Source organism: Streptomyces sp. 11x1, from assembly GCF_032598905.1.
Classification (GTDB): domain Bacteria; phylum Actinomycetota; class Actinomycetes; order Streptomycetales; family Streptomycetaceae; genus Streptomyces.
The window spans coordinates 4,117,957-4,345,596 of the sequence record NZ_CP122458.1 but is presented as its reverse complement, the minus strand read 5'-3'; the positions used below and the strand labels follow the sequence as shown (position 1 = coordinate 4,345,596).

General features: G+C 70.7%; 204 protein-coding genes, 4 tRNA genes, 6 pseudogenes and 1 riboswitch (2 of these 215 cut by a window edge). Of the genes and pseudogenes, 137 read left to right on the top strand and 77 right to left on the bottom strand.

Annotation, left to right across the window (positions count from 1 at the left end):
- From P8T65_RS18925 to P8T65_RS18905, 5 genes are all read left to right on the top strand, one after another.
- Positions 1-639: the 3' portion of a redox-sensing transcriptional repressor Rex gene (locus P8T65_RS18925; RefSeq protein ID WP_215448367.1), read on the top strand. 117 nt of this gene lie to the left of the window's left edge; 639 of the gene's 756 nt are visible here — the last part of the coding sequence; its start codon lies beyond the left edge, outside the window; it ends in the stop codon at positions 637-639.
- Positions 636-2,396 (top strand): glutamyl-tRNA reductase, encoded by a 1,761-nt coding sequence (locus P8T65_RS18920; protein ID WP_316726471.1) that lies wholly within the window; start codon positions 636-638, stop codon positions 2,394-2,396. Before P8T65_RS18925 ends, P8T65_RS18920 begins: the two co-directional genes overlap by 4 nt.
- Positions 2,393-3,352 carry a hydroxymethylbilane synthase gene (gene hemC / locus P8T65_RS18915; RefSeq protein WP_316726470.1) on the top strand — a complete coding sequence of 320 codons (960 nt, stop codon included), beginning with the start codon at positions 2,393-2,395 and terminating at the stop codon, positions 3,350-3,352. The genes P8T65_RS18920 and hemC overlap by 4 nt, the downstream gene beginning before the upstream one ends.
- Positions 3,349-5,100, top strand: a complete 1,752-nt coding sequence (locus tag P8T65_RS18910; RefSeq protein ID WP_316726469.1) for a uroporphyrinogen-III synthase — start codon at positions 3,349-3,351, stop codon at positions 5,098-5,100. The genes hemC and P8T65_RS18910 overlap by 4 nt, the downstream gene beginning before the upstream one ends.
- A 1,572-nt stretch (positions 5,101-6,672) precedes the next feature.
- On the top strand, positions 6,673-7,197 hold the full coding sequence (locus P8T65_RS18905) for a DUF6262 family protein (protein WP_316726468.1): 525 nt from the start codon (positions 6,673-6,675) through the stop codon (positions 7,195-7,197).
- A 30-nt stretch (positions 7,198-7,227) separates the two neighbouring features.
- On the opposite strand, the gene P8T65_RS18900 is transcribed toward P8T65_RS18905, so the two are convergent.
- A complete protein-coding gene (locus P8T65_RS18900) occupies positions 7,228-7,749 on the bottom strand; it encodes a hypothetical protein (RefSeq protein ID WP_316726467.1) in 522 nt (173 codons plus the stop codon).
- Positions 7,750-8,081: 332 nt separating this feature from the next.
- Between P8T65_RS18900 and P8T65_RS18895 the strand changes: the two genes are divergently transcribed.
- From P8T65_RS18895 to hemB, 4 genes are all read left to right on the top strand, one after another.
- Positions 8,082-8,486 (top strand): Scr1 family TA system antitoxin-like transcriptional regulator, encoded by a 405-nt coding sequence (locus P8T65_RS18895; RefSeq protein ID WP_399103154.1) that lies wholly within the window; start codon positions 8,082-8,084, stop codon positions 8,484-8,486.
- 345 nt (positions 8,487-8,831) lie between these two features.
- Positions 8,832-9,995 carry a helix-turn-helix domain-containing protein gene (locus P8T65_RS18890; protein WP_316726466.1) on the top strand — a complete coding sequence of 388 codons (1,164 nt, stop codon included), beginning with the start codon at positions 8,832-8,834 and terminating at the stop codon, positions 9,993-9,995.
- On the top strand, positions 9,992-10,345 hold the full coding sequence (locus P8T65_RS18885) for a hypothetical protein (protein ID WP_316726465.1): 354 nt from the start codon (positions 9,992-9,994) through the stop codon (positions 10,343-10,345). Before P8T65_RS18890 ends, P8T65_RS18885 begins: the two co-directional genes overlap by 4 nt.
- Positions 10,346-10,411: 66 nt before the next feature.
- Entirely contained in the window at positions 10,412-11,404 is a 993-nt protein-coding gene (gene hemB, locus P8T65_RS18880) for a porphobilinogen synthase (RefSeq protein WP_316726464.1), read from the top strand.
- Between the two features lie 39 nt (positions 11,405-11,443).
- Here hemB and P8T65_RS18875 read toward each other — a convergent pair whose 3' ends face one another.
- Complete coding sequence (locus P8T65_RS18875; protein WP_316726463.1) at positions 11,444-12,190, bottom strand: DUF4232 domain-containing protein; 747 nt, start codon at positions 12,188-12,190, stop codon at positions 11,444-11,446.
- Positions 12,191-12,438: 248 nt separating this feature from the next.
- Between P8T65_RS18875 and P8T65_RS18870 the strand changes: the two genes are divergently transcribed.
- The 3 genes from P8T65_RS18870 to P8T65_RS18860 all read left to right on the top strand — a co-directional run bounded on the left by P8T65_RS18870 (position 12,439) and on the right by P8T65_RS18860 (position 15,238).
- On the top strand, positions 12,439-13,806 hold the full coding sequence (locus P8T65_RS18870; RefSeq protein WP_316726462.1) for a helix-turn-helix transcriptional regulator: 1,368 nt from the start codon (positions 12,439-12,441) through the stop codon (positions 13,804-13,806).
- A 105-nt stretch (positions 13,807-13,911) separates the two neighbouring features.
- Complete coding sequence (locus tag P8T65_RS18865; protein ID WP_316726461.1) at positions 13,912-14,268, top strand: DUF805 domain-containing protein; 357 nt, start codon at positions 13,912-13,914, stop codon at positions 14,266-14,268.
- A 67-nt stretch (positions 14,269-14,335) separates the two neighbouring features.
- Complete coding sequence (locus P8T65_RS18860) at positions 14,336-15,238, top strand: SAM-dependent methyltransferase (protein WP_316726460.1); 903 nt, start codon at positions 14,336-14,338, stop codon at positions 15,236-15,238.
- A gap of 91 nt (positions 15,239-15,329) precedes the next feature.
- Here P8T65_RS18860 and P8T65_RS18855 read toward each other — a convergent pair whose 3' ends face one another.
- Positions 15,330-16,262, bottom strand: a complete 933-nt coding sequence (locus tag P8T65_RS18855) for an aminoglycoside phosphotransferase family protein (RefSeq protein ID WP_316726459.1) — start codon at positions 16,260-16,262, stop codon at positions 15,330-15,332.
- 127 nt (positions 16,263-16,389) lie between these two features.
- On the opposite strand from P8T65_RS18855, the gene P8T65_RS18850 reads away from it, so the two are divergent.
- Entirely contained in the window at positions 16,390-17,670 is a 1,281-nt protein-coding gene (locus P8T65_RS18850) for a PLP-dependent aminotransferase family protein (protein ID WP_316726458.1), read from the top strand.
- Between the two features lie 20 nt (positions 17,671-17,690).
- Here P8T65_RS18850 and P8T65_RS18845 read toward each other — a convergent pair whose 3' ends face one another.
- From P8T65_RS18845 to argS, 3 genes are all read right to left on the bottom strand, one after another.
- Positions 17,691-18,497, bottom strand: coding sequence for a nucleotidyltransferase (locus P8T65_RS18845; protein ID WP_316731634.1), 807 nt, complete (start codon positions 18,495-18,497; stop codon positions 17,691-17,693).
- Between the two features lie 60 nt (positions 18,498-18,557).
- Positions 18,558-19,367: a DUF4253 domain-containing protein gene (locus P8T65_RS18840; protein ID WP_316726457.1), complete on the bottom strand. Its 810-nt coding sequence runs from the start codon at positions 19,365-19,367 to the stop codon at positions 18,558-18,560.
- 167 nt (positions 19,368-19,534) lie between these two features.
- Complete coding sequence (gene argS / locus P8T65_RS18835) at positions 19,535-21,316, bottom strand: arginine--tRNA ligase (RefSeq protein WP_316731633.1); 1,782 nt, start codon at positions 21,314-21,316, stop codon at positions 19,535-19,537.
- Between the two features lie 247 nt (positions 21,317-21,563).
- Between argS and P8T65_RS18830 the strand changes: the two genes are divergently transcribed.
- Both P8T65_RS18830 and lysS read left to right on the top strand, forming a co-directional pair.
- Positions 21,564-22,226 carry a hypothetical protein gene (locus tag P8T65_RS18830; protein WP_316726456.1) on the top strand — a complete coding sequence of 221 codons (663 nt, stop codon included), beginning with the start codon at positions 21,564-21,566 and terminating at the stop codon, positions 22,224-22,226.
- Between the two features lie 200 nt (positions 22,227-22,426).
- Entirely contained in the window at positions 22,427-24,172 is a 1,746-nt protein-coding gene (gene lysS, locus P8T65_RS18825; RefSeq protein WP_316726455.1) for a lysine--tRNA ligase, read from the top strand.
- A gap of 91 nt (positions 24,173-24,263) precedes the next feature.
- On the opposite strand, the gene P8T65_RS18820 is transcribed toward lysS, so the two are convergent.
- The 3 genes from P8T65_RS18820 to P8T65_RS18810 all read right to left on the bottom strand — a co-directional run bounded on the left by P8T65_RS18820 (position 24,264) and on the right by P8T65_RS18810 (position 27,889).
- Positions 24,264-25,721 carry a DUF2637 domain-containing protein gene (locus P8T65_RS18820; protein WP_316726454.1) on the bottom strand — a complete coding sequence of 486 codons (1,458 nt, stop codon included), beginning with the start codon at positions 25,719-25,721 and terminating at the stop codon, positions 24,264-24,266.
- A gap of 133 nt (positions 25,722-25,854) precedes the next feature.
- Entirely contained in the window at positions 25,855-26,772 is a 918-nt protein-coding gene (locus P8T65_RS18815; RefSeq protein ID WP_316726453.1) for a hypothetical protein, read from the bottom strand.
- Between the two features lie 193 nt (positions 26,773-26,965).
- The gene (locus tag P8T65_RS18810) at positions 26,966-27,889 is read right to left on the bottom strand and encodes a DUF3558 domain-containing protein (protein WP_316726452.1); all 924 of its coding nucleotides are present in this window, start codon (positions 27,887-27,889) and stop codon (positions 26,966-26,968) included.
- 204 nt (positions 27,890-28,093) lie between these two features.
- Between P8T65_RS18810 and P8T65_RS18805 the strand changes: the two genes are divergently transcribed.
- Both P8T65_RS18805 and P8T65_RS18800 read left to right on the top strand, forming a co-directional pair.
- On the top strand, positions 28,094-29,287 hold the full coding sequence (locus tag P8T65_RS18805) for an RtcB family protein (RefSeq protein WP_316726451.1): 1,194 nt from the start codon (positions 28,094-28,096) through the stop codon (positions 29,285-29,287).
- Between the two features lie 113 nt (positions 29,288-29,400).
- A complete protein-coding gene (locus tag P8T65_RS18800) occupies positions 29,401-29,736 on the top strand; it encodes a YnfA family protein (RefSeq protein WP_217182120.1) in 336 nt (111 codons plus the stop codon).
- A gap of 61 nt (positions 29,737-29,797) precedes the next feature.
- Here the strand turns inward: P8T65_RS18800 and P8T65_RS18795 are convergent, their stop codons facing one another.
- Positions 29,798-30,241 carry a nuclear transport factor 2 family protein gene (locus P8T65_RS18795; protein ID WP_316726450.1) on the bottom strand — a complete coding sequence of 148 codons (444 nt, stop codon included), beginning with the start codon at positions 30,239-30,241 and terminating at the stop codon, positions 29,798-29,800.
- 104 nt (positions 30,242-30,345) lie between these two features.
- Here P8T65_RS18795 and P8T65_RS18790 point away from each other — a divergent pair, with 104 nt between their 5' ends.
- The 4 genes from P8T65_RS18790 to P8T65_RS18775 all read left to right on the top strand — a co-directional run bounded on the left by P8T65_RS18790 (position 30,346) and on the right by P8T65_RS18775 (position 33,167).
- Positions 30,346-31,122, top strand: coding sequence for an SDR family NAD(P)-dependent oxidoreductase (locus P8T65_RS18790; RefSeq protein ID WP_316726449.1), 777 nt, complete (start codon positions 30,346-30,348; stop codon positions 31,120-31,122).
- Positions 31,122-31,292, top strand: a complete 171-nt coding sequence (locus tag P8T65_RS18785; RefSeq protein WP_316726448.1) for a hypothetical protein — start codon at positions 31,122-31,124, stop codon at positions 31,290-31,292. Before P8T65_RS18790 ends, P8T65_RS18785 begins: the two co-directional genes overlap by 1 nt.
- Before the next feature lie 97 nt (positions 31,293-31,389).
- On the top strand, positions 31,390-32,526 hold the full coding sequence (locus tag P8T65_RS18780; protein ID WP_230220242.1) for an LLM class flavin-dependent oxidoreductase: 1,137 nt from the start codon (positions 31,390-31,392) through the stop codon (positions 32,524-32,526).
- The gene (locus tag P8T65_RS18775; protein WP_316726447.1) at positions 32,523-33,167 is read left to right on the top strand and encodes an FMN reductase; all 645 of its coding nucleotides are present in this window, start codon (positions 32,523-32,525) and stop codon (positions 33,165-33,167) included. Before P8T65_RS18780 ends, P8T65_RS18775 begins: the two co-directional genes overlap by 4 nt.
- Before the next feature lie 26 nt (positions 33,168-33,193).
- Here P8T65_RS18775 and P8T65_RS18770 read toward each other — a convergent pair whose 3' ends face one another.
- Positions 33,194-34,498: a glycosyltransferase family 4 protein gene (locus P8T65_RS18770; RefSeq protein WP_316731632.1), complete on the bottom strand. Its 1,305-nt coding sequence runs from the start codon at positions 34,496-34,498 to the stop codon at positions 33,194-33,196.
- Positions 34,499-34,790: 292 nt separating this feature from the next.
- On the opposite strand from P8T65_RS18770, the gene P8T65_RS18765 reads away from it, so the two are divergent.
- Both P8T65_RS18765 and P8T65_RS18760 read left to right on the top strand, forming a co-directional pair.
- A complete protein-coding gene (locus P8T65_RS18765) occupies positions 34,791-35,534 on the top strand; it encodes a response regulator transcription factor (RefSeq protein ID WP_184904929.1) in 744 nt (247 codons plus the stop codon).
- A 12-nt stretch (positions 35,535-35,546) separates the two neighbouring features.
- Positions 35,547-37,103 carry a HAMP domain-containing sensor histidine kinase gene (locus tag P8T65_RS18760; protein ID WP_316726446.1) on the top strand — a complete coding sequence of 519 codons (1,557 nt, stop codon included), beginning with the start codon at positions 35,547-35,549 and terminating at the stop codon, positions 37,101-37,103.
- A 79-nt stretch (positions 37,104-37,182) separates the two neighbouring features.
- Here P8T65_RS18760 and P8T65_RS18755 read toward each other — a convergent pair whose 3' ends face one another.
- Positions 37,183-37,953: a transglutaminase domain-containing protein gene (locus tag P8T65_RS18755; protein WP_316726445.1), complete on the bottom strand. Its 771-nt coding sequence runs from the start codon at positions 37,951-37,953 to the stop codon at positions 37,183-37,185.
- 416 nt (positions 37,954-38,369) lie between these two features.
- On the opposite strand from P8T65_RS18755, the gene P8T65_RS18750 reads away from it, so the two are divergent.
- The gene (locus P8T65_RS18750) at positions 38,370-38,864 is read left to right on the top strand and encodes an ATP-binding protein (protein ID WP_316726444.1); all 495 of its coding nucleotides are present in this window, start codon (positions 38,370-38,372) and stop codon (positions 38,862-38,864) included.
- Positions 38,865-38,944: 80 nt separating this feature from the next.
- Positions 38,945-39,931, top strand: a complete 987-nt coding sequence (locus P8T65_RS18745; RefSeq protein ID WP_316726443.1) for a phosphotransferase — start codon at positions 38,945-38,947, stop codon at positions 39,929-39,931.
- 28 nt (positions 39,932-39,959) lie between these two features.
- Here P8T65_RS18745 and P8T65_RS18740 read toward each other — a convergent pair whose 3' ends face one another.
- From P8T65_RS18740 to P8T65_RS18710, 7 genes and pseudogenes are all read right to left on the bottom strand, one after another.
- The gene (locus tag P8T65_RS18740; RefSeq protein ID WP_184904919.1) at positions 39,960-40,355 is read right to left on the bottom strand and encodes a molybdopterin-binding protein; all 396 of its coding nucleotides are present in this window, start codon (positions 40,353-40,355) and stop codon (positions 39,960-39,962) included.
- 34 nt (positions 40,356-40,389) lie between these two features.
- Positions 40,390-41,553: a S8 family serine peptidase gene (locus P8T65_RS18735; protein ID WP_316726442.1), complete on the bottom strand. Its 1,164-nt coding sequence runs from the start codon at positions 41,551-41,553 to the stop codon at positions 40,390-40,392.
- The gene (locus tag P8T65_RS18730; protein ID WP_316726441.1) at positions 41,550-42,533 is read right to left on the bottom strand and encodes a hypothetical protein; all 984 of its coding nucleotides are present in this window, start codon (positions 42,531-42,533) and stop codon (positions 41,550-41,552) included. The genes P8T65_RS18735 and P8T65_RS18730 overlap by 4 nt, the downstream gene beginning before the upstream one ends.
- Before the next feature lie 314 nt (positions 42,534-42,847).
- Positions 42,848-44,059: a pyridoxal phosphate-dependent aminotransferase gene (locus tag P8T65_RS18725; RefSeq protein WP_316726440.1), complete on the bottom strand. Its 1,212-nt coding sequence runs from the start codon at positions 44,057-44,059 to the stop codon at positions 42,848-42,850.
- Between the two features lie 150 nt (positions 44,060-44,209).
- Positions 44,210-45,157, bottom strand: a complete 948-nt coding sequence (gene bla, locus P8T65_RS18720; RefSeq protein WP_316726439.1) for a class A beta-lactamase — start codon at positions 45,155-45,157, stop codon at positions 44,210-44,212.
- 256 nt (positions 45,158-45,413) lie between these two features.
- Positions 45,414-46,908 (bottom strand): annotated as a pseudogene (locus P8T65_RS18715) (MFS transporter).
- A gap of 408 nt (positions 46,909-47,316) precedes the next feature.
- Positions 47,317-47,925: a TetR/AcrR family transcriptional regulator gene (locus P8T65_RS18710; RefSeq protein WP_316726438.1), complete on the bottom strand. Its 609-nt coding sequence runs from the start codon at positions 47,923-47,925 to the stop codon at positions 47,317-47,319.
- 173 nt (positions 47,926-48,098) lie between these two features.
- Here P8T65_RS18710 and P8T65_RS18705 point away from each other — a divergent pair, with 173 nt between their 5' ends.
- The gene (locus P8T65_RS18705; RefSeq protein WP_316726437.1) at positions 48,099-49,052 is read left to right on the top strand and encodes an alpha/beta fold hydrolase; all 954 of its coding nucleotides are present in this window, start codon (positions 48,099-48,101) and stop codon (positions 49,050-49,052) included.
- A 94-nt stretch (positions 49,053-49,146) separates the two neighbouring features.
- Here P8T65_RS18705 and P8T65_RS18700 read toward each other — a convergent pair.
- The 3 genes and pseudogenes from P8T65_RS18700 to P8T65_RS18690 all read right to left on the bottom strand — a co-directional run.
- Positions 49,147-49,491, bottom strand: a pseudogene (locus P8T65_RS18700) (DUF5131 family protein); the annotation flags it as partial.
- A gap of 54 nt (positions 49,492-49,545) precedes the next feature.
- Entirely contained in the window at positions 49,546-50,448 is a 903-nt protein-coding gene (locus P8T65_RS18695; RefSeq protein WP_316726436.1) for a radical SAM protein, read from the bottom strand.
- Positions 50,449-50,499: 51 nt separating this feature from the next.
- Positions 50,500-50,937, bottom strand: coding sequence for a hypothetical protein (locus P8T65_RS18690; RefSeq protein WP_003974483.1), 438 nt, complete (start codon positions 50,935-50,937; stop codon positions 50,500-50,502).
- A gap of 1,060 nt (positions 50,938-51,997) precedes the next feature.
- On the opposite strand from P8T65_RS18690, the gene hemL reads away from it, so the two are divergent.
- The 7 genes from hemL (at position 51,998) to ccsB (ending at position 60,002) form a co-directional block, all read left to right on the top strand.
- On the top strand, positions 51,998-53,317 hold the full coding sequence (gene hemL, locus P8T65_RS18685; RefSeq protein WP_184904913.1) for a glutamate-1-semialdehyde 2,1-aminomutase: 1,320 nt from the start codon (positions 51,998-52,000) through the stop codon (positions 53,315-53,317).
- Positions 53,314-53,988 (top strand): histidine phosphatase family protein, encoded by a 675-nt coding sequence (locus tag P8T65_RS18680; RefSeq protein ID WP_316726435.1) that lies wholly within the window; start codon positions 53,314-53,316, stop codon positions 53,986-53,988. The genes hemL and P8T65_RS18680 overlap by 4 nt, the downstream gene beginning before the upstream one ends.
- 191 nt (positions 53,989-54,179) lie before the next feature.
- Positions 54,180-55,448, top strand: coding sequence for a hypothetical protein (locus P8T65_RS18675; RefSeq protein WP_316726434.1), 1,269 nt, complete (start codon positions 54,180-54,182; stop codon positions 55,446-55,448).
- Between the two features lie 65 nt (positions 55,449-55,513).
- Positions 55,514-56,113 carry a TlpA disulfide reductase family protein gene (locus tag P8T65_RS18670; protein ID WP_316726433.1) on the top strand — a complete coding sequence of 200 codons (600 nt, stop codon included), beginning with the start codon at positions 55,514-55,516 and terminating at the stop codon, positions 56,111-56,113.
- A gap of 4 nt (positions 56,114-56,117) precedes the next feature.
- Positions 56,118-56,897: a cytochrome c biogenesis protein CcdA gene (locus P8T65_RS18665; RefSeq protein WP_316726432.1), complete on the top strand. Its 780-nt coding sequence runs from the start codon at positions 56,118-56,120 to the stop codon at positions 56,895-56,897.
- A gap of 4 nt (positions 56,898-56,901) precedes the next feature.
- Positions 56,902-58,884: a cytochrome c biogenesis protein ResB gene (locus P8T65_RS18660; protein WP_316726431.1), complete on the top strand. Its 1,983-nt coding sequence runs from the start codon at positions 56,902-56,904 to the stop codon at positions 58,882-58,884.
- Positions 58,881-60,002 (top strand): c-type cytochrome biogenesis protein CcsB, encoded by a 1,122-nt coding sequence (ccsB, locus tag P8T65_RS18655; RefSeq protein WP_316726430.1) that lies wholly within the window; start codon positions 58,881-58,883, stop codon positions 60,000-60,002. The genes P8T65_RS18660 and ccsB overlap by 4 nt, the downstream gene beginning before the upstream one ends.
- Positions 60,003-60,866: 864 nt before the next feature.
- Here ccsB and P8T65_RS18650 read toward each other — a convergent pair.
- Positions 60,867-61,085, bottom strand: coding sequence for a hypothetical protein (locus P8T65_RS18650; protein ID WP_316726429.1), 219 nt, complete (start codon positions 61,083-61,085; stop codon positions 60,867-60,869).
- Here P8T65_RS18650 and P8T65_RS18645 point away from each other — a divergent pair.
- Genes P8T65_RS18645 through P8T65_RS18620 form a run of 6 tightly spaced genes read left to right on the top strand, consistent with a single transcriptional unit; the run spans position 61,084 to position 66,373 of the window.
- Positions 61,084-62,400: an ABC transporter substrate-binding protein gene (locus P8T65_RS18645; protein WP_316726428.1), complete on the top strand. Its 1,317-nt coding sequence runs from the start codon at positions 61,084-61,086 to the stop codon at positions 62,398-62,400. The two genes, P8T65_RS18650 and P8T65_RS18645, sit on opposite strands and share 2 nt — an antisense overlap.
- Positions 62,401-62,404: 4 nt before the next feature.
- Positions 62,405-63,175, top strand: coding sequence for an ABC transporter ATP-binding protein (locus tag P8T65_RS18640; protein WP_316726427.1), 771 nt, complete (start codon positions 62,405-62,407; stop codon positions 63,173-63,175).
- On the top strand, positions 63,172-63,927 hold the full coding sequence (locus P8T65_RS18635) for an ABC transporter ATP-binding protein (RefSeq protein ID WP_316726426.1): 756 nt from the start codon (positions 63,172-63,174) through the stop codon (positions 63,925-63,927). Before P8T65_RS18640 ends, P8T65_RS18635 begins: the two co-directional genes overlap by 4 nt.
- Entirely contained in the window at positions 63,924-64,796 is an 873-nt protein-coding gene (locus P8T65_RS18630; protein ID WP_316726425.1) for a branched-chain amino acid ABC transporter permease, read from the top strand. The genes P8T65_RS18635 and P8T65_RS18630 overlap by 4 nt, the downstream gene beginning before the upstream one ends.
- Complete coding sequence (locus P8T65_RS18625) at positions 64,793-65,812, top strand: branched-chain amino acid ABC transporter permease (protein ID WP_316726424.1); 1,020 nt, start codon at positions 64,793-64,795, stop codon at positions 65,810-65,812. The genes P8T65_RS18630 and P8T65_RS18625 overlap by 4 nt, the downstream gene beginning before the upstream one ends.
- A gap of 54 nt (positions 65,813-65,866) precedes the next feature.
- Positions 65,867-66,373 (top strand): MarR family transcriptional regulator, encoded by a 507-nt coding sequence (locus P8T65_RS18620; protein ID WP_316726423.1) that lies wholly within the window; start codon positions 65,867-65,869, stop codon positions 66,371-66,373.
- Positions 66,374-66,759: 386 nt separating this feature from the next.
- On the opposite strand, the gene P8T65_RS18615 is transcribed toward P8T65_RS18620, so the two are convergent.
- The 3 genes and pseudogenes from P8T65_RS18615 to P8T65_RS18605 all read right to left on the bottom strand — a co-directional run.
- Positions 66,760-68,661, bottom strand: coding sequence for a hypothetical protein (locus P8T65_RS18615; protein WP_316726422.1), 1,902 nt, complete (start codon positions 68,659-68,661; stop codon positions 66,760-66,762).
- Between the two features lie 73 nt (positions 68,662-68,734).
- Positions 68,735-68,992 (bottom strand): DUF397 domain-containing protein, encoded by a 258-nt coding sequence (locus P8T65_RS18610; RefSeq protein ID WP_316726421.1) that lies wholly within the window; start codon positions 68,990-68,992, stop codon positions 68,735-68,737.
- A gap of 85 nt (positions 68,993-69,077) precedes the next feature.
- Positions 69,078-69,824 (bottom strand): annotated as a pseudogene (locus tag P8T65_RS18605) (Scr1 family TA system antitoxin-like transcriptional regulator); the annotation flags it as partial.
- 120 nt (positions 69,825-69,944) lie between these two features.
- On the opposite strand from P8T65_RS18605, the gene P8T65_RS18600 reads away from it, so the two are divergent.
- The 3 genes from P8T65_RS18600 (at position 69,945) to P8T65_RS18590 (ending at position 70,852) form a co-directional block, all read left to right on the top strand.
- Positions 69,945-70,154, top strand: a complete 210-nt coding sequence (locus tag P8T65_RS18600; RefSeq protein ID WP_033532768.1) for a hypothetical protein — start codon at positions 69,945-69,947, stop codon at positions 70,152-70,154.
- Positions 70,155-70,228: 74 nt separating this feature from the next.
- Positions 70,229-70,585 carry a hypothetical protein gene (locus P8T65_RS18595; protein WP_316726420.1) on the top strand — a complete coding sequence of 119 codons (357 nt, stop codon included), beginning with the start codon at positions 70,229-70,231 and terminating at the stop codon, positions 70,583-70,585.
- 141 nt (positions 70,586-70,726) lie between these two features.
- The gene (locus P8T65_RS18590) at positions 70,727-70,852 is read left to right on the top strand and encodes a hypothetical protein (RefSeq protein ID WP_316726419.1); all 126 of its coding nucleotides are present in this window, start codon (positions 70,727-70,729) and stop codon (positions 70,850-70,852) included.
- On the opposite strand, the gene P8T65_RS18585 is transcribed toward P8T65_RS18590, so the two are convergent.
- From P8T65_RS18585 to P8T65_RS18560, 6 genes are all read right to left on the bottom strand, one after another.
- On the bottom strand, positions 70,853-71,239 hold the full coding sequence (locus tag P8T65_RS18585) for a GntR family transcriptional regulator (RefSeq protein WP_316726418.1): 387 nt from the start codon (positions 71,237-71,239) through the stop codon (positions 70,853-70,855).
- Positions 71,232-72,026 carry a hypothetical protein gene (locus P8T65_RS18580; protein WP_316726417.1) on the bottom strand — a complete coding sequence of 265 codons (795 nt, stop codon included), beginning with the start codon at positions 72,024-72,026 and terminating at the stop codon, positions 71,232-71,234. Before P8T65_RS18580 ends, P8T65_RS18585 begins: the two co-directional genes overlap by 8 nt.
- A gap of 135 nt (positions 72,027-72,161) precedes the next feature.
- Positions 72,162-73,139: a 2-oxoglutarate and iron-dependent oxygenase domain-containing protein gene (locus P8T65_RS18575; RefSeq protein ID WP_316726416.1), complete on the bottom strand. Its 978-nt coding sequence runs from the start codon at positions 73,137-73,139 to the stop codon at positions 72,162-72,164.
- Positions 73,123-73,650 (bottom strand): nucleoside deaminase, encoded by a 528-nt coding sequence (locus tag P8T65_RS18570; RefSeq protein WP_316726415.1) that lies wholly within the window; start codon positions 73,648-73,650, stop codon positions 73,123-73,125. The genes P8T65_RS18575 and P8T65_RS18570 overlap by 17 nt, the downstream gene beginning before the upstream one ends.
- Positions 73,651-73,654: 4 nt before the next feature.
- On the bottom strand, positions 73,655-73,873 hold the full coding sequence (locus P8T65_RS18565; protein WP_316726414.1) for a hypothetical protein: 219 nt from the start codon (positions 73,871-73,873) through the stop codon (positions 73,655-73,657).
- 171 nt (positions 73,874-74,044) lie between these two features.
- Positions 74,045-74,845, bottom strand: coding sequence for a MerR family DNA-binding transcriptional regulator (locus tag P8T65_RS18560; RefSeq protein WP_316726413.1), 801 nt, complete (start codon positions 74,843-74,845; stop codon positions 74,045-74,047).
- Between the two features lie 79 nt (positions 74,846-74,924).
- Between P8T65_RS18560 and P8T65_RS18555 the strand changes: the two genes are divergently transcribed.
- Positions 74,925-75,359 carry a hypothetical protein gene (locus P8T65_RS18555; protein WP_316726412.1) on the top strand — a complete coding sequence of 145 codons (435 nt, stop codon included), beginning with the start codon at positions 74,925-74,927 and terminating at the stop codon, positions 75,357-75,359.
- A gap of 75 nt (positions 75,360-75,434) precedes the next feature.
- On the opposite strand, the gene P8T65_RS18550 is transcribed toward P8T65_RS18555, so the two are convergent.
- Positions 75,435-75,881: a PLD nuclease N-terminal domain-containing protein gene (locus tag P8T65_RS18550; protein WP_316726411.1), complete on the bottom strand. Its 447-nt coding sequence runs from the start codon at positions 75,879-75,881 to the stop codon at positions 75,435-75,437.
- A gap of 94 nt (positions 75,882-75,975) precedes the next feature.
- Here P8T65_RS18550 and P8T65_RS18545 point away from each other — a divergent pair, with 94 nt between their 5' ends.
- The 3 genes from P8T65_RS18545 to P8T65_RS18535 are packed head-to-tail and all read left to right on the top strand — an operon-like array spanning position 75,976 to position 78,952.
- On the top strand, positions 75,976-77,433 hold the full coding sequence (locus P8T65_RS18545; RefSeq protein WP_230219447.1) for a menaquinone biosynthesis decarboxylase: 1,458 nt from the start codon (positions 75,976-75,978) through the stop codon (positions 77,431-77,433).
- Positions 77,430-78,335, top strand: coding sequence for a menaquinone biosynthesis prenyltransferase MqnP (gene mqnP, locus P8T65_RS18540; protein WP_316726410.1), 906 nt, complete (start codon positions 77,430-77,432; stop codon positions 78,333-78,335). The genes P8T65_RS18545 and mqnP overlap by 4 nt, the downstream gene beginning before the upstream one ends.
- A 44-nt stretch (positions 78,336-78,379) precedes the next feature.
- A complete protein-coding gene (locus tag P8T65_RS18535) occupies positions 78,380-78,952 on the top strand; it encodes a Uma2 family endonuclease (protein ID WP_316726409.1) in 573 nt (190 codons plus the stop codon).
- On the opposite strand, the gene P8T65_RS18530 is transcribed toward P8T65_RS18535, so the two are convergent.
- Complete coding sequence (locus P8T65_RS18530; protein WP_316726408.1) at positions 78,897-79,553, bottom strand: rhomboid family intramembrane serine protease; 657 nt, start codon at positions 79,551-79,553, stop codon at positions 78,897-78,899. The genes P8T65_RS18535 and P8T65_RS18530 overlap by 56 nt on opposite strands.
- 107 nt (positions 79,554-79,660) lie before the next feature.
- On the opposite strand from P8T65_RS18530, the gene P8T65_RS18525 reads away from it, so the two are divergent.
- From P8T65_RS18525 to P8T65_RS18500, 6 genes and pseudogenes are all read left to right on the top strand, one after another.
- On the top strand, positions 79,661-80,362 hold the full coding sequence (locus P8T65_RS18525) for a UbiX family flavin prenyltransferase (protein ID WP_316726407.1): 702 nt from the start codon (positions 79,661-79,663) through the stop codon (positions 80,360-80,362).
- Between the two features lie 97 nt (positions 80,363-80,459).
- Positions 80,460-80,915, top strand: coding sequence for an Lrp/AsnC family transcriptional regulator (locus P8T65_RS18520; protein ID WP_184904854.1), 456 nt, complete (start codon positions 80,460-80,462; stop codon positions 80,913-80,915).
- Between the two features lie 59 nt (positions 80,916-80,974).
- On the top strand, positions 80,975-82,138 hold the full coding sequence (mqnE, locus tag P8T65_RS18515; protein WP_184904852.1) for an aminofutalosine synthase MqnE: 1,164 nt from the start codon (positions 80,975-80,977) through the stop codon (positions 82,136-82,138).
- Between the two features lie 245 nt (positions 82,139-82,383).
- Positions 82,384-82,908 carry a GNAT family N-acetyltransferase gene (locus P8T65_RS18510; RefSeq protein ID WP_316726406.1) on the top strand — a complete coding sequence of 175 codons (525 nt, stop codon included), beginning with the start codon at positions 82,384-82,386 and terminating at the stop codon, positions 82,906-82,908.
- Positions 82,909-83,007: 99 nt separating this feature from the next.
- Positions 83,008-83,298, top strand: a pseudogene (locus P8T65_RS18505) (DUF4229 domain-containing protein); the annotation flags it as partial.
- 250 nt (positions 83,299-83,548) lie between these two features.
- Positions 83,549-84,196, top strand: a complete 648-nt coding sequence (locus P8T65_RS18500; protein WP_184904846.1) for a TetR/AcrR family transcriptional regulator — start codon at positions 83,549-83,551, stop codon at positions 84,194-84,196.
- Between the two features lie 100 nt (positions 84,197-84,296).
- Here P8T65_RS18500 and P8T65_RS18495 read toward each other — a convergent pair whose 3' ends face one another.
- Positions 84,297-85,370, bottom strand: coding sequence for a MaoC/PaaZ C-terminal domain-containing protein (locus tag P8T65_RS18495; RefSeq protein ID WP_316726405.1), 1,074 nt, complete (start codon positions 85,368-85,370; stop codon positions 84,297-84,299).
- A 307-nt stretch (positions 85,371-85,677) separates the two neighbouring features.
- On the opposite strand from P8T65_RS18495, the gene P8T65_RS18490 reads away from it, so the two are divergent.
- The gene (locus P8T65_RS18490; RefSeq protein WP_316726404.1) at positions 85,678-87,591 is read left to right on the top strand and encodes an AMP-dependent synthetase/ligase; all 1,914 of its coding nucleotides are present in this window, start codon (positions 85,678-85,680) and stop codon (positions 87,589-87,591) included.
- Between the two features lie 35 nt (positions 87,592-87,626).
- On the opposite strand, the gene P8T65_RS18485 is transcribed toward P8T65_RS18490, so the two are convergent.
- Complete coding sequence (locus tag P8T65_RS18485; protein ID WP_316726403.1) at positions 87,627-88,109, bottom strand: hypothetical protein; 483 nt, start codon at positions 88,107-88,109, stop codon at positions 87,627-87,629.
- A 142-nt stretch (positions 88,110-88,251) separates the two neighbouring features.
- Here P8T65_RS18485 and P8T65_RS18480 point away from each other — a divergent pair, with 142 nt between their 5' ends.
- Together P8T65_RS18480 and P8T65_RS47285 are read left to right on the top strand one after the other, a co-directional pair.
- On the top strand, positions 88,252-88,647 hold the full coding sequence (locus P8T65_RS18480; protein ID WP_316726402.1) for a hypothetical protein: 396 nt from the start codon (positions 88,252-88,254) through the stop codon (positions 88,645-88,647).
- Between the two features lie 356 nt (positions 88,648-89,003).
- A pseudogene (locus P8T65_RS47285) lies at positions 89,004-89,111 on the top strand (AidA/PixA family protein); the annotation flags it as partial.
- 105 nt (positions 89,112-89,216) lie between these two features.
- Here the strand turns inward: P8T65_RS47285 and P8T65_RS18470 are convergent.
- Complete coding sequence (locus tag P8T65_RS18470; RefSeq protein WP_316731631.1) at positions 89,217-92,054, bottom strand: AAA family ATPase; 2,838 nt, start codon at positions 92,052-92,054, stop codon at positions 89,217-89,219.
- A 193-nt stretch (positions 92,055-92,247) separates the two neighbouring features.
- Here P8T65_RS18470 and P8T65_RS18465 point away from each other — a divergent pair, with 193 nt between their 5' ends.
- Positions 92,248-93,030, top strand: a complete 783-nt coding sequence (locus tag P8T65_RS18465) for a hypothetical protein (RefSeq protein WP_316726401.1) — start codon at positions 92,248-92,250, stop codon at positions 93,028-93,030.
- Between the two features lie 134 nt (positions 93,031-93,164).
- On the opposite strand, the gene P8T65_RS18460 is transcribed toward P8T65_RS18465, so the two are convergent.
- Positions 93,165-93,458, bottom strand: a complete 294-nt coding sequence (locus P8T65_RS18460) for an AzlD domain-containing protein (RefSeq protein WP_184906515.1) — start codon at positions 93,456-93,458, stop codon at positions 93,165-93,167.
- Between the two features lie 20 nt (positions 93,459-93,478).
- Positions 93,479-94,192, bottom strand: a complete 714-nt coding sequence (locus P8T65_RS18455; protein ID WP_316731630.1) for an AzlC family ABC transporter permease — start codon at positions 94,190-94,192, stop codon at positions 93,479-93,481.
- Positions 94,193-94,260: 68 nt separating this feature from the next.
- Between P8T65_RS18455 and P8T65_RS18450 the strand changes: the two genes are divergently transcribed.
- The gene (locus P8T65_RS18450) at positions 94,261-94,845 is read left to right on the top strand and encodes an XRE family transcriptional regulator (RefSeq protein WP_316726400.1); all 585 of its coding nucleotides are present in this window, start codon (positions 94,261-94,263) and stop codon (positions 94,843-94,845) included.
- Between the two features lie 121 nt (positions 94,846-94,966).
- Here P8T65_RS18450 and P8T65_RS18445 read toward each other — a convergent pair whose 3' ends face one another.
- The gene (locus tag P8T65_RS18445; RefSeq protein WP_003992177.1) at positions 94,967-95,170 is read right to left on the bottom strand and encodes a cold-shock protein; all 204 of its coding nucleotides are present in this window, start codon (positions 95,168-95,170) and stop codon (positions 94,967-94,969) included.
- A 378-nt stretch (positions 95,171-95,548) separates the two neighbouring features.
- On the opposite strand from P8T65_RS18445, the gene P8T65_RS18440 reads away from it, so the two are divergent.
- From P8T65_RS18440 to P8T65_RS18420, 5 genes are all read left to right on the top strand, one after another.
- Positions 95,549-96,394: a menaquinone biosynthetic enzyme MqnA/MqnD family protein gene (locus tag P8T65_RS18440; protein ID WP_184904828.1), complete on the top strand. Its 846-nt coding sequence runs from the start codon at positions 95,549-95,551 to the stop codon at positions 96,392-96,394.
- 170 nt (positions 96,395-96,564) lie between these two features.
- Entirely contained in the window at positions 96,565-98,229 is a 1,665-nt protein-coding gene (locus P8T65_RS18435) for a protein kinase domain-containing protein (protein ID WP_316726398.1), read from the top strand.
- 282 nt (positions 98,230-98,511) lie between these two features.
- Positions 98,512-99,258, top strand: a complete 747-nt coding sequence (locus tag P8T65_RS18430; RefSeq protein ID WP_399103147.1) for a prepilin peptidase — start codon at positions 98,512-98,514, stop codon at positions 99,256-99,258.
- A 100-nt stretch (positions 99,259-99,358) separates the two neighbouring features.
- Positions 99,359-100,558 (top strand): cyclic dehypoxanthinyl futalosine synthase, encoded by a 1,200-nt coding sequence (gene mqnC / locus P8T65_RS18425; protein WP_316726394.1) that lies wholly within the window; start codon positions 99,359-99,361, stop codon positions 100,556-100,558.
- Between the two features lie 8 nt (positions 100,559-100,566).
- Positions 100,567-101,016, top strand: a complete 450-nt coding sequence (locus P8T65_RS18420; RefSeq protein ID WP_316726393.1) for an imidazolonepropionase-like domain-containing protein — start codon at positions 100,567-100,569, stop codon at positions 101,014-101,016.
- Between the two features lie 19 nt (positions 101,017-101,035).
- Here the strand turns inward: P8T65_RS18420 and P8T65_RS18415 are convergent, their stop codons facing one another.
- A complete protein-coding gene (locus tag P8T65_RS18415; protein WP_316731629.1) occupies positions 101,036-102,055 on the bottom strand; it encodes a chitinase in 1,020 nt (339 codons plus the stop codon).
- A gap of 179 nt (positions 102,056-102,234) precedes the next feature.
- Here P8T65_RS18415 and P8T65_RS18410 point away from each other — a divergent pair, with 179 nt between their 5' ends.
- The 3 genes from P8T65_RS18410 to P8T65_RS18400 all read left to right on the top strand — a co-directional run bounded on the left by P8T65_RS18410 (position 102,235) and on the right by P8T65_RS18400 (position 105,274).
- Positions 102,235-102,933 carry a demethylmenaquinone methyltransferase gene (locus P8T65_RS18410; RefSeq protein ID WP_316726392.1) on the top strand — a complete coding sequence of 233 codons (699 nt, stop codon included), beginning with the start codon at positions 102,235-102,237 and terminating at the stop codon, positions 102,931-102,933.
- A gap of 351 nt (positions 102,934-103,284) precedes the next feature.
- Positions 103,285-104,967: an IS200/IS605 family accessory protein TnpB-related protein gene (locus P8T65_RS18405; RefSeq protein ID WP_316726391.1), complete on the top strand. Its 1,683-nt coding sequence runs from the start codon at positions 103,285-103,287 to the stop codon at positions 104,965-104,967.
- 166 nt (positions 104,968-105,133) lie between these two features.
- Positions 105,134-105,274: a hypothetical protein gene (locus tag P8T65_RS18400; RefSeq protein ID WP_316726390.1), complete on the top strand. Its 141-nt coding sequence runs from the start codon at positions 105,134-105,136 to the stop codon at positions 105,272-105,274.
- A gap of 32 nt (positions 105,275-105,306) precedes the next feature.
- On the opposite strand, the gene P8T65_RS18395 is transcribed toward P8T65_RS18400, so the two are convergent.
- Both P8T65_RS18395 and P8T65_RS18390 read right to left on the bottom strand, forming a co-directional pair.
- The gene (locus P8T65_RS18395) at positions 105,307-105,630 is read right to left on the bottom strand and encodes a PASTA domain-containing protein (protein ID WP_316726388.1); all 324 of its coding nucleotides are present in this window, start codon (positions 105,628-105,630) and stop codon (positions 105,307-105,309) included.
- 169 nt (positions 105,631-105,799) lie between these two features.
- Positions 105,800-106,306, bottom strand: coding sequence for a GNAT family N-acetyltransferase (locus tag P8T65_RS18390; RefSeq protein ID WP_184904814.1), 507 nt, complete (start codon positions 106,304-106,306; stop codon positions 105,800-105,802).
- A 146-nt stretch (positions 106,307-106,452) separates the two neighbouring features.
- Here P8T65_RS18390 and P8T65_RS18385 point away from each other — a divergent pair, with 146 nt between their 5' ends.
- Entirely contained in the window at positions 106,453-107,745 is a 1,293-nt protein-coding gene (locus P8T65_RS18385) for a geranylgeranyl reductase family protein (RefSeq protein WP_230219466.1), read from the top strand.
- A 250-nt stretch (positions 107,746-107,995) separates the two neighbouring features.
- Here the strand turns inward: P8T65_RS18385 and P8T65_RS18380 are convergent, their stop codons facing one another.
- The gene (locus P8T65_RS18380; RefSeq protein ID WP_316726386.1) at positions 107,996-108,829 is read right to left on the bottom strand and encodes a C40 family peptidase; all 834 of its coding nucleotides are present in this window, start codon (positions 108,827-108,829) and stop codon (positions 107,996-107,998) included.
- Positions 108,830-109,543: 714 nt separating this feature from the next.
- Between P8T65_RS18380 and P8T65_RS18375 the strand changes: the two genes are divergently transcribed.
- The 17 genes from P8T65_RS18375 (at position 109,544) to P8T65_RS18295 (ending at position 130,876) form a co-directional block, all read left to right on the top strand.
- Positions 109,544-109,903 carry an NADH-quinone oxidoreductase subunit A gene (locus P8T65_RS18375; protein WP_009310323.1) on the top strand — a complete coding sequence of 120 codons (360 nt, stop codon included), beginning with the start codon at positions 109,544-109,546 and terminating at the stop codon, positions 109,901-109,903.
- Positions 109,904-109,917: 14 nt separating this feature from the next.
- Positions 109,918-110,472, top strand: coding sequence for an NADH-quinone oxidoreductase subunit B family protein (locus tag P8T65_RS18370; RefSeq protein ID WP_003998928.1), 555 nt, complete (start codon positions 109,918-109,920; stop codon positions 110,470-110,472).
- The gene (locus P8T65_RS18365) at positions 110,469-111,239 is read left to right on the top strand and encodes an NADH-quinone oxidoreductase subunit C (RefSeq protein WP_316726384.1); all 771 of its coding nucleotides are present in this window, start codon (positions 110,469-110,471) and stop codon (positions 111,237-111,239) included. The genes P8T65_RS18370 and P8T65_RS18365 overlap by 4 nt, the downstream gene beginning before the upstream one ends.
- Positions 111,236-112,576: an NADH-quinone oxidoreductase subunit D gene (locus P8T65_RS18360; protein ID WP_316726383.1), complete on the top strand. Its 1,341-nt coding sequence runs from the start codon at positions 111,236-111,238 to the stop codon at positions 112,574-112,576. The genes P8T65_RS18365 and P8T65_RS18360 overlap by 4 nt, the downstream gene beginning before the upstream one ends.
- A gap of 29 nt (positions 112,577-112,605) precedes the next feature.
- Positions 112,606-113,439 (top strand): NADH-quinone oxidoreductase subunit NuoE, encoded by an 834-nt coding sequence (gene nuoE, locus P8T65_RS18355; RefSeq protein WP_316731628.1) that lies wholly within the window; start codon positions 112,606-112,608, stop codon positions 113,437-113,439.
- The gene (nuoF, locus tag P8T65_RS18350; RefSeq protein WP_316726382.1) at positions 113,439-114,794 is read left to right on the top strand and encodes an NADH-quinone oxidoreductase subunit NuoF; all 1,356 of its coding nucleotides are present in this window, start codon (positions 113,439-113,441) and stop codon (positions 114,792-114,794) included. Before nuoE ends, nuoF begins: the two co-directional genes overlap by 1 nt.
- Positions 114,791-117,295, top strand: a complete 2,505-nt coding sequence (locus P8T65_RS18345; RefSeq protein WP_316726380.1) for an NADH-quinone oxidoreductase subunit G — start codon at positions 114,791-114,793, stop codon at positions 117,293-117,295. Before nuoF ends, P8T65_RS18345 begins: the two co-directional genes overlap by 4 nt.
- On the top strand, positions 117,292-118,656 hold the full coding sequence (gene nuoH / locus P8T65_RS18340; protein WP_316726379.1) for an NADH-quinone oxidoreductase subunit NuoH: 1,365 nt from the start codon (positions 117,292-117,294) through the stop codon (positions 118,654-118,656). The genes P8T65_RS18345 and nuoH overlap by 4 nt, the downstream gene beginning before the upstream one ends.
- Positions 118,649-119,251 carry an NADH-quinone oxidoreductase subunit NuoI gene (gene nuoI, locus P8T65_RS18335; protein ID WP_316726378.1) on the top strand — a complete coding sequence of 201 codons (603 nt, stop codon included), beginning with the start codon at positions 118,649-118,651 and terminating at the stop codon, positions 119,249-119,251. The genes nuoH and nuoI overlap by 8 nt, the downstream gene beginning before the upstream one ends.
- Positions 119,248-120,090, top strand: coding sequence for an NADH-quinone oxidoreductase subunit J (locus P8T65_RS18330; protein WP_316726377.1), 843 nt, complete (start codon positions 119,248-119,250; stop codon positions 120,088-120,090). The genes nuoI and P8T65_RS18330 overlap by 4 nt, the downstream gene beginning before the upstream one ends.
- Positions 120,087-120,386 (top strand): NADH-quinone oxidoreductase subunit NuoK, encoded by a 300-nt coding sequence (nuoK, locus tag P8T65_RS18325; RefSeq protein ID WP_230219476.1) that lies wholly within the window; start codon positions 120,087-120,089, stop codon positions 120,384-120,386. The genes P8T65_RS18330 and nuoK (P8T65_RS18325) overlap by 4 nt, the downstream gene beginning before the upstream one ends.
- 15 nt (positions 120,387-120,401) lie before the next feature.
- Positions 120,402-122,297, top strand: a complete 1,896-nt coding sequence (gene nuoL / locus P8T65_RS18320) for an NADH-quinone oxidoreductase subunit L (protein WP_316726374.1) — start codon at positions 120,402-120,404, stop codon at positions 122,295-122,297.
- A gap of 5 nt (positions 122,298-122,302) precedes the next feature.
- On the top strand, positions 122,303-123,874 hold the full coding sequence (locus tag P8T65_RS18315; RefSeq protein WP_316726373.1) for an NADH-quinone oxidoreductase subunit M: 1,572 nt from the start codon (positions 122,303-122,305) through the stop codon (positions 123,872-123,874).
- The gene (gene nuoN, locus P8T65_RS18310; RefSeq protein ID WP_316726371.1) at positions 123,871-125,520 is read left to right on the top strand and encodes an NADH-quinone oxidoreductase subunit NuoN; all 1,650 of its coding nucleotides are present in this window, start codon (positions 123,871-123,873) and stop codon (positions 125,518-125,520) included. The genes P8T65_RS18315 and nuoN overlap by 4 nt, the downstream gene beginning before the upstream one ends.
- A gap of 255 nt (positions 125,521-125,775) precedes the next feature.
- Positions 125,776-127,917, top strand: coding sequence for a DNA helicase RecQ (gene recQ, locus P8T65_RS18305; RefSeq protein WP_316726369.1), 2,142 nt, complete (start codon positions 125,776-125,778; stop codon positions 127,915-127,917).
- 39 nt (positions 127,918-127,956) lie between these two features.
- Complete coding sequence (locus P8T65_RS18300; protein ID WP_316726367.1) at positions 127,957-129,147, top strand: AAA family ATPase; 1,191 nt, start codon at positions 127,957-127,959, stop codon at positions 129,145-129,147.
- Between the two features lie 49 nt (positions 129,148-129,196).
- The gene (locus tag P8T65_RS18295; RefSeq protein WP_316726365.1) at positions 129,197-130,876 is read left to right on the top strand and encodes a VWA domain-containing protein; all 1,680 of its coding nucleotides are present in this window, start codon (positions 129,197-129,199) and stop codon (positions 130,874-130,876) included.
- 82 nt (positions 130,877-130,958) lie between these two features.
- On the opposite strand, the gene fahA is transcribed toward P8T65_RS18295, so the two are convergent.
- On the bottom strand, positions 130,959-132,248 hold the full coding sequence (gene fahA / locus P8T65_RS18290) for a fumarylacetoacetase (protein WP_316726364.1): 1,290 nt from the start codon (positions 132,246-132,248) through the stop codon (positions 130,959-130,961).
- Positions 132,249-132,458: 210 nt separating this feature from the next.
- Between fahA and P8T65_RS18285 the strand changes: the two genes are divergently transcribed.
- From P8T65_RS18285 to P8T65_RS18275, 3 genes are all read left to right on the top strand, one after another.
- Positions 132,459-133,718, top strand: coding sequence for an ATP-grasp domain-containing protein (locus tag P8T65_RS18285; protein WP_316731627.1), 1,260 nt, complete (start codon positions 132,459-132,461; stop codon positions 133,716-133,718).
- Positions 133,719-133,818: 100 nt separating this feature from the next.
- Positions 133,819-135,021 (top strand): NAD(P)-binding domain-containing protein, encoded by a 1,203-nt coding sequence (locus tag P8T65_RS18280; RefSeq protein ID WP_316726363.1) that lies wholly within the window; start codon positions 133,819-133,821, stop codon positions 135,019-135,021.
- A gap of 282 nt (positions 135,022-135,303) precedes the next feature.
- Complete coding sequence (locus P8T65_RS18275) at positions 135,304-136,110, top strand: HAD family hydrolase (protein WP_316726361.1); 807 nt, start codon at positions 135,304-135,306, stop codon at positions 136,108-136,110.
- Positions 136,111-136,169: 59 nt separating this feature from the next.
- Here the strand turns inward: P8T65_RS18275 and P8T65_RS18270 are convergent, their stop codons facing one another.
- Positions 136,170-136,922 carry a LysM peptidoglycan-binding domain-containing protein gene (locus tag P8T65_RS18270; RefSeq protein ID WP_316726360.1) on the bottom strand — a complete coding sequence of 251 codons (753 nt, stop codon included), beginning with the start codon at positions 136,920-136,922 and terminating at the stop codon, positions 136,170-136,172.
- A gap of 4 nt (positions 136,923-136,926) precedes the next feature.
- A riboswitch (cyclic di-AMP (ydaO/yuaA leader) is annotated at positions 136,927-137,132 on the bottom strand.
- A 593-nt stretch (positions 137,133-137,725) separates the two neighbouring features.
- Between P8T65_RS18270 and P8T65_RS18265 the strand changes: the two genes are divergently transcribed.
- From P8T65_RS18265 to P8T65_RS18250, 4 genes are all read left to right on the top strand, one after another.
- On the top strand, positions 137,726-138,736 hold the full coding sequence (locus P8T65_RS18265) for a polyprenyl synthetase family protein (RefSeq protein ID WP_184904774.1): 1,011 nt from the start codon (positions 137,726-137,728) through the stop codon (positions 138,734-138,736).
- A 567-nt stretch (positions 138,737-139,303) separates the two neighbouring features.
- Positions 139,304-140,665: a DUF2092 domain-containing protein gene (locus P8T65_RS18260; RefSeq protein WP_316726359.1), complete on the top strand. Its 1,362-nt coding sequence runs from the start codon at positions 139,304-139,306 to the stop codon at positions 140,663-140,665.
- Between the two features lie 155 nt (positions 140,666-140,820).
- A complete protein-coding gene (locus P8T65_RS18255) occupies positions 140,821-141,768 on the top strand; it encodes an ABC transporter ATP-binding protein (RefSeq protein ID WP_184904769.1) in 948 nt (315 codons plus the stop codon).
- A complete protein-coding gene (locus P8T65_RS18250) occupies positions 141,755-142,729 on the top strand; it encodes an ABC transporter permease (RefSeq protein WP_316726357.1) in 975 nt (324 codons plus the stop codon). Before P8T65_RS18255 ends, P8T65_RS18250 begins: the two co-directional genes overlap by 14 nt.
- Positions 142,730-142,738: 9 nt before the next feature.
- On the opposite strand, the gene P8T65_RS18245 is transcribed toward P8T65_RS18250, so the two are convergent.
- From P8T65_RS18245 to P8T65_RS18180, 14 genes are all read right to left on the bottom strand, one after another.
- Positions 142,739-143,371: an NAD(P)H-dependent oxidoreductase gene (locus tag P8T65_RS18245; RefSeq protein ID WP_316726356.1), complete on the bottom strand. Its 633-nt coding sequence runs from the start codon at positions 143,369-143,371 to the stop codon at positions 142,739-142,741.
- 77 nt (positions 143,372-143,448) lie between these two features.
- A complete protein-coding gene (locus P8T65_RS18240; protein WP_316726355.1) occupies positions 143,449-144,000 on the bottom strand; it encodes an NUDIX domain-containing protein in 552 nt (183 codons plus the stop codon).
- Positions 143,997-145,331 carry an amidase gene (locus P8T65_RS18235; protein ID WP_316726354.1) on the bottom strand — a complete coding sequence of 445 codons (1,335 nt, stop codon included), beginning with the start codon at positions 145,329-145,331 and terminating at the stop codon, positions 143,997-143,999. Before P8T65_RS18235 ends, P8T65_RS18240 begins: the two co-directional genes overlap by 4 nt.
- Before the next feature lie 349 nt (positions 145,332-145,680).
- The gene (locus P8T65_RS18230; RefSeq protein ID WP_316726353.1) at positions 145,681-146,910 is read right to left on the bottom strand and encodes a tetrahydrofolate dehydrogenase/cyclohydrolase catalytic domain-containing protein; all 1,230 of its coding nucleotides are present in this window, start codon (positions 146,908-146,910) and stop codon (positions 145,681-145,683) included.
- Between the two features lie 8 nt (positions 146,911-146,918).
- The gene (locus P8T65_RS18225; protein ID WP_316726352.1) at positions 146,919-147,377 is read right to left on the bottom strand and encodes a hypothetical protein; all 459 of its coding nucleotides are present in this window, start codon (positions 147,375-147,377) and stop codon (positions 146,919-146,921) included.
- A gap of 133 nt (positions 147,378-147,510) precedes the next feature.
- Positions 147,511-147,927: a DUF4913 domain-containing protein gene (locus P8T65_RS18220; RefSeq protein WP_316726351.1), complete on the bottom strand. Its 417-nt coding sequence runs from the start codon at positions 147,925-147,927 to the stop codon at positions 147,511-147,513.
- Positions 147,924-149,675, bottom strand: a complete 1,752-nt coding sequence (locus P8T65_RS18215) for a TraM recognition domain-containing protein (RefSeq protein ID WP_316726350.1) — start codon at positions 149,673-149,675, stop codon at positions 147,924-147,926. The genes P8T65_RS18220 and P8T65_RS18215 overlap by 4 nt, the downstream gene beginning before the upstream one ends.
- Positions 149,676-149,959: 284 nt before the next feature.
- Positions 149,960-151,459, bottom strand: a complete 1,500-nt coding sequence (locus P8T65_RS18210) for an ATP/GTP-binding protein (protein ID WP_316726349.1) — start codon at positions 151,457-151,459, stop codon at positions 149,960-149,962.
- Positions 151,456-152,949 (bottom strand): SCO6880 family protein, encoded by a 1,494-nt coding sequence (locus tag P8T65_RS18205; RefSeq protein WP_316726347.1) that lies wholly within the window; start codon positions 152,947-152,949, stop codon positions 151,456-151,458. The genes P8T65_RS18210 and P8T65_RS18205 overlap by 4 nt, the downstream gene beginning before the upstream one ends.
- Positions 152,950-153,264: 315 nt before the next feature.
- Complete coding sequence (locus P8T65_RS18200) at positions 153,265-154,458, bottom strand: hypothetical protein (RefSeq protein ID WP_316726345.1); 1,194 nt, start codon at positions 154,456-154,458, stop codon at positions 153,265-153,267.
- Between the two features lies 1 nt (position 154,459).
- A complete protein-coding gene (locus P8T65_RS18195; protein WP_316726344.1) occupies positions 154,460-155,260 on the bottom strand; it encodes a hypothetical protein in 801 nt (266 codons plus the stop codon).
- A 31-nt stretch (positions 155,261-155,291) separates the two neighbouring features.
- Positions 155,292-155,588, bottom strand: a complete 297-nt coding sequence (locus P8T65_RS18190) for a hypothetical protein (RefSeq protein ID WP_184904751.1) — start codon at positions 155,586-155,588, stop codon at positions 155,292-155,294.
- A gap of 1,046 nt (positions 155,589-156,634) precedes the next feature.
- On the bottom strand, positions 156,635-156,895 hold the full coding sequence (locus tag P8T65_RS18185; protein WP_316726343.1) for a hypothetical protein: 261 nt from the start codon (positions 156,893-156,895) through the stop codon (positions 156,635-156,637).
- Positions 156,892-157,440 (bottom strand): DUF6668 family protein, encoded by a 549-nt coding sequence (locus tag P8T65_RS18180; protein WP_316726342.1) that lies wholly within the window; start codon positions 157,438-157,440, stop codon positions 156,892-156,894. Before P8T65_RS18180 ends, P8T65_RS18185 begins: the two co-directional genes overlap by 4 nt.
- 350 nt (positions 157,441-157,790) lie before the next feature.
- Between P8T65_RS18180 and P8T65_RS18175 the strand changes: the two genes are divergently transcribed.
- The 4 genes from P8T65_RS18175 (at position 157,791) to P8T65_RS18160 (ending at position 162,672) form a co-directional block, all read left to right on the top strand.
- Positions 157,791-158,825 carry a peptidoglycan DD-metalloendopeptidase family protein gene (locus P8T65_RS18175; RefSeq protein WP_316726340.1) on the top strand — a complete coding sequence of 345 codons (1,035 nt, stop codon included), beginning with the start codon at positions 157,791-157,793 and terminating at the stop codon, positions 158,823-158,825.
- Between the two features lie 74 nt (positions 158,826-158,899).
- On the top strand, positions 158,900-159,655 hold the full coding sequence (locus tag P8T65_RS18170) for a hypothetical protein (protein WP_316726338.1): 756 nt from the start codon (positions 158,900-158,902) through the stop codon (positions 159,653-159,655).
- A 7-nt stretch (positions 159,656-159,662) separates the two neighbouring features.
- On the top strand, positions 159,663-161,921 hold the full coding sequence (locus P8T65_RS18165) for a hypothetical protein (protein WP_316726337.1): 2,259 nt from the start codon (positions 159,663-159,665) through the stop codon (positions 161,919-161,921).
- Positions 161,911-162,672, top strand: a complete 762-nt coding sequence (locus tag P8T65_RS18160; RefSeq protein ID WP_316726335.1) for a hypothetical protein — start codon at positions 161,911-161,913, stop codon at positions 162,670-162,672. Before P8T65_RS18165 ends, P8T65_RS18160 begins: the two co-directional genes overlap by 11 nt.
- 137 nt (positions 162,673-162,809) lie before the next feature.
- On the opposite strand, the gene P8T65_RS18155 is transcribed toward P8T65_RS18160, so the two are convergent.
- The 3 genes from P8T65_RS18155 to P8T65_RS18145 all read right to left on the bottom strand — a co-directional run bounded on the left by P8T65_RS18155 (position 162,810) and on the right by P8T65_RS18145 (position 166,246).
- Positions 162,810-163,787, bottom strand: coding sequence for a M28 family metallopeptidase (locus P8T65_RS18155; protein ID WP_230219507.1), 978 nt, complete (start codon positions 163,785-163,787; stop codon positions 162,810-162,812).
- A 119-nt stretch (positions 163,788-163,906) separates the two neighbouring features.
- On the bottom strand, positions 163,907-164,866 hold the full coding sequence (gene rarD / locus P8T65_RS18150; protein WP_316726333.1) for an EamA family transporter RarD: 960 nt from the start codon (positions 164,864-164,866) through the stop codon (positions 163,907-163,909).
- Between the two features lie 525 nt (positions 164,867-165,391).
- Positions 165,392-166,246 carry an SDR family oxidoreductase gene (locus P8T65_RS18145; RefSeq protein WP_316726332.1) on the bottom strand — a complete coding sequence of 285 codons (855 nt, stop codon included), beginning with the start codon at positions 166,244-166,246 and terminating at the stop codon, positions 165,392-165,394.
- A gap of 91 nt (positions 166,247-166,337) precedes the next feature.
- On the opposite strand from P8T65_RS18145, the gene P8T65_RS18140 reads away from it, so the two are divergent.
- Complete coding sequence (locus tag P8T65_RS18140; protein ID WP_316726331.1) at positions 166,338-166,736, top strand: helix-turn-helix domain-containing protein; 399 nt, start codon at positions 166,338-166,340, stop codon at positions 166,734-166,736.
- Positions 166,737-166,833: 97 nt separating this feature from the next.
- Here the strand turns inward: P8T65_RS18140 and P8T65_RS18135 are convergent, their stop codons facing one another.
- The 5 genes from P8T65_RS18135 to P8T65_RS18115 all read right to left on the bottom strand — a co-directional run bounded on the left by P8T65_RS18135 (position 166,834) and on the right by P8T65_RS18115 (position 174,140).
- The gene (locus tag P8T65_RS18135) at positions 166,834-167,931 is read right to left on the bottom strand and encodes a 2-oxoacid:ferredoxin oxidoreductase subunit beta (RefSeq protein ID WP_316726330.1); all 1,098 of its coding nucleotides are present in this window, start codon (positions 167,929-167,931) and stop codon (positions 166,834-166,836) included.
- Positions 167,924-169,861: a 2-oxoacid:acceptor oxidoreductase subunit alpha gene (locus tag P8T65_RS18130; protein ID WP_184904732.1), complete on the bottom strand. Its 1,938-nt coding sequence runs from the start codon at positions 169,859-169,861 to the stop codon at positions 167,924-167,926. The genes P8T65_RS18135 and P8T65_RS18130 overlap by 8 nt, the downstream gene beginning before the upstream one ends.
- Positions 169,862-170,031: 170 nt before the next feature.
- Complete coding sequence (locus P8T65_RS18125; protein ID WP_316731626.1) at positions 170,032-170,691, bottom strand: response regulator transcription factor; 660 nt, start codon at positions 170,689-170,691, stop codon at positions 170,032-170,034.
- Positions 170,692-171,352: 661 nt separating this feature from the next.
- Positions 171,353-172,684 carry a sensor domain-containing protein gene (locus tag P8T65_RS18120; RefSeq protein ID WP_316726329.1) on the bottom strand — a complete coding sequence of 444 codons (1,332 nt, stop codon included), beginning with the start codon at positions 172,682-172,684 and terminating at the stop codon, positions 171,353-171,355.
- A 229-nt stretch (positions 172,685-172,913) separates the two neighbouring features.
- Positions 172,914-174,140 (bottom strand): sensor domain-containing protein, encoded by a 1,227-nt coding sequence (locus tag P8T65_RS18115; RefSeq protein ID WP_316726328.1) that lies wholly within the window; start codon positions 174,138-174,140, stop codon positions 172,914-172,916.
- Between the two features lie 264 nt (positions 174,141-174,404).
- Here P8T65_RS18115 and P8T65_RS18110 point away from each other — a divergent pair, with 264 nt between their 5' ends.
- The 12 genes from P8T65_RS18110 (at position 174,405) to P8T65_RS18055 (ending at position 186,221) form a co-directional block, all read left to right on the top strand.
- A complete protein-coding gene (locus P8T65_RS18110) occupies positions 174,405-174,824 on the top strand; it encodes an NADH-quinone oxidoreductase subunit A (RefSeq protein WP_184904724.1) in 420 nt (139 codons plus the stop codon).
- Positions 174,815-175,453 (top strand): NADH-quinone oxidoreductase subunit B family protein, encoded by a 639-nt coding sequence (locus tag P8T65_RS18105; protein ID WP_316726326.1) that lies wholly within the window; start codon positions 174,815-174,817, stop codon positions 175,451-175,453. Before P8T65_RS18110 ends, P8T65_RS18105 begins: the two co-directional genes overlap by 10 nt.
- A complete protein-coding gene (locus P8T65_RS18100) occupies positions 175,450-176,982 on the top strand; it encodes an NADH-quinone oxidoreductase subunit C (protein ID WP_316726325.1) in 1,533 nt (510 codons plus the stop codon). Before P8T65_RS18105 ends, P8T65_RS18100 begins: the two co-directional genes overlap by 4 nt.
- Entirely contained in the window at positions 176,979-177,947 is a 969-nt protein-coding gene (locus P8T65_RS18095) for a complex I subunit 1 family protein (protein WP_316726324.1), read from the top strand. The genes P8T65_RS18100 and P8T65_RS18095 overlap by 4 nt, the downstream gene beginning before the upstream one ends.
- Complete coding sequence (locus P8T65_RS18090) at positions 177,947-178,507, top strand: NADH-quinone oxidoreductase subunit I (RefSeq protein ID WP_184904716.1); 561 nt, start codon at positions 177,947-177,949, stop codon at positions 178,505-178,507. Before P8T65_RS18095 ends, P8T65_RS18090 begins: the two co-directional genes overlap by 1 nt.
- Positions 178,504-179,136, top strand: coding sequence for an NADH-quinone oxidoreductase subunit J (locus P8T65_RS18085; protein WP_316726321.1), 633 nt, complete (start codon positions 178,504-178,506; stop codon positions 179,134-179,136). Before P8T65_RS18090 ends, P8T65_RS18085 begins: the two co-directional genes overlap by 4 nt.
- Positions 179,136-179,549, top strand: a complete 414-nt coding sequence (gene nuoK / locus P8T65_RS18080) for an NADH-quinone oxidoreductase subunit NuoK (protein ID WP_316726319.1) — start codon at positions 179,136-179,138, stop codon at positions 179,547-179,549. The genes P8T65_RS18085 and nuoK (P8T65_RS18080) overlap by 1 nt, the downstream gene beginning before the upstream one ends.
- Positions 179,546-181,552 carry an NADH-quinone oxidoreductase subunit L gene (locus P8T65_RS18075; RefSeq protein WP_316726318.1) on the top strand — a complete coding sequence of 669 codons (2,007 nt, stop codon included), beginning with the start codon at positions 179,546-179,548 and terminating at the stop codon, positions 181,550-181,552. The genes nuoK (P8T65_RS18080) and P8T65_RS18075 overlap by 4 nt, the downstream gene beginning before the upstream one ends.
- Before the next feature lie 6 nt (positions 181,553-181,558).
- The gene (locus P8T65_RS18070; RefSeq protein ID WP_316726315.1) at positions 181,559-183,166 is read left to right on the top strand and encodes an NADH-quinone oxidoreductase subunit M; all 1,608 of its coding nucleotides are present in this window, start codon (positions 181,559-181,561) and stop codon (positions 183,164-183,166) included.
- Between the two features lie 11 nt (positions 183,167-183,177).
- Positions 183,178-184,749, top strand: coding sequence for an NADH-quinone oxidoreductase subunit N (locus P8T65_RS18065; protein ID WP_316731625.1), 1,572 nt, complete (start codon positions 183,178-183,180; stop codon positions 184,747-184,749).
- 213 nt (positions 184,750-184,962) lie between these two features.
- Positions 184,963-185,826 carry a zinc metalloprotease HtpX gene (gene htpX / locus P8T65_RS18060; RefSeq protein WP_316726313.1) on the top strand — a complete coding sequence of 288 codons (864 nt, stop codon included), beginning with the start codon at positions 184,963-184,965 and terminating at the stop codon, positions 185,824-185,826.
- Positions 185,823-186,221, top strand: coding sequence for a YccF domain-containing protein (locus tag P8T65_RS18055; protein ID WP_230219534.1), 399 nt, complete (start codon positions 185,823-185,825; stop codon positions 186,219-186,221). The genes htpX and P8T65_RS18055 overlap by 4 nt, the downstream gene beginning before the upstream one ends.
- Positions 186,222-186,248: 27 nt before the next feature.
- Here the strand turns inward: P8T65_RS18055 and P8T65_RS18050 are convergent, their stop codons facing one another.
- Complete coding sequence (locus P8T65_RS18050; protein WP_316726311.1) at positions 186,249-187,490, bottom strand: APC family permease; 1,242 nt, start codon at positions 187,488-187,490, stop codon at positions 186,249-186,251.
- A 174-nt stretch (positions 187,491-187,664) separates the two neighbouring features.
- Here P8T65_RS18050 and P8T65_RS18045 point away from each other — a divergent pair, with 174 nt between their 5' ends.
- Entirely contained in the window at positions 187,665-187,931 is a 267-nt protein-coding gene (locus P8T65_RS18045; protein WP_060883639.1) for a GlsB/YeaQ/YmgE family stress response membrane protein, read from the top strand.
- A gap of 131 nt (positions 187,932-188,062) precedes the next feature.
- Here P8T65_RS18045 and P8T65_RS18040 read toward each other — a convergent pair whose 3' ends face one another.
- A complete protein-coding gene (locus tag P8T65_RS18040; protein ID WP_215448505.1) occupies positions 188,063-188,551 on the bottom strand; it encodes a YajQ family cyclic di-GMP-binding protein in 489 nt (162 codons plus the stop codon).
- Between the two features lie 166 nt (positions 188,552-188,717).
- On the opposite strand from P8T65_RS18040, the gene P8T65_RS18035 reads away from it, so the two are divergent.
- Positions 188,718-188,799 (top strand) — tRNA-Tyr (locus P8T65_RS18035).
- A 119-nt stretch (positions 188,800-188,918) separates the two neighbouring features.
- Positions 188,919-189,125, top strand: coding sequence for a hypothetical protein (locus P8T65_RS18030; protein ID WP_316726310.1), 207 nt, complete (start codon positions 188,919-188,921; stop codon positions 189,123-189,125).
- Between the two features lie 54 nt (positions 189,126-189,179).
- Here P8T65_RS18030 and P8T65_RS18025 read toward each other — a convergent pair whose 3' ends face one another.
- On the bottom strand, positions 189,180-189,836 hold the full coding sequence (locus P8T65_RS18025) for an NAD(P)H-binding protein (protein ID WP_316726309.1): 657 nt from the start codon (positions 189,834-189,836) through the stop codon (positions 189,180-189,182).
- Positions 189,837-189,957: 121 nt separating this feature from the next.
- On the opposite strand from P8T65_RS18025, the gene P8T65_RS18020 reads away from it, so the two are divergent.
- On the top strand, positions 189,958-191,046 hold the full coding sequence (locus tag P8T65_RS18020) for a hypothetical protein (RefSeq protein WP_316726308.1): 1,089 nt from the start codon (positions 189,958-189,960) through the stop codon (positions 191,044-191,046).
- Between the two features lie 118 nt (positions 191,047-191,164).
- Here P8T65_RS18020 and P8T65_RS18015 read toward each other — a convergent pair whose 3' ends face one another.
- The gene (locus P8T65_RS18015) at positions 191,165-192,433 is read right to left on the bottom strand and encodes an amidohydrolase family protein (protein WP_316726307.1); all 1,269 of its coding nucleotides are present in this window, start codon (positions 192,431-192,433) and stop codon (positions 191,165-191,167) included.
- Positions 192,434-192,770: 337 nt separating this feature from the next.
- On the opposite strand from P8T65_RS18015, the gene P8T65_RS18010 reads away from it, so the two are divergent.
- The 7 genes from P8T65_RS18010 (at position 192,771) to P8T65_RS17980 (ending at position 196,715) form a co-directional block, all read left to right on the top strand.
- Positions 192,771-192,843 (top strand) — tRNA-Thr (locus P8T65_RS18010).
- A gap of 46 nt (positions 192,844-192,889) precedes the next feature.
- Positions 192,890-192,962: transfer RNA gene (locus P8T65_RS18005), tRNA-Met, on the top strand.
- Positions 192,963-193,052: 90 nt separating this feature from the next.
- Positions 193,053-193,217, top strand: coding sequence for a 50S ribosomal protein L33 (rpmG, locus tag P8T65_RS18000; protein WP_003948671.1), 165 nt, complete (start codon positions 193,053-193,055; stop codon positions 193,215-193,217).
- Between the two features lie 133 nt (positions 193,218-193,350).
- A complete protein-coding gene (locus P8T65_RS17995; RefSeq protein ID WP_184904693.1) occupies positions 193,351-193,803 on the top strand; it encodes a MaoC family dehydratase N-terminal domain-containing protein in 453 nt (150 codons plus the stop codon).
- A 7-nt stretch (positions 193,804-193,810) separates the two neighbouring features.
- Entirely contained in the window at positions 193,811-194,239 is a 429-nt protein-coding gene (locus tag P8T65_RS17990) for a MaoC family dehydratase (protein ID WP_316726306.1), read from the top strand.
- Positions 194,240-194,314: 75 nt separating this feature from the next.
- Positions 194,315-195,370 carry a UDP-N-acetylmuramate dehydrogenase gene (locus P8T65_RS17985; protein ID WP_316726305.1) on the top strand — a complete coding sequence of 352 codons (1,056 nt, stop codon included), beginning with the start codon at positions 194,315-194,317 and terminating at the stop codon, positions 195,368-195,370.
- A 253-nt stretch (positions 195,371-195,623) separates the two neighbouring features.
- On the top strand, positions 195,624-196,715 hold the full coding sequence (locus tag P8T65_RS17980; RefSeq protein WP_316726304.1) for an IS630 family transposase: 1,092 nt from the start codon (positions 195,624-195,626) through the stop codon (positions 196,713-196,715).
- Between the two features lie 113 nt (positions 196,716-196,828).
- Here the strand turns inward: P8T65_RS17980 and P8T65_RS17975 are convergent, their stop codons facing one another.
- Positions 196,829-197,887 (bottom strand): adenosine deaminase, encoded by a 1,059-nt coding sequence (locus P8T65_RS17975; RefSeq protein WP_316726303.1) that lies wholly within the window; start codon positions 197,885-197,887, stop codon positions 196,829-196,831.
- Between the two features lie 132 nt (positions 197,888-198,019).
- On the bottom strand, positions 198,020-199,246 hold the full coding sequence (locus P8T65_RS17970; RefSeq protein ID WP_316726302.1) for a pyridoxal phosphate-dependent aminotransferase: 1,227 nt from the start codon (positions 199,244-199,246) through the stop codon (positions 198,020-198,022).
- A gap of 251 nt (positions 199,247-199,497) precedes the next feature.
- Between P8T65_RS17970 and P8T65_RS17965 the strand changes: the two genes are divergently transcribed.
- The 18 genes from P8T65_RS17965 to P8T65_RS17880 all read left to right on the top strand — a co-directional run bounded on the left by P8T65_RS17965 (position 199,498) and on the right by P8T65_RS17880 (position 223,791).
- Positions 199,498-199,570, top strand: a tRNA-Trp gene (locus P8T65_RS17965).
- 114 nt (positions 199,571-199,684) lie between these two features.
- A complete protein-coding gene (gene secE, locus P8T65_RS17960; protein ID WP_033528314.1) occupies positions 199,685-199,972 on the top strand; it encodes a preprotein translocase subunit SecE in 288 nt (95 codons plus the stop codon).
- A gap of 76 nt (positions 199,973-200,048) precedes the next feature.
- A complete protein-coding gene (nusG, locus tag P8T65_RS17955; protein ID WP_316726301.1) occupies positions 200,049-200,909 on the top strand; it encodes a transcription termination/antitermination protein NusG in 861 nt (286 codons plus the stop codon).
- 185 nt (positions 200,910-201,094) lie between these two features.
- On the top strand, positions 201,095-201,529 hold the full coding sequence (rplK, locus tag P8T65_RS17950; protein WP_033528316.1) for a 50S ribosomal protein L11: 435 nt from the start codon (positions 201,095-201,097) through the stop codon (positions 201,527-201,529).
- Between the two features lie 99 nt (positions 201,530-201,628).
- Positions 201,629-202,354 (top strand): 50S ribosomal protein L1, encoded by a 726-nt coding sequence (gene rplA / locus P8T65_RS17945; RefSeq protein ID WP_184904681.1) that lies wholly within the window; start codon positions 201,629-201,631, stop codon positions 202,352-202,354.
- A gap of 215 nt (positions 202,355-202,569) precedes the next feature.
- Positions 202,570-203,439 (top strand): hypothetical protein, encoded by an 870-nt coding sequence (locus P8T65_RS17940; protein WP_316726300.1) that lies wholly within the window; start codon positions 202,570-202,572, stop codon positions 203,437-203,439.
- Positions 203,440-203,520: 81 nt separating this feature from the next.
- Positions 203,521-204,417 carry a hypothetical protein gene (locus tag P8T65_RS17935; RefSeq protein ID WP_316726299.1) on the top strand — a complete coding sequence of 299 codons (897 nt, stop codon included), beginning with the start codon at positions 203,521-203,523 and terminating at the stop codon, positions 204,415-204,417.
- A 302-nt stretch (positions 204,418-204,719) separates the two neighbouring features.
- Complete coding sequence (gene rplJ, locus P8T65_RS17930) at positions 204,720-205,250, top strand: 50S ribosomal protein L10 (protein WP_033528319.1); 531 nt, start codon at positions 204,720-204,722, stop codon at positions 205,248-205,250.
- 114 nt (positions 205,251-205,364) lie between these two features.
- Entirely contained in the window at positions 205,365-205,748 is a 384-nt protein-coding gene (gene rplL, locus P8T65_RS17925) for a 50S ribosomal protein L7/L12 (RefSeq protein ID WP_060887961.1), read from the top strand.
- 602 nt (positions 205,749-206,350) lie between these two features.
- Positions 206,351-209,836 (top strand): DNA-directed RNA polymerase subunit beta, encoded by a 3,486-nt coding sequence (gene rpoB / locus P8T65_RS17920; protein WP_230219552.1) that lies wholly within the window; start codon positions 206,351-206,353, stop codon positions 209,834-209,836.
- Positions 209,837-209,929: 93 nt separating this feature from the next.
- Complete coding sequence (locus P8T65_RS17915; protein ID WP_316726298.1) at positions 209,930-213,829, top strand: DNA-directed RNA polymerase subunit beta'; 3,900 nt, start codon at positions 209,930-209,932, stop codon at positions 213,827-213,829.
- Between the two features lie 299 nt (positions 213,830-214,128).
- The gene (locus P8T65_RS17910; protein ID WP_316731624.1) at positions 214,129-214,623 is read left to right on the top strand and encodes a DUF1707 and DUF4190 domain-containing protein; all 495 of its coding nucleotides are present in this window, start codon (positions 214,129-214,131) and stop codon (positions 214,621-214,623) included.
- A gap of 299 nt (positions 214,624-214,922) precedes the next feature.
- On the top strand, positions 214,923-215,294 hold the full coding sequence (gene rpsL, locus P8T65_RS17905) for a 30S ribosomal protein S12 (protein WP_003948652.1): 372 nt from the start codon (positions 214,923-214,925) through the stop codon (positions 215,292-215,294).
- Between the two features lie 2 nt (positions 215,295-215,296).
- Positions 215,297-215,767 carry a 30S ribosomal protein S7 gene (gene rpsG, locus P8T65_RS17900; protein WP_003992340.1) on the top strand — a complete coding sequence of 157 codons (471 nt, stop codon included), beginning with the start codon at positions 215,297-215,299 and terminating at the stop codon, positions 215,765-215,767.
- 39 nt (positions 215,768-215,806) lie between these two features.
- The gene (gene fusA, locus P8T65_RS17895; RefSeq protein ID WP_033528328.1) at positions 215,807-217,933 is read left to right on the top strand and encodes an elongation factor G; all 2,127 of its coding nucleotides are present in this window, start codon (positions 215,807-215,809) and stop codon (positions 217,931-217,933) included.
- 182 nt (positions 217,934-218,115) lie between these two features.
- Positions 218,116-219,309, top strand: a complete 1,194-nt coding sequence (tuf, locus tag P8T65_RS17890) for an elongation factor Tu (RefSeq protein ID WP_115906452.1) — start codon at positions 218,116-218,118, stop codon at positions 219,307-219,309.
- Positions 219,310-219,529: 220 nt separating this feature from the next.
- A complete protein-coding gene (locus tag P8T65_RS17885; RefSeq protein WP_316726297.1) occupies positions 219,530-222,676 on the top strand; it encodes a glycosyl hydrolase 115 family protein in 3,147 nt (1,048 codons plus the stop codon).
- A 35-nt stretch (positions 222,677-222,711) separates the two neighbouring features.
- The gene (locus tag P8T65_RS17880; protein WP_316726296.1) at positions 222,712-223,791 is read left to right on the top strand and encodes an endo-1,4-beta-xylanase; all 1,080 of its coding nucleotides are present in this window, start codon (positions 222,712-222,714) and stop codon (positions 223,789-223,791) included.
- Positions 223,792-223,803: 12 nt separating this feature from the next.
- On the opposite strand, the gene P8T65_RS17875 is transcribed toward P8T65_RS17880, so the two are convergent.
- Together P8T65_RS17875 and P8T65_RS17870 are read right to left on the bottom strand one after the other, a co-directional pair.
- Positions 223,804-224,403, bottom strand: a complete 600-nt coding sequence (locus P8T65_RS17875; protein ID WP_316726295.1) for a Uma2 family endonuclease — start codon at positions 224,401-224,403, stop codon at positions 223,804-223,806.
- Between the two features lie 49 nt (positions 224,404-224,452).
- Positions 224,453-225,348, bottom strand: a pseudogene (locus tag P8T65_RS17870) (helix-turn-helix domain-containing protein).
- 304 nt (positions 225,349-225,652) lie between these two features.
- Between P8T65_RS17870 and P8T65_RS17865 the strand changes: the two are divergent.
- Positions 225,653-225,952, top strand: a complete 300-nt coding sequence (locus P8T65_RS17865) for an NIPSNAP family protein (RefSeq protein ID WP_316726294.1) — start codon at positions 225,653-225,655, stop codon at positions 225,950-225,952.
- 9 nt (positions 225,953-225,961) lie between these two features.
- On the opposite strand, the gene P8T65_RS17860 is transcribed toward P8T65_RS17865, so the two are convergent.
- On the bottom strand, positions 225,962-227,640 hold the end of the coding sequence (locus P8T65_RS17860; RefSeq protein WP_316726293.1) for a WD40 repeat domain-containing protein. It continues 1,876 nt past the right edge of the window; 1,679 of the gene's 3,555 nt are visible here — the last part of the coding sequence; the start codon falls outside the window, past its right edge — the gene reads right to left on this strand; the stop codon is at positions 225,962-225,964.

Here is a 227,640-nt window from a genome sequence, read left to right as displayed (position 1 = left end):
CCCACCGTTTCATCCGAGGAACTGGCGGCCGCGGCGGGGGTCAACTCCGCCAAGCTGCGCAAGGACTTCTCGTACCTGGGCTCGTACGGGACGCGGGGCGTGGGCTACGACGTCGAGTATCTCGTCTACCAGATCTCGCGTGAGCTGGGGCTGACCCAGGACTGGCCGGTCGTGATCGTCGGTATCGGTAACCTCGGCGCCGCGCTCGCCAATTACGGCGGGTTCGCCTCGCGCGGGTTCCGGGTGGCGGCGTTGATAGACGCCGATCCGGCGATGGCGGGCAAGCCCGTCGCGGGGATCCCGGTCCAGCACACGGACGAGCTGGAAAAGATCATCGACGACAACGGCGTCTCCATCGGGGTGATCGCCACCCCCGCCGGTGCCGCCCAGCAGGTGTGCGACCGGCTGGTCGCCGCCGGGGTCACCTCCATCCTGAACTTCGCGCCCACCGTCCTGTCCGTGCCGGACGGTGTCGACGTGCGCAAGGTGGACCTCTCGATCGAACTGCAGATCCTCGCGTTCCACGAGCAGCGCAAGGCCGGCGAGGAGGCCGCCGCCGAGGCCGGTGCCGTACCGATGGCTCCCAAGGAGTCCGGGAAAGGGCCCGACGGGGATGTCCCCGCCGTGATGCCGGCATGAGTCTTCTGGTCGTCGGGCTGAGTCACCGCAGCGCTCCGGTGAGCGTGCTGGAGCGGGCCGCGCTGTCCCTGGACGCGCAGATCAAGTTGCTTCAGGACACGGTCGCCGCCGAGCCGGCCGCGGAGGCCTCCGTCCTCGCCACCTGCAACCGCATCGAGCTGTACGCCGACGTGGACAAGTTCCACGCGGGCGTCGCCGAGCTGTCCACGCTGCTCGCCCAGCACAGCGGGGTGGGTCTCGACGAGATCACTCCCTATCTGTATGTGCACTACGAGGACCGGGCCGTCCACCACCTGTTCTCCGTGGCCTGCGGACTCGACTCCATGGTCGTCGGCGAGGGGCAGATCCTCGGGCAGATCAAGGACTCGCTGGCCCGCGCCCAGGAGCTGCACACCGCCGGGCGGCTGCTGAACGACCTGTTCCAGCAGAGCCTGCGGGTCGGCAAGCGGGCCCACTCCGAGACCGGGATCGACCGGGCCGGACAGTCGCTGGTGACCTTCGGCCTGGAGCAGTTCACCGCCGGCACGGACGTCGCGAGCTGGGCCCGGGGCAAGCGGGCCGTCGTGATCGGCGCCGGATCGATGTCCTCGCTGGCCGCCGCGACCCTCGCACGGGCCGGCGTCGGCGAGATCGTGATCGCCAACCGGACGTACGACCGGGCCGAGCGCCTCGCGCAGCTGCTGGAGGAGCAGTACGGACAACGCCCGGCGGAGCAGGGCGCGACGGATGTGCTGGCCCGCGCGGTCCCGATGGAATCGGTGCCGGACGAGCTGACACGTGCGGACGTCGCCATCTCCTGTACGGGCGCCACGGGCCTGGTCCTGACCGCCGAGATGGTCGCCGCCGCCGTCGAGGGCCGGGTGCCCGAGGGCACGCTCCCCGCGGAGGCCGAGCCGCGCACCGACGACGTACGGCCGGCGGTGCCGCCGACCTCCGTCGGCAGCGACGACGACTGCCCCCTCGACCTGCCCGCCGTGCAGGGCGGCGGCTTCTCCGTGCTCGGGGAGGCCGCGGTGGCCGGCATGGACGCGGCCACCCTGGAACAGCACGCGGCCTGGGTCGACAACGCCACCGTGGACCGACGCGCGAGCCGTCGCACGCCGGAGCGTGAGACCGCGCGCACGCTCGACGCCGAGGCCGAGCTGATCGCCGCGCTCGTCGCGACGGTCGCCGTCACCGGGCGGATCACCGAGCTGCGCCGGCCCGAGCCCGTCGTCGACGTGCCCCGGCCCGCGCCCGTGCTCGCGCTGCTGGACCTGGCGATGCCCCGGGACATCGACGCCGCCGCGCACCGGCTGGCCGGCGTACGGCTGGTCGACATCGAGTCGCTCGCCGAGGTCTCCGCCGACGCGCCGATGGCCTCCGACGTCGACATGGTGCGGAGGATCGTTTCGGACGAGGTGGCCGCCTTCGGCGCCGCTCAGCGTGCCGCGCACATCACACCCACCGTCGTCGCGCTGCGCGCCATGGCCGCCGATGTCGTCGCCGGTGAGATCGCCCGCCTGGAGGGCCGGCTGCCCGGCCTCGACGACAAGCACCGCGGCGAGATCACCCAGACCGTGCGGCGCGTCGTCGACAAGCTGCTGCACGCCCCGACCGTACGGGTCAAGCAGCTCGCGGCCGAGCCGGGCGGCGCCGGGTACGCGGACGCGCTGCGCACCCTGTTCGACCTGGACCAGGAGACGGTCGCGGCCGTGTCCCGGGCCGAGGACAGCAGCAGTTCCAAGAACGACGCCGAGAACCGAGGGCGATCATGAGTGACCAGGCACTGAGGCTGGGGACCAGGCGGAGCAAACTCGCCATGGCCCAGTCCGGGCAGGTGGCGGAGGCGGTCCGCCGGCTGACCGGGCGGCCCGTCGAACTCGTGGAGATCACGACGTACGGCGACGTCTCCCGGGAGCAGCTGGCGCAGATCGGCGGCACGGGCGTGTTCGTCACCGCGCTGCGCGAGGCGCTGCTGCGCGGCGAGGTCGACTTCGCCGTGCACTCCCTGAAGGACCTGCCCACCACGCACCCGGACGACCTGGCGCTGGCCGCCGTGCCGGTGCGCGAGGACGCCCGCGACGTCCTGGTCGCCCGGGACGGGCTGACCTTCGAGCAGCTGCCCGAGGGCGCGCGCGTCGGCACCGGTTCGCCCCGGCGCATGTCCCAGCTGAACGCGTACGCGCGCAGCCACGGGCTCACGATCGAGACGGCGCCGATCCGCGGGAACGTCGACACGCGGATCGGATACGTACGGAAGGGTGAGCTGGACGCAGTGGTCCTGGCCGCCGCCGGACTGAACCGGATCGGACGGAGCGATGAAGTGACCGACTTCCTCTCGGTCGACACTGTTTTGCCCGCCCCCGGCCAGGGGGCACTGGCGATCGAATGCACCGCGGAGAATGCGGAGCTGATCGCCACGCTCAATGGGCTCGACGACCCGCACACCCGGGCCGCCGTGACCGCCGAGCGGTCCCTGCTCGCCGCCCTGGAGGCCGGTTGCAGCGCACCTGTGGGTGCGTTCGCCGACCTTCTGGCCGACGGGCAGATTGTCAAGGAGATGCGCCTGCGCGGCGTCGTCGGCACGACCGACGGCTCGACGCTGGTGCAGCTGTCCACCACCGGTCCCGTGCCCGAGACGTACGACCAAGCAATGGCGCTCGGCCGTGAACTCGCCGCCGAGATGCTCGCTAAGGGCGCGGCCGGTCTGATGGGGGAGCGAGCACATTGAGCCCCACCACCCTTCCCGCCGGTCCGGACCACGGTCACGTCACCTTCCTCGGTGCCGGACCCGGGGATCCGGGACTGCTGACACTGCGCGCCGTCGAAGCGCTGGCGAACGCGGACGTTCTCATCGCCGAGCACGATGTGCTCGACGTGGTGCGTACGCATGCCCGCGCCGGCGTCGCCCTACTGGACACCGACTCGAGCCCGCCGCCGGCCCTGGCTGCGGCGTCCTCTGCCTCTTCCGCGGCTACTTCAGCGGATACGTTTTCGGGCACAGGCACGCCTCAGCTGACGGTTGTTGACGGCGCGTCAACAACCGTTGGTGCACCCGCTGTGCGGGATGCGGCACATCTTGTCATGGAGGCCGCGCGGGGCGGCAAGCGGGTCGTGCGTGCGGTGTCCGGGGACCCCGGGCTCGACACGTACGCCACCGATGAGATGCTGGCGTGCGCCGCCGCGGGCGTGCCGTTCGAGGTGGTCCCGGGCGTGGCGGCGGCCGTGGGCGTGCCCGCGTACGCCGGTGTGCCGCTGCGTGACGCGCAGGGCGCGGACGTCCGGTTCGTCGACGCGCGCACGGCGTCCGACCGCTGTTGGGCGGAGGTCGGGGCGTCCGACGGGACGGTAGTGGTCTCGGCGACGCTGGAGACCGTGGCCGCGGCGGCGGGTGAACTGGTCGCGGCCGGCCGGAAGCCGGACACGCCCATGACCGTGACCGTCGCGGGTACGACGACGCGGCAGCGGACCTGGACCGCGACGCTCGGCGGAATCGCGCAGACGCTGAAGCAGGCCAAGGTGCTGCCCTCGCCGGAGGGAGGGCGGCCGGTGATAGCCGTGGTCGGTGAGCGTTCCGCCGCGGCCCAGCGCGACCAGCTGTCGTGGTTCGAGAGCAAGCCGCTCTTCGGGTGGCGGGTCCTCGTGCCGCGCACGAAGGAGCAGGCCGCCTCGCTCTCCGACCAACTGCGCTCGTACGGGGCCGTACCGCACGAGGTGCCGACGATCGCGGTCGAACCGCCGCGTACGCCGCAGCAGATGGAACGGGCCGTGAAGGGCCTCGTCACCGGCCGCTACGAGTGGATCGCGTTCACCTCGGTCAACGCCGTCAAGGCGGTGCGGGAGAAGTTCGAGGAGTACGGGCTCGATGCCCGTGCCTTCGCCGGGATCAAGGTCGCGGCGGTCGGCGAGCAGACCGCCAAAGCGCTGATCGCGTTCGGCGTGAAGCCCGACCTGGTGCCGAGCGGTGAGCAGAGCGCCGCCGGGCTGCTGGAGGACTGGCCGCCGTACGACCCGGTCTTCGACCCGATCGACCGGGTGTTCCTGCCCCGGGCCGACATCGCCACGGAGACGCTGGTCGCCGGGCTGATCGAGCTCGGGTGGGAGGTCGACGACGTCACGGCGTACCGGACCGTGCGCGCGTCGCCGCCTCCGGCGGAGACCCGTGAGGCCATCAAGGGCGGCGGCTTCGACGCCGTTCTCTTCACCTCGTCCTCCACCGTGCGGAACCTGGTGGGCATCGCCGGGAAGCCGCACAACGTCACGGTGATCGCCTGTATCGGTCCGGCCACGGCCAAGACCGCCGAGGAGCACGGGCTGCGGGTGGACGTGATGGCCCCGGAGCCGTCCGTGCACAAGCTGGCCGAGGCGCTGGCGGACTTCGGGATGCGGCGGCGGGCTGCCGCCGTGGAGGCCGGGGACCCGGTGACACGGCCGAGCGAGCGGCGGCCGGGGGCGCGGCGGCGGCGGACTACGACGTGAAGTGACGTGAGGTGGGAGAGGGGCGGTGGCTGCTTGCGGCTGCCGCCCCTTTGTGCTTGTGGGCGCCTTGCTTCCTTCGCGGGCTCCGGATTTCTCGCGCAACCTGATTCCTGACCGGGCACGATTGCGTGAAGCGATCGAGCGTGTTCCCTCTCCGCGGGTCCTGCACGGGACGGGGAAGAAGTGAACGTGACGCCGTTGCCGCTGGCCCAGGAGCTGCGGGACCTGAGGACCGCAGAGATCATCGCCGCGCTGGACGATGACTTCCTGAACCTGATGAGCTGGGACTGGGACGTGCGGGTCGTCCGCTATCCCAGGTCCATCCGGTGCTGGGCATGCCGGACTGTGAGATCCCCGGCTGCAGAAAGGGCACCCCGCTGGGTGAACCGGTCTGCGTCGGCTGCAGGAATCGCTGGCGGCGGTCCGGACTGGCCTTCGAGGACTTCGCCGCTGCCCCGAGGCCGGGCACGTATCACCGCTCCGACGGACAGTTTCTCCGCAGGGTCCCCAGCTGCCAGCGGCCGCCCCGACTGGTGACACACGGACTCTGCACAACCCATGGGAGCCGGTGGCTGACATCGTCCGAGCCGACCGTGGAGGACTTTCTGCGGAACTCCCCGCAGACAGGGCTGCCCGGGTTCGGCCCCTGCGACGTTGCCTCCTGTTACCGGCTGCGCGGCTCGGAGCGGACCATCTACTGCGAGTTCCACCGCGGGCGGCTCAACCGAGAACGGCGCCTGGGCACGTTCTGCGGCGACGAGGAGCGGTGGCGCCTGACGACGCCGGCAGTGGCCGTCAACCGCGAGGCCAGCCTGCGCGGGCTGCCCGACCGGCTGGTCGCCGCAATCCTCTACTGCCTGCAGGTCCGCACCGCCCGGGAGGTGAAGACCCGCGACCACCGGATCCGGCACATCAGCGACCAGCTGCGTCTGTTCCAGGTCCCCAGCCTGGAAACACTCGAAGACGCCGACCTGGTCCGCGCCGGGCTGGTCGACGACCTGAGAATGATCATCAGGGGTGCCCAGACCTCCCTGCGCAGGCGGGGGGGCGACTCCGGAGACCGAACGTCTCAAGGACATCTGGGACCTGTTCGTCTTCGGCCACCACGGCACTCTCAACTTCAGCCGGATCCATCAGCAGCCTCTCCGCGAGGCGGTCAAGGTCTGGGCCTACGACGAACTCCCGCGCCGCCGCGGTCGCAACGTCGCCGGCTCCATGCAGAACATGATTCGCGGTATGGAACAGCTCTCAGAGAGCCTGCGTCTTCAACGAGACGATGAAGGACATCAACTCCGGCTGCTGAGCCGCACGGACATGGTCAGTTTCTGCAACCGGGTCGCATTCCGTCGAGGCCGACGACTGGGCCCGCAGCGAGGCCATACCCTCCGAAGAAGAAATCCGCCGCGTCCGCCGCCTGATCAACCGGCTCAAGGCGGACCTGGACGACCTGTCAGAAGAAGAACGCGCCCAGATCGAGGATGCCATCGCCCTGGTCCGCCGCAGCCGCCCGGTGATGCTGGGCATGCCCCGTGTCGGCCAGCCACTTCCCGATGTCAGGCCCTGGAGGCTGCCATGATCCCCGCCATGCGTGACGGCCGCCAAGCCGACACCGAGCGCCGCCGCCGGCGGGTTGCCACAGCGGTCAGGAACGCCGCGAAGAACGGCACCCCGATCAGTGTCGCGGCCATCGCCCGGCAAGCCGGAGTCGACCGCAGCTTCCTCTACCGTCAGCGCGACCTGCTCGAAATCGTCCACGCCGCTGAACTCGAACCGGCAGCCCAGGACCCGGCCGGCGGCTCGCCGGTGAGCCGGGCCTCGCTCCAGGCCGACCTCGCCAACGCCCAGGCCCGCAACACCCGCCTGGCCGCCCGCGTCCAGCAGCTGGAGAAACGGCTGTCGCAGGCGCTGGGAACCCAGGCATGGCAGGAATCAGGGCTCGGAGCCCCAGCGGACATCGACGAACTTCAACGAAAGATCACGAGGCTGGAGCAGCACAACGTTGAACTGACTTCCGCGTTGGCCGAAGCCCGATCCGATCTCGATGCCGCGAGGGAGGCCAACCGTGACCTGACCAGAGCGCTGAATCAGCGCGGTTGACAGGTGAGATCGGCCGTGGCGAGCACTCCGTCACAAGACGGTACGCAGATCCACAACCGGCAGCTCGCCAGCAAGTCCCGGAGTCAGGTAGGCGCGGTAGCGGCCCTCGGCGAACAGGTCTCGTAGATACATTCCAGGGAAGTCCAGCACCTCCCGTCGGCTGGCTACGGCGATGCGGACTCGGTAGGTGGTGTCGCCGTCGAGGATGAGCACGTCGCACCAGTCCGGCTCCGGTGCTTCAAGACCGACCACGGTGATGTGGTCGTCTGCCATTTGCTGGACCCACGTGGCCAGGTCTTCCAGAAGCCAGGCCACGTTCATCCACGACGGCGCGGCAAGCCCGGGCTGCCAGTCGTATTCCCGGCGGCCCGCGCGTCCGGGCTGCGGCGGCTCACCATCGGCATAGAGGGGTGCTTGTGAAGGACCATCGGTCTCGGTGAAGGTGATCTGCCGCGACCGGATAGTGAGAGCGGAGATGCGGAAGCGGTCGAGGCCGAGCTCGAAGGCGACTTCCGAGGCGTGCGTGAGGAACTCGCTGTCCGGGGCGGCCACGCGTTCCCTTCCATGGGCTGCGGGCCGCCCTGGAGCCATAGGCCCAGGGCGGCCGTGTACGGGAGAGACTTACTGCAGCTTGGTGTAGGAAGCAACGTAGCGGTACCGGGTACCTGCGGCGGACTCCGGGCGCACACGCGGGAGAGGCTTGTAGCTCGTGGCCCACTGCCCGGATCATGGACTGCTTCGACGTCTTCACGCCTGCCGATCACAGTTCGGCGCCACCCTGCTGAGCGCCCCCCTTTCCCTGGCCATCAGTCGGACGCCTCGCCCGAGACCGGAGTGGCGCCACAGATGTTGCACGCAATATGGTCATTTGAACCGACGCTGAGCTGCGCAAAGTTGTCTCCACTCGCCTCGCGCCACACGGTTACCCCCAGAGAAGCCGGACGTTCCACGCCCTCGTGTGGGAGGCGGCCCTGCATGCTCGGATCTGTCCTCCGTCCGTCCTCGCCGGCCGGCTTGACCGACTCGCGGGCGTCATCGGCATGGACACCGTGGACCTGGGGGTCGTCCCGCTCGGTGCCGAACTCAAGATCCCGACGGCCAACGGCTTCTGGATCCTGGATGACAGGCTCGTGATCGCCGAGGACTGGCATGCGGAGCTGTGGCTGGACGACGCCGACAGCTTGGCCACCTATCTGCGGGTCTGGCACACGCTTCGGGAGTCCGCCGTGTACGGCGTTGATGCACAGAACCTCATCGGTGCCGTACTTCGGACGTTGCGCTCACGCTGAACTCGATGTCCGGGCCCCTCGGGGTGGGACAGGCCCGACCAGGCCGCGCTCGTCGGCCGAGCGAACCACCCCGCGCCGGAGCCCGGAATCACGGGACCCGGTCGGGCGGGCGTCGGGAGTGCGGGCCCTAAAGAAGTAAGAACTCTTGGGAAAGAAACCCTCCAAACCAATCCAAACCCCGTGTTCGTCACTCGCGGGAGTGAACTGTCCCAAGTCGGCTGGCGCGGGGGTGGGTTGGGCGGGCAGGCTCGGTGGAGACCAGACGCAGACATGCGACGGCCCCCGCCGGGACTGGCATCCCAGTGCGAGGGCCTGACCACCGAGGAGAAGTGAAGGCCTTCCCTCATGGCTGAGACCAAGCCTAGTGGCGCCGTGCGCCCGCAGTCCCGTATCCGGCAAAGTGCCACCCGTTCCGGTGTCACCCACGTCAAGGAGTACCAGCCCGACCGGTACACGATCATCGGCAATCACCTCGCCCAGCATCGTGAGCTGTCGCTGACCGCCATCGGGCTCGGAACCCACATCCTGTCGCTGCCCCAGGGGGCCTCCGCCGACATCCGTACCCTCGCCGAGCGGTTCACCGAAGGCCGGGACCGGATCGCCTTCGCCCTGCGGGAGTTGGAGGCGCACGGTTACGTCGACCGGGTGCGGGAGCGGGTCGACGGCGGGCGGGTGGTCACGCGGACGTACGTGTACAACGCTCCGGCACTCACGCGGGCCCGCGGGGTGAGGGGGGAGAGGGAGGGGGCGGCGGCCCCTGTCGCCGCTCGGGTGGACCCCGTGCCCGTACGGCCGGTCGTCGAGGAGGTGACCGTCGAGGACGTGACGGCGGACGGGGAGCCTGTTGAGGGCGATCCCGGCGCCGTTGATTCCGTCGTGGCGCCTGCGGCCGAGGACGTCGACCCCGAGTCGTCGGGACGTGGTGAGCACCACGACAAGGCTGTCGCGCTGCTCGTGCGGCTGCGTCGGACCGATGATCGGTTCACGCTCTCGCAGAAGGATGTGCGCCGTCTCGCTCCGGCCGTCGTCGCCTGGTTCGAGAACGGGGCCAGTGGCGCGGCGGTGCACCACGCCATGACGGCCGATCTTCCCGTGCCGCTCAGGAATCCGGCACGGTTCCTCGCCTACCGGCTGAGTGAGCTGCTGCCACCGCCGTTGCCCGTCCTGCCGGAAGTGTCCGAGGGGCAGGCCCCAGAGGGCGAAACGGAGCCGTGGTACCGGATGGTGGACTGCGCGGGCGGCTGCAACCGGGCCTTCCGCAAGCCCGAGGGGACCTGGTGCCGAGATTGCCGCGCCGAACGGGAGCGTCGTATCGCCGCGGGCGCGGGGCCGGGGCCGGAGGCGGAGGCGGAGGCCAGGGGGACTGCGGGGGACGCGGGGTGGCAGGACCCGAATCCGTCCGACCCGTCCGGCCTGTCCGACCTGTCCGTATCGCCCGTATCGCCAGTACCGCCTGAGCCGGACTCGGGGCGGTTCGATCCACCCGGCTTCCCGAGGAGTGCCGCATGACCGATCACACGATCCACGCCACCTATGTGCAGGTGTACAACACCCTGCGCGATGCGTCGGCCACCCTGGAGTACCTGAAGAAGGAAGGGGTGGCGGAGGGCGTGGAACCTCATGCGGGGGCCGCGATGTGGGGTGTCCGGTTCGCCGCCGCCGTCCTCTACCCGCTGCTGCCCTGCCAGCCGGGGCCGCCCGTCGACTACGACCCGCAGAAGCTGCTGGAGCTGGCCGCGCACTGGCGGGACGCCGCGTTCGATCTCGGTGAGTTCGCGCTGCCGGAGCCCGTGCTGCGGGTCGTCCGGGAGGAAGAAGGGGGCTCCCGCGATCCAGGGCGTGGAGTTCAGGGGGCGTAGGGCGGGTGCGGGGCCGCCGACGAGGTGTTGGCAAAGGGGCCCTCGGGCCGGGCGTAGCGTAGGTGTATGTCGAAGTACGGATCGTTTCCCGGTACGCGGCCCCGCCGGCTTCGTACGACGCCTGTGATGCGGAGGATGGTGGCCGAGACCCGGCTGCATCCCGCGGACTTCATACTCCCCGCGTTCGTGCGGGAAGGGGTCAGTGAGCCGGTGCCGATCGCGGCGATGCCGGGGGTCGTGCAGCACACGCGGGACAGTCTGAAGAAGGCCGCCGTGGAGGCCGTGGAGGCCGGGGTCTCCGGGATCATGCTCTTCGGGGTGCCGGAGGACGAGAAGAAGGACGCGCTCGGGACTCCCGGGACCGACCCCGACGGGATTCTGCAGGTCGCGCTGCGCGACGTGCGGGCCGAGGTCGGGGACGAGTTGCTCGTCATGTCCGACCTGTGTCTCGACGAGACCACCGACCACGGGCACTGCGGAGTCCTCGACGACCAGGGCCGCGTCGACAACGACGCGACCCTGGAGCGGTATGCCGAGATGGCCCAGGTACAGGCCGACGCCGGTGCGCACGTGGTCGGGCCCAGCGGAATGATGGACGGTCAGATCGGGGTCGTCAGGGACGCCCTCGACCAGATCGGGCGTGAGGACGTCGCGATCCTCGCCTACACCGCCAAGTACGCGTCCGCCTTCTACGGCCCCTTCCGGGAGGCCGTCGGTTCCTCGCTGCGGGGGGACCGGAAGACCTACCAGCAGGACCCCGCCAACGCCCGCGAGTCGCTGCGCGAGCTCGCCCTCGATCTGGAGGAGGGCGCCGACCTGGTGATGGTCAAGCCGGCCGGCCCCTACCTCGACATCCTCGCCCGGGTCGCGGACACCGTCGACGTGCCGGTCGTCGCCTACCAGATCTCCGGGGAGTACTCGATGGTCGAGGCCGCCGCCGAGAAGGGCTGGATCGACCGGGACCGGGCCATCCTGGAGACGCTGACCGGGATCAAGCGGGCCGGTGCGCAGAACATCCTGACGTACTGGGCCGTCGAGGCCGCTCGCATGCTGCGCTGACACCTGTGGGGCCCTGTCTTGGCCCCGGTGGCGCTCGGCTCAGTACTGCAGGGCGTCCTCCATGGTCGACTGCCAGTAGGTGACGGCCACGGAGTTGTCGACATAGACGCCCTTGGCCGGGAGCGCGGGGGACGCGGGAGAGCCGGCGTCGCTGCCGGCCTCGGCGCCCTGGAAGTGGATGACGACCTTCTTCTCCGTCGTGCCCTTGCCACCGCTGCCGTCGGCGGCGGAGAGGAGGACGCCGGCGTAGCCGGACTCGCCGGGGGCCAGGGTCACCACGGCCTGCGGCTGCGACTCCTCGATCACGCGCGGCGCCGACTGGGCCTCGCCGAACCGGACCGTCGGGTTGAAGTAGAGGTCGCAGTACTTCGAGCCGGTGTTCTTGACGGTGATCAGCATGTGGTTGAGCGGGCGTGACACCGGCTGCGCGGTGACGGTGGTGTTGGAGCCGTTGCAGGTGACGCGGTTCTCGGGATCGGAGGGGTCCGAGGTCCCGCCCTTGGACGAGGCCTTGTCGGCCGCGGTGCCGCCGGTGGCCGCCGATCCGCCGCCGCTCGTGCTCGTGGAACCCCCAGTGCTGGAGCCGCCGGTGGTCGAGCCGCCGCTCGTGCTGGTGCCGCCCGTGCTCTGGGCGGACGTGGAACCGCCCGCCGCACCCTCGTCCCTCGTGCCCGTGCCGCTGTCGCACGCGGTGAGGGCGAGGGCGGCGAGCGCCGCTCCCGTCACGGCGAGCAGACGGGCGGGGCGGGCGGTACGGGCGGAGCGAGCGGTGCGAAACGTGCGCATGAGAGGTCCCTTTCGGACAAAGCGAGTGGAGAAGGCTGAGAACAAGTGCTCGAAGCCGTGCCGCTCGACCGGTGTGCCGGGAGCGGCGTGCTTGGATGACCCCAGCTTGTGGGGTGATCCGTCCCGGCCGCCACAGCCGACGGACGATCAGGGACGCTGGAACGCTCACGAGGGCTTTGACCTGCGAGAACTCCCCGTCCCTGGAACGCGGAACGGGACGCGCGGGACATGAGGGGACGGAGGAAGACGTGTCGGGGAGCGGTACCGCGGGCGGCCTGGGGGCCGGTTTCGCCGAGCTGCTGCGGGAGTTGAAGGAGCGCTCCGGGCTGAGTTACGGGGTGCTCGCCAAGCGGCTCCACATGAGTACGTCGACGCTGCACCGGTACTGCAACGGGGATGCCGTACCCGCGGACTACGCCCCCGTCGAGCGGCTGGCCCGCCTCTGCAAGGCGTCCCCCGAGGAGTTGGTCGAGCTCCACCGGAGGTGGGTGCTTGCGGACGCGATGCGCCGGCGCAAGGGGGGTGACTCCGTCGGGGCGGCGGCGGAACAAGCCCCGGTGGTCGAGGAGTCCGACGAGACCGAGGAGTCCAACGAGACCGAGGAGACGGAGACCGTGATCGGCGGTGTCGTTTCCGGCGGGGCCGGGGAACGGGGGCCTGCCCGGCGGCGTACCCGGGTCGCTCTGGTCGCCGGGGTGGCCGTGGCCGCCGTGCTCGGGGCGGTGACGCTCGCCCTGAGTCTGCCCTCCGAGGGGAAGGAGGACGGGGCCGGGCGTACGGCCGGCGCCGCGTCCGTCGGCAGCGGCGGTGAGAAGGAGGCCGACGGCGGCTCCGCCTCGCCGAGCGGTGCCTCGCCCTCCGGGTCCGCGAGCGAGCCGGGGGGCAAGAAGGGCAAGGACGCCGGCAAGGGTGCGGGGGCCTCGGCCACCGAGACTCCGACCGGCGGGACGGGCGCGGGCGGGGCGGACGCGTCCCTCCCGGCGCCGCTGAACGTGAAGGTGGAGCCGTACACCTGGGAGGACCCCTGTTCCCAGCGGTATCTGGCCGACCGTACGCCCACGGAGGTGGGGCCGCCGCCGCTGGAGCAGGACGCTCCGGCCTGGGTGTCCGCGGAGGGTGCCGTGGCCTCGGGGCAGCAGTTCCTGACGCTGACCGTGCAGGGCACCGGCGAGGAGACCGTCGTCGTACGGAGTCTCAAGGTCCGGATGACCGACAAGCGGTCGCCCCTCGCCTGGAACGACTACGCCATGGGCTACCCCGGTGTCGGCTGCGGGGCCGGTGTTCCGACCCGCTCCTTCACGATCGCCCTCGACGCCGCGCGTCCCGACGTGAAGCCCAAGGCCGGCAGCAAGAACTTCCCCTACTCGGTCAGCCAGTCCGATCCGGAGGTGTACTACATCACCGCCGACGCCTCCGCGTACTACGTCAGCTGGTACCTGGAGCTGGAGTGGACCGCCGGATCCCGCAGCGGCATCCTGACCCTGAACGACGACGGCCGGCCGTTCCGTACGAGCGGCAACAACGGGCGCCCGGCGTACGAGTATCCGCTCGGCGGCCCGAAGTGGGTCCCGGAGGGGACGACGCTCGGGGAGGGTGAGGACGAGAGCGGTGGGTGAGTGAGGACGAGGGCGGTAACTGATTGACGAGTTCTCATCAATCGGCATAGGTTCTGCGCCTGCCCCCGATTCCGGGGGACCTATGCCGATTTTCGGGGGGAAGCCATGAACTGGTTCGTCGAGGTGCTCAAGAAGTATGCGGTCTTCAGCGGGCGTGCGCGTCGCCAGGAGTACTGGATGTTCACGCTGATCAGCACGCTCATCTATGCCGCGCTGTACGTCCTCGGTCTCCTCCTGGACTCGCAGGCGCCCCAGATCCTCCTCAGTGTCGCCCTCTTCCTGCCGTCCCTCGCGGTCAGCGTCCGGCGGCTGCACGACACCGGCAAGAGCGGCTGGTGGGTCCTCATAGGGCTCGTTCCCTGCGTCGGATTCATCTTCATGATCGTCTTCATGGCCACCGAGGGCCAGCGGGGCGACAACCAGTACGGCCCCGACCCGAAGGCCTATCCGGTGCAAGCCTGAGGCGGCAACTCCCCTGGGGCGTTAGGTTGTTGGTCGTTCAATGACCCGACCCCCCAGGGAGAGCCCGATGGCCGGTGACGCACTCAGCCAGGACCCCGCCGCGTTGCGGAAGAGGATCGACACCACCAAGGCGCACCCGGCGCGGGTCTACGACGTCTTCCTCGGCGGCAAGGACAACTACCCCGTGGACCGGGAGGCGGCCGGCGCGGCGCTGGCCGCCAATCCGCGCGGCTATCTGGACGTCCGGCACAACCGTGACTTCATGCGCCGCGCGGTGACCACGCTCGCCCGGGACGAGGGCATCCGGCAGTTCCTCGACATCGGCACCGGGCTGCCGACCGCAGAGAACGTCCACCAGATCGCCCAGGCGATCGTCCCCGACTCACGGGTCGTGTACGTCGACAACGACCCGGTGGTGCTCGCGCACGCGCGCGCGTTGCTCACGAGCGGGCCCGAGGGGGCCACCAACTACATCGACGCCGACTTCAAGTCGCCGACGAGCATCCTCGAACAGGCCGCGAAGACGCTCGACTTCGACCAGCCGGTCGCGCTGTGCCTGGTGGCGATCCTGCACTTCGTGGAGGACGACCAGGCCTACCCGGTGGTGCGGGAGCTGGTGGAGGCGCTGCCCGCCGGGAGCCGGCTGGTGCTCAGTCATCTGACCGCGGATCTCAACCCCACGAAGATCCGCGCGGTCCAGGAGACCTACACCAAGCGCGGGTTCACCTTCGTGCTGCGTTCCAGGGACGAGGTGGCACGGTTCTTCGAGGAGAGTGGGCTCGTGGTGGACGAGCCCGGGGTGGTGCCGGCGCACCATTGGCGGTTCTCCGACGGTGCGCCGGTGCCTCCGGCGGTGGAGCCGCATGTGCTGGCCGGGATGGACGACATCGAGCGGGTGCGGTACCGGGACATCAACGATGTGACCGACGCGGACATCAATGTGTATGCGGCGGTGGGGCGTAAGGGGTAGGAGGGTCTGGGTTCGTTGTCGGGTGCGGGTGGGTGGGGCTTCTCGCGCAGTTCCCCGCGCCCCTGAAGGACGGGGGCTACGCCCCTGTCCTTCATCCCCCCGTTCCGAACCACGTCTCCGCCAGCGACTCCAGCGTCTTGCTGGGTGGGGTCGGCAGCACGCGCAGGTACCAGTTCAGGTCGCTGTAGACGTGCAGGAGGGTGTAGGTCATCAGTTCGCGCGGGTCGAACGGGGGGTGGCCGTAGGCCTCGTAGAAGAGTTTCAGGAGGGCGGGGTCGGCCCGGGTGAGGTAGAGGCCGACGCTGACGAAGTCGTAGGCGGGGTCGCCGACCATCGCCGGCTCGAAGTCGAAGAGGCCCGTCAGGCGCCAGCCGTCATGGGGGTCGACGGTGAGGTGCTCACGCATGAACTCCGTGTGCAGCAGCACCGGGCGGCGCGCGGCGGTCAGGGGCACCGAGCGCAGGAAGTCCGGGATCTGTTCGAGCCACGGCTCCGTGAGACCGCCGCTCCGGTGCTGCTCGACCGCCCCCGCGCGCTGGGCGGCGATGAACCGGCCCCAGTCCGGCGGCCCGGTGAGCGGGACGACCGGCGAGGCGTCCAGGGCGTGCAGGGCGGCCAGTCCCTCGGCGGCCTCGGCGACGATACGTTCCTGGTCCGGCGGGGGGATCCGGGACCAGACCTCGTTGAGGTCCTCGCCGGGCAGCCGGGACATCAGCACATAGCGCCAGCCGTTCTTGTACTGGTCCGCCGAGTGCAACCTCGGTGTGGGGATGGGGAGTTTGCCCCACAGGATCGACAACAGGCGGGCCTCGCGGACCGCTTGCGCGGCTTCGAAAGCCGGATACAGCTTGAGGACGAGGGAGTCGCCGACGGCGTACACCGGCAGCGAGCCCTCGGGAAAACGTACGATCCTCGCGCCTGCGAGACCGAGCGAGCCGCAGAGATCCTGGGCAGCCGGACGCAGCAGCGCCTCGTCACCGACGACTTCTTGCAACTCGTCGTTCGTGTCCACGCTGGGCAGCATGCGCGCAGCCTAGGGGGTGGCGGGGGCGTCCGCATCGCGAAACTGGTGGATGTAGGGGACATCTACCTGGCTAGGGTGCGGGCAGGGGCGGGACGGTGCCGTCCCGGAGTGGCGAAGGAGCCGTGGGATGGGTGCCGTGGATGCCGAGCGTGCCGCGTATGACGTGGGGTTTGCCGCGAAGACGGGGACCGGGGGCGGTTCGGGGGACGAGAGCGGGGCGGGCGCCGGGGCGGCCGTGCCCGGCTTCGCCCGGCGGGTCGCGGCCGTCGGGGGTTCCCCCGTTCGGGACATCCTCGCCGTCACCTCGCGTCCCGAAGTCGTCAACTTCGCGGGTGGGTTGCCCGCGCCCGAGCTGTTCGACACGGAGGGGATAGCGGCCGCCTACCGCGATGTGCTCGCCGAGTCCGCGGGGCGCGCGCTGCAGTACGCGACGACCGAGGGCGAGCCGGTGCTCCGGGCAGCGCTCGCGGCGCGGTACGGGGCGCGCGGGCTGCCGACCGGCGCGGACGGAGTGCTCGTCACCACGGGGTCGCAGCAGGGGCTGTCGCTGCTCGCCACCGCGCTGCTGGAACCGGGGGACGTCGTCCTGGTCGAGGACCCCTGCTATCTCGCGGCCCTTCAGGCGTTCCGGTTCGCGGGGGCGCAGGTGATGGCCGTGCCGGGCGACGCGCACGGGGTGGATCCGGTGGCGCTGGAGGAGTCGGTGGTACGGCACCGGCCCAAGCTCTTCTACACCGTGCCCACCTTCCAGAACCCCACCGGGCGCACGCTCCCCGCCGAGCGGCGGACGGCCGTCGCCTCCGTCGCCGCCCGGCGGGGACTGTGGATCGTCGAGGACGACCCGTACGGCGAACTGCGCTTCGAGGGCGACCGTGTGCCGTGGATCGCCTCGTACCCGGGCGCCGAGGACCGTACGGCGTTGCTGGGCTCCTTCTCCAAGGTCATGGCCCCCGGGATGCGGCTGGGCTGGCTGCGCGCGCCGGAGGGGCTGCGGCGGGCGTGCGCGGTGGCCAAGCAGGCCGCCGATCTGCACACGCCGACCGTCAACCAGCTCGCGGCGGCGCGGTATCTGGCCGACCGTGATCTGGACGCCCATGTCGCCGGGGTCGCCGACGCGTACCGGGAGCGGCGCGACGCGATGCTCGCGGGTCTCGCCGAAGCGCTCCCGGAGGGCTCCACCTGGAACCGTCCCGAGGGCGGCATGTTCCTGTGGGCCCGCCTCCCCTCCTCCCACGACACCGGCGCGCTGCTCCCGCGGGTCGTCGCGCGGGACGTGGCGTACGTGCCCGGGGCGCCGTTCTACGCCGGTGAGCCCGACCGGTCGACGCTGCGGCTCTGCTTCGTGACGCAGACACCGGAGGAGATCCGAGAGGGGCTGCGGCGGTTGGGGGCGGGGTTGCGGGGGTGAGGAGGAACGGGCCCGGCCCGTCAGGGACGCGGGGCTTTCTCGCCGTGCACGGCTGTGTATTCGGCCGCGAGCCACGGGCCGAGGTCGTCGATGAGCATCCCGAGCGGCGCCGGGTCGGGTGAGGGCGCGCGACCGACGGATGCGGCGACGCGCATCTGCTCGGCGCGCTCGGGGTAGTGGTCGCCGAAGATCTCGGCGGACTGGTCGAGGTCGCTGGTCCAGCCGCCCCATCGGGGCATGACCAGGGTGAAGCCGGTGCGGACGAGGCGGCGGCCGACGAGACGGCCGAGGAGCCGGAGTTCGGCGTCCGTGGTGGCTTCGGCTGCCCTGGCTCGCCAGCGCGGAAGGACGCGGGCGAGGTCACCGTTGGTCTCCCGCGCGAGCAGGGCTGTGGGGCGGTAGCGGGGCAGCTGTGCCGCGAGGTCGGGGCCCAGCAACGGGGTGCAGAGGCAGGCGATGAAGAAGCCGCCGTCGTGACGTTCGAGGTCGCTGAGGAGAACCCGAGTGCTGGTCAGCAGAATCCCCACGCCGTCGATCTGCGGGAACGCGCGGTCGAGGGCGGCCTCGATCGCTGTGGCGTCGACCCGGTTGGCTTCGGTGGGCTCGTCGTGGAGGGCCAGTTGGAGGTCGAGGTCGGAGACGCCGGGGGTGGCGGTGCCGCGGGGGATGCTGCCGTAGAGGTAGGCGCTGTGCAGTCGCCGTCCGCCGAACGTCTCCGTGAGGTGAGCGCGGGCGGCATCGACGACGGGGACGAACGCCGTCGGCACGCGGTCCAGCGCGCCTTCGCGTGCGATCGTTCCGTCGCGGTCCAGCCCTCGCTCATCCATGCTCACCATGGGGCCACTGTGCCTTGTGCGGCCCTTGCGTGGCGGCGTGTCCGTACGGCCTCAGTCCCACCAGAAGGACCAGACGGGCTCGCCGAGGAGGGTGCGGGCGTAGGAGGCGCGGGTGCCGTCGGGTGTGCCCTGCCAGATGCTGTCGGGGCAGAAGGCGAAGTGTTCGGCGGCCACGGCTTCGGCCTCGGCCTCGGTAGTGGGCGGGGTGGCCACGGAGAGGACGAGGTGGTCGTAGGCGAGGGCGACCACGCGTATGCCGAAGCGGTCCTCCCAGGAGCGCAGGACCGCGCAGAGCCTCGCCACGTCGTTCTCGTGGTTCGTCGGGCCGGTCCAGCCGATGGCCGCCGGGATGTCGGCGCTGCGGCGGGCGAAGACGAGGGCGAGGCGCGGGTCCTTCAGCCGGGAGGGGTCCTTGACGAGGGCGTCGGCCGTCTCCACGGCGAGGGCGTCGGGGTCGGGCGCCGTGTCCGGGGCGGAGGCCGGGGGTGCGGCGAGGCCCGACCACTCGGGGTCCTCGACGGTGGCGTACGCGTCCCAGAACTCGGCCAGGATCTCGTCGGCGTCGTGGTCGCCGGGGTAGGACATCTCGCCGGGCAGCAACTCCCAGTCCCGCGGACCGCCCTGGCGGTCGCCGACGTCCAGCAGCACCGGGAGGAGGCCCACCGTGCGGCGGGCGGGCTGGACGGCCGCCCAGGTGCCCGGCGTCGCCGTCTCGTCCGCGCACCACAGCAGTGGCTCGCGCCACGGGCCGTCGTCCGTCGTGTCGATCAACCTCCCCTGCGGGAGCGGGATCTCAAGCCCGAGCACACGCCCGCTCGGGTCGGCCGCCAGCTGGGGCAGCGGGTTGGGAAGTGTCGCCATGGGTGTGACTGTAGGGGCCACCACTGACAGCGGCCCGACCGGTGGTGACCCGATGGGCACTGCCGTCTCCCGGACGGCTGAGCGGTACCACGAACGGAACAGAGAGCGGGCCGCCATGCACCGGCGGTCCGCTCTCTGTTCCGTTCTCGCGCTCTTCCCGGTCGGGGTCAGAGCTTGTCGGGTGTCCTGATGCCCAGCAGGGCCATGCCCCGGTGCAGGGTGCGGGCCGTCAGGTCGACCAGGAACAGACGGTTCTCCACCTGCGCCGGGGTGTCGGCCTTCAGGACCGGGCACTGGTCGTAGAACGCGGTCAGCAGGGTCGCCAGCTTGAAGAGGTACGCGGCCAGCTTGTGCGGCTCGTACGACTCCGCGACCTCGGCCACGGTCTCGCCGAACTGGTCCAGGTGCAGGCCCAGCGCGCGCTCGGCCGGGGCCAGTTCGAGCTCCGGGTGGGCGGCCGGGCGGGCCTGGCCCGCCTTGCGGAGGATCGACTGGATCCGGGCGTACGCGTACTGCAGGTAGACGGACGTGTCGCCGTTCAGCGAGACCATCTGGTCCAGGTCGAACTTGTAGTCCCGGACGGCGGAGGTGGAGAGGTCCGCGTACTTGACGGCGCCGATGCCGACGTAACGGCCGTTCTCGACGATCTCCTGCTCGGTCAGGCCCACCTTCTCGGCCTTCTCCCGGACGACGGTCGTGGCACGGTCGATCGCCTCGTCGAGCAGGTCGACCAGACGGACCGTCTCGCCCTCACGGGTCTTGAACGGCTTGCCGTCCTTGCCGAGAACCGTGCCGAAGGCCAGCTGGAACGCCTTGACGTCCTCGTCGTTGAGCCAGCCCGCCCTGCGCGCGGTCTCGAAGACCATCTTGAAGTGCAGGGACTGGCGGGCGTCGACGACGTACAGCAGGGAGTTCGCCTTCAGGTTGAAGACGCGGTCCCTGATGGCGGACAGGTCGGTGGCCGCGTAGCCGTAGCCGCCGTCGGACTTCTGCACGATCAGCGGGACCGGGTTGCCGTCCGGGCCCTTGATGTCGTCGAAGAAGACGCACAGCGCGCCCTCCGAGCGGACGGCCACGCCCTGCTCCTCCAGGAGGCGGCAGGTCTCCGCGAGCATGTCGTTGTAGCCCGATTCGCCGACGATGTCGGCGTCCCGGATGTCCATGTCGAGCTTCTCGAAGACGGAGAAGAAGTAGATCTTCGACTCGTCGACGAACTTCTGCCACGTGGCGAGGGTGTGCGGGTCGCCGGCCTGGAGGTCGACCACCCTGCGCCGGGCCCGCGTCTTGAACTCCTCGTCGGAGTCGAAGAGCTTCCTGGCCGTCTTGTACAGCCGGTCCAGGTTGGACATCGCGGCCTCGCCGGACGCCTGGAGGTCGCCGTCGGACTCCTTGTGGTCCAGCTCGTGCGGGTGCTCGTCCAGATACTGGATGAGCATGCCGAACTGGGTGCCCCAGTCGCCGATGTGGTGCCTGCGGACCACGTTCTCGCCGGTGAACTCCAGGATCTGCACGACCGCGTCACCGATCACGGCGGACCGGAGGTGACCGACGTGCATCTCCTTCGCCACGTTCGGCTGGGCGTAGTCGATGACCGTGGTGCCGGGGCGCTCCGCCGTGGGGACGCCGAGCCGACCGGTGTCGTCCGCGTACCGCGCGGCGAGGTTCTCGGTGATCGCGCCGTCGGTGAGGGTGATGTTGAGGAAGCCGGGGCCGGAGACCTCGATCTCCTTGATCAGCTCGCCGGACTCCACCTGGGCGACGACCTGGGTCGCCAGCTCCCTGGGGTTGGCCTTGGCCTTCTTGGCGAGCGCGAGGATCCCGTTCGCCTGGTAGTCCGCCCGGTCGCTGCGTCGCAGCAGCGGGTCCGCAGCGGCCTCCGGCAGGGTGGCCGAGAGGGCGGTTGCGAGGCGCTGGTGGACGGAGGCGGTGAGGGACGTGACCGGGGCCATGGGGTGGGTGCCGTTCTCCTCGTGGGGATGGATAGACACGCCAGTATCCCATGGGGGGCAAAGCGATTTTCTCGGGCGGGGTCCGGGGCGCCGAAAGGAAGTGTCGCCCAAGCGGGCACTGGGCATAGCCCGAACAGTCGCATTCGAAGTGTTTTGCTCATTATGGCAAGTTGAGAGATCAGGGCCGGGCGGCTCTTCTACCTTCCCGGTACGCGCTCTCGCGCCTGAGGAGACATCGGGGGAAAGCATGACGGACAACGGAACGACGCCCGACACCCGTACGTCGGCGATGCCGCTGCCGCCGACGCCGCCGGAAGGGGAGCCCGGGAGCCGTACCGCGTCGCGCGGGCGGGCCTCATGGCTGGTACCCGCGCTGCTCGGGGTCGTCGCGACGGTGGGCGCGGCCGTGATCACCGTGCTCTTCGGCAACGCGACCAACACGTTCACCGTGCAGGTCGAGGCCGGTGACGCCAAGCCCGGCGCCACCGTCACCGTCACCGCGAGCCCCTCGGGCCAGCAGCAGGGCCCCGGCGGGGAACCGAGCGCGCAGAACGCCACGTCGGAGGTCCGCCGGGAGCAGAACGGAGTTCCCCTCAACACGAACTACAGCATCGACCTCGACTCGCACGCGGACAACTGGGGAGTGCGGCAGAACCAGGCGGCGGGCAACGATCTGTGGCTGTACAGCGGACTCCGGAACCGGCAGATCGCCGTGGTCACCGGGCAGACACCCGACCCCGGGACCTGTGACCGGCAGACCGCGTTCAGCCAGTTGGTCGACGCCGACCAGCTGAGTGACGGGTTGGAGCTCTGCGTCCAGACCTCCGAGAAACGGTGGTCCTGGGTCACCGTCAGCGACGTGATCAACGGCGGTGCCAGCGTCACCCTCGACATCAGGGTGTGGAACTGACTCGTAGTCGCGGGCCCGGTCGCGAGGCGGCTCCGCATCCTGCGGTTCCACATCCCGCGGTTCCGCATCCCAGCGGTTCCGCATCCGGCGGCGCCCGCTGAGGACAATGCGTTTTCGTGGTTGCGGGGAGAGCTGGGAGAATGGGGCCGGACAGCCGTGCGACCGTACCGGCTGCGGTGGAGCAACCAGAAAAAGAGGACGTGCCGATCGTGGCTCAGAGCACCGAGACCACCGACTGGGTCTCCCGTTTCGCGGATGAGGTCATCGAGGAGTCGGAGCGTCGGGCCCCGGGCAAACCCGTTGTCGTCGCGTCCGGGCTGTCGCCGTCCGGCCCGATCCACCTCGGCAACCTCCGCGAGGTCATGACCCCGCACCTGGTCGCCGATGAGGTGCGCCGTCGCGGGCACCAGGTCCGGCATCTGATCTCCTGGGACGACTACGACCGCTACCGCAAGGTCCCGGCCGGAGTCGAAGGCGTCGACGCGTCCTGGGCCGAGCACATCGGCAAGCCGCTCACCTCCGTGCCCGCCCCCCACGGCTCCGCCCACCCCAACTGGGCCGAGCACTTCAAGGCGGCGATGGTCGACGCGCTCGCCGAGATGGGCGTCGAGTTCGACGGGATCAGCCAGACCGCGCAGTACACCTCCGGGGTCTACCGCGCGCAGATCCTGCACGCCATGAAGCACCGCGGCGACATCGACGCGATCCTCGACCAGTACCGCACCAAGAAGGCCCCGCCCAAGAAGCAGCAGTCCCAGAAGCCGGTCGACGAGGCCGAGCTGGAGGCCGCGGAGGGTTCCGGCGCCGCCGGTGAGGACGACGGCAGCTCCGGCACCGCCGGGTACTTCCCGTACAAGCCCTACTGCGGCGGTTGCGGCAAGGACCTCACCACCGTCACCGCCTACGACGACGACACCACCGAGCTGACCTACACCTGCACCGCCTGCGGCTTCTCCGAGACCGTCGCGCTCAACGAGTTCAACCGCGGCAAGCTCGTCTGGAAGGTCGACTGGCCGATGCGGTGGGCGTACGAGGGCGTCGTCTTCGAGCCGAGCGGCGTCGACCACTCCTCGCCCGGGTCCAGCTTCCAGGTCGGCGGGCAGATCGTCGGGATCTTCGGCGGCGAGCAGCCCATCGGGCCGATGTACGCCTTCGTCGGCATCAGCGGCATGGCCAAGATGTCGTCGTCCAAGGGCGGCGTGCCCACGCCCGCCGACGCGCTGAAGATCATGGAGCCGCAGCTGCTGCGCTGGCTCTACGCCCGCCGCCGGCCCAACCAGTCCTTCAAGATCGCCTTCGACCAGGAGATCCAGCGGCTCTACGACGAGTGGGACAAGCTCGACGCCAAGGTCGCGGACGGTTCCGCCCTGCCGGCCGATGTCGCCGCGCACTCCCGCGCGGTGCGCACGGCCGCCGGTGAGCTGCCCCGCACGCCCCGCCCGATGCCGTACCGGACCCTCGCGTCCGTCGCCGACATCACCGCGGGCGCCGAGGACCAGACCCTGCGCATCCTCAGCGAACTCGACCCCACCGACCCGCTCGCCGGCCTCGACGAGGTGCGGCCCCGGCTCGACAAGGCCGAGGCCTGGATCAACACCCAGGTGCCCGCCGACCAGCGGACCATCGTGCGCGAGGAGGCCGACGCCGAGCTGCTGAAGTCGCTCGACGAGGCGTCCCAGCAGTCGCTGCGGCTGCTGCTCGACGGGCTCGCCGAGCACTGGTCGCTGGACGGGCTGACGCACCTCGTCTACGGCGTGCCCAAGGTGCAGGCCGGGTTCTCGGCGGACGCCACGCCCAAGGAGCTGCCGCCGGAGATCAAGACCGCCCAGCGGTCGTTCTTCGCCCTGCTGTACCACCTGCTCGTCGGGCGGGACACGGGGCCGCGACTGCCCACGCTGCTGATGGCGGTGGGGCAGGAGCGGGTGCGGGCCCTGCTCGGGGGGTAAGGCCGCGCCGCGCACACGCACACGAGGGAGGGGCGCCCGGTGATCATCACCGGGCGCCCCTCCCTCGTGTGCGCGCGTCCGCGTGCGCCGGTTACGCGATGTGTTCGTCGGTCAGTTCCGCGTTGAGGCGGTTGGAGAAGCGGTTCACCATGCGCTTGGCCTCGGCCTCTTCGAGCGTGACGCCGTACGTCGCCTCGATGTCGGACATGAGGGCGCGCGGGGTGGGGGCGCCGTTGCCGCCCTTGGTGTTCTCGCGGAAGACCTGGTAGTAGTCCTCCTCCGTCGGCTCCGGGGCGCCGCCGCCCTCGCCCAGTTCGCGGGTCCGGTTCGGGCCGGACGGGACGGGGAAGCTGCCGGTCTCCTCCGAGGAGGGGCCGGGGGACGGGAGGTCGGGTCCCTGGAAGTCGGGGGTCTGGAGTCCGGGGCCCTGGAGTTCCGGTGCCTCGAACTGCTGCTGCTGGAAGCGGGGGTCCCGGGGGTCGGGCTGGAAGCGGCGGTACTGCTCGTACTGCTCGTACTGCTGCGGGTCCTGCTCCTGTTCCTGCTCCTGTTCCTGCTCCTCGTACCACTCCTCGTACTGTTCCTCCGGCTCGTACGACGGGTCGTAGCCGCCCTGGTAGGGGACCTCCATGGGGTGGCGGGCGTGGAGCCAGGGGCTTTCGTCGACCGGGGGTGCTTGGTCGGCGTAGCTCTGTTCCTGCTGCCCGGTGTTTTCCGGCCGCTGCTGGGTGGGGGTGCTCTCCAGTTGGGGGCGCTGCTCGCTGGGAGGTGCCGCTGCGCCCACCCGTGCCGCCCCAGCGGCACGATTGCCCGCAGCTAGGTCGACCTCGACCTGCCGTGCCGGTGGCAGGACCGCTGGCTCTATGCCTGCCGCGGCCAGGCCCGCCGGGGCCGTTTCCGCCAGGGGGACGCCGTAGCGGGCCAGGCGCAGCGGCATCAGGGATTCGACCGGGGCCTTGCGGCGCCAGGCGCGGCCGTAGCGGGAGCGCAGGCGGGCCTGGTAGACGAGACGTTCCTGCTCCAGCTTGATGACCTGGTCGTAGGAGCGGAGCTCCCACAGCTTCATGCGGCGCCAGAGCAGGAAGGTGGGGCCCGGCGAGAGCAGCCAGCGGGTGAGGCGGACGCCCTCCATGTGCTTGTCGGCGGTGATGTCGGCGATCCGGCCGACCGCGTGCCGGGCCGCCTCGACCGCGACGACGAACAGGATCGGGATCACCGAGTGCATACCGACGCCCAGCGGGTCCGGCCAGGCCGCCGCACCGTTGAACGCGATCGTCGCCGCCGTCAGCAGCCACGCCGTCTGGCGCAGCAGCGGGAAGGGGATGCGGATCCAGGTCAGCAGGAGGTCCAGGGCGAGCAGGACACAGATGCCCGCGTCGATACCGATCGGGAAGACGTAGGAGAAGTTCCCGAAGCCCTTCTGGACCGCCAGTTCCCGGACCGCCGCGTACGAACCAGCGAAGCCGATCCCGGCGATGATGACGGCGCCGAACACGACCACGCCGATGAGAACGCGGTGCATTCGAGTCAGCTGCATTGGCGCGGCCACCCGTACTCCCCTCCCCTTGCGTGTTGTTGCGCGCAACAGAGTGGCACATGTGTACGGCAAACGGGTTGCCGGATGGCAACGAGCCCGGCCCCCGTGGGGGCCGGGCTCCGGCGAACTGCCAGGTGAACGGCGGCTACGACTTGCTCTTCCGGCTGCCGGAGGTGGACGAACCCGAGTCCGAATCGGAATCCGAGCCACCGCCCGCGTCCGAACTGATGTCCGCTCCGGAACCGCCCGACGACGACGCCTTCGTCCCGCCGTCCGACGGTGTCTTGGAAGCGCTCTTCGAAGGCGACGACGACGGCGACGCGTCCGAACCGTCGTTCGCGTCCTCGACCGCCTCCACGACGTCCTCGGCGGCGGACTTCGCGGACTTCAGCAGCGCGGCCGCGTCCGGTGTCTTCTCGCCGGCCAGACCGGCGCCGTTGTAGTCGAGCGTGATGACCACGTTCTCCGTGCGCACCACGATCGTCTGCTGCTTGAAGGTGTCGCCGTCCTTCTTCAGGTCGTACTTGACCACCGTCGCCTGGTCGCCCAGGCCCGTCGCCGGTTCCGTCTTGACGTTCTTCGCCCCGTCCACGGCCTTCGCCGCGGCCACCTTCGACTCCATCGCCTTGGCCGCGCGGTCCTCGCCCGGACCGTTCGCCGCGTCCGAGGCCAGCAGGTGCAGGGAGACGCTCAGCCAGCGGTACTGGGAGCCGTCCACGCCGTTGTTGTCGAGGCTGGTCCAGCGGCAGTCGCCGCTCACGTTCGCCTCGGCCTTGTTGATCGCCTTGCCGGACTTCACGCCCTGCGGCACCACCGACTTCAGCGTCTTGGCGGGGAACACCTCGCACGCGTCCGGCAGCACCGCGTACTTCGCCGCAACGACCTCCGGCGGGGCGCTCTCCTCTACCGACTGGCGCGCGCCCGCCGGTGTCTCGTCACCGGAGGCGCTGTCGGAGCCGGAGTCCGACGAGCAGCCGACCGCCAGCAGCATCACCGGCACGACCGCCGCGCCCGCGAGGACCCGGGCCCGGCCCGGACGCCCACGCCGTCCGACTCGCGTCACCGGCACCGAAGGCGCGACGCGCGGCGACTGATGCTGATCTGACTCTGCGGCTCGTTGCATGGTTCCTTCACAATCGGACACATTCGGACACCTGTGGATTGGTTCTCCGAGAGGCCACCGTACGCGGTGAAGAAGAAGTGCGGTTCTGGTTCGGGTGGTTCACGTGTGGGCCCGAACCACCCCCGAACGCCGCTCAGTCGTCGAACGCCGCCGCCAGCCGTTCCGCCAGATTCCGGGCCCTGTCCTGCAATTCCTCGCTGTCCGGCACCGCCGTCGTGGTCGCCGGCTGCTCCTCGTACTCCACCGTCACGATCACGTTCGACGTGCGGAACACCACAGTCACCGTGCGCTGCCCACTCGTGCCGAGCGCGTCGTCGAGGAAGGCCTCGTCGCCGAGACCGTCCAGCGTGCGCGGCTGGAGGGAGGCGGGGGTCCCGGAGGCGGAGGGAGTGGCGGATCCGGCGGTTCCCGACGAACCCGACGAACCGGATGAACTGGCGGCGTTCGACGTGTTCGAGGAGCCGGAGGAAGGAGACGTCGAGCCGGACGCGGAGGCCGAGGGGTTCGCCGACGCCTCCTCGGTGCCGTCCCCCGTCGTCCCCGTCCCCGCCGGCTCGTCCGTCTCCTCGTCGGCCCCGTCGTCGTCTCCGGCCGGGACGGTCGGGGTCGGCTCGGGCAGGTCGGCCGCCTCGACCTTCCCGCCGTACACATCCTGCGCCTTGCTGTCGTCGCTGACCGCGTTCTGGTACGACCCGATCCGCTCGAAGTCGACGAAGAGATAGTGGGTGGCGTCGGCGGACTCCACCTTCCAGCGGCAGCCGGCCTTGCGGTCCGTGTCGTACGTCTGGGTCGCGTCGCCCTCGTACGCCTGCTCGCGCTGGGCGGCGCCGGGAAGTTGCCCGATGCCGGGCAGGAGGGTGTCGAGGGTGTCCTGGCCGACCGAGCCGCAGGGTTCCGGGAGCGTGTCGTAACGGCCGGGCTGGGCGACGGTGGCCGAGGTGGTGGCCTCGCCCGGGCGGGGGTCGTCGGGGGAGGCGTCGTCGCTCGACCCCGTGCACGCGGCCAGCACTGCCGCGAGGAGCACGGCGACGCCGGGTACGTACGCCTTCCGCTGCACGGTGGGGCTCCTCTCGACGGGGTCCCTCGGGACGCCTGCGCAGTTCTGCCTGTGGTTATTCACTTGCCGCCCGGGGGTGACCCCCGGGCACCATGTGTATCGCACGCACTGCTGTGAACGCCGGTCCGGCATCCCATTCGTAGACCTTGGCGACGGTTTTGCGTTCTGTGAACTTGAATGGTTTTCCGGGGGAATGAGGGCGAAATGTCGTATGTCGAGATACCGGGTGCGAAGGTGCCCATCCGTATGTGGACCGACCCCGCGTCGGTGGAGGAGGGAGCGCTCCAGCAGCTGCGCAACGTCGCCACGCTCCCCTGGATCGAGGGCCTCGCCGTCATGCCGGACGTGCACTACGGCAAGGGCGCGACGGTCGGGTCCGTCATCGCCATGCGGGGGGCCGTGTGTCCGGCGGCGGTGGGGGTCGACATCGGCTGCGGGATGTCGGCGGTGAAGACGTCGCTGACGGCGAACGACCTGCCCGGCGAACTGTCCCGACTGCGGTCGAAGATCGAGCAGGCGATCCCGGTGGGCCGGGGGATGCACGACGACCCCGTCGATCCGGGCGACCTGCACGGCTTCGCCATCGGGGGGTGGGACGGGTTCTGGGGGCGGTTCGGCGGGGTGGCGGAAGCGGTCAAGTTCCGTCATGACCGTGCGGAAAAGCAGATGGGAACGTTGGGCGGGGGCAACCACTTTGTCGAAGTCTGCACGGATTCGACAGGTTCCGTCTGGCTGATGCTGCACTCCGGCTCCCGGAACATCGGCAAGGAGCTGGCGGAGCATCACATCGGCATCGCCCAGAAGCTTCCGCACAACCAGGGTCTGGTCGACCGCGACCTCGCCGTCTTCGTCGCGGACACCCCGCAGATGGCGGCGTACCGCAACGACCTGTTCTGGGCGCAGGAGTACGCGAGGTACAACCGCTCCATCATGATGGCGCTCCTCAAGGACGTCGTCCGCAAGGAGTTCAAGAAGGCGAGGCCGACCTTCGAGCCCGAGATCAGCGCCCACCACAACTACGTGGCCGAGGAGCGCTACGACGGCATGGACCTCCTGGTGACCCGTAAGGGCGCGATCCGCGCGGGCTCCGGCGAGTACGGGATCATCCCGGGCTCGATGGGCACCGGTTCGTACATCGTGAAGGGCCTCGGCAACGAGAAGGCGTTCAACTCTGCCTCGCACGGCGCCGGTCGGCGGATGAGCCGGATGGCGGCGAAGCGGCGCTTCTCGACGAAGGACCTGGAGGAGCAGACGCGGGGCGTGGAGTGCCGCAAGGACTCCGGTGTCGTCGACGAGATCCCGGGCGCCTACAAGCCGATCGAGCAGGTCATCGACCAGCAGCGGGATCTGGTGCGGGTGGTGGCGAAGCTGAAGCAGGTCGTCTGCGTGAAGGGCTGACGCCGACCCGGAGCGCGTCGGAGGAGCGCGGGCGCGGGGGCGCGGCCGTGGTCCGGATCCGCTGAGTGCCTTTGTCGCGCGGGGTGGCGCACGCGCCGTGCGACGCTGGCCGCATGGTCATCGTTCGGTCTGTCGTGCTGTTCGTGCTTGCCGCGTTGTTCGAGATCGGCGGGGCCTGGCTGGTGTGGCAAGGGGTGCGGGAGCACCGGGGGTGGGTGTGGGTCGGGGCCGGGGTCGTGGCGCTGGGGGCGTACGGGTTCGTAGCGACGTTCCAGCCGGACGCGCACTTCGGGCGGATCCTCGCCGCGTACGGGGGGATCTTCGTCGCCGGGTCGATCGCCTGGGGGATGGTCGCGGACGGCTACCGGCCCGACCGCTGGGACGTGACGGGCGCGCTGATCTGCCTCGCGGGCATGGCCGTGATCATGTACGCGCCGCGCGGGGGGTGACGGCGGCTGCCGCCCGGGACGGCTGCCGCCCGGGACGGCTGCCGCCCGGGACGGCTGTCGCCTACGACGGCTGTGCCAATTCCTCCGGTAGCAGGCCGAGTTGGTTCATGAATTCCAGCTGGTCGAAGTAGAGCCGGTAGCTGGTGATCCGGCCGTCCCGGACGGTGGCGAAGTCCACGCCGTGGATCCTGATGTTCCTGTGGGTGGCGGGGATGGACGTACCGTCGGGGAACGCCAGCGGGCCGGTGTTGGTGCCGCTGTAGATGCCCTCGTCGATGGCGGTGTCGCCGACCTCGAAGGAGGAGAGCGACTCGAACCTCGCCTCGGGCACGGCGTCGGTCATCTGCCGCCAGTACTCGGCGATGGCGTCCCGGCCGTGGAGTTCTCCACCGTCGGGTGTGTGGGCGACCGCGTCCTCCGCGAAGAGGTTCCCGATGGTCTTGGGGTCCTGGTGTGTGGTGAGCGCCTCGGTGAGCTGGTCCATCAGCTCGCGCGCCTGTCCCATGATCCACCTCCTGTACCGGGGATCACCTCTCTCATTGTCCCACCGTCCGCCTATCCTGGCCGGGCAGAGACCGACGTTCGATTCGCACCGCCCAGGAGCAGCTCATGGCCACCGCCGTACCGTCCGCCGCCTCCCGCATCGCCGTCGTCACCGGGGCGAGCAGCGGGATCGGCGCCGCCACGGCCCGGCAGCTCGCGGCGGCCGGCTACCGGGTCGTGCTCACCGCGCGGCGCAAGGACCGCATCGAGGCGCTGGCCGAGGAGATCGACCGGGGCGGCGGGCAGGCCACCGCGTACGCCCTGGACGTCACGGACCGCGCGGCGGTGGACGAGTTCGCGACCGCGTTCAAAACGATCGGCGTGCTGGTCAACAACGCGGGTGGCGCGCTCGGCGCCGACCCGGTGGCCACCGGCGATCCGGCCGACTGGCGCACGATGTACGAGACGAACGTCATCGGCACGCTCCATGTCACCCAGGCCCTGCTGCCCGCGCTCACCGCGAGCGGTGACGGCACGGTGGTCGTGGTGTCGTCGACGGCCGGGCACGGGACGTACGAGGGCGGCGCGGGCTATGTCGCCGCCAAGCACGGCGCGCACGTCCTCGCGGAGACGCTGCGGCTGGAGATCGTGGGGACTCCGGTGCGGGTGATCGAGGTCGCGCCCGGCATGGTCAAGACGGACGAGTTCGCGCTGACCCGCTTCGGCGGCGACGAGGCGAAGGCGGCGCGCGTCTACGAGGGCGTCGCCGAGCCCCTGACCGCCGACGACGTCGCCGACACGATCACCTGGGCGGTCACCCGGCCCAGCCATGTCAACGTCGACCTGCTCGTCCTGCGCCCGCGCGCGCAGGCCTCCAACACCAAGGTCCACCGGGAGCTGTGATGGCGATCGAAGGTGCCCCGACTCCCGACGGCGACCTGACGCCCGAGAAGCGCCGGCTCGCAGAGGAGAAGAAGAACGAGCGGTACGTGTGGTGGTACCTCGCGTACTTCCTCTTCGGCATCCACATCGTCGCCTTCGTGATGATCTACGCGGTCCTGCACGCCAAGTAGCGACAGGACCGCCACCGACAGCGCAGGAATAGAGGAGAGAGGGCCCACGTTCACGGGTATAGTTGAATCGTAAACAACCTGGAGGGTGGCAGCGATGATGCAGTTCGGGATCTTCAGCGTCGGTGATGTGACGCCGGACCCCACCACGGGCCGGACGCCGACCGAGCGCGAGCGCATCAAGGCGATGGTCGAGATCGCGCTGAAGGCGGAGGAGGTCGGCCTCGACGTCTTCGCCACCGGTGAGCACCACAACCCGCCGTTCGTGCCGTCCTCGCCGACCACGATGCTCGGCTACGTCGCCGCGCGCACCGAGAAGCTGATCCTCTCCACCTCCACCACCCTCATCACCACCAACGACCCGGTGAAGATCGCCGAGGACTTCGCGATGCTCCAGCACCTGGCCGACGGGCGCGTGGACCTGATGATGGGGCGCGGCAACACCGGCCCGGTCTACCCGTGGTTCGGGCAGGACATCCGGCAGGGCATCAACCTCGCCGTCGAGAACTACGCGCTGCTGCGCCGGCTGTGGCGCGAGGACGTCGTCACCTGGGAGGGCAAGTTCCGCACGCCGCTCCAGGGCTTCACCTCCACACCCCGCCCGCTGGACGACGTACCGCCGTTCGTCTGGCACGGCTCCATCCGCTCGCCCGAGATCGCCGAGCAGGCCGCGTACTACGGCGACGGCTTCTTCCACAACAACATCTTCTGGCCGGCCGACCACACCAAGCGGATGGTCGAGCTGTACCGGCAGCGGTACGCCCACTACGGGCACGGCACGCCCGAGCAGGCGATCGTCGGTCTCGGCGGGCACATCTTCATGCGGAAGAACTCGCAGGACGCGGTACGGGAGTTCCGGCCGTACTTCGACGTCGCGCCGGTCTACGGCAACGGACCCTCCCTGGAGGACTTCGCCGACCAGACGCCGCTCACCGTCGGCTCGCCGCAGCAGGTGATCGAGAAGACGCTGGCGTTCCGCGAGTACGCCGGTGACTACCAGCGGCAGCTGTTCCTGATCGACCACGCGGGGCTGCCCCTGAAGACCGTCCTGGAGCAGCTCGACATGCTCGGCGAGGAGGTCGTGCCGGTGCTGCGGGAGGAGTTCGCGAAGGGGCGGCCGGCGGACGTGCCGGACGCGCCGACCCACGGGTCGCTGCTGGCCGCGGCGGGGAAGCGGGACGCCGACCAGCGGGACGCGGAGAACAAGGACGCGGAGAAGAAGGAGAGTGTGTCGTGAAGCTCGTCGTCGTCTCGGCGGGGCTGAGTGTGCCCTCGTCCACGCGGCTGTTGGGCGACCGGCTCGCCGCCGCCGTGGTCGGGCAGGACGCGTCCGTCGAGGTCCAGGTCGTCGAACTGCGGGACCTCGCGGTCGAGATCGCCCACAACTTCACCAACGGGTTCCCCGGCCGGAAGCTCGCCGCCGCGTCGGACGCGGTGGCGGGGGCCGACGGGCTCGTGGTCGTCACGCCGGTGTTCTCCGCCTCCTACAGCGGGCTGTTCAAGTCCTTCTTCGACGTGCTGGACCGGGACGCGCTGGCCGGGAAGCCGGTGCTGATCGCCGCGACCGGAGGGTCGGCCCGGCATTCGCTGGTGCTGGAGCACGCGTTGCGGCCGCTGTTCGCGTACCTGCGGGCCGTCGTGGTGCCCACGGGGGTGTACGCCGCGTCCGAGGACTGGGGTGCGCAGGGGTTGGCCGGGCGGATCGAGCGGGCGGCGTCCGAGTTGGCCGGGTTGATGGCCGGGCTGTCCCGGCGGGGGGCTCCGCCGGTCGAGCGCGTGACCGGGGCCGGGACCGAGGCCGACCCCGCGACCGGCTCCGCGACCGAGGGGTTCGTTGTCGTGCCCTTCGCGGAGCAGCTGGCGGCGTTGAAGGGCTGAGGATCGCCGTTGGGGTGCGGTCGGAGTCAGGCCGCGCGTTGGCTGTGGTTGCTCGCGCCCGCGCGGCGGAGCCGCATATGTGACAGCCCCGCGCCCCTGAACGGCGCGGGTGTGGCCCTCTTCCATGTACGCACCCTCCGCCGCAGCCAGCCCTTCGCCCTCGTCGACTCCCGTTCCCAGGTGCGCTGGAGCCTTGTTTCGCGCAGTTCTGCGAACAGGTACTCGTACTTGGTGGCGATGGGGGCCGGGTCGTAGCGGTGGGCGCTCGCCAGGGCCGCTCGGCCCATGGCGCGGCGGAGGGACGGGTCCGCGGTGAGGTCGAGGATGGCTTCGGCCAGGGCGTGCGGGTCGTCGACCGGGACGAGGCGGCCGTCGACGCCGTCGGTGATGATCTCGGCGGGGCCCAGCGGGCAGTCGGTGCTGACGACCGGGACCCCGCAGCGCATCGCCTCGACGAGGGTCATGCCGAAGGACTCCGCGTCGGAGGCGCTGACCACGATGGAGGCCCGCGCGAACTCCTCCTCGATGGGGGTGTGCGGGCCCATCAGATGGGCCCGGTCGGTGAGACGGAGCTCCTGGACGAGGCCCTCCAGCCGCTCCTGCTGCTTGCCACCGCCGTAGATGCGCAGCTGCCAGTCCGGTTCCTTCGCGGCGACCCTCGCGAACGCCTCCAGCAGCAGGTCGAAGCGTTTGCCGCGGGCGAGGCGGCCGGCGGCCGCGATGACGGGGGCCGTGACGTCCGACGGGGCGACCTGGGCCTCCGGGACGATGTTGGGCACCGACATCACCCGTACGCCGGGCAGTTTCATCCGGGCGCGGTAGACCGCCGCGTCCGCCCGCGTGGTCGCGACGACCGCGTCCAGGGTGCGGTAGTGCCGGGCGAGGACCTTGCGGAGCTGCTTGGAGTGGGCGTCGTGGCGCAGGTGTTCCTGGGCGATGCGCAGGGCGCGGCGGGGCGCGAAGCGGGAGACGTAGACGTTGATGCCGGGACGGGTGCCGATGACGACGTCCGCGTCGCAGCAGGCCAGATACTCGCGGACCCGGAGGTCGGTGAGGCGGCTGTACTGGCGGTGCCGCTTGTCCTCGGTCGGGAAGTCCGTCGCGGGCTGCGCCTGGGCCGGATCGCGCAGGTCGGGGCTGTAGGGGCGGATGTCCACCAGGGGGACGAGCGTGACCCGCGGATCGACCTCGAAGCGGGGCTCCTCCAGGTGGCGGGCCATCGAGGCGATCTCCACGTCGTGGTGGTCCGCGAGCGCCGACGCCAGGTTCAGCGTCGTACGGACGGTGCCGCCGATGGCGTACGCGTTGTGCAGCAGGAACACGATCTTCATGCGGCGGCTCAAGGCCCTACCTTCCCGACGGCGTGAGCGGTGCGGTGATGCAGTTGTGCGGAGGTGGTGTCATTGTCCGATGTTGTGGTTGATGGTGCCGGTTTGGTCGATCGGGACCCTTTGTACTTCATCTGCTCGCTCTGCCCGGGTTCCCGTGCGGCGGGGTGTCACACGGACAGGCTGCGTCTGAGGAGTAAGCCGGACGCGCGGTCGGGGTGAGAGGCCGGTAAGAAGGGCGGTCCGGTGCTCTGGACGAGGTGGTGGGCGCCCGTGACCTTGGCAGACTGGTGGGGTGCCCCAGAACGTGCTGCTCGCCGAGGACGACCGCGCCATCCGCCATGCCCTGGAACGCGCGCTGACCCTGGAGGGGTACGAGGTCACGGCGGTCGCCGACGGCGTCGAGGCGCTCGCCCAGGCGCACCGCAACCGGCCCGACGTGCTCGTGCTCGATGTGATGATGCCCGGCATAGACGGCCTCCAGGTCTGCCGGGTGCTGCGCGCGGAGGGTGACAGGACGCCGATCCTGATGCTCACCGCGCTCGTGGAGACCGCCGACCGGATCGCCGGCCTCGACGCCGGAGCGGACGACTACGTCGTCAAACCGTTCGACGTCGAAGAGGTGTTCGCGCGGTTGAGGGCGCTGCTGCGGCGGACGGGCGGTTCGGACGGGTTCGCGGCTCCGGCCCCGTCGTCGGCGGCCGCAGCCCAGACCCATGCTGCGGCCCCGGACTCCGGCGGGCTCCTCACGGCCGCCGGCCTGCGCATGGACGTCCAGGCGCGGCGGGCGTGGCGCGGGGCGCGGGAACTGGAGCTGACCCGGACCGAGTTCGACCTGCTCGAACTGCTGGTCCGCAACGCCGGCATCGTCCTCGACCACGCGACCATCTACGACCGGATCTGGGGCTACGACTTCGGTCCCGGCTCGAAGAACCTCGCCGTCTACGTCGGTTATCTGCGCCGCAAGCTCGACGAGCCCGGGGCACCGGCGCTGATCCACACCGTGCGCGGTGTGGGGTATGCGCTGCGGGAAGACTGAGGGCTGCGCGCGATGCCGCCGCTCCGTGGCGTCCGGGTGTCCCGGCTGCTCTCCCGGCTGCGTCCGGTCCCCTCGCTGCGGGCCACGTTCACCGTGTCGTTCGTGGCGGTGGCGTGTGTCGTCACCGTCCTCGTCGGGATCCTCAGCTACAGCGCGGCGGCGCGGCTGGTGCGGGTCGACGAGCAGACCGTGTTCGCCGAGGTCGTGCGTGATCTGCGGGAGTTGGTGGAGCAGGACCCGCTGACGCCGGAGGACTTCGCGTCGGGCGACACCGGCGGTCCGCGCGACGACCTGATCCGCTCCGGCCGGACGGACGTCCAGGTGCTCGGCCCGCACGGGGAGATCCTCGACAAGGGCGCCCCCGGCCTGCCCGTCCGTGACGCCGACCGCCGTACGGCCGACGCGGCGCCGGCGGGGGTGACGGTGGAGCACGGCGAGGTCGAGGTCGGCAACGACCGCTACCGGGTGGTGACCGTCGCGCTCGGCGGCGGCCGGGGCGCGGTGCAGGTCGCGCAGGAGTTCAGCGACACGGAGGACCTGCTGCGGGAGCTGCAGCAACGGACCCTGTTGTTCGTCTCCGGTGTCGTCATCTCGGCCGGGCTGTTCGGGTGGTGGCTGGCGCGGCGGCAGACCCGGCGGCTGGTGCAGCTGGCGGGGGCGGCGGAGGACGTGGCCCGGACCGGGCATCTCGGCATCCAGGTGCCGGTCGCGGGCCGGGACGAGGTGGGGCGGCTGGGCCGCTCCTTCGACCGCATGCTGGTTCGGCTCGCGCAGTCGGAGGAGGACCAACGGCGCCTGGTCCAGGACGCGGGACACGAACTGCGCACGCCCCTCACGTCCCTGCGTACCAACATCTCCCTGCTCCGGCGCATCGACGAGCTGCCGCCGCGGGTACGGGAGGAACTCGTCGACGACCTCTCCCAGGAGGCCCTGGAACTGACCGACCTGGTGAACGAGTTGGTCGACCTCGCGGCCGGGCAGTCGAGCACCGAGCCGGTGCAGCGGGTGCAGTTGGCCGACCTCGCGGAGGAGGTCGCCGGGACCGCGCGGCGGCGCACCGGGCGCGAGATCGTCGTCCGGGTGGCCGGGGACACGACCGTCGAGGGGAGGGCCGGGGCGCTGCAGCGGGCCATCTCCAACCTGGTGGAGAACGCGGCCAAGTTCGACCGCGGCGGCTCGGGGGCGATCGAGGTCGTGGTGGCCCGGGGGCCGGCGGGGGCCCTCGGTGAGCTGGGCGGTCTGGGTGAGCTGGGGGACCGCGGCGACCTGGGCGGGCTCGCCGTTCCGGGCGGACCCGGCCACGACTCGGACGTGGTCCGCGTCGAGGTCCTCGACCGGGGCCCCGGCGTCCCCGACTGCGACCTCGAACGCATCTTCGACCGCTTCTATCGGGCCCCCGACGCCCGCAGTCTGCCCGGTTCGGGCCTCGGCCTCTCGATCGTCCGAGCCGTCTCCTCCGCCCACGAGGGTGCCCCGTTCGCCTTCCGCCGCGAGGGCGGGGGCCTGGTGACCGGCTTCACGGTACGGGGGGTCGCCGACGGCGGAGGGAGCGTCGGCGGCGCCGGGTGACGGGGCGGGACGGTACGTGCCGATGTGCGAGGGCTGACGAGGTGGGCGGGGCGCGAGCGGCTCGGGCGGAGTGGGTGGTTCAGGGCCTCGGGCGGGTCGCTCCCGCGCTCCAACGGCCGAGGACCGGTTCGCTCAGGGTGCGGGCCGTCCAGCACAGGGTCTGGCCGTGGCGGGTGAAGAGTTCGTCGCGGTCGTCGAAGCGGCCGAGGTCGGCGACGACCCGGGCGGAGAGATCGCAGGCGGGGCCGGATCCGGTGCCGGCCTCGGTGCCGCAGGCGTCCCAGCGGACCCCCGTACGGGCCACCGCGTCGAAGAGGGTCTCGCCGCCCTTGTTGGCGAAGCCCTCGCCGTCGCCGCCGGGGGCGGGGGAGTCGAAGAGTTCGCCGATGGGGACCCAGGCGCCGCTGATCCTGAACTCCGGCCAGGCCAGCAGGACCTGCTCCGGCACGAACGGCTTCAGCCGAGGGAACCGCGGATACCAGAAGGCCCCGTCCACCAGCAGCCCGCGCACCCGCGTCCGCACCCGGACCGCCCGTGCGACCGCCTCCAGTGCCGCCATCCGCTGACTGCACGAGCCGCGCCGCAGCCGCAGCGTCCGCGACACCCGCCGGCGGTCCTCCACCGAGTACACGGGCCGTACGTCCCGGGCGATGATCCGGTGCGCGGTCCGCAGCGCGTCACGCGGTGTGGCCTCGTTCAGCACCCGGCGCGCGACCGCCCCGACCAGCGGGTCGTCATGGTCCAGGATCTGCGTGGCCCGGGTGGAGCCGAGCACGCCCGAGGGTTCCCGCACATTCACCGCGGCCCGTTTGACCTGCGCGTTGTACGACATGAGCAGCCGACTGGTCATGACGGTTCCGTCCCCGTACCCGTTGTGTCCGCGCTCCCGGCGGAGCGCCGCCCGCCCCCTGCGGGCACCCTCCCGCCCATCATCACACGACCCTCCGACCGGCTCGCGAACCACTCGGGGTGAGGGTCGGGCCGGGGCTCCAGGCCCCGCGGCCCGGGCGTGATCCAGACGACAGGGCCTAGGGCGACGCGCTTTCGTAGTACTTCCACCGACCCCATTGCGGCGGCGCGAACGGGCCGACTACGGTCATTCCTGCGCTCACGGAGAGTGCTCGAACGATTACTAACCTGCACCGCAAGGCTACTCATCTGTGCGCCAGTCGTCAGCGCACCCCCGGCCGTCGACACCCGAGGAGGAGCCACGGACGCGGTAGGGAGGCGAGCAATCCCTTCTCGTCGCAATGGAGTTGATCACCCGTGACCGAAACCGCCCGTAGTCTCCGCGCCCCGTTCCCCGGTGCCGCCCCCTGGCTCTCGCCCGCGGCGACGACGTACACCCTGTTCTGTCCGTCCCTCGACACCTCCCCGCTCATCGCCCGTGACTTCGTCGCCACCGTCCTGCGCGCCCTCGGGCTCGACACCCTCGTCGACGCGGCCGCCCTGTGCACGTCCGAGCTGGTCACGAACGCCTGTGTGCACGCCAAGGGCGGAGGATCGGTTCTCTGGCTGTCGGTGGAGACCTGGCGCGTGCGCGTGATCGTCTTCGACGGGGACGAGAGCCCGCCGGTCATGCGGGAGTTGACGCCGGGCGGCTGGGAGGAGGGTGGACGCGGGCTCTACCTCGTGGACGCCCTCACCGAAGGGCACTGGGGCACCGCCGCGGCCCTCCCGGCCGGCGGCAACCTCGTCCACCCCGACGGCAAGGCGGTCTGGTTCGACCTGGCGGCACCGAGCGCGTCCCTGACCAGGTGAGGGCCCGCACGGGCCCAAATCCGTTTGTGACCGGTCCCGTTCGCGTATTACATGCCGTGGGTCGAACGAAGGGTGGCCGCATGCGGAGCAGGGCCGGGTTCATAGCGGATGCGTACGGACTGGGAGGCGGGGCCTGGGAGATGGCGCCCGTCGCCCGTGGGGCCCTGGGGCAGATCTGGCGGTTGTCCGGGGGCGACGGGGTGTGGGCGGTCAAGGAGTTGCTGTTCGGGTGTGACGAGGAGCAGGTCGCTCGGGAGGCCGGGCTGCGGAACGCGGCGGAGGGGCTGGGGATCTCGGCGCCACGCTTCCTCGCGGACCGGCACGGGGCGTATGTGTCACGGCTCCCGGAGTCGATGGGCGGGGCGTACGTGAAGGTGTACGGCTGGGTGGACGGGAGCGAGGCGGACCCCCGTGACCCGGAGCTGCTCACCTGGTGCGGGCGGACCCTCGCGCTGCTGCACCGGGCCGGGGAGGGGACCGGGGAGACGCCGAACGACTGGTACGAGCGGTGTCCTGGGCCGGCGGAGTGGGCTCGGGTGTGCGAGGCGGTACGGCGGGCCGGGGTGCCGTGGGCGGCGGCGCTGGAGCGGTTCGCGGTCACTCGGGCGGTGGAGTTGGCGGCGTACGTCACCCCGTCCGGGGGGGGCGACACCGTGACCTCGCATCTCGACATGCGGCCGCAGAACGTGCTGGTGGGGCCGGTCGGACCCGCCCTCCTCGACTGGGACAACGCCGGGCCCGTCTCGGCGGAGCGGGAACTCGCCCGGGCCGTCCATGTGTGGGCCGGCGGGAACGGCTTCCGCGCCGCGTCCGCCCGGCGGCTGGTGCGTGGCTACGTGGCGGCCGGAGGGCCCGGGCGTATCAAGGGCGTGGAGTCGTTCTCCATGCTCTTCGCGACCGAGCTGAACTATGTGCGGGTGCAGGCCGAGTGCGCGATCGATCCGGAAGTCACCGCGGCACAGCGGGAGTTCGCGGACGGGCAGATCGTGGAGCTGCTGGCCAAGGCCAGGCTGCCGGACCCCGCGGCCGTCGACCGGCTGGTGGCCGCCCTCGCCCCCGAGTGGTGACCGGCCCTCGGTGACGGAGGGACGGCGCTCATGTCCGGTCGATGTGGACGTTCGTGGACTTCACCCGGGCCGTGGCCTCCATGCCGACCTCCAGGCCCAGTTCCTCCACGGCCTCCCGGGTGAGCAGGGAGACCAGGCGGTGCGGACCCGCCTGGATCTCGACCTGGGCCGCCACGTCACCGAGCTTCACGGCGGTGACGATGCCGGAGAAGGCGTTGCGCGCCGACGTGTACGGAACCTCGGCCTCGTCGGCGGCGTCCCGGGCGAGGCGTACGGAGAAGGCCGCGAGGTCCTTCCCGTCGATGAGCCGACGCCCGCTCTCGTCGCGTCGCGTCGCCATCCGGCCCGCGTCCGCCCAGCGCCGCGCGGTGTCGGGGCTGACCCCGAGCAGCCGCGCGGCCTGCCCGATCGTGTAGGACTGCATGGGCGCCAAGATATGCGGGCCGGCGAGAATACGCTCAGCGCGCCCCGGCGCCGCCCGCGACCGGTGCCGTACGCCGTCGGCCCGCCCGGCCGACGAACACCGCCACCACGGCCAGCAGCAGCCCGACCGCCGCCGCACCGCCCCCGATCGTCACCAGCTCCGAGTCCAACTCGGGGTGCTTGGTCTTCGACGTGCCGTCCGGGGTGGCCAGGTGCTCCTCGCCCTTGTACGCCACCGGCGCGGTGCGGTCCTCCGGCGGCTTCCCCGCGGCCTCGACCGCGGCGGGCGCGTCGACGATGCCGTACCCGTCCAGCGGGCTGTGCCCCTGGGCGGCGTGCCCGGCGGTCGTGGTCAGGATCGTCCTGACCTGGGCCGGGGTCAGCTTGTCGTTGCGGGAGAGCATCAGGGCGACGACACCGGAGGCGAGCGCCGTCGCGGGCGAGGTGCCGTCGATCGTCGCGTAGCCGCCGCCGTCGCTCGCGCTCATGATGTCCACGCCGGGTGCCGCGACCGCGTTGTACGTCCGCACGGTGGAGAACGCGGCCCGGGTGCCGTCCTGCTGGAGCGCGGCGACCGCGATCACACCCGGGTAACCCGCCGGGTACTGGGCGTCGTTGAAGAGGTCGCCGTTGTTGCCCGCCGAGGCGAGGACCGGGACGCCCGCCAGGGCGGCGCGGCCCAGGGCGTCGGTCTCGTCCTCGTCGTAGCTGTTGCCGAGCATCTGGTCGCCGATCGACATGGAGATCACGTCCGCGCCGTGCTCGATCGCGTAGTCGATCCCCTGCGCGATGGGGTTGCCGCCCTTGCTGTACCCCGGCTCGCCGCTCCCGTCGGTCACCCGCAGCGAGAGGATCTTCGCCTTCGGGGCGACCTTGAGGACGTCCGAGGCCATCGCCGTACCGTGCCGGCCCTCGTTGTCCGCCTCCTCGGAGTCCGAGCCCTCCCCGATGTAGTCGGGGCCCGTGGTCACCTTCCCCTTCAGAGCGGGATGGTCGGCGTCCACGCCGGTGTCGAGGACCGCGACGGTGACGCCCTCGCCCTGGGCGACCTGCTGTGCCGCGCCCAGCTTCAGCGCCTGGTACTCCCAGGACCGGGGGGTCGTCTCGGCCGCGCTCGCCGTGCCCGTGGCCGCCGTGGCGAGCAGCAGCGCCGCCGTGGACGCGAGGACGCCGGTCCGCCGCATGGTCGTGCCGCTCATGAGGTCTCCAGCAACAGGTCACCGAGGTGGTAACTGACGTCTTCGCACAGGGCCTTCGCCGCGCCCCGCCACGCGGCGCGGTCGTCGCCCGCGTCCCAGTTGTGGCTGCCGTACTCGCCCGGCAGATGGCCCGCCTCACGGCCGTCGACCGCGCCGGTGGAGGCCACGACGACATACGGCAACGACGATTCCGGAACGGTGACCCCCGCCCCGCCGTTGCTGCGCGCGTCGCTCCACTTCGCCGCGATGGTGCCGGGCACGGTGAACGCCTTCACCCCGACCTCGGGGTCGAGCTTGTCCTCGTCCTTCTCGAAGAACGCGGTCATCTCCGCCTTCGCGGACTCCCCGGTGGGCAGCACGATCAGCGCGACCGTGCCGACGGTGTTCCCCGTGGGGTCCACGTACGTGGCGCGCAGCACCGCCTCGCAGTCGAGCTTCGCGACGGCGGCCGAGGTGACCTTGTTCAGGCCCTTCGTGCAGTCGGTGTCCTCGGATATGCCGATCCGGTGCCAGGTGGCCCGCGAGCCGTCCGGCTTCGTGGTCGTCGCTCTCACCCGGGGGGCCAGGGCGTCGGGGAAGAGCTGGTCCGCCGGCTCGTTCCGCCACATGGTCGGGCCGTAGCCGTCGCGGTTGGGAATGTCCTGGGCGGCGTTCGAGTACGCGTGCCCGACCAGGAGGCCGCCGCCGAGCATGCCGAGCAGCCCGAAGAACCCGAGGGCGCCGGCGAGACACCCACGGGCCGCGCCGCCCTTGGCCGGGGGAGGGGTCGGGACCGGGGCGGGGTGGGGCGGTGTGGGACCTGGGTACTGCGGCGCCTGGCCCGGGTGGGGCGCCTGCGCCGGGGGCTGCTGTGGCCAGGCCGCCTGCTGGGGCGGTTGGCCGTACGGTTGGGGCGGTTGCCCGTGCTGCCCGTAGGGGTTGGGCGGTTGTCCATGGCCTGCGGCAGGGCCGGGCCGCTGGGGCGGTGTCGGATAGGACATGGCCCCTCTCCTCGTCGTCGGTGTCATCGGAAGGACGCGCGACGCACGGGGGGAGTGGGCGGCGCCGACGCCGCGACGCGGAGCGAACGCGGCAACGCGTGGCGAACACGCCGAAGTTGCACCCGCACATGCCCCCGTACATGCGAACGCCGATCATATAGAGCCATGGTGACGGGTAGTCGACCACCGTCGAGAATTGACGTCGGCCGCCACAGGGAAGCGACCCCGGCCTCCCCCCACGTCGGGAAGTGGAACTCCGAGCAGGCCCGTCACCACCGGTCAGACCGTGTTCCAGCCATGCCAGGGGCCGTGCCTCATCGCAGCGTCGTCATGAACTTCCCCAACCGGGCGATCCCCTCCCGCAGTTCGTCCGTCGAGGCCGCGTAGGAGAGGCGGACGTGGGTGTCGGCGGTGTGGGTGCCGAAGTCCCGGCCGGGCGTCAGGGCCACGTGCGCCTCCCGCAGGGCCCGTTCGCAGAACTCCCAGGAGGTCAGGCCGGTCCCGCTGACGTCGAAGTAGACGTAGAACGCCCCGTCGGGCGGCACCGGGACCGGCAGCCCGATCCGTGCCAGCCCGTCCAGGACCAGCGCGCGCCGCTCGCCGAACTCCACCCGGCGCGCCTCGCACACCGCGAGGGACTCTGGGGTGAAACAGGCGAGGGCGGCGTGCTGGGCCGGGGCGGAGGCGCAGAGGAAATAGTTCTGCGCCATCCGCTCCAGGGCCGGTACGAGAGGCTCCGGGACGACGCACCAGCCGAGCCGCCAGCCGGTCATCCCGAAGTACTTCGAGAAGCTGTTGATCACGACGGCACCGGGGTCGTACGACAACGCGCTGCGCGGCGGCCGGCCTCGCTCGTCGTGGTCGCCGAGGTCGAGGTAGATCTCGTCGACGAGACGCCATGCGTCCCGCTCACGGGCCAGTTCGCAGAGCGCGGCGAGCTCGTCGGCCGGGACGGAGGTGCCGGTCGGGTTGGACGGGGTGGCGACCATGAGCCCGCGCGTACGGTCCGTCCAGTGTGCCCGCACCGCCGCCGTGTCCAGCTGGAACCGGCTCGCGGCAGTGGTGGGCACCAGCGTGACGTCGGCGCCGAAGCTCTCCACGATCTGCCGGTTGCACGGGTAGGACGGGTCGCCGATGAGCACCTCGTCACCGGGGTCGACGAGCGCGGCGGTGGCCAGCACGAGCGCGGCCGAGGCGCCGGCCGTGACGACGACCCGGCCCGGGTCGACCTCGACGCCGTGCCGGTCGCCGTAGAACCCGGCGATGGCCTCCCGCAGGGCGGGCAGTCCGAGTGCCGCCGTGTACGTCATCGGCCGCCCGTCCATCACCTCCCGCATCGCCTCCACGACGGCCGGGGGTGCGCCGAAGTCCGGTTCCCCGAGGCTGAGTTTGACGACGTCATGGCCCTGGGCGGTCAGCGCGGCGGCCTGCTTGGCGAACTCCATGGCGTAGAAGGGAGCGACGGCCCGGGCCCGCCGCGAGACCCGCATGCCGCTGTCGCCGTTCACGTCGTTCACATTGCTCATGCCGCTCATGCTGCGGCCTGGAGGGGGCCGGAGGCCAGCGGCGACCGGGGTGCGGACAGGTGGGTGGAGCGGGGCCGGGGCGAGGGGGGACCACCACTGGTTCGCCCCTACCCCCGGGCCCTCCTCTCCTCCAGCCCGTTCCGCGTGCCGTTAGGCCGTGAGCGCCCCCGCCACCAGGCCCGCCGCCCTGGCCACCAGCGGGTTGTCCGTGGGGCCCGCCGGGTCGAGTTTCGTCGAAAGGACGGACAGGACGAGGGGCGGGCGGCCGGGGGGCCAGACAACGCCGACGTCGTTGGCGACACCGTACGCCGCCCCGCCGCCGGTCTTGTCCGCGAGCGTCCAGTCGGCGGGCAGGCCGGCCCGGAACCGCTGGACGTTCGTCGAGTTGGCGATCAGCCAGTCCGTCAGCAGCTCCCGGTCCGCGTCCCGCAGGGCTCGGCCGAGGAGGAGCCGCGCGTACGTCCCGCCGATGGCCGAAGGCGTGGTGGTGTCCGTCGTCCGCCATGGCTCCGCCGTGTTCAACTCCGGCTCCCAGCGGTCGAGTCGGGTCGTCCGGTCGCCCAGCGAGCGGCAGAAGCGGGTGATCGCGCTCGGCCCGCCGAGCTCGCGCAGCAGCAGGTTCCCCGCCCCGTTGTCGCTGTGCGAGACCGTCGCGGAGCACAGCTCCCCGACCGTCATACCGGCCTCGACGTTCGCCGCCGTGCCCGTGATCGGGCTGTAGCCCGCCGCCTCGACGTACTCCTTCGTGTAGTGGATCCGCCGGGCGAGGTACTCGCCGTCGCGGTCGAGGTCCCGTAACACCGCCCCGGCGGCGAGCGTCTTGAACACCGAGCAGAGGGGGAACCGCTCGTCCGCGCGGTACGCCACCGTGCGCCCCGTCGCCGTGTCATGGGCGTAGACCCCGAGCCGCGCGGAGTACTCCCGCTCCAGCTCCGCCAGCTGGCGGGAGAGCCCCGCACCGGCACCGCCCGAGGCGTATGCCGTCCCGGCACCGAGCGTGCCGAGCGCGCCGACGGTGCCCAGAGCCGCCAGCCCACCGAGGCCGAGCGCCGTCCGACGGCGGGGGAGGGGACGTGAGTGCGCTCTCGTGGTTGCCAAGGTCGTCTCCGTACAGGTCGTCGTGATCGAGTCGTCGTAGTCTCTGACCGATATGACGAGGGCGGGGTTCCGGGAACCCCGCCCGCAGTTCGTAGGCCGTGCCGGGCGGCGCTGTTCCGCGGGGCTCGCATTCGACCGGCCGGACTCATGGCTGGATCCGTTTCAGAAGCCTGGAGGGGACAGCGCGGGCGGCGCCGGAGACGCTGATCCACTACGCGGCATGGCGAGGCCGAAGAGTGAACGACAAGTTCACAGGTCAGCGCAGGTCGACGACCACATCGTCGGAGTCACGGCTGTGGCCACCAGAACTCTGGGTCCGTTGCTGCGGACCTCTCGCGAGAACGTGGACGAACAGGATCGCCATGACTGCTGCGCCTGCCCACATGGCATGCTGCCAGCCGTCGACGAAGGACTCCTGGGCGGCTCGGGTGAGCGCCTGCGCCTGGGGGCCGGCCCCGTCGGCGGCCGCGAGGGCGTTGGCGACGCCCTCGCGGGCGGCGTCGGCGGCGTCGCCCGGAACTCCGTCGAGCCGGGAGTCGATGGCGCTGCGGTAGCCGGCGGTCAGGACCGCTCCGAGCAGCGCGACACCGAGCGCGGTGCCGAACTCCCGGGTGACGTCGTTGAGCGCGGACGCGACACCTTGACGCTCACGCGGCAAGGCGGTGGTGATGGCCTCGGTGGAGGGTGTCATCGTCAACCCCATACCGAGTCCCATGGCGAGCATGCCGGGGAGAATCGAGAGGTAGCCGCCGTCGACGGAGACGAAGGCGGCCATGAGGACCAGTCCCGTGCCGCCCGGGAATATCCCTGAGGCCATCGTCGAGCGGGTGCCGATGCGCGCGGCTGCCCGCGGGGCGAGGCCGGAGGCGAACATCATCAGCAGCGCCATCGGCATGAGCGCCAGGGTGGAGCGAAGGCCGGACCAGCCGAGCACCGTCTGGAAGTACGGGAAGAGGACCACGAAGATCCCTGCCTGCACGCCGAAGACCGTCAGGAGCGACACCGAACCGCTCGCGAGACCTCGCCGGCGGAACAGGCGGACGTCGAGGAGTGGAGCCTGCCGTCGCAGCTCCCATGCCACGAAATCCGACGGTGGCGATGACGCCGACGAGGAGGCTCAGCAGCGTCGCGGGCGCGGCCCAGCCTCGTTGGGGGCCCTCATGGAGAAAGAAGACAAGCCCGACGGCGGCGATCACCGACGACAGCGAACCGACGGCGTCGAACCCGTGCCCCGACACTTCGCGCGAGTCCGGGATGGATCGCGGAGCCATGACGGTGGCCACGACGACGAGCACGACCGGCAGGACGAAGAGCCACCGCCAGCTCGCCAGGTCGACCAGGACGGCCGACAGGTACATCCCCAAGATGCCTCCACCGCCGGCGACGCCGGTCCACACGCCGATCGCCTTGGAACGCTCCTCGTCCGGGAAGGTCGAGGTGATGACGGCGAGGGTGACCGGCATGATCATGGCTGCGCCTACGCCGCTCAGGAAACGTGCGGCGAGCATGATCTCGGATGACGTGGTAAGGTCGGCCGCCGCACTCGCTGTTCCGAAGACGAGCAGGCCTGCGAGCAGCACCGGCCCGCGGCCCCACCGGTCACCCGTTGCGCCGAGCGGCAGCAGCAACGCGGCCAGACTGATGGTGTAGATGTTGATGAACCACAAGACCTCGGCTTGCGAGGCGTCGAACGCGACGGTGAGCTCCGGCTGGGCGACGTTCAGCCCGGACACCGAAGCGATGACCGCCATGAGCGCGATGCAGACCCCGACCAGGATGGTCCGTCGTTGTCGTGGGTCTTGGCTGGGCCCTGCCGCCTGGCAGGGCACGCCGCCGAAAGCGGCGGACTGGTGCCTCAGCGCATCTGCCCCGGCGTGCAGCGCCTGCTCGACCGCCTGACCGACACCCCGATCGCCGTCTTCGACGCGGCCTGGACCCTCATCTAGCACAACGATCCGTGGGCCGCGCTGACCGGAGACGACTGGCGCGGCCGCGGTGGCCGGTCGGCGAACATCGTGTGGCGAGCCTTCCACGACGACAAGCCGTGATCGACTGGGCGCTGGGCCGGCCGATGCCGAAGCCGGTCGGCCGGGAACTGGACGCGGCGGTGCAGCGGCGCTCGCCTCACACCGAGCTGGTGGACCGGCCCGAGTAGGCACTCAGGTGGTCAGGGTGGCCGGTCGAGGTTGCCGCAGCCCCTGGAGGAGCAGTTCGATCAGGCGGCGGGGGTCGTAGCGGGGGTCGTCGTCGCGCCCGATGCAGAGGTTGCCGATGCCGCGCATCAGTTCGTAGGGCTGGATGCCGGGCCGGATGTCGCCCGCCTCGACCGCGGCGTCGAGGAGTTGGGCGCTCACGGGCTCCAGGCGGTCGACGAGGTAGGTGTGCAGCGTGGCGAAGCGGTCGCTGTCGGACTGCAGCGCGTCGGCGAGTCCGTGCTTGGTGGCCAGAAAGTCGACGAAGAGGTCGATCCACTGACGCAGTGCGTCGAACGGGGATTCCGAACTGGCCAGCAGCTTCGGTCCGGCCTCGACGCATGCCTCGATCTGATGGCGGTAGACGGCGGTGACGAGGTCCGCCCGGGTCGGGAAGTGGCGGTAGATCGTGGCCATTCCGACGCCCGCCCGTTCGGCGATCTGGCGAATCGGCGCGTCGACTCCGGAGGTGACGAACACCTCGGCGGCGGCGGTGAGCACGGTTTGCTGGTTGCGCACCGCGTCGGTCCGCTTGCTCCGGGTCGGTACCTTCCCCTTGGGGCTCTCGCTGGGCATCACGCTCTTCCTTCCGGCACCACTTGACGAAACGGAGCACTGTTCCGGATATTAAGTGGTGCGACGCTCCACTTCAGGTTAGCTGAAAGCCGGGCGCCTCCACCTCCCTTGTCCTACCGCTTCCGAACCGGACCGGTGGCCGACAAGGCCCGCAGATAAGGAAGCCGCGCATCATGAGCACATCCACCACCACCGCCGACACCCTGAGCTCGTCGGCCCCGGTCCTGTCCTACAGCCCGGTGGTGCTGTCCATACCCGGACGTCCCGTGGACCTCCAGGTACGGGTCACCGCGCCCGAGACCGGCACGGACCTTCCCGTCATCCTTCTCTCCCACGGCCAGGGACCCTCGAACAACCTGTCCTCGCTCAACGGCTACGCGCCGCTCGCCAACTTCTGGGCGGCCCACGGCTTCGTCGTCATCCAGCCCACCCACCTCACCTCCAGGACACTGAGCGACCATGTCGCCGACGCCCCCGGAGCCCCCTTCTTCTGGCGCTCGCGCTCCGAGGACATGAGCCACATCCTCGACCGGCTCGACGAGATCGAGAAGGCCGTACCGCTGCTCGCCGGACGGATCGACCACACCAAGATCGCCGTCGCCGGACACTCCTTCGGCGGCTTCACCTCCAGCCTCCTGCTCGGCGCCCGCGTCACGGACGACGGCGAGGAAGTGAGCCTGCTCGAACCCCGGATCAAGGCGGGCGTGCTGCTCGCCGCGCCTGGCAGGGGTGACGTCCTCAACGGGCCCATGGCCGACATGCTGCCGGTCTTCCGAACCATCGACTTCTCCACGATGACCACACCCGTGCTGGTCGTCGCCGGCGACGAGGACGACTCCCGGCACTTCACGGACATGGGACCCGACTGGCACGCCGACCCCTACACCCTCGCCCCGGGCCCCAAGGTCCTGCTCACCCTGTTCGGCGCGGGGCACGCACTCGGCGGAATCCCCGGATACGACGTCGCCGAGACCACGGACGAGAGCCCCGAACGGGTCGCTGCCGTCGGCCGCCTCACCTCCGCCTACCTCCGCAGCCAGCTCCACCCCGGCGACAACGCCTGGCAGACCGCACGCGAGGCCCTGTCGTCCGGCCCCGACCCGGTTGGACGAGTCGAAGCCAAGTAGACCGTCCGCGAGCCTCATGGTCATGGTCACTCCCGCCGACCTGCATGATGCCGTGGGGCTCGCGGGCTATCAGCGTTCCCATACTCCGAGGGCCTCACGCACCCACCACGTCCGCCGTGGCGGGATACTCATCCCAGGTCCGCCCATCGAGCAGGCGGCCTGCAGCCTTCGGGGTCAGCCCGCCGACCTGCTTGAAGAACAGAGCCACCTGAAGATCGACACACCGATCGCGAATGTCACGGACCCAGGCCAAGTCCAGCGGCCGGTGAGCCGGGCCACTCTCACCACCGACGATCACCCAGTCGATCCGCGACAGTTCCAGGGACGGCACTGGCCCAAGCAGCGGCTCCAGCGACAGAAACCGGACAGCCGCAGGGATGCCCCGCAGCTCATCAGCCCGCCAGCAGTACTCATCCGACTCGATCGACGTGCCGATCCAGACATTGGGAAGCGACCGGTTCGCGGGGCGGGGTCAGGAGTGCGGTGGGCGGAGTCATGATCCGTAACCTCCAAGCTGGCAGTAGAGCTCTCGTCGGTCCCCCGCCTCCTGGTAGAGCCTGGCCAGCGGCCGGCACGTGCGACAGGTGCCGACCTTCGTGCAGCCGGAGCATCCACCGGTGCGGAGCTGTAGGGACTTGGCGACCGCGCCGAGCCGGGGGAGGGCTTCGACGCCCTCGGTGATGAGGTTCACGCTCGGGTCGCGGCCGACTTTGCAGATCGACGCGATGCCGTGCGGGTTGACGTGGAAGAACGTGTGGCCGGCGGTGCAGCCGGTGAAGACGCTGCGGGCCTTGAGATGACCCAGTGCCTGCGTCGCCAGGGGGTTCGCCTCGCCGTCGATCGTGGGCGGCATGTTCGTGAAGACCTGGTGCGGGAAGCCGTACGAATTCGCGAGGCACACCATCGCGGCTGTCTCGTGCGCGTTGCCGTCCGAGACGATCACGTTCAGGCGGACCGGCAGCCTGTCCTCGCGGGCGGCGTCCAGGCCCTTCAGGAACCGGCCGAACGCCCCGCGGTTCCGCGTCACCTTGTCGTACGTCTCGGCGGTGGCGCCGTAGACGCTCAGCGTCAGTCGGTACGGCCGGCGGTGGGCGAACAGGCCTCGGATCGGCTGCTTCCGCAGCGAGGAGCCGTTGGACGAGACCTGGACCATCATCCCGAGCTGGTGGGCGTACTCGTACGCGGCGCCGAACTCGCGGTCGATCAGCGCCTCACCGCCGGTGATCTGCAACCACAAGACACCGGCGTCCCTCAGTGTCTGCAGCAGTGCCTCCTTACCGGCCCAGTCCAGGCCCTCGAACCGCTCGCCAGTACTACGCACCGCAGCCGCCACTGGCCCGCGGTGCGTGAAGTCCTGGACGCGGTCCTCGATCAGTTCGAGGGCGCCTCCCGGCACATGATGAGGGTGGAGCCCTTAAGGCTCCACCCAATGCCCAAGAACCCCAGGTCAGGGCCACACCAGGCAATAAGGCTGATGCCCCGCCTCGTGCAGCCGATGCGAGAAGTCCTGCCACTCGTGCAGCAGTTGGTAGACGTTGAACGCGTCACGCGGGCCGCCGCGGTCCGGGACCGTCGACCAGATGAACGCGGCAGCGCCGACCGCCTCCTCGCCGATGCCGCGCAGCGGGTCGACGACGGTCATGGGGAGCTTCACGACCGCGTAGTCGGGGTGCAGGACGACCAGTTCGAGCGGGGGCACCTTGTGGAGGGGGACGCCTTCGATGCCGGTCAGCACCATCGCGGCCATCGTCTCCGGCTTGATCTTGGTGAACATGCCGTTCATGCCGAGTTCGTCGCCGCCGAGTTCCTCGGGGCGCATCGAGATCGGGACACGGGCCGCGGTCGCGCCGTCGGGCGCGCCGAAGTATTTGTAGGTCACCCCCACCCGGCCACCATTCCCGCTCCCCGCCCGGAGCCGGCCCACCACGTGGTCCAGGCCGTCCACCCGGTCCGTGCGGTCCGCGCTCTCGATGCGGTCCATACGGTCCTTGCGGTCCGCGCGGCTCCTGCGTTCCGCACGCGTCCTGCGATCCACCAGGTCAGGCCGGTCCATCCGGTCCGTCTGATCCATTCCGTCCACACGATTGACACGATCCACATGATCGGCGCGATCCATACGGTCCATACCGTCCATACGGCTGCGCCGCCCGATCCGCTCAGCGCCACCGCCCTGGATCCGGTCGGAAGTGCCCTCGGCACGGCCGAGTCCGCCTGTGGACCGGTCGGGTCCCTGCGCGGAGCGGTCGGTTCCACCCTCGCCCCGGTCGGAACCGGTCGGAATCCCCCCGGTGCCGGTCTGCCCGGTGCCGGCCTGGGAACGGTCGGTATCGCCCTGCGCACCGCGTCGGCGACGCGAGCGCGGCGAAGCCGGCGGAGCCTCCGGCCGCTGGTCCTGCCGCTGGTCCTGCAAACCGCGTGCGTCACGCGCGGCGCGCGGATCGAGTGGGTCGTGTGTGCCGTGTGCACCCTGCGGACCGTACACGCCCGGCTGCCCCTGCGGTGTGTACGGGGGCTGTGACCCCGGCGACCCCACGGGCGGCGGCGGTACCGAGGGAAGGGGCGGCACGGGCGGCGTCGGCGGTCCCACCGGCCGGGCCGGCGGACCGCTCTGCGGCCCCGGCGACGACGACTGCGGGCCCGGCCCGGCCGCCCCGCTCACCTCGCCCGGCGCGCTGCGGTCGGTCGACCCGCCCCGCTCCTGCCGTGTCTCCGCGGCCTCCTCCGCCTCGCGCCGGTGCCTGCCCCGCCGGGCACGACGAGGACCGAGGTCACCGGTCCCCTCGCCCAGTCCGCCACCGCGATGCATATCTCCACCCGAACGCATTTCTGGGCCGCGTGACCCCCGCCGCGCAACCCGATCATCGTGTCAGTGACCTCCCCCGCGACCGCTCGCCGAAACGTGCGCGCAAACACCAGTCGGCAGGATCTTCGGAGCCTCTGACACCATGGCCTGTGTGAGCTATCCGTACGAAGCCCCAGTTTCGCAGACTCTCTTCGAGCGCGCGGCGGCCGTCACGCCCGGCGGCGTGAACTCTCCCGTGCGCGCCTTCCGCGCCGTGGGCGGTACGCCCCGGTTCATGGTGTCCGGTACCGGTCCCTATCTCACCGACGCCGACGGTCGGGAGTATGTAGATCTTGTGTGCTCGTGGGGTCCGATGATCCTCGGGCACTCCCGGCCCGAGGTCGTCGCCGCCGTCCAGGAGGCCGTCGCGCGCGGCACCTCCTTCGGTACGCCTGGCGAGGGCGAGGTCGCGCTGGCCGAGGAGATGGTCGACCGGGTCGGGCCGCTGGAGCAGGTGCGGCTGGTGTCCAGCGGTACCGAGGCCACCATGTCGGCGATCCGGCTCGCCCGCGGTTTCACCGGCCGCGCCAAGGTGGTGAAGTTCGCCGGGTGTTACCACGGTCACGTCGACTCGCTGCTCGCCGCCGCCGGGTCCGGCCTCGCCACCTTCGCGCTCCCCGACACCCCGGGCGTCACCGGTGCCCAGGCCGGCGACACGATCGTGCTGCCCTACAACGACCTCGACGCCGTGCGCGCCGCCTTCGCCGCCCACCCCGGTGAGATCGCCTGTGTGATCACCGAGGCCTCTCCGGGCAACATGGGCGTCGTCCCGCCGCTGCCGGGCTTCAACCAGGGCCTCAAGGACGTCTGCGCGGAGAACGGCGCGCTGTACGTGTCCGACGAGGTGATGACCGGCTTCCGGACCAGCCGGGCCGGGTGGTTCGGCATCGACGGGGTCGTCCCGGACCTGATGACCTTCGGCAAGGTGATGGGCGGCGGCTTCCCCGCCGCGGCCTTCGGCGGTCGCGCCGACGTGATGGCCCGCCTCGCGCCCGCCGGGCCCGTCTATCAGGCCGGCACGCTCTCCGGGAACCCGGTCGCGACGGCCGCCGGGCTCGCGCAGCTGCGGCTGCTGGACGAGGCGGCGTACGACGTCGTCGACGCCGTGTCCCGGCAGATCCAGGGGCTCGTCACGGACGCGCTCAGCAAGGAGGGCGTCGCGCACACGCTGCAGAACGCCTCCAACATGTTCTCCGTGTTCTTCACGGAGACGCCCGTGCGGAACTACGAGGAGGCCAAGGCGCAGGAGTCGTACCGCTTCAACGCCTTCTTCCACTCGATGCTGTCGCAGGGCGTCTACTTGCCGCCGTCGTCGTTCGAGTCGTGGTTCGTGTCGACCGCGCACGACGAGCGGGCGGTTCAGCGGATCGCCGACGCCCTTCCGGCGGCGGCGCGGGCAGCAGCGGAGGCTTCGGCAGCATGAGTGACATCACGGTCGTCCACCTGATGCGGCACGGCGAGGTCGCCAACCCGGAGGGGATCCTTTACGGGCGCCTGGACGGGTACCACCTCTCCGACCTCGGGCGGCGCATGGCCGACCGGGTCGCCGAGCACCTGGCGCCCCGGGACGTCACGCACGTCGTCGCCTCCCCGCTGGAGCGGGCGCAGGAGACGGCGACGCCGATCGCCAAGGCGCACGGGCTCGACCTCGCCACCGACGGGCGGCTCATCGAGGCGGACAACGTCTTCCAGGGCAAGACCTTCGGGGTCGGCGACGGCGCGCTGAAGCGGCCGGAGAACTGGAAGCACCTGGTTAACCCGTTCAAGCCGTCGTGGGGCGAGCCGTACGTCGACCAGGTCGTGCGGATGATGGGGGCGCTCGACGCGGCGAAGGACGCGGCGCGCGGGCACGAGGCCGTGCTGGTCTCGCACCAGCTGCCGATCTGGATCGTGCGGTCGTACGTCGAGAAGCGGCGGCTGTGGCACGATCCGCGCCGGCGGCAGTGCACGCTCGCGTCGCTGACCACGTTCACGTACCAGGGCGACAGGATCGTTTCCGTGGGGTACAGCGAGCCCGCGCGGGATCTGGTGCCGCCGCATCTGCTGGCGGGCGCGAAGCCGGTCAAGGGAAAAGACAAGGCCTTTGGCGCGTGAGCGCTCCGCCGAACAGCCGTGTTTGAGGTTGTCGGGGAACTGCGGGTCCGTCGTGGTTGCTCGCGCAGTTCCCCGCGCCCCTAAAGGCGTCTGAGTTTCCCGGAGATCAAAAGGAACCGCCGCGTCCTCTCCGCCCTCTCAGACGGTGTGCTTCACGTGAACTGGTGCGTGAACTGGCCAAGGGGGATGCAATGCGCGAGATGTCGCGGAGGGGGATGCTCGGTGTCGGCGCGGGAGCGGTCGCCGGACTGGGTCTGACGGGGTGCGGTACGGGGTTCGGGGGCAAGCCGAGCGAGGCCGGCGGGGCCGGTGACGGCGGCAAGGGCTCGGGGAAGAAGAAGCCGGGGAAGACGGCGAAGCCGCTGGGTGACGGGTCGACCTCGTACACCGGCAAGCAGCCGAACCAGCCGGGGAAGCCGCGGCCGCTGGCGCCCGGCGAGACGCCGCCGCAGTTCGTGGTGTTCTCCTGGGACGGGGCCGGCGACGTCGGGAACGGGCTTTTCGAGCGGTTCCTGAAAGCCGGGCGGGACCACGACGCCCATATGACGTTCTTCCTCTCCGGGATCTATCTCCTGCCGGAATCGAAGAAGCGTGTCTACCTTCCGCCGAACAACGCGCCCGGCGCCTCCGACATCGGTTATCTGACGGACGAGCACATCAAGTCGACGCTGGGACACCTGCGTACGGCGTGGCTCGACGGGCACGAGATAGGCACCCATTTCAACGGCCATTTCTGCGGCGGCAGCGGCTCGGTCGGCAACTGGACGCCGAAGCAGTGGCGCAGCGAGATCGAGCAGGCGAAGTCCTTCGTCAAGGAGTGGCGGACCAACAGCGGCTGGACGGACGTCGAGCCCCTGCCGTTCGACTACGACAAGGAGCTGGTCGGCGGCCGGACGCCGTGTCTGCTGGGGCAGGAGAACCTGCTGCCCACCGCGCGCGAGCTGGGCTGGCGCTACGACTCCTCCTCGCCCGGCGGCCTCCAGGTCTGGCCGAAGAAGAAGCAGGGGCTGTGGGACCTGCCCCTGCAGTCCGTGCCGTTCCCCGGGCGGAGCTTCGAGGTGCTCTCCATGGACTACAACATCATGTACAACCAGTCCCAGAACTCCACCCAGGCCCCACCCGCCAACTACCCGGCCTACCGCACCCAGGCCACCGGCGCGTACGTCGCCGGGTTCCAGCGGGCGTACGAGACGAACCGGGCGCCGCTGTTCATAGGGAACCACTTCGAGGAGTGGAACGGCGGGGTCTACATGGACGCCGTCGAGGAGGCCCTCAAGCACATCGCGCGGGCCAAGGAGAAGGCCAAGGACGGCGAGATACGGATCGTGTCCTTCCGGCAGTTCGTGGACTGGATGGACGCGCAGACCCCGGACGTCCTCGCCAAGCTCCAGACCCTCGGCGTGGGGCAGGAGCCGACCGGTGGGTGGAAGGAGTTCCTGGGAGCCGGTTCGACAGCCTGACCTGCGGAGAAAGGGGCCGCCGACCCCGCGGTAAGCCCCCGAAACGGGCATGCGAAACTTTTCACATGAGTGTCCGTACGAGCCGCAGTCGTGCCGCTTTGCTCTCAGCCGGGGCCGCCGCCCTGGCGCTGACGCTGTCCGCCTGCGCGGGCGGGGGCATCGAGGGCGGTGGCGGTCAGACCGGCTTCATCACCGGAACCGACGGGATCGCCACGGTGAAGAAGGGGGACCGGGACACCGCGCCCGACCTCTCCGGGAAGACCATCGACGGCAAGCAGCTCGACCTCTCCGCCTACCAGGGCAAGATCATTGTCCTGAACGTATGGGGCTCCTGGTGCGCGCCCTGCCGCGCCGAGGCCCCCAACCTGGCCAAGGTCTCCGAGGACCTCGCGGACCGGGGCGTGCAGTTCGTCGGCATCAACACCCGCGACACCAGCACCCGGCCCGCGATCGCCTTCGAGAAGCAGTACAAGGTCGAGTACCCGAGCCTGTACGACCCCACGGGCAAGCTGCTGCTGCGCTTCGAGAAGGGCTCGCTCAACCCGCAGCTGATCCCCTCCACCCTGGTCGTCGACCGGGAGGGGAAGCTCGCGGCGCGCACCCAGCAGGCGCTGAGCGAGGAGAAGCTGCGCAAGATGCTCGACCCGATCCTCGCGGAGAAGTGACGTGATGGTGTCGGGAACGGCCGTGCTCACCACGACCGCCGCCGAGCTGAACGAGACCGTCTTCAACGGGGCCCTGCTGCTGGCCCTGCCGATCGCCGTCCTCGGCGGACTCGTCTCCTTCTTCTCCCCCTGCGTCCTGCCGCTGGTGCCCGGCTATCTGTCGTACGTCACCGGAGTCGGCGGCACCGACCTGGTCGACGCCCGCCGCGGCCGGATGGTGGCCGGTGCCGGGCTGTTCGTGCTCGGGTTCACCATCGTGTTCGTCTCCAGCGGCGCGCTCTTCGGCTACTTCGGCCGAACCCTGCTGGAGCACCAGGACGTGCTCACCAAGGTGCTCGGCGCGCTGATGATCGCCATGGGCCTGTTCTTCATGGGGCTGATGCCCTGGTTCACCCAGCGCGAGTTCCGCTTCCACACCAAGCCGGCCACCGGGCTCGTGGGCGCCCCGATACTGGGCGCGCTCTTCGGCATCGGCTGGGTGCCCTGCATCGGCCCGACCCTCGCCTCGGTCAACGCGCTCGCCCTCGAACAGGCCAGCGCCGGGCGGGGAGCGCTGCTGATGGTGGCGTACTGTCTGGGGCTGGGCCTGCCCTTCGTGCTCGCCGCGGTGGCCTTCCGCAAGGCGCTCGGCGCCTTCGCCTGGGTCAAGCGGCACTACGCGTGGGTGCTGCGCATCGGCGGCGGCATGATGATCACGATCGGACTGCTCATGCTGACCGGCGCCTGGGACCGCATCATTCAGGAGATGCAGGTCTGGTCCTCCGGCTTCACCCCTGGGATCTGAGCCAATGACGACGACCGACTCCGGCCGCGAGACCTCCAGCGAGCGGAAGAACAGCACCGGGCGCACCGGCGACGGCGAGGCCAGCCCGGCCGACGCGGCGCGGTCCACGGACCGGGCCCGGCCGTCCCGGGAAGACGGATCCACCGCCGCCGACCGGCCCGTCGCTTCGGCCCCCGCCGCCGATCGCGCCTCCGCGTCCCTCGACGACAACGACCTCGGTGCCGCCGGCTCGCAGCTGTCCACTGCTCCGCAGGAGGACGCGCCGAACCTGCCCGCGCTGGGGGCGATCGGGTGGGCCCGCTGGTTCTGGCGGCAGCTGACGTCGATGCGGGTCGCGCTGATCCTGCTGTTCATGCTGTCGCTCGCGGCGATCCCCGGCTCGCTGATCCCGCAGTCGGGACAGGACGCGACCCGGGTCGCCGACTTCATGGAGCGGCACGACACCCTGGGGCCGGTCTACGAGAAGCTCGGCCTGTTCCACGTCTACAGCTCGGTGTGGTTCTCGGCGATCTACATCCTGCTGTTCATCTCGCTCATCGGCTGCATCGTGCCCCGCACCTGGCAGTTCGTGGGCCAGCTGCGCGGCCGCCCGCCGGGCGCCCCCAAGAGGCTGACCCGGCTGCCCGCCTACGCGACCTGGCGCACGCGGGCCGAGCCGGAGCAGGTGCGCGAGGTGGCGCTGAAGGTGCTGCGCAAGCGCCGGTTCCGCGCGCACCTCGTCGGCGACGCGGTCGCCGCCGAGAAGGGCTATCTGCGGGAGGCGGGCAACCTCGCCTTCCACATCGCCCTGATCGTGATGCTCGTCGCCTTCGCCTGGGGCCAGCTCTACCGCTCCGAGGGCAACAAGCTGATCGTCGAGGGCGACGGCTTCGCCAACACGCTCACGCAGTACGACGACTTCAAGTCCGGCAGCCTCTTCACCGCCGAGGACCTCAACCCCTTCAGCTTCGACCTCAAGGACTTCCGGGGCACCTACGAGGTGAGCGGGCCGAACAAGGGCACCCCCCGGATCTACGAGGCGTACATCGACTACGCGGTCGGCGCGGACGGCAAGGAGAAGTCGACCAAGATCGAGGTCAACAAGCCGCTGGAGATCGGCGACTCCAAGGTCTACCTGGTCAGCCATGGATACGCCCCCGTGATCACCGTGCGGGACGGCAAGGGCCAGGTCGTCTTCAGCGACGCCGCGCCGCTGCTGCCGCTGGACTCCAACGTGACCTCCTCCGGCGCGATCAAGGTCATGGACGGCTACACCAACGCCCAGGGCAAGCGGGAACAGCTCGGCTTCCAGGCGTTCTTCCTGCCGACGTACGGCGGCGAGAACACGGCCGTGCTCTCGCAGTTCCCCGCGCTGCTGAACCCCGTGCTCAACCTGGAGCCCTACCACGGTGACCTCGGGGTCGACTCGGGTGTGCCGCAGAGCGTGTACCGCCTGGAGAAGCGGAAGCTCAAGGCGTACGAGGACGACAAGGGCGCGCAGGTGCGGGAGAACCTGAAGGTCGGCGAGACGATGACGCTGCCCGGGGGGAACGGCACGGTCACCTTCGACGGGGTGAAGGAGTGGGCCGGCTTCCAGGTCACCCAGCAGCCCGGCAGCGGGTGGGCGCTCGCCGGAGCGATCGCCGCCATCCTCGGCCTCGCCGCGTCCCTCTTCGTCCAGCGCCGCCGGGTGTGGGTGCGGGCGGTGACCGGCCCCGACGGCGTCACCGTCGTGGAGATGGCGGGCCTCGGGCGCAGTGAGTCGGCGAAGGTGCCGGAGGAGTTGGGTGACTTGGCCGCGGTCGTCCATGACGAGGCTCCGACTGTCGCTGAGCCTGGTTCCGACGGTGAGCCGCCCGCCGGTGCCGAGGACGCTGACCGGCGCTTGCCGGGTGCCGCGGCGCCCACCCGTGCCGCCCCAGCGGCACGACTGCCCGCAGAGAGTGCGGGCCCGAAGTCCCCCTCCCCCCAACCTCCAGCCGTACCCTCCGAAGGGGCCGAGCAGTGATTCTCGCCGCCGCCACCAACGAAAACCTCGCGAGCATCAGCAACACGCTGATCTACTCCGCGATGGCCGTGTACACCCTGGCCTTCTTCGCCTACATCGCCGAATGGCTCTTCGGCAGCCGCAGCAAGGTGGGCCGTACGGCCGCCGCGCTGACCGCCGAGGGCGGTGCCGCCGCGAAGAAGGCGGACGCGCCCGCGGTGACGGTGAAGACGACCGGCGGGACCTCCGTGCTGGAGCGGCCGAAGGTGGTCGTGCGGGCCGCCACCGGCTCCCGGGACGTGCCGGACGGGCCCGGCGCCCACGGCGGGGACGAGCAGGGCGACCTCTACGGCCGTATCGCCGTGTCCCTCACGGTGGTGGCCTTCCTCGTGGAGTTCGGCGGGGTGCTCACGCGGGCCCTCTCGGTGCAGCGGGCGCCGTGGGGCAACATGTACGAGTTCAACATCACCTTCTCCACGGTGGCCGTCGGGGTGTACCTCTCGCTGCTCGCGCTGAAGAAGAACGTCCGCTGGCTCGGGCTGCCGCTCATCACGACCGTCCTCCTCGATCTCGGTCTCGCCGTCACTGTCTTGTACACCGCCAGCGACCAGTTGGTTCCCGCCCTGCACTCGTACTGGCTGTACATCCACGTCTCGACGGCGATCTTCTGCGGCGCCGTGTTCTACGTCGGGGCGGTCGGCACGATCCTGTACCTGTTCAAGGACTCCTACGAGAGCAAGCTCGCGAGCGGCGGCCGGCCGGGCCGGTTCGCGACCTCGGTCATGGAGCGGCTGCCGGCCTCGGCCTCGCTCGACAAGTTCTCGTACCGCGTCAACGCGGCCGTCTTCCCGCTGTGGACGTTCACGATCATCGCGGGCGCCATCTGGGCGGGCGACGCGTGGGGCCGCTACTGGGGCTGGGACCCCAAGGAGACCTGGTCGTTCATCACCTGGGTCTTCTACGCCACCTACCTGCACGCCCGCGCCACCGCCGGCTGGAAGGGCCGCAAGGCCGCGTACATCGCGCTCGCGGCCTTCGCCTGCTGGCTGTTCAACTACTACGGCGTCAACATCTTCGTCAGCGGCAAGCACTCCTACGCGGACGTCGGCCTGGCGGTGCTGCACTCCGTCCGTTCCTGACGCGCATCCTCCGGGCGTTCGTGGACCGGCCCGGCTCGGTCAAGGACCTCGCTGACCTGTCAGGAGATGGCCGCAGTGTTCGGCGCGCACCCGTCTCGTGAACAGGGTCGGCAACGCGGCGGACGGGCCGGACCGCGTGCGGTGTGACGGGTCCCGCCCTCACAGACGGGTCCGCCCTCACAAAGGAGGAGGCACGGATCCGCGACCTGACCTGGTAACGGTGATCCTGGGAAGGCCGTGTGGACGCGAAGCTCCGCCGCGATCACCCGCTCGTCCGTTCGGATTCCCGGCGAACGCTGCGGCGGGGCTGCCACGATCCCGCCGGCGGCGCGGGGTGATGCAGGCGAGACCGTGCGCGCACCGTTGCCGGTCACCGAGAGGACGCTGGGGCCCGGCACCGTGTGCTCGGCGGAGGTGGGCGAGATGCTCGGCCCCGATCCCGCCTCGGCCTTCGACGCGGCCTCGGTCATCGGTGGACTGCCTCCGGCCTGTGCGGAGTGGCGCGCCCGGCGAGGCCGTCCACATGCGCGGGCGTTCAGCGCTCGCACCTCCCCCTTACCGGGTGGCCAGGGCGGCGCGCCGGTCGCAGCCGTGAGACCACGGCCCCGGCGTCTGCGGACGGGGGTGTGGGCGCGGGTGTAGTGAAGGTGGACGTGGCTGCGCGTGCGGGCAGGTGGGACAGGGGGTGGAGCGCCCGAGGCGTGCGTCGAGCGCGTCCACCACGCTGATACATCAGGAATCCTGAGAAACAATGACGCCTGTCGCGCGGCCCCGTCAAGGCCGCTGGGGCAACCTCTCCCCCTCCGGGGCGCCGGGGCGTGGAGCCCCGAAGGGTGGTTCCGACACGTCTCGGCAACACCCTTGTCATCCGGCGTCGGCGTGTGCATCATCGTGGTCATCATCAGGGTTCCTGATATCGGGCTCGTCGCCCGGCCCTACCGGGACGCGAAGGAACTCGCCACCGCTCTCTGTTGTGGGCTTCCCCCCGGCGGCTTCAGTCGCCCGTTCCGTCTTCCCTGGCAGCTTCACCACCCTCACTTCCGCTCCCTCGACGTGCCCGGAGGCATTCATGAGCGCACCCATGAGCACACCCGCGAACGGCAATTTGTCCCGAAGATCCGTTCTCCGGGGAACAGCCGGTGCCGCGGGGCTGTTCACCGCAGGCGGTCTGCTGACCGCCTGCGGTGGCATCAAGGAGTCCTCGGCGCAGACCGACGCGGTGCTCCGGATCGGCTATGTCTCACCCAGCACGGGACCGGCCGCGGGCTTCGGCGAGCCGAACGCGTATCTGCTGAAGAAGATGCGGGCCACCTTCGAGGGAGGACTGAAGATCGGTGGCAAGAAGTACTCGGTCGAGATCGTCGACCGCGACAGTCAGTCGAATCCGCAGACCGCCGCACAGGTCGCGACCGACCTGATCAACAGCGAGAAGATCGACCTGATGCTCGTCACCTCCACGCCGGAGACGGTCAACCCCGTCGCCGACGCGTGCGAGGCGGCCAAGGTCCCGTGTCTGTCGACCGCCGTGCCGTGGGAGGCATGGTATTTCGGCCGCGGCGCCACCCCCGAGAAGCCGTTCACGTACACCTACCACTTCTTCATAGGCGTCGCGGAGATCCATGCCGCGTACGTCTCCCTGTGGACGAAGGGCGGGGTGGAGACCAACCGGCGGGTCGGCGTCATGTGGCCCAACGACCCCGACGGCAAGGCGATCCGGGAGGGGCTCGGGCCCCAGCTGAAGAAGAGCGGGTTCAGGATCGTCGACCCCGGGGCGTACGAGGACGGGACGAACGACTACTCGGCGCAGATCGCCGCGTTCAAGAAGGCGGACGCGGAGATCTTCAACACCTTCCCGCTGCCGCCCGACTTCGCCACCTTCTGGAAGCAGGCCCGGCAGCAGGGCTACCGGCCGCGCATCGCGTCCATCGCCAAGACCGGTCTCCTCCCCTCCCAGATCGAGGCACTCGGCTCGCTCGGGCACGGCCTCACCGCCGGCTTCTGGTGGTCGCCGAAGTTCCCGTTCACCTCCACCCTCACCGACCAGACCGCCGGGCAACTGGCCGACGACTACGAGAAGTCGACGGGGAAGCAGTGGAACCAGGTCATCGGGTCCAACATGGCGCTCTTCGAGATCGCGGTGCACGCGCTGAAGGCGACCTCCGACCCCAAGGACCGGAAGGAGCTGGCGGCCGCCCTCGGCAACGCCAGGCTCACGACCGTCGCCGGGCCGCTGGACTTCACATCCGGGCCGGTGAAGAACGTGTCCACGGAGCCGCTGGTCATGGCGCAGTGGCGCAAGGCCACGGGGGGCAGCAAGTTCGCCGTCGAGCCGGTCATCGTCGACAACGGCGCCTTCCGCGACATCCCGCTCGGAGGCGAACTTGAGCCCCTCCGCTGAGCCGGTGACCGACACCGTGGGGACGGGGGAGGCCGCCTCGGCGGCCGCCCCGGCCGCGCCGGTGCTCGCCGCGAACGGCATTCACCGACGCTTCGGCAACCTGGTCGTCCTCGAAGGCATCGACATCACCCTCGCCCCCGGCGAGGCCCTGGGCATCGTCGGCCCGAACGGCGCCGGAAAGACGACCCTGCTCGACATCCTCTCCGGGGCCCAGTCCCCCTCCGAGGGCCGCGTCACTTTCCAGGGGCAGGACGTGACCCGCTGGAAGGTCGACCGCCGCTGTCGCAGCGGCATCGGGCGCTCCCATCAGGTGCCGCGCCCCTTCACCGGCATGACGGCCTACGAGAACGTGCTGGTCGCGTCGGTGCAGGGTGGCTCGCACCGGCGCCGGGCCGCAGAGCGGCACGCGTTCGGCGTACTCGAGCGCTGCGGCATGCTCGGCCAGGCCAACCGGCCCGCGGCCGCGCTCACCCTGCTGGAGCGCAAGCGGCTGGAGATGGCACGGGCGCTGGCGACCGATCCGCAGGTGCTGCTGCTGGACGAGATCGCGGGCGGTCTCACCGACGCCGAGACGGACGAACTGATCGCCACCATCGTGCAGTTGCGCGCCGACGGCATCGCCATCGTCTGGATCGAGCACGTCATCCATGCGCTGCTGAGGGTGATCGACCGGCTGGTCTGTCTGGCGCAGGGCCGGGTCCTGGCCGAGGGTGAACCGGGCGCCGTCATGTCCGATCCCCGGGTCGTCGAGGCCTATCTCGGGAGCGCGGCATGAGTCTGCTGTCTGTCGAGAATCTGGAAGTACGGCACGGTCTGTTGCGTGCCGTCCGCGACGTCTCCTTCGCCGTGGAGGAGGGCGAGGTCGTGGCGGTGGTCGGGGCCAACGGTGCCGGAAAGTCCACCCTGATGCGGGCCGTCGCCGGAGCACACCGGCCGGCTGAGGGCCGTATCGGCCTGGCGGGTGAGGACGTGACGGCCCGGCGGGCCCACGACCGTGTCGCGGCCGGGATCGCGCTGGTCCCGGAGGGGCGGCGGCTCTTCGCCGACCTCACCGTGGAGGAGAACCTGCTGGTCGCGTCCCGGGTGCGGCGCCCCGGACCGTGGGACCTGACAGCCGTCGTGGCCGCCTTTCCGCTGCTCGACGGGCTGCTGAAGCGGCGCGCCGGCAACCTGTCGGGCGGCGAGCAGCAGGCCGTGGCCATCGGCAGGGCGCTGATGACCAACCCCCGGCTGCTGATGCTCGACGAGGTCTCCCTCGGCCTCGCGCCCATCGTGGTCGACACCCTCTACGACTCGCTCGGCGAGATCCTGTCCGGCGGTACGACGGTACTGCTGGTGGAGCAGGACCTCGGCCGCGCCCTGGGGGTGGCCCGGCGCGTGCTGTGCATGCTCGAAGGCCGCGTCGTCCTGGACGAACCCGCCGACGACGTCACCCGCGACCAGGTGGTCGAGGCGTACTTCGGACTCGGCCGGGCGGCGGCCCCGGACCGCACCATGTCCGCAACCGCGCAGGAGGAGCCGGCATGAACTGGATCAACGCCATCGTGCAGGGCGTCATGCTCGGCGGCGTCTACGCGCTCTTCGCCTGCGGCCTCTCCCTGATGTTCGGCGTGATGCGGACCGTCAACCTGAGCCACGGCGACCTCGCGGTCCTCGGCGCGTTCCTCGTCGCGGTGCTGGCCGCCGCCGTCGGCATCAGCCCGTTCTTCGCGGTCCTGCTGGTCCTGCCCGTGATGGGCCTGGTCGGAGTGGCGTTGCAGCGGGGCATCCTCAGCAAGGCGGTGCGCACCGGCGAGATGTCGTCGATGCTGGCCACCTTCGGTCTCGCCATCGTGCTGCAGAACGTGCTGCTGGAGATCTTCAGCGCCGACTCCCGCTCCCTGGACGTCGGTTCGCTGTCCACGTCCGGTCTCCAGCTCGGGCCGTCGGTGAGCATCCCGTACCTCGGTGTGCTGACTGTGGCGGTGGCGGTCGCGCTGCTCGGCGGGCTGCAGCTGCTGCTCGCCCGTACGGGCATCGGCCGGGCGATCCGCGCCACCGCCGCCGACGCGGACACCGCCGAGTTGGTCGGGATCGACAGCCGCCGGGTGTACGCCTGGGCCGCCGCGATCGCCGTCGCCACCGCGGGTCTGGCGGGGGCGTTCTTCGCGATGCGGTCGTCCTTCAGCCCGGCCATGGGGCCGACCCAGCTGCTGTTCGCCTTCGAGGTCGTCGTGATCGGAGGGCTCGGTTCGCTGTGGGGGACGCTCGTGGGGGGCATGGTCCTCGGCGTCGCCCAGACCGTCGGAGCGCAGGTGGATCCGCGCTTCTCCATCGTGGCCGGACACGTGGTGTTCCTCGCGGTCCTGGCCTTCCGTCCGCAGGGACTGCTCGGCATGAGAAGGAGCCGTACATGACCACCGCACCACCGGTGCCCACCGCCACCGCCACCATCCACCGGTGGACCCCCGTCTCCCGTACGGCGTCCGGTGCCCTGTCCGCCCTGCTGCTCGCGCTGGCGTTCGCCCCCTTCGTCTTCACGCCCGAGGCGACCGCGAAGCTGACGACCCTGTTCGTCCTCGTCATCGTCGCGGCCATGTGGAACGCGCTGGCGGGCTACGCCGGCCTGGTCTCCGTCGGCCAGCAGGGCTTCATCGGCCTCGGCGCGTACGGAGTCTTCCTCTTCGTCGACCGAGGCGTCAGCCCCTTCCTCGCGGTCGTCCTGTCGGCCCTGCTCGCGGGTGCCGTCGCCGTGCCCACCTCGCTGCTCGCGTTCCGGCTCACCGGCGGGCAGTTCGCCATCGGCATGTGGGCGATCGCGGAGTTCTTCCGGCTGGTCGTGGTGAACACGCCTTCGCTGGGCGGCGGTTCCGGGCGCTCGCTCACCGATCTGTCGGCCACCGATCCGGCGGTGCGGCAGGCCCAGGTGTACTGGCTCGCCCTGGCTCTGATGAGTGTGCTGCTGCTGGCCGTGTTCGTGCTGCTGCGCAGCAGGCTGGGAGCTTCGCTGGAGGCGATCCGCGACGACCCGGTGGGCGCGGCCTCCGTCGGGGTACGGGTCACCTCGGCGAAACGGCTGGTCTTCGTCCTGGCGGCAGTGGGCGGCGCGGCAGCCGGCGGACTCACCCTCGCCAACACCCTGCGGGTGCAGCCGGACTCCATCTTCGGGGTCCACTGGTCCGCGTACATGATCTTCATGGTGGTCATCGGCGGCCTCGGTACCTTCGAGGGACCGATCATCGGGGCGATCGTGTTCTTCCTGGTGCAGGACTGGTTCGGCGACACCGGAGGCACCTGGTACCTGATCGGGCTCGGTGCCCTGGCCATCGGGATGACGCTGTGGATGCCCCATGGGCTGTGGGGTACCGTGGCTCGCCGACATGACCTTGAACTCCTACCTGTCGGCTATCGGGTGAAGACACCGGCCGTCTGACCTGGGCGACGGTCTCGCCCGACCTCCCCGACGACAGACCGTGAGGTGCGAACGATGGCGGAGGCAGCCGATCGGGACCCGGCGTCGGCTCCGGGGCCGGATACGGATCCCGCTCCGGACTCCGGAGGCCACAAGGGCCCGCTGACGATCTATCTCGTCAAGCAACTCGAACTGGCCATCCGCTCGTTCATGGACGAGGCCCTGCGGCCGTACGGGCTCACCACGTTCCAGTACACGGCCCTGACCGTGCTGCGGCACCGAGGCGGGCTCTCCTCCGCCCAGTTGGCCCGCCGCTCCTTCGTCAGGCCCCAGACGATGCACGAGATGGTGCGCGCGCTGGAGGAGCGCGGGCTGATCGAGCGTGCCCATGCCCCGGGAAACCGGCGGATCATGGAGGCCCGGCTGACCTGGGAGGGGGAGGAACTGCTGAGGGCGTGCGCGCCGGCGGTGCAGAAGCTGGAGGACCAGCTGCTTCTCGACATGCCGGAGACGCGGCGGTCCGCGTTCCGTCAGGGCCTGGAGGACGGGCTCGCCTCCTTGACGGGGTGGCACCACGGCTGACGGCCGGAGGACCAGCGGGCTACCGCCCGGCCCGGCCCGCTTCCCGTTCCTGCCGGGGCACGGCCTGCGCTGGAGGTCAGACGCTCCTTCCGTCCGGAGGGGCTGAGGAATACGTCCGGCTCGTGCGGCGAGGCGTCGGTGACAGAGAGGAGGCCGAGGCCGTCGGCATCGACCTCCGCCCGGGAAAGCGACGGCGCAATGGCCGGAACCCCTCCGGCCGCCGGAAGGCGGCAGCACAGGCCAGACCGGTGCTGCCGCCGTCCGGTGCGTCCCGGTGCCTGCGGGAAGCCGACCGCATCCGCATCGCCGACCGGATCCGATCACAGGGGGCGACGATCCCCGGAAACCGCCGGTGGACGGGGTGCGGGCCCTTCTCGACGGGCGCCTCACCTCGCCCAGGGGTGTGAGGCGCCGGGGCCGAGGCGGCCCAGGTCCCTTTGGAGACGGGCGGTCACCTCGGGGGCCGGTGGGGTCAGGGGGTCCGCCTCGTACCAGGTCGCGTGGAGTGCGCGGCGTACACAGAGGTGGAGGCCCGGGTCCGTGCCCGGTGGTGGGCGGTGGGACGCGTCCGTGCGGCCGACGGCGATGGCCGCGCGGTGGTCGTCGGAGGAGTGGTGCGGGGCCGACGTGATGAAGGTCAGAGCCGCGAGCCACTCGCGGAGGTCCAGCGCGGGGAGGGTCTCCCGGAGATGGGACACCGCGAAGTCCGCGTTGCCGAGGGCGAGTTCGTGGTGCGCGCGGTGCAGGGGGTGGGCGCCGCCGTAGTGGGCCGCCAGGGCGCGGTGGGCCTCCCGCCAGGCCGGGCGGCCCGAGCCGGCGGTGTGTCCGTGGCGCAGGTGCAGCAGGAGCAGGGCCCGGAGGAAGGGGTCGCTCACGAAGTGGTCCGGGGCGGGGGCGTGACCCTGCGCCGCCAACCGGCTCGACAGGGCCCGTACGCCCGACTCGCCGAAGCCGACCGGCAGTTGGGACTCGGCCAGGACGACCGCCGAGGCGTGGTCGTGGGCGAGGGAGAGGACGGCCAGCTCGTCGAGGTGGTCCTCGTCCGGGAGGAGACGGTCCAACACGGTCTCGTAGGCGCGGCGTCCGGTGTCCTCCGCCAGCAGCAGATCGGCCGGTGTGCCGAGCCCCCGGGCGAGGTTCCGGCCGGCCGACGCGGCGAGCAGTGCCGTGCCGAGGGGATTGCCGCCGGTCAGCCGGTGGACGGCGAAGGGGAGAGCGGGCGGGACCGACTGCCCGGGACAGGCCGCCTCCACTGCCTGCCGGGTGTCGTCGGGGGAGAACGGCGGCAGCGACACCAGCAGCGCGTGCGACGACGGCGTACCACCCGGCGTCCAGTCGGTCCCCCGGGTGGCCTCCGCGAGCGTGCGGCGGGCCGCGTTCCGCAGGGCGGGGTGGCCCTGCCCCCGCAGCCCCGCGAAGAACGCCACCTGGTCCGCCCGGCCGTCCGCCCGCGCCCGCAGCACGGATTCCATCAGCCGCCGCCCCGCCGCCTCCTGCACGTTGTCCAGCAGCACCACCGGCCGCCCGCCTCGCTGCGGGCGCGGTACGACCCCCGCGACCCCCGCGTACGCGTCGTCGAGGTCCGCCAGCAGCGCCCGTACGAGATGGTGCTCGGCGTGGGTCCGGGCGTCGCCGCCCGCGTGGAAGTGCCGGGAGAGCAGGACCATGCCCAGCTTGGGGTTCCCGGCCGCGTGCGGATGGTCGCGGTACCAGACGGCCCCCCGGCGCAGCCGCCGGTGCGAGGACGACATCCCCTCGCTGAACGCCTCCAGCGCGGTCTCGACGATCGCCTCGACCACCGGACCCTGGTCCGACAGCGACGACACCAGCCGGGCCACGGTCCTCCCCACCCACCGCCCCGCCAGCCAGCCACCCGTGTCGCTCAGCAGCAGGACCCGCTCCGCCTCCGCGCAGACCCGCGACAGCCCGCGATCCCCCCACCCCCCGGCCGCGACGGCGAGCAGCCCGCACGCCAGCCGGGGGAACGTGATCCGCCCCGCCCCGCCCAGCGGCTCCGCCAGCTGCTCGGCGACCACGGTCAGCGCCTCGTACGCCGGTGACCACGACGCCGGGGGCCGGCCCGGGGGAGGTCGGTCGAACCGGGTCTCCTCCCCGTCGATCAACGCGACGGGGCTGCGTCCCCGGTAGGCCGCGCACAGCTCCCGCAGCACCGTGCTCCTGCCGAGCCCACGGGCTCCCGCCAGCACCACGAACGGGGGGCCCTCCGGGGGGCGGAACGCCTTGGGTATGTCGAGGAGGGCGTGGGGCTGGATGGTTGCCGTAGTCATAGCTGCTGGTGTTATCAACAGCTGTGGGGAGAGGGGCAGTTGCTTCGGAGTACGACGATCCCTGCCCGTTCGCTTACGACTCCGACCGAACGGCGGCTATGAAGGAGAGCCAGGCGGGACGGTTGATGACCAGGATGGGGCCGTCGGGGTTCTTGCTGTCACGAACGGGGACGACGGCGGGGATATCGGGGGCGATTTCGATGCAGTTGCCGCCGTCCTCGCCGCTGTGGCTGCTCTTGATCCAGGTCGCCACTTCGACACAGTCGCCGCCGTTGTCGTCGCTGTAGCTGCTCTTGGTCCAGGTCGCCGTGTTCAGCTGGTACTTGTCCATGATCCCCGTACCCCTCCATCACATCGCTGATCAGCGCGACGGACTCGCGAGCTGACGGAGCGTCGGCCCTGAGCACATCATAGGTCTGGCTATGTCGTACGAAGACGGCCGGATCGTCGCTGAAGTAGCCGCGATCCAGGGTCTCTGAGTAGACCCACTTGTGCCCGTCCGGCAGCGTGATCAGCGACATCGAGCCGCTGGGGCGGATGAGCCCGGGAAGGGCGGCCGGGGCGACCTGGATGTGGATGTTGGCCCGCTCGGCGACGCTCAGCAGATGCGCGCACTGGCCCCGCATGACCGATGGGCTGCCGACGAGGTTGCGCAGACAGCTCTCGTCGAGCACCACGGCGTAAAACGGGCCGTCGGGCTCCAGGAAGCGTTGCTGTCGACTCAGCCGCGCTCGTACTCGCTCCTCCACCTCCTCGGCACTCCTGCGGCGGCGGCTGAACAGCGCCTCCATGTAGTCCACGGTCTGCAACAGGCCCGGGACGACTCGCTCGTGGTAGGCCCGCAGATCAACGACCTGAGTGTCCATCTCGGCCCGGCGCTTGAACCAATCCGGGTGCTCCACCTGCGGATACCAGTCCACCTTGGCCCACATCCGGGCCAACACCCCACCCGTGCACAGCACGTCGTCGCACCGCTTCGCGAACTGGTCGCTCGGGACCCTCGTGCCCGCCTCGATCTTCGCCACCTGGGAGCGGTCGCACGGGATCTGCCGCGCCAGCGCCTCCTGGGTCAGCAGCGCGCCCTCGCGGTAGTGCCGCAGCACCTCGCCGAACAGCACCGAACTCCCGGCCCCGACGGCCCCGTCCGCGTTCCGCCTCGTCATGCCGCCCCCTCGTACCGCGTGTGGCAATGGTCCAGTGCCACACGTCCCGCGTTGATATCGACCGTTCCCGTGGGCGACGCTGGATACACCCAGAGTGACGAACAGGGCTGTGGAGTGTGCGTGGAACCAGAGGGGCAGCTTGTCTACGATCCGCGGACGCGGCGCGTGGGGGAGTACCGGGACAGGGTCGGGCCGTACGCGATGCTGCGTCCGGTGGGCGGCGGCCGGGAGTGGGAGGCGGATCCGGCGACGCTGCGGCCGGCGACACCGGCGGAGCGGCTCGGGGCGCAGGTCAGGGCCGCCAACCGCCGTACGAAGAGGAGGGTGTGACGTTGCGTCAACTTGAGCCCTTGGGTCCGCCCCCCGTTCCGGTGAACGGATGTGCGGCGTGCGCGGAGCTGGCCGTGCGGCGGGACGAGGCGCGGGCCCGGTACGACCGGAGCGCGGAGACGGACGCGAACGTGCTGCTCCGTCACCATCAGCGACGGGAGCACGCCGCTGCCCCCCGCCCCCGTAGCCGCCGTGTCTTCCGCTACGTGCCCTACGTCATCGCACAGGACACGACGGCGGAACCGGAGTACGAGGCGCGGTGTGTGTCGGGCGACGAGACGGAGTGCGGCGCGGAGTCGGGCGTGCGCGGTGACCCGGCGGACGTGGAGGAGTGGCAGCGCAGGCACACGCAGGAGACGCGGCACCTGCGCTATCGCCGGAGCTTCGGCGACTACTCGGTGCTGGAGCCGCTGGAGGAGGTGCCCTCGTGAGGGTGGCCGTATCGGCCCTTGCCCTCGATTCGACCGGATCGACAGAATGATCGCGTGGCGAACGACGAGGTTGGCGAGGGTTCTGGGAGTGGCTCGGGCGACGGGACGCCGTCCATCGCTGTCGGGCTTACCGTGGGCGCGTTGTTCGGCATCGCCGTCGGGATCGCGCTGGGAGTGGCGGTCTTCGACAACCTGGCGATGGGGGTGGCGCTCGGCAGCGGCGTGGGCGGAGTCCTCGGCGTCACCTTCAGGAGAGCACGGCTCTAGTCAGGGCCGGTCCGGGCCCAGGGCCTCGCGGACGGCGGTCAGGATGGCTTCGGTGTCGGCGCCCAGGGCGCGGGCGGAGGCGGTGAAGTCGCGGGCCAGGGTGGCGAGTTGGTGGGCGTGCGGGCGGGTCGGTCCGGTCCGGGGCGCCGCCACGCGGGTGCCCGCGCCACGGCGGGTGCGGATCAGCTCGGCGGCCTCCAGCTCGCGGTAGGCGCGGGCTACGGTGCCCGGCGCCAGACCGAGATCCGTGGCCAACTGGCGCACGGTCGGCAGCCGTTCGCCCTCGGCCAGGCGGCCGGTGACGATCAGCGCGGCGAGCTGCGCCCGGATCTGCTCGTACGGCGGGACCTGGCTGGTGGTGTCGACGCGGACGGCGGGGTCACTCATCGTCGGGTGCCCCGTCCTCGGCGTGCTCGTTCTCGACCGCGCGGGGCGCGACCACGGTGACCAGGGACCAGACGACGGTGAAGAGGTTCAGCAGGGCCAGGGGGTAGAAGACCCAGAAGGTGATCGCGCCCAGCGTGCCGGCGCAGCCGGTCTCCGTCAGCGCGACGGAGATCATCAGGACGGCGTACAGCTGCTGGCTCGACACCAGCAGGCCCCAGGCCCCGGTGACCGCCCACGCGCGGTCGAGGCGCTGCTGTTCCTCGCCCGGCCCGTGCGCGATGTGACGCAAGGCCCAGACGCAGGTGGGGGTGGCTATGGCGAGCGCGCCGAACATCGGGAGGCTGTAGTACAGGCCGGGCCACGGGCCGAGGGTGGCGCGCATCCCGTTGCAGGTGATGTCGACGACCTTGCCGGTGATGAGCATCCGGTCGCCGTCCTTGGACGCCGTGGCGGCCGTGATCATGAGCAGGACGACGAGGGAGACGCCCTGGAGGGCGATCAGCGGACCCATGCGCGGTGGCACATGGTCTCTGACCAGGCGCGGGGCGAGACTCGCGGTGCGTACGGCCTCCTGGGGGCGCAGGGTCAGGGCGTCGGCGAGGAGGACACCGGCCACCGCGCACAGGCCGAAGGCCGTGAGGCAGAACACCACGCGCTGCTCGAACTCGATGTGCCCGAGTGTGGACAGCGCCTGCGCGACGACCAGGCCGACGGCCAGGCCGGACCAGCGGGCGTAGTGGTCGGCGTGGTCGAGGAGCCGGTCCTGGAGCGGGGCGGTGTCGAGCATGGAGAGATCCCCCCGGATCATCTTGTATCAAGCGGTGAGTACAAGATGCCGTGGGTGGGATCTTGTGTCAAACACTCGATACAAGGTGACGCGGGGGAAGACGGGATGCGGGGCGTACGGGTTCCCCAGGGGCGGTCAGTCGACGGTGATCGAGTCCAGTTGCGCCCGCAGGTACACGTGCGAGTCCACCGGCGGATACGCCACCCGTCCGACCGGCGCCGGTACGGACTCCACGATCGTGCCGGGCGTGCACTCACCGAAGTAGACCAGCGACATCAGCTCCTCGGACGGCTCGTCGGCCGGGGGCGGCAGGACGCGGTGGCGCCCGGAACGCCAGCGGTCACCGGTCCAACGGGCCATCAGATCACCGATGTTGATGGTGAGGGCGTCCGGGTCGTACGGGGCGTCCTCCCAGCCGCCCTCGTCCGTGTACACCTGGAGCCCGCCCTTGCCGGCCTGCCGGTCGAGGATGGTCACCGTGCCGAAGTCGGTGTGCGGGCCGATCCGGAACTGGCCCGGCACGGGGTCGCCGATGACGTCCGTGCCCGGGTACCAGTTGATGTTGAAGCCGTAGGTGGGGTGGCTCATGTGGCGGGAGAAGAAGTCCGGCTCCAGCCCGAGCGCCTCCCCGAGGAGCGAGAGCAGCAGGTTCTCCAACTCGCCCATCCGCGCCAGGTACTCCTCGCAGAGCGCCCGCAGCTCCGGCACCTCCGCCGGCCACACGTTCGGCGCGTACCACTCCGCGTTCACGGCCGGGTCGTCGAACGGCTCGTGCGTCGCGAACGTCAGCGACTCCTTGAGGTCCGGCGGGGTCTCCGTACCCTCGGCGTACCCGTTCGCCTCGGCGCCGGGCCCCAGCCAGCCGCGCCCGCCGACCTTCACCTCGTACGCCTGCTTGGCCTCGACGGGCAGGACGAAGAATCTCCGGGCGGCCTCCCGGACACGCGTCCGGAGCGCCGGGTCGACCCCGTGGCCGGTGACGAGCAGGAAACCGGCGCTCTGGAGCGCCTCGTCCACGGTCCGGGCGATCCTGGCGCGGTCCTCGGGGCCGCCGCCGAGCCAGGGGTGCAGATCGATGGTGGGGACCCGGGGTGGCCTAACGCCCGGCGTCACTGATGTCTCCGGCTTCGATGATGTCTTTGGCGTCACTCGCGTCACCGATGTCCTCGTTCCATAGAGCCGGGTGGTGCTCGATGAAGTCCCGCATCAGGGCCACGCACTCCGGGTCGTCCAGCACCAGGACCTCCACGCCGTGCTCGGCGAGCCAGTCGTGGCCGCCATGGAAGGTGGTGGCCTCGCCGACCACCACCCGCGAGATCCCGAACTGCCGCACCAGGCCGGAGCAGTACCAGCAGGGCGAGAGCGTCGTCACCATCGTCGTACCGCGGTACGTCCTCTGCCGCCCCGCCGCGCGGAACGCCGCCGTCTCGGCGTGCGTGGACGGATCGCCGTCCTGGACGCGGCGGTTGTGCCCGCGCCCGAGCAGGCGGCCGTCCGGTCCGTAGAGCGCGGCCCCGATCGGGATGCCACCCTCGGCCAGCCCAGCCCGCGCCTCCTCGACGGCGGTGGCGAGCCACGCGCGTACCTGGCCTTGACCTTGGTCCCGGTCCTTGTCCTGGTCCATGAACTCACTCTGCCCGCGTCGCGCCGCGGTCACGTGCGCGACGCGACGCGGGATCGGGGGAGCGGGAGGGGCGGGGGAGGAGGAGGGTGCCCAGGTGGGGGCCGAGGCCGGGGTTGAGGTCGTCGAAGCTGAGGTCGTAGCGGTCGCAGAGTTCCGTCGTGGGAACCGGACTCGCGAGCGCGCCCGAGTGACTGGGGGAGAGCTGTTCGATCGCGCTCCGCATGGCCTCGGGTACGGAGGCCCGCTCCTCGGCGGACGCCCGCCGCGAGGAGGAGCGGCGCTTCTCCGACTCCCGGCCGTTCGCAATCGTCGCTTTCTTACCCTTTGTCCATCATCAAGCCTGGATGAGGTATACGCCACCACGGGTGATGCTCATGGGCGCGCGGGGTGGCGCTCAGAGGTCGCGCGGCGGGCGCTCCGGGGCCGCCGCGGGCGGCTCGGCGGCGGGCGGGCACAGGTACGTGTGCAGGTGGCCGGCGCCCTCCAGCATGGCCGCCGTGCGGGCGGTCAGCTCGGCGCCGCGGGTGGTGATCGCGGTGCGGAGGGCCTCCGTGCCGCCCTCCGCGCGGAGGTCTTCGAGGATGGGCCGGATGTCGTCGAGGAGGTAGTGGCTGCGGCGGAGGGCGAGGATGAAACGGGCGTCGCGTACCTCGTCGGGGGCGTAGTGGCGGTAGCCGGTGCCCCGGTCCCGCACGGGGGAGAGCAGGCCGGCGGCCTCCCAGACCCGCAGCGTCGACGTCCGCACGCCGAGCAGCGCCGCGACCTCGCCGATCAGCAGGTCGGCCGCGGGCACGTCGTCCTCGGGCGGCTCCCCGGCCAGCGCCCGGAGCGCCTCCCCGGTCGTGCGCAACGACACCCGCTCCGCGTGCAGCGCCGCGTGCGCCTCGTCCACCAGCGCCAGCGCCCCCGGTACGTCCCCCTCGTGCACGGTCCGCATGATCCGCGTGGCCACGACCGCCCCGTACCCCTTCGACAGCGCCCGGTACGTCAGCAGCGCCCGCCGGTGCGCGTCGCCGAAGATCCGGTACCCCGAGTCCGTACGCGGCACCGGCGGCAGCACCCCCGCCTCCTCGTAGTTGCGGATCTGCTGCGTGGAGACACCGGAGAGCCGGGCGAGGTCGACGGGACGGAGGCGGACGGGGGTGGAGACGGGGGCGGGGGCGGGGGCACTGGGAGGTGGTCCGGGTTCAGGCATCGAGTGGAAGGCTAAGGCTATTCGGCGTGCGGGTGTGGCGAGGGAACGAGGCGGATTCCTGAGTGACCGGGGGCTCAGGGTGAGTGCTGCGGAACATGACGAACTGGCACGGCTGTTGCCGAGTCCGGGCGACCCGCGCCTCTCCGACGACCGGCTGACACGGCTGGAGGACCACCTCATGCAGGAGCTGACCGGCGAGGTCACCGTCCGGATCACCGGCACGCGTGAGCCGACGGCCCGCACGCGCACGCGCCGCCGCTTCGCCGCCGTCACGCTCCCGCTCGGCGTGGCCACCGTCCTCGCCACCGCGGTCGCGACCGGGTTGGTCGACCGGGGACCCGCCGACGACGAGGACGTGGCCGGGCTGCTCCAGCGCGTCGCCGGGGCCGCGACGGAGGGCGAACCCACGCCCGTACGCGACGACCAGTTCCTGTGCATCAGGACCCAGGGCGTGTCGAAGGTCTCCGTGGAGGTCGGCGTCGTGGACAAGAAGGGGCACGAGCCGACCGACTGACCATCGGGCGCGGGGAACTGCGCGACCAGCCCCCACTCGGCGACAGCTGACCTCCGACCGCTGTCCGCCCCCGCGCTACGCCTCCTCGCCGTCCTTCCTGTCCCGCTTCTCGCCGGTCTCGCCCTTCTCACCCTTCGCGCCGCCCTCCGGCTCCTTCCGCTCCCCCCGCTTCAGTTCCTCCTCGCGGCGGCGCAGGTCGGCCTCCCAGCTCTTGAGCAGCGAATCGTCCTTCTTGTTGTCCTCGGCGAGCGACTTCAGGAACTCGGGGTTGTCGTCGGGCGCGACGTACTGCGTGCGGTGGTTGCGGTGCCATTCGGAGGGCGTGCGGCCGCCGGCCGGCACGTTGCGGAGCTTGCCCGCGGCGAGCCAGGCGATCGGGCCGACGATCCAGAAGAGCAGGATGATGAAGACCCATGCGATCTTCGGCAGGTGCTTCGCCTCGTCCTCGGGGGTGTTGAGGCAGTCGATGAACGCGTAGATGGTCAGCGCCCACGGCACGAGGTACATCAACAGCCTGAGCATGGAACGGCCCCCTGGAAGCGGTGGAAGTGACATCGGGGCCGTGCTCGGGGCCCCGTGACGGGGCCAGGGTAGCCCCTCGGGGATACTGGACCCCATGGCTTACGACGATCTTCGCTCCCTGCTCCGCGCACTGGAGCGCGAGGGCGATCTCAAGCGCATCAAGGCCGAAGTCGACCCCTACCTGGAGGTCGGGGAGATCGTCGACCGGGTCAACAAGGCCGGCGGCCCCGCCCTGCTCTTCGAGAACGTGAAGGGCTCCTCGATGCCCCTCGCGATGAACGTCTTCGGCACCGACCGCCGCCTGCTGAAGGCCCTCGGCCTGAAGTCGTACGGCGAGATCAGCGAGAAGATCGGCGGCCTGCTCAAGCCCGAACTGCCCCAGGGCTTCGTGGGCGTGCGTGAGGCGTTCGGCAAGCTCGGCGCGATGGCGCACGTCCCGCCGAAGAAGGTGAAGGCGGACAGCGCGCCCGTGCAGGAGGTGGTCCTCCAGGGCGACGACGTGGACCTGGACCTGCTCCCGGCCCTCTTCACCTGGCCCAAGGACGGCGGCTCCTTCTTCAACCTGGGGCTCACCCACACCAAGCACCCCGAGACCGGCGTACGCAACCTCGGCCTCTACCGCCTCCAGCGCCACGACAAGCGCACCATCGGCATGCACTGGCAGATCCACAAGGACAGCCGCAACCACTACCAGGTGGCCGCCAAGCGCGGCGAACGCCTGCCGGTCGCCATCGCCTTCGGCTGCCCGCCCGCCGTGACCTACGCCTCCACCGCCCCGCTCCCCGGAGACATCGACGAGTACCTGTTCGCCGGGTTCGTCGCGGGCAAGCGGATCGAGATGGTCGACTGCAAGACGGTGCCGCTGCAGGTGCCGGCGAACGCCGAGGTCGTGATCGAGGGCTGGCTGGAGCCCGGCGAGATGCTCCCCGAGGGCCCGTTCGGCGACCACACCGGCTTCTACACCCCGCAGGAACCGTTCCCCGCGCTGAAGATCGACTGTGTGACGATGCGGAAGCGGCCGTTGCTCCAGTCGATCGTGGTCGGTCGGCCGCCGACCGAGGACGGACCGCTGGGACGGGCGACGGAACGCTTCTTCCTCCCCCTCCTCAAAATCATCGTGCCGGACATCGTGGACTACCACCTCCCCGAGGCGGGCGGCTTCCACAACTGCGCGATCATCTCGATCGACAAGAAGTACCCCAAGCACGCGCAGAAGGTCATGCACGCGATCTGGGGCGCCCACATGATGTCCCTGACCAAGCTGATCGTGGTGGTCGACTCCGACTGTGACGTGCACGACCTGCACGAGGTGGCCTGGCGGGCGCTGGGCAACACGGACTACTCCCGCGACCTGTCGATCGTCGAGGGCCCGGTGGACCATCTGGACCACGCTTCCTACCAGCAGTTCTGGGGCGGCAAGGCCGGCATCGACGCCACCAGGAAGTGGATCGAGGAGGGCTACACCCGGGACGGCGGCTGGCCCGACATGGTCGAGTCCGACCCGGCCACGGCGGCGCTCGTCGACCGCCGCTGGAAGGAGTACGGCCTGTGACCAGCGCGTCGGCGGCCCTTCCGCAGCAACCGGGCCGCACCAAGGCCTTCCTCCGCCTCGTGATGATCGAACACTCGATCTTCGCGCTGCCCTTCGCGTACATCGCCGCGCTCACGGCCATGTTCCGGCTGGACGGCAACATCCACTGGGTCCGGCTGCTCCTGGTCACCGTCTGCATGGTGGGCCTGCGCACGTTCGCGATGGCGGTCAACCGGATCATCGACCGCGAGATCGACGCGCGGAACCCGCGCACGGCGCACCGCGAGCTGGTGACCGGCGCGATGTCGGTCAAGCACGCGTGGACCGGCGCCCTGATCGCGGTCGTGATCTTCCTCGGCTCGGCGGCGCTGCTGAATCCGCTCTGCCTCGCGCTGGCCCCCGTCGCCGTGATCCCGATGGTGGTCTACCCGTACGGCAAACGCTTCACGAACTACCCGCAGGCCATCCTCGGTCTCGCCCAGGCCATGGGCCCGGTCGGCGGCTGGCTCGCCATCACGGGGGAGTGGTCCTGGGAGGCGGTCGTCCTCGGCCTGGCCGTCGGCGTCTGGATCGGCGGCTTCGACCTCATCTACGCCTGCCAGGACGTCGACTCCGACCGCGAGTCCGGCGTGCTGTCGGTCCCGGCCCGCTTCGGCATCCCGGCGGCGGTCTGGGCGGCCCGGGTCTGCCACACGCTGACCACGGCCCTCTTCGTCTGGTACGCGATCCTCACCGACGCGGGCGCGTTCCTGTGGCTGGGGCTGGCGATCGTCGCGGGCGCGTTCGTGTACGAGCACACGATCGTGCGCCCGCACGACCTGTCCCGCCTGAACCGCGCGTTCTTCTCCGTCAACGGGTTCATCGGCATTGCCCTGTTCGTGTGTGCGCTGCTGGACCTTCTGGTTCGGGGTCTGACCTTCTGAATATGGTGCGGCCTACCATCGAGTGCAGAGAGAGGGAGGCTGACGTGACCATCTCGGACAGTGACCGCCTGCACTCGCAGCTCGCCCGGTACGAGGACATGTTCCGCGGATACCGGATGGAGATTGTCGAGGGCAACATCGTGATGAGTCCGCTGAGGCCGTTCCACAACGAGACCATCGTGCGGCTCTGGACACAGATGGAAGCCCAGCTGGGCCCGGAGTGGGGATTCATCAGCGATGTGGCCATTCCCTTCAGCGACGACTTCGAGTTCTGCCCCGATCTCGCGCTCATCCCAGCAGCCGAGAAGAACCGGAATCTGACCTTCTATGCACCCGACCTCATTGAGCTCGCCATCGAGGTGGTCTCCCCGAGCAGCATCCGCAACGACTACGAGGTCAAGAACAGGCAGTACGCCTCTCGGGGCATCCCCAACTACCTGATCTTCGACCCGCAGAAGGCTCATCTCGTCACGCTCTGGAACCCCGGCCCCGACGGCTACCGCGGACGAGACACGCTTGCGTACGGCGGCAAGCTCGCCGTGGAGACCAAGATCGGCCGCCTTACGGTCGATACGAGCCGTCTTCCTGTGGACCCCGCGTCGCCCGGCGCGCCCTGAGCGCGGCCCCGTCCGCCCGGCGGCGGAACAAGAACGCCGCCACCACGCCCGTCACCAGCCCGATCAGATGGCCCTGCCAGCTGATCCCGGTCGCGTTCGGGGCGATGCCGCCGAGGATCGCGCCGCCCCAGACGGCCGCGACCAGGACACCTACCGCGACCCCCAGCAGCCGGCGCTCGACGAAGCCGGTGACGACGAGGAACCCGAAGAGCCCGAAGACGACGCCGGAGGCACCGGCGGTGTTGGTGTTGTCCGGGGATATCAGCCAGACCCCCAGCCCGTCCGCGACGATGATCAGCGCGCAGACGGCGGCGAAGCGGCGCAGTCCGCCCAGCGCCGCGAGGAAGCCCAGCACCAGCAGCGGCACGCTGTTCGCCGCGACATGGCCGAAGCCGAAGTGGATGAAGGAAGCGGGCACGACGTCGACCAGTTCGGGCACCGAGCGCGGCACTATCCCGAAGTCGTCCAGCGCGTGGCCGGTCGCCACGTCGACGACCTCCAGGATCCACAGCAGCGCGACCCAGCCCACCATCAGCTTGGCCGCCGCCTTCGCACGGTCCCCGCGCGACCACTGCCGCTCGGGACCCAGCGTCCCGCGCATTCCACCCGCCATGTCGAACCCCCGTCCCGACCTCACCCGTCCTTCGTGGAAACGGCCGGGCCCCCTTGGCCGGTTCCCACCGCGCGGCGCCGGATAGGCTCGGTGTCGTGAACCCAGTCAAGCCAGGGAAGACGCCGCGTACGCCTTGGATCGTAGGGGTGTCCGGCGCATCCGGCACCCCATACGCCGCGGCCGTGCTGCGCGCGCTCCTCGCCGCGGGCGAGAGTGTCGACCTCGTGGTGTCCCGGGCCTCGCGGCTGACCCTGCTCGACGAGACGGGCATCGCCTTCCGGGACGCACACTGGCGTGACGACCTGCGGGAATGGCTGTCCCGTGGCGCGGACGGCAAGCCCGGCACGTTCGCCGTGGACCTCGACGGCGACCACGGCGACCGGGTCCGGTACTGGAACCCCGGCGACCTGGCAGCCGGACCGTCCTCGGGCTCGTACCCCGTCAAGGGGATGCTGATCGTCCCCGCATCGACGGCGTGCGTCGCGGGCGTGGCCCTCGGACTCTCCAAGGACCTGCTGCAACGGGCGGCGAGCGTCACCCTCAAGGAAAGTCGCCGGCTCGTGGTCGTCGTCCGCGAGACCCCTTTGAACGGGCAGACTCTGCGGCACCTGGTGACCCTGGACGAGGCGGGCGCGACCGTACTGCCCGCGTCGCCGGCGTTCTACGCGGGGGCCACGCACATCCAGGACCTGGTGGACTTCGTCGCCGGACGGGCGCTGGACGCGGCGGGCGTCCCGCACACCCTGTACCGGCGCTGGGAGGGCGAGGTCGGCCGGGCGCGCGAGTCCCACAGGTGACCTCACCCGCACCGCTCTCGTCTCGTCGTACATGACCGGGCATCACCGAACACCCATCACCCACAACGCAATTCTTAGTCGGAAGGCAACCGATCGCATGGACGCGGTGGACAGGCAGCTCATCCAGGCCCTGAGGGAGAACGGCCGGGCCTCCTACGCGGAGCTGGGACGCCTCGTCGGACTGTCGGGACCCAGTGTCACCGACCGCATCAACCGGCTGGAGGCGGCCGGCGTCATCACCGGCTATCGCGCCACCGTGAACGCGGCCTCCCTCGGCCTCGGTGTGACCGCGCTCATCGGCATCTCGCTCTCCGACGCCGCCGACCACGAGGACGTGGCGGACCGGCTGCGGGAACTGGCCGAGATCGAGGACTGCTGGTTCATCGCGGGCGACGACTCGTACATGCTCAAGGTGCGCGCCCCCGACGTCGACGGTCTGGAGAAGACCATCCGCCGGCTCTCCGGCACCAAGGGCGTCTCCCGCACCCGTACGACGATCATCCTCTCCACGAAGTGGGAGAACCGGGTGGGAGAGCTGCCGGAGGAGGAGTAGGGCGATGGGCGTACGGTGGGTGAGGTCGTAGAGGCGGTTGATCGGTGAAGGGTGTGGGCATGGACGTCGGGCTCAAGCGCGAGCTGGAGGAGAAGGTCCGCTCCGGTGAGCGGCTGACCCGCGAGGACGGCATCGCGCTGTACGAGTCGGACGACCTGGCCTGGCTGGGCGGTCTGGCGCACGAGGTGCGGACACGGAAGAACGGCGACGTCGTCCACTTCAACGTCAACCGCCACCTCAACATGACCAACGTGTGCACCGCTTCCTGCGCGTACTGCTCCTTCCAGCGCAAGCCGGGGGAGAAGGACGCGTACACGATGCGCATCGAGGAGGCGGTGAAGCTCGCCAAGGCGATGGAGGGCGAGAACCTCACCGAGCTGCACATCGTCAACGGCCTGCACCCGAACCTCCCGTGGCGCTACTACCCGCGCTCCCTGAAGGAGCTGAAGGCCGCCCTCCCGAACGTCTCGCTGAAGGCCTTCACGGCCACGGAGATCCACCACTTCGAGACGATCAGCGGTCTGACGGCGTCGGAGATCCTGGACGAACTGATCGACGCGGGCCTGGAGTCGTTGACGGGCGGCGGCGCGGAGATCTTCGACTGGGAGGTCCGCCGGCACATCGTGGACCACCGCACCCACTGGGAGGACTGGTCGCGGATCCACCGCCTGGCGCACGAGAAGGGGCTCAAGACCCCGTGCACCATGCTGTACGGCCACATCGAGGAGCCCCGCCACCGGGTCGACCACGTCCTGCGCCTGCGTGAACTCCAGGACGAGACGAACGGCTTCCAGGTCTTCATCCCGCTGCGCTACCAGCACGACTTCGTGGACGTGAAGGACGGCAAGGTCCGCAACAGGCTGCAGGCCCGTACCCAGATGGCGACCGGCGCGGAGGCGCTGAAGACCTTCGCGGTCTCCCGCCTGCTCTTCGACAACGTCCCCCACGTCAAGGTCTTCTGGGTCATGCACGGCGTCCAGACAGCGCAACTGGCGCTCCAGCACGGCGCGGACGACATGGACGGCTCGGTCGTCGAGTACAAGATCACCCACGACGCGGACAACTACGGCACGCCGAACAAGCTGACCCGCGAGGACCTGCTGGACCTCATCCGCGACGCGGGCTTCCGCCCCGTGGAACGCAACACGAGGTACGAGATCATCCGCGAGTACGAGGGCCCGGACCCGGCGCGCAGGGAGTCCCCGCAGCCGATGCGGGTCTGAGGGGGCAGGTTGTTCGGGTGCGGGTGAGTGGGGTGAGTGGGGCTTCTCGCGCAGTTCCCCGCGCCCCTGAAAAGCGTGGGGCGCAGCCCCCGCTTTTCAGGGGCGCGGGGAACTGCGCGACCAGCCCCCACCGGACGGACGCCTGGGGGTCGAAGGGGCGCAGCCCCTGAAAGATGGGACGGGTAGGGGCGGCGGGGGCGAGAACCCTCTTGAGGCGAGTCCCACGTAATGACTACGGTCCCCCCATGCCCCTTACGTTCCACCTGGACCCACCCCTCACCCCCACCCTCCACGACGGCATCCTCACCCTCTGGACAGCCGTCACCAACACCGGCGGAGCCGTCGGTTTCGTCCCCCCGACCACCCGCGAAGCGATCCGCCCGGAACTCCTCAGGCACCTCACCGCCATGGCGGAGGGCAGACACCGCCTCCTCCTCGGCCTCGACGACACCGGCACCCCCGCCGCCACCGCCTTCTTCAGCTTCAACACCCACCGCCTGATGGCCCACTGGGTCTGGCTCTACACGGTGATGGTCCACCCCTCCCACCAGGGCAAGGGCTACGGCCGCGACCTCATGAGGGCGGCTGAGACCGCGGCCCGCGACTTCGACGGCATAGACGCCATCCGCCTCACCTGCCGAGGCGGCCTCGGCCTGGAGCACTTCTACGCCTCCTGCGGCTACAAGGAGGTCGGCCGGGTCCCCGGCGCCATACGGGTCGCCCCCGACGACCACCGCGACGACATCACGATGCTGCTGCCCCTGACGTGAGCCGGGCCAACACCCCCGTGCAAGATCGCCCCCCGATCGTGCTTCACTGGACGACGGTCTTCGAAAACGTCCGGAACGGAAACGGAAGAGTGGATTGAGATGCTCCGCTACACACTGATGCGCCTCGGTATCTTCGTGGGCTGCTTCGTGGTCGTCTGGGCCCTCGTCTACTCCGGCGTCGCCCCGCGCGGCCTCGGCGCGTCCAACGGCATGTGGATGGTCGTCCTCGCGCTCCTGGTCTCCGCGCCGATCAGCTTCGTCGCCCTCCGCAAGGAGCGCGACCGCGCCTCCGAGCAGATCGCCCCCCGCCTCGACCGCTCCATCGGCCGCGTCAAGTCCAACCTCGCGGCCAACCGCAGCCAGGAGGACGAGGCCGACGACGCGGCCCGGACCCCGAGCGCGGAGGCCTCCGCCGAGACCACGGCCGAGGCCGACACGGCTGCCGGGGCCGACGAGGCTCGCGAGGCCGATGACACGGCCGCCGTCCAGTCGGGCTCCGGCAAGGCCTCGTAGCGGCTTCGTAGAGGCTACGCAGGCCGTACGCGGACCGTCCGGCGGGAGCGTTCGCCGGTCCGCCAAAAGGGATCAACCGCCTGACGCCCAGGTCCCTCCACGGCGTCGGAACCGTACGCTTGCCCGCATGGGTGCGGTGAAGAGCAAACGGATGCCTCGTGCGGTGCGGGAACAGCAAATGCTGGACGCGGCGGTGCGGACGTTCGGGCAGCGGGGGTACAGGGCGGCCTCGATGGACGAGATCGCCGAACTGGCGGGCGTGTCCAAGCCGTTGGTGTACCTGTACCTGAACTCCAAGGAAGACCTCTTCACGGCCTGCATCCGCCGCGAGGCCAAGGCGCTCACCACGGCCGTACGGGCGGGTGTGGACCCCGAACTGCCGGCCGACCGCCAACTCTGGGACGGGCTGGGCGCGTTCTTCACGCACACCGCGCGCAACCCCGACGCCTGGGCCGTGCTGCACCTCCAGGCCCGTACGCACGGGGAGCCGTTCGCCGCCGAAGTGGCGGCGATGCGGGAGGAGATGGTCGCGTTCGTGACCGGGCTGATCCTGGTCGCGGCGCGGGAGGCACGTCGGGACCCGTCCCTGCCGGAACGGGAGGTCGCCGGTCTCGCCGAGGGCCTCGTCGGCGCCGCCGAGGCGCTTGCCGCCTGGGCCAACGCCACGCCCGGCATCACCGCACGCCAGGCCGCCACGACGCTGATGAACTTCGCGTGGGCGGGCCTGGGAGACCTGATGGAGGGGCGTCCGTGGACACCGCCGGCTGTGGTGTGAGAGGGGGAGGTGCGGGGGTGGTTGGGGCGCGTTTTCGGGTGCGAGAAGCCCCACTCAGCCGCACCCGGCAACGCACCCTCGCCCACCCCCACCCACCCGCTCAGCCCACCAGCGGATACACCTGCCCCCTCACGTGAACCCGCCCTCCATCCATACCCCCCGACCCATCTGATCCGGGGGTCTCGGCCGACCCAGGGGCACTGCCCCCGCGCAGCTCGAACCCACCCCACGCCTGCCCGTCCGCCGTGTACGTCACCGTGCCCGGCAACGGCACCGGCGCCCGGAACTCCGCGCGGACAAGGGCCGCCGGAGGCGCACCGTGCTCGGCGAGGCAGCGGGCCACGGTCCACATGCCGTGCGCGATGGCCCGGGGGAAGCCGAACAGCCGGGCGCCGAGCGGATGCAGATGGATCGGGTTCCGGTCACCGGACACCGCCCCGTACCGCCGCCCCACATCCCCACCCAACCGCCACTCGACGACAGCAGGCACATCCGGCCGCCCACTCCCCGCCGACCCACTCCCGCCGCCCTCACCGTCCCGTACGCCACGGCTCCCGCCGCCCCCGTCCCGCTGGCTCCCACCCCCGTCGGCCCGCGCTCCCCTCTCGCCCGCCACCGCACCTCCGGCCCCCTGCTCACCCGGCTCCCCCCGCTCACGCCGGTGCCTGGCGAGGTACGTGCTGCGGGACTCCCACGCGATCCCGGTCCTGCCTTCCGTCTCCGCCCCGTCCCGCAGCTCCGTGACGACCGTCGCCTCGGTGCCGCGTCGGTGGGGCGTCAACTCGGCGACGTACACGGTGATCTCGTACACCCCGGTGGCGGGCAGCCGTCGACGTCGGGTGATCTCGATCGATGTGTGCACGAGCCCGAGCAGGGGCAACGGGAAGCCCCGCCCGGCCATGATCCGCATGGCCGCCGGAAACCCGAGGACATGCGGATACGTCAGCGGAACGGCGTCCTCCCCGGTCGGGAACCCGCAGACCCGCTCGTACGCGGCGAGCCGCGCGAGGTCGATCCGGACGCCGGGGAGGACCAGTCGGGGGAGTCGGGAGGGGGAGACGAACCCGGAGGCCGACGCGCGCGGGAGCCTGCGGCTTCTGCCCGGTGAGAGGAGCGCGCCCCTGGCGAGCAGCGGGCCGAGGGAGGGCGGTCGTACGAGGGTGACGGTGTGCATCGGACGGTCTCCCCTTCCCCGCGCCGGGCTCTGCTCCCGCGCCGGATTCCGCTTCCTTGCTCCACATTCTTACTCCGCAGTCAGGTTACCCGAGGTAAGGGCGGGTCGAGCCTCCCGTGCACCCCGGGAGCTGAATGACCCTCAGGTAACTTGGCGCGCCCTTGACCTGCGGCGGAGTCACGACCGGGCGGTCTGCGACACTGCACATCCCCGGCCCCGTTCCATCTCCGGACCATCGCCACACTCACACGAACCTCACACACCAACCCCGTACGATCCGGACACACCGAACGCCCAGGAGCCGCCCGTGTCCAACCTCGAAAGCACCGAACCCGCCCTGGTGGAAACCGAGTTGAAGCGGCTGGACGGCATCGTGCGGGAGGCGTACGTCCCCGCGCTCGCCGCGCCCGTGACCTACGGCTCGCTCGCGGACATCCCGTTCGACAACGCGACCCACGCCCCCGACTCGGTCGTCCTCAGCCGGAAGCACGGCGGGACGGACGGAGAGGGCGACGGCCGGTGGCGGGACGTCACGGCCGCCGCCTTCGCCGCCGAGGTGCTCGCGCTGGCGAAGGGCCTGATCGCCGAGGGCCTCATGCCGGGCGACCGGATCGCGATCATGGCGCGGACGACGTACGAGTGGACCCTCCTGGACTTCGCGGCCTGGGCGGCGGGCCTGGTCACGGTCCCCGTCTACCCCACCTCCTCCGTCTTCCAGACCCGCTGGATCCTCCAGGACTCGGGCGCGGTGGCCCTCGCCGTCGAGACCGCCGCCCAGGCCGCCGCCCTCGGCCCCGAACTCGACCGCATCCCCGACCTGCGCCATATGTGGGTCTTCGAGAAGAAGCACCTGGACCGGCTCGCCGAGCTGGGCCGTGATGTGTCGGACCAGGAAGTGGCCGTACGGCGTGGGGTGTTGGGCCCCGACACCCTCGCGACCCTGATCTACACCTCGGGCACGACCGGCCGCCCCAAAGGCTGCGCGCTCACCCACGGCAACTTCTACGCCGAGGTCGACAACGCGATCAACCTGCTCTACCCCATCTTCCGCGCGAAGACGGACGAGGAGGCCTCCACCCTCCTCTTCCTCCCGCTCGCCCATGTGTTCGGCCGCATGGTCGCGATCGGCTGTATGCGGGCGAGGGTGCGCCTCGGCCATTCGCCGAGCTTCCGCACGGAGGACCTCCTCGCCGACCTCAAGTCCTTCCGCCCGACGTTCCTGCTGGTCATCCCCTATGTGCTGGAGAAGGTCTTCAACACGGCCCGGGCCTCCGCCGAACGCATGGGCCGCGCCTCCTCGTACGACCGAGCCTCGGCCGTGGCCCGCCGCTACGGCGAGGCCCTGGAAGCCGAGCAGCACGGCACCGGGCCCGGCCCGTCCGCCTTCCTGAAGGCGGCCCGCACCTTCTACGACCCGCTGGTCTACAGGCGCATCCGCAAGGCGCTGGGCGGCCGGGTCCGTTACGTCATCTCCGGCGGCAGCCCGCTCGGCCGTCGGCTGGCCGCCTTCTACGCGGGCGCGGGCATCGACGTCTTCGAGGGCTACGGCATGACGGAGACGACCGCCGCCGTCACCGTGACCCCGCCGGACCGGCCCCGTCTGGGCACGGTCGGCCGCCCCCTCCCCGGCACCCGGGTCCGGATAGCCGCCGACGGAGAGATCCTGCTGCACGGCGGTCAGATCTTCCGCGGCTACTGGGACCCGCAGGCCGGCGGTGTAGTCCCCGCAGGGCCCGACGGCTGGTTCGCCACCGGCGACATCGGTCACCTGGACGACGGGGGCTACCTCACGATCACCGGCCGCAAGAAGGAGATCCTGGTCACCGACAGCGGCAAGAACGTGGCCCCGGCGCCGCTGGAGAACTGGCTGCGCTCCCACCCCCTCATCGCCCACGCCATGGTGATCGGCGACCGCCGCCCGTACGTCACCGCGCTGCTGACCCTGGACCCCGAGGGCATCAGCCACTGGTCCCAGATGAACGCCAAGCAGGACACCCCCGTCGACCGCCTGGCCGAGGACCCGGATCTGCGGGCCGTCCTGCAACGCGCGGTGGACGAGGCCAACCGCCTGGTCTCGCGCCCCGAGTCCATCCGCCGGTTCACGATCGTCCCCGACGGTTTCAGCGAGGAGGCGGGCCACCTCACGCCGTCGATGAAGCTACGGCGGGAGGTCGTGGAGAAGGCCTTCGCGACGGAGATCGAGGGGCTGTACGAGAAGTAGGCCCGCCGGCCCGCGGCGACGGACCCTCCTCCGCCCTACATCCCCGCGGCCGGGTCGCCCTCTCCCAGTCCGACCCACCAGTACCCGTCGTCCTTGACCAGCAGCAACTCCTGCTCCTGGCCGGTCCGGTCGTACGTCAGCCGGACGGGGTTGAAGTAGTCGACGTCTCCCTCCAGCACGGTGACCTCGACAGGCCCGCGCGCGCCCTCGCCGAACTCCCGCACCTGCTCGTAGGCGGCACCCCGGGTGCCGTCGTACGCGGGCCCGGCCAGCTCCATCAGCCCTTCCACGTCACCGGCCTTGAGCCGTTGGACATAGACCCGCACCAGGGTGTCGACGTCCTCGGCGGTCACCCGCACATCCGGGTACTCGGACTTCGCGGCCCGCACGGTCACGTCGACCCGGGGCGAGTCGGCGAGCGCGTACGGCGCCCGGAACCAGCCCCACCACACGCCCACACCCACCCCGAGCAGGACCACCAGCCCGCCCCAGCCCAGCAGAACGCCCCGCTTCGTCATCGTCCCCCGCCTTTCCCGCACAACCGAGGCCGATACTGTACGACCGCATGATCCGAAGACGCGTCGCGCACCTGCACTCCTCGCCGTGGGGCAGGCTCTACACCGCCTGCACGCTCCTGACCGTCGTCGTGGGGGCTGGTCCATGGTGCGGACCTTCACCTCGGCGGGTCGGGACGACCACCTCACCGGTCCCCTCTTCACCGCCTCGGTGGCCATGGGCCTCATCGGCTTCCTGTTCCTCGGCCTCCACGACCTGCATCTGAGGGCGCGCCGAGGAGAGGCGGAACCCCTTGATGTACGACGGGTGGCGGCCGACCTCCGTTCCCTTCCCGCCTCGGCCAACGGGAAGGTCGCCCTGGCCTTCGCCGCCCTCGGGGTGGCCGGATGGGCGTACGCGTGGGTGTGCGTGCGGTGGCTGGGCTGGGACCTGCCGGGGGTGCCGGACGCCGACGGCGGAGAACTCTTCGTCCGGGCCGGAACACTCAGCTGCGTGATCGGGGCCCTCTTCGTCGGTGTGCATTTCAAGGAACGCCGCTGAATCCGCAGTCGCCCCTCGGCGGCACGTTTCTGCGATCTTTGGCGGAACTTCGGGTTCTTGGCGCGATGCCGTCGGGGTGATCCGTGTCGAAAGGGCCATCGAAGGGCGGCGCCGGAAAAGCGGGGGCGGAGCCTTCGTCGTCTCGTGCTCAGGACGGCCACATTCAGTCCGTGAATTCTCCGCCTCGGGTTCGTCATCTCTCCCTTCCGCCCCTGGCGGAACTCCGGCCCCGGTGAGAAGAGGCGAGCAAGTCGAATTCCGTCAAGAGAGGTGATCGGTGTTTTCCAGACTTTGCTCGTGCGGCAGGAACAGGAAATGGCTGATCTCAACGTCCTGATCGCGTTCGACGCGGCCACATCGTCGGCACGTCGGGGGCCGAACTGAATCTCCGTGCCGAACCCGGGGACACCATCAGGTGGCGGGAGACGACACTGTCGCTCGGCAGCGACTACAAGGCGTTACTGTGCAAATACGTGCCAGGAGGGTCGGCGAGGTCGCGACGTAGGCCCCGCCGTCGGGGAACCGCGCCTCCGCGGTGCCGTCGCCCACCGGGGGCGGTGCCGCCTACGTCAATCCACCAGGTCCGCCGCCGTCAGCAGGCGCGTCAGGTCTGTCCGGGAGCGGACGTGCAACTTGCGGTAGATCCGGGTGAGATGGGCCTCCACCGTCTTCCGGGAGACGAACAACGAGGCCGCCGCCTCCGTGTTGTTGAGGCCACGGGCGATCGCCCGCGACACCTGGAACTCCTGAGGGGTCAGCTGGTTCAGGGCGCCGCCCATGCCGCCGGTGCCGCTGCCGGCGGACCGGGCGGTGCCGAGGACGCCGCCCGCCGCCGCGAGTTCACCGGCGGCCCGCCGGGCCCACGGCACCGCGCCCAGCCGTTCGAAGCAGGCCAGGGCGGAGGCCAGCGGGGCGCGCGCGGCCCCCGGGCGGCGGTAACGTCGCAGGACCTCCGCCTCGCACAGCAGGGTCCGCGCCCAGTCGAACGGCCCCGTCGTCCGCTGGTGGGCCTTCAGCGCGACCCCGAAGAACGCCTCGGCCTCCTCCGGCGTCCCCGCGAGCAGCCCCCGGACCCGGGCGGCCGCCGCCTCCGCCGACGCCAGGCCCGTCTCCCGGGCCCGCTCCTCCAGCCAGGACACGACCTCGGCGGCACGCGTCGCGTTCCCCGCCCGTACGTGCGCCTCGGCCAGGTCCGCCGCGAAGGGCACCACCTCGGGGTTCCCGATGCCCTGCTCGACCGCCAGTGACAACGTTTGCTCCAGCTGGTCGACGGCCGCGTCGTGGTCACCGTGGGCCAGGGCCGACAGCCCGAGCACCGCCGTCATGTGGAACTCCTGGCAGCCGATGCCGTACGTCCCGCACTCCCGCCGGGCCCGCGCCACATGTTCCTCGCACTCGACCCGCTCACCGCGCAGGGCTTCGAGCCGGGCGAGGCAGTACAGCGTGTAGCTCACGCACGTCAGCTGGCCCAGTTCCTCCGCCCAGCGCAGGGACTCCGTCAAGTCGCCCCGCGCGGACGCCCATTGGCCGATCCGGGTCTCCAGCTCCCCGCGTACGGCGAGGGTGAAGCCCAGCACGCCCACCGCGCTGTGCCGCCTGGCGGACTCCACGGCCGTGTTGAGGAGCCGGCGCCCCCGGACGAACTCCTCCGCCCGGCTCCAGGCCTGCCCCGCGATCGCGTACACCTGCTGGTCGCGGACGGGGTCACCGCCGCCGTGCCGGTCGGCGGCCTCCAGCATCTCGCGCCCCCGCGCCGTACGGCCGGACATGATCAGGGCCCCGCCCAGCATCGACAGGCTGTACCAGCGTTCGGGCCCGGACTCGGAGGCGAGGGCGAGGGACTCCTCCGCGACACGGACCGCCGCCGGGACATGGCCGTCCAGGCGCGCGGCGGCCGTCGCCTCCGCCAGCAGCAGACAGGCCCGGGTACGGTCCGAGCCGCGCACGGCGTCGGCGGCGTTCATGAGCAGGGCGTACGCCTGGGCCGTCTCGCCCTTCCAGGTGTACATACGGCCCAACAGGCCCTGGATGGCGGCGCGTACGGCCGGGTCGGGGGTGATGCGCAGGGCCTCCTCGCACCACTGCGGGCCCGCCGGGGAACCGCTGAGCAGGGCGTCGGAGGCGGCGTGGTGGAGGCGGTCCGCGCGCGGCGCGGGGTCCGGGGTGAGCTCGGCGGCGCGCCGCCAGGCCAGCGCCGACTCGCCGAAGGCGCTGCGCCGACGGGCCTCCCGCGCGGCGTCGGCGAGCGCCGCCGCGGCCTCCTCGTCGGGGCCGGGGGTCGCGGACGCCCGGTACCAGGCGTGCAGCGAGCCGGTGCTCACCTCGGCCAGCGCCTGGAACGCGGCGTACCGGTGCGCGAGAGGGGCGCGGCCCAGCACCAGCGCGCGCAGCACCGGGTGGTGGAAGTCCAGCCCGTCCGCCGTGGCCGTGATCAGGCCGTCCTCCTCGGCGGGGGAGAGCGCGTCGAGGGAGAGCCCGGCCACCTCCAGGGCCTTGCGCAACGGACCCGCCGCCGTGGAGCGACTGGCGGCCAGCACGACCAGGGCCCGGCGGGCGGTGTCCGGCAGTCCGTCGATCCGGGCCGCCCAGGCACGCTCCAGATGACTGCCGAGGGACGGCGGATCGAGCAACGGCCGCTCCCCGCGCGCCTGTTCGTCCGTCAGCGCGCCCGCGATCTCCCGCAGGGCGAGCGGATTGCCTCCGCTGACGCGTACGAGGTCGGCGAGCACGTCGGGGGTCACGCGGCCCTCCAGCAGGGCGGCGCACTCCTCCGGGGCCAGCCCGCCCACCTGCACGGCGGGGATGCTGCGGCGCGGCCCCGACTCGCCGTGGTCCTCGCGGGAGCCCAGGGCCAGGGCGACACGTTCGCTGGAGAGGCGGCGGGCGACGAACAACAGGACGCGCTGGGAGGAGGGGTCCACCCAGTGCAGGTCGTCGACGAGGACCACGACCGGGCGCTCGTCGCCGAGCGCCGCGAGCACGTTGAGGGCGCCCATGCAGGCGGCGTAGGGGTTGCCCGGCGGGTCCGCCGGGTCGCCGCTCAGGGCCAGACAGGACTCCAGGGCGGCGCGCTGGGCGCCGGGGAGTTCCCTGAAAAGGGACGAATGGGGCATCAGTAGGTCGCCGAGGGTGGCGAAGGGGAGCACGGTCTCGGTCTCGATGCCCCGGGCGCGCAGGACCGTGGCCGGGGCCGCGCCGGAGCCGCCGGCCGCCGCCCGCTCCGCCGCGTAGTCGAGCAGGGCGGTCTTCCCGATACCGGGTTCGCCCCACAACAGCAGTGCCGCCCCACCCGCCCCACCCGCCACGAGCAGGTCGTCCATCAGTCGGCGTTCCCGCTCCCGACCGACGAGTCCCCGTAACAATGCGCCACCCCCTGGTGCCCGCCGTGCCCGGCCCCGCCCGTCCATCATCCCCCAGGGGGAGTTGTCAGGGGAGATGTAGGGACTTCCCCGAAGCGACGGGGGTCGCCCCGGCTCTTCAATGGAGAACGTAGGAAAGCAGGAACCGAAGGAAACAGCAGGAACCAAAGAATCACAAGAAACAGAAGAACCAAGGGAAACAGGGGAAATGAACCAGGTCGCGGAACTAGGGGGACGGCCCATGCCGGCATCCGTGGGACGCGGGGATCTCGCCTCGGGATCCGACCGGCTCGACTCGGTCGAGATCAAGGTGACGTTCTCGGGTGCGGGCGCGGCCGCCGCGACTGGGGCGCTGGCGCCGGACACCGGGGGAGCCCGGCGCCGCGTCTACTTCTGTGAGGCCCTCGCCCGCTCCACGGCGCCAGGACACCTGCCGCTTCTGGATGCGGGGCTGATCCTGCGCCTACGGGCGGGGAGCGGGCGGGGAGGGGCCGCGACCGCGGAACTGCGGCCCTGTCGCCGGTCCCGGCTCTCGGAACGTTGGCTGCGCTTCCGTGAGCAGGGACCGGATTCCTTCCACCTGGCGGCCGTCTGGTCGGGCGACCGCCGGGTGCTTTCCGCCGCTCTCGTCTCCGACTGCGGAGGTACGGCCGTGGAGGCCGCCGCGCTCGGCGCCAAGCCCCTGGACCTCGTCTTCTCCGACCGTCAGCGTGCCTTCCTCGCCGACTGTGCCGACATCGACGTCGGTCTCGGCTCGCTCGACGTCCTCGGTCCCGTCCACACGGTCCGCTGGCGCGGAGTGCGTCTGGACCACCATGAAGTGACCGTGGAGCACTGCACGGTGGGAGCGGACCAGCCTCTGGAGTGGTTGGAGGTCTCCAAGCGGGTCGCTCCCGAGGGCGCGGAGGTCGTCCAGGCGTCCTTGACCGCGCTGCTGAGGGGGAAGGGACTCGAACCGGACCTGGGGCGGGGCGTCCGACTGCGGCGGGTCATGGAGTCGCTGGCCGCGGAGGGGGCCGCCTGAGGGCGGGCCGGGGGAGGGCCGGGAGGGGAGGGGGGGCTTAAGGGTTGGTTTCCGGCCGTCGGTTCGTCGTGGCTGGTCGCGCAGTTCCCCGCGCCCTTTTCGGGCGCGCTGTCGCCGGGCCCCGGCCGTGATGGCTACCCGATCCCCAGTGCCCGCAGCCCCGCCGTGGTCGCCGCCGCGCCCAGGACCACCACCGCGAACGGGGCTTTCCGCCACGCCAGCACCCCGCCCGCCAGCACCCCGGCGGGCCGTGCCCACCCCGCGAAAGCGCCGCCCTCCGTCAGGGCGCCCGTGGCCAGCAGTGCCACCAGCAGCACCACGGCGGCCCCGGCCAGCAACTCCCGCACCCGTACGGGGATCTCCACCCGCCCGTGCAGCGCGGGCCCGGTGAGCCGCAAGGCGTACGTCCCCACGGCGAGCGCGAGCATCGCGCCGACGACCCTGCCGCTCACGACGTCCTCCCGTCCGCCGCGCCTTTCCCTTCCGGCGACGCCCGCCAGACCAGCAGCCCGGCCAGCGCCAGCAGCACGGGAACACCTGTCGGCGTGACCGTGGTCGCCGCCAGCGCGACGAGCGCCCCGAGCAGCGCGGCCCGCCGTACGGGCGGCCGCTCCCGCAGGGCCGGCAGGACCAGCGCGGCGAGCACCGCCGGGAAGGCGGCATCGAGGCCGTACGTGGCGGTGTCGCCCAGCGCGGTGCCGGCCAGGGCCCCGGCCAGGACGCACACGTTCCAGACGGTGAAGAGGCCGAGCCCCGAGACCCAGAACGCGACCCGCCGCCGTACCGGATCGCTCTGCGCCAGGGCGAAGGCCACCGTCTCGTCGGTGACGAGATGCGCGCCCACGAACCGGGCGGTCCTCCCCGGCCCCAGGAGGTCGGCGACCGCCAGGCTGAACGCGGCGTTGCGGGTGTTGAGCAGCAGGCCGGTGGCCGCCGCCGCGAACGGGCCACCCCCGGCCAACAGGATCCCGACCGCGCTGAACTGCGCCGCCCCCGCGTACACGATCAGAGACATCACCACCGGCACCCACACGGGCAGCCCGCCCGCCACCGAGATCGCCCCGAAGGAGACACCGACGACACCCCCGGCGGCGCAGACGAGGGAGACGTCCCGGAACAGGGCGGGATCACGGACCTGAGGTGTTCGGAGCAGCGAACGCATGTTCTCTACAATGAACATGAGCCCTCATGTTCGTCAAGGCGAACGATCGTACTTCTGGAGCGAACGACATGTCCGACGCAGCACCCTCGGAAGCGAAGCCCCCGTCCCGGCTCCCGCTCGACTGGATCGCCGCCGCCCTCCGCCGGGAGCGCACCCGCGCCGGTCTCTCCCTCTCCGAGCTGGCCAAGCGCGCCGGGATCGCGAAGTCGACGCTGTCCCAGCTGGAGGCGGCGAGCGGCAATCCGAGCATGGAGACGCTGTGGGCGCTGGGCGTGGCGCTCGGGGTGCCGTTCAGCGTGCTGATCGAGCCGCCGATGCCGGCGGTGCAGGTGGTCCGGGCGGGGGAGGGGCCCACCGTCCACTCGGAGCACTCCAGCTACACGGCGGTCCTGCTGTCCGCCAGTCCGCCGGGCGCGCGCCGCGACATCTACCGGACCCGGCTCGAACCGGGGTCGGTGCGGGAGTCGGAGCCGCACATCCTGGGAACGGTCGAGCACCTCACCGTGAGCACGGGCCGGGTGAAGGCGGGCCCGAGGGGCGAGGAGGTCGAACTCGGCCCCGGTGACTACATGGCGTTCCGCGGCGACGTGCCGCACTCGTACGAGGCGCTGGCTCCGGGGACGACGTTCGTCCTGGTGATGCAGCACATGTAGGAGCGGGCGGGGGGCGGGGAAAGGGCGGCGAAAAGGCAGGAGCCCCTGCGCCGAAAGGCGAGGGGCTCCTTGGGTGGTGCTCTCAGACGTCGTCAGAGGGGCATCCCTCGGATCGAACGGATCAGACGGGGGTGACGTTCTCCGCCTGCGGACCCTTCGGGCCCTGCGTCACGTCGAAGGAGACCTGCTGGTTCTCCTCCAGCGAACGGAAACCGCTCGCGTTGATGGCGGAGTAGTGGACGAAGACGTCCGGGCCGCCACCCTCCTGGGCGATGAAGCCAAAGCCCTTTTCGGCGTTGAACCACTTCACGGTTCCGGTAGCCATAAGCCCTCCTTGGGCCCAAAGGGTTGCCCTGCTCCAGAACCCTGCAAGTGTGAAAACAAGATGCCGCACAACTGCATACGTCTGAAAAGACGAGAGCCCGCGGTCACATGCTCCGCAGGCTCTGTACTGCAAGGGAAACCAAACTGCAACTTGCGGCGAGCCTAGCACGCAGGCAGGGGAATGCAATAGAGGGCAAGATCACGTCACCCGGATGTTTGAACCGCTCGGGTTCCGGCTTGACGGACCGCCTCTACTTCCTCTTCTGTCCCACCGACGACACGCCGTCGACAGTGTTGACACGGGGTGTACGTCCGGTTTCGGGGGCACCTCCCGGCCCCCGGAGCCCGCACCGTACCCCATGAGGGCTAGCCTCGCGATGTGGACAATTCTCGCAACCGGCCGCGCGTCGGCCACATCCAGTTCCTGAACTGCCTGCCCCTCTACTGGGGGCTCGCGAGAACGGGCACACTCCTCGACTTCGAGCTCACCAAGGACACCCCCGAGAAGCTCAGCGAGCAGCTGGTGCGCGGGGACCTCGACATCGGGCCCATCACCCTGGTCGAGTTCCTGCGCAACGCGGACGACCTGGTCGCCTTCCCTGACATCGCCGTCGGCTGCGACGGCCCGGTGATGTCGTGCGTGATCGTCTCCCAGGTGCCACTCGAACGCCTGGACGGCGCACGCGTCGCCCTGGGTTCGACCTCGCGCACCTCCGTACGCCTCGCGCAGCTGCTGCTGGCCGAGAGCGTCGGCGTACAACCGTCGTACTACACCTGCCCGCCCGATCTCTCGCTGATGATGCAGGAGGCGGAGGCGGCCGTGCTCATCGGTGACGCGGCGCTGCGCGCGAACCTGCTCGACGGGCCGAGCTTCGGCCTGGAGGTGCACGACCTGGGTGCCATGTGGAAGGCGTGGACGGGGCTGCCGTTCGTCTTCGCGGTGTGGGCGGCGCGGCGTGACTACCTGGAGCGGGAGCCCGAGGTCACCCGCAAGGTACACGAGGCGTTCCTCGCCTCCCGGGACCTGTCCCTGACCGAGGTGGCCAAGGTCGCCGAACAGGCGGCCCGCTGGGAGGCATTCGACGAGCGGGTCCTGGAGCGGTACTTCACGACCCTGGACTTCCGCTTCGGCGGTCCGCAGCTGTCCGCGGTCGCCGAGTTCGCGCGGCGGGTCGGCCCCACCACCGGATTTCCGGCGGACGTGAAGGTCGACCTGCTTTCCTGAGCCCCTTTCCGGCGAAGTCCCGGTGAACTTCCCGGAATTCCGGTTGACGAATTCGCTGTTCTGTGGGATCGGTTGCGGATCCGTCGCCGACGCTCACATTTCCTTTCGGGCGTACGGCACTACGCTGGAAGCGCGGGGAGTACGGGGGAGGGACGGGGGAGGTGTCGTCCATGCGACCGCTCGATGTCGGCGAACCCACGGTCGTGGGGCCCTACCGGCTGCTCGGCCGGCTCGGGGCGGGCGGGATGGGCCGCGTCTATCTGGGGCGGAGCGCGGGCGGCCGTACCGTCGCCGTCAAGGTCGTGCACCCGCACTTCGCCCTCGACGAGGAGTTCCGTGCCCGCTTCCGGCGGGAGGTCGACGCCGCCCGCCGGGTGGGCGGAGCCTGGACCGCCCCCGTCCTGGACGCGGACCCGGAGGCGTCGGTCCCCTGGGTGGCGACGGGCTACGCGGCCGGTCCCTCACTGGCGACGGCGGTGACGGACGGCGGTGCCCTGCCTCCCCACTCCGTACGGGTCCTGGGCGCGGGCCTGGCGGAAGCGCTGTCGGCGGTGCACGCGCTGGACCTGGTCCACCGGGACGTGAAGCCGTCGAACGTCCTGCTCACGGTCGACGGCCCCCTCCTCATCGACTTCGGCATCGCCCGCGCCACGGACGGCACGGCGTCCCTGACCTCGACGGGCGTCTCGATCGGCTCCCCCGGCTACATGTCCCCCGAGCAGATCCTCGGCAAGGGCATCACCGGCGCGGCGGACGTCTTCTCCCTCGGCGCGGTCCTCGCGTACGCCGCGACCGGCCAGTCCCCGTTCCCCGGTGACTCCTCGGCCGCCCTCCTCTACAAGGTCGTCCACGAGGAACCCCGGCTCGACGGCGTGGAGGGCGACCTGCGCGCCCTCGTGGAGCGCTGCCTGTCCAAGGACCCCGCCGCGCGCCCGGCCCCCGACGAGGTCGCCCGCATGCTGGCTCCCCAGGGCGCGGCCCCGCTGGTGGCGGCGGGCTGGCTGCCGGGCCCCCTGGTGGAACAGGTCGGCCGCAGCGCGGTGCACCTCCTGAACCTGGACGCGGCGGAGGAAGTCCCGTCCGGACCGGTGGAGTTCAGCAGCCCGTCGGTCGGCGTCGAAGCCCCGTCCGCGAGTGGGGTGTTCGGCCCGCCTCCGGTGATGTCGCCGCCCGTGACCCACGTGCCGGGGCAGCGGACCGACTCCGCGTCGGCGGACACGGTCCCACCGCCGGGCAAGCTGTCGCTGAGTGTGGCGGCGGCGTCCACGACCACGGCGAACGGGCGGGGCCGACGGGTGAGTTGCTCGGTCGCCCTGGCCGTCGCGGGCGCGTTCGCGGTGGTGGGCCTAGGTCTGGTGTTCGGGCTGAACATGCTGAACGGCGACGAGAAGGGCGAAGAGGCGGCCGGCAAGGCCCCCTCGGCCGGCAGCAGCCCGAGCGAGGGGAACAAGGACCCGGAACCGCAGGACGGGGCGGGCGACCTGCCCAAGAAGTACCTGGGCACGTGGGAGGGCGACGGCTACGCCCTCGGCGGCAACCTCCCGGCGGGCACCTTCACCATCACTCTCGAACAGGGCTCCGTCGGCGACCGGTTGGGCACGTTCCGCTCCGTCGACCTGCTGGGCGGGGCCTGCGACGACACGTTCGTCCTCAAGAAGGTCACCGAGGACCACGTCGTCGTCACGAGCATCGCCGACGCGAAGAACAACCCCAAGACCTGCACCAGCAACACCCACGAGGTCACGCTCACCCCCGTGGGCGACGAACTCCAGTACACCGCGGACAACGCGGACGCGGGCGACCCGACGGCCCGCCTGGCAAAGACGAAAAGGTGAAGTGAGGGGCCGGCTTTTGGCTGCGGCTGAGTGGGGCTTCTCGCGCAGTTCCCCGCGCCCCTGTCGGGCCTCCGGCCCTCAGGGGCAAAAGGCACGGGGCGCAGCCCCTGCCTTTTGAGGGGCGTGGGGAACTGCGCGACCAGCCCCCACCGGGCGGACGTGTGGGGGTCGAAGGGGCGCAGCCCCTGGGTGGGGGCACCTCCCGCTCGAGCGAAGCCGAGAGTGGGGGAGGGACGGGTAGGGGCGGCGGGGGCGAGATCCCTCTAGGCTGCCCCCGTGGCACTGGACCCCTGGCTGATCGCACTCACCCTGGCCGCCGCACTCTGGGGCGCAGCCACCGGCACCCTCCTCCCCCGCCCCGCCTACCGCTTCACGGTCGACGAGGACCACCCCTGGCACCGCACCTGCCCCGCCGGCCACCACATCACCGGCCCGGCGAACGGCTGGCTGGGCCCCGCCCGCTGCACCGCACCCCCCACCTGCTCCTACGGCCCGCGCACACCCCCCGTCGCCCTCACCACCGCCCTGATCTGCGCCACCCTCGCCCTGACCACCGGCACCCGCCCCGAACTCGCCGTATGGCTGCTCCTCGCCCCCCTCGGCGTGCTCCTCACCCTCGTGGACCTCGGCGCCCAACGCCTCCCGGACCCCCTGACCCTCCCCTTCGCGGCGCTCGCGCTCACCCTCCTGGGCGCGGTCGCCCTCGTACCCGAGCACGCCGGCCAGTGGCGCACGGCGCTGTACGGCGCCCTCGCCCTCGGCGGCCTGTACTTCCTCTTCTTCCTCATCAGACCCATGGCCCTCGGCTTCGGCGACGTGAAGCTGGCCCTCGGCCTCGGCGCCGTCCTCGGCTGGTACGGCTGGGGCGCGCTGTACCTCGGCACGTTCGCCGGTGCGCTCATCGGCAGCGCGTACACGGTGGTCGCGCTGGCCAGGCGCCGCGCCGTACGCCGCCAACTGGTGGCGCTGGGCCCGTTCATGATCGCGGGAGCGTACGTCGGCCTCCTGCTGGAGTCGTACGCGGCCTGACGCGAAGTTGTCCACAGGCGGACGGCCTGACGTCGGCCGGTCAGAGCCCCTGGCGTAGGCTGGCCCGGTCAGTTCAACCCTTACGAAAGGGACGCCCCCGGTGACCGAGAAGGCCGATCTCCAGTCCGTTCTCGACCGTGCCGCCGAGGGCGGGAGAATCACGCCGGAGGAGGCGCTCGCCCTCTACCGCGACGCCCCGCTGCACGCGCTCGGCGCCGCCGCCGACGCCGTACGCAAGCGCCGGTACGCGGGCACGGAGCACATCGCGACGTACATCATCGAGCGGAACATCAACTACACGAACGTGTGCGTCACGGCGTGCAAGTTCTGCGCGTTCTACGCCCCGCCGAAGGCCAAGGACAAGGGCTGGACGCGCGATCTCGACGACATCCTGCGCCGCTGCGCGGAGACCGTCGAGCTGGGCGGTACGCAGATCATGTTCCAGGGCGGCCACCACCCGGACTACGGGGTGGAGTACTACGAGACGCACTTCGCCGCGATCAAGAAGGCCTTCCCCCAGCTGGTCATCCACTCCCTCGGCGCGTCCGAGGTCGAGCACATGGCCCGGATCTCCAAGGTGGGCGTCGAGGAGGCGATCCAGCGGATCCACGCCGCCGGTCTCGACTCCTTCGCGGGCGCGGGCGCGGAGCTGCTGCCCGAGCGGCCCCGCAAGGCCATCGCCCCCCTCAAGGAGTCCGGCGAGCGCTGGCTGGAGATCATGGAGACCGCGCACAACCTGGGCGTGGAGTCCACCTCGACCATGCTCATGGGCACCGGCGAGACCAACGCCGAGCGCATCGAGCACCTGCGGATGATCCGTGACGTCCAGGACCGCACAGGCGGCTTCCGGGCCTTCATCCCGTACCTCTACCAGCCGATGAACAACCATCTGAAGGGCCGCACCCAGGCCACGATCTTCGAGTACCTGCGGATGATCGCGATCTCCCGGCTCTTCATGGACAACATCGCCCACATCCAGGGCTCCTGGCTGACCACCGGCCAGGACGCGGGCCAGCTGACGCTGCACTACGGCGCGGACGACCTCGGCTCGGTCATGCTGGAGGAGAACGTCGTCTCGGCGGCCGGTGCCAAGCACCGCTCCAACCTCCAGGAAATGATCGACATGATCCGTACGGCGGGGCGGGTCCCGGCCCAGCGCTCCACGACGTACGAGCACCTCGTCGTCCACGACGACCCGGCGAACGACCCCGTCGACGCGCGCGTGATGTCCCACATCTCCTCCACGGCGATCGAGGGCGGCACGGCGCACCCCGAGCTGAAGATCCTCGCCTCCAACTAGGTTCGGCCTTGCTGACGATGCACGCCGCCGACGAGGTGCGGCGCACCTGGGACGACCCGGAGCCGATCAAGGACGGCGCCGTCGTGGTGGACGGCACCCGGGTCCGGGCGGTGGGCCCGGCGGAGGACCTCCGCCTGCGGTTCCCGGGCGCCCGCGTCCGCCAGTGGTCCGGCGTCCTCGGGCCCGGCCGGGTGCACGAGGGCCCGCTCCCGGACGCCCCCTCGCCCCGCGAACAGGTCCACGCGGTGCTGAAGTCGGGCGCGGTGGCGATCCTGCGACAGCACGCGAACACCCCGGAACTCCGGTCGGCCGCCGAGCGCAACCACGTCTCGATACTGCCGCACCCGGCGCCTCCGGTGCTCGCCGAGGCGGGCCGCGCCGACCTGGCGGTCTACGACGGGGCAGGCGTCTGCACGGCCACGGTGTGCGCGGGGCGCCTGGTCCACCGTCGCCGCTGAGGGGCGACGCCGCGCCCGCTCAGCCCGAGAACGCCTCCCCGAACGCCCCGTCCGCCTGATCGACCCCGCTGCAGTCGACCAGTGCGTCACTCGCCCCGTCCCCGCACTCCCGGTCCCGGAACGTCGCCCACATCGACACCCAGGCGATGCCCTTCTCCTCCGCGAACTCCCGCACCTGCGCCGCGTCCTCCAGCGTGAACGTCTCGTCGTCGACGTCATTGACGCCCAGCATCGAGGTCAACGCCAACGCCCGCCACGCCGTCGACGCGCTCGTGCCGAAGACGTCCATCAGCTGCTCGTGCGTCGCCTCGGCCGCCTGTTCCGCGTAGTCGCCCATGTCACCGTCGTACGAACTGGCGTAGTTCATGGTCATGATGTTGACCGTGCCGACCTGGACGGCGTGGTCGTTGGCCGAGTTCAGCAGGGCCAGACCGTCGTCGTCGAGGCCGGACGGCATGACGGGGAGGGTGAAGGAGACGGAGAGGTCGGGGCGGTCCATTTGGAGGAGCGCGATCGCCGCGGAGCGCAGGGCGACGGAGTCGGAGTCCTGCAACGCGTCGCCCTCGACGTCGAAGTCCGCCTGGGTCGAGCCGGCCGCGTCGAGCGCCGCGCCGTACGCCTCGGCGAGTTCGGTCGCGCTGTCGCAGGCCTGTGCCAGCTCCGTGCCCGAGGCACCGCCGAACGAGACCCGCACCGACGCCCCCGCGCCGGTGAGCACCGAGACACGGGACTTCACCGCCGTGTCGTCGATCGCGTCGGTGCCGTTCCACATCGGCGTGCACGCGTCACCGTCGGCGATCACGAACGCCAGGTTGTACGCGGCGGCCGACCCGGCGTCGTCGAGGTCGGAGGCCTCGGTCGCGTTCACGTACGGCGCGTAGGCCGTGGACGGCGCGGAGGTGGTGGGCACCGTGGGCGTCGTCGTCGCGGTGGACGCGGCCGCCCCCGTCGCCGCCTCCCGGGTGTCCGTCGTGCAGCCCGCGCAGGCCAGGGTCACCAGACACAGCAGTCCGACGGCCGGTTTCAGGGAATTCCTCACGGTGCTCATGAAGGCAATGAAGCAGAGGCGCATGTGCCGCATGTGTGGTTCTTCGGTCCCGGGAATGCAATCCGAGTCCGCCAACGAAAATCCCACCGCCGAGTCCGTCTTCGTCGACGACTCCGGGCGTCGCGCCAGGCGCCGCACCGGCGCCCGGCCCGTACTGCCACAATGGGCCCGTGACCCGCGCATCCCTGGACAAGCAGCCGCACGAAGTCGCCTCGATGTTCGACCGAGTGGCGAAACGGTACGACCTGACCAACGACGTGCTGTCCCTCGGACAGGACCGGCGCTGGCGCAAGGAGGTCGCGCGGGCCGTCGACGCCCGCCCCGCGCAGAAGGTCCTGGACCTCGCCGCCGGCACCGGCACCTCCTCACTGCCCTTCGCGCAGACCGGCGCGTACGTCGTGCCGTGCGACTTCTCCCTCGGCATGCTCCAGGTCGGCAAGGAGCGCCTGTCCTGGCTGCCGTTCACCGCGGGCGACGCCACGAGGCTGCCGTTCAAGGACGACACCTTCGACGCGGTCACCATCTCCTTCGGCCTGCGCAACGTGCAGGACACCGACACCGCGCTGCGCGAGCTGTACCGGGTGACGAAGCCCGGCGGCCGCGTCGTGATCTGCGAGTTCTCCCACCCCACCTGGACGCCGTTCCGCACCGTCTACACCGAGTACCTGATGCGCGCGCTGCCGCCGGTCGCCCGCGCGGTGTCCTCCAACCCGGACGCGTACGTCTATCTCGCCGAGTCCATCCGCGCCTGGCCCGACCAGGCGGGTCTCGCCGAGCGCCTCGGCAAGGCCGGCTGGGAGAAGGTCGCGTGGCGCAACCTCTCGGGCGGCATCGTCGCGTTGCACCGGGGGTTCAAGGCCCAGGCGTAGGGGCCGCACGGGGATGAAGTCCGGCCGCCGGAAGCGGAGTTCACCCGCACGAGGGTCGTCGGCCGGAGAATCCTGTTGACGGGAACCGGCCAAGAGTAATCACCGTCCGTCGGACATTGGTACGCACCGGTGATATCTGACGGCGGGGGTTTGCCTGGTGAAGTTGGAGTGCATTCAAGAGCATTCTGGTGAGCTGGAGTGAGTGTGGGTGGCCTGTGTCGTGCCGCGCTCCTTGCTTGTGATGCCGGTTTCCGGTGGGAACTGACGTTCTCTCATCGAATACGTGACCTTCATGGACGGTGCTCGTTTCCCAGGGCAAGGGGTTCTTCGAGCCGGGGCGGGGGTGGCGGGGTGGGTGAGCTGCGGAGCATCGCGGCGCCGTTTGTCGTGTCCGGCCCGTCTGGTGCGGCCGTCCGGACCCGTCTCAAAGGCCTGTCGACCGGGGACGAGAAGGTGCTGCGCGTGGTGGGCGGGCATCTGGGGGCGCTGGCTTCGCGGGATCTCAAGGCGCGCTGCCGCGACGGCGTGGACCACTGCGCTCAGGCGTGGGCGGTGCGTAAGCGGGAGCTGACGCCGTTGTCGTCGTCGCGGTGGGCGGGCAGTATCACCAAGGCCACGCATGAGCAGTGGGCGCTGGCCCGCCGTGGCCAGCTCGCACACATCCACACCCTGGAAGCCGGTATCCGCACCATCGAGGACCGGCTGGCGCTGCCGGTCGGGCAGAAGGGGACGCGGAAGGCGCCGGGGGGTTACCGGTCGCGGCGGGAGTGGCATGCGAAGTCGCGGCGGCTGCGGGTGCTGCGGGACCGGCTGGCCGCCGCGAGGGCCGACCGGGAGGCTGGCATCGTGCGCGTGGTGCGCGGCGGCAAGCGCCTGGCCCGTACCCTGCATCACCTGGAGGCGGCCGGGCTGAGCGAGTCCGCGTGGCGTGGGCGGTGGGAGGCGGAGCGCTGGTTCTGCCAGGCGGACGGGGAGTCCGGCAAGCGCTACGGCAACGAGACGATCCGCGTCAGCCCCGAGGGTGAGGTGAGTATCAAGCTGCCCGCCCCGCTGGCCCATCTGGCGAACGCCCCGCACGGCCGGTACGTCCTTGCGAGCCGGGTCGCGTTCGCGCACCGGGGCGGTGATTGGGCGGATCGCGTCGAAACCAACCGGGCGATCGCCTACCGCATTCACTACGACACCGGCCGGGACCGCTGGTATCTGACGGCGTCCTGGCAGATCCCGCCCACCCGCGCCCTTCCTATCGAGGCCGCGCTCGCCCACGGGGTGGTCGGCGTCGACATGAACGCCGACCACCTGGCCGCCTGGCGCCTGGACGCTCACGGCAACCCCACCGGCGCCCCGCGCCGCTTCTCCTACGACCTGACCGGCACCGCCCAGCACCGTGACGCCCAGGTCCGCCACGCCCTCACCCGCCTCCTGCACTGGGCCCGCGCCTGCGGTGTGAAGGCGATCGCGGTCGAGGACCTGGACTTCACCGCCGAGAAGACCCGGGAGAAACACGGCCGCCGCACCCGCTTTCGCCGACTGATCTCCGGCATGCCCACCGGCAGACTCCGCGCCCGGCTGGCCTCGATGGCGGCTCAGACGGGTATCTCGGTTATCGCCGTCGACCCGGCCTACACCTCGAAGGGGGGCGCCCAGCACTGGCAGAAGCCCCTCACCACCACGACACGTAGGACCACTCGCCACGAGGCTGCCGCCGTGGCGATCGGAAGGCGCGCCCAGCAACACCCGGTCCGGCGACGGACGGCACCGCCCCCACAGCACCGGAGCGATGCGGTGGGGCATCGGACCGTCCAGGCCCGACCAGGTGTTCCCGGGCGTGAGGAAACCCGCCCCCGCATTCCCGGACCACGGACACGATCCGTGCCGCCCGGACGCGGAGCGAACGCGGGCAACCAGAACGCCCAACACCGTCCGGGGCGTTCGGCCGAGCATGAGACCTGGCAACAGGACTCACTCCCGCTCAGTCCCAAGGAACGGTTCCATGACGTCCTGCTGCCCGCACTGCGGGACACCAGGCCCTGACGAGGAGCGCTTCTGCATGGAGTGCGGACGCGTACGGGTGCCGGTCCCCTCGACCGCGCCACCCGGGACGCCCCCGCCCTCCCCGATGGTCTTGGCGCCTTCGGCACAGCCCGGGCTCCCGCAGCAGGCCCCCGCGCCGACGCCAGCCCCCTACGAACCTCCGCTCGTGGAAATGGGCCAACACCACCTGCCGCCCGCCGAGCCGCCCAAGTCCCGCAGCCGCGCGCTGATCTGGGCCCTCACCATCGCGGCGGCCTTCGTGATCGGCGGGGGAGGGGCGGCGGCGATCCTGCTCTGGCAGAGGTAGGAGGCGGAACACCGGACCGGGCGCCCGTCGAGCTAGCGGAGCACCGCGAACGGGTCCCCCGGCTCGTCCAGCGCCCTGCGCAACCCTGGCGGAGGCCCACCGCGCCGGGGCTCCCGCACACCCCCGCCGTCGTCCCCCGGCTCGAACCACACGGTCACGGCGGCGCCGCGCGGCACCTGCACCCCCGGTGGCGGGTACTGGCGTACGACGTGGTCCACGACGGTGCGTGGGAAGTCGGGGCGGTCGGGCGCGACGAGGAGCACCCCGCCCGCCTCGGCCGTCTCGCGCGCGTCCACGGCCATCAGCCCGACGAACCGTGGCACACGCACTTCGGATGACTTGGGTGTCATGCGCACAGATGTTCACCCCCAGCGGTACCGGCAGGGTAACCGCCGGGCGCCCCCGCTCGGAAGCACTGCGTGGCAATCTGCGGCAAATCGCTACGCTGAGTGACGAGTTGTCGAAATCCCGAACCGCCGGAGTCCTTGAACCGCCGGACCACCGTGGTCCTGAACCGTCGGACCGCTAGAGCGTCAGTCGGTAGCAGTGTCCCGCCCGCTGCGACACGGGCGTGGTGAACGTCTCCGCCAGTTCCATGCCCAGCCGCCGGGTGACGGCGATGGACCGCTCGTTGCGGGCGTCGACCATGGCGACCACCCGGCCCACACCGGCCGCCCGCACCCGCTCCAGGGTCTGGAGCGCGGCGGCGGTCACATAGCCCTTGCCCCAGTGGTCGCGGGCGAGCCGCCAGCCGATCTCGATCTCGCCGGCCGGGCCCCACTCCCGGGGCCACGGCTGGGCACCGGTGAAGCCGATGGCCCGGCCCTCCTCGTCGAGCAGGGTCCACAGACAGAACCCGTGCTCGGCGTCGTGGCGGCGCTGGCGCGCGGTGAGCTCCTCGTAGACGGACAGCTCGGCGGACCGGCCGCCGTGGAACTCCATGACGTCGGGATCGTCGAAGATCCGGTGCCAGGCGAAGGCGTCCTCGTCGGTGGGGACACGCAGCCGTACGTCGGGCAGAGCTCGGTTCACAGGGGCAGCCCTTCAGCCGATGATCGGTACCGCTGAATAGACTGCCCATGTCCGACCCCGGTCGGCACATGTTTTCCGGCCGTCCGGCGCCCCGGACGTCCGGCAGGCTTTGCTCCGATCCATCTACTTCTTGGGGAGAACCCGTCGTGACCGAGCCCCAGCCCCTTACCGAACACACCGCCGATGTGATCGTCGTCGGGGCCGGGCCAGCCGGTTCCACCACCGCGTACTACCTGGCGAAGGCCGGGCTCGACGTGCTGCTCCTGGAGAAGACCAGCTTCCCGAGGGAGAAGGTCTGCGGCGACGGCCTCACCCCGCGCGCCACCAAACAGCTGGTCGCGATGGGCATCGACATCTCCGAGGAGGCCGGCTGGCTCCGCAACAAGGGGCTGCGGATCATCGGCGGCGGCGTCCGCCTCCAGCTCGACTGGCCTGATCTCGCCGCCTACCCGAACTACGGACTCGTCCGCAAGCGCGACGACTTCGACGAGCAGCTCGCCCGCCAGGCCCAGAAGGCGGGTGCCCGGCTGTACGAGCGCTGCAACGTGGGCGCGCCGATCGTCGACGACCGCACGGGCCGGATCACCGGGGTGCACGCCAAGCTCGGCGACGAGAAGCGCGAAGTCACCTTCCACGCCCCGCTGGTGGTGGCGGCCGACGGCAACTCCACCCGGCTCTCCCTCGCGATGGGACTGCATCGCCGGGAGGACCGTCCGATGGGCGTCGCGGTCCGCACGTACTTCACCTCCCCGCGCCACGACGACGACTACCTGGAGTCCTGGCTGGAGCTGTGGGACAAGCGCGGTCCGGGCGAGGACCGTCTGCTCCCCGGCTACGGCTGGATCTTCGGCATGGGCGATGGCACGTCCAACGTCGGCCTGGGCGTCCTCAACACCTCGTCCGCCTTCAAGGAGCTGGACTGGCGCGACGTCCTGAAGGCCTGGTGCGCGTCCATGCCGGAGGAGTGGGGCTACACCCCCGAGAACATGACCGGCCCCATCCGCGGCGCCGCCCTCCCGATGGCCTTCAACCGCCAACCCCACTACACCAAGGGCCTGCTGCTGGTCGGCGACGCCGGCGGCATGGTGAACCCGTTCAACGGCGAGGGCATCGCCTACGCGATGGAATCCGGCCAGATCGCCGCCGAGGTCATCGTCCAGGCCCACGCCCGCGCCACCCCCGGGCAGCGTGAACTCGCCCTCCAGCGCTACCCGCAGGTCCTCAAGGACACCTTCGGCGGCTACTACACGATGGGCCGCGCCTTCGTGAAGCTCATCGGCAACCCGAAGATCATGAAGCTCGCCACCCAGCGGGGCCTGACCCATCCGCTGCTGATGAAGTTCACCCTGAAGATGCTGGCGAACCTCACCGACCCCACCGGCGGCGACGCGATGGACCGCATCATCAACGGCCTGAGCAAGGTGGCCCCGAAGGCGTGACCCGCCCCGGGGTGTATGCCCCGTACCGCCGCGTATGACCGTGTTCGGCCGGCCACGGAGTGCCCCGTGGCCGGCCGAACGCGCTGTACGCCCCTGAGAGGCTCACTGCCGCCCCGGGGTGCGGTACACCACAAGTGCGGGACGACAGGCGCCCTGTGGGGCGCCTGTGGCCTTTGTGCGGGCAGCCCGAGGGCCGCTGTCCCCCACGGGGAGAGCGGCCCTTCGAAAACGCCCTGGGCGACCGCGCGGGTCAGAGCACGCGCACCGCACCCGTCGCCGGGTAGCCGGAGAGGTCCTGGATGACGACGCCCTTGGAGGGGTTCGCCGCGTCGAGGTACTGGCCGTTACCGACGTAGACACCCACGTGGTAGGCCGAGCCCTTCGCGCCCCAGTACAGGATGTCGCCCACCTGGAGGTTCGACAGCGAGACCTCGGTGCCCTGCATCGACTGGTCCTGCGAGACCCGGGGGAGGTCCACGCCGACCTGCTTGAAGGCGGCCTGCACGAGCGAGGAGCAGTCCCACGCGTTGGGGCCCGTGGCACCCAGCACGTAGGCGTCGCCGAGCTGGGCCTTCAGGAAGCTGATGACCGTGCCGACGCTGCCGGAGGCCGACGCCGTCGTGGTCGTCGTCGACGCCGAGTTGGTCGAGAGGGTGGCCCGCTCGGTGTCGCGCGAGGCGCGCTCGGCGGCGGCCTTGCGCTCGGCCTCCTCGGCGGCCTTCTTGCGGGCCTCTTCCTTCTTCGCCTTGGCGAGGTCCTTGTCGGCCTGCTTGGCCGCCTCCTGGGCGGCGGCGTCACGCTCGGCCTGCAGCTGGTACTCGGCCGCCATCACCTTCGTGGCGTCCGCGGACTGCGCGGCCTGCGTGGCCAGGTCGGCCGTGAGGGTGGGCAGTTCGAGCGTCTGCGTCACCGGCTCCGCCGCGAAGGCCGACGTGGACGCGCCGGCCACTGCCACGGTGCTGAGAACGCCGCCGGCGACTCCGGCGCGCATCGCGATCGAGGACGCGTTGCGGCGGGGTTTCCGGTGGCTGCGTATGTGAGCGGTGTGGGACATGGGTACAAGCGGTACCAGCGACTCCTCCATACCTACAAGAAACGTGTGCTGCGCCACAGTTGTTCAATGGAGGCGCTGAATTCGTCGCGCGTCACTCTTTATTGACGCCGTAACGGGCATAGCGGACATGGTCGAACAGGCCTTTGATCATGCGCTTTCGTGATTACGCCCGAATTGCCCTGCGCTTACCACTGATCGCAGCGAGTGGCCAAGGTCCGTTGATTCGATCTCAGTCCGATGTGGCGCAGGTCACGGAACGGTCACCCGTTCCCGGGGCGTCCCGCGCGGGAGGGCGCCCTTGTGGCGCTCGTGAACGCGTGCACGTGTCCACATCTGTCATCGGACCTCCCTCCGGGGTGTGAACGCGGGCTCTATCAAGCGGCCCGGTCCAACACCAATTTGCATGCAGCGGAACTCTCTTGATATGGAGACGCCCTGCGTGACCAGCGGTAACGAGCGAAAATGTCACTTGTGGTGATCAGTCTGGCGCTTCGTGTATGAAGATCGACGCTCATCCGACTTCATGATCCTTCGTCAGGTGGTGGAGATCACAAACTCGGTGCTGCACCCGTGTCGCAGATCACAGACCGGCAGGCATAGGATGCGGGGCAGTTGGGCTTGTGACCTGCTTCACATGTTCGCGATCTTCGTCGAGACGGACGGGGCTCGTGTGGCCGGTGGGGCGGAGAGCAGGGCCGACGCAATCCGCCAGCAGTCAGTGCCGACTGAGAGGAGCGAGGAGCGGTGAACGCCTATGCGCCCATCCTCGTACTGGGAGCCCTCGGGGCAGGCTTTGCGATCTTCTCCGTGATCATGGCCACGCTGATCGGCCCGAAGCGTTACAACCGGGCCAAGCTAGAGGCCTACGAGTGCGGGATCGAGCCCACCCCCACGCCGGCCGGCGGCGGGCGTTTCCCCATCAAGTACTACCTGACGGCGATGCTCTTCATCGTCTTCGACATCGAGATCGTCTTCCTCTACCCCTGGGCCGTCACCTTCGACGCCCTGGGTGTTTTCGGGCTCGTGGAGATGCTGCTCTTCGTGCTCACCGTCTTCGTCGCCTACGCGTACGTCTGGCGCCGCGGCGGCCTGGAATGGGACTGAGGGGCCTTTAGACCATGGGACTCGAAGAAAAACTGCCGAGCGGTTTCCTGCTGACCACCGTCGAGCAGGCCGCGGGCTGGGTACGCAAGGCATCCGTCTTCCCCGCCACCTTCGGCCTCGCCTGTTGTGCCATCGAGATGATGACCACGGGCGCGGGGCGCTACGACCTGGCGCGCTTCGGCATGGAGGTCTTCCGCGGCTCGCCGCGGCAGGCGGACCTGATGATCGTGGCCGGCCGGGTCAGCCAGAAGATGGCGCCGGTGCTGCGGCAGGTCTACGACCAGATGCCGAATCCCAAGTGGGTGATCTCCATGGGGGTCTGCGCGTCGTCCGGCGGCATGTTCAACAACTACGCGATCGTCCAGGGCGTCGACCACATCGTCCCGGTCGACATCTATCTCCCGGGCTGCCCGCCACGGCCCGAGATGCTGATGGACGCGATCCTCAAGCTCCACCAGAAGATCCAGACGTCCAAGCTCGGCGTGAACGCGGAGGAAGCGGCCCGCGAGGCCGAGGAAGCCGCGCTCAAGGCACTCCCCACCATCGAGATGAAGGGGCTGCTGCGATGAGCGACGCGAACGGCAATAACGATGCGAACGGCACCGGCGGCTCGAACGGGGTGAACCCGGAGAAGGACCTCGCCGCCTCCAACCTCCCCGGCCAGCGCGGCGACGGCGGCGAGGAGATCCGCGTCCAGCGCGGCATGTTCGGCGCGAACAACGGCGGCGACACCTCCGGCTACGGCGGCCTGGTGCGCTCCATCCGGCTCCCCGGGGAGGCCGTCCGCCCCTACGGCGGCTGGTTCGACGAGGTCGCCGACGAGCTGGAGGGCGCCCTGGAGGAACAGGGCCTCGTCCCCGAGAACGTGATCGACAGGACCGTCGTCGACCGGGGCGAGCTCACCTTCCACATCGAGCGCGAGCACCTGCCGACCGTCGCCCGCACCCTCCGCGACGACCCGGCCCTCCGCTTCGAGCTGTGCACCGGCGTCTCGGGCGTCCACTACCCCGGCGACAAGGGCCGCGAGCTGCACGCCGTCTACCACCTGCGCTCGATCACCCACAACCGGCTGATCCGCCTGGAGGTCTCCGCCCCGGACGCCGACCCGCACATCCCGTCGCTCGTCCCCGTCTACCCGACCAACGACTGGCACGAGCGCGAGGCGTACGACTTCTTCGGCATCGTCTTCGACGGCCACCCCGCGCTGACGCGGATCATGATGCCGGACGACTGGCAGGGCTTCCCGCAGCGCAAGGACTACCCCCTCGGCGGCATCCCCGTCGAGTACAAGGGCGCCCAGATCCCGGCTCCGGACCAGCGGAGGTCGTACTCATGAGCACGCAGCACGCATCGGCGGAGTCCGCCGCCTCGGCGCGCGAGACCACCGAGGGCACCGTCTACACGGTCACCGGCGGCGACTGGGACGAGGTCGCCGAGACCGCGGCCAGGTCCGACGACGAGCGCATCATCGTCAACATGGGCCCCCAGCACCCGTCCACCCACGGTGTGCTCCGGCTGATCCTGGAGATCGACGGCGAGACCGTCACCGAGGCCCGCTGCGGCATCGGCTACCTCCACACCGGCATCGAGAAGAACCTCGAATACCGCACGTGGACCCAGGGCACCACGTTCGTGACGCGCATGGACTACCTGACGCCGTTCTTCAACGAGACGGCGTACTGCCTCGCCGTGGAGAAGCTCCTCGGCATCGAGGACCAGATCCCCGACCGCGCCACGATCATCCGGGTGCTCCTGATGGAGCTGAACCGGCTCTCCTCCCACCTGGTGTGCATCGCCACCGGCGGCATGGAGCTGGGCGCCACCACGATCATGATCTACGGCTTCCGTGATCGTGAACTCATTCTCGACATCTACGAGCTGATCACCGGCCTGCGCATGAACCACGCGTACATCCGGCCCGGCGGACTCGCCCAGGACCTGCCGCCCGGCGCGGTGGATCAGATCCGCGAGTTCGTGAAGAAGATGCAGAAGAACCTGCCCGAGTACGACAAGCTCGCCACCGGGAACCCCATCTTCAAGGCCCGTATGCAGGACGTCGGCTACCTCGACCTGTCCGGCTGCATGGCCCTAGGCGCCACCGGACCGATCCTGCGCTCCGCCGGCCTCCCGCACGACCTGCGCAAGGCCCAGCCGTACTGCGGCTACGAGACGTACGACTTCGACGTCCCGACCGCCGACAGCTGCGACTCCTACGGCCGCTTCCTGATCCGCCTCGAAGAGATGCGCCAGTCCCTCAGGATCGTCGAGCAGTGCCTGGACCGGCTGCAGCCCGGCCCGGTCATGGTCGCCGACAAGAAGATCGCCTGGCCCGCGCAGCTCGCCCTGGGACCGGACGGACTCGGCAACTCCCTGGACCACATCAAGAAGATCATGGGCACCTCCATGGAGGCCCTGATCCACCACTTCAAGCTGGTGACCGAGGGCTTCCGCGTCCCGCCGGGACAGGCCTACGCGGCCGTCGAGTCGCCCAAGGGCGAACTCGGGGTGCACGCCGTCTCCGACGGAGGCACCCGCCCCTTCCGGGTCCACTTCCGCGACCCGTCCTTCACCAACCTGCAGGCCATGGCGGCGATGTGCGAGGGCGGCCAGGTCGCCGACGTCATCGTCGCCGTCGCGTCCATCGACCCCGTGATGGGAGGCGTCGACCGGTGACCACCACCCCCGAGGGCGTCAGCCTGGGCATGCCCCAACTGCCCGCGCCCGACTACCCGGACGACGTTCGGGCCCGGCTGGAGCGGGACGCGGCCGCCGTCGTCGCCCGCTACCCGGACTCCCGGTCCGCCCTGCTGCCGCTGCTGCACCTCGTGCAGTCGGAGGAGGGCCATGTCACCCGCACCGGCATGCGGTTCTGCGCCGAGGTGCTCGGCCTGACCACGGCCGAGGTCACCGCCGTCGCCACCTTCTACTCCATGTACCGGCGGGGCCCCTCCGGCGACTACCAGGTGGGCGTCTGCACCAACACCCTGTGCGCGGTGATGGGCGGCGACGCGATCTTCGAGGCGCTGCAGGAGCACCTGGGCGTCGGCAACGGGGGGACCACCGACGACGGCAAGGTCACCCTGGAGCACATCGAGTGCAACGCGGCCTGCGACTTCGCCCCGGTCGTGATGGTCAACTGGGAGTTCTTCGACAACCAGACCGTCGACAGCGCCAAGCGACTCGTCGACGACCTGCGCGAGGGAGCCGAGGTCCGGCCCACGCGCGGGGCGCCGCTGTGCACCTTCAAGGACACCGCGCGGATCCTCGCCGGCTTCCCCGACGAGCGGCCCGGTGCCGTCGAGGCGAGCGGCGGCGCGGGCCCCGCGTCGTTGGTCGGCCTCCGCCTGGCCAGGGGAGAGGCCGGAGCCGCGCGCGTGGTCCACCCGCGGGACGGCGGTCCGCACGACGAGCCGCAGGACCGCAAGGTGCACGAGCCGTCGCCGACCGAACACCTCAGCTCGCACGACGCGCCACAGGAGACATCGGCCTCCGACCCGGCCCACCCGGCAGGGCCCGCCGCCGAGGAGGGGGAGTGATGACGTTGGCACCCGAGATCAAGGGCAGCAGCCCGGAGAAGCTGCTCGCACCGGTGCTGTCGTCCTTCTGGGACGAGGACAGGCCCTGGACGCTCGACGTCTACCGCAGGCACGACGGCTACGAGGGACTGCGCAAGGCGCTGGCCATGACACCGGACGACGTCATCGCGTACGTCAAGGAGTCGGGACTGCGCGGCCGTGGCGGCGCGGGGTTCCCGACCGGGATGAAATGGCAGTTCATTCCCCAAGGCGATGGAAAACCGCACTATCTCGTTGTCAACGCCGACGAGTCGGAGCCCGGAACGTGCAAGGACATTCCGCTCCTCTTCGCGAACCCGCACAGCCTCATCGAGGGCATGATCATCGCGTGCTACGCCATTCGGTCCTCGCACGCCTTCATCTATCTGCGGGGTGAAGTCGTCCCCGTTCTGCGGCGGTTGCACGAGGCCGTCCGCGAGGCCTACGAGGCGGGTCTCCTCGGCGAGAACATCCTGGGCAGCGGACTCGACCTCGACATCACCGTGCACGCGGGCGCCGGCGCGTACATCTGCGGTGAGGAGACCGCGCTGCTCGACTCGCTCGAAGGCCGCCGTGGTCAACCGCGGCTGCGTCCTCCCTTCCCGGCTGTCGAGGGCCTCTACGCGTGCCCGACTGTCGTGAACAACGTCGAATCGATCGCGTCGGTTCCCGCCATCCTGCACAGGGGCAAGGAATGGTTCAGGTCGATGGGCAGCGAGAAGTCCCCCGGCTTCACGCTCTACTCGCTCAGCGGCCATGTCGCCTCCCCCGGCCAGTACGAGGCCCCGCTCGGCATCACGCTCCGCCAACTCCTGGAGATGAGCGGCGGCATGAGGCCCGGACACCGCCTCAAGTTCTGGACGCCGGGCGGCTCCTCCACCCCGATGTTCACCGACGAGCACCTCGACGTCCCCCTCGACTACGAGGGAGTGGGCGCCGCGGGTTCCATGCTCGGCACCAAGGCTCTCCAGTGCTTCGACGAGACCACCTGCGTCGTCCGGGCCGTCACCCGCTGGACCGAGTTCTACGCCCACGAGTCCTGCGGCAAGTGCACCCCCTGCCGCGAAGGCACCTACTGGCTGGTCCAGTTGCTGCGTGACATCGAGGCCGGCAAGGGCGTCATGAGCGACCTCGACAAGCTGAACGACATCGCCGACAACATCAACGGCAAGTCCTTCTGCGCCCTCGGCGACGGCGCCGCCTCGCCGATCTTCTCCTCACTCAAGTACTTCCGCGCGGAGTACGAGGACCACATCACGGGCCGGGGCTGCCCCTTCGACCCGGCCAGGTCGACGGCCTGGGCCGACAAGGACAAGCACGCGGAGGTGAACGCATGACCGTGACCACCGGCGCTCCCTCCGGGAGCGGGGAGGCGGCGGTCCCGCCGGAAGATCTCGTCTCGCTGACCATCGACGGCGTCGAACTCAGCGTGCCCAAGGGCACCCTGGTCATCCGGGCCGCCGAACAGCTCGGCATCGAGATCCCCCGCTTCTGCGACCACCCCCTCCTCGACCCGGCCGGCGCCTGCCGCCAGTGCATCGTCGAGGTCGAGGGCCAGCGCAAGCCCATGGCGTCCTGCACGATCACCTGTACGGACGGGATGGTCGTCAGGACTCACCTCACCTCCCCGGTCGCGGAGAAGGCCCAGAAGGGTGTGATGGAGCTCCTGCTCATCAACCACCCGCTGGACTGCCCCGTCTGCGACAAGGGCGGCGAGTGCCCGCTGCAGAACCAGGCTATGTCGCACGGCCACTCCGAGTCCCGCTTCGAGGGCCGCAAGCGGACGTACGAGAAGCCCGTCCCGATCTCCACACAGGTCCTGCTCGACCGTGAGCGGTGCGTGCTGTGCGCCCGCTGCACCCGGTTCTCCAACCAGGTCGCCGGCGACCCGATGATCGAGCTGATCGAGCGGGGCGCGCTGCAGCAGGTCGGCACCGGCGAGGGCGACCCCTTCGAGTCGTACTTCTCCGGCAACACCATCCAGATCTGCCCCGTCGGCGCGCTGACCTCGGCGGCGTACCGATTCCGCTCCCGCCCCTTCGACCTGGTCTCCTCGCCGTCCGTCTGCGAGCACTGCTCCGGCGGCTGCGCCACCCGCACCGACCACCGGCGCGGCAAGGTCATGCGCCGCCTCGCGGCCGACGACCCCGAGGTCAACGAGGAGTGGATCTGCGACAAGGGCCGCTTCGCGTTCCGGTACGCGCAGCGACCCGACCGGCTCACCACCCCGCTCGTCCGCAACGCCGAGGGCGTCCTGGAACCCGCGTCCTGGCCGGAGGCCCTGGAGGCCGCCGCCCGGGGGCTGCTCGCCGCGCGCGGCAGGGCCGGTGTCCTGACCGGCGGCCGGCTCACCGTCGAGGACGCCTACGCGTACAGCAAGTTCGCGCGCGTGGCCCTCGACACCAACGACATCGACTTCCGCGCGCGCGTGCACAGCGGCGAGGAGGCCGACTTCCTGGCCGCCCGGGTCGCCGGACGCGGACGCGACCTCGACGGCACGGGCGTCACGTACACCTCGCTGGAGAAGGCGCCCGCCGTCCTGCTGGTCGGGTTCGAGGCCGAGGAGGAGGCGCCCGGCGTCTTCCTGCGGCTGCGCAAGGCCTGGCGCAAGCACAAGCAGCGGGTGTTCTCGCTGGCCACGCACGCCACCCGGGGCCTGGAGAAGGCCGGCGGCACGCTGCTGCCCGCCGCGCCCGGCACCGAGACCGAGTGGCTGGACGCCCTCGCGAGCGGCTTCGGCCTCGACGACGACGGCACCAGGGCCGCCGAGGCGCTGCGTACCGAGGGCGCCGTGATCGTCGTCGGGGAGCGTCTCGCGGGCGTCGCGGGCGGGCTCACCGCCGCCGTCCGCGCCGCGTCGCTGACCGGCGCGAAGCTGGTGTGGATCCCGCGCCGGGCCGGGGAGCGCGCCGCCGTCGAGGCGGGCGCGCTGCCGTCGGCGCTGCCGGGCGGGCGCCCGGCCACAGACCCGCGCGCGCGGGAGGAGGTCGCCGCCGCCTGGGGCGTCGCCGAACTCCCCGCGCGCTACGGCCGGGACACCGGGCAGATCGTCGAGGCCGCCGCCACCGGAGAGCTCGGGGCCCTGGTGGTGGCGGGTGTGGAAGTCGGCGATCTGCCCGACCCGGCACGCGCGCGCGAGGCGCTCTCCGCGGTGGGCTTCCTGGTGTCACTGGAACTGCGGCCCAGCGAGGTCACCGACCGCGCGGACGTCGTCCTCCCGGTCGCCGCCGTCGCCGAGAAGGCGGGCACCTTCGTCAACTGGGAGGGCCGGGTGCGGATGTTCGAAGCCGCGCTGAAGCCCGACCAGATGACCCGCCGGGTGGCACCCACCGACGGGCGCGTCCTGCAGATGCTGGCCGACGCCATGGACGTCCACCTCGGGCTGCCGGACCTGCGCACCACGCGCGCGGAGCTGGACCGCCTCGGGGCCTGGGAGGGGGCACGGGCCAACGAGCCGGTGGAGGTCGGGGCCGCGCTGCCCCGCCCGGCCGCCGGGGAGGCCGTCCTCGCAGGACACCGGCTGCTGCTCGACCAGGGCCGCCTCCAGGACGGCGACGAGGCGCTCGCCGGGACCCGGCACGCCGCCCACGCGCGCGTGTCGGCCGCCACGGCCGCCGAGACGGGCGTCAAGAACGGCGACCTCCTCGCGGTCAGCGGCCCCGCCGGGGTCGTCGAACTGCCGCTGCTGATCGCCGAGATGCCCGACCGCGTCGTCTGGCTGCCGCTGAACTCCACCGGCTCGGGCGTCGCCTCCGACACCGGGGCGCTGCCCGGTGCACTCGTCCGTATCGGCCCCGCGACGCTCGCCGCCGAGGCCCCCGAGGAGGTGGAGGCGTGAGCCCGATGTACCTCGCCGCGGAAGACCTCTCGATGTTCGGCCGCGACCCCTGGTGGCTGGTCGTCGTCAAGGCGGTGTTCTGCTTCGCCTTCCTGATGATCACCGTGCTGTTCTCCATCGTGTGGGAGCGCAAGGTCGTCGCCTGGATGCAGCTGCGCATCGGCCCCAACCGGCACGGCCCCTGGGGCATGCTCCAGTCGCTCGCCGACGGCATCAAGCTGATGCTCAAGGAAGACGTCATCGTCAAACGCGCGGACAAGGTCGTCTACGTCCTCGCGCCGATCGTCGCGGCCATCCCGGCCTTCATGGCGATCGCGGTGATCCCCTTCGGACCCGCCGGCAACGAGATCTCGATCTTCGGTCAGCGCACCACGATGCAGCTCACCGACCTGCCGATCGCGATGCTCTACATCCTCGCCGTCGCCTCGGTCGGCATCTACGGCATCGTCCTGGCGGGCTGGAGCTCCGGCTCCACCTACCCGCTGCTGGGTGGTCTCCGTGCCTGCGCGCAGATGATCTCGTACGAGATCGCCATGGGTGCCGCGTTCGCCTCCGTCTTCCTCTACTCGGGGTCGATGTCGACCTCCGCGATCGTGGAGGCGCAGCAGGACCGCTGGTACATCGTGCTGCTGCCGGTCTCCTTCGTGATCTACATCGTGACCATGGTCGGTGAGACCAACCGCGCCCCCCTGGACATGCCGGAGTCCGAAGGCGACCTGGTCGGCGGCTTCAACACCGAGTACTCGTCGATCAAGTTCGCGATGTTCATGCTCGCCGAGTACGTCAACATGGTGACCGTCTCCGCCGTGTCGGTGACGCTGTTCCTCGGCGGCTGGCGGGCCCCCTACCCCATCAGCACCTTCTGGGAGGGCGCCAACCACGGCTGGTGGCCGATGCTCTGGTTCGTGGTGAAGGTGCAGCTGCTGCTGTTCTTCTTCATCTGGCTGCGCGGCACCCTCCCGCGCGTCCGCTACGACCAGCTGATGAAGCTCGGCTGGAAGGTCCTCCTGCCGGTCTCCGTGGTCTGGCTGATGCTCGTCGCGACCGTACGGACCCTCCGGAACGAGAACTACGACTTCGCCGAGATCGCGCTGTACGTCGCCGGCGCCGTCATCGTCCTGTTCCTGCTGTCCGTCGTCGCCGACATGTTCCGCGACCGGCGCGAGGCACAGGACCAGCCCGCCGAACCGGCCGGCTTCGACCCGATGGCCGGCGGGTTCCCCGTACCGCCCCTGCCCGGACAGACCCTCCCGCCGGTGCCGCGCAGGCGCCCGCGCCGGGAGCGGGAGCTGATTGTCAGTGGTGGGTCCGATACTGAGAGTGACGGATCTTCGAATGGGAGGGAGGCGTCCGATGGCTGAGGAGCCGAAAGAGAACAAGCAGGGGTTCCAGAACCCCGTCGCCGGCTTCGGCGTGACCTTCAAGGCCATGTTCAAGAAGCGGCTGACCGAGCAGTATCCGGAGCAGCCGAAGACCACGGCCCCGCGGTTCCACGGCAGGCACCAGCTCAACCGCCATCCGGACGGCCTGGAGAAGTGCGTCGGCTGCGAACTGTGCGCCTGGGCGTGTCCCGCCGACGCCATCTACGTCGAGGGCGCCGACAACACGGACGAGGAGCGCTACTCCCCGGGCGAGCGGTACGGCCGCGTCTACCAGATCAACTACGCCCGCTGCATCCTGTGCGGCCTGTGCATCGAGGCGTGCCCCACGCGCGCGCTCACGATGACCAACGAGTTCGAGCTGGCCGACTCCAGCCGCGCCAACCTCATCTACACCAAGGAGCAGCTGCTCGCCGGCCTTGAGGAGGGCATGGTCGACTCGCCCCACTCGATCTTTCCGGGCACCGACGAGCAGGACTACTACCGGGGCCTGGTCACCGAGGCCGCGCCCGGCACGGTGCGCCAGGTCGCCGTCTCCAAGGGTGAGAAGCCGGAAGACGAGGAGGTGGACGTATGAGCGCGCTCGCGGCCTACACCACCTCCACCGGTGAGGCGTTCCAGTTCTGGGTGCTCGGTACGATCGCGGTGATCGGCGCCCTGTGCACCGTCTTCATGAAGAAGGCCGTGCACAGCGCCCTCTGCCTCGCCGGCACGATGGTGATCCTGGCGGTGTTCTACCTCGCCAACGGCGCCTACTTCCTCGGCGTCGTGCAGATCGTCGTCTACACCGGCGCGATCATGATGCTGTTCCTCTTCGTGGTCATGCTCGTCGGTGTCACCGCGGCGGACTCCCTGAAGGAGACCATCAAGGGCCAGCGCTGGCTGGCCCTCCTGTGCGGCGCCGGCTTCGGCATCCTGCTGATCGCGGGCATCGGCAACGCCTCGCTGTCGGAGTTCAACGGCCTCGGCACGGCGAACGCCGGCGGCAACGTGGAGGGCCTCGCGGCCCTGATCTTCACCGACTACGTGTTCGCCTTCGAACTCACCGGCGCCCTGCTCATCACGGCCGCCGTCGGCGCCATGGTCCTCACCCACCGAGAGCGCACCGAGCGCGCCAAGACCCAGCGCGAGCTGGCCGAACAGCGGGTACGCGAGGGCAAGCACCTGCCGCCGCTGCCGGCCCCCGGCGTCTACGCCCGGCACAACGCGGTCGACGTTCCGGGCCTGTTGCCCGACGGCACCACGTCCGAGCTGACCGTCAGCAAGACCCTGCGGGACCGGGGCCAGATCCGCGACGTGTCGACCGAGGCACTCAACGACCTCAAGGCCCTGGAGCAGCGCGCCGAGGACCGCCTGGAGCGCACCAACAGCGGCCATGGCGCGAACGGCGGCAACAGCGGGGAGGCATCGAAGTGAATCCCGTCAACTACCTGTATCTCGCCGCCCTGCTGTTCACGATCGGCGCCACCGGCGTCCTGATCAGGCGGAACGCGATCGTGGTGTTCATGTGCGTCGAGCTGATGCTCAACGCCTGCAACCTCGCCCTGGTCGCCTTCGCCCGTATGCACGGCAATCTCGACGGCCAGATCATCGCCTTCTTCACGATGGTCGTCGCCGCCGCGGAGGTCGTGGTCGGACTCGCGATCATCGTGTCGCTCTTCCGGTCCCGCCACTCGGCCTCGGTCGACGACGCCAGCCTGATGAAGCTGTAAGGGGTCGGAAGAATCGTGGAGAACCTGATTGCGCTGCTGGTCGCGGCGCCCCTGCTCGGAGCCGCCGTCCTGCTGTGCGGCGGCCGGCGCCTCGACGCCGTCGGCCACTGGATCGGCACGGCCCTCGCCGCCGCCTCCTTCGTCGTCGGTGTGGTCCTCTTCGCCGACATGCTCGGCAAGGACGCCGAACACCGTGAGATCGGTCAGCACCTGTTCAGCTGGATCCCCGTCGAGGGCTTCCAGGCCGACGTCGCCTTCCAGCTCGACCAGCTGTCGATGACGTTCGTGCTGCTGATCACCGGAGTCGGCTCGCTCATCCACGTCTACTCCATCGGGTACATGGAGCATGACGAGCGCCGACGCCGCTTCTTCGGCTATCTGAACCTGTTCCTCGCGGCGATGCTGCTGCTGGTCCTCGCCGACAACTACCTGCTGCTGTACGTCGGCTGGGAGGGCGTCGGCCTCGCCTCCTACCTGCTGATCGGCTTCTGGCAGCACAAGCCCAGCGCCGCCACCGCCGCGAAGAAGGCCTTCCTGGTCAACCGCGTCGGCGACGTCGGGCTGTCCATCGCCATCATGCTGATGTTCACCACCTTCGGGACCTTCGCCTTCGGGCCGGTCCTGGGCTCCGTCGGCGAGAGCAGCGAGGGCACGCTCACCGCGATCGCCCTCATGCTGCTGCTCGCCGCGTGCGGCAAGTCCGCCCAGGTGCCGCTGCAGTCCTGGCTCGGGGACGCGATGGAGGGCCCGACCCCGGTCTCCGCCCTCATCCACGCCGCGACCATGGTCACCGCCGGTGTCTACCTGATCGTCCGCTCCGCGAACATCTTCAACGCCGCCCCGGACGCACAGCTCGTCACCACCGTCGTGGGTGCGGTCACGCTCCTCTTCGGTGCGATCGTCGGTTGCGCGAAGGACGACATCAAGAAGGCCCTCGCCGGCTCGACGATGTCGCAGATCGGGTACATGGTGCTGGCCGCGGGCCTCGGCCCCATCGGCTACGTCTTCGCGATCATGCACCTGGTGACACACGGCTTCTTCAAGGCCGGTCTCTTCCTCGGCGCCGGTTCGGTCATGCACGGCATGAACGACGAGGTCGACATGCGCAAGTACGGCGGCCTCAGGAAGTACATGCCGGTCACCTTCGTCACCTTCGGCCTCGGCTACCTCGCCATCATCGGCTTCCCCGGTCTGTCCGGCTTCTTCTCCAAGGACAAGATCATCGAGGCGGCCTTCGCCAAGGGCGGCACCGAGGGCTGGATCCTCGGCGGCGTGGCCCTGCTGGGCGCGGCCATCACCGCCTTCTACATGACGCGCGTGATGCTGATGACGTTCTTCGGCGAGAAGCGCTGGCAGCCCGACGAGCACGGCCACGAACCGCACCCGCACGAGTCGCCCAGGGTCATGACGATCCCCATGATCGTCCTGGCCGTCGGATCGGTCTTCGGCGGTGCCTACTTCAGCATCGGCGACCGGTTCATCCACTGGCTGGAGCCCGTCACCGGCCACAAGCACGGCCACCCGCCGATCAGCGCCCTGACGGTGACGATCTCCACGGTCGCCGTGATGGTCATCGGTGTCGGCCTCGCCTGGCTCCAGTACGGGCGCAAGCCCGTCCCCGTCGTCGCCCCGCGCGGATCGCTGCTCACCCGGGCCGCCCGGCGCGACCTTCTCCAGGACGACTTCAACCACGTCGTCCTCGTCCGCGGCGGAGAGCACCTCACGCGCTCCCTCGTCTACGTCGACCACACCCTGGTCGACGGCGTCGTCAACGGCACGGCGGCCTCGATGGGCGGCCTCTCCGGGCGGCTGCGCCGGATCCAGAACGGCTATGCCCGGTCGTACGCGGTCTCGATGTTCGGCGGCGCTGCGATCCTCATCGCCGCGACCCTGCTGATGAGGGCGGTCTGATACCGATGTCCTTTCCTCTGCTGACAGCGACGGCGGCGCTCCCGGCCCTCGGGGCGATCGCCACGGCCGCCGTCCCGGCCCAGCGGCGCAACGCCGCGAAACTGCTGGCGCTGATCGTCTCGCTGGGCACGCTGGTGCTCGCCGCGATCGTCGCGGTCCGCTTCGACCCCGGCGGCGACCGGTACCAGCTCACCGAGTCCCACGCCTGGATCGCGGACTTCGGGGTGCGCTACGAACTGGGCGTCGACGGCATCGCGGTGGCGCTGATCGGGCTCACCGCCCTGCTGATCCCGTTCATCATCCTCGCGGGCTGGCACGACGCCGACCCGCTGGAGACCGGCAGCAAGCGGTGGCGGCCGACCCAGGGCTTCTTCGCCCTGATCCTGGCCGTCGAGGCGATGGTGATCATCTCCTTCGAGGCCACCGACGTCTTCCTCTTCTACATCTTCTTCGAAGCCATGCTCATCCCGATGTACTTCCTCATCGGCGGCTTCGGGGACCGTGCCCACGAGCACGGAGAGGAGACGGCGGCCACGCAACGCTCGTACGCCGCCGTGAAGTTCCTCCTCTACAACCTGGTCGGCGGTCTGATCATGCTGGCCGCGGTCATCGGCCTGTATGTGGTCGCCGGGAACTTCTCGCTCCCGGAGATCGCCGAGGCCCGTGCCAACGGCACGCTGGAGATGGCGACCACCACCGAACGGTGGCTGTTCCTCGGCTTCTTTTTCGCGTTCGCGGTGAAGGCGCCGCTGTGGCCGCTGCACACCTGGCTGCCCAATGCCATGCAGGAGTCCACCGCCCCGGTCGCCGTCCTCATCACGGCCGTCGTCGACAAGGTCGGCACCTTCGCGATGCTCCGCTTCTGCCTCGGACTCTTCCCCGAGGCCAGCACCTGGGCGACGCCCGCGATCCTCGTCCTCGCGCTGATCAGCATCATCTACGGGGCGCTGCTCGCCGTCGGCCAGCGCGACATCAAGCGGCTGGTGGCGTACGCGTCGATCTCGCACTTCGGCTTCATCATCCTCGGCATCTTCGCGATGACCAGCCAGGGTCAGTCCGGCGCGACGCTCTACATGGTCAACCACGGCATCTCGACCGCCGCCCTGATGCTGGTCGCCGGATTCCTGATCTCCCGGCGCGGCTCCCGGCTCATCGCCGACTACGGCGGGGTGCAGAAGGTCGCGCCGGTGCTCGCCGGTACCTTCCTGATCGGCGGTCTCGCGACGCTGTCGCTGCCCGGACTCGCCCCGTTCGTCAGTGAGTTCCTCGTCCTGGTCGGCACGTTCGCGCGCTACCCGGTGGTCGGGATCATCGCCACCGTCGGCATCGTCCTCGCCGCGCTCTACACCCTCGTCCTCTACCAGCGGACGATGACGGGCCCGGTGAAGGCCGAGGTCGAGGGGATGCCCGACCTGAGGGTGCGCGAGCTCGTGGTCGTCGCCCCGCTGGTGGCGCTGCTGATCTTCCTGGGTGTCTTCCCGAAGCCCCTCACCGACATCGTCAACCCGGCGGTCGAGCACACCATGTCCGACGTCCAGAAGAAGGACCCCCAGCCCGAGGTGGAGGCGGCCAAGTGAGCGCATCAGCCGTCCACAGCCTGTGGACAACCGCGGCCGACCCGATCACCAAGATCGACGCGCCGAAGATCGAATACGGGCAACTGTCGCCCACCCTGATCGTCATCGGCGCGGCGATCATCGGGATCCTGATCGAGGCCTTCGTGCCACGCAAGTCCCGCTACTACGTGCAGGTGTTCGTCTCCGTGGTCGCCCTCACGGCCTCCTTCGCCGCGGTCGTCGCCCTCGCGGCGGGTGGATACGGCACCACGAAGGCCGGCATCGCGGCCATGGGCGCCATCGCCGTGGACGGACCGGCCCTGTTCCTCCAGGGCACGATCCTCCTCGCCGGCATCCTCGGCGTCTTCACCTTCGCCGAACGCCGCCTCGACCCCGAGACCCACGGCAACAAGGTCGACTCCTTCGCCGCACAGGCCGCCTCCGTGCCCGGCAGCGACAGCGAGAAGGCCGCCGTCAAGGCCGGGTTCACCACCACCGAGGTCTTCCCGCTGCTGCTCTTCGCGATCGGCGGCATGCTGATCTTCCCGGCGGCCAACGACCTGCTGACCCTCTTCATCGCCCTGGAGGTCTTCTCCCTCCCGCTCTACCTGCTGTGCGCCGTGGCCCGCCGCAAGCGGCTCATGTCCCAGGAGGCCGCGGTCAAGTACTTCCTCCTCGGCGCCTTCGCCTCCGCCTTCACCCTCTTCGGCATCGCCCTGCTCTACGGCTACGCGGGCTCGGTGAAGTACGCGACGATCGCCCAGGTCGTCGACGGCACCATCGGCGACATCAACCCCGCCCTCGCCGGCACCATGGGCAACGACGCGCTGCTGCTCATCGGTGCCGCGATGCTCGTCATGGGCCTGCTGTTCAAGGTCGGCGCGGTGCCGTTCCACATGTGGACCCCGGACGTCTACCAGGGCGCCCCCACCCCGGTCACCGGCTTCATGGCCGCCGCGACCAAGGTGGCCGCCTTCGGCGCGCTGCTGCGACTGCTGTACGTCGTCCTGCCCGGCCTGCGCTGGGACTGGCGGCCGGTCATGTGGGCCGTCGCCATCGTCACCATGCTGGCCGGCGCGATCGTGGCCATCACCCAGACCGACATCAAGCGCCTGCTCGCCTATTCGTCGATCGCGCACGCCGGCTTCATCCTCGCCGGTGTCATCGCGGCCTCGCCCGACGGCGTCTCGTCCGTGCTGTTCTATCTGGGCGCCTACTCCTTCGTGACCATCGGCGCGTTCGCCGTGGTGACGCTGGTGCGCGACGCGGGCGGCGAGGCCACGCACCTGTCCAAGTGGGCCGGGCTCGGCCGCAGGTCACCGCTGGTGGCGGCCGTGTTCGCGGTCTTCCTGCTGGCCTTCGCGGGCATTCCGCTGACCTCCGGGTTCGCGGGCAAGTTCGCCGTGTTCAAGGCGGCGGCCGAAGGCGGCGCGGGCGCGATCGTCGTGGTCGGTGTGATCTCCTCGGCCATCGCCGCGTTCTTCTACATCCGCGTCATCGTGCTCATGTTCTTCAGCGAGCCCCGCCCCGAGGGGCCGACGGTCGCCGTGCCGTCGCCGCTGACCATGACCGCGATCGCGGTCGGCGTCGCCGTCACCCTGGTGCTCGGCGTCGCACCGCAGTACTTCCTGGACCTGGCGGGGCAGGCGGGAGTGTTCGTGCGCTGAGGCTCCGCCCCCGGCTGGGCGCGCTCCGTCACGGCATGGACGCGCTCGGCCACGGCTCGTACGACGGGCCTGGTCTCCTCCACGGGGACCGGGCCCGTCGCTGTCGTACGTATGAGCGAGCGGTGGCGCGGTCGGATACGGCCCGCACGGGTGGAGCCTGTGGATAACTCTGAGGCTGTCGGTGCGGGCGCCTATGGTGGCAAGGGCTGGAGGAAGCACGGACGGCACAGGACGCAAGGGCGCGGGGGACGGGCCATGATCGGGACGGGCGGGACGAGTGTGATGGCGGACGAGGACAGGACGACCGGGACGGACAGCGAGGCGCTGGCCGTGCTCCACCGGGTCTTCGGATACGACGCCTTCCGGGGCGAGCAGGAAGCGATCATCGAGCACGTGGTCGCGGGCGGCGACGCCGTCGTCCTCATGCCGACCGGCGGCGGAAAGTCCCTGTGCTACCAGATCCCGTCCCTGGTCAGGCCCGGCACGGGCATCGTGGTCTCCCCGCTGATCGCGCTCATGCAGGACCAGGTGGACGCCCTGCGGGCCCTCGGCGTGCGCGCCGGGTTCATCAACTCCACCCAGGACTTCGACGAGCGGCGCGTGGTCGAGGCCGAGTTCCTCGCGGGCGAGCTGGATCTCCTCTACCTCGCGCCGGAGCGCCTGCGGCTCGACGCCACCCTCGATCTGCTCGGCCGCGGCAAGATCTCCGTCTTCGCGATCGACGAGGCACACTGCGTCTCCCAGTGGGGCCACGACTTCCGGCCCGACTACCTCTCCCTCTCCCTCCTGGGCCGGCGCTGGCCCGACGTGCCGCGCATCGCGCTCACCGCCACCGCCACCCGCGCCACGCACCGCGAGATCACCGAGCGGCTGGACATGCCCCGGGCCAGGCACTTCGAGGCCAGCTTCGACCGGCCCAACATCCAGTACCGCATCGTGCCCAAGGCCGACCCGAAGAAGCAGCTCCTGTCCTTCCTGCGCCAGGAACACCCGGGCGACGCCGGCATCGTCTACTGCCTCTCCCGCAACTCCGTCGAGCGGACCGCCGAGTTCCTCAGCAAGAACGGCGTGGAGGCGGTGCCGTACCACGCGGGCCTCGACGCGGGCACCCGCGCGGCACACCAGTCGAGGTTCCTGCGTGAGGAAGGGCTCGTGGTCGTCGCCACGATCGCCTTCGGCATGGGCATCGACAAACCCGACGTACGGTTCGTCGCCCACCTGGACCTGCCGAAGTCCGTCGAGGGCTACTACCAGGAGACCGGCCGCGCCGGCCGTGACGGACTGCCGTCCACGGCCTGGATGGCGTACGGCCTCAACGACGTCATACAGCAGCGCAAGATGATCCAGGGCAGCGAGGGCGACGAGGCGTTCCGCCGCCGGGCCGCCAGTCACCTCGACGCCACGCTGGCGCTCTGCGAGACCGCGCAGTGCCGGCGAGGCCAGCTCCTGCAGTATTTCGGCCAGGAACCCCAGGCCGCGGGCTGCGGCAACTGTGACACCTGCCTTGTACCGCCGGAGACCTGGGACGGCACCGTCGCCGCGCAGAAGGTGCTCTCCACGGTGGTGCGGCTCCAGCGCGAGCGGGGGCAGAAGTTCGGCGCCGTGCAGATCGTCGACATCCTGCTGGGGCGGCGGACCGCGAAGGTCATCCAGTTCGACCACGACCAGCTCTCCGTCTTCGGCATCGGCGAGGAATTGGCCGAGGGCGAATGGCGGGGCGTCGTACGGCAGTTGCTCGCCCAGGGGCTCCTCGCGGTCGAGGGCGAGTACGGCACGCTCGTGCTCACCGAGGAGAGCGGAGCGGTGCTGCGGCGCGAGCGGGACGTGCCGCTGCGCAAGGAACCGAAGAAGCCGGTGACCTCGCGGGCGGCGTCGGGCGGCGGTTCAGGTGGCTCAGGCTCCGGCCGGGGCGAGCGCAAGGCCAAGGCGGCGGCCGTCGAGCTGTCGGACGACCTGATCCCCGTCTTCGAGGCCCTCCGCGCCTGGCGCGCCGAACAGGCCCGTGAACAGGGCGTCCCCGCCTACGTCATCTTCCACGACGCCACCCTCCGCGAGATCGCGGCCACCGCGCCCGGGTCCGTCGCCGAACTCGGCACGATCAGCGGAATCGGCGAGAAGAAGCTGGCGACGTACGGGGAGGGCGTGTTGGGGGTGCTGGCCTCGCTGGACGGCGCCGGAACCGGAACCACAGCCGGGGCAGGGGCCATGGCCGGGGCTGGGAGCGGGGGCGCGGCTGGGTCCGGAGGCACGAGCGGAAGTGGGGCAGGGGCCGCGGACGGGGCGTCGGCCGTCGCCTCCGGCGGGGCGCGGGGCACGGCGCGCGGCGCCTCCACGGAGGCGGACGTCTTCGACTGGCCGGACGATGAGCCGGAGCCCGAGTTCGACGACTGGGCGTAGGGGACACGCGACCCGGCGGTGAGGGGAGGGGGCCGGACCATGGAGGCGCAGGACACGGCACAGAGGCTGCGGACGATCACCGGGGAGCTGGCGGACCGCTTCTACGAGCGGGCCGACGTGGTGCGCACGCTCGTGGTGACCCTGCTGGCCGGGCAGCACTCGCTGCTGCTCGGGCCGCCCGGCACGGCGAAGTCCGAGATGGCCAGGGAACTCACCGCCAGGTTCGACGGGGCGGCGTACTGGGAGATCCTGCTGTCGAAGTTCACCGCGCCGACCAGGATGTTCGGCCCCATCGACGTCGCCGCGCTGACCCGGGGCGAGTACCGCCAGGTGTACGAAGGCCGCGCGACGACCGCGCATGTCGCCTTCATCGACGAGATCTTCAAATGCTCCACGGCCGCGCTCAACGAGACCCTGGGCTATCTCAACGAGCGGATCTACCACCCCGAGAACGGCGGCGAGCCGATCCGCTGCCCCCTGATCGGGGCCATCACGGCCAGCAACGAACTGCCCACGGGAGAGGACTCCGCAGCGATCTACGACCGGCTGCTGGTGCGGATCGAGGTCCGCTATCTGGAAGACCCCTCGAACTTCGCCGCGCTGGTCCGCTCCGCAGTCCGCCGCCCGAAGCCACCGACACGGACCACCGTCGAGCTGACCGCGCTGCGGCAGGCCGTCACCGAGGATGTCCCGGCCGTGGAGGTGCCCGACGGCATCGTGGACGCGGTGTGCACCCTGCGAGCCGCACTGCGGCGCCGGGAACTCATCGCCTCCGACCGCCGTTGGCGGCAGGCGGTGGGCCTGCTCCAGGCGTCCGCGTACCTCGACGGCCGCCCGGCGGTCGCCGAGATGGACCTGTCGATCCTGACCCATGTGCTGTGGGACTCCCCGGCCGAACGCCCCACCGTCGAGCGCGAGGTGCTGCACCTGGTCAACCCCGACGCCAGGGAGGCGCTCGACCTGGCCGACGCCATGGACGAACTGGAGGCCCAACTCGACGCCATGGCAGGGCAGTCCCGCGAGGCACTGAGCGAATGGGTCATCAAGAAGGCCCACAACAAGCTGGCCACGGCGGGGAAGCGGCTGGAGCAACTGCGCGAAGAGGCGATGAGCGCCGGCCGCTCCACCACCGTCATCGACCGTGTCACCGGCCGCCAGCGGGCCGTCCGCGCCCGCGTCCTCACCGAGGCCCTCGGCGTGGACGCGAGCACGGTGCAGGCGAGGCTCTGACATCAGGGAGAGGAGGGGGACAACCGTGGATGTGGATGTGGATACGGACGTGGCATCGAGCAGGCTGGACGAGTTGGCGGGCCGGGCCGGGGAGTGGGTGGGGCTGTCGGCCGCCGGGGCCGAGCGGTACACGGGCGCCGTGGTCGGGGACCGGTTCGACCGGATCGCCTGGCATGACACCTACGAGCAGTCGGCCGGTCTGCGCGAACTGGCCGCGGAGCTGAACTGGCACGACGGCGGGAACCACGGCCACACCGTCGACTACGACCGGACCGCCGAGCAGGACCGGACCGCCGACCGTGAAGGCGTCTCCGACCTCCTCAGTGATGTGTTCCTGGCCGCGTACAAAGTCCGGCCGAAGCTGCGTGAGCGTGCGGAGATGGTGCCCGCCCGGCTGGTCAACCACCAGGTGATCACCTCGCTGGTGGAGTCACCGGAGTTCACCGAACTGCACCGGGAGACGGCCGGGGATCCCTACGCCGCAGCCATGGCCGTCCTCGCCCAGGCCGAGGCGTTGCGTCGGATGCTGGACCACACCTGGGACGCCCGGGAGCGGGCCGAGCAGGCGAGCAGGGCCCGGGCGGCGGCCGAGGCCGCGGCGACCGCCGTGGGCGAGGAACTCCGGCGGGCGGCGGGCGTGGCCGAGGAGGACGGCACCGTGCGTGCTCCGGCCGCCGACGCCGTACGGCGGGCGATCGAGGGCGCCGAGAACGCCGAAGCCACGGCTCGGCAGGCCGCACTGGACGCCGAGCGGGCCGTCGCGACGGCGGCGCCCGGTATCCGTACGGCCGCACGGAACGCGGTGGCGCGGGCCGCCGAGACCGTGCGGCAGGAGGCCGCGCTGATGCGGGCGTGGGGTGTCGGCTCCGGGGAGCTGGAGCGGATGCGGTTCGACGAGCGGGCCCGACTCGCCGAACGGCTGCGGACCGGCCGCCTCGCGGAGTGGGCCGAACTGATCGGCCGTTTCCGGCAGATGGCCGACGGCGAGCGCGCCCGCAAGGTGGAGAACGCCGTCGGCGAACTGGTCGGCGTCACTCTCGGCGACGACCTGTCCCGGGTCATCCCCTCCGAGCTGGCCAACCTCGGACTGCCCGAGCTGCGTGCGGTGTTCGCCGCGCGGTACACCGCCGGGGAGCTGATGCTCTACGACAGCCAGGGGGAGCAGGCGACCGGCAAGGGGGCCGTCATCGCGTGCGTCGACACCTCGCACTCCATGTACGAGGCGGGGCCCGGCGGTGTCACCCGGGAGGCGTGGGCCAAGGCCTGTGCCCTGGCCCTGCTGGACCAGGCCCGGCACGCGGGGCGGGACTTCGTCGGCATCCTGTTCTCCGCCGCCGACAAGATCCAGGTCTTCCGCTTCCCCGGGGACCAGCCCGCGGACACGGCCCGGGTCATCGATTTCGCGGAGACCTTCCTGGGTGGCGGCACCAGCTACCAGACTCCGCTGTCGGCCGCGGGTGAGCTGCTGAGGGAGGAGTTCGACGACGCGGGCCGCGCCCGCGGGGACATCGTGATGCTCACCGACGACGACTGCGGTGTCACCCCGGAGTGGATGCGTTCCTGGAACGAGGCCAAGCATTTCCTGGGCTTCCGTGTCTTCGGCGTGGCGATAGGCGCCCCACGGGTCGCCGGCTCCGACTCGGTCCTGGACGCCCTGTGCGACAACCTCCGTTCCATTGAGGACCTCACGGACGTCCACGCCGCGGCGGACCTGTTCCGCGTGATCTGAGTCGCGGCGGGCAGAACCGCATCGCCAGCACGACCGGCCACGCGGGTGCGGGATCTGTCGACCGGTGGCGGGGACGACCCGTCTACTCCCGGGCTGCCACCACCCTCCCCCTGACCTCGCCCAGCCCCACCTTCGTGCCGTTCGGGCCCGGGGCCCACGCCGTGAGGGTCACCTCGTCGCCGTCCTCCAGGAACGTGCGCCTGCCGGTCGGGAGGTCGAGCGGATCGCGTCCGTTCCAGGTGAGTTCCAGCAGCGAGCCCCGCTGGCCGGGGTCGGCCCCGCTGACCGTGCCGGAGCCGTACAGGTCGCCCGTGCGCAGCGAGGCGCCGTTCACCGTCATGTGGGCCAGCTGCTGCGCGGCCGTCCAGTACATCGTGGCGAAGGGCGGCTCCGAGACGACATGTCCGTTGATCGCGACGCTGATCCGCAGGTCGTACCCGCCGGGATCGATGTCCGGCGCGGCGTCGTCCAGGTAGGGCAGCAGCGGGTGCGTGCGCTCCGGCGGCGCCACCCGCGCCTCCTCCAGCGCCTCCAGCGGCGTGATCCAGGCCGAGACCGACGTGGCGAACGACTTACCCAGGAACGGCCCGAGCGGCACGTACTCCCAGGCCTGGAGGTCGCGTGCCGACCAGTCGTTGAGGAGGCACATCCCGAAGACGTGGTCGCGGAAGTCCCCCAGCCCCACCGGCCGACCCCGCTCCGAGGGCGACCCCACCACGAAGCCGACCTCCGCCTCGATGTCCAGCCGCACCGACGGTCCGAACACCGGCGCCGGATCGGTCGGCGCCTTGCGCTGTCCGGCCGGCCGCACCACCTCTGTGCCGGACACGACGACCGTGCCGGACCGGCCGTGGTAACCGATGGGCAGGTGCTTCCAGTTGGGCGTCAGCGGGTCGGGCGCGTCGGGACGGAAGATCCGCCCCACGTTCCGGGCGTGGTTCTCGGAGGCGTAGAAGTCGACGTAGTCGGCCACCTCGAACGGCAGGTGCAGTGTCACCGAGGACAGCGCGTGGAAGTGCGGCGCGATCGTCTCGCGGTGCGAGGGCACCGTCAGCCACGCCGTGAGCGCCCGGCGCAGGTCCGACCAGGCCGTGCGCCCCGCCGCCAGCAGGGGGTTCAGCGTGGGGTGCGCCAGCAGCGCGGCGTACGGGGAGCCGAGGGAGTGCGCCGCCGCGGCGGCGTCGAGGACGTGGTCGCCGAGCCGGACACCGACGGTACGGGTGCCGGCGGTCCCGGCGTAGGCCGAGGGGGCGTCGGACGTGCCGAGGGAGAAGACGCCGTAGGGAAGGTTGTGCGGACCGAAGGGGTGACCCTCGGGGACGTCGAACGGGTGACCCTCGGGGACCGCGTCGGGGACATCGAAGGGGGGCATCGGGTGCTGCCTCGCTCTCGTGCGTTCCGTCGTACCTCTGGTCGCGGATCACGTTACGGGGCGGTGCCAAGATCGGGGAGTGTCTAAAGAGTTCGCAATGTCCTGATAGGGGAGGGTCGGAAGGAAAGGTTCCGGCTTAGCGTCCTCTGGGGGACACGGACGGGGTGGGTCCGGGTCCGGTAGGGGGGACACGTGGGGGGACCCGTGGCCATGGGCACTTGGGGTGCGCCGGTACAGGCGGACCGAGACGTTCCGGGACTCGTCGTGAAGCTCGGCGACTATCCGCTGCACCACGGCGGTGTCGGAGCCATCCGCAGCCTGGGCCGGCTCGGGGTGCCGATGTACGCGATCACGGAGGACCGGTACACACCGGCCGCCGTCTCACGCCATCTGCGACGCGCTTTCGTGTGGCCGACCACCGGGACGGAGGAGCCCGGGTGGCTGGTCGACGGGCTGCTGCGCATCGGCCGGCGAATAGGGCGGCCCACCGTGCTCGTCCCCACCGACGAGGAAGCCGCCGTGCTCATCGCCGAGCACCAGGAGGAGCTCGCGACCCGCTTCCTCTTCCCCCGCGTCGACGCCGGGCTCCCGCGCCGCCTCGCCAGCAAACAGGGGTTGCACGAACTCTGCGTGGAGCACGGCATCGCCAGCCCCGCGAGCTCGTTCCCGCAGTCGTACGAGGACGTGGAGCGCTTCGCGCAGCGGGCCCGCTTCCCCGTGGTGGCCAAGAACCGGGAGGCGTTCGAGCGGCGCAGGCAGCCCGCGGTCAACGGGACGACCCGCATCGCCGACCGGGAGTGTCTGCTGCGGCTGGCCCGCGACTGGGGCGACCGGCCCGGGGTGATCCTCCAGGAGTACCTGCCCCGGGAGGACGCCGAGGACTGGATCGTGCACGCCTACTTCGACGCGGACTCCACCCCGCTCGCGATGTTCACCGGGGTCAAGGTGCGGTCGTGGCCGCCGCACGCGGGGATGACGGCGAACGCGTACGTCGTCGACAACCCCGAACTCGCGGACATCGCCGCCCGGTTCATCAAGCAGATCGGGTTCTCCGGCGTCATCGACCTCGATCTGCGGTTCGACCGGCGGGACGGGCGGTACAAGCTGCTGGACTTCAACCCGCGGATGGGCGCGCAGTTCCGGCTGTTCGAGAACGAGGCCGGGATCGACGTCGTCCGCGCCATGCACCTCGATCTGACCGGGCGCCCGGTCCCGGAGGGGGAACAGCTCGCCGGGCGCCGGTACATCGTGGAGAACATCGATCTGGCGGCCCTGCTCGCCTACCGGCGCAGCGGCTACACGACCCCGCACGCGCCGCCGCGCGCGAGCGGGACCGAGCTGGCATGGCTCGCGGGTGACGACCCGCTGCCGTTCCTCACGATGCTCGCGCGCTTCGTACGACCGGGCGCGAAGCATCTCTACCAGCTGTGGCGGGCCAACCGCCTCGGCAACGCCCGTGTGCGCCCCTAGGCCGTGTCCGACCTGGCTCGTAGGGCCCTGGGCCGTCGGCGCACGTGGGCATGTGCGTGACCACACGAAGTAGGCATGAGGCGTCCTGGGGAGGGACTTCGTGATTCAACCGGTAGCAGTCATCGGTGCCGGCCCGTTCGGTCTGTCCACCGCCGCGCATCTGCGGGCGCGCGGTATTCCCGTCCGTGTCTTCGGTGAACCCATGGTGAGCTGGCGGGACAACATGCCCGCCGGGATGCTGCTGAAGTCCACGCCGGCCGCGTCGAGCATCGACGCGCCGCAGCACGGCCACACCCTGGCCGACTACTGCGACGCGGCGGGGATCCGGCGGCTGGTGACGGACGAGGACATCATCCCCGTCGAGACGTTCATCTCCTACGGCGAGTGGTTCCAGCAGCGGCTCGTGCCCGACCTGGAACGGGTGCGCGTGGTCTCGGTGGACCGGAGCGAGAGCGGCGGCTTCGAACTGAAGCTGGACTCGGGGGAGTCGTTCACCGCGCGGGCCGTCGTCGTGGCGAGCGGGCTGTTCGGGCTGGCGCACCTGCCGACCGAGCTGGCGGGCGCGGCCGTGGACGGCCCCACCCCCACGGGGCCCGTCTCGCACAGCTCCCAGCACGCCGACCTGAGCAGGTTCAAGGACCGGGAACTGATCGTCGTGGGCGCGGGGCAGTCCGCCCTGGAGACGTCGGTCCTGGCGGCCGAGGCCGGCGCGCGGGTCCAGGTGGTGGCGCGCGGGCACGGCGCCGTGGCCTTCGGCGCGCCCCCGTGGCGGCAGCCGAGGCTGCGCCCCGAGTCGCCGTTCGGGCGGGCCTGGTCGCTGTGGGCGCTCAGCTACTACCCGCACCCCTACCGGTACCTGCCCGCCGCCGGCCGGCACTACCTGGTCCGGCGGGTGCTCGGGCCGCTGGGCGCGTGGTGGCTGCGGGACCGGTTCGAGGGGCGCGTGGAGGTGCGGGAGGTGGACCGGGTCGTGCGGGCCGGCGTCATCGAGGGGCGCCCGGTCCTCGTGGCGCGCGGGCACGACGGTCGTACGGCGGAGCTGGGCGCGGATCATGTCATCGCGGCGACGGGGTACCGGGTTGACCTCGGGGCGATGGGGTTCCTCGGGCACGAGCTCCGTACGGAGCTGGGGGTGAGCCGGGGGACGCCGGTGCTGGGGGCGGGGTTCCGGTCGTCGATCCCGGGGCTGTACTTCACGGGGTTGCCGGCGGCGGCGTCGTACGGGCCGGTGATGCGGTTCGTGTGCGGGACCGAGTTCGCCTCGCCTCGGTTGGCTCGGCATTTGGCGGCGGCTCACGGGTGAGGGTTCCGGGGTGAGCTCGGGTGGGGGTTCCGGGACGACCTCGGGTGGGGGGCGGTGCGTCGCGGGGTGCGGGTTTGGTGAGGCTTCTCGCGCAGTTCCCCGCGCCCCGTTCGAGGCCTGCGGCCATCTCAAGGGCCGCGTGCCCATCCAATCCCCCTGAACCCCCGTTCGGGCAAAGGGGGTTGACCTCAGGGGGCGTCAGGGCGTTGCGGCCGGTCGGGGTGGCGTACGTCGTCCGGTTCGGGTCGAACCGATGGGGCGTTGCATCCGTATTCTCTGATCATGGCCGCTCCCACCGCATATTCACTCATCGCCACTGACCTGGACGGAACCCTCCTGCGCAGTGACGACACGCTCTCCGACCAGTCCCTCGCCGCGCTGGCGCGGGCCACGGAGGCCGGTGCCCAGCACCTCGTGGTGACGGGACGGCCGGCGCCCAGAGTGCGCCCCCTCTTCGACGACCTCGGCAGCAGGGGGCTCGCGGTGTGCGGACAGGGCGCGCAGTTGTACGACCCCGGCGCGGACCGGCTGCTCTGGTCGGTCACCCTGGACAGGGAACTCGCCGAGACCGCGCTCGGCAAGATCGAGGCGGAGGTCGGACAGGTGTACGCGGCCGTCGACCAGGACGGTGTCGACGGCCTCACCCTGATCGAGCCCGGCTACCTCATGCCGCACCCCACGCTGCCGGCGCTGCGGGTGCCGCGCCGGGACGACCTGTGGTGCGAGCCGATCAGCAAGGTGCTGCTGCGCCATCCCTACCTGTCGGACGACGAGTTGGCCTCGGCGGCGCGGATGGCGGTCGGCTCGCTGGCGACGGTCACGATGTCGGGGCCCGGCACCGTCGAACTCCAGCCATGCGGCATCACCAAGGCGACGGGGCTCGCGCTGGCCGCCGACCATCTCGGGCTGACCCCGGACGCGACCATCGCCTTCGGGGACATGCCCAACGACATCCCGATGTTCGACTGGGCCGCGCACGGCGTCGCCATGGCCAACGCCCACCCCGAGCTCAAGGCCGTCGCCGACGAGGTGACCCTCTCCAACGAGGACGACGGGATCGCGGTGGTGCTGGACAGGCTGTTCCGCTGAGACAGGGCGTTCCCCTGGGCCCGCCGGCCCAGGGGAACGAGTGCGGAGCTGGTGAGGGCTCAGTACGGACCGAACACGTTGTCGATCGAGCCGTACCGGTCGGCGGCGTAGTTGCAGGCCGCCGTGATGTTCGCGACCGGGTCGTACGGGTCGTACGGAGTGCCGGACACGTGGTAGGCGGCGAAGGTCGGGTCGATGACCTGGAGCAGGCCCTTCGACGGGGTGCCCTTGGCCGCGTTGGAGTCCCAGTTGTTGATCGCCAGCGGGTTGCCCGACGACTCGCGCATGATGTTGCGGTGGATCCCGTTGTACGACCCGGGAATTCCCTTTTGCGCCATGATGTCCAGCGACTCGCGGATCCAGCCGTCGAGGTTGTCCGGGTAGGTCTTGACCGACGCCTGCGTGGCCTTGGCGGTCTTCGAGGCCGTCGACGCCTTCTTCGCCGTGGAGGCCTTCGTCCCGTTCACCTTCAGCTTCAGACCCGGATGGATCAGGGCCGGGTTGTCGCCGACGGCGGCGCGGTTGTCCTTGTAGAGCCGCTGCCAGCCGCCCTTGACGGCGTGCTTCCGGGCGATGGAAGAGAGTGTGTCGCCGGAGACGACGGTGTAGGTCGCGGACTTGGGCTGCGTTGCGGCCGGTGCGGACTGCGGCGCCGACTGGACGGAGCCGACGGCCTGGGCCGGGGTGGCGGCGCTCGCGGTCGTGGCGACCGTGAGCGGGAGGGCCAGGGCGGCCCCGCCCGTTCCGGCGGCGAGCACGCCACGGGTGAACGCGTTGCTTCTGGGGCGGCGGTGTTTGCCTCGTGCGGGCATGGCGGATTCCTCTCCGTCGCCTGCGGGGTGAGCTGTCGGGTTCGGGCTGGAGATGCCCGGCCACGCGCGCCGTCCCGGCGGTCGCTGTGCGTGCCGCGTCCGCTGGGCCTACTGCGCGTGGCTTCACCCCTAGCCGGTCCGATGGGGGAAATGCCGGACCGGCGCTTACCTGGGTCCCCCGCTCCTGCCGTGCGTGGATGAGTGGTGATGGGTGGGGAGTCCGGGCGGCGGCAGGATTCGGCGGTCCGTCCGGACGGGGTGTGAACGTATGCGAGAGCACACGATCGGAACAAGTCCCGGTTTGGCCGGTAGGTCTAGTTGACCTTGAGTTTGGTGTGATTCGGCGGCTATTTCCGATGCGTGTTCCCGGGTCAACTTGCCTACCGCAAAGGGAAAGTCGGCGCGGTGGTGGACGGTTGCGCCGAGCGGGGCTGGTGACTCAACTCACGGGAGGAGTGGGGTGAAGTGCTGGCTATGCGGCAAATCGGTCAAGTCGGGCTGTGTGTTCGCGGGCGAATCCGAGGGAGTTCGGGTGTCCGTGAGGGTCTTCGGGTGTCCGCGGGGGTCGCCGCATGCCGGTGGGGGTCTCCCGCGGTGGAGCGGGTACCCGGGGCGGGCCTCGCGCGGGTGCCGTACGCGCGTCGACCCGTGGGCGCTCGTGGTGATCGAAAGGTGACCGGATACGCTGACTCGGGTGATGGCAGCGACAGATCGACAAACTGTGTCATCGCCCGTGAGAGCGAACCAGACCGACCGTGCGACCGTGTGATCGTCAGTAGACGTCAGCAGACAGGAGAACCCTCGTGACCGTCGTCGAGCCGTTTGGGCTGAGCGCGCGGGACCAGGCTCTCGAAGCCGATGTCCAGGCCGGAATGGCGGCCGTCGAGGAGGGTCTGCTGGAGGCGACCAAGAGCGAGGTCCCCTTCATTCAGGAGGCCGCCCAGCACCTGCTGCGCGCGGGCGGCAAACGGTTCCGCCCCCTGCTGGTGATGCTCGCGGCGCAGTTCGGCGACCCCTACGCGCCGGGCGTCGTGCCCTCGGCGGTCGTGGTCGAGCTGACCCATCTCGCCACGCTGTACCACGACGACGTGATGGACGAGGCCGAGGTGCGCCGGGGCGTGCCGAGCGCCAACGCCCGCTGGGACAACTCCCTCGCCGTCCTCACCGGCGACTTCCTCTTCGCCCGCGCCTCCCATGTCCTCGCCGACCTCGGCCCCGACGCCGTCCGCATCCAGGCCGAGGCCTTCGAGCGGCTGGTCACCGGGCAGATCCTGGAGACCGCCGGGCCGCGCGACGGCCGCGACCCGATCGACCACTACCTCGACGTGCTCGGCGGCAAGACCGGCTCGCTGGTCGCGGTCGCCGGACGGCTCGGCGCGCTGATGGCCGGGGCCGACGAGACCGTGGTCGACATCCTCACCCAGTACGGGGAGCGGCTCGGCGTCGCCTTCCAACTCGCCGACGACGTCCTCGACATCGCCTCCGACTCCCACGAGTCCGGCAAGACCCCCGGCACGGACCTCCGTGAGGGCGTGCCGACCATGCCGGTGCTGCGGCTGCGCGAGCGGGCGGGCCGGCTGGGGCTGGCGGACGACATCGCCCTGTGCGAGCTGCTCGACTCCGACCTCACCGACGACGCCCGCCACGCCGAGGCCCTGGCCCGGCTCCGCGTCCACCCCGCGCTGGAGCAGGCCCGCCGCGACACGATCCGCTACGCGGAAGAGGCCCGCGCCGTGCTGGCCCCCCTCCCGGACTGCGACGCGAAGGCGGCGCTGGTGGAGCTGTGCGACGCCGTGGTGCACCGCGCCGGCTAGCCACCGCGCGGGACGGTTCCTGCGCCGGACAGCCACGGCGCGGGAGGGGTCCTGCGCGGACAGCCACCGGCGCCGTACGGGCCCCGCGCCGGACAGCCGCCCGCGCCGGGGACACCCCCTGGGCCGATCGTCCTTGCGCCCGATCGTCCTCGCGCCGGACGGGTCCTGGCCGTACGGGCCCCGCGCCGGACAGCCGCCCGCGCCGGGGACACCCCCCGGGCCGGGGAAAGCCCCCGCGCCGGACAGCCACCGCGCCGGATCGTCGTCGGCCCGGACGTTACCGTGCCCGGACATCACCGTGCCCGATCGTCCTCGCCCCGGCTTCGTCGTCTCCGTCCGAGGCCGGTCGTCGGCGGCGTCCCCTACGGGTCGTGGGGAGGTGCCGCCTCGTCATGTCATCCCTGACGGTCCGCCATGTCATCCCGTAGCAGTACGTGGAGTTGAGTCCCGAGTCTGACGATTCCCTCTGGCCGATTTGGTCAGATGGGTATCACCACTCCTCACCGATTCGGGTGAGAATGGCGGCTGAGAGCAGACGCCGCCGCCGACGACGGAGGTAAGGCACACATGGCACCGTACGAAACCGACGACAGCACCCGGTCCGGCGACGCGGCCGTGCTCGCGGCCGAGGCCGAGGAGGCGCGCTCGGCACGGCGACGCAAGGCCGCACGGTACGTCGTCCCGGTCACCGTGCTGGGCGTGGCGGCCGCGACCATCGGGCTCGTCCCGGCCTTCGCCGGCTCCGGTGACCCCGATCTGCCGAAGATCAGCGCGCAGGAACTCATCGAGAAGATCGCCGCGTCCGACGTGCAGCAGGTGTCCGGCACGGTGAAGATCACCACGGATCTGGGCCTGCCCGACCTGGGCGGCCTGGCGGACAGCCTGGGGTCGCAGGGCGCCCCCGGCGGCGACGGCGGTTCCTCCGCCGACCCGTCCTCCAAGCTGCTCGAACTCGCAACCGGCACCCACACGTTGCGGATCGCCGCCGACGGACCCGACAAGCAGAAGCTGTCGCTGCTGGACGAGGCGGCCGAGTACAGCGTCATCCACAACGGCGACGACCTGTGGGCGTACGACAGCGCCTCGAACGAGGTCTACCACGCGACCGACGCCGGCCCGAAGGGCGAGGGCGAGGACCGCGCGGGCAAGGGCGGCAAGGACGCCCCGGACACCGCCGAGGACGTACCCGCCACGCCCCAGCAGCTCGCCGAGGAGGCCCTGAAGGCCGTCGACGACACCACGTCCGTGGCCGTCGACGGGACCGCTCAGGTCGCCGGGCGGGACGCGTACAAGCTGGTCATCAAGCCGAAGCAGTCCGGCTCCACGGTCGGGGCGATCTCCATCGCCGTCGACGAGAAGACGGGGCTGCCGCTGAAGTTCACGCTCACCCCGGCGAGCGGTGGCGCGGCCGTCGTGGACGCGGGCTTCACGAAGGTCGACTTCGGCAAGCCGAGCGTGTCGACGTTCGACTTCACCCCGCCGAAGGGCGCGAAGGTCACCGAGGCGGACGAGGTCGAGAAGTCGGGCAGCCACGCGTCCGGGTCCGGCGACTCCGCGTTCGAGGGGCCCGGCAAGCACGGTGAGTTCAAGAACGAGGACGGCAAGGGGCTCAAGGGCTCCGAGGGTTCCGAGGAGGAGTTCGCGAGCGGGCTCGACGGGCTGAAGATGATCGGCAAGGGCTGGAGCACGATCGCCGTGATCGACGGCGGGTCCGAGGCCGGCATGGCGACGGGCGGCGGCGAGTCGTCCGGCGACGCCCGGGTCGACGGCTTCCTGAACTCCCTCGGTGACCAGGTCAAGGGCGAGTTCGGCTCGGGTACGGTCTTCAAGACCCGGCTGATCAACGTCCTCTTCACCGATGACGGCAAGGTGTACGCGGGCGCCGTCACCAAGGACGCCCTGGTGAAGGCGGCGAACGCGGCGAAGTAGAGCCGCCGGGCGCGGTGAAGCCGGCGCGGTGAAGCCGTCTCGGTGGGCCGGGGCGGTGCAGCGGTGGCACCGGTCCGGTGCAGGAGTGACGTTCGGCTGTGGGCCGGGACGGCTGGTACGCCGTCCCGGCCCACCGGCCGTACCCGAGGGGAGCCATGAGCGACGCAGCCATCCACACCCAGGGGCTGACCAAGACCTTCCGCGGCGGACAGGTGGCCGTGGACCACCTGGAGCTGACGGTTCCCAGCGGCAGCGTCTTCGGCTTCCTCGGCCCGAACGGCTCGGGCAAGACCACCACCATCCGCATGCTGATGGGCCTGATCGAGCCGACCTCGGGCACGGCCCAGGTCCTCGGCCGGCCCATGCCGCGCTCCACCCGGACCGTCCTCCCGCACGTCGGCGCGCTCATCGAGGGCCCCGCCCTCTACGGCTTCCTCTCCGGCCGAGACAACCTGCTCCGCTACGACTCCGCCGACCCGACCGCCGACCCGCGCACCCGGCGTACGCGGGTCGCGGCCGCACTCGACCGGGTGGGGCTCGCGGCCGCCGCCGGCAAGAAGGCGAAGGCGTACTCGCTCGGCATGAAGCAGCGGCTGGGCCTCGCGGCGGCCCTGCTCCAGCCGCGCCGCCTCCTCGTCCTCGACGAGCCGACGAACGGGCTTGACCCGCAGGGGATGCGTGAGATCCGCACGCTGGTACGGGAGTTGGCGTCCGACGGCACCACCGTCTTCCTCTCCTCCCACCTTCTCGACGAGATCGAGCAGGTGTGCACGCACGCCGCCGTGATGGCCCGGGGCCGGCTCATCACCCAGGGCGCGGTGACCGAACTGGCCGCCGGCGCACGCGGCCGTCTCGTCGTCACCACCCCCGACACGGCGGACGCGGCCCGGGTGCTCAAGGAGCAGGGAATCGCGGACGTGGTCGTGGCCGAGGCGGGTGGCCGGGTGACGGCGGAACCGCCCCCACCCGACCGCGACCTCGCCGAACTGACCGCCGCACTGGTCACCGCGGGCGTTCGCGTCCGCGGCTTCGCCCTCGAACGCGCCTCCCTGGAGGACGCGTTCGTGGCACTCACGGGGGAGGGTTTCGATGTCGCGGGCTGACACGTCCGGGCCGCAGGCCCCGCAGGAGACACCGGACGCGCCGGACGCGCCGCCGGAGGAGACCGCACCGGCCGCCGCGCAGGCGACCGCCCCCGCGCGCACCCCCAGCCTCCTGTGGACCTTCGGACTGTTCCGCAGCGAGTTGCTGACGACCTTCCGGCGGTGGCGGACGATCGCGCTGCTGGGTGTCCTCGCGGCCGTGCCGATCCTCGTCGGGATCGCGGTGCGGATCGAGACGGGCGACGGGTCGTCGATGGGCGGCGGACCGGAGGGCGGGGGCGGTGGTGGCGGGCCCGCGTTCATCGCGCAGATCACCAACAACGGTCTGTTCCTGGTGTTCACGGCGCTGGCCGCGACGCTTCCCTTCTTCCTGCCGATGGCCGTCGGCGTGATCGCCGGGGACGCGATCGCGGGCGAGGCGAACGCGGGCACCCTCCGCTACCTCCTGGTCTCACCCGCGGGCCGGACCCGGCTGCTGTTCACCAAGTACGCGACGACCATGACGTTCTGCCTGGTCGCGACCCTGGTGGTCGCGGCCTCCGCACTGGCGGTCGGGGCGCTGCTGTTCCCGCTCGGGGACCTCACCACGATCTCCGGTACCCGGATCAGTTTCGCCGAGGGCCTGCTGCGGGCCCTGCTGATCGCGCTGGCGGTGGCGGCGTCACTGATCGGTGTCGCGGCCCTCGGGCTGTTCATCTCCACCCTCACCAACAGCGGCATCGCCGCCATGGCCACCACGGTCGGGCTGCTCATCACCGTCCAGATCCTCGACCAGATCCCCCAGCTCGACGCCCTCCACCCGTACTTCTTCTCCCACTACTGGCTCTCCTTCGCCGATCTGATGCGCGAGCCGGTCTACTGGGACGACCTCCAGCGCAATCTCGGTCTTCAGGCCGTGTACGCGGCGGTGTTCGGGTCGGCGGCGTGGGCGAGGTTCACGGTGAAGGACATCACCGCCTGACGCGACGGCTCAGGCGGCGGCCTCTTCCTCCGTGTCGTACGGGAGGCGCGCGAACGGCGGCTCCGTGCTGGGGAACGTCTTCGCCCGGGTCAGGGCGGCGGTGTCCCGGAGCACGTCGCCGGGCTTGATGCCGTTGCCCAGGAGCACTCCGCCGATGGGGGTACCTCCCACGCCCTCAAGGCGGTGGGGGAGCATGCCCAGGTAGGCGGCGGAGTGGTTGAGCGTCCCGATGAGGGGCTCGGCGACCTCCTCCTCGTAGTGGGCGAGCGCGGTGACGCCCCAGAGGGTGCGGCCGGCCATGGTCTTCTTGAAGTCGCCGCCCGGGGTGCGCAGCCAGCCCGACCAGTGGTCGAGGTAGCGCTTGACGTGGGCGGACACGGAGTACCAGTACAGCGGCGACGCGATCACGATGTCCGTGGCCGCGAGCGTGGCGTCCAGCAGCAGCGCCCGGTTGTCGCCCTGGGGCCGTACGTGGTCACTGTCGTGCCGCAGGTCCCCGAAGTCCGGCAGCGGATGCTCCACGAGATCCACCCACTGCCGCTCGACCCCGTCGGGCAACTGCTCAGCCGCCGCGCGGGCCGGCATCTCGGAATTCCCGCCGGCCCGACTGCTGCCGAGCACGAAGAGAAAGCGACGGGTCATGGGGTCCCCTGAGCACTTGGCGTACGGCAGCTACATGCGTAGGAAATATATGTGCATGCATGTAATGTCGAGGGGGCTCAGGCGGGTGTGCCCAGGTCCGGGGTCGGCAGCTCCAGGAGCAGGGCCATGACGGCGACGAGGGTGGCGCTGCTGACAAGCTCCCGGCGGGCGATCAGACCGGGCACGTCGGTCAGGGGGATCCACTCCAGACGGTCGGACTCGTTCTGTTCCGTGGGCTCGCCGACGCGGCGGGCGTCGTCCGTGCGGTACACGAAGTGCTGGGTGTCGGTGATCCCGGCCGCCGGCTGCGCGTAGAGCAGCTCCCGCAGCGACCCGGGCCGCCATCCGGTCTCCTCCTCCAGCTCCCGGGCCGCCGCCTCCGCCGGCCGCTCCCCGTCCTCGACCAGGCCCATGGGCAGCTCCCAGGCCCAGGTGTCCGTGACGAAGCGGTGGCGCCACATCATCAGGACCCGTTGCCGGTCGTCGACGGCCGCGGTGACGGCAAGGTCCCGCAGCCGGACCACGTGGTAGTCGCCGCGGCCACCGTCGGGCCGTTCGACGTCCAGCGACCGCAGCCGGACCCATGGGGTGTCGTGGAGCGTGCGTTCACCGTGAACGGTCCATCTCATGCCGGGTGCTCCGCTTCTGGCTGGGGGTCGGGGGTGGAGGTGGGGATGGCTGGAGGGGCTGGAGAGGCGTGTGCGGCTTCGGCGGCTTCCGCCACCCGTAGCAACAGCTCCTCCTCGCCATGCCGGGCCACCAGTTGAAGTCCGACCGGGCAGCCGTCGGAGGTGATGCCGGCCGGGATGCTCAGGGCCGGGTGGCCGCTGAGGTTGAACGCCCAGGTCAGGGACGTGGAGTAGCGGTCGCCGGGGCCTTCGTGGCCGTGGGGCGCGTTGGGTGTGGTGGGGGTCAGCAGCAGATCGGCGTCGGAGAAGAGGGCGGCGAGCCGTCGGTCGTTCTCGGCGCGGATCGCCTGAGCCGCCCGCACGGCCGCAGAGTCGGAGCGCGCCGCACCGCGCAGAGCGAGCCAGGCAGCCGCAGGGTCCTCCAGCCTTACGGATTCGTCCGGCCGTACGAGCCGTACGAGCCCGGAGTCGGCGAGCCGGAGCGCGGCACCATGGGCGGCGGAGGCGGGACCGGGGTCGGGGTCGGCGAAGCCGAGATCGGGGGACCAGAGGGCGGTGAGGGGCGAGGACGGGACCACGCCGACGAACCCGGCCCCGGGCTCGAAGCCCATGCCTGATTCACCGCCCACCACACTCACGCACCGCCAATACGTCGCCGCGTCCGATGCGTGGCGGGTGAGGATGCCGGGGGAGGCGAGGCCAGTGCGGTCGGCGGAAGGCAGCCGCCCGTTCGTGGTCTTCAGCCCGACGACCCCGCACCAGGCCGCCGGAATCCGTACCGACCCGGCACCATCGGTCCCGGTCGCCATGGGAACGAGTCCGGTGGCAACGGCCGCGGCCGACCCGGCGGAGGAGCCACCCGGAGTCCGGTCGGGGCACCAGGGGTTGACGGTTCGTCCACCTGCGCCGAGACCCCAGGTCTGCCAGGGAGTTCCGGGCCCGGGAACGGAGGTGGCCCCCACGGGCACACACCCGGCCGCCATCAACGCCCGAGCCACAGCGGTTCGTATCCCGGCCCGCCCCTTGACTCCGATCGGCACCCCGGCCAACGGCAGCCGCGCGCCCGCGGCGACCCGCACATCCACCTCCCTGGCCTGCCGCAGGGCCTCCTCCGCCCACACCTCGATGAACGCGTGCAGCGTGGGCTCGACCCGCTCGATCCGGGCGAGCGCCGCCGCGACGACATCGACGGCCCGCCACTCACCCGTGCGTACGCCGTCGGCGATCCGCACGGCCGGGAGTGCCGCGAGCCCGTCGCCGGCGAGGCCACCGCCGGCGAGGCCACCGGGCGGCTGTGGTGAGCAACGGTGCTGGTAGGTGTGCGGGTCCATGACCTTCCGGGGTGTTCGATCTGCTCGGGCGGGTTGGCTGCTCGGGCTGGTGGGCTGGCTGGTGGGCTGGCGGGTGGGTCAGGATCGTGGGGCCGCTCGCTCTCGCTGGGGATCTCGCGGTTCGCGACTCGGGCCTCGCGATGCGCGGTTGGAGTCTCGCGCCTCGCGCCTCGCGCCTCGCGGCTCCCTGCTCGGGCATCGCGTCTCGCGGTTCCTGGCTCGCAGCTCGGGCCCCGCCTGTCCCTCGGCTTGCCCGCTTGCCCGCTTGCCCCCTTGCCCTCTCCCTCCTCCGCTTTCGTCCCTCCCCCGCCAACCCTCTCCTTCGGTCGGCTGACTGCTCCACGTTTCCTCAGCGGCCCGGGCCGCCCGGTGTGGGTGGGGTCGGTGGCTTCGGTGGGGTGGGGAGGTGGGGGCGGGCCGGGGCGGACGGGCCGGTGGGGGGTGTCGCCGGGCCGGGGCCGAGCCCGCCGGCTCCACCGCTCGCCCCACCCGTACGGCGCTTGGCCGCCTCCGCGACCGGGTTGCCGGAGGCGGGACCGTGCGGCCCCATCGCCGGACCCTGCTGCCCCGTGATCCCCTGACCGGTCGGCGACCGCTGCCCGGCCGCCGACCGGAGACTCGCCGACCCCTGCCCGGGGCCCGCCTTCGGCCCGGCCACGGCCGACGCCACCTCCGGCTTCGGCGCCTGCTGGGCGGTCAGCTGGTCCTTCGTCAGGTACGGGCGGGGTTCGACCTTCCAGGACCGGGCGTTCGGGTCCACCTCGCGGCGCACGACGCGTTCCATGAGGGTGGCCATCTCGACCGGGCCGATGCCGCCGGGGACGGGCGTGAGGTGCTGCGGGATGTCGTACGCCGCCCGCTGGACGTCGCCCTTCACGGTGCCGTCCGCCTGCGGGACGAACCCGGAGTCGACGACGAGCCGGTGGTGGGGACGGAGGTGGTCGGGGCCGAGGATGCCGGGATTGCCGGTGACGGAGACGACGATGTCGGCGTCGCGTACCCGCCGGAGGTCGTCCCCGGCGTCGAGCTCCATCAGCCGGTGGCCCTGCTCGCGCAGGGTGGTGACGACGCCCTGTCCGACGAACCCCTTGCTGCCGACGACCGCGATCACCGGGTCGTCCTTGGCGAAGGGTTCCACGACCCGGCAGATGCCCTCGGCCGTGGCGCACGCGGCGTAGGGGGAACGGCCCTTGGTGAGCGCGTCGATGTCCTTCGCGGGATCCATGCGCTGGACGAGCGGCTGGAGGTGGGCCGGCGGCGGGAACTGCACGATGATGGCCCGGGTCGCCGCGTCCTGGTTCGCCTGCTCCAGCACCGCCGCGAACTGCGCACGCGTGGTGCCGGGCGGCATCACCACGTGGTTCGCCTCGAAGCCCAGGTGCTCGAAGCTCTTCACCTTCTGCTCGGCGGAGACCTTCGACGCCTCCAGCTTCACCTTCCACTCCGGCGGATCGTTCTCCGCGGGCTGGAAGCGGATGATCGTCACCCGCTGTCCCGTCGGGGCCACGTCGTCCCGGTAGCGGGCGTACAAGTCCTTCGCCTGGCGCAGTACGTCACGCCCCGACACACGCTCGGTCATCCGTCAGCTCACCCCCGGGTCGCTTCGTGGTCGATGCGGGCGAGCACCTGGGGCACGGGTTCGAGCCCGTGGCCCAGGAGTTCCTCCACGTCCCGCGCGGTGAACGTACGGTCCCCGGACAGGTCGTCGACGTGTCCCTCCGGGCCCGCCGTGAGGACGATCTGGGTGAAGGACTCCGGCCCGGTCGGGTCGTGGTACGAGAACGCCCCGAAGTGGGCGATCCAGAAGACCTCGACCGGCTCCGCGCCGAACGCCCGTCGCAGGGCGGGCAGTACGGCGTCCGCGACGCTGCCGAAGTCGTCGGTGACGCCCCGGTCGTCGGGGTTGCTCGCCAGCTCCGACACCACCGCGACCACCCGGCCGGTGACGGTGGAGCGCACCGCCCGCACCAGCGCGTGCGCGCGCCCCGCCCGGCGGTGGCGCCAGTCGACGACGTCCTCGAAGTACTCCAGGGTCGGGTTGTCCATGGTTGTCTCTCCCGTCGGCCGCGGACGACGACCGCTTTCGGTCCGTTTCCGCTGGTGGCCGCCTTGTGATCGGCTGCGCGTCGGTTCAGGGTAGGGGGGTTGCCCGGCGGGTCCGGTAGGAGCCCGCCGCCGCTCAGGACCCCGTCCCGTACGGCTCCACGGTCGGCGGTTGCTTCGCGCGGTGGGCGCCCTCCTTGCAGCCCGCGAACGGGCCGCCGGGGGAGCGGAGTTCGGCCAGGACGGGTCCGAGGTGGTCGCGGTGCCACACCGCCGGACCCGTCGGGCCCGCCGTGGGGTCGGTGAGTTCCTGCCAGGCCAGCCACAGGGCGTGCAGCCGGGCCACCGCCTCCAGGTGCTCCCACCAGCGCGGGCACCAGGGCTGCTGCGAGCTGACCTCCCGGCCGTAGACCGGGAGCAGCAGGTCCCCGACCCAGACGGCCAGGCCGTGCATCTCCTCGGCGTACTCGGCGCCGTCGAGGTAGAGGATGAACGGCGGGCCCACGGCGGGCAGCGGCTGCTGCGGGCCGGGCTGTTCGACGGTGGTGGTCATCGGAGGATCCTCTCTGTGGCTCGCGCCGTGATCGCCTTGACCTCGGCCTGCGCGGCCAGCGCGATGCGGTCGGCGCCGGGCTCGGCGTACCAGGGGCGGAGGCGGACCAGCGCGGGTTTGACGCCGGTGGCGAGGAGGAGGGCGGTGCCCTTGGGGAGGGCGCGGATACGGTCGGCGGGCAGGATGCGTTCCAGGCGGTACGACGTCGAGCGGGAACGCACGTCCTTGCCGCGGGAGTAGCTGACCGTCGACACGTCGTGCTCGCCGACCAGCCGCGAGATCTTCTCGACGAAGTCCGCGTCGTCGAGGCCCGCGCCGAGCAGCTTGACGGTGGCGGCGCTCCACAGCGCGTCCATCCCCGCCTCGCCCCACACCCGGCTGCCCTGGCGGTAACTCTGGAGCAGGGTCACGACGTTGATGCCGCGCGAGCCGAAGTGGGAGTAGAGGTCGGGCAGGTCGGAGATCCGGCAGACGTTGGCCGCCTCGTCCAGTACCGCCGTCATCGGCGGGTCCAGGCGGCCGCCCATCCGCTCCGCCGCCACGACTCCGGCGCGCAGGACGGAGTCCGCGCAGGCGGCGATGACACCGGCGGCCGAGCCGCCACCGTCCTTGGAGAGCAGGTAGAGGGTGTCGCAGGACAGCACATGCCGTTCGGGCAGGAACTGCGGCAGCTCCGGGTCCGGGCTCACCCAGGCGGCGATCGCCGGGTCGAGCAGACAGGCCACGCACTGGCGGGCCGTCTCGTAGATGCCGTCGCGGGTCTCCACCGCGCCCTGGACGGTGCCCTGGAGTTGGTCGGCGAGGGCCGCCATGCCCGCGTCGCGCAGCAGGTCGACGGGTGTGCGGTCGGCCGGGTCCGCGAGCCAGGCCAGCACCTCGCCGACCTGGCGTCCGCCCCGGTTGGCCGCGTGGAAGAGCGCGGTGAGCGTGTTCTGGGCCGCCGAGATCCAGAAGTCCCGCTTGGAGGCGTCGTCGTTGACCGCGCCGACGAAGTGGCCGGCCAGACGGCGGGCGCCCTCGATGGTGGCCGCGTCGGCGAGCATGTCCCACCACAGGCCGCGCGGGGTGTGGGCGATGCCCTGCGGGTCGAACGTCCAGACCGTGCCCGCGCGTTCGCGTTCCGCGCGGGTCACGCTGTACACGTCCGCCTTGTTGGACGTCAGCAGGACGCTGCCGCGGGCGCGCAGGACGCGGGGGACGGCGATGCCGGTGGACTTGCCGGCCCTCGGTGCCATCAGGTCCAGCTCCACGTCCTCGTAGCTGCTGCGGAGTTCGGGACCGCCGGGTTCCAGGTTGCCGAGGAGGTTGCCCGTGTCGTCGGCGGGGAGCCTGCCGGACTTCGGCAGGGACGGGCGGAGTTGGCGGGCGCGGGCGGCGGCGCCCTTCGGGAGGAGGGTGGCGAGTTCGCGGCGGCCCGCGAGGCCGGTGGGCTTTCCGCCTCGGCGGGTGATGAGGACGACGGGGGTGATGAGCAGGGTGAGGGTGGCGCCGAAGACCGTGCCCATGCCGGCGGTGAGGGTGCCGGGCGAGGTCGTGGGCCACAGGGGCGTGGGGCCGTCCGTGACGAGGGTCTTGAGGGTGGTCAGGGTGAAGGGGGGTGGGTGCCAGCCGGCGCCGGTGAGGGCGGCGGCGAGGGTGCCGCCCAGCCAGGCGGTGAGGAAGAGGGTGCCGATGAGCAGGGCGGCGCCGGGGATGATCCAGGGCAGTAGGTCGTCGGTGGTGGTGTGCTGGTGCTTGCGTGTGGCCATCTCTGTTCCCCCGTCAGCTGATCGGACTTTTCTTCGCCCCCGCCGCCCCTACCCGTCCCGTCACCAGGGGCTGCGCCCCTTGGACCCCCAGGCGTCCGTCCGGTGGGGGCTGGTCGCGCAGTTCCCCGCGCCCCTGAAGAGCGGGGGCTTCACCCCGCGCTTTTCAGGCCCGCGGGGCTTGGGCTTTCAGGCCTGCGGGGCCTGATGCTTTTAGGGGCGCGGGGAACTGCGCGAGAAGCCCCACCGGACCCGCACCCGCCGACGCACCCACCCGGCCCACCCCACTAGGCGCCCTTCACCAGCGTCGGAGTCCACCGCGTGTTCGTGTTGTGGAGTTCCCGCTCCGTGTCCGTGATCGACACCTTGATCGGGATCCCGGGCCGACCACCCACCTTGATCAGGAAGCGGCCACGACCCGGCGGCTCCTCGTTGCCCCCCGTGCTGGCCCACCCCGGCGGTGACGACCACGACGACACGAGGTCGATCTCCCGCTCCGACAGACCGACGATCTCCCCGAGCTCCCTCATCTCCGTACGGGGAAGCCCCGCGCACACCACCATCCCGGCCCGCTCCACGAACCCGCGCGCCTTCGCCCGGTCCGCCTCGCTGCCCAGCGCCTCCGCGTCCTTCAGCGTGTGCGTGATCTTCGCGTCGCCGAGGCCGAGGGACCGGTTGAGCCGGGTGAGCGCGTCGATGCGTTCGACGATGCCGGAGGCGGCACGCAGCGGGCGCCACAACTCGTCCAGCACCGTGAAGAACCAGCGCTGCGGTGCCAGACCCGCGTCGGCGAGCGCGTGGGCCGCCGCGACCGTGCCGAGGCCGTCCGACCACGCCGCCAGCATCGCCGCCGCCGTGAGCTGCGTGTCCGCCTCGCCGATGCGGGAGATGTCGACGCAGACGGCGGGCGAGGCCGGGTCGATCCGGGTGGAGGTCTCGGCGGCGAAGGTGTCGCCGAGCGGCCCGTCCAGCACACCCAGCAGCGAGCGGTGCAGCGGGTCCACCGCCTCCTGGTAGCGCGCCACGTCGCCCCGGTCGAGGGTCACCGCGCGCACCCGGTCCGGGCCCTCGTCCAGGACCTTCAGCAGGTCCGGGAGGAGCGGCGCCCGGCCCGGCTTCGTACGTTCCGTCAGATGGTGCAGGCAGGCCGAGAGGACGGACTGCTCGTGGTCGTCCATCGGGCGGCCCCGGACGATCGTGATCAGTGCCGCGACCATGTTCAGCACCCGGCCGTGCGCCTCCGCCGCCAGGATCCGGCCCCGTTCGCCGCCGATCCGCAGCGCCGCCTCGCCCATCGCGCCCGGGTCGAGGACGTTGATGCCGCCCACCCCGCGCCCGATGGAGATCACCTGGCCGCCGAGCGCCCGGACGGTGTCGGCGTAGTCGGGCTTGAGGTCGCCGAGGACCAGCGGGGTGATGCCCGTGGCCGCCATGCCGATCAGCATGCGGTTGACCAGCGTGGACTTGCCGAGGCCCGGCATGCCCAGCATGAACAGGGACGGGTTGGAGATGTAACGGGCACGGGTGAACCAGGAGATGGGGTCGCCGCAGACCGTGGCACCCGTGTGCAGGTGCTGGCCGAGCGGCACACCCGTCATCGGGGCGCCGGAACCCGCCGCGAAGGGCCACAACCCGCACGCCTGGACCGTCGTGGCCCGCCACAGCGCGGGCGGGTCGACATGCCCGACCTGACCGCCGCCGGGGCCGAACCACCCACGCGGGGGCGCCACTTGCGGCCGTACGGGACGGGTGGGACGTGCGGAACCTTCAGCAGCGCGCTTGCTCACAGCGCCTCCCGGATCTGGTACGGAACGAGGGTGTGCTCCCACGGCAGCAGGCCGACGGGGAGCGTGCAGGTGAACGCGGAGGCCTGCATACGGTCGGCGGGGCGCATCAGGATGCGCGAGGACGCCTGGAGGTTGCGTACGGTGATCGCCGCGTCCGACAGCTGCTCCTCGTCGTCGACGGTGACCGTCACCATCAGCGAGAACTCCACGAGCCCGGCGCCCGCCGCCTCCTCGGCCGCCGTCTGCTCGGCCGCCTGCATCTCGGAACTGGCCCGCGCCTGGACCAGCCCCCGCTTGGAGCCGGCCATGAAGTGTGCGGCACGCCGGTCGGCCTCGACGATACGGGCGGAGGTCGCCGGGTCGATCGGGCGGTAGACCAGCGAGACCCGCTTGCGGCGGGTGCCCGACGCCGGCTCCAGCAGGCCCCGCAGCACGCTGGACCGGACCGTGCCGCGCGGCGCCAGCGTCAGCATCCAGGTCCGCGAGACCCCCGAGTCGTGCTTGTACGACTGCACCGTCTCCACGGCCGCCGCCGGGCCCGCATCCGCCCAGTCGAGGCCGGTGGTGGACTGCTCGGCCCGCGCGCTCAGCACATCGGGGGCCACGGCGGGGTCGTACGCCACCCGTACGATCTCCGCGAGCCGGTCGGCGGAGAGCGGGTACGCGGAGCCACCGCCGGCCGCGACCAGGCCCGACAGCAGGCCGGGCAGCCGCATGGACAGGTCGGTGACGACATCCTGGACGTCCCGCTTGGGGCCGCCCGTGGGGCCGTAGGTGAGCGCGATGTAGGTGTGCATCTCGGAGGAGGCGGACGGGTAGCGCGCGACGACCTCCTCCATCACCGCGCGGGCCGCCGCCGGGGCGTCCGGCGAGATGCGCGGCAGCACCTCGGCCGCCAGCCGCGTCCCGGTGTCCGGCGCGGTCTCCACGACGACCTGGGCGCCACGCAGGCCCGGCTCGTGCGAGAGCCGGGAGAGCCAGTCGCCCCAGGACGCCACCCAGATGTCGACCTGCTCGGGGTCGACCAGCGAACCGCCGTCCGGCTCGCAGGCCAGGACCACCGTGCAGAGATTGCGGCCGGGGTGGTGGATCACCCCGAAGGCGCGGTTGTAGGCGTCCCGGCCCTCGTACATCTTGGTGCGGGCCAGCAGGCCCGGCGGCTGGAAGCGGCCGCCGGGACGCTTGGAGAGTGGGCCGGAGACGTACGTCGTGGAGCCGTTCGCCTTGCGCCTGAGCCAACCGATACGCACCGCGACCACCTGGTAGATGTTGCGGCCGTCCACCGTGCGCAACGCGAGCGGCGCGAGGAAGAGGCCGAGAGGGATGAGGACGAGGACAGCGGCCAGCAGCGAGACCAGCGAGGCGAGCAGAGCGACCAGGAGTCCGCCGAAGGCCACGACGGTGCCGAGGAGGCCCAGGGGGCCGAGGCCGGGGCGGCGGGGGCGGCGCCAGTTTCCGTAGGTGGGACGCGTGAGGGCGTCGGTGGACATGGGGTTCCTTCTTCCGGCTGAGGTCGCTGGTTTCCGAGTGCCGTCGCTGGGCGCGGGGTGCCGCGTGCCGCGTGCCGCGTGCCGCGTGCCGCGTGCCGCGTGCCGCGTGCCGCGTGCCGCGTGCCGCGTGCCGCGTGCCGCGTGCCGCGTGCCGCGTGCCGCGTGCCGCGTGCCGCGTGCCGCGTGTTGGGTGCTGGGTGCCTACGAACTCGGGGCGCTGGGGTCGGATGGCGGCTGCGGGTGGTGCGTGGTTGCTCGCGCAGTTCCCCGCGCCCCTGGAATGAGGGCCTGCGGTCCCATTCCAAGGGCGGGGGCTTACTGGTTGTGGCCCTTCATCCCGTCGTTGTCGTCCAGGGAGCCCGCGACCTCGGAGGCCGCCTGCATGCCGGTCTGGACGACTACGGCGGCGGCCTGGACCGCGACGGCCGCGCCCGCCGTGGCCGCACCCGCGGCGGCGGTACCGGCCGCCGCGCCGGCGCCCCCGGCACCGCCCGCGGCGCCGCCCGCCGACGAGCCCGCACCCGAGGACGGCGAGCCCTGGGGGCCGGCGGAACCGCCGCCCCCGCCGCCGCCCGACTGTCCGGCCGCGCCGACCGCACTGCCGGCGATGCTGACCGCGCCGGAGGCCATGTTGTTGGCGACGCCGAGGGCGACCGTGCCGCCCGAGGTACCGCCGAGGGCGGCCGTGGCCGGGACGATCAGCTTGAGCAGGGCGGGCAGCGCGAACACCGCCATGATCAGCATGCCCATGCCGGCGATGACCTGGTTCAGGTCCTTGGTGCCCTTGGTCATCGAGGTGGCCGAGTAGATGATCAGGGCCGCCGCCGGCTTGTACAGCAGCCAGGCCGCGAGCCAGCCGATGTGCTTCTTCCACCAGCCCTCGCCCCACCCGGTCATCGAGGAGGCGGCGGCCAGCGGCAGTGTGCCGACCAGCATGATCAGGACTCCGATACGGATGTACATCAGCACGATCTGCACGAAGCTCGACAGCATCACCAGCAGACCGAAGATCAGCACCAGACCCGGTTGGTTGAGCGTCAGCACGCCCAGCATCTCGGTGGCCTCGTCACCCAGGTTCGATCGCGCGTAGACGTCCTTGGCGTACGCGTCCGACGCCCTCATCAGGGCCGTGACCACGGGGACGGAGGCCGCCCCGACGAGGATGACCTTCCACATCCCCATGAACGCCTGCCGCATCGACTGGCCCTTGCGGTCCACGGCCATCCGGATCGCGGCCAGCAGCAACGAGGCCACCGCGACGTAGGCGACGATCCAGTTGACCTCCGCGGTGATCTGACCGATGGGACTGGCGGCGGTCGCCTGGCCGTGGCCGCCGCCGTTGCCCGTCGGGTTCTCCACGTCGATGTTCAGCCAGACGCCGTTGAGCGCCTTGAGCACCTCCGCCGCGCCGTCGCCGATCGCCTTGGCGAAGACGACCACGGCACCCTCGGTGAACTGCTTGCCGCCCTCTTCGATCACACAGTCGTAGAGCTTCCAGGAGCAGGCCATCTCACGCCTCCCACGTGACGAAGCCGTCGGTGCCGCTGACCTGCGACACCCCGCTGTAGACCGTGCCGTCCCGGTCCGGGGCGAGCTTCCAGTCGCCGTCCCGCCAGCGCACGGTGACCGAGGCGGAGCCGAAGCCGCCCTCGCCCATGCCGCGCACCAGGACCATCACGGTCGCCTGCGTCTCGTCGTACGACAGGACCGTGAAGCCGGCGTAGCCACCGGCGTCCGGCGAGCCCGTGGTCGACTTGTTCGTCTCCTGGGAGCGGCTCGCGATCAGCGCGTCGCGGCCGGCGCCCGGCACGACCTGCTTGTCGACGACCTCGCGCCAGCCGTCGTAGCTGAGGTGGTCGGTGATGGAGTGGACCGCCATGACGGCGCCCAGCGGGGTGTGGGCGAAGCAGGACCAGACCGGACCGTCGTACGTGCGCGGGCCCGCCGCCTTGGAGACCGGGACCAGGCCGGTGCCGTTGGCCTTCCAGTGGAAGTCGCGCGGCGCCTCGGTGGGCTTGTCCTGGTCGCGGTCGTCGGTGCGGCAGCCGGCGGGCCGCTTGTCCGAACCGCCGTCACCGCCACCGGAGTCCGAGCCCGGGTCCGAGCCCGCTTCCGAGGACGAGGTCGGTGCCGGGTCCGGATCGCCGGCCGCGCCGGTCGACCCCCCGCCGCCGTTGCCCGTGATCGCGAAGAGCACCGCGAGGACGAGCAGGACCGCCAGGAACCCGGCCGACAGGACCCAGCCCCGCTGCTGCCAGAACGGCTGCTCCCACTCTCCGCTGCCCCCGTGGGCCCGGCCGGAGTTCGGCATCGTCGCTCCCCCTTTCGACGTGCTCGGACGACTAGAAGACGAAGTTCACGAGCGGGCCGGCGGTGGCGACCAGGACACAGCCGCCGAGGACCATGCCGAGTCGGCCCATGTGCTCCGAACCCTCGCCGCGGCGCATGGAGATCGCCATCATGGCGCCGCAGATCAGCACACCCGCGACACCGGCGGCGGTGCCGGCCCAGGCGACGATGCCGAGCACGGTGTCGACCTTGCCGGTGAGTTCGGCGGGGGCGTCGCGGTTGGGGTTGGGGACCGTGCCGTCGGCCAGGAAAACGGACTGATGAGCCTTGGCGGCTATCGCGTGCAGCATGTGGTTTCTCCCCGTGGTCTCGGCCGTCCCGCCGTGGGCGGTGGGCCGACGTCGACCGATGTGAGCGGATGGGACATTGGTTGCTTTCGGGGCCGGCGTGATGTGCCCGGGTTCCCGGTCGCTCTGTGAGCTTGGCGACTGCTGTGAGCCGAAACCAAGCGATGTAGTGATCCAGCACCTGTCGGTGACGTGCTCGTGACAGACGGGAACTCCTCGTCATGTCCGGGACAGTGACGAGCCGTCAGAAACGTCGGGACCTGCAGTTAAGTGGAAGGTGTCGCACCGACGTGCGAAGAGAGCGACGTGTCCATGTGCGACGGGCCGCGCGTCCTCGCGCGGCGGGAGTCATGTGTTCTTGCGCGTCGGGGCCGCGCGCCGGGGCTGTGACTCGGCGCACGACGGGCGCGTACCAGCGCGTTACGAGAAGCCGCCTGAAGTCACGGCGGAGGCCGCCCGAAGCCGCGGTGGAGGCTGCCAGAAGCCGCGGTGGAAGCCGTCAGGCGTGGCGGAGGCTGCCTGAAGATGCGGCGGAGGCTGTCCGAAGACGCGGCGGAGCCGCCTGAAGGCTCGGCGGAAGCTGTCAGGCGCGGCGGAGGCTGCCTGAAGTCGCGGTGGAGGCTGCCCGAAGCCGCGGTGGAAGCTGTCAGGCGCGGCGGAGGCCGTCGGAAGATGCGGCGGAGGCTGCCTGAAGTCGCGGTGGAGGCTGCCCGAAGCCGCGGTGGAAGCTGTCAGCCGCGGTGGAAGCCGTCAGGCGCGGCGGAGGCTGCCTGAAGATGCGGCGGAGGCTGTCCGAAGCCGTGGCGGAGCCGCCTTGAAGGCACGGCGGAAGCTGTCAGGCACGGTGGAGGCTGCCTGAAGTCGCGGTGGAGGCTGCCAGAAGCCGCGGTGGAAGCCGTCAGGCGCGGCGGAGGCTGCCAGAAGACGCGGCGGAGGCCGTCGGAAGACGCGGCGGAGCCGCCTTGAAGGCACGGAGACCGCCCGCCGGTTCCCGTGAACCCGGCGGGCCGTCGCCCTGTCCTACGCCCGGTGTCCCGCTCGGCGTCCCCCTACAGCACGAACCCCACGATCGGTCCGGCCGTCGCGCCGATGATGCAGGCGCCCAGGACCACCGCGAACTGGGAGAGGTGCTCGTCGCCCTCCCCGGCCCGCAGCGAGATGGCCATCCGCGTGCCCACGATCATCAGCCCGCACACGCCGGCCGCCGTGACCAGCCAGGCGAGGATGTTCAGCACGTAGTTGAGCTCGTTGGTGACCACGGCCGGAGGCGCGGCCAGCGTCGAGGCGGCGGCGTACAGGGTGCTGCTCATGGGGTCCTCCCGGTCAGACGGGCCAGTGCTGCGCTCTCCCGGGGCGGCGGGCCGGTGAGATCGCCGGTGCGCCAGGCGGGCACCCACGGCACGCGGTAGACGTCTATGACGGAACCGATCACCTTCACGCGCTGCACCAGTTGCCGGGGCAGCCGGCCGGGCGCGTCCGCGACCAGCACGATCGCGTCGAGGTCGAGCCCCGGCGGCGCGTCGCCCCGCCGGAAGATGTCCAGGGTGTGCGAGACCGCGTCGAGCCCGGCGGCGTGCGTGCGCCCCACCAGGAGCACCGACCCCGGCTCGCCCTGGTCGGGACGCGGCCAGTTGCGGCCTGCGTCATGACCGCCGAAGACCGTCGCGAGGGTGGTGGACCCGGCGCCGCCGTGCGTGGCGACCCAGGAGAACCGCCGCGCGCTCGCCGCCGCCAGGGGCGCCGGGTCCGGCGGCCGTGCCTCCGGCTCCGTCACCGGACCCCGCACCCAGATCTCCGGCCCGGCCGCCGCCTGTCCCGTCTCCGGCCGCATCACCGCATCACCGCTCTCCACCACTCCCCGTTTCCGACGCTGATCACAGCGGCCCGCTCGGCGCGGTCCGCCCGTCGCAGTCTTCCTGAGCCCGTGGCGCCCGTCGCACCCGGCGGGGCGCCGGCCGCCGTTGCGTGCCCGGCGCGACGCCCATCACCGATCTTCACGGCGTACGGGCGGCTTGGGAATCGGCACGTGAGTTCCTGCGACGAGCCTGTGACGCACCGGTGACGCGCGGAGCGGGGGTGAGCGGAGAGACTCGTCTGACTGGACCCAAGTGGCAGGAACATGACGGAACGACGTCACCAGGAACATGACGGAACCGCGTCACCGCATCTCGTCCCGTCCCGCCACTTCGACGCTGAGGGGAGCAGATGTCCAACGGGGGAGGGTCCGTCACGACCTGGGTCGTCGGCGGCTGCGTGGCGGCCGTGCTGATGCCGGTGGTCATGATGGTCGCGGTGAGCGGCGGCGGCGAGGCCGAGGCCGAGGAGCAGGGTGTCGGGGGAGGACTCAAGTCGGGCCAGGTACCGGCCGAGTACGTGCCGTGGGTGCTCAAGGCGGGCGCCATGTGCGACGTCATCAAGCCCGCGGTGATCGCCGCGCAGATCGAGGCCGAGTCGGGCTGGAACCCGAATGCCAAGTCCCCGGTCGGCGCCGAGGGGTTGAGCCAGTTCATGCCCGGCACCTGGCCGAGTTGGGGCAGGGACGACGACGGCAACGGCCGCGTCTCCCCGTACGACCCCGGCGACGCGATCATGGCCCAGGGCCGCTACGACTGCGCCCTCGCCAAGCAGGTCCAGGGCTACAAGGACCGCGGCCAGGCGACCGGCGAGACCCTCGACCTGGCGCTCGCCGCGTACAACGCCGGTCCGGGCGCGGTGCAGAAGTACGGCGGCGTCCCGCCCTACACCGAGACCCAGAACTACGTCGCCCGCATCAAGTCCCTGATCTCCAAGTACGAGTCGGTCGACGACCCGCCGGGCAAGCTCCCGGACGGCCGGGAGATGGCGATGCCGCTCTCCGGCAACCCGCCCGTGACCTCGCCGTACGGCTGGCGCATGCACCCCACGCTCGGGGTCCGCAAACTGCACACCGGCATCGACTTCGGCGCGGCGTCCGGTACGCCGGTGCTCGCCGCCCGCGACGGCGAGGTGACCTTCGCCGGCTGGAGCAACGGCTACGGCAACCGTGTCGTCATCTCCCACGGAACCATCAACGGCGACACCATCTCCACCACCTACAACCACATGCTGTCCGGCCTCAGCGTCGGCGTCGGCGACAAGGTCAAGGTCGGCCAACGCGTCGGCCTGGTCGGCTCGACCGGCTACTCGACCGGCGCCCACCTCCACTTCGAGGTGCAGCAGAACGGGGCGTACGTGAATCCGGCGCCGTGGCTGGGGCTGTAGTGAGGATGACGACGGGTGCGACGGGTTCGACGGGGCAGGCCACTGAGGTGAGGAGGGGAACCAGGGTGAACGTGATGCGCGATGCGCGCGGGGGGCGCGAGGAACGAGCCGCGCGCGGGTCCGGCCGCTTCGGCGGGGTCGTCCGTCGGGCGGGCGTGATGGTGCTCGCGACCGTGACCGGCGTCGCGGTCCTCACCGCCTGCGGTCTGGAGGACCACCGCGAGACGGTGGGCGGCTCCACGGCCACGTCCGAACCGCCCTTCACCCCCAAGGCCCCCCTCCCTTCGGGGAGGTCACTCGGCCCGGACGCCCGCGTCCCGAAGCCCACCGGCGTCGACGAGACGGACGCGACCGCCGTCGCCGAGGCCTGGACCGAGGTCGCGTACGGCCACGACACCAAGTACGACACCGGCCCGCACGACGCCGTACTGCGCTCCGCGCGCTGGTTCACCGCCGCCAAGGCGAAGGCCGAGCGCTCGTACCGTCCCGCGAGCGGCGCCGGCGAACAGTGGAACTCCTGGGCCGCGCACCAGGCGTGGACCACGGTCGAGGTGGAACCGGACGACGACGGGGACGCGCCCTCCGACTCGGCCAGGGACGCCTACCGCGCCCTCTTCGTCGACGGCACCGCACACGGCCGCGACGGCTGGACGGGCACCGGCCCTCAGGCCACGGTGTACGTGAAGCTGGTGCGCTCGGGCAAGGGCGAGCCGTGGCGGGTGGACGAGGTGCGTACGGTGGAGGCAGCGATACCGACACCGGACCCGTCCACGTCGGCCGCAACAGCCAACCCCGCAACTCCTCTTTCTCCTTCTGCCCGACCCGAGTGAGGGAACGATGACTCGACTCAGCCGCGAACAGAAGCGGGAACTCAAGCGCGCGGGACGCGTGCCGGCCGGGCTCACCCCGATCGACGTACGGGTCTCGGCCGAGGCCGGTGCGACGGTCGGCGGCATGCCGGTGCCGCCGGCCGCTGGGGAATCCCTCCAGACCGCCGCCCTCGACTACCTCCACCGGCTGGCCCTGGCCACCGGTCACCCGGTCCTCGCCACGGTCCACGACGAACGCATCGGCTATGTCGTCCCGCTGCAGATCCACGTCGACGGCTCCAGCCACTACGCCGGCGAGCCGGTACGGGTGGGCGAGCCGCAGGGGTTCGTGGCGCGGACGGGGCGCGGGACAGCCCCGGAACCGCCCACCTCGGCCCCGGCCCCGGCTTCGGCCCCGTCCCCGGCCCCGCGCCGCGACAGGTCGACGCATGTCCTGCGCGCGGTACCGGAGTCGGCGGCCACGGGCGGAGTCCCGGCCGAACAGGGCGTTACGCACACCCCGCAGACCCCGTCCGCGCCACACCCTCACCAGGACCCGAACTGGCAGACGGTCGCGCAGGCCCCTGCCCAGGTCCCGCCCCAGGCCGAGGCCCAGCAGCAGTGGCAGCCGCAGGCGAGGCCGGAGGCACCGGCGCACCCCGAGCATCGCCCGCAGCCGCAGCCGCAGCCGCAGCCGCAGCCGCAGCCGTCCGTCCAGGCGGACGTACGGCCGGACGCGCGGCCGGAGTCGCAGTCGCACCCGCATGGGCAGCCGAGGCGGGAGCCCAGCACGATGCGGTTGGCGGCGAGCGGACCGGCGCCCACGGCGGAGCCGCTCACCCCCACACCGCAGCCCGAGCGCCCGAAGCGGGAGCCGAGCACCCTTCCTCTGACGGCGGCGAAGCCCGCGCCCGCGCCGGAACCCGCGCACGCTCCCGAGCCCGCCCGCGCACAGTCCCCCGAGCCCGCCCGCGCACAGTCCCCCGAGCCGGCCCCCGCACCCGCACCCGCGCATGCCTCCGAACCCGCGCACGCCCCGCACGCCCCCGACCACAAGTCGGCCGCACCCGCCCCCTCCGAGCCGGCGCCGCCTGTGAAGCGCGAGCCGCGGACGATGCCGCTCACGGCGGCGAAGGAGAAGCAGGGCGCGCAGGGCGACGCGTCGCAGCAGGCGTCGGGCGGGGTCGTTCCGTCGACGTTCGTGCTGCGCGCGGTGCCGGAACCGACGGAGGGCCCCTTGGCGCGGCCGCCGCGCACCCCGAACCTGCCCCTCACCCTCCCCGGCGTCCCGGTGGACTCGGAAGCCCGACCCTCGGCTCCCGAGCCCGCCCAGGACTCCGCTCCGGCCGCCGGCACGGTCTCACCCCCGACCGGCGAGTTCGGCCCGCTCACGGCCCCGGCCTCCCTGGACCCGCAGCCGTGGCCCGCGGCCCCGGCCGACGTCCCCACCCCGGAGCCGGCGCACCCGCACGTCCCGGCATCGACGCCCCCGCACGTCCCGGAGTCGACGCACATCCCGTGCTCGGGGCCCGCCCCGGAGTCCGGGCCCGTCTCGCTGGAGCCCCAGCCCTGGCCCCCCACTCCGACTCCGGCCCCGATGCCGCTCCAGACGCCGCCCCCCACCACGCCGACCCCGGAACTCGCACCCCTCTCCACGCCGGCCCTTTCGGAGGAGTCCGCGTCCGACGCCTACTCCGCCCCCGAGTGGAAGGTGCTGGAGGAGGACGACGCGCCGAAACCCGCGCCGGTACGGGAGTTCGACGCGGTGGCCGAGGCGGTGCTGGACCCGGAGGAGGACGGCGGCACTCCGTCACCGTTCGCGGAGGCTGTCTCGCGCATCAACGAGGCCGTGAAGCTGGGCCGCATCCAGGAAGCCGCGGAGATGGCCGAGCAGACGGTCGTACAGGCGACGGTGGCGCTGGGCCCCCAGCACCCCGAGGTCCTGAAGCTCCGCGAACTCACCGCCTACATCGCCTACTTGGCCGGTGACGCCCTTCGTTCGTTCCATCTGTCGCTCGACCTCGCAGGTCTCCGCCACCGCATGCGCGACCAGCGGGCCGCGTACGGCAACATCCAGAGCGCGGCGGCCGCCTGGCGCGCGGTCCGCGACCCGCTCCAGGGGCTGCACCTGGGCCGCGACCTGATCGCCGTCTGGACCGACCTCGCCGCGGACGCCGGCCCCGCGGCCGACGACCTGGAGCAGCTGGAGAAGGCCCGCACCCGCATGACCCGCCTCACCGACCGGGCCCGCGCCCTCGACTCCGCCCCCTACGCCCATGGCCAGTGACCCCACCCGAAGCCACCGCCGCCTCCCCGGCCACGCACTCGACGGCCCACCTCACCGCCCCACCGGCAACCCCGACGGCCACACCTCTGGACCCGAGCGCCCCACCGGCAGACCCGACCGGCCCACCCCCGCACCCGACCGCCCCACCGACCTTCCCCGAGCGGCCCGCGACCGCTCCTCCTCCGCGGCGCCCCCCGAACACCGTCCCACCCTCCGCCCCCGGGTCGAGGTGACCATCAACGAGCTGACCGGCACCCTGAGTTGGCGCACCCTAGACCGGCCGACCCAAGCACCGCCCACCCAGCACGGCACCCCCGGGGCCCCCGGTGCCCACCGCGCGCCCGGCACCCCTCACCGCCGTACGCCCGCGCCCCAAGCGCTCGCCGCCCGGAGCGCCCGCGCCGCTGCCCTCCGCTCCGCCGGTCTCGACCCCTCCCGCACCCCCGCGAAGGGCGCCGCCCCCATCCCGACGCACCCCGGAGCCGTTCGGGCCGCGCTGAGCGTCGATGTCGGAGCGCTCACCCCGGAGCGGCGCACCAGCCAACTGGCCCGGCTCGGCGCGCTCCGCTCCGCCGTGGCCGCCGATCTCGCCCACGGCACCGGCATGCCCACCGCGGTCGCGTCCCGCCTCAGGTCGACGGCCGCGACCCCGGCCCACACCCACGCCCTCACGGCCCGCCGCACCTCAGCCGTAGCCGTGACCCGCCCGTCGACCCCCACCCCCGCTCCCACCCACCGCCGGTCACTCTGACCCGCCTCCCGCTCTCCTACGCCCACGCACGCAAACGGGGCCGACCGCGGCGCTCCCCACCGCCGGCCGACCCCGGAACGACACCCCCCGGGCCTACTACCGGGCGTCACCACCCGGAACGCCCCGCGCCGGGTGCCTCACTCCGACAGCTCCCACACCGCGTACGCCAGCGCGTCCCCGTTCCGGTCGAGCGCCGTGTCGTTGATGTTGGCCGTGGTGTCGCAGGACGAGTGGTAGCAGCGGTCGAAGGCCTGGCCGGACGTACCGCCCCACTTGGCGACCTGTGCGGCGGTCTTCGTCCGGCTCGCCCCCGTGAAGAGCCCGCCGACGGGAACGCCGGCGCTCTTGAACGGCGCGTGGTCGGAGCGGCCGTCGCCCTCGGTCTCGATCTCGGTCGGGACGCCGATGCCCGCGAAGTAGTCCTTGAAGGTCTGCTCGATGACGGGGTTGTCGTCGTAGACGAAGTACCCGGGGTTCGGCGAGCCGATCATGTCGAAGTTGAGGTAGCCGCTGATGCGGGCGCGGTTCGCGGAGGAGAGGTTGTTGACGTAGTAGCGGGACCCGACGAGACCCAGCTCCTCGGCGCCCCACCAGGCGAACCGGAGGTGCTTCGTGGGCTGGTAGCCGGTGCGGGCCACGGTCAGCGCGGCCTCCAGCACGGCGGCGGACCCGCTGCCGTTGTCGTTGATGCCTGCGCCCGAGGAGACACTGTCCAGATGTGAACCGGCCATGACAACCTGGTTCGTGTCACCGCCCGGCCAGTCCGCGATCAGGTTGTAGCCGGTGCGTCCGCCGGACGTGAAGGACTGCACCGTCGTGGTGAAGCCGACCGCGTCGAGTTTGCCCTTCACGTAGTTGAGCGACGCGAGGTAGCCGGCGCGGCCGTGGGCTCTGTTGCCGCCGTTGGCGGCGGCGATGGACTGGAACTGGGTCAGGTGGGCCTTGACGTTGGCCACGGGCAGGTCGGGCGCCGCGGCGATCGTCGCGGCCGGAGCGGCGGTCGCCCGGTCGGGGGCGGGGGCCGCCCCCGCTATGGAACCGGTGGTGAACAGCGTGGCCACTGTGACGGCGGCGGCGACGGCGGTGCGTCCCGTGACTGGAACAGAGAGCTGCATGGTGGGGGGCTCCGAATTCCATGGGTCCGCCCCGGACGACACTATTGATGTGTCCATGGCGAACCCGGTGAATGAGGTGCCTGGATGGTGCGGGCGGGACTGACTCTCCGTCAAGGGTGCTATTTGGCCAGCGGGGTTCGCGCCTCGACGGGGTCCGGGGCGATGCTCAGCTCCTCCATCCGCTTCCGCGACACCCGCGCCGTCCGCAGCGCGTCCCACGTCAGCAGGGACAGTGCCAGCCACACCAGCGCGAAGCCCGCCCACCGCTCGGGCGGCATGGCCTCACCGAAGTACAGGACACCCAGCAGGAACTGGAACACCGGCGCCAGATACTGCAGCAGACCCAGCGTGGACAGCGGCACCCGGATCGCGGCCGCGCCGAAGCAGACCAGCGGCAGGGCGGTCACCAGTCCCGTCGCGGCGAGCAGCAGCGCGTGCGCGGTCCCCTCGGGGCCGAAGGTGGCGTCCCCGCGCGACCCCAGCCACAGCAGATAGGCCAGGGCGGGCAGGAACTGGATCGCGGTCTCGGCGGCGAGCGACTCCACGCCGCCCAGGTTGACCTTCTTCTTCACCAGTCCGTACGTGGCGAAGGAGAAGGCGAGACAGAGGGAGATCCACGGCGGCCGTCCGTAGCCGATCGTGAGGACGAGGACGGCCGCGAAGCCGACGCCGACCGCCGTCCACTGGACGGGCCGCAGCCGTTCCTTCAGCAGCAGGACGCCGATGGCGATGGTGACGAGCGGGTTGATGAAGTACCCGAGGGAGGCCTCGACCACCTGGTGGGTGTTGACGGCCCAGATGTACACGCCCCAGTTCACGGTGATCACCGCCGCCGCGACGGTGATCAGGGCCAGCCTGAGCGGCTGCCGCAGCAGCTCACCGGCCCAGGACCAGCGGCGCAGCACCAGCAGCAGGACGGCGACGACCGCGAGGGACCAGACCATGCGGTGGGCGAGGATCTCCACCGCGCCGGAGGGCTTCAGCAGGGGCCAGAAGAGGGGGACGAGCCCCCACATCCCGTACGCGGCGAAGCCGTTCAGCAGCCCTATCCGGTGTTCGCCCCTCGACTGCGCCGCCACGGCCCCTCCTCCTCGCCCGGCCGCACCGCCGCGACCCCGACCCCTCGACCCTCCCGAAGGTAACGCCGAGCACCCCCGCATGTCATGCCCGTATCGGCATACGGTCATGACATGCGGGGGTGAGGCGCCCAGAGGGGAGTCCGGGGCGCCGACCTGAGGGTTGCTCCGGGCGTCGGCCGGGGGCTGGGGTGCCGACCGGGGGTCTTCGGGCGTCCGTCGGGAGGTACGGGCGCAGGGTGGGTCGGGGCGCTGCCCCGGGGAGCCCGGCGCGGCACCGGGAGTGCGGGGTGCAGGCCGGAGGTGCTTGGGACGCCTCCCTGAGGGTATGGACGCCGACCGGGGCGGTCAGCCCCAGAGCCGGCGCGCGGCCCCAAGAGCCGAGGCGGCTCAGCCCCAGCGCCGGAAGGCGGCTCGGCCTCGGGGTCGGCGGAGGGCGGCTCGGCCTCGGGGTCGGCGGAGGGCGGCTCGGCCTCGGGGTCGGCGCGACGGCTCGACTCCGGGACCGAGGTGCTCAGCCCCGTCCGGTCACGCCTTCAGTGCCACCTTGATCGACTCGGCGATCGGCGTGGTCGGGCGGCCGATGAGGCGGGAGAGGTCGCCGGAGGAGACGACCAGCTCACCCTTGGCGACGGACGCGTCGACGCCCGCGAGGATCTCGGCGAGGGACGGGGGGAGCCCGACGCTGGTCAGGATCCCGGTGAGCACCTCGCCGGGGACGGGGTTGTTCGCTATCTCCTTGCCGGTCTGCGCGCTCAGCTCGGCCGCGTACTCGCCGAAGCTCCACGCGGTGTCGCCGCCCAGCTCGTACGTCTGGTTCTCGTGGCCCTCGCCGGTCAGCACGGCGACGGCGGCGGCCGCGTAGTCGGCGCGGGCCGCGGAGGAGACCCGGCCCTCACCGGCGGCGTGGGTGACGGCGTTGTGCTCCAGCACCGGCGCGAGCTGCTCGGTGTAGTTCTCGTGGTACCAGCCGTTGCGCAGCAGGGTGTACGGCAGCCCGGACGCGAGCAGCACCTCCTCGGTGCCCCGGTGGTCGTCCGCGAGCGCGGCCGTCAGGCTGCCCGGCGCGCTGGTGTACGCGAGGAGCGCCACGCCCGCGGCCTTGGCGGCGTCGATCACGACCTTGTGCTGGCCCACCCGGTCGGCGCCGATCTCGCTGCCGGAGATCAGCAGCACCTTGTCACCGGCGGCGAGGACACCGTCGAAGGTCTCGGGGGTGCTGTAGTCGGCGACGGCGATCTTCACGCCGCGCGCCGCGAATCCGGCGGCCTTCTCCTCGCTGCGGACGACGGCCGTGATCTGCTCGGCCGGTACCTTCTCCAGCAGGCCCTCGATGACGAACGTGCCGAGGTGGCCGGTGGCTCCGGTGACGACGATGCTCATGGTGGAACTCCTCCAGGGGGGCGGATGCGACACTCACCCTAGGGGGTGCACTAACTCTTCGAAAGTACCCACTTTGAAGTAAGCTACTGGCATGGCCGTAAGCAAGGTGTCGCCGCCGCCCGCGAGCAGGTACGAGATGGGTCCCGAGGGGATGTGCCCGTACCGCCTCGTCCTGGAGCACGTCACCAGCCGCTGGGGTGTCCTGGTCCTGATCGAGCTGCTGGAGCGGTCGTACCGCTTCAGCGAGCTGCGCCGGGCCATCGGCCGGGTCAGCGAGAAGATGCTCACCCAGACCCTCCAGACCCTGGAACGCGACGGCCTCGTCCATCGCGACGCCAAGCCCGTCATCCCGCCCCGCGTCGACTACTCCCTCACCGACCTCGGCCGCGAGGCCGCCGAACAGGTGCGCGCCCTCGCGGTCTGGACGAGGGACCGCATGGACGCCGTGGAGGAAGCCCGGCGGACGTACGACGAGGCCCGGCAGACGTAGGACGAGGCCGGGTGGACGTACGACGAGGCCCGGGGCGGTTCAGCCCCGGGCCTCGCCGCCCGCTCGTCCTGCGCTGTCCCGTCCGGTCGGACGCCGCTCAGCCGACCACCGTCCAGGTGTCCCCGCCGGCCAGCAGCGCCGAGAGGTCGCCCTTGCCGAACCGGTCGACGGCGGAGTCCAGCTGGTCGGCCATCTGCGTGTCGTAGACGGGTCGTTCGACGGACCGCAGGACACCGATCGGCGTGTGGTGCAGGGTGTCCGGATCGGCCAGCCGTGACAGCGCGAACGCCGTGGTGGGCGACTCCGCGTGCGCGTCGTGGACCAGGATCCGGGCCTCGTTCTCCGGGGTCACGGTGACCACCTTCAGGTCACCGGTGACCTCGTCCCGTACGACACCGCGCCCGCCGTCCGCGCCGAACCGGATCGGCCGGCCGTGCTCCAGCCGGATCACGGCCTCCTCGGCCTGCTGGCGGTCCTTGAGGACCTCGAAGGCGCCGTCGTTGAAGATGTTGCAGTTCTGGTAGATCTCCACGAGCGCCGTGCCCGGGTGGGCGGCGGCCTGCCGCAGCACCTCCGTCAGGTGCTTGCGGTCGGAGTCCACCGTCCGCGCCACGAACGACGCCTCCGCCCCGATCGCCAGCGACACCGGGTTGAAGGGCGCGTCCAGCGATCCCATCGGCGTCGACTTGGTGATCTTGCCGACCTCCGAGGTGGGGGAGTACTGCCCCTTCGTCAGACCGTAGATCCGGTTGTTGAAGAGCAGGATCTTCAGGTTCACATTGCGCCGCAGTGCGTGGATCAGATGGTTGCCGCCGATCGAGAGCGCGTCCCCGTCACCGGTCACCACCCAGACGGACAGGTCGCGCCGCGAGGTGGCGAGCCCGGTCGCGATCGCCGGCGCCCGCCCGTGGATGGAGTGCATCCCGTACGTGTCCATGTAGTACGGGAAGCGGGAGGAGCAGCCGATGCCCGAGACGAAGACGATGTTCTCCCGGGCCAGCCCCAGTTCGGGCATGAAGCCCTGGACGGCGGCGAGGATCGCGTAGTCACCGCAGCCCGGGCACCAACGCACCTCCTGGTCGGACTTGAAGTCCTTCATCGACTGCCGGGCCGTGGCCTTGGGCACGAGGGAGAGCGCCTCGATCGTGCCGCCCGTGCCCGCGGCGCTCTCCGTGGACGTGGACCTCTCAGCCATCGATGGCCTCCTTGAGAGCCGTGGCCAGCTGCTCCGCCTTGAACGGCATGCCGTTCACCTGGTTGTACGAGTGGGCGTCGACCAGGTACTTCGCCCGTACGAGCGTGGCGAGCTGCCCGAGGTTCATCTCGGGGATCACCACCTTGTCGTAACGCCGCAGCACCGCGCCGAGGTTGCGCGGGAAGGGGTTGAGGTGGCGCAGATGGGCCTGCGCGATGGACTCCCCGGCCGTCCGCAGCCGCCGTACCGCCGCGGTGATCGGCCCGTACGTCGACCCCCAGCCCAGCACCAGCGTGCGCGCCTCGTGCGGGTCGTCGACCTCGATGTCGGGGACGTCGATCCCGTCGATCTTCGCCTGCCGGGTGCGCACCATGAAGTCGTGGTTGGCCGGGTCGTAGGAGATGTTGCCCGTGCCGTCCTGCTTCTCGATGCCGCCGATCCGGTGCTCCAGCCCCGGCGTCCCCGGCACGGCCCACGGCCGGGCGAGGGTCTGCGGGTCGCGCTTGTACGGCCAGAAGACCTCGGTGCCGTCCTCCAGCGTGTGGTTGGGCCCCTGGGTGAACTGCACGGTCAGATCCGGCAGTTCGTCGAGCTCGGGGATGCGCCAGGGCTCGCTGCCGTTGGCCAGGTAGCCGTCGGACAACAGGAACACGGGCGTGCGGTACGTCAGCGCGATCCGGGCCGCTTCGAGGGCCGCGTCGAAACAGTCGGCCGGGGTGCGCGGCGCGACCACCGGCACCGGGGCCTCGCCGTTGCGCCCGTACATGGCCTGGAGCAGATCGGCCTGCTCGGTCTTGGTCGGCAGCCCGGTCGACGGCCCGCCGCGCTGGATGTCGACGACGAGCAGCGGCAGTTCGAGCGAGACGGCGAGCCCGATGGTCTCCGACTTCAGCGCCACACCGGGCCCGGAGGTCGTCGTGACCGCGAGAGAACCCCCGAAGGCGGCCCCCAGCGCGGCCCCGATGCCCGCGATCTCGTCCTCCGCCTGGAAGGTCCGCACCCCGAAGTTCTTGTGCCGGCTCAGCTCGTGCAGGATGTCCGAGGCCGGCGTGATCGGGTACGAGCCCAGGTACAGCGGCAGATCCGCCTGCCGAGAGGCCGCGATCAGCCCGTACGAGAGGGCCAGGTTCCCGGAGATGTTCCGGTACGTCCCCACCGGGAAGGCATGGGTCGCCGGGGCGATCTCGTAGCTGACCGCGAAGTCCTCGGTGGTCTCCCCGAAGTTCCAGCCCGCGCGGAAGGCGGCCAGGTTGGCGGCCGCGATCTCCGGCTTCTTGGCGAACTTGGCCGCCAGGAACCGCTCGGTGCCCTCGGTCGGCCGGTGGTACATCCAGGACAGCAGGCCGAGCGCGAACATGTTCTTGCTGCGCTCGGCCTCCTTGCGGCTGAGGTCGAACTCCTTGAGCGCCTCGACGGTGAGGGTGGTCAGCGGCACCGGATGGAGGCTGTACCCGTCCAGCGACCCGTCCTCCAGCGGACTGGTCGCGTACCCCACCTTCTGCATCGCCCGCTTGGTGAACTCGTCCGTGTTGACGATGATCTCCGCGCCGCGCGGCACGTCCCCGATGTTCGCCTTGAGAGCGGCCGGGTTCATCGCGACGAGCACGTTGGGCGCGTCACCCGGGGTGAGGATGTCGTGGTCGGCGAAGTGCAACTGGAAGCTGGAGACGCCCGGCAGGGTGCCGGCGGGGGCACGGATCTCGGCGGGGAAGTTCGGCAGGGTGGAAAGGTCGTTGCCGAAGGTGGCGGTCTCGGAGGTGAAGCGGTCGCCGGTGAGCTGCATACCGTCACCGGAGTCCCCGGCGAACCGAATGATCACCCGATCGAGTCGCCTGACGTCCTTAGGTCCCGCCGGATTGCGCTGTTCCCTCAGTTCTCCCAGAGCGGACTCGTCGGCCTGCTCCGCTGGGCTGCTGACCTGGCTGGTCACTGAACTGGACCTCCCTTGAGGCGGCTGTCCGGGAACGGCCGACCCGACGGCCCTCCCAGGACCAACCCTACGTCGGCGAGGCCGACGAAAGCCTCGAAGTCCACCCGGAGGCCGGACGGGCCACGGAAGAGGAGGAATCGGGAGCCCTCGTCTGACACGGTGTCAGATAATCATGAATTCAGATAGGTGAGGACTGCCAGGACCCGCCGGTGGTCCCCGTCGCTCTGGGACAGCCCGAGCTTCAGGAAGATGTTGCTGACGTGCTTCTCGACGGCCCCGTCGCTGACGACCAGCTGCCGGGCGATCGCCGAGTTGGTCCGCCCCTCCGCCATCAGCCCCAGCACCTCACGCTCCCGAGGGGTGAGCCCCGCGAGCACGTCCTGCTTCCGGCTCCGCCCGAGCAGCTGCGCGACCACCTCCGGGTCCAGCGCCGTACCGCCCCGCGCCACCCGCACCACGGCGTCGACGAACTCCCGGACCTCGGCGACCCGGTCCTTCAGCAGATACCCGACGCCACGGCTGGACCCCGCGAGCAGCTCGGTGGCGTACCGCTCCTCGACGTACTGCGACAGCACGAGCACGCCCACCTCCGGATGCGACTTCCGCAGTTGTACGGCGGCCCGCACGCCCTCGTCGGTATGGGTCGGAGGCATCCGCACATCCGCGACGACGACGTCCGGGAGGTCGCCCTGCGCCGCGAACTCGGTGATCGTCTTGATCAGGGCGTTCCCGTCCCCGACCCCCGCGACGACGTCGTGCCCCCGGTCGGTCAGCAGCCGCGTGAGCCCCTCCCGCAACAGCACCGAATCCTCGGCGATGACCACCCGCACCCTGTCCTCCACGCCTGTTCCCCCCCACTGCACCCCGTACCGCGACACCCCCCAGCATCCCAGCATCCGGCCGCCCAGTCCCCACACAGCCAAGGAAACAGGGGTGGAACAGGGTCGCGCCCACCCCCCAAAAATGCACACGAGCACCCAGTCCCGACAAACCCTGAACACGCTCACCCGCACCCTTTTAAGGGGCGCGGGGAACTGCGCGATCTTTGATGGGCACGGGGAACTGCGCGACCGTTATGGGGCGCGGGGAACTGCGCAAACACCCCGACGAGCCGGCACGCACCCCCAACGTCGAGGCACCCACTCCCTCAGGGGCGCGGGGAACTGCGCAAACACCCCGACGAGCCGGCACGCACCCCCAACGTCGAGGCACCCACTCCCTCAGGGGCGCGGGGAACTGCGCAAACACCCCGACGAGCCGGCACGCACCCCCAACGTCGAGGCACCCACTCCCCCAGGGGCGCGGGGAACTGCGCAAACACCCCGACGAACCCGCACGCACCCCCAACGTCGAGGCACCCACTCCCTCAGGGGCGCGGGGAACTGCGCAAACACCCCGACGAACCCGCACGCACCCCCAACGCCAACACACCCACGGCAAAGGGCGCCCCCGGCGAAAGGCGCCTCCACCCCAGCCGCCCGCAGGGCCCCCTCAGGCCGCCCGCCAGGGCAACTCCGCGGTCACCCGAGTCGGCCCCCCGACCGGCGAGTCGACCACCAGCACCCCATCGACCGCCCCTATCCGCTCGGCGAGCCCCGCCAACCCGGACCCTGCCCCCGTATCCGCCCCACCCACCCCGTCATCGATCACCTGCAACATCAGCCGGTCCTCGACCTTCCACACATCCACGGTCACCCGAGACGCCCCCGCATGCTTGCTGACGTTCTGCAGCAGCTCGGACACCGTGAAGTACGCGATCCCCTCGATCGCCGGCACCGGCCGCGCCGGCAGGTCCACCTCCACCACCACCGGCGCCGCACACCGCGAGGCCACCGCAGACAGCGCCGCGTCGAGCCCCCGGTCGGTCAGCACCGCAGGATGGATCCCCCGCGCCAGATCCCGCAGCTCCTGCAGCGCGGTCTTCACCTCACCGTGCGCCGAGTCGACCATCACCGCAGCCGCCCGGGGGTCCTCCGCCAGCTTCTCCTTCGCCAGCCCCAGATCCATCGCCAGCGCCACCAGCCGGGCCTGCGCCCCGTCGTGCAGATCCCGCTCGATCCGCCGCAGATCGGCCGCCGCCGTGTCGACCACGACCCCCCGGTCCGACTCCAGCTCGACGACCCGCGCCCCCAGCCGCGACGGCCCCAGCAGCGTCACCACCATGCCCCGGTCGACCATCGTCAGACCCCGCACGATCCACGGCGTGGCCATCGTGAAGAGCAGCCCGACCAGCGCGGTCACGGTCACCTCGAACGGGTTGTCCAGATACACGGAGTGCGTCTCGTCCCCGTACAGCTGCAACCCGTCCTGCCCGGCCCACACGGGGAACACCCAGAACCACAGCGGATACGTCAGCAGCGCCCACCCGTACGTCCAGAAGGTCACGGCCACCCCGAACGAGAACACCGACCACGGGAACTGCACGAACGCGTACAACAGCTGCCGCCACGACGCCCCGCTGCGCAGCACCGCGCCCGTCCACGCCATCGCCCCGCGCCCCCGCATCCGCAGCGGCTCCGGCGCGGCCACGTCCACCCCGAGCAGCACGCGCGCCCGAGCCCGCTCCAGTGCGCCGAACGCCCGGCAACCGGCCAGCCCCGCCGCCAGCACCGGCACCCCGAGGAACGTGATCAGCAGCCCGGCACCGACGGACACCATCGTGATGGCGTACGTGAAGAGCAGGATCCCGATCGGCAGCCCCAGCAGCACGTACCCGAACTCCCGCCAGCTGCGCGCCTCGAACGGCGCCCGCAACCCGGCCGGCACCCGACGCCGCCGTTCCTCGCCCCAACTCCCGTACTCGTCCCCGTACTCCATGGCCATCACCGTCGCCCGCCTCCGCTGTCCCGCACTCCCGATGTCGTACCTCCACCTTGCTGTCCCCCGGCTGCCGGAACCATGGAGCGGGTCGGCGTCTGGAGAGGGGGGTTTTCCCCACCACCCTCGCCCCGAAGGGGCGCGGGGAACTGCGCGAGAAGCTCCACCGGACCCGCACTCGCACACGCAGAAGGGGCGCCCACAACGATTAGGCGCCCCTCAACACCGCCGAGCGCTACCGCCCCCGCCAGGGCAACTCCGCAGTCACCGTCGTAGGCCCACCCACCGGCGACTCGATCACGAACAACCCGTCCACCGCGTCCAGCCGCTCCGCCAGCCCGGCGATCCCGCTCCCCCCGTCGAGCCGCGCACCCCCACACCCGTCGTCCCACACCTGGATCAGCAGCCGGTCGTCGGACCGCCACACATCCACCGACGCGGCCTTCGCCCCACTGTGCTTGCTGATGTTCTGCAGCAGCTCGGAGACCGTGAAGTACGCGATCCCCTCGATCGCCGCGGCGGGCCGCACGGCCAGATCCACGGTCACCTTCACCGGCGCCGTGCACCGAGAGGCCACCGCCGACAGCGCCGCGTCCAGCCCCCGGTCGGTCAGCACCGCCGGATGGATCCCTCGCGCCAGATCCCGCAGCTCCTGGAGCGCCAGCTTCACCTCACCGTGCGCCTCCTCCACCATCGTGGCGGCCGCGTCGGGATCCTCCAGCAACTTCTCCTTGGCGAGCCCGAGCCCCATCGCCAGATTCACCAGCCGGGCCTGCGCCCCGTCGTGCAGATCCCGCTCGATCCGCCGCAGATCGGCCGCGGCCGTGTCGACGACGACCCCCCGGTCGGACTCCAGTTCGGCGATACGCCGCTCCAACTCGTCGGACGGCGACAACAGTGACCGCACCATCACCCGGTCCACGTTCGTCAGCCCCCGCACGATGTACGGCAGCACCGGCCACGCCACGAACAACCCCGTCAGGGTGATGGCGAACGTCGTGACGGCCCACGGCATCCGGATCAGCTCGTACAGCATCGACCGCCAGCCGACCGGATCCTTCACGCTCATCCACACCTGCGCGAAGAAGCCCTCGTCCGCCCGCCGCCCGTTCCCGCGGAACGGCAGCGGACTCGGTTCGTCCACCCGCACCCGCAGTAGCGCCCGCGCCCGCATCCGCTCCAGCCGCGCCAACTGCCGGGCCCCCATCAGCGCGGCGGCCAGCAGCGGGAAGCCGATCACCGTCAACGTCAGGAACGCGCTGGTGAACAGCACCGTCGTCACATACACGAACCCGAGCAGCGCGAACGGCAGATTGGCCAGCAGATGCGCGATCTCCCGCCAGGTCTGCCCCCCGAACGCGAACGTCGCGGGCGGCAGCGGGTCCGAGGGCGTGTGACTGGACGGCAGCGGACGACCGTACGGCCGCCCGGAGCCGGTCGGTGAGGAGAGGGGTTCGGTCATGCCCACCAGCCTGCCCGCCCCCTCCCGACCCGCGCCATGAGGCGGACCGCCCCGGCCACCCTGGGGAAAACCCCACCCTGTCCCATACCTCCCCCTCCCGGCCCGATCACGGCGGCACTCGGGCATGCCGACCTGTGACGGGCTGCTTACGCTCTCTTTAGCAGGGCCTAGACTCCCGTGCGTACAGATCGTCGAACAGCGACGTACGTACGGCGTCCGCATCCCGTACGTACGTATCGCCAGGCCAGGGAGCGAGGGACGGACGTGCCGGAACCGACCGTCGCCGCAGCGGCGCAGCCGAGCGTCGTCGTCGCGGCGGACTACTTCCAGTCCTACTCGGTGGTCGGACTGCTCGCCGCCGTGGGCGTGCTCTTCGTGGCCGTCGCCTTCGGCGCGGGACGGCTGCTGCGCCCCGAGGTCCCCACCCCGGAGAAGCTCCTGACGTACGAGTGCGGCGTCGACCCCGTCGGCGAGGGCTGGGCCCACACCCAGGTCCGCTACTACGTCTACGCCTTCCTCTACGTCATCTTCGCCATCGACTCGATCTTCCTCTTCCCCTGGGCGACGGTCTTCGCCGATCCCGGCTACGGGGCCACCACCCTCGTCGAGATGTTCGTCTTCCTCGGATTCCTCGCCGTGGGCCTGCTCTACGCATACAAGAAGGGCGTCCTGGCATGGACGTGACGCCAGAAGTGAACCCGCCGGAGCCGGGGGCCGCGCAGCCCGTCCTCCTCCCGGAGCCCAAACGGCTGGGCGCGCTCGCCCGCCTCGCCCCCGAGCCGATGAAGGTCATCCTGAACTGGGGCCGCCGCTACTCGCTCTGGGTCTTCAACTTCGGCCTCGCCTGCTGCGCGATCGAGTTCATCGCCGCGTCCATGGCCCGCCACGACTTCATCCGCCTCGGCGTCATCCCGTTCGCGCCCGGCCCCCGGCAGGCCGACCTCATGGTCGTCTCCGGCACGGTGACGGACAAGATGGCCCCGGCCGTGAAGCGCCTGTACGAGCAGATGCCCGAGCCGAAGTACGTCATCTCCTTCGGCGCCTGCTCCAACTGCGGCGGCCCCTACTGGGACTCCTACTCCGTCACCAAGGGCGTCGACCAGATCATCCCGGTCGACGTCTACGTCCCCGGCTGCCCGCCCCGTCCCGAGGCCCTCCTCCAGGGCATCCTGAAACTCCAGGAGAAGATCGCCCGCGAATCCCTGGGCGAGCGCTACGGCACCACCCCCCGCCCGTCGACGGCGGCGCTGCAGAGCGCGCTGGTGAAGCCGCCGACGACCGAGGCCGGACCGGCCGAAACGGGGGACAAGTGACCGGCTGGCTGCCCACCCCCGTCGAGGAGCTCTTCGGCCCCGAGGCCACGGCCGAGGAGTCCTACGACGTCCTCACCGTGGACGTCCCGCCCGCGTCCTGGACCGAGGCGCTGCGCACGGCCCGCACCACCCTGGGCTGCACGTACTTCGACTGGCTGAGCGCGGTCGACGAGCCGGGCAGCGGCTTCCGCGTCTCGGCCCACGTGGTGGCCCTGGCCCCCGTCCGACGCCTCCTGCTGCGCACGACGGTCCCCCACGCCTCCCCGCTCCTGCCAACCGCCGTCGACATCTACGCAGGCGCGGCCTGGCACGAGCGCGAGACGCACGAAATGTTCGGCGTCCGCTTCGAGGGCCACCCCGGCCTGGACCACCTCCTCCTCCCGGAGAACTTCGAGGGCCACCCCCTCCGCAAGGACTTCGTCCTGGCCGCCCGGGTGGCCAAGGCCTGGCCCGGCGCGAAGGAGCCGGGGGAGTCCGCGGCGGGTGCGACACACGGGGGCCCGAAGCGCCGCCAGATGCTTCCGCCAGGCGTCCCCGACCCCAACGAATGGGGCCCCCTCAAGGGTCAGCTCCCCCCGGCCCCGTCCCGTCCCGCCCGAGCCACGGCGCCCCGCACCCCGGCCGACCGCCCGCCCCGCCGAACCCGCTCGACCACCGAGGGCTCGGCAAGCCAGACCCCGCCCCCCGAGGCACCGGCCGCCCCGCCCGCGTCCGCGCCTCCGCGCCGCTCGCGCTCGGCGGCGGAAGGTTCGGCGAGTCAGACGGCTGCCGGCCCGGCCCGGGAGGCTCCCGACGGCCCGCCCGCGTCCGCGCCTCCGCGCCGCTCGCGCTCGGCGGCGGAAGGTTCGGCGAGTCAGACGGCTGCCGGCCCGGCCCGGGAGGCTCCCGACGGCCCGCCCGCGTCCGCGCCTCCGCGCCGCTCGCGCTCGGCGGCGGAAGGTTCGGCGAGTCAGACGGCTGCCGGCCCGGCCCGGGAGGCCCCTGACGGCCCGCCCGCATCCACACCCCCGCGCCGCTCCCGTACCGCGTCGCAGGGCTCGGCCAGTCAGCGCGCCACCCCCGCCGCCTCGCCCCAGCCGCGCCGCACCGCAGGCAGCCCGGACGCCCCCTGGCACCACGCCCGCCCGGCTTTCGACACCCCGCCGACCGAGCCGAAGCCGAAGCCTGATCCGAAGCCGCAGCTTGATCCGGAGCCGCAGGCCGAGCCGAGGCCGGAGCCGCAGGCCGAGCCGCGGCCGAAGCCCGAGCCCGAGTCGCAGGCCGAGCCGGAAGCGGGGCCGACGCCCGAGCCCGCGCCGAAGCCCGAGCCCGAGTCGAAGCCCGAGCCGGAAGCGGGGCCGACGCCCGAGCCTGCGCCGAAGCCGACGCCCGAGCCCGCGCCGGAGGCAGGTGCGGAGCCCGAAGCCGCGCCCACGCCGCCCAGCGACCCCGACGACAACGGGACCCCCGCCGACCCCGACAGGGCCCCCGGCGCCCCCGCCCCCAACGACACCCCCGACCCCGAACCCCCCACAGGAGGCGCGCAGTGAACGACGCTCTGGACGTCGCCCTGCGACTCCTCATCGTCTTCGTCGTCTTCCTGACGTTCCCCTTGATCATCGGCCAGACCGAACACAAGGTCATGGCCCACATGCAGGGCCGCCTCGGCCCCATGTACGCCGGCGGCTTCCACGGCTGGGCCCAACTCGTCGCCGACGGCGTCAAGTTCGCCCAGAAAGAAGACATCGTCCCGGCCGGCGCGGACCGCCGGGTCTTCCAACTCGCCCCGGCCGTCGCCCTCCTCCCGTACCTCCTCGTCCTCCTCGCCATCCCGATCGGCCCGGGCGAGGGCGCCGTCGGCGAGGTCATCGACGCGGGCGTCTTCTTCGTCCTCGCCGTGATGGGCGTGGGCGTCCTCGGCTCGCTGATGGCGGGCTGGGCCTCCGCCAACAAGTTCTCCCTCCTCGGCGGCCTGCGCACCGCCGCCCAGCTCCTCGCCTACGAACTCCCGATGCTGCTCACGGCGGCCTCCGTCGCGATGGCGGCCGGCACCGTCTCCCTCGTCGGCATCCTCGACGCCTTCGAGTGGTGGTGGCTGCCCTGGCAGATCGTCGGCGCGATCGTCTTCTTCGTCGCCGGCCTCGCCGAACTCCAGCGCCCGCCCTTCGACATGCCCGTCGCCGACTCCGAGATCATCTTCGGCGCCTACACCGAGTACACCGGCCTCCGCTTCGCCCTGTTCCTCCTCGCCGAGTACGCCGGCATCGTCGTCCTGTGCGGCCTGACCACCGTCCTCTTCCTCGGCGGCTGGCACGGCCCGTGGGGCGACGAAGGCCTGGGCTGGGCCTGGACCCTCCTGAAGACCGCCGTCCTCGCCTTCGTCGTCATCTGGCTCCGCGTGACCTACCCCCGCCTGCGCGAGGACCAGCTCCAGAAACTCTCCTGGACCCTCCTCGTCCCCCTCTCCCTCGTCCAGATCGCCCTCACCGGCACCATCAAGGTGGTGTTCCTCTAATGGCCCCCATCCCCGGCTCGGGCCTCGCCAAGGGCCTGGCCGTCACCCTCCGCACGATGACGCGCAGGACCGTCACCGAGCAGTACCCGGACGTCCAGCCGGAGCTGCCGCCCCGCACCCGTGGTGTCATCGGGCTCTTCGAGGAGAACTGCACGGTCTGCATGCTGTGCGCCCGCGAGTGCCCGGACTGGTGCATCTACATCGACTCCCACAAGGAGACGGTCCCGCCCGCCGCCCCCGGCGGCCGCGAGCGCAGCCGCAACGTCCTGGACCGCTTCGCCATCGACTTCGCCCTCTGCATGTACTGCGGTATCTGCATCGAGGTCTGCCCCTTCGACGCCCTCTTCTGGTCCCCGGAGTTCGAGTACGCGGAGACCGACATCCACGAACTCACCCACGAGCGCGACAAGCTCCGCGAGTGGATGTGGACCGTCCCCTCGCCCCCGGCCCTCGACCCCGCCGCCGAGGAACCCAAGGAACTGGCCGCCGCCCGCAAGACCGCCGAGAAACTGGCGGCCTCCCGGGCCGAGCCGGCCGGCACCGAGGGAGAACCCACATGACCCTCACCCAGGCACCGCAGGGCTTCCTCTCCCCGACGGGTGTGGAGATCGCCTTCGTGCTCGTCGGCCTCGTCACCTTCGGCGCCGCGATCGTCTCCGTCACCACCCGGCAGCTGGTGCACGCCGCCCTGTGGCTGGTCGTGGCGCTCGGCGGTCTCGCCGTCGAATACCTCCTGCTCACCGCCGAGTTCATCGCCTGGGTGCAGGTCCTCATCTACGTCGGCTCCGTCGTCGTCCTCCTCCTCTTCGGACTGATGCTCACCAAGGCCCCCATCGGCCGCTCCCCGGACGCCGACTCCGGCAACCGCTGGGCCGCCCTCACCGTGGCCGTCGCCTCCGCCGCCGCCCTCGTCTGGGTCGTCGTCGACGCCTTCCGCACCACCTGGATCGACCTCGACGGCCCGGCCGCCGGCTCCACCGAGGCCACCGGCGAGAGCCTCTTCCAGAACTGGGTCCTCCCCTTCGAGGCCCTCTCCGTCCTCCTGCTGGCCGCTCTGGTCGGCGCGATCGTCCTCTCCCGCAAGGCGAAAGCGGACGCGCCCCCCACTCCGCCCAGGACCCAGCAGGCCCAGCTGAAGGCCCCCACCGGACCCGAGTCGGCCGAGTCGGCCGAGGGAGGTGCCCGCTGATGCACCTCGCCTATCCCGTCGTGCTCTCCGCCCTCCTCTTCTGCACGGGCCTGTACGGCGTCCTCGCCCGCCGCAACGCGATCCTCGTCCTGATGTCCGTCGAGCTGATGCTCAACGCGGTCAACCTCAACCTCGTCGCCTTCGACGTCTGGCTCAGCAGGACCGCCGAGGAGACCCTGCACTCCGGCCAGGCCCTGACCCTGTTCACGATCACCATCGCCGCCGCCGAGATCGGCATCGGCCTGGCGATCGTCCTCGCGGTCCACCGCAACCGGGGCACCGCCGACATCGACAAGCTCCGCGACACCGCCGAGCACCCCGACGGAACTCCCTGCCCCGACGTCGACGACACCCACGAGCCCGGCCTGCCCGGCCGCCCCGAGCGGAGCGAGAAGGCTGAGGCCACCGCGTGACCACGACCACCCTCGCCGTCCTCGTCCCCCTCCTCCCGTTCCTCGGCGCCGCCGCAGGCCTGCTCCTCGGCCGCACCGCCCCCGGCTTCGTCCGCCCCCTCGCCGTACTGCCCACCCTGACGGCCTTCGCCCTGGCCGTCCTGGTCGCCGTACGCCAGGGCGGCGACCGGACCCTCGACGCGGCCACCCAACTCACCCCGACCGGCTCGGTCCCGATCGACCTCGCCCTGCACATCGACGGCTTCGCCGCCCTCGTCGCCGTCCTGGTCGGCCTCGTCGCCACCTGTGTGCAGATCTACTCGACCGGCTACCTCCGCGACGACCCGCGCTACCCCTCCTACGCCGCCCTCGTCTCCCTGTTCACCTCCGCGATGCTGCTCGTCGTCTACTCCGGCGACCTGATGGTGCTCCTGGTCGGCTGGGAGATCATGGGCATCTGCTCGTACTTCCTGGTCGGCCACTACTGGGAGACCCCGGAGGCCCGAGCCGCCTCCCTGAAGGCCTTCCTGGTCACCAAGCTCGGCGACGTCCCCTTCCTGATCGGCCTGTTCGCCCTCGCCACGGACGCCGGGTCGTTCCGCATCACGCGGATCCTCGCCACCGTCGCCGACGGCGGCCTCGACCACCCCACCCTCGTCGCCCTCCTGCTCCTCGCCGGAGTCGCCGGCAAGTCGGCCCAGTTCCCCCTCCACACCTGGCTCCCCGACGCGATGGCGGGCCCCACGCCCGTCTCCGCCCTGATCCACGCGGCGACGATGGTCGCCGCCGGTGTCTACTTCGTCGCCCGTCTCCTCCCGGTCTTCGCCGCCTCCTCGGCGGCCCTGGTCGTCCTCGCCGTCATGGCCGCGCTCACCATGGCCGGCTCGGGCCTGGCCGCCCTCGCCCAGGACGACATCAAGCGCGTCCTCGCCTACTCGACGATCGGCCAGCTCGGCTACATGACGGGCGCCCTCGCCGTCGGCGACCGCGGCGCCGCCGTCTTCCACCTCCTCTCGCACGGCGCCTTCAAGGCGCTGCTGTTCCTCGCCGCCGGCGTGATCATCCACGCGTCCGGCACCAACTCCCTGGCCGCCATGTCCCGTATGAGCCACCTCCGCGCTCGCGTCCCGGACGCCTTCTGGACGATGACCGTGGCGCTGCTCGCCCTCGCCGCGATCCCGCCCTTCAGCGGCTTCTTCTCCAAGGAGTCCGTCCTCGGCGCCGCCGAGCACGCCGCCACCGGTCACACCCTCACAGGCCCCGTCGAGCACGTCCCGGCCGCGGCCGGCTGGACCGTCCTGGTCGCCGGTGTCCTCACGGCCCTGCTCACCGCCGCGTACGCCGCCCGACTGTGGCTGCTCGCCTTCCGCGGCCAGGGCACCGAGGCGCCCGACCACGGCCGGCAGCCCCGCGCGATGACCGTCGTGCTGTGGGTGCTGGCCGTCCCGTCCCTCGCTCTCGGCGGACTCGCCTACGGCAGGCTCCCCGACTGGTTCGACGGCGACGACCTGGCCCCCACGCTCACCACGTCCGTCCTCGGCACGGGCGCTGCCCTGATCGGCGCCCTGGCGATGTACGCGGCCTGGCGGTACACCACGGCCGTGACCCACCCGCCGCTGGGCGCGGTCGCGGCCCACCCCGACGCGGACGCCGGCGCCGTCGAGGCGGAGGCCATCGCCAGCCACACCCCCGCCTACGGGGACGTGGCCTCGGCACCAGACCCCGCCGACCCGGGCCGTCTCCTGCTCGGCCCGCTGCACCGTCACGCCGCCGTCGGCTTCCACCTCGACGCCGTGTACTCGACACTCTTCGTCCGCCCGGTCCGGGCCGGCGCGTCCCTCGTCCGGTTCCTCGACCGCGAGGTCGTCGACACCTATGTGAGCGGCGCGGGCGCCCTGCCCCGCCTGCTGGGCGCGGCCGTCCGCAAGGCCCAGACCGGCAACGTCCAGACCTATGTGAGCGCGCTGCTCGCCGGCACCGTCGTCCTGGTGGTCGCCGCCCTCGTCGTCGCCACGGGAGCGTGAGCAGGCGTGATCGATATCAACGAGTCCGTGATGCAGGTCCTTCTGGCGTTGATCGTCGTCGGCCCGCTCCTCGGCGCCGCCGCCGCTCTCCTCCCGGCCCCACCCGGACTGAAGGGGAAGTCACCCGAGCAGGCGGTGCTGCGCCACGGGATCACCGTGACCGGCGCGGTCCTCGTCGCCGCGATCGTCCTCGCGCTCGGCTTCGACCACGACCAGCCCTCGAAGATGCAGGCCAGCACGGACATCAGCTGGATCCCGGCACTCGACGTACGCATCCACCTCGGCATCGACGGCATCTCCCTCCCCCTTCTGGTCCTGACCGCGCTGCTGACCTTCCTCTGCGCGCTCTACTCCTACTTCAAGATGCCCACGGGGCCCTCCCCGAAGGCGTTCGTCGCTCTCCTGCTCGTCCTGGAGTCCGGCACCCTCGCCACCTTCGCCGTCCTCGACCTGCTGCTGTTCTTCCTCGCGTTCGAGATGGTGCTCATCCCGATGTACTTCCTCATCGCCCGCTGGGGCGGTGAGCAACGCACGCAAGCCGCTTGGAAGTTCATCCTCTACACCCTGCTCGGTTCCGTGGTCATGCTGCTGGGCCTGCTCCTGATCGGAATCAGGGCGGGCACATTCGACATGGTGGCACTCGCCACTGACAGTCACCCCGAACTGACCACATCCGTGCAGGTCATCGCCGCTTTGTCGATCGGGATCGGGCTCGCGGTCAAGACCCCGATGTGGCCGCTGCACAGCTGGCTGCCGGACGCCCACACCGCGGCCCCGACCGTCGGCTCGGTCCTGCTGGCCGGTGTCCTGCTGAAGATGGGCACCTACGGGTTCGTGCGCATCCTGCTGCCGATCACCCCCGACGGGTTCCGCACCTTCGCGCCGTACCTCGCCGCCTTCGCGGTCGTCGGCATCATCTACGGCTCCCTCGCCTGCCTCGCGCTCGCCCGACAGGGCGCCAAGGGCGACCTCAAGCGCCTGATCGCCTACTCCTCCGTGGGCCACATGGGCTTCGTGCTCCTCGGGATCGCCACGATGACCCCGACCGGCGTGAACGGCGCGCTCTTCGCCAACATCGCCCACGGCCTCATCACCGGCCTGCTGTTCTTCCTGGTCGGCGCCCTGAAGGACCGCACCGGCACCACCGACCTCGACACCCTCGCGCAGGAGACCGGCGCCGCCCTCTACGGCAGGGCCCCCCGCCTCGGCGGCCTCCTCGCCTTCGCCGCGGTGGCCTCCCTGGGCCTGCCTGGACTCGCCGGGTTCTGGGGCGAGATGCTGGCCCTGTTCGGCGCGTTCGAGCCCGCAGCGGGTCTCAGCCGCCCGGTCTTCCTCACCTTCATGACGATCGCCGCCTTCGGCACGCTCCTCACCGCCGCCTACCTGCTGATCGTGGTCCGCCGCGTGTGCATGGGCGCCGTCCCGAAGGAACCGGCGGAGGGACCACGCCGCACGGGCGAACAGACGTACGCCCTCGCGGACGTACAGACGTACGAGTTCGCGGCCTGGACCCCGCTCGTGGCCCTCACCGTCCTCGCCGGCCTCTGGCCCGCGGCCCTCCTCGGTCTGACCGACCCGGCCGTGCAGCAGCTCCTCGCAGGAGGCACCCGTTGAGCCCGAGCACCCTGGCCCAACCGCCGGTCCCGGCCCAGTCCGCCCAGGCCGCCCAGACCCTGGCCGAGTCGGTCGTCCAGTCCGTGGACTGGCTCGCGATCGCGCCACCCACCGTCGCCGCGGTCGTCGGCCTCGCCGTGCTCGTCGCCGACCTCTTCACGGACGACCGCAGGAAGGCCCTGCTCGGCTGGGTCTCCGTCACGGGACTCGCCGTCTCCCTGCTGGCCCTGCTGCCGCTCCTGGACGCCGACCGCGCCACCTTCTGCCTGACCGGCGCCCCGGACGTCTGCAGCTACACAGCCGACCGGTTCACCCTCGTCATCCAGTTCCTCGTCCTCGGTGGTGCCCTCCTCGCCGCCCTGCTGTCCATGACGGCCCTCAAGGACGACCGGAAGAAGCTCCCCGAAGGGGAGTTCTGGTTCCTGCTGCTGTCGTCCGCCGCCGGAGCCGCCCTCCTGCCCGCCTCCCGCGACCTAGCCACCCTCGTCGTCGCCCTGGAGGTCGCCTCCCTGCCCGCCTTCGCCCTCGTCGGCATCCGGCACGGCGACCGACGGTCCTCCGAGGCGGCCCTGAAGTTCTTCCTGTCGTCCGTCACCGCGACCGCCGTCAGCCTCCTGGGCATCAGCTTCGTCTACGCCACGACAGGCACCCTCTACCTCACCCAGATCGCCGACCGCGTCGAGAACGTCGACGGCCAGCTGCACACCCTCACCCAGGCCGGCGTCGTCCTCACCCTCATCGGCTTCGCCTTCAAGACGGCCGCCGTCCCCTTCCACTTCTGGGTCCCGGACACCTACGTGGGCGCCCCCCTGCCCGTCGCCGCCTACCTCTCCGTGGTCGGCAAGGCGGTCGGCTTCTCCGGCCTCATCCTCGTCACCGTCGTCGCCCTCCCGTCGTACGCCGACGTCTGGGGCCCCGCCCTCGCCGTGCTGGCCGCCCTCACCATGACCGTCGGCAACCTCGGCGCCCTGAGACAGGGCGCCACGCGCGCGTACAGCGCGGTCCGGCTGCTCGCCTGGTCCTCCGTCGGCCAGGCCGGCTACCTCCTCGTCCCGATCGCGGCGGCCGCCTACGCCGACGACACCGCAGACGCCGAGAAAGCGGTCGGCTCCACCGTCGCCTACGCCCTGATGTACGCCGCCGTGAACCTCGGCGCCTTCGCCGTGGCCGCCCTCGTCGGCCGCACGAAGCCCCTGAACCGGCTCAGCGACTACCGGGGCCTGTACGCGTCGAGCCCCCTGTCCGCCCTGCTCCTGGCCTTCTTCCTGCTCTGCCTCGCCGGACTGCCGCCGGGCATCATCGGCCTGTTCGCCAAGGTCATGGTCTTCTCGGCGGCCGTCGACGCGGGCCTCGGCTGGCTCGCCGTCGTGATGGCCGTCAACGTGGTGATCGCCCTCTTCTACTACCTCCAGTGGACGGCCCTGCTGTTCCGTGCCCCCGAGGGCGACACCGCGGCCGCGCCCCGGTCGCACCGCGTGCCCGCCCCGCTCACCCTGGCCCTCGCCCTCACCGGAATCATCGGCGTCGCCCTGTCCGGCGCACCCCAGCTCGTCCTGCGCTTCGCCGACATCGGCCTCTTCTAGCGAAGCCGCCGTCCCGCCTCGCCGAAGCCGCGGCCCCCTCGGCGAGGCGGCGGCCCCGCCCTCACCCGCCCGGCCCACCGGCCGGGCCGCGCGCACCAGGGAACTCGTCATCCCCGCCTGGCGTTGACCAGTACGGGAGGGTCCACTGAGAAGTGGAATCAACAGCTACAGCGAGCAAAGGGTTCCCCTGCCGCACGACCTGGAGGGCGTACCGTGCACCGCCGGCACAACGGGCTCAGGACCGCCGTTCTCCTCGGGGGACTGTCCGCACTCATCATCGTCATCGGAAGCCTCTTCGGCCGTACGGGCCTGATCATCGCGGTCGTCGTCGCCCTCGGCACAAACGCGTACGCGTACTGGAACAGCGACAAGCTGGCTCTACGCGCGATGCGCGCCCGCCCGGTCAGCGAGTTCGAGGCCCCGGCGCTCTACCGCATGGTCCGCGAGCTCTCCATGCAGGCCCGCCAGCCGATGCCGCGCCTGTACATCTCCCCGACGGACGCCCCGAACGCGTTCGCGACCGGCCGCAACCCGCGCAACGCGGCCGTGTGCTGCACCGACGGCATCCTCCGCCTGCTCGACGAGCGCGAGCTGCGCGGTGTCATCGGCCACGAGCTGAGCCATGTCTACAACCGCGACATCCTCATCTCGTCGGTCGCCGGCGCCCTCGCCTCCGTGATCATGTTCTTGGTCAACTTCGCCTGGCTGATCCCCATCGGCCGCTCGGACGACGACGACGGCCCCGGCCTCCTCGGCATGCTGCTGATCATGATCCTGGGGCCGCTCGCCGCGTCCCTCATCCAGCTCGCGATCAGCCGCTCCCGCGAGTACGAGGCGGACGCCTCCGGCGCCCAGCTCACCGGTGATCCACTTGCTCTCGCCAGTGCACTTCGCAAACTGGAAACGGGTACCAAGCAGCTCCCGCTGCCCCCCGAGCCCCGGATCGAGACCGCGAGCCACATGATGATCGCGAACCCCTTCCGGCCCGGCCGGGGATTCTCCAAGATGTTCTCGACCCACCCGCCGATGGCGGAACGCATCGCCCGACTCGAGAAGATGGCAGGCCCCCCACAGTGAAGACCGTACTGAACATCATCTGGCTGATCCTCAGCGGCTTCTGGCTCTTCCTCGGCTACCTGTTCGCAGGGTTGCTTCTGTGCATCACCATCATCGGTATCCCGTTCGGCATCGCGTCGTTCCGCATCGGGATCTATGCCCTGTGGCCCTTCGGGTACAGCGCCGTGGAGCGCCGTGACGCGGGCGCGCCCTCCTGCCTGGGCAACATCCTGTGGCTGCTCCTGGCGGGCTGGTGGCTGGCGCTGACCCACATCTTCACCGGCCTCGTCCTGTGCGTGACGATCATCGGCATCCCCTTCGGCATCGCCAACTTCAAGCTCGTCCCGGTCTCGCTGATGCCCCTGGGTCGCGAGATCGTCCGCTCCGACCAGCCGTTCGCCCAGCAGCGCTGGTGACGTGACGGGGCGGCCCGTACGCACGCCTCAGCGGCGCCGCCGCAGGCCGTACACGGCCGCCCCCACGCCCAGCACGACCGCGCCCACGGTCACCGACGACGAGGGCAGCGAGAACGCCAGCACGGCGCACCCGACGAGTCCGACCACCGGCACCACCCGGGTCAGGGGCGCCGAACTCAGCGTCCAGGCGGACGCGTTGGCGACCGCGTAGTACGCGAGGACCCCGAAGGACGAGAACCCGATCGCGCCCCGCACGTCGACCGTGGCGGCCAGAACGGCCACCACGGCACCGACGGCCAGCTCGGCCCGGTGCGGCACCTGGAAACGGGGGTGCACCGCGGCGAGCGCCCCGGGCAGGTGCCGGTCCCGGGCCATCGCCAGGGTCGTGCGCGAGACCCCCAGGATGAGCGCCAGCAGCGACCCGAGCGCCGCCACGGCGGCCCCCACCCGCACCACGGGCACCAGCCCCGGCACCCCGGCCGCCCGCACCGCGTCGGCCAGCGGAGCCGAGGCCTGCCCCAGCCCACCGGAGCCCAGCACGGCGAGCGCGGCGACCGCCACGGCCGCGTACACGACCAGCGCGATACCCAGCGCGAGCGGGATCGCGCGCGGGATGGTGCGCGCCGGATCCCGTACCTCCTCACCCAGGGTCGCGATCCGGGCGTACCCGGCGAACGCGAAGAACAGCAGCCCGGCCGCCTGGAGCACGCCGCCCACGCCCCCCGACGCCCCGATGTCCAGCCGCCCGGCGTCGGCCGCGCCGGACCCCAGACACACGACCACCACGGCGGCGAGGACCGCCAGCACCACCGCCACGATCGCCCGCGTCAGCCAGGCCGACTTCTGCACCCCGCCGTAGTTCACGGCCGTCAGCGCCACCACGGCCGCCACCGCGACGGCGTGCGCCTGCCCCGGCCACACGTACGCGCCCACGGTCAGGGCCATCGCCGCGCACGAGGCCGTCTTGCCGACGACGAACGACCAGCCGGCCAGGTACCCCCAGAACTCCCCGAGCCGCTCCCGCCCGTACACATAGGTGCCGCCCGACTCCGGGTACAGGGCCGCCAGTCGCGCCGACGACATGGCGTTGCAGTACGCGACCACCGCCGCGATCCCGAGCCCGAGCAGCAGCCCCGACCCGGCGGCGCGCGCCGCCGGTCCCAGCGCGGCGAAGATCCCCGCGCCGACCATCGCCCCGAGCCCGACGACCACCGCGTCCCCGACGCCGAGCGTGCGGTGCAGCTCAGCGCCCGATCCGGCTTGTGTCATGTGCCGCACCCTACTGACCAACGCAACCACCGGATGTCGGGGAGGCGTCCTCCCGGACAACAGGAGCAGGACGGACGAAAGAAGGTACGGCCGGGAACCCGGCCGCTGTCCGTTGTGGGGGGAAACACAGCACGGGTACCGCACAGGTACGGCACGAAAGGGCAGGTGCACGGCATGAGCATCATCGGCTGGATCGTCTTGGGGCTGTTGGCCGGAGCCATCGCCAAGTTCCTGCTGCCGGGCCGCGACCCGGGCGGCTTCATCGGCACGACCCTCATCGGCGTCGCGGGCGCCTTCATCGGCGGCTGGATCTCCGCCCGCTGGCTGGACCACCCGATCTCCGAGAACTTCTACGACGGCGCGACCTGGGCGGCGGCGATCGGCGGTTCCCTGGTCCTGCTGATCGCCTACCGCATCCTGTTCGGCCACTCCCGCCGCTGACCGCGCGACCACGCCAGGGACACGCACGAAAGGGTGGGCAACACGGCGAACCGTGCAGCCCACCCTTCCTCGTACGCTCGTACGCTCGCTCGGGTGCGAGAAACGCTCCTACGGGCGCTACGCGCCGCTCGTCACCGGTAGTTGACGAACTGCACCGCGAAGTCGAAGTCCTTGCCCTTGAGCAGGGCGATCACGGCCTGGAGGTCGTCGCGGCTCTTGGAGCTGACGCGGAGCTCGTCACCCTGGACCTGGGCCTTGACGCCTTTGGGACCCTCGTCGCGAATGATCTTCGCCACCTTCTTGGCGTTCTCCTGGGAGATGCCCTCCTCGATCGAGGCGAAGATCTTGTACTCCTTGCCGGACAGCTGGGGCTCACCCGCGTCCAGCGACTTCAGGGAGATCCCGCGCTTGATCAGCTTGGACTGGAAGACGTCGAGGATGGCCTTCACCCGGTCCTCGGAGTTCGCCTCCATGAGGATCTTCTCGCCGGACCACGAGATCGAGGCGCCGACGCCCTTGAAGTCGTAGCGCTGGGAGATCTCCTTGGCGGCCTGGTTGAGGGCGTTGTCGACCTCCTGCCGCTCGACCTTCGAGACGATGTCGAAACTGGAGTCGGCCATGTCCTGTGGCTCCTTGCATCGGTGAAACGGGAGGCGACAAGCCTAGCCACCCCGCCCCCACGCGCACTGATCAATCAGGTGGCGAAGCACCCCCGAGCATCAGGTATCGTTTACGACGTCGCCACGGAGGGCCGCCGAAAAGCGGTTCGAAGGACGACAAATCCCAGGCGGTGTGCCCGAGTGGCCAATGGGAGCGGACTGTAAATCCGTCGGCTTAGCCTACCCAGGTTCGAATCCTGGCGCCGCCACGTGGAGGGAAGCCCCTTCCGGACTGTGAGAGCAGTTCGGGAGGGGCTTCTTCGTGTGCGCGGTGTGGGTGCGTGTGCGGATCCGGTCAGGGCTCTCGGCGGCCAGGCACACTGACTGCATGTCATCGCGTCGCAGGAACTGCCCCGAGTGCCGTCGTGAGATCGCCGTCGTGGCGGGGCGGTTCGCGCGGCACGATCCGCCGGGGGCCAGCGGGGAACTCGTGTCGTGTCCCGGGTCGCGCAGGCCGGCCCAGCTGGGGGCGGCCCAGCCCGCGCTCGACCGTTTCGTCGTCCCCGAGTTCCCCGGTCAGCTGCCCCTCTTCTGACTCCAGGGGTGACTCCAGGGGCCAGCCGGCGGTCGGCCCGGGTGCCCCGCCCCCTCAGTTGCCCGCCACCGACTTCACCGCCACCGACACCGGTGTCGAACCGCTGATCAGCTCCAGGGTGAGACCGGCCGTCGCAGGGGTGTCGAGGAGTTCGAAGAGCGTCGCGGCCACGTCGTCACGGGGGACCGGACCGCGCCCGGTGGACGCCTCCAGACGGACGAGGCCCGTGCCGGCGTCGTCGGTCAGCATGCCGGGTCGCAGGATCGTCCAGTCCAGTGCGTCCAGGCCGCGCACATAGGCGTCGGCCTGGCCCTTGGCCCGAAGGTACACGTCGAAGACGCCGTCGCCCTCGTGGTCCGGATCCGCCCCCATGGACGAGACGACCAGGTGACGTCGTACGCCCGTAAGCACCGCGGCGTCCGCGAACAGGACCGCCGCCCCGCGGTCGACCGTGTCCTTGCGTGCCGTTCCACTGCCCGGACCCGCGCCCGCAGCGAACACGGCCGCGTCCGCGCCCTGCAGATGCGCGGCGACCTTCTCCACCGACGCCGACTCCAGATCGCACAGCACCGGTTCGGCACCGGCCGCGCGCAGATCGTCCGCCTGTTCCGGGCGGCGGATGATCCCCGCCACCTCGTCACCGCGCGCGGCGAGCAACCGCTCCAGCCGCAGCGCGATCTGACCATGACCTCCAGCGATGACAATGCGCATGTTTCCGACCGTACGCCCGACCCGACGCGTTTGCCGCGCAACCATTCGGCCGTCCCGAGTGTCTCCACCATGTTCGCCGTACCGGCGAGCGCAGGAATTCACGGGGGGACCCATCACCGTCATGCGTAACGCCATCTCCACGACCGTCGTACGTACGTCCATGAAGCGCGCATCCGCCGCGGGGGCGCCCGTGGCCCGCCGGGCCTTCACCGGGGTCGGCTGCGCCGCGGCCGTCCTCGTCACGGTGGCCGCCTGCGGGACCGTGCAGAATCTGACTGCGGGCCAGAAGGTCGACAACGCCGTCGAGCGGCTGGGCGAGCAGAAGTCGCTGGCCTTCGGGATCCGGCTCGACGCCGACCCGGACGACCTCGTCGCGCTGATGGGCGAGGACAGCGAGGAAGTGCCGCCGGAGATGGCGGAGTTCTTCACCGGGCTGCGCGTCGACGTGTCGGTCACCTCGAAGAAGCCGCTCGCCGCGTCCGGTGAGAAGGACGTCACCGGCATGGGCATGAAGATCTCGGGCGAGGAGGGCGTGTTCGCCGAGTACCGGCTCGTCGGCGACTACACGTACTACCGCGCAGACATGCAGGCCATGGGCGACGCGATGGGCATGCCCTTCCCGACGGCCGACGAGCTCGACGAACTCCCCGAGGAGGAGCAGCACATGCGGCCGCTCCTGGAGGGCGACTGGGTCAAGGTCGACACGTCCGACCTGCAGGACGCCGCCGAGGACGCGGGCGCCGACGCCGGCTCGGGCGGCTCCGACGAACTCGACGCCAAGACCCAGAAGAAGATCCTCTCCGCGGTCCGCGGAGTCGTCGCCCGCGAGGTCGACTTCAAGACCAAGAACGGCGAGGACGGCACCGAGGTCATCACCGCCAAGGCCAACTTCCGCGACCTGCTCACCGGGATCGTCGACAAGCTCCAGCCCATCGAGGGCGACCTCCCGGCAGGGGCCGAACTCCCCACGGGCGAGGACATGAAGGACGCCCCGAACAAGAAGGTCGCGGTCGACTTCACCCTCAAGAACGGTGACCTCACCCGCATCGAGACCGACCTCGCGGTCCTCGCCGACGACGCGAAGGGCGTCAAGGCCCCGCTCGTCCTCACCTTCGGCAAGGCCGGCGACATCAGCGCCCCCAAGGGCGCGTCCGAGATCCCGGTCGAGGAGTTCGGCGGCCCGCTGGGCAGCGGGATGTTCCCCGTCTGACCGACACGGGGGCGCCCCCTCTCCGGACGGAGCACGCGCGCGTGGAGCACGAAATCGCCCCACGCGCGCGTGCCGCGACCTCCGGGGTCGCCCCACGCGCGCGTGCCGCGACCCCGGATCACGACGGCTCCCCCCGCCCCTGCCGAGGCAGCCCCGGCGCCGTGCTCGTCGCCGTGCCGCCGTACTCGCGTACCGCGCTGGTGCGCGCCACCACACGCCCCCGATGCACGACGATCCGGCTGTACGCCAGCGACAGGACCCCCGAGAGTCGCGCGCCTCGCACAGCGAGCAGCTCGGCGGGGAAACCGGCCTCGACGCGCACCTCGGGCAGCCCCAGGGCGGCACGCGCCGCCCCGCTGACGGTGTCGTACGCCTCCTCGGGCCGCAGCCCGTACCGGGACGCCAGCAGGTACGCCGCTTCCAGGGGGTCCCCGCGGCCGACCGGGTTCGACACGTCCCGCAGCGCCCCGCTGCCCGCCGCGACGCGCACACCGGCCGCGCGCAGCAGCCGTACGGGCGCCGTGCCCCGGCGGTCCACGGTGCCGCAGCCGCCCTGCGGGAGACAGACGACGGTCACCCCGGCCGCGGCGAGCTGGTCGGCGGCGCGGGCGGCGGCCTGGGAGGGAAGGCGGGCGAGACCGCCGCACGGGCCGAGCGTCACACCCGGCCGCAGGCCGCCCGCCATGGCCGCGAGCCGCGCGAGCCGGGCGGGGTCGTCGCCGTCGGTGTGCAGGTCGACCGGGCAGTCGTGCTCGGATGCGATCTCCAGGACCGCCTCCACGTACCCGGTGGGATCGGGGTCCAGGTCCGGGCAGCCGCCGACCACGGAGGCGCCCATCTTCACCGCGTCCCGCAGGATCGCGAGCCCGTCCGCCCCCGCCACCCCGGTCAGCACCCGGGGCATCGCCACCGTTCGCACCTCGACGAGGCCGCGCAGGGCCTGCCGCGCGGCGTGCACCGCCGCCAGCGCCCCCAGCCCCTGCACACCGCCCACGTGGACGTGCGAGCGCAACGCCGTGGCCCCGTGCCCGAGTTGCAGCAGCGCGGCCTCGGTGGCCCGCCGCTGGACATCCAGGTCGTCGTACGGGACGGGCCCCGCGAAATCGGCCGACAGGGCCGTGTCGCCGTGCGCGTGCGGCTCGACGGGAGCCGGCAGGAGCAGATGGCCGCCGAGGTCCACCCGGGTGGCGGACACCCCGGACGGGGCGGGCCCGGGGCCCAGACTGCCCGCCGTGCCGACCGCCTCGATCCGCCCGCCGCCCAGCCGGACGTCCACCATCCGGCCGTCGGTCAGTCGCGCCCCGCACAGCAGCAGGGCGCCGGTCTCGTCCGGGCCCGAGGGCGGGCCGGAGGAGGAGGGGGACGGCTGCGGCTGGCTGTCGGGCATCGCGCTCCTGGGGCTACAAGATCACGCAGAGTGAGTCGAGCCTAGGCGGGCCACCCGCCCTCGTCGCGGAGGAGCGCAATAGTCGTACCGGAGCGGTTCACCTGCCGGGAGAGGTGACGGCGACGGCCGGTGGGAGGCGGGGGACTGCCGGGAGAGCCGGGGGCGGTGGTGTGCGTGGGACCTGCGCGGCCTGCGGAAACGGGACGGGCGACAGCTCCCCGGCGGCTCCGGGAACCTCTGTGGACGACCCTCGGACGGCGCCCGGGCGATCCATGGATGCGGGCCGGGAAACGGATTTGGGCGATCGGCGGTGGGGCGTGTAATGTCTTCATCGCTCGCCCCAATAGCTCAGTCGGCAGAGCGTCTCCATGGTAAGGAGAAGGTCTACGGTTCGATTCCGTATTGGGGCTCTGGTGTGAAAGGTTCCCGTCGCAAGGCGGGATCCGATCGCATCACAGCGGTGTAGCTCAGTCGGTAGAGCAAGCGGCTCATAATCGCTGTGTCACCGGTTCAAGTCCGGTCACCGCTACTGACAGTAGCCGATTGCGGGGTCGGTCCTTCGATCGGCTACTCTTTCTTGCGTTAAACCAATCCCATCCGTTCGTCAAGGAGCACTCACGTGGCTGCCACCGACGTCCGCCCGAAGATCACGCTGGCCTGCGTGGAGTGCAAGGAGCGGAACTACATCACCAAGAAGAACCGGCGTAACAACCCGGACCGACTGGAGATGAAGAAGCACTGCCCGCGTTGCAACGCGCACACCGCGCACCGCGAAACGCGATAGATCAGGCTCGTACACGAGGCCGTCCCCGAGTGATCGGGGGCGGCCTCGCGTCGTTACACCGACCAGTACCGGTCAGTACTGCCGGTGCCGGTCAGTACCGCCGTATCCGCAGCAACCAGGAGGTGCCGAGCCCATGGCGCTCGACCAGTCCTTCGTGGGGCGTACCTACCCGCCCACCGACCCCTACGAGGTCGGCCGGGAGAAGATCCGCGAGTTCGCGGAGGCCGTGGGGGACACCAACCCCGTCTACACGGACCCCGAGGCGGCCAAGGCGCTCGGGTACGCCGATGTGATCGCCCCGCCGACCTTCGTGTTCTCGATCACCTTCCAGGCGGCGGCACAGGTCGTCCAGGACCCCCAGTTGGGCCTCGACTACAGCCGGGTGGTGCACGGCGACCAGAAGTTCGCCCACAAGCGCCCCGTGCGCGCCGGTGACCGCCTCACCGTCACCTCCACCATCGAGGCGATCAAGTCCCTCGCGGGCAACGACATCCTGGACATCCGCGGCGAGGTCCACGACGAGTCCGGTGAGCACGTCGTGACCGCCTGGACCAAGCTCGTGGCCCGCGCGGCCGAGGAGGCGTGAGAACCCGATGACCGCGAAGATCTCCTACGACGACGTCGAGGTCGGCACCGAACTGCCCGCCCAGAGCTTCGGCGTGACCCGCGCCACCCTCGTCCGGTACGCGGGTGCCTCCGGCGACTTCAACCCGATCCACTGGAACGAGAAGTTCGCCAAGGAGGTCGGCCTCCCGGACGTGATCGCGCACGGCATGTTCACCATGGCCGAGGCGATCCGTGTCGTCACCGACTGGACCGGCGACCCGGGCTCGGTCCTCGAGTACGGCGTCCGCTTCACCAAGCCCGTGGTCGTCCCCAACGACGACGAGGGCGCCACCATCGAGGTCAGCGCCAAGATCGGCGCCAAGCTCGACGACAACACCGTCCGCGTCGACCTGACGGCCATGAGCGGCGGCCAGAAGGTCCTGGGCATGTCCCGCGCGGTCGTCCGACTGGCCTGACGGCCCACGCCTCACGGCCGCACCCCCACGGTCCCCCGCCCCTCCCCGGTGCGGGGGTCTCGTACTCTTGAGCCCGTGCAGGAACTCCACGACGCCCCCCTCGCCCCGCTGACCACCTTCCGGCTGGGCGGGCCCGCGCGCCGGCTGATCACCGCTACCACCGACGACGAGGTCGTCGCCGCCGTCCGCGAGGCCGACGACACCGGTACGCCGCTGCTGCTCATCGGCGGTGGCTCCAACCTGGTGATCGGCGACCAGGGCTTCGCCGGAACCGCGCTGGTCATCGCCACCAAGGGCTTCGCGCTCGACGGGACACGGCTGGAGCTGGCCGCCGGCGAGGTGTGGACCGACGCGGTCGCCCGCGCCGTCGAGGCCGGGCTCGCCGGGATCGAGTGCCTGGCCGGCATCCCCGGCTCCGCGGGCGCCACACCGATCCAGAACGTGGGCGCGTACGGCCAGGAGGTCGCCTCCACCATCACCGAGGTCGTCGCCTACGACCGCCGCACCCGCGAGACCGTCACCGTCCCGAACACCGAGTGCGCCTTCTCCTACCGCCACAGCCGCTTCAAGGACGAGCCGGAGCGCTATGTCGTCCTGCGGGTCCGGTTCGAACTGGAGGACGCGGGCGGCCTGTCGGGTCCGATCAAGTACGCCGAGACGGCCCGCACGCTCGGCGTCGAACCCGGCGACCGGGTGCCCCTCGCCGAGGCCCGCGAGACCGTGCTGAAGCTGCGCGCCGGGAAGGGCATGGTGCTCGACCCCGAGGACCACGACACCTGGTCCGCCGGATCGTTCTTCACCAACCCGATCCTCACCGACGAGCAGTACGCCGCCTTCCACGCGCGCGTGCGCGCGCGCCTCGGGGACGACGTCACCCCGCCCGCCTACGCCGCCGGCGACGGCCACACCAAGACCTCCGCCGCCTGGCTGATCGACAAGGCCGGCTTCACCAAGGGATACGGCACCGGGCCCGCCCGGATCTCCACCAAACACACCCTGGCCCTCACCAACCGGGGCGCCGCCACCACCGAGGACCTGCTCGCCCTGGCCCGCGAGGTCGTCACCGGAGTCCGTGACGCCTTCGGCATCACCCTGGTCAACGAGCCGGTGACGGTCGGCGTCAGCCTCTAGTCCCTGTCGTCACATTCCCGCCTGCCCCGCGACGCCATGCACGCGCTCTCGACGCACCGGGCACCGACCCGAGTACGTCTGGTACGCCGGTCGGTGCCCGGCACGCCGAGAGCACGCTCCCCCGGTCTCGGCTGCGCTCGACCGGGAGGTACCCCCACGACGCCGCCAGCCCGCCCTTCGGGCGACGACGGGAATGTGACGACAGGGCCTAGTGTCCTGAGTCTTTATTTCGCTAAAGAAGTAGGCTGGGCTCATGGCGCGTATGGGTCGGCCGACGGTCGAAGTGGTCCTGACGGATGAGGAGCGAGAGACGCTGCTGCGCTGGTCGCGGCGAGCAACGTCCTCGCAGGCTCTGGCGTTGCGGTGCCGGATCGTGCTTGCGTGTGCTGAGGGCGGTTCGAACACCGTGGTGGGAGCGGAGCTTGGGGTCCACCCGGTCACGGTGGCCAAGTGGCGCAGGCGGTTCGCGGCCGACCGGCTCCAGGGCCTGTCCGACGAGCCGCGGCCCGGCCCGCCCCGCACGGTGAGCGACGAAAAGGTCGAGGAGGTGGTCGTGCGGACCCTGGAGACCACCCCGAAGAACGCCACGCACTGGTCGACGCGGGGAATGGCCGCGGCCAGCGGCCTGAGCCAGTCCACCATCTCGCGGATCTGGCGGACCTTCGGCCTCAAACCGCATCTGGTGGACACCTTCAAGCTGTCCAAGGACCCGCAGTTCATCGAGAAGGTCCGCGACGTCGTCGGCCTGTACCTGGACCCGCCCGAGCGGGCCATCGTCCTCTGTGTGGACGAGAAGTCGCAGATCCAGGCACTGGACCGGTCGGCACCGGTGCTGCCGATGATGCCGGGCATGCCCGAGCGCCGCACCCACGACTACCTGCGCGGCGGCGTGACGACCCTGTTCGCCGCCCTGAACGCGGCCACCGGCGAGGTCATCAGCTCGCTCCACCGCCGGCACCGCGCGGTGGAGTTCAAGAAGTTCCTGGCCAAGCTGGACAAGGAGGTCCCCGACCATCTCGACGTCCACCTGATCTGCGACAACTACGCCACCCACAAGACGCCCGCGATCCAGAAGTGGCTGCTGGCCCATCCGCGGTTCCACATGCACTTCACCCCGACCAGCGCCTCCTGGCTCAACCAAGTGGAGCGCTGGTTCGCCCTGCTGACGGACAAGCAGATACGGCGTGGCGTCCACAGGAACGTCCAAGCCCTGGAGAAGGACATCCGGACCTGGATCGCCGACTGGAACGACAACCCCAAGCCCTTCGTCTGGACGAAGACCGCTGACGAGATCTTCGAACGCCTCACCGGATATCTGAACCGAATCAAAGACTCAGGACACTAGGAGACCGCTGAAGATCTTGCTCTGGCCGCCCGACTCACCCTGGATTGCCGGTAAATGTCAATCGCCATCAAGTAGGGCAAGCCGGGCGCATTTTCAAGATCTTCAGGACGCTTCTAGGACACCCCCGCCCCGACCCCGGCCGGGGCGGCGAGCCAGTCGTCCACGCCGGCCAGCAGCTTCTTCCTCTCCTGCTCCGGGGCAGCCGACCCCCGGATCGACTGCCGGGCCAGCTCAGCCAACTCCTCGTCCGTGAAGTCGTGGTGCCGGCGGGCGATCTCGTACTGGGCCGCCAGACGCGAACCGAACAGCAGCGGGTCGTCCGCGCCGAGCGCCATCGGCACCCCGGCGTCGAACAGCGTCCGCAGGGGGACGTCCTCGGGTTTCTCGTAGACGCCGAGCGCCACGTTCGAGGCCGGGCAGACCTCGCAGGTGATCTGCTGCTCGGCGAGCCGCTGCAACAGGCGCGGGTGCTCCGCCGCGCGCACCCCGTGACCCACCCGGTTCGCGTTCAGGTCGTCCAGACAGTCCCGCACCGACGACGGACCGGTCAGCTCACCGCCGTGCGGCGCCGACAGCAGGCCCCCCTCCCGGGCGATCGCGAACGCTCGGTCGAAGTCCCGCGCCATGCCCCGGCGTTCGTCGTTGGAGAGCCCGAACCCGACCACCCCCCGGTCCGCGTACCGCACCGCGAGCCGGGCCAGCGTGCGCGCGTCCAACGGGTGCTTCATACGGTTCGCCGCCACCAGCACCCGCATCCCGAGCCCCGTCTCCCGCGCCGTCGTGTCGACCGCGTCCAGGATCACCTCCAGCGCCGGGATCAGCCCGCCCAGCCGGGGCGCGTACGACGTCGGGTCCACCTGGATCTCCAGCCAGCCCGAACCGTCCCGGACATCCTCCTCCGCGGCCTCCCGCACCAACCGCTGGATGTCCTCGGGCTCCCTGACGCACGAGCGCGCCGCGTCGTACAGCCGCTGGAACCGGAACCACCCACGCTCGTCCGTCGCCCGCAGTCTCGGCGGTTCCCCGCTGGTCAGCGCCTCCGTCAGCGCGTCGGGGAGCCGGACCCCGTACTTGTCGGCCAGTTCCAGCACGGTCGTGGGCCGCATCGACCCGGTGAAGTGCAGATGCAGATGGGCCTTGGGCAGTTCAGAGAGGTCACGTACACGCTCCATCGCCCGATCCTGCCGCACGCCCATGCCGTCCCGGAAGCGGAATCCTCGAACGTGGTCTGGCTCGCACACATGAAAGAGGGGACCACATACGGAAATCTGTATGTGGTCCCCAAGGAATCTCAGCTCAGGACGTCAGTCCGTCGCCTCCGCCAGCAGCTTCTGCACGCGGGAGACGCCCTCGACGAGATCCTCGTCACCCAGGGCGTACGACAGACGCAGATAGCCGGGGGTGCCGAAGGCCTCGCCGGGGACGACCGCGACCTCGGCCTCCTCCAGGATCAGCGCGGCCAGCTCGACCGTGTCCTGGGGGCGCTTGCCGCGGATCTCCTTGCCGATCAGCTCCTTCACCGACGGGTAGGCGTAGAACGCGCCCTCGGGCTCCGGGCAGAACACGCCGTCGATCTCGTTGAGCATCCGCACGATCGTCTTGCGGCGGCGGTCGAAGGCCTCCTTCATCTTCTCGACGGCCGACAGGTCGCCGGAGACGGCGGCCAGCGCGGCCACCTGCGCCACGTTGGAGACGTTCGACGTGGCGTGCGACTGGAGGTTGGTCGCGGCCTTGACGACGTCCTTCGGGCCGATGACCCAGCCCACGCGCCAGCCCGTCATCGCGTACGTCTTCGCGACCCCGTTGACCACGATCGTCCTGTCGGCGAGCTCGGGCACGACCACCGGCAGCGAGTGGAACTCGGCGTCGCCGTAGACCAGGTGCTCGTAGATCTCGTCGGTCAGGACCCACAGGCCCTTCTCGGCGGCCCAGCGGCCGATCTCCTCCACCTGAGCGCGCGTGTAGACCGCGCCGGTCGGGTTGGACGGGGAGACGAAGAGGAGGACCTTCGTGTTCTCCGTGCGGGCCGCCTCCAGCTGCTCGACCGAGACCCGGTAGCCCGTGGTCTCGTCGGCGACGACCTCGACCGGGACACCGCCGGCGAGACGGATCGACTCCGGGTACGTCGTCCAGTACGGCGCGGGGACGATGACCTCGTCGCCCGGGTCGAGGATCGCGGCGAACGCCTCGTAGATGGCCTGCTTGCCGCCGTTGGTGACGAGGACCTGCGACGCGTCGACCTCGTAGCCGGAGTCGCGCAGGGTCTTCGCGGCGATCGCGGCCTTCAGCTCGGGCAGACCGCCGGCCGGCGTGTAGCGGTGGTACTTCGGGTTCTTGCAGGCCTCGACGGCCGCCTCGACGATGTAGTCCGGGGTCGGGAAGTCGGGCTCACCGGCGCCGAAGCCGATCACCGGGCGCCCGGCGGCCTTGAGGGCCTTGGCCTTGGCGTCCACGGCGAGGGTGGCGGACTCGGAGATCGCGCCGATGCGCGCGGAGACCCGGCGCTCGGTGGGAGGGGTTGCAGGGCTCATGGACCCCATCGTTTCAGACAGGAAACGCGCCGGGCACGCGGGTTTCACAGACTGAACAGCAACGGAACAACCGTCCGTATCCGCGGCCGGAAACAGTCGATCTTCGGCGAGCAACGCCCCTGCGGACGCTTTCTGTTCGACGACAGGCTTCGGACCACGTATGCTCTCTCCTCGTTGGCCTTCACCGGCCGCGCCCACCAGGTGCACACCGAGCACTCGGTCGGATGCGGTACGTTGGGGGAGAACCGCAAAGGGTCGTAGCTCAATTGGTAGAGCACTGGTCTCCAAAACCAGCGGTTGGGGGTTCAAGTCCCTCCGGCCCTGCTACACACTCCTCACGCCAGGATGTGTGCGCATGTACGTACAGCAATGTTCCGCCGTGCGGCTCAGACCGGGCGCGGCACGGCCACGACCCGGACCGGAATCAGGTGAGGATGAATGACGGACGCCGTGGGCTCCATCGACACGCCTGATGCCCAGGACGAGGTGCCCGAGGACAAGAAGAAGACCCGCAAGGGCGGAAAGCGCGCCAAGAAGGGCCCGCTGAAGCGCCTCGCGCTCTTCTACCGCCAGATCGTCGCGGAGCTGCGGAAGGTCGTCTGGCCGACCCGCTCCCAGCTGACGACCTACACGACGGTGGTCATCGTCTTCGTCGTCATCATGATCGGTCTTGTTACTGTGATTGACTTCGGCCTCGACAAGGCTGCCAAGTACGTCTTCGGCTGAGCCGAGAGCGAAGGGCGCCGTTACCTGGCGCCCCTTTCGCGTGTTCCACCCCCATGATCCAGGAAGAAGCAGCCACGTGTCTGACCCGAACCTGAAGGACGCCATGGAGCCTCGCGGTGAAGGTGCCGAGTCCGTGGACGACGAACTCGACATCGTCGAGGGCTCGGACGAGGTCGACGAGTTCGAGGCTGCCGAGGCCGAGGCGGGGGAGCCGGCCGAGGAAGCTGCGCTGCACGTCGAGGACGACTCCGACGACGCGGACGCCGACGAGGACGAGGACGAGGCGACCGAGGAGGTCGTCGAGGAGGAGGCCGAGCCGGTCGACCCCGTCGAGGCTCTCCGCGAGGAACTGCGGACCCTGCCCGGTGAGTGGTACGTCATCCACACCTACGCCGGTTACGAGAACCGCGTGAAGACCAACCTCGAACAGCGTGCCGTCTCGCTGAACGTCGAGGACTTCATCTTCCAGGCCGAGGTGCCGCAGGAAGAGGTCGCGCAGATCAAGAACGGCGAGCGCAAGACGATCCGCCAGAACAAGCTCCCCGGATACGTTCTCGTCCGCATGGACCTGACGAACGAGTCCTGGGGCGTCGTCCGCAACACCCCCGGCGTCACCGGCTTCGTGGGCAACGCCTACGACCCGTACCCGCTGACCCTGGACGAGATCGTCAAGATGCTCGCGCCGGAGGCCGAGGAGAAGGCCGCCCGTGAGGCCGCCGAGGCCGAGGGCAAGCCGGCGCCCGCCCGCAAGGTCGAGGTCCAGGTGCTGGACTTCGAGGTCGGCGACTCGGTCACCGTCACGGACGGCCCGTTCGCCACGCTGCAGGCGACGATCAACGAGATCAACGCGGACTCGAAGAAGGTCAAGGGTCTCGTGGAGATCTTCGGCCGCGAGACTCCGGTCGAGCTGTCGTTCGACCAGATCCAGAAGAACTGAGTTCTGCTGAGTTCTTCGGAGCGCAGCAACCCACGCTTCCGACCAGGTCAGGCGAGCTGTCCGCAGCTTGTCTGACCTGCTCGGTTTTTGGCCGCGCATCTATACCCGCTATCGTTGTGCGGTATGCCTTCATCTGGCCGCGAACCGGATGAGGGCGCACTCGAATCGAAAGGACCCGGAGAGTAATGCCTCCCAAGAAGAAGAAGGTCACGGGGCTCATCAAGCTCCAGATCCAGGCCGGCGCGGCCAACCCGGCTCCGCCGGTCGGCCCCGCGCTCGGTCAGCACGGCGTCAACATCATGGAGTTCTGCAAGGCCTACAACGCCGCGACCGAGTCGCAGCGCGGGTGGGTCATCCCGGTGGAGATCACGGTCTACGAGGACCGCTCCTTCACCTTCGTCACCAAGACGCCCCCGGCCGCCAAGATGATCCTCAAGGCCGCGGGTATCGAGAAGGGCTCCGGCGAGCCGCACAAGACCAAGGTCGCCAAGATCACCGAGGCGCAGGTCCGCGAGATCGCCACGACGAAGATGCCCGACCTCAACGCCAACGACCTGGACGCCGCCGCGAAGATCATCGCCGGTACCGCGCGTTCCATGGGCGTCACGGTCGAGGGCTGAACCCCACCTTCGTAGAACCATGCGGCTCACGGAGCCGCACGTGGTAGGGCCTGCTCGGCCCGTACACCACGACTCCTTTCAGAACACACAGGAGCAGTTGTGAGCAAGCGCAGCAAGGCTCTCCGCGCTGCGGACGCCAAGGTCGACCGGGACAAGCTCTACGCCCCGCTCGAGGCCGTCCGTCTCGCCAAGGAGACCTCCACCTCCAAGTTCGACGGCACCGTCGAGGTCGCCTTCCGTCTGGGTGTCGACCCGCGCAAGGCCGACCAGATGGTTCGTGGCACCGTGAACCTCCCGCACGGCACCGGTAAGACCGCCCGGGTCCTGGTCTTCGCGACCGGTGACCGTGCCGAGGCCGCGACCGCCGCCGGCGCCGACATCGTCGGCTCCGACGAACTGATCGACGAGGTGGCGAAGGGCCGTCTGGACTTCGACGCCGTCGTCGCCACCCCGGACCTCATGGGCAAGGTCGGCCGCCTCGGCCGCGTGCTCGGTCCCCGTGGTCTCATGCCGAACCCCAAGACCGGCACCGTGACCCCGGACGTCGTGAAGGCCGTCAACGACATCAAGGGCGGCAAGATCGAGTTCCGCGTCGACAAGCACTCGAACCTGCACTTCATCATCGGCAAGACGTCGTTCGACGACACCAAGCTGGTGGAGAACTACGCCGCGGCGCTGGAGGAGATCCTCCGTCTGAAGCCGTCGGCCGCCAAGGGTCGCTACATCAAGAAGGCCGCGATCAGCACCACGATCGGCCCCGGCATCCCGGTCGACTCCAACCGCACCCGCAACCTCCTCGTCGAGGAGGACCCGGCCGCCGTCTGAGCCTGACGCTCACCGGCAGCCGCGTCGCGGTCGCACAGCCCGTGGACGAGCCCCGCAACCTTCAGAGGTGCGGGGCTCGTCCCTTTTCGGCATACGGGCATACGGGCCCCGCAGGGGTCCTCACGGGTCCTTCCGGCGTACGGGTGGGCATACGCGCGCGCATGTGCTGCCCTGGTGTGCGGAGCACGGTGAATCTCCCTGGGGGGTGGGGACGGATGACCAGGTCGAGCACGCGTCGCCGTAGGGCGGTGTCGTTCGCGGTGGTGGCCGCGCTGACGGGGGTGGTGGCCTGCGGCTCCCCGGACTCGGACGAGCACGGCGGGGACGATCCGTTCGCGGCGCTCAAGCTCGCGGACTCCTCCACCCGTGACGCCGACTCGTCGAGGATCGAGTCCACTGGCGACCTGGGCGAGCTGATGTCCATCGAGGCCGACGGCGAGGTCGACTGGGCCGACGGTCTCGACGGCACGATGACCATCACCTACACCGGCGGCCAGGCGGCCGACCAGATGCGCCGCCTGGGCATCACCTCGACCGAGGCCCGCTACCTGCCCGACGCCTACTACGCGGACATGGGTGATCTGTTCGCCGGCCGGTACGGCGGCAAGCGGTGGATCCGGTACGCGTACGAGGACATGGACGAGATGATCGGCGGGGCCTCCGGCGCCTATGTGCAGGAGCACTTCAAGAGCGTCACACCGAACCAGTCCGTACGGCTCCTGCTGGCCTCCGGTGACGTCGAGGAGGTCGGTGAGGAGGACGTCCGCGGGGAGCGGACCACGCACTACGCCGGCACCGTGGACGTCGCCGACCTCCAGGAGCGGAACGCGAACCTCGGCGAGGACATGCGGGCCGAACTGGAGGAGCAGCTGAAGGCCTCCGGCATCACCACCGTCGACATCGACCTCTGGATCGACGAGGACGACCTGCTGGTCAAGAAGGTCGAGAAGGTCGACACCGCGAACGGCACGGTGAACTCCACGGCCCACTACAGCGACTACGGCGTCGACGTCTCCACCGAGGAGCCGCCGGCCGCCGAGACGGTCGACTACAAGGACCTGATGAGCTCATCGCCGACGAGCTGAATTCGAGGGACAGACACGACCCGGCGGCGCTAGTGTCCCAGCCGTCCCATAGAGGTGGGGCGTGAGGGACCAGGGGGACACATGAGGTTTGCCGCGCGCGGCTCCGTACGCTCCGTACACGGCCGCAGAGCGGTCGGCGTCGCCGTCGTGGCCGCGTTGCTCGGCGGTGCCACCGCCTGTGGCACGCAGGCGCAGGCCGAGGCGAGCCCGAAGACACCCGCCGAGGCCGTGGCCCGGGCCGCCGAGCGGACCACGGACGTCACGTCGCTGCGGTACCGGGTGAGGGGCACGGTGCCGGAGAACGGGAGGATGCGGGTCGAGGCGGCGATGACCGCACGGCCGACCTCGATGCGCATGGACGTGACCGGGCTGGCCGCGAGCGAGGGCAAGCCCGTGGAGGTGCGGTTCGCCGACGGGGTGCTCTACGCCGAGGGGGACCCGGCCGCCATCGGCGCACCGGCGGACAAGGAGTGGTTCAGCGTCGGGCCGGCCGTGTGGGGACGCGGCGCGGCGGAGAACAACACGTACCGCGTCCTGCCCACCGCGTTGGAGGCGAGCCCGCTCGCGCAGTCCACACTCCTGACCGGCGCGAAGAAGGTCCGCGAGGTCGGCACGGAGACGGTCGACGGAAGCGGGACCACGCACTACCGGGGAACGGTCACCTGGAACAGCCTGCGGGACGCCCAGACGGCCGCCCGCGACAAGGCGACCCGGAAGCTGCGGACGACGAGCCTCGACCAGTTCATGATGCTGGACATCGAGGAGACCCTCACCATGGACCTCTGGGTCGACGACGACGGCCGGGCCAAGCGGTACCGGCTCCGGGGGGAGACCGAAAGCCTGAAGGACGGGCGGATGGTCGACACAGGCCCGCTCGACCTGACCGTCACCCTCCTGGACGTCGACCGGCCGGTGACCGTCGAGACCCCGCCGGCCGAGGACACCGTCGACCTCGCCGAGCTGGTGGACGGGGCATGAGAGGGCTGAGTGGCGCCGTCAAGGAGCGGATTTGCTTGACACGTCGTGTGTCATCTAACCTTCCGGAGAAGCCAAAGACCGCTGGTCGTTGCCGTGCGCTTGTAAGAGGGCTCGGTGGCCGAAGGATCCGCTGAACCGCGGACGACCCGCGCAGGTGACTGTGGAAGTTGCTCCCGGTCCGGTTCCGTGCCCGCATGGAATTCGTCCGGTCGAGCTACGCCCCGTGCGCCTGCGCCGGGGCGTTTCGTTCTGTTCGGCCCCTTCTGAGCGGTCCTCATCACCCGGAAGGAGGCCGACGCTCTATGGCAAGGCCCGACAAGGCTGCCGCGGTGGCCGAGCTCACGGAGCAGTTCCGTAGCTCGAACGCCGCCGTGCTGACCGAGTACCGGGGTCTCACCGTCGCGCAGCTGAAGAACCTGCGCCGTTCGCTCGGTGAAGACGCCCAGTACGCCGTGGTGAAGAACACGCTGACCAAGATCGCGGCCAACGAGGCCGGGATCTCGACGCTCGACGACCTGTTCAACGGTCCGACGGCGGTTGCCTTCATCACCGGTGACCCGGTGACGTCGGCGAAGGGTCTTCGTGACTTCGCCAAGGACAACCCGAACCTCGTCATCAAGGGCGGTGTCCTTGACGGCAAGGCGCTGTCCGCCGACGAGATCAAGAAGCTTGCGGACCTCGAGTCCCGCGAGGTTCTGCTCTCCAAGCTGGCGGGTGCCTTCAAGGGCAAGCAGTCCCAGACTGCTCAGCTCTTCCAGGCGCTTCCCTCGAAGCTCGTCCGCACCGTGGACGCTCTTCGCGCCAAGCAGGACGAGCAGGGCGGTGCCGAGTAACTCGGCTCGCGCATTGATCCGCGCCGCCTGAAGCGCGGGTCGTAGCGGGCCGTAAGTACGCCCGCCGTTTCGATACATCCGGCACCTGCCGAATTAGTGGAAGGATCGCCCATCATGGCGAAGCTCAGCCAGGAAGACCTGCTCGCGCAGTTCGAGGAGATGACCCTCATCGAGCTCTCCGAGTTCGTGAAGGCGTTCGAGGAGAAGTTCGACGTCACCGCCGCCGCGGCCGTCGCCGTCGCCGGCCCCGCCGTCCCCGGCGCCCCGGCCGAGGCCGCTGAGGAGCAGGACGAGTTCGACGTCATCCTCACCGGTGCCGGCGACAAGAAGATCCAGGTCATCAAGGTCGTGCGTGAGCTGACCTCCCTGGGCCTGAAGGAGGCCAAGGACCTCGTGGACGGCGCCCCGAAGCCCGTTCTCGAGAAGGTCGCCAAGGAGGCCGCGGAGAAGGCCGCCGAGTCCCTCAAGGGCGCCGGCGCCTCCGTCGAGGTCAAGTAAGGCCCACGGGTCCACTCAGGACCTGCTCGCACACGGCTCCGGGCTCGGGGCTGTAACGCGGACGCACCGAAGGGCGATCACCCATGTGGGTGGTCGCCTTTCGGCGTTCCGGGACGTCGAGTGACGGCTGCCTTGCACTGTCGGTGGCGGCGAGTATGGTGATCTTCGTCGTGCCTCCGAGCACCCCTGGTGACCGGCCGCGAGTGACGATCGCAGCATCTGGTTCGGGCATGGGGGGCCTTGACGAACTGCACGCAGCGCGCAATTCTCAGGACGCGTCGTCACACGGATCCGAACTCCGAGGCATGGATCGACGGCGAAGAGGGCAGTATCGATGTGCATCGAGGGCGTGGCTTGCCGCAGGCGTTGAGGAACAACGAGGGTTTCCGAGGGTCCGTAAACCCGCACTGGACATCAGTGGGCCAACTGGCTACACTGACCCTTTGCGCTGCCTGTTAGCTGCCTCCTGCCCGTCACCAGGGGCATGCCCTCGCTCGAGCACCGACGATTGAACGTCCCTCACCTGGGGCTTTCCATCTCCGCGCCCGGTCGAGGGGGCCGGTACGCGCGTAGTGAGTCCGAGCCCTCGGAAGGACCCCCTCTTGGCCGCCTCGCGCAACGCCTCGACCGCGAATACGAACAACGGCGCCAGCACCGCCCCGCTGCGCATCTCCTTTGCAAAGATCAAGGAGCCCCTCGAGGTTCCCAACCTGCTCGCGCTGCAGACCGAGAGCTTTGACTGGCTGCTCGGCAACACCGCCTGGCAGAGTCGGGTCGAGGAGGCTCTGGAGAACGGTCAGGACGTCCCCACGAAGTCCGGTCTGGAGGAGATCTTCGAGGAGATCTCCCCGATCGAGGACTTCTCCGGGTCGATGTCGCTGACCTTCCGCGACCACCGCTTCGAGCCGCCGAAGAACAGCATCGACGAGTGCAAGGACCGCGACTTCACCTACGCGGCCCCGCTCTTCGTCACGGCCGAGTTCACCAACAACGAGACCGGCGAGATCAAGTCCCAGACGGTCTTCATGGGCGACTTCCCGCTCATGACCCACAAGGGCACCTTCGTGATCAACGGCACCGAGCGTGTCGTCGTGTCGCAGCTGGTCCGCTCGCCCGGTGTCTACTTCGACTCCTCCATCGACAAGACCTCCGACAAGGACATCTTCTCCGCCAAGATCATCCCGTCCCGGGGTGCCTGGCTGGAGATGGAGATCGACAAGCGCGACATGGTCGGTGTGCGTATCGACCGCAAGCGCAAGCAGTCCGTGACCGTCCTCCTCAAGGCCCTCGGCTGGACCACCGAGCAGATCCTGGAGGAGTTCGGCGAGTACGAGTCCATGCGCGCCACCCTGGAGAAGGACCACACCCAGGGGCAGGACGACGCGCTGCTCGACATCTACCGCAAGCTGCGTCCGGGCGAGCCCCCCACGCGTGAGGCCGCGCAGACGCTCCTCGAGAACCTGTACTTCAACCCCAAGCGCTACGACCTCGCGAAGGTCGGCCGCTACAAGGTCAACAAGAAGCTGGGTGCGGAGGCGCCGCTCGACGCGGGCGTCCTGACCGTCGAGGACGTCATCTCGACGATCAAGTACCTGGTGAAGCTGCACGCGGGCGAGACCGAGACGGCCGCCGACAACGGCCAGACGATCGTCGTCGAGACCGACGACATCGACCACTTCGGCAACCGTCGTCTGCGCAGCGTCGGCGAGCTCATCCAGAACCAGGTCCGTACGGGTCTGGCGCGTATGGAGCGAGTCGTCCGCGAGCGCATGACGACCCAGGACGTCGAGGCGATCACGCCCCAGACCCTGATCAACATCCGGCCGGTCGTCGCCTCCATCAAGGAGTTCTTCGGCACCAGCCAGCTGTCGCAGTTCATGGACCAGAACAACCCGCTGTCGGGACTGACGCACAAGCGTCGTCTCTCGGCGCTGGGTCCCGGTGGTCTGTCCCGTGAGCGGGCCGGCTTCGAGGTCCGTGACGTGCACCCGTCCCACTACGGGCGCATGTGCCCCATCGAGACGCCCGAAGGCCCGAACATCGGTCTGATCGGTTCGCTCGCCTCCTACGGCCGCGTCAACGCGTTCGGTTTCGTGGAGACGCCGTACCGCAAGGTCGTCGACGGCCAGGTCACCGACGAGGTCGACTACCTGACGGCCGACGAGGAGGACCGCTTCGTCATCGCGCAGGCCAACGCCACGCTCAACGACGAACTGCGCTTCACCGAGAACCGCGTCCTGGTCCGCCGCCGTGGCGGCGAGGTCGACTACGTCCCCGGTGACGACGTCGACTACATGGACGTCTCGCCGCGCCAGATGGTGTCGGTCGCGACCGCCATGATCCCCTTCCTGGAGCACGACGACGCCAACCGTGCCCTCATGGGCGCGAACATGATGCGTCAGGCCGTGCCGCTCATCAAGAGCGAGTCCCCGCTCGTCGGCACCGGCATGGAGTACCGCTCCGCCGTCGACGCCGGCGACGTGGTCAAGGCCGAGAAGGCGGGTGTGGTCCAGGAGGTCTCCGCCGACTACATCACCACCACCAACGACGACGGCACGTACATCACGTACCGCCTGGCCAAGTTCGCCCGCTCCAACCAGGGCACCTCGGTCAACCAGAAGGTCATCGTCAACGAGGGCGACCGGATCATCGAGGGCCAGGTCCTGGCCGACGGTCCGGCCACCGAGAACGGCGAGATGGCGCTGGGCAAGAACCTCCTCGTGGCGTTCATGCCGTGGGAGGGTCACAACTACGAGGACGCGATCATCCTGTCGCAGCGCCTCGTGCAGGACGACGTCCTCTCCTCGATCCACATCGAGGAGCACGAGGTCGACGCCCGTGACACCAAGCTCGGCCCCGAGGAGATCACCCGGGACATCCCGAACGTCTCCGAGGAGGTCCTCGCCGACCTCGACGAGCGCGGCATCATCCGTATCGGTGCCGAGGTCGTCGCCGGCGACATCCTCGTCGGCAAGGTCACGCCCAAGGGTGAGACCGAGCTGACCCCGGAGGAGCGCCTGCTCCGTGCGATCTTCGGTGAGAAGGCCCGTGAGGTCCGTGACACCTCGCTGAAGGTCCCGCACGGCGAGATCGGCAAGGTCATCGGCGTCCGCGTCTTCGACCGTGAGGAGGGCGACGAGCTTCCCCCCGGTGTCAACCAGCTGGTGCGCGTGTACGTGGCGCAGAAGCGCAAGATCACCGACGGTGACAAGCTCGCCGGCCGGCACGGCAACAAGGGCGTCATCTCGAAGATCCTGCCGATCGAGGACATGCCGTTCCTGGAGGACGGCACCCCGGTCGACATCATCCTCAACCCCCTCGGTGTGCCGTCCCGAATGAACCCGGGACAGGTACTGGAGATCCACCTCGGCTGGCTCGCCAGCCGCGGCTGGGACGTCTCCGGTCTCGCCGAGGACTGGGCGCAGCGCCTCCAGGCGATCGGCGCCGACTCCGTCGCCCCCGGCACCAACGTCGCGACCCCGGTCTTCGACGGTGCCCGCGAGGACGAGCTCGCCGGTCTGCTGCAGCACACCATCCCCAACCGCGACGGCGAGCGCATGGTGCTCCCCTCCGGCAAGGCGCGTCTGTTCGACGGCCGCTCCGGTGAGCCGTTCCCGGACCCGATCTCGGTCGGGTACATGTACATCCTCAAGCTGCACCACCTGGTCGACGACAAGCTGCACGCACGGTCGACCGGCCCGTACTCGATGATCACCCAGCAGCCGCTGGGTGGTAAGGCCCAGTTCGGTGGCCAGCGCTTCGGTGAGATGGAGGTGTGGGCGCTGGAGGCTTACGGCGCCGCGTACGCCCTCCAGGAGCTGCTGACCATCAAGTCCGACGACGTCACCGGCCGCGTGAAGGTCTACGAGGCCATCGTCAAGGGCGAGAACATCCCCGAGCCCGGCATCCCCGAGTCCTTCAAGGTGCTCATCAAGGAGATGCAGTCTCTCTGCCTGAACGTGGAGGTGCTGTCCAGCGACGGTATGTCCATCGAGATGCGTGACACCGACGAGGACGTCTTCCGCGCTGCGGAGGAGCTCGGCATCGACCTGTCCCGGCGCGAGCCGAGCAGCGTCGAAGAGGTCTGACGGGAGTTCGGCCGGGCTCGTGAAGAGCCCGGTCGGCCCCAGGACCCCCGTATCAGACCAAAGACTTACAACCCTGAGAGGGATTGACGCATAGTGCTCGACGTCAACTTCTTCGACGAGCTCCGGATCGGTCTGGCCACCGCTGACGACATCCGTCAGTGGAGCCACGGCGAGGTCAAGAAGCCCGAGACGATCAACTACCGCACGCTCAAGCCCGAAAAGGACGGACTCTTCTGCGAGAAGATCTTCGGTCCGACCCGGGACTGGGAGTGCTACTGCGGCAAGTACAAGCGTGTCCGCTTCAAGGGCATCATCTGTGAGCGCTGTGGCGTCGAGGTCACGCGCGCCAAGGTGCGCCGTGAGCGGATGGGCCACATCGAGCTGGCCGCTCCCGTCACCCACATCTGGTACTTCAAGGGCGTTCCGTCGCGGCTGGGCTACCTGCTCGACCTCGCCCCGAAGGACCTGGAGAAGGTCATCTACTTCGCGGCGTACATGATCACGTACGTCGACGAGGAGCGCCGCACCCGCGACCTGCCCTCCCTGGAGGCGCACGTCTCCGTCGAGCGGCAGCAGATCGAGAACCGTCGCGACGCCGACCTCGAGGCCCGTGCCAAGAAGCTCGAGACCGACCTGGCCGAGCTGGAGGCCGAGGGCGCCAAGGCCGACGTGCGCCGCAAGGTGCGCGAGGGCGCCGAGCGTGAGATGAAGCAGCTGCGCGACCGTACGCAGCGCGAGATCGACCGTCTCGACGAGGTGTGGACCCGGTTCAAGAACCTCAAGGTCCAGGACCTGGAGGGCGACGAGCTCCTCTACCGCGAACTGCGTGACCGCTTCGGCACGTACTTCGACGGCTCGATGGGTGCCGCGGCGCTGCAGAAGCGCCTGGAGTCCTTCGACCTCGACGAGGAGGCCGAGCGCCTCCGCGAGATCATCCGTACCGGCAAGGGCCAGAAGAAGACCCGTGCGCTCAAGCGCCTCAAGGTCGTCTCCGCGTTCCTGCAGACCAGCAACAGCCCCAAGGGCATGGTGCTCGACTGCGTGCCGGTCATCCCGCCGGACCTGCGCCCGATGGTGCAGCTGGACGGTGGCCGCTTCGCGACCTCCGACCTGAACGACCTGTACCGTCGTGTGATCAACCGGAACAACCGTCTGAAGCGGCTTCTCGACCTCGGCGCGCCCGAGATCATCGTCAACAACGAGAAGCGCATGCTCCAGGAGGCCGTCGACGCCCTCTTCGACAACGGTCGTCGTGGTCGCCCGGTGACCGGTCCCGGTAACCGCCCGCTGAAGTCCCTCAGCGACATGCTGAAGGGCAAGCAGGGTCGATTCCGTCAGAACCTGCTCGGCAAGCGTGTGGACTACTCCGCGCGTTCCGTGATCGTCGTCGGTCCGCAGCTGAAGCTGCACCAGTGCGGTCTGCCGAAGGCGATGGCGCTGGAGCTCTTCAAGCCGTTCGTGATGAAGCGGCTCGTGGACCTCAACCACGCGCAGAACATCAAGAGCGCCAAGCGCATGGTGGAGCGCGGCCGTACCGTCGTGTACGACGTCCTCGAAGAGGTCATCGCCGAGCACCCGGTGCTGCTGAACCGTGCTCCCACCCTGCACCGCCTCGGCATCCAGGCCTTCGAGCCGCAGCTGGTCGAGGGCAAGGCCATCCAGATCCACCCGCTCGTCTGCACCGCGTTCAACGCGGACTTCGACGGTGACCAGATGGCCGTCCACCTGCCGCTCTCCGCGGAGGCGCAGGCCGAGGCCCGCATCCTGATGCTGTCCTCGAACAACATCCTCAAGCCCGCCGACGGCCGTCCGGTGACGATGCCGACCCAGGACATGGTCCTCGGTCTGTTCTTCCTCACCACCGACGGCGAACTCCGTGACACCAAGGGCGAGGGGCGTTCGTTCGCCTCCACGGCCGAGGCGATCATGGCGTTCGACGCCGGCGAGCTCGCGCTGCAGTCCGCGATCGACATCCGCTTCCCGGTGGGCACCATCCCGCCGCGCGGCTGGATGCCGCCGGCGCGCGAGGAGGGCGAGCCGGAGTGGCAGCAGGGGGACAGCTTCCGTCTGAAGACCACGCTCGGCCGTGCGCTCTTCAACGAGCTGCTGCCCGAGGACTACCCGTTCGTCGACTACTCGGTGGGCAAGAAGCAGCTCTCCGAGATCGTCAACGACCTGGCCGAGCGCTACCCCAAGGTCATCGTGGCGGCGACGCTCGACAACCTGAAGGCGGCCGGCTTCTACTGGGCGACCCGTTCCGGTGTCACCGTGGCCATCTCCGACGTCGTCGTTCCCGAGGCGAAGAAGGAGATCGTCAAGGGTTACGAGGCGCAGGACGAGAAGGTCCAGAAGCAGTACGAGCGCGGTCTGATCACCAAGGAAGAGCGCACGCAGGAGCTCATCGCGATCTGGACCAAGGCGACCAACGAGGTCGCCGAGGCGATGAACGCGAACTTCCCGAAGACGAACCCCATCTTCATGATGGTCGACTCGGGTGCCCGCGGAAACATGATGCAGATGCGTCAGATCGCCGGTATGCGTGGTCTGGTGTCGAACGCCAAGAACGAGACGATCCCGCGTCCCATCAAGGCGTCCTTCCGTGAGGGCCTGTCCGTCCTGGAGTACTTCATCTCCACGCACGGTGCCCGTAAGGGTCTGGCGGACACCGCCCTGCGTACCGCCGACTCGGGTTACCTGACCCGTCGTCTGGTGGACGTCTCGCAGGACGTCATCATCCGCGAGGAGGACTGCGGCACCGAGCGCGGTCTGAAGCTGCGGATCGCCTCGAAGGACGAGACCGGGGTCCTGCGCAAGGCCGAGGACGTCGAGACCAGCGTCTACGCCCGCATGCTCGCCGAGGACGTCGTCATCGACGGCAAGGTGATCGCGCCGGCCAACGTGGACCTGGGCGACGTGCTCATCGACCAGCTCGTGCACCACGGTGTCGAGGAGGTCAAGACCCGCTCGATCCTGACCTGTGAGTCCAAGGTCGGTACGTGTGCCATGTGCTACGGCCGCTCCCTGGCCACCGGCAAGCTGGTCGACATCGGTGAGGCGGTCGGCATCATCGCCGCCCAGTCCATCGGTGAGCCCGGTACCCAGCTGACGATGCGTACCTTCCACACCGGTGGTGTGGCCGGTGACGACATCACGCAGGGTCTGCCGCGTGTCGTCGAGCTCTTCGAGGCCCGTACGCCCAAGGGTGTCGCGCCGATCTCCGAGGCGGCCGGTCGCGTCCGCATCGAGGAGACGGAGAAGACCAAGAAGATCGTCATCACGCCGGACGACGGCAGCGACGAGACGGCGTTCCCGATCTCGAAGCGCGCCCGTCTGCTGGTGAGCGAGGGCGAGCACGTCGAGGTGGGCCAGAAGCTCACCGTGGGTGCCACCAACCCGCACGACGTGCTGCGCATCCTGGGTCAGCGTGCCGTCCAGGTCCACCTGGTCGGCGAGGTCCAGAAGGTCTACAACTCGCAGGGTGTGTCGATCCACGACAAGCACATCGAGATCATCATCCGGCAGATGCTCCGCCGTGTGACGATCATCGAGTCCGGCGACGCCGAGCTGCTGCCCGGTGAGCTGGTCGAGCGCTCGAAGTTCGAGACCGAGAACCGTCGTGTGGTCCAGGAGGGCGGTCACCCGGCCTCCGGTCGTCCGCAGCTGATGGGTATCACCAAGGCCTCGCTGGCGACGGAATCCTGGCTGTCGGCCGCCTCCTTCCAGGAGACGACCCGAGTCCTGACGGATGCGGCGATCAACGCCAAGTCCGACAGCCTCATCGGCCTCAAGGAGAACGTCATCATCGGTAAGCTCATCCCGGCCGGTACGGGTCTGTCCCGCTACCGCAACATCCGGGTCGAGCCGACCGAGGAGGCCAAGGCCGCGATGTACTCGGCCGTCGGCTACGACGACATCGACTACTCGCCGTTCGGCACGGGCTCCGGCCAGGCCGTGCCGCTGGAGGACTACGACTACGGTCCGTACAACCAGTAGGCGAGCGGTCGCAGCCGCTTGAGTTGAGGGGCGGTCACCTTCGGGTGGCCGCCCTTCGGCGTCTTGTCACGGGCGTGTCGGTGCGGCGTACGGGCGCCTGGCGTGACGTACGGGCGTGCACGGCGGGCGTACGGGTGTGCGATGTGGCAGAACCGGGACAGGACCGGTGCGGGGGAACCAGTGCCGGGGGGCGTACGTTGTCGCATCATGGGGGGACAACCAGTCCGGGGGAGTTTCTCGTGTCGAATCCGTCGTGGCAGCCGATGCCGTGGCAGCAGGCGCAGGGCAGTGGTCCCTCCATGCTCGCCGCACATGCCGACCGTGAGCGTGCCGTCGATGTGTTGAAGGCCGGCTTCAGTGAGGGCCGCCTCCCGCAGGACGAGTACGAGAGGCGCGTCGAGAGGGCCTACCAGGCGCGCACGGTGGGGGAGCTGGCCCTCCTGGTCGCCGACCTGCCCCAGGGGCCCACAGCGGCGCAGCCGAGCGTCATGGCGCCCATGCCGCCCATGGTCCCGAGAACGTTCATGCCGGCGCCCGTGCTGCCGCCGCCCACCAACGGCAAGGCCGTGGGCGCGATGGTCTGCGGTGTGCTCACGACCATGTCGCTGGGGCTCACCGGCATCCCGGCGGTCATCCTGGGCCACACCGCCCGCGCCGAGATGAAGCGCACCGGGGAGGGCGGTGAGGGCTTCGCCCTGGCCGGTCTGATCCTCGGCTGGCTCTCCGTGGCGGGCTGGGCCTTCTTCCTGCTGGTCCTGATGATCGCGGGAGTGTCGTCGAGCAGCGGAACCTGAGCCCCAGCGGGCCGGTGGCGCGGACGCGTCGGTGCGGAGACGTTCGTCCTTAAACCACCTCCCGCCCATTTGTTTTGACCATAGCGAATGAGGTAGGTACGCTCAGACCTTGTGCCTGGGGTGTGCCCTGGCTCTCGTGCGTGCCTTCAACCGCACAGGGGGAGCCGTAAGCGGCCGCCGTACTCTGCGCCCTTTCTGCCTCGCGGCGGGAGTTCAGCAGTTTCGACACACCCGACCGCGTGGGTCGGCGAATGTTCCGGGTTAGCTTCACCATTCGGCACACAGAAACCGGAGAAGTAGTGCCTACGATCCAGCAGCTGGTCCGTAAGGGCCGGCAGGACAAGGTCGAGAAGAACAAGACGCCCGCACTCGAGGGTTCGCCCCAGCGTCGCGGCGTCTGCACGCGTGTGTTCACGACCACCCCGAAGAAGCCGAACTCGGCCCTGCGTAAGGTCGCGCGTGTGCGTCTGACCAGCGGGATCGAGGTCACCGCTTACATTCCGGGTGAGGGACACAACCTGCAGGAGCACTCCATCGTGCTCGTGCGTGGTGGCCGTGTGAAGGACCTGCCGGGTGTTCGCTACAAGATCATCCGCGGTTCCCTCGACACCCAGGGTGTCAAGAACCGCAAGCAGGCCCGCAGCCGCTACGGCGCCAAGAAGGAGAAGTAAGAATGCCTCGTAAGGGCCCCGCCCCGAAGCGCCCGGTCATCATCGACCCGGTCTACGGTTCTCCTCTTGTCACGTCGCTCATCAACAAGGTGCTGCTGAACGGCAAGCGCTCCACCGCCGAGCGCATCGTCTACGGCGCCATGGAGGGCCTGCGTGAGAAGACGGGCAACGACCCGATCATCACGCTGAAGCGCGCTCTGGAGAACATCAAGCCGACCCTCGAGGTCAAGTCCCGCCGTGTCGGTGGTGCGACGTACCAGGTTCCGATCGAGGTCAAGCCCGGTCGTGCCAACACGCTCGCGCTGCGCTGGCTGGTCGGTTACTCCCGCGCCCGTCGCGAGAAGACCATGACCGAGCGTCTGCTCAACGAGCTTCTCGACGCCTCCAACGGCCTGGGTGCCGCTGTGAAGAAGCGCGAGGACACGCACAAGATGGCCGAGTCCAACAAGGCCTTCGCGCACTACCGCTGGTAGTCGCAGACCCCATCGAGACCGAGAGAAGACTGAAGCCTTATGGCTACCACTTCGCTTGACCTGGCCAGGGTCCGCAACATCGGGATCATGGCCCACATCGACGCGGGCAAGACGACCACCACCGAGCGGATCCTGTTCTACACCGGCGTTTCGTACAAGATCGGTGAGGTCCACGACGGCGCCGCCACCATGGACTGGATGGAGCAGGAGCAGGAGCGTGGCATCACGATCACCTCTGCTGCCACCACCTGTCACTGGCCGCTCGAGGGCGTCGACCACACCATCAACATCATCGACACCCCGGGTCACGTCGACTTCACCGTAGAGGTGGAGCGTTCGCTCCGCGTCCTCGACGGTGCCGTGACGGTGTTCGACGGCGTTGCCGGCGTGGAGCCGCAGTCGGAGACGGTGTGGCGTCAGGCCGACCGTTACGGCGTGCCCCGCATCTGCTTCGTCAACAAGCTGGACCGTACCGGCGCCGAGTTCCACCGCTGCGTGGACATGATCTCGGACCGTCTGGGCGCCCAGCCGCTCGTCATGCAGCTCCCGATCGGCGCCGAGGCCGACTTCAAGGGCGTCGTCGACCTCGTGACGATGAAGGCCCTGGTCTGGTCCGCCGAGGCCGCCAAGGGTGAGATGTACGACGTCGTCGACATCCCGGCCACGCACACCGAGGCTGCCGAGGAGTACCGCGGCAAGCTCGTCGAGGCCGTCGCCGAGAACGACGAAGAGATCATGGAGCTGTACCTGGAGGGCGTCGAGCCCACCGAGGAGCAGCTGTACGCCGCGATCCGTCGCATCACCATCGCGTCCGGCAAGTCCAACGACACCACGGTCACCCCGGTGTTCTGTGGCACCGCGTTCAAGAACAAGGGCGTCCAGCCCCTGCTCGACGCGGTCGTGCGCTACCTCCCCACCCCGCTCGACGTCGAGGCCATCGAGGGCCACGACGTGAAGGACCCCGAGCTGGTCGTCAAGCGCAAGCCGTCCGACGACGAGCCGCTGTCCGCGCTGGCGTTCAAGATCATGAGCGACCCGCACCTCGGCAAGCTCACCTTCGTCCGGGTCTACTCGGGCCGCCTGGAGTCCGGCACCGCCGTGCTGAACTCCGTCAAGGGCAAGAAGGAGCGCATCGGCAAGATCTACCGCATGCACGCGAACAAGCGTGAGGAGATCGAGTCGGTGGGCGCCGGCGACATCATCGCCGTCATGGGTCTGAAGCAGACCACGACCGGTGAGACGCTGTGCGACGACAAGCAGCCGGTGATCCTGGAGTCCATGGACTTCCCGGCGCCGGTCATCCAGGTCGCCATCGAGCCCAAGTCCAAGGGTGACCAGGAGAAGCTGGGTGTCGCCATCCAGCGTCTCGCGGAGGAGGACCCCTCCTTCCAGGTCCACTCGGACGAGGAGACCGGCCAGACCATCATCGGTGGTATGGGCGAGCTGCACCTCGAGGTGCTGGTCGACCGTATGCGCCGTGAGTTCAAGGTCGAGGCCAACGTCGGCAAGCCGCAGGTCGCCTACCGCGAGACGATCCGCAAGGCCGTCGAGCGCGTCGACTACACGCACAAGAAGCAGACCGGTGGTACCGGTCAGTTCGCCAAGGTGCAGATCGCGATCGAGCCGATCGAGGGCGGCGACGCCAGTTACGAGTTCGTGAACAAGGTGACCGGTGGCCGCATCCCGAAGGAGTACATCCCTTCGGTGGACGCCGGTGCGCAGGAGGCCATGCAGTTCGGCATCCTCGCGGGCTACGAGATGACGGGCGTCCGCGTCACGCTCATCGACGGTGGCTACCACGAGGTCGACTCCTCCGAGCTCGCGTTCAAGATCGCCGGTTCGCAGGCCTTCAAGGAGGCCGCGCGCAAGGCGTCCCCCGTGCTCCTTGAGCCGATGATGGCCGTCGAGGTCACCACGCCCGAGGACTACATGGGTGAGGTCATCGGCGACATCAACTCCCGCCGTGGTCAGATCCAGGCCATGGAGGAGCGGGCCGGTGCCCGCGTCGTGAAGGGCCTCGTGCCCCTCTCGGAGATGTTCGGCTACGTCGGAGACCTCCGCAGCAAGACCTCGGGTCGCGCAAGCTACTCGATGCAGTTCGACTCCTACGCCGAGGTTCCGCGGAACGTCGCCGAGGAGATCATCGCGAAGGCCAAGGGCGAGTGACGCACGGCGTTGAACCACCGCGTTCAACGCACCGCGTGCACACGCTTTAGGCTTGACTCCGGAGCCTCGTGGGGCAAACGGCCGCAAACACGGTTGTTTGCCCCGGGACCCGGACTTTCCAGCAAAGATCACCTGGCGCCGATGAAGCAAGGCGTTCAGAACCACTCCACAGGAGGACCCCAGTGGCGAAGGCGAAGTTCGAGCGGACTAAGCCGCACGTCAACATCGGCACCATCGGTCACATCGACCACGGTAAGACGACCCTCACGGCCGCCATTACCAAGGTGCTGCACGACGCGTTCCCGGACCTGAACGAGGCCTCGGCGTTCGACCAGATCGACAAGGCTCCCGAGGAGCGCCAGCGCGGTATCACCATCTCCATCGCGCACGTCGAGTACCAGACGGAGACCCGTCACTACGCCCACGTCGACTGCCCCGGTCACGCGGACTACATCAAGAACATGATCACGGGTGCGGCGCAGATGGACGGCGCCATCCTCGTTGTCGCCGCCACCGACGGCCCGATGCCGCAGACCAAGGAGCACGTGCTCCTGGCCCGCCAGGTCGGCGTTCCGTACATCGTCGTCGCCCTGAACAAGGCCGACATGGTGGACGACGAGGAGATCCTGGAGCTCGTCGAGCTCGAGGTCCGTGAGCTGCTCTCCGAGTACGAGTTCCCGGGCGACGACGTTCCGGTCGTCAAGGTCTCCGCGCTCAAGGCGCTCGAGGGCGACAAGGAGTGGGGCCAGTCGGTCCTGGACCTGATGGCCGCCGTCGACACCGCGATCCCGGAGCCGGAGCGCGACGTCGACAAGCCGTTCCTGATGCCGATCGAGGACGTCTTCACGATCACCGGTCGTGGCACCGTCGTCACCGGTCGTATCGAGCGTGGTGTCCTCAAGGTCAACGAGACCGTCGACATCATCGGTATCAAGACCGAGAAGACCACCACCACGGTCACCGGCATCGAGATGTTCCGCAAGCTGCTCGACGAGGGCCAGGCCGGTGAGAACGTCGGTCTGCTCCTCCGTGGCATCAAGCGCGAGGACGTCGAGCGCGGCCAGGTCATCATCAAGCCCGGTTCGGTCACCCCGCACACCGAGTTCGAGGCCCAGGCCTACATCCTGTCCAAGGACGAGGGTGGCCGCCACACGCCGTTCTTCAACAACTACCGTCCGCAGTTCTACTTCCGTACGACGGACGTGACGGGCGTTGTGACCCTCCCCGAGGGCACCGAGATGGTCATGCCCGGCGACAACACTGAGATGAAGGTTGAGCTCATCCAGCCCATCGCCATGGAAGAGGGCCTGAAGTTCGCCATCCGTGAGGGTGGCCGGACCGTGGGCGCCGGCCAGGTCACCAAGATCAACAAGTAAGCTTGTCGGTCTGACCTGGTAGCTCCAGCATCAGCTGAGCTCCTGAAGGGGCCCGTACGACTTCGGTCGTACGGGCCCTTTCGCTTGCCCTGGCTTTACGGGCAGCTCGTTCGAAACTATTCGGCGCGTTCGACCCGTTGTCCCCTCGCTTCACTCCCTCCACCATTTGTCATGGCACTGAGCAAATCCGCGTTCGGAGCGATCGGTGGAGAGGTGTGGCATGGCCGGGGACGTCAGCCGTAGGAGCGTTCTGGGGGCGGGCGCGGGTCTCGCCGCGGTGCCGACGTTGCCGGGGACCGCGTGGGCCGGGGAGGGTCGGGCGACAGGGGCGCCCGGGGAGGGCGGGGGCGCGCGTGTCACCGATCCGGGCGCGTACCTCTCCTTCGCGCCCGTGTCCGGGGGATTCCCGCTGGTCGGTGCCCCGGTCGTGGTCAGTTCCGAGGATCACCCCGGGGTCGTGCGGGTCGCGGGGGACCTGCGGGACGACATCGAGCGGGTGACGGGGGTCCGGCCGGGGAGCGAGGTCGCGCGGGAGGTGGTCCTGGTGGGGACCATTGGGCGCAGTCCCCTGATCGACGGGCTGATCGACGCCGGGAAGCTGGACGTCGACGGGGTGCGGGGGAAGTGGGAGACCTCGTTGCAGACGGTCGTCGAGCGGCCGATGCCCGGGGTGCGGCGGGCCTTCGTCATCGCGGGCAGCGACCAGCGCGGCACGATCTTCGGGGCGTACGACGTCTCGTACGGGCTCGGCGTCTCGCCCTGGTACTGGTGGGACGACGTGCCGCCGGTCCGGCGCGCGGCGGTGTACGTGCGGCCGGGTCGCTTCAGCCAGGGGACGCCGGCCGTGAAGTACCGCGGTGTCTTCATCAACGACGAGAACCCGGCGCTCGGGACATGGGCGCCGGCGTACTTCGGGCCCGGGAAGGCGCCGGGGCACCCAGGGGGCTTCACCGCGGACTTCTGGGCCAAGGTCTTCGAGGCGCTGCTGCGGCTCAAGGGCAACTACGTCTGGCCGGCGGTGTGGGGGCGGGCCTTCGCCGAGGACGATCCGGAGAACCACGCGCGGGCGACGGAGTACGGAATTGTCATGGGCACGTCTCACGAGGCGCCCATGATGCGGGGGATCGAGGAGTGGAACCGCCATGCGGTACCGGCCGTGCGGGACAGCGCGGGCAAGGTCGTCACCCCCGGGCGGGACCCCTACGGGGGCACCGGGGAGTGGTCGTACCGGCGCAACGCCGAGGCCGTGCGGGCGTACTGGCGCGACGGCATCCGGCGCATGGTGGACCAGGGCTTCGAGGGCGTCGTCACGCTGGGGATGCGGGGGAACGGCGACACGAGCCTGCCGGACGGTGACGGCATCGAGCTGATGCAGGAGATCATCGCGGCGCAGCGCGGGATCATCGAGGAGGAGACGGGGCGGCCCGCGTCGGAGACCCCGCAGGTGTGGACCCTCTACAAGGAGGTCCAGCGCTACTGGGACCGGGGGCTGCGGGCGCCCGACGACGTGACCGTGGTCCTCACGGACGACAACTGGGGGAACATCCGCAAGCATCCGGACCCCGGGGAGCCCGTACGGCCCGGGGGGTACGGGTTGTACTACCACTTCGACTACGTCGGGGTCGGGCGCAACTACAAGTGGGTCGACACCGCCAACCTGGCGAACCTCTGGGAGCAGCTGCACGAGGCAGACGCCTACGGCAACCACGGCCTCTGGGTGGCGAACGTCGGTGACCTGAAGGGCAATGAGCTGCCGACCGAGTTCTTCCTCGACTACGCCTGGAATCCCGGGCGTTGGGATCTGGAGAACCTGGGGGAGTGGGAGCGGGGCTTCGCGCGGCTGCACTTCGGGGAGGAGGTCGCGGCCGGGATCGCCGAGGTGCTGAGCACGTACGGACAGCTTCAGGGGCGCCGCAAGCCCGAGCTGCTGAACCGGCGTATCACGGTCGCCGAGGGCACCACCGAGGTGGTCTACGACGACCAGGAGACGCCCTTCCACTTCGGGCACCGCGAGTTGGAGCGGGTCACGCAGGAGTGGCGGGCCCTGATGAGACGTGCCGAGCGGGTCGGCGGGCGGCTTCCGGAGGGCATGCGGGACGCGTGGTTCGAGCTGGTCGGCTACGAGGTGGCGGCCACCGCGAACCTGTACGGGCTGCGAGAGGCCGAGTTCCGCAACCTGCTGTACGCCAGGCAGGGGCGGGCGGCGACGAATCGTATGGCGGCCGAGGCGGAGGCGGGTCTGGAGCGGGACTTCGCGCTGGCCGATCGCTTCAACACCGAGGTCGCGGGCGGGAAGTGGCGGGGCTTCCAGACCCAGCCGCACATCGGATACGGGGACGTGGAGCGCTACGGCCCGAACGCCGGATGGCAGCAGCCGGAGAAGGACCATATGGCGCTGCCGGACGAGATCTTCCCCAAGGTGCGGCGGATCGAGGTGCCGGAGGCCGCCGAGTTGGGGGTGGCGGTGGACGGGGCGGACGACTCGGGGGAGTGGTGGCCCGGGTCGGGTGCCACTGGGGCGGGGCCGGTGCTTCCGGTGTTCAGCCCGTACCAGACCAGGCCCCAACAGTACGTGGAGATCTTCAACCGGGGGCGTACGCCCTTCTCGTACCGGATCGAGCCGTCGGTGCCGTGGCTGGTGGTGGAGCGGTTGCGGGGGCGGGTCGAGGAGCAGGAGCGGGTGGCGGTGCGGGTGGACTGGGGGCGGGTGCCGACGGGGCGCGCCTCGGGCTCGTTGACGGTGACAGGGGCCGGGGAATCGGTCACCGTGCGGGCCGTCGCGGAGAAACCGTCGGCGAGGGAGGCGCGGGGGCTCAGGGGATTCGTCGAGGCGGGCGGCTATGTCGCGATCGACGCGGAGCACTACGCGCGGGCGGTGGGGTCGGCCGACGGGCGCGTGCGCTGGCGGCGGATCGAGCGGATCGGACGTACGGGGGCGGGGATGACGCCGTGGCCCGTGACGGCGCCCCGGCGGACGCCGGGCGGGGCCGGGCCGCGGCTGGAGTACGAGGTGAGTCTTCTGTCGGCCGTGGAGGAGGTGACGGTCCGGGTGTATCTCTCGCCGAGGAATCCAGCGCTTCCGACGGGTGGCCTGCGGTACGGGGTGTCGTTCGACGGTGGGGAACCCCAGGTCGTCGACATCAGCGCCGTCACCGGGGCCGACGACGGACTCATGAACAAGCAGTGGGCGCGCAACACCTCGGACAACGTCAACATGACAGTGACCCGGCACGCGATCTCCGGGCCCGGGGTGCACCGGCTGACGTTCTGGATGGTCGACCCGACGGTGGTGGTGCAGCGCCTGGTGATCGACACGGGCGGGTTGACGCCGACGTATCTGGGGCCGTTGGAGAGTCGCCGGATCTGAGTTCCGAGTTCTGAGGTCTGAGAAGGGACCTGGAGATGACGTACATGAACCGGTTTCGCATGCCCGCGCTCGGGGTGGTCGCCGGGGCGCTGCTGGCCACGGCGGTGGCCGTGCCGTCGGCCTCTGCGCACGGCCCTCATGGCGGCCCGTCGTTGAGGGCGCTCGCCGACCGCGCCGGCGTCCGCGTCGGCACGGCCGTCGACATGACGGCCCTCGCGGACGACCGGACGTACCGCCGGACGACGGTCCGTGAGTTCAACTCGGTGACCGCCGAGAACGTCATGAAGTGGGAGTCGGTGGAGCCGCAGCGGGGGGTCTACGACTGGAAGGCCGCCGACGACCTGGTCCGTTTCGCGCGGGCGAACGGGCAGGTCGTGCGCGGGCACACCCTGGTCTGGCACAGCCAGCTGCCGGGCTGGCTGACGGCCGGGGTGGCGGACGGATCGATCGGCGCGACGGAGCTGCGCGGCATCCTCAGGAAGCACATCACCACCGAGGTGAAGCGGTACAAGGGGAAGATCCAGCAGTGGGACGTGGTCAACGAGGTCTTCGAGGAGGACGGCAGCCTGCGGAACTCGATCTGGCTGCGTGAGCTGGGCCCGTCGTACATCGCGGACGCGTTCCGCTGGGCGCACGCCGCCGATCCGAAGGCGAAGCTCTTCCTCAACGACTACAACGTGGAGGGCGTCAACGCGAAGTCCACGGCGTACTACGAACTGGCAAAGCGGTTGCGCGCGGAGGGCGTACCGGTGCAGGGCTTCGGCGCGCAGGGGCACCTCGCGATCCAGTACGGCTTCCCGGCCGACGTCCCCGCGAATCTGGCCCGCTTCGAGGCGCTGGGGATGCGGACGGCGTTCACGGAGGTGGACGTGCGGATGATCCTGCCGGCGGACGAGGTGAAGTCGGCGACGCAGGCCAGCTACTACCGGCAGTTGCTGGACGCCTGTCTGGGGGCGCGGAGCTGCACGTCGTTCACGGTGTGGGGATTCACGGACAAGTACTCGTGGGTGCCCGGAGTCTTCGACGGCGAGGGCTCGGCGACGCCGATGGACGAGGAGTACGGGCGCAAGCCGGCGTACGGGGCGCTGCGGGAGGGGTTGGCGGCCGGGAGGTGAGCGGCGTCGACCTCAGCCCTTGTCCGGGTAGCGGGGCAGGTTCTCCGTGGAGATGGTCCAGTCGGCGATGGTGACGTCCTCGCCGTAGACGAAGTCCTTGCGGGTGGCGTAGCGCGGGCCGTCCGGCGTGGCGTGGATGTCGGTGAGGACGGCGCCCGTGCCGGTGCGGGGGTCGAAGACGGCGTAGACGGGGATGCCGAGCAGGGGGTAGTCGCGCATCTTGGCGACCCAGTCGTTGTCGGGGTTGGAGCGGGAGACGACCTCGATCGCGGCGACGAGTGTCCGGGGGTCGATGGAGCCCGGGACATTGAGATCGTCCCAGGCGATCACCATGACATCGGGGTGGCGCATGATGCCCTCCGGCTCGTCCTCCACGTCGGGCGTGCCGTTGTGGGCCAGCAACTCCTCCGGCATGAGTTTTTCCAGACGGCGGCTGACATGTGCTGCCGTCACTTCGTGAGGTCCTCCCGGAGACATCATGTCGTGGACGATCCCTTCCTTGGTGATCTCGAATTTGCCGGGGAGGGCGTCGTCCATCGACTGAACGAAATCCCGCATGGTTCGGTAGATGTGGGGGGCGCCGTGTTGCGCGTCGTCCGGGGCGATGGTCATGGCGCTCGCTCCTCGTCTGGGCCCGTGGGCAAGGATCGTCACGTTCATGCTAGGTGACCTCCATGAGGTTGGGCCTGGGGTCGGGCCCGCAGTCGCGGCAGCGGCTCCCTTTCGGGCCCCGGAAGCCACGGTCGCAGCCGTCGCAGTTCGTCATCTCGTAGTGGGCGGGAGGCGGTGACGCCGGGGCGCGGTACGGCGGCAGGGGTGGCAGCCGGTCCGTGAGCCGGTGGGCCAGGAACGCGGCCGGGCGATGGAGGGGCTCGTTCGGGAGATCGTCGGTCAGGGCGTGGCGTACGGCGGTGGGGGTGAGGTCGCGCTCCAGCCAGGCGGCGACGCCCGGGGCGAGGTGCGCGGCGTCGCAGGCGGAGAGCAGCAGCCGGGGTCCGTGCGGCGCAGGTCGGCGAGGAGATCGGTGGCGGTCTGGAGGAGGGTGGGGGAGCGGTAGGCGGGCTGGGGGACGGCGGGGAGGGGCTTGCGGGGGGTCTTTTGCCTCGGGTCCTGGCGGTCCTTCCGGGGCGCGTGCGCCGGGCGTGCCCCGGGCTCGTTGTCGGCCCTGTTGTGGCCGGGCTGGTTGCAGGAGGTCGTACGGGTGACGATCCGGCCGCCGGGGGTACGTACGCGCTCCCGGCGCAGGTAGCCGTGGTCCTGCAACTCGTTCAGCGCGGCGGCGATCCGGGTCGCGCCCTCCTTGAAGCGGGCCGCGAGGCTCTTGATGTCGACGCGGGCGCCCTTCGGCAGCGACTGGATATGCGTCGCCAGCCCGATCGCGAGGAGCGACAGCTCCGGGTGCTGGGCGAGGTGGTTGCCGATCACCGTGAAGCGGGTGGTGTGGCGGGTGTGGTCGTGGACCAGGCCGCCGCCGGATTGGCTCTGCCGGTTCGGGTGGTTGTTGTCGGCAAGCCGGGCATGGGCGCGCGGGGGCGCGCTAGGGTGCTGGGTATCCATCGGGAAGCTCCTACTTCCTCGGTGGTCAGGCCCTCGCACTGGGATTGCCGTCCCGGCGGGGGCCGTCGCATGTCTGCGGTTGTGTTGCGCCGAGCGTAGGGCAGGTGACCGCTCCCGAATCCAGCCGAGTGGGCGATGTTCACCCGCGAGGGTGAGGCGGCCTGCCGGGCGGGAGGAGGGGTGGGGTTTGGTGGGGTTCTTTCTCTCCCAGGGTTCTTTGGGGAAAGACCGCTCGCCGCACCGAAGCGCACATTTCCGGGTTCCGGTAGTACACGCACCTCGCGGTTCGGAGAGGATGTCTGTCATGCCGAAGACCACGAAACTGCGCACGTACACCATCCAGGACGGTCTGCTCGACGAGTGGGTACAGCGCTGGCGGAGCGAAATCGTGCCGTTGCGGCTGGAGTTGGGGTTCACGATCGGTGGAGCTTGGGTGGATCGTGAGAGCAACCGGTTCATCTGGCTCATCTCGTACGACGGTCCGGAGACCTTCGCCGAGCGCAATGCCCTGTACTGGTCGTCGCCCGAGCGCAAGGCCATGGGCCTGAACCCGGACGACTACCTCGTCGGCGACGACGAGCTCACCATCGAACAGGTCTACTGATGCACGACGTCACACGGGGTCGAGCGACAGCAGATGCTGCCGCCGTTCCTCGTGCGTGAGGGTGCGGAAGACCCTTCCCCGGGCGGTCGCCTCCAGCCCGTCGTAGTCCGGCTCCGCCCGCCACACCCGCGCTGTCCCGTCGGCCGATGCTGTGAGCAGGCGTGCACCGTCCGGGGACCAGGACACGGAGGTCACCTTGTCCTGGTGCACGCCGACCACGGCGATTTCCTTGAGGGTGGAGGCGGACCAGACCCGTACGGTGCGGTCGTCGGAGCCCGTGGCGATGTGCCGGCCGTCCGGTGACCAGGCGACGGCGCGAAGCCGCCCCTCGTGCCCCTTGAGCACATCGACGCGCCGTCCGGTGGCGACATCCCACACGGCGGCCGTCCAATCGGCGGAAGCGGTGGCGATCCTCGTCTCGTCCGGTGACCAGGCCACGTCCTCGACGTAGTTCTCGTGGCCGCGCAACACGGTGAACTGACGCCCCTCCTCGATGTCCCAGAGTCGGCACGTACGGTCGTCAGAACTGCTGGCGAGCCGCCGCCCGCTCGGCGACCAGGCCAAGCGCCCCACCCAGTCCTGGTGTTCCGTCAGTTTCAGCAGCTGGGTCCCATCGCGTGCGGACAGGACACACACAGCGCCGTCGTGACCACCGGTGGCGATCCGGCCGCCGTCCGGGGACCATGCGCACCCCTCGACGACCTCGCCCTGTCGTTCGAACAGTGTGCCGCCGTGTCCGTCGACAATCCGGAACAGGCCGTTGTTGGTGCCGAACGCGAGCCGTTCGCCCTGCGGAGCCCAGGCGACGGCCCAGACCCGGTCCGCCACCTCGGTCACCGGTCCGGCCACGACGCCGGTGTCCGAGTCCCACACACGCAAGGTGCCGTCGTCCGAGGCCGTGGCGAAACGGCTGCCGTCGCCGGACCAGGCAGCCTGGTTCACCGGGCGCCGGTGTCCGTCGGCCATGACGGTCTCGGCACCACGCGGACGCAGGTCCCACACCATGCCGGTGCCGTCGCTGGAGCTGGTGGCGAGCGTGGTCCCGCAGGGTGCCCAGGTAACGCCCCACACCGTGTCGGCGTGGCCACGCAGCACGGCCAGGACCTTGGCGTCCGCTGTGTCCACGATGCGCACCGTGCGATCGGAAGAGGCACTGGCCAGCATGCGGCCGTCCGGCGACCAGGCCAGGTTCCAGACGTAGTCGGCGTGTCCGCGAAGTAACAGGCGCAGTTCGCCGGTCCCGGCATCCCAGATGCGGGCGGTGTGGTCCCCGGAGCCGGTGGCGATGTGCCGCCCGTCCGGCGACCAGGCGATGCCCTCGACGAAGTCCGAGTGCCCGGTGAGCGTGGTGACCGCCTCCCCTGTCGCCAGGTCCCACACGATCGCGCTCTGATCGTGGGAGGCGGAGGCCAGGCGGCTGCTGTCCGATGACCACGCCACGCCCCAGACGTCTTCGCAGTGCCCACGCAGTTCGTGCGCGAGCCGCCCGGTATCGGCTTCCCAGACCCGTACGACCCGGTCCTTGGAACTTGCGGCGACATGTCTGCCGTCCGGCGACCAGGCCACCTGTCTGTTGACGTCCTCGGCACCGGTGAGCAGCCCGACCGGCTCCCCCGAGGCGGCGTCCCAGATACGGACGACCCGGTCACGGCCGACGGTGGCCAGTCTTGCCGAGTCCGGTGACCAGG

Coding starts and splice junctions, on each gene's coding strand:
- P8T65_RS18920 (WP_316726471.1), top strand. CDS start 636: ATGAGTCTTCTGGTCGTCGGGCTGAGTCACCGCAGCGCTCCGGTGAGC.
- hemC (WP_316726470.1), top strand. CDS start 2,393: ATGAGTGACCAGGCACTGAGGCTGGGGACCAGGCGGAGCAAACTCGCC.
- P8T65_RS18905 (WP_316726468.1), top strand. CDS start 6,673: ATGATCCCCGCCATGCGTGACGGCCGCCAAGCCGACACCGAGCGCCGC.
- P8T65_RS18890 (WP_316726466.1), top strand. CDS start 8,832: ATGGCTGAGACCAAGCCTAGTGGCGCCGTGCGCCCGCAGTCCCGTATC.
- P8T65_RS18885 (WP_316726465.1), top strand. CDS start 9,992: ATGACCGATCACACGATCCACGCCACCTATGTGCAGGTGTACAACACC.
- hemB (WP_316726464.1), top strand. CDS start 10,412: ATGTCGAAGTACGGATCGTTTCCCGGTACGCGGCCCCGCCGGCTTCGT.
- P8T65_RS18875 (WP_316726463.1), bottom strand. CDS start 12,190: ATGCGCACGTTTCGCACCGCTCGCTCCGCCCGTACCGCCCGCCCCGCC.
- P8T65_RS18865 (WP_316726461.1), top strand. CDS start 13,912: ATGAACTGGTTCGTCGAGGTGCTCAAGAAGTATGCGGTCTTCAGCGGG.
- P8T65_RS18860 (WP_316726460.1), top strand. CDS start 14,336: ATGGCCGGTGACGCACTCAGCCAGGACCCCGCCGCGTTGCGGAAGAGG.
- P8T65_RS18855 (WP_316726459.1), bottom strand. CDS start 16,262: ATGCTGCCCAGCGTGGACACGAACGACGAGTTGCAAGAAGTCGTCGGT.
- P8T65_RS18850 (WP_316726458.1), top strand. CDS start 16,390: ATGGGTGCCGTGGATGCCGAGCGTGCCGCGTATGACGTGGGGTTTGCC.
- P8T65_RS18845 (WP_316731634.1), bottom strand. CDS start 18,497: ATGGATGAGCGAGGGCTGGACCGCGACGGAACGATCGCACGCGAAGGC.
- P8T65_RS18840 (WP_316726457.1), bottom strand. CDS start 19,367: ATGGCGACACTTCCCAACCCGCTGCCCCAGCTGGCGGCCGACCCGAGC.
- argS (WP_316731633.1), bottom strand. CDS start 21,316: ATGGCCCCGGTCACGTCCCTCACCGCCTCCGTCCACCAGCGCCTCGCA.
- P8T65_RS18830 (WP_316726456.1), top strand. CDS start 21,564: ATGACGGACAACGGAACGACGCCCGACACCCGTACGTCGGCGATGCCG.
- P8T65_RS18805 (WP_316726451.1), top strand. CDS start 28,094: ATGTCGTATGTCGAGATACCGGGTGCGAAGGTGCCCATCCGTATGTGG.
- P8T65_RS18800 (WP_217182120.1), top strand. CDS start 29,401: ATGGTCATCGTTCGGTCTGTCGTGCTGTTCGTGCTTGCCGCGTTGTTC.
- P8T65_RS18795 (WP_316726450.1), bottom strand. CDS start 30,241: ATGGGACAGGCGCGCGAGCTGATGGACCAGCTCACCGAGGCGCTCACC.
- P8T65_RS18790 (WP_316726449.1), top strand. CDS start 30,346: ATGGCCACCGCCGTACCGTCCGCCGCCTCCCGCATCGCCGTCGTCACC.
- P8T65_RS18785 (WP_316726448.1), top strand. CDS start 31,122: ATGGCGATCGAAGGTGCCCCGACTCCCGACGGCGACCTGACGCCCGAG.
- P8T65_RS18780 (WP_230220242.1), top strand. CDS start 31,390: ATGCAGTTCGGGATCTTCAGCGTCGGTGATGTGACGCCGGACCCCACC.
- P8T65_RS18770 (WP_316731632.1), bottom strand. CDS start 34,498: ATGAAGATCGTGTTCCTGCTGCACAACGCGTACGCCATCGGCGGCACC.
- P8T65_RS18760 (WP_316726446.1), top strand. CDS start 35,547: ATGCCGCCGCTCCGTGGCGTCCGGGTGTCCCGGCTGCTCTCCCGGCTG.
- P8T65_RS18755 (WP_316726445.1), bottom strand. CDS start 37,953: ATGACCAGTCGGCTGCTCATGTCGTACAACGCGCAGGTCAAACGGGCC.
- P8T65_RS18745 (WP_316726443.1), top strand. CDS start 38,945: ATGCGGAGCAGGGCCGGGTTCATAGCGGATGCGTACGGACTGGGAGGC.
- P8T65_RS18740 (WP_184904919.1), bottom strand. CDS start 40,355: ATGCAGTCCTACACGATCGGGCAGGCCGCGCGGCTGCTCGGGGTCAGC.
- P8T65_RS18735 (WP_316726442.1), bottom strand. CDS start 41,553: ATGAGCGGCACGACCATGCGGCGGACCGGCGTCCTCGCGTCCACGGCG.
- P8T65_RS18730 (WP_316726441.1), bottom strand. CDS start 42,533: ATGTCCTATCCGACACCGCCCCAGCGGCCCGGCCCTGCCGCAGGCCAT.
- P8T65_RS18725 (WP_316726440.1), bottom strand. CDS start 44,059: ATGAGCAATGTGAACGACGTGAACGGCGACAGCGGCATGCGGGTCTCG.
- P8T65_RS18710 (WP_316726438.1), bottom strand. CDS start 47,925: ATGCCCAGCGAGAGCCCCAAGGGGAAGGTACCGACCCGGAGCAAGCGG.
- P8T65_RS18705 (WP_316726437.1), top strand. CDS start 48,099: ATGAGCACATCCACCACCACCGCCGACACCCTGAGCTCGTCGGCCCCG.
- hemL (WP_184904913.1), top strand. CDS start 51,998: ATGGCCTGTGTGAGCTATCCGTACGAAGCCCCAGTTTCGCAGACTCTC.
- P8T65_RS18680 (WP_316726435.1), top strand. CDS start 53,314: ATGAGTGACATCACGGTCGTCCACCTGATGCGGCACGGCGAGGTCGCC.
- P8T65_RS18675 (WP_316726434.1), top strand. CDS start 54,180: ATGCGCGAGATGTCGCGGAGGGGGATGCTCGGTGTCGGCGCGGGAGCG.
- P8T65_RS18670 (WP_316726433.1), top strand. CDS start 55,514: ATGAGTGTCCGTACGAGCCGCAGTCGTGCCGCTTTGCTCTCAGCCGGG.
- P8T65_RS18665 (WP_316726432.1), top strand. CDS start 56,118: ATGGTGTCGGGAACGGCCGTGCTCACCACGACCGCCGCCGAGCTGAAC.
- P8T65_RS18660 (WP_316726431.1), top strand. CDS start 56,902: ATGACGACGACCGACTCCGGCCGCGAGACCTCCAGCGAGCGGAAGAAC.
- P8T65_RS18645 (WP_316726428.1), top strand. CDS start 61,084: ATGAGCACACCCGCGAACGGCAATTTGTCCCGAAGATCCGTTCTCCGG.
- P8T65_RS18650 (WP_316726429.1), bottom strand. CDS start 61,085: ATGGGTGCGCTCATGAATGCCTCCGGGCACGTCGAGGGAGCGGAAGTG.
- P8T65_RS18635 (WP_316726426.1), top strand. CDS start 63,172: ATGAGTCTGCTGTCTGTCGAGAATCTGGAAGTACGGCACGGTCTGTTG.
- P8T65_RS18630 (WP_316726425.1), top strand. CDS start 63,924: ATGAACTGGATCAACGCCATCGTGCAGGGCGTCATGCTCGGCGGCGTC.
- P8T65_RS18625 (WP_316726424.1), top strand. CDS start 64,793: ATGACCACCGCACCACCGGTGCCCACCGCCACCGCCACCATCCACCGG.
- P8T65_RS18620 (WP_316726423.1), top strand. CDS start 65,867: ATGGCGGAGGCAGCCGATCGGGACCCGGCGTCGGCTCCGGGGCCGGAT.
- P8T65_RS18615 (WP_316726422.1), bottom strand. CDS start 68,661: ATGACTACGGCAACCATCCAGCCCCACGCCCTCCTCGACATACCCAAG.
- P8T65_RS18610 (WP_316726421.1), bottom strand. CDS start 68,992: ATGGACAAGTACCAGCTGAACACGGCGACCTGGACCAAGAGCAGCTAC.
- P8T65_RS18585 (WP_316726418.1), bottom strand. CDS start 71,239: ATGAGTGACCCCGCCGTCCGCGTCGACACCACCAGCCAGGTCCCGCCG.
- P8T65_RS18580 (WP_316726417.1), bottom strand. CDS start 72,026: ATGCTCGACACCGCCCCGCTCCAGGACCGGCTCCTCGACCACGCCGAC.
- P8T65_RS18570 (WP_316726415.1), bottom strand. CDS start 73,650: ATGGACCAGGACAAGGACCGGGACCAAGGTCAAGGCCAGGTACGCGCG.
- P8T65_RS18565 (WP_316726414.1), bottom strand. CDS start 73,873: ATGCGGAGCGCGATCGAACAGCTCTCCCCCAGTCACTCGGGCGCGCTC.
- P8T65_RS18560 (WP_316726413.1), bottom strand. CDS start 74,845: ATGCCTGAACCCGGACCACCTCCCAGTGCCCCCGCCCCCGCCCCCGTC.
- P8T65_RS18550 (WP_316726411.1), bottom strand. CDS start 75,881: ATGCTCAGGCTGTTGATGTACCTCGTGCCGTGGGCGCTGACCATCTAC.
- P8T65_RS18545 (WP_230219447.1), top strand. CDS start 75,976: ATGGCTTACGACGATCTTCGCTCCCTGCTCCGCGCACTGGAGCGCGAG.
- P8T65_RS18530 (WP_316726408.1), bottom strand. CDS start 79,553: ATGCGCGGGACGCTGGGTCCCGAGCGGCAGTGGTCGCGCGGGGACCGT.
- P8T65_RS18520 (WP_184904854.1), top strand. CDS start 80,460: ATGGACGCGGTGGACAGGCAGCTCATCCAGGCCCTGAGGGAGAACGGC.
- mqnE (WP_184904852.1), top strand. CDS start 80,975: ATGGACGTCGGGCTCAAGCGCGAGCTGGAGGAGAAGGTCCGCTCCGGT.
- P8T65_RS18510 (WP_316726406.1), top strand. CDS start 82,384: ATGCCCCTTACGTTCCACCTGGACCCACCCCTCACCCCCACCCTCCAC.
- P8T65_RS18500 (WP_184904846.1), top strand. CDS start 83,549: ATGGGTGCGGTGAAGAGCAAACGGATGCCTCGTGCGGTGCGGGAACAG.
- P8T65_RS18495 (WP_316726405.1), bottom strand. CDS start 85,370: ATGCACACCGTCACCCTCGTACGACCGCCCTCCCTCGGCCCGCTGCTC.
- P8T65_RS18485 (WP_316726403.1), bottom strand. CDS start 88,109: ATGACGAAGCGGGGCGTTCTGCTGGGCTGGGGCGGGCTGGTGGTCCTG.
- P8T65_RS18480 (WP_316726402.1), top strand. CDS start 88,252: ATGGTGCGGACCTTCACCTCGGCGGGTCGGGACGACCACCTCACCGGT.
- P8T65_RS18470 (WP_316731631.1), bottom strand. CDS start 92,054: ATGGACGGGCGGGGCCGGGCACGGCGGGCACCAGGGGGTGGCGCATTG.
- P8T65_RS18465 (WP_316726401.1), top strand. CDS start 92,248: ATGCCGGCATCCGTGGGACGCGGGGATCTCGCCTCGGGATCCGACCGG.
- P8T65_RS18460 (WP_184906515.1), bottom strand. CDS start 93,458: ATGCTCGCGCTCGCCGTGGGGACGTACGCCTTGCGGCTCACCGGGCCC.
- P8T65_RS18455 (WP_316731630.1), bottom strand. CDS start 94,192: ATGCGTTCGCTGCTCCGAACACCTCAGGTCCGTGATCCCGCCCTGTTC.
- P8T65_RS18450 (WP_316726400.1), top strand. CDS start 94,261: ATGTCCGACGCAGCACCCTCGGAAGCGAAGCCCCCGTCCCGGCTCCCG.
- P8T65_RS18445 (WP_003992177.1), bottom strand. CDS start 95,170: ATGGCTACCGGAACCGTGAAGTGGTTCAACGCCGAAAAGGGCTTTGGC.
- P8T65_RS18435 (WP_316726398.1), top strand. CDS start 96,565: ATGCGACCGCTCGATGTCGGCGAACCCACGGTCGTGGGGCCCTACCGG.
- P8T65_RS18380 (WP_316726386.1), bottom strand. CDS start 108,829: ATGGAGGAGTCGCTGGTACCGCTTGTACCCATGTCCCACACCGCTCAC.
- P8T65_RS18370 (WP_003998928.1), top strand. CDS start 109,918: ATGGGACTCGAAGAAAAACTGCCGAGCGGTTTCCTGCTGACCACCGTC.
- P8T65_RS18365 (WP_316726384.1), top strand. CDS start 110,469: ATGAGCGACGCGAACGGCAATAACGATGCGAACGGCACCGGCGGCTCG.
- P8T65_RS18360 (WP_316726383.1), top strand. CDS start 111,236: ATGAGCACGCAGCACGCATCGGCGGAGTCCGCCGCCTCGGCGCGCGAG.
- nuoE (WP_316731628.1), top strand. CDS start 112,606: ATGCCCCAACTGCCCGCGCCCGACTACCCGGACGACGTTCGGGCCCGG.
- nuoF (WP_316726382.1), top strand. CDS start 113,439: ATGACGTTGGCACCCGAGATCAAGGGCAGCAGCCCGGAGAAGCTGCTC.
- P8T65_RS18345 (WP_316726380.1), top strand. CDS start 114,791: ATGACCGTGACCACCGGCGCTCCCTCCGGGAGCGGGGAGGCGGCGGTC.
- nuoI (WP_316726378.1), top strand. CDS start 118,649: ATGGCTGAGGAGCCGAAAGAGAACAAGCAGGGGTTCCAGAACCCCGTC.
- P8T65_RS18330 (WP_316726377.1), top strand. CDS start 119,248: ATGAGCGCGCTCGCGGCCTACACCACCTCCACCGGTGAGGCGTTCCAG.
- P8T65_RS18315 (WP_316726373.1), top strand. CDS start 122,303: ATGTCCTTTCCTCTGCTGACAGCGACGGCGGCGCTCCCGGCCCTCGGG.
- recQ (WP_316726369.1), top strand. CDS start 125,776: ATGATCGGGACGGGCGGGACGAGTGTGATGGCGGACGAGGACAGGACG.
- P8T65_RS18300 (WP_316726367.1), top strand. CDS start 127,957: ATGGAGGCGCAGGACACGGCACAGAGGCTGCGGACGATCACCGGGGAG.
- fahA (WP_316726364.1), bottom strand. CDS start 132,248: ATGCCCCCCTTCGATGTCCCCGACGCGGTCCCCGAGGGTCACCCGTTC.
- P8T65_RS18285 (WP_316731627.1), top strand. CDS start 132,459: ATGGGCACTTGGGGTGCGCCGGTACAGGCGGACCGAGACGTTCCGGGA.
- P8T65_RS18275 (WP_316726361.1), top strand. CDS start 135,304: ATGGCCGCTCCCACCGCATATTCACTCATCGCCACTGACCTGGACGGA.
- P8T65_RS18270 (WP_316726360.1), bottom strand. CDS start 136,922: ATGCCCGCACGAGGCAAACACCGCCGCCCCAGAAGCAACGCGTTCACC.
- P8T65_RS18260 (WP_316726359.1), top strand. CDS start 139,304: ATGGCACCGTACGAAACCGACGACAGCACCCGGTCCGGCGACGCGGCC.
- P8T65_RS18255 (WP_184904769.1), top strand. CDS start 140,821: ATGAGCGACGCAGCCATCCACACCCAGGGGCTGACCAAGACCTTCCGC.
- P8T65_RS18250 (WP_316726357.1), top strand. CDS start 141,755: ATGTCGCGGGCTGACACGTCCGGGCCGCAGGCCCCGCAGGAGACACCG.
- P8T65_RS18245 (WP_316726356.1), bottom strand. CDS start 143,371: ATGACCCGTCGCTTTCTCTTCGTGCTCGGCAGCAGTCGGGCCGGCGGG.
- P8T65_RS18240 (WP_316726355.1), bottom strand. CDS start 144,000: ATGAGATGGACCGTTCACGGTGAACGCACGCTCCACGACACCCCATGG.
- P8T65_RS18235 (WP_316726354.1), bottom strand. CDS start 145,331: ATGGACCCGCACACCTACCAGCACCGTTGCTCACCACAGCCGCCCGGT.
- P8T65_RS18230 (WP_316726353.1), bottom strand. CDS start 146,910: ATGACCGAGCGTGTGTCGGGGCGTGACGTACTGCGCCAGGCGAAGGAC.
- P8T65_RS18225 (WP_316726352.1), bottom strand. CDS start 147,377: ATGGACAACCCGACCCTGGAGTACTTCGAGGACGTCGTCGACTGGCGC.
- P8T65_RS18220 (WP_316726351.1), bottom strand. CDS start 147,927: ATGACCACCACCGTCGAACAGCCCGGCCCGCAGCAGCCGCTGCCCGCC.
- P8T65_RS18215 (WP_316726350.1), bottom strand. CDS start 149,675: ATGGCCACACGCAAGCACCAGCACACCACCACCGACGACCTACTGCCC.
- P8T65_RS18205 (WP_316726347.1), bottom strand. CDS start 152,949: ATGTCCACCGACGCCCTCACGCGTCCCACCTACGGAAACTGGCGCCGC.
- P8T65_RS18200 (WP_316726345.1), bottom strand. CDS start 154,458: ATGGCCTGCTCCTGGAAGCTCTACGACTGTGTGATCGAAGAGGGCGGC.
- P8T65_RS18195 (WP_316726344.1), bottom strand. CDS start 155,260: ATGCCGAACTCCGGCCGGGCCCACGGGGGCAGCGGAGAGTGGGAGCAG.
- P8T65_RS18190 (WP_184904751.1), bottom strand. CDS start 155,588: ATGCTGCACGCGATAGCCGCCAAGGCTCATCAGTCCGTTTTCCTGGCC.
- P8T65_RS18185 (WP_316726343.1), bottom strand. CDS start 156,895: ATGAGCAGCACCCTGTACGCCGCCGCCTCGACGCTGGCCGCGCCTCCG.
- P8T65_RS18175 (WP_316726340.1), top strand. CDS start 157,791: ATGTCCAACGGGGGAGGGTCCGTCACGACCTGGGTCGTCGGCGGCTGC.
- P8T65_RS18170 (WP_316726338.1), top strand. CDS start 158,900: ATGCGCGATGCGCGCGGGGGGCGCGAGGAACGAGCCGCGCGCGGGTCC.
- P8T65_RS18165 (WP_316726337.1), top strand. CDS start 159,663: ATGACTCGACTCAGCCGCGAACAGAAGCGGGAACTCAAGCGCGCGGGA.
- P8T65_RS18160 (WP_316726335.1), top strand. CDS start 161,911: ATGGCCAGTGACCCCACCCGAAGCCACCGCCGCCTCCCCGGCCACGCA.
- P8T65_RS18155 (WP_230219507.1), bottom strand. CDS start 163,787: ATGCAGCTCTCTGTTCCAGTCACGGGACGCACCGCCGTCGCCGCCGCC.
- P8T65_RS18145 (WP_316726332.1), bottom strand. CDS start 166,246: ATGAGCATCGTCGTCACCGGAGCCACCGGCCACCTCGGCACGTTCGTC.
- P8T65_RS18140 (WP_316726331.1), top strand. CDS start 166,338: ATGGCCGTAAGCAAGGTGTCGCCGCCGCCCGCGAGCAGGTACGAGATG.
- P8T65_RS18135 (WP_316726330.1), bottom strand. CDS start 167,931: ATGGCTGAGAGGTCCACGTCCACGGAGAGCGCCGCGGGCACGGGCGGC.
- P8T65_RS18120 (WP_316726329.1), bottom strand. CDS start 172,684: ATGGCCATGGAGTACGGGGACGAGTACGGGAGTTGGGGCGAGGAACGG.
- P8T65_RS18115 (WP_316726328.1), bottom strand. CDS start 174,140: ATGACCGAACCCCTCTCCTCACCGACCGGCTCCGGGCGGCCGTACGGT.
- P8T65_RS18105 (WP_316726326.1), top strand. CDS start 174,815: ATGGACGTGACGCCAGAAGTGAACCCGCCGGAGCCGGGGGCCGCGCAG.
- P8T65_RS18090 (WP_184904716.1), top strand. CDS start 177,947: ATGGCCCCCATCCCCGGCTCGGGCCTCGCCAAGGGCCTGGCCGTCACC.
- P8T65_RS18085 (WP_316726321.1), top strand. CDS start 178,504: ATGACCCTCACCCAGGCACCGCAGGGCTTCCTCTCCCCGACGGGTGTG.
- nuoK (WP_316726319.1), top strand. CDS start 179,136: ATGCACCTCGCCTATCCCGTCGTGCTCTCCGCCCTCCTCTTCTGCACG.
- P8T65_RS18050 (WP_316726311.1), bottom strand. CDS start 187,490: ATGACACAAGCCGGATCGGGCGCTGAGCTGCACCGCACGCTCGGCGTC.
- P8T65_RS18045 (WP_060883639.1), top strand. CDS start 187,665: ATGAGCATCATCGGCTGGATCGTCTTGGGGCTGTTGGCCGGAGCCATC.
- P8T65_RS18040 (WP_215448505.1), bottom strand. CDS start 188,551: ATGGCCGACTCCAGTTTCGACATCGTCTCGAAGGTCGAGCGGCAGGAG.
- P8T65_RS18030 (WP_316726310.1), top strand. CDS start 188,919: ATGTCATCGCGTCGCAGGAACTGCCCCGAGTGCCGTCGTGAGATCGCC.
- P8T65_RS18025 (WP_316726309.1), bottom strand. CDS start 189,836: ATGCGCATTGTCATCGCTGGAGGTCATGGTCAGATCGCGCTGCGGCTG.
- P8T65_RS18020 (WP_316726308.1), top strand. CDS start 189,958: ATGCGTAACGCCATCTCCACGACCGTCGTACGTACGTCCATGAAGCGC.
- P8T65_RS18015 (WP_316726307.1), bottom strand. CDS start 192,433: ATGCCCGACAGCCAGCCGCAGCCGTCCCCCTCCTCCTCCGGCCCGCCC.
- P8T65_RS17995 (WP_184904693.1), top strand. CDS start 193,351: ATGGCGCTCGACCAGTCCTTCGTGGGGCGTACCTACCCGCCCACCGAC.
- P8T65_RS17990 (WP_316726306.1), top strand. CDS start 193,811: ATGACCGCGAAGATCTCCTACGACGACGTCGAGGTCGGCACCGAACTG.
- P8T65_RS17980 (WP_316726304.1), top strand. CDS start 195,624: ATGGCGCGTATGGGTCGGCCGACGGTCGAAGTGGTCCTGACGGATGAG.
- P8T65_RS17975 (WP_316726303.1), bottom strand. CDS start 197,887: ATGGAGCGTGTACGTGACCTCTCTGAACTGCCCAAGGCCCATCTGCAT.
- P8T65_RS17970 (WP_316726302.1), bottom strand. CDS start 199,246: ATGAGCCCTGCAACCCCTCCCACCGAGCGCCGGGTCTCCGCGCGCATC.
- secE (WP_033528314.1), top strand. CDS start 199,685: ATGACGGACGCCGTGGGCTCCATCGACACGCCTGATGCCCAGGACGAG.
- rplK (WP_033528316.1), top strand. CDS start 201,095: ATGCCTCCCAAGAAGAAGAAGGTCACGGGGCTCATCAAGCTCCAGATC.
- P8T65_RS17940 (WP_316726300.1), top strand. CDS start 202,570: ATGACCAGGTCGAGCACGCGTCGCCGTAGGGCGGTGTCGTTCGCGGTG.
- P8T65_RS17935 (WP_316726299.1), top strand. CDS start 203,521: ATGAGGTTTGCCGCGCGCGGCTCCGTACGCTCCGTACACGGCCGCAGA.
- rplJ (WP_033528319.1), top strand. CDS start 204,720: ATGGCAAGGCCCGACAAGGCTGCCGCGGTGGCCGAGCTCACGGAGCAG.
- rplL (WP_060887961.1), top strand. CDS start 205,365: ATGGCGAAGCTCAGCCAGGAAGACCTGCTCGCGCAGTTCGAGGAGATG.
- P8T65_RS17910 (WP_316731624.1), top strand. CDS start 214,129: ATGCTCGCCGCACATGCCGACCGTGAGCGTGCCGTCGATGTGTTGAAG.
- rpsG (WP_003992340.1), top strand. CDS start 215,297: ATGCCTCGTAAGGGCCCCGCCCCGAAGCGCCCGGTCATCATCGACCCG.
- fusA (WP_033528328.1), top strand. CDS start 215,807: ATGGCTACCACTTCGCTTGACCTGGCCAGGGTCCGCAACATCGGGATC.
- P8T65_RS17885 (WP_316726297.1), top strand. CDS start 219,530: ATGGCCGGGGACGTCAGCCGTAGGAGCGTTCTGGGGGCGGGCGCGGGT.
- P8T65_RS17880 (WP_316726296.1), top strand. CDS start 222,712: ATGACGTACATGAACCGGTTTCGCATGCCCGCGCTCGGGGTGGTCGCC.
- P8T65_RS17875 (WP_316726295.1), bottom strand. CDS start 224,403: ATGACCATCGCCCCGGACGACGCGCAACACGGCGCCCCCCACATCTAC.
- P8T65_RS17865 (WP_316726294.1), top strand. CDS start 225,653: ATGCCGAAGACCACGAAACTGCGCACGTACACCATCCAGGACGGTCTG.